This window comes from Streptomyces sp. CNB091, assembly GCF_000377965.1.
The window spans coordinates 56,142-285,360 of record NZ_KB898996.1; the positions used below are offsets into that span (position 1 = coordinate 56,142).

At 72.4% G+C, this 229,219-nt stretch carries 198 protein-coding genes and 6 pseudogenes (1 of these 204 running past the window's edge); 102 read left to right on the forward strand and 102 right to left on the reverse strand.

The genetic code is table 11. The features are described 5' to 3' along the window. The first annotated feature begins 242 nt into the window (after positions 1 to 242). From D581_RS0113860 to D581_RS0113885, 6 genes are all read left to right on the forward strand, one after another. Positions 243 to 644 (forward strand): ATP-binding protein, encoded by a 402-nt coding sequence (locus D581_RS0113860; RefSeq protein WP_018957812.1) that lies wholly within the window; start codon positions 243 to 245, stop codon positions 642 to 644. A 475-nt stretch (positions 645 to 1,119) separates the two neighbouring features. Continuing rightward, complete coding sequence (locus D581_RS01000000137190; RefSeq protein WP_018957813.1) at positions 1,120 to 2,028, forward strand: DUF6192 family protein; 909 nt, start codon at positions 1,120 to 1,122, stop codon at positions 2,026 to 2,028. After that, on the forward strand, positions 1,965 to 4,568 hold the full coding sequence (locus tag D581_RS0113870; protein ID WP_486585834.1) for an AMP-binding protein: 2,604 nt from the start codon (positions 1,965 to 1,967) through the stop codon (positions 4,566 to 4,568). Before D581_RS01000000137190 ends, D581_RS0113870 begins: the two co-directional genes overlap by 64 nt. Before the next feature lie 145 nt (positions 4,569 to 4,713). Further along, positions 4,714 to 7,920: a non-ribosomal peptide synthetase gene (locus D581_RS0113875; RefSeq protein WP_486585829.1), complete on the forward strand. Its 3,207-nt coding sequence runs from the start codon at positions 4,714 to 4,716 to the stop codon at positions 7,918 to 7,920. Continuing rightward, positions 7,917 to 9,092: an acyl-CoA dehydrogenase family protein gene (locus D581_RS0113880; protein ID WP_106434389.1), complete on the forward strand. Its 1,176-nt coding sequence runs from the start codon at positions 7,917 to 7,919 to the stop codon at positions 9,090 to 9,092. Before D581_RS0113875 ends, D581_RS0113880 begins: the two co-directional genes overlap by 4 nt. Further along, positions 9,085 to 9,804 carry an alpha/beta fold hydrolase gene (locus tag D581_RS0113885; protein ID WP_026290499.1) on the forward strand — a complete coding sequence of 240 codons (720 nt, stop codon included), beginning with the start codon at positions 9,085 to 9,087 and terminating at the stop codon, positions 9,802 to 9,804. The genes D581_RS0113880 and D581_RS0113885 overlap by 8 nt, the downstream gene beginning before the upstream one ends. Before the next feature lie 525 nt (positions 9,805 to 10,329). Here the strand turns inward: D581_RS0113885 and D581_RS1000000141275 are convergent. Then, the gene (locus D581_RS1000000141275; RefSeq protein ID WP_158688601.1) at positions 10,330 to 10,710 is read right to left on the reverse strand and encodes a hypothetical protein; all 381 of its coding nucleotides are present in this window, start codon (positions 10,708 to 10,710) and stop codon (positions 10,330 to 10,332) included. A 189-nt stretch (positions 10,711 to 10,899) separates the two neighbouring features. Here D581_RS1000000141275 and D581_RS0113900 point away from each other — a divergent pair, with 189 nt between their 5' ends. The 7 genes from D581_RS0113900 (at position 10,900) to D581_RS0113930 (ending at position 17,064) form a co-directional block, all read left to right on the forward strand. After that, entirely contained in the window at positions 10,900 to 11,778 is an 879-nt protein-coding gene (locus D581_RS0113900) for a HipA family kinase (protein WP_026290500.1), read from the forward strand. Continuing rightward, a complete protein-coding gene (locus D581_RS0113905) occupies positions 11,775 to 12,158 on the forward strand; it encodes a DUF3037 domain-containing protein (protein ID WP_018957821.1) in 384 nt (127 codons plus the stop codon). Before D581_RS0113900 ends, D581_RS0113905 begins: the two co-directional genes overlap by 4 nt. Positions 12,159 to 12,377: 219 nt before the next feature. Next, positions 12,378 to 13,139, forward strand: coding sequence for a 3-oxoacyl-ACP reductase FabG (fabG, locus tag D581_RS0113910; protein ID WP_018957822.1), 762 nt, complete (start codon positions 12,378 to 12,380; stop codon positions 13,137 to 13,139). 31 nt (positions 13,140 to 13,170) lie between these two features. After that, positions 13,171 to 13,926, forward strand: coding sequence for an SDR family oxidoreductase (locus tag D581_RS0113915; protein ID WP_018957823.1), 756 nt, complete (start codon positions 13,171 to 13,173; stop codon positions 13,924 to 13,926). 118 nt (positions 13,927 to 14,044) lie between these two features. Further along, complete coding sequence (locus D581_RS0113920) at positions 14,045 to 15,625, forward strand: ABC transporter substrate-binding protein (RefSeq protein WP_026290501.1); 1,581 nt, start codon at positions 14,045 to 14,047, stop codon at positions 15,623 to 15,625. Positions 15,626 to 15,710: 85 nt separating this feature from the next. Further along, the gene (locus tag D581_RS0113925) at positions 15,711 to 16,400 is read left to right on the forward strand and encodes a uracil-DNA glycosylase (RefSeq protein ID WP_018957825.1); all 690 of its coding nucleotides are present in this window, start codon (positions 15,711 to 15,713) and stop codon (positions 16,398 to 16,400) included. Between the two features lie 124 nt (positions 16,401 to 16,524). Then, positions 16,525 to 17,064 (forward strand): hypothetical protein, encoded by a 540-nt coding sequence (locus D581_RS0113930; RefSeq protein ID WP_018957826.1) that lies wholly within the window; start codon positions 16,525 to 16,527, stop codon positions 17,062 to 17,064. 28 nt (positions 17,065 to 17,092) lie between these two features. Here the strand turns inward: D581_RS0113930 and D581_RS0113935 are convergent, their stop codons facing one another. Both D581_RS0113935 and D581_RS0113940 read right to left on the reverse strand, forming a co-directional pair. After that, positions 17,093 to 17,566, reverse strand: a complete 474-nt coding sequence (locus tag D581_RS0113935) for a hypothetical protein (protein ID WP_018957827.1) — start codon at positions 17,564 to 17,566, stop codon at positions 17,093 to 17,095. Between the two features lie 113 nt (positions 17,567 to 17,679). Beyond that, positions 17,680 to 18,201: a DinB family protein gene (locus tag D581_RS0113940; RefSeq protein ID WP_018957828.1), complete on the reverse strand. Its 522-nt coding sequence runs from the start codon at positions 18,199 to 18,201 to the stop codon at positions 17,680 to 17,682. Between the two features lie 133 nt (positions 18,202 to 18,334). Here D581_RS0113940 and D581_RS0113945 point away from each other — a divergent pair, with 133 nt between their 5' ends. Beyond that, a complete protein-coding gene (locus D581_RS0113945; RefSeq protein WP_018957829.1) occupies positions 18,335 to 19,240 on the forward strand; it encodes a Gfo/Idh/MocA family protein in 906 nt (301 codons plus the stop codon). On the opposite strand, the gene lnt is transcribed toward D581_RS0113945, so the two are convergent. The 4 genes from lnt to D581_RS0113965 form a co-directional block, all read right to left on the reverse strand. Next, positions 19,164 to 20,918, reverse strand: a complete 1,755-nt coding sequence (gene lnt, locus D581_RS0113950; RefSeq protein WP_018957830.1) for an apolipoprotein N-acyltransferase — start codon at positions 20,916 to 20,918, stop codon at positions 19,164 to 19,166. The two genes, D581_RS0113945 and lnt, sit on opposite strands and share 77 nt — an antisense overlap. Positions 20,919 to 21,091: 173 nt before the next feature. Further along, positions 21,092 to 21,604: a nuclear transport factor 2 family protein gene (locus tag D581_RS0113955; protein ID WP_026290503.1), complete on the reverse strand. Its 513-nt coding sequence runs from the start codon at positions 21,602 to 21,604 to the stop codon at positions 21,092 to 21,094. Positions 21,605 to 21,730: 126 nt separating this feature from the next. Then, positions 21,731 to 22,600 (reverse strand): universal stress protein, encoded by an 870-nt coding sequence (locus D581_RS0113960; protein WP_018957832.1) that lies wholly within the window; start codon positions 22,598 to 22,600, stop codon positions 21,731 to 21,733. Between the two features lie 80 nt (positions 22,601 to 22,680). Further along, positions 22,681 to 23,748 (reverse strand): ferric reductase-like transmembrane domain-containing protein, encoded by a 1,068-nt coding sequence (locus tag D581_RS0113965; protein WP_018957833.1) that lies wholly within the window; start codon positions 23,746 to 23,748, stop codon positions 22,681 to 22,683. A 237-nt stretch (positions 23,749 to 23,985) separates the two neighbouring features. Between D581_RS0113965 and D581_RS0113970 the strand changes: the two genes are divergently transcribed. Beyond that, on the forward strand, positions 23,986 to 24,657 hold the full coding sequence (locus tag D581_RS0113970) for a hypothetical protein (RefSeq protein ID WP_018957834.1): 672 nt from the start codon (positions 23,986 to 23,988) through the stop codon (positions 24,655 to 24,657). Positions 24,658 to 24,941: 284 nt separating this feature from the next. Further along, a complete protein-coding gene (locus D581_RS0113975) occupies positions 24,942 to 25,565 on the forward strand; it encodes a sigma-70 family RNA polymerase sigma factor (RefSeq protein WP_018957835.1) in 624 nt (207 codons plus the stop codon). A gap of 31 nt (positions 25,566 to 25,596) precedes the next feature. On the opposite strand, the gene D581_RS0113980 is transcribed toward D581_RS0113975, so the two are convergent. Genes D581_RS0113980 through D581_RS0113995 form a run of 4 tightly spaced genes read right to left on the reverse strand, consistent with a single transcriptional unit; the run spans position 25,597 to position 30,002 of the window. Continuing rightward, positions 25,597 to 26,892, reverse strand: coding sequence for an MFS transporter (locus D581_RS0113980; RefSeq protein WP_018957836.1), 1,296 nt, complete (start codon positions 26,890 to 26,892; stop codon positions 25,597 to 25,599). A gap of 10 nt (positions 26,893 to 26,902) precedes the next feature. Continuing rightward, positions 26,903 to 28,126 carry an ATP-grasp domain-containing protein gene (locus tag D581_RS0113985; protein ID WP_018957837.1) on the reverse strand — a complete coding sequence of 408 codons (1,224 nt, stop codon included), beginning with the start codon at positions 28,124 to 28,126 and terminating at the stop codon, positions 26,903 to 26,905. Next, positions 28,123 to 29,265 (reverse strand): pyridoxal-phosphate dependent enzyme, encoded by a 1,143-nt coding sequence (locus tag D581_RS0113990; protein ID WP_018957838.1) that lies wholly within the window; start codon positions 29,263 to 29,265, stop codon positions 28,123 to 28,125. Before D581_RS0113990 ends, D581_RS0113985 begins: the two co-directional genes overlap by 4 nt. Further along, positions 29,262 to 30,002 (reverse strand): class I SAM-dependent methyltransferase, encoded by a 741-nt coding sequence (locus D581_RS0113995; protein WP_018957839.1) that lies wholly within the window; start codon positions 30,000 to 30,002, stop codon positions 29,262 to 29,264. The genes D581_RS0113990 and D581_RS0113995 overlap by 4 nt, the downstream gene beginning before the upstream one ends. 398 nt (positions 30,003 to 30,400) lie before the next feature. Between D581_RS0113995 and D581_RS0114000 the strand changes: the two genes are divergently transcribed. The 7 genes from D581_RS0114000 to D581_RS0114030 all read left to right on the forward strand — a co-directional run bounded on the left by D581_RS0114000 (position 30,401) and on the right by D581_RS0114030 (position 40,612). Next, a complete protein-coding gene (locus tag D581_RS0114000) occupies positions 30,401 to 34,726 on the forward strand; it encodes a bifunctional nitrate reductase/sulfite reductase flavoprotein subunit alpha (protein ID WP_018957840.1) in 4,326 nt (1,441 codons plus the stop codon). Positions 34,727 to 34,744: 18 nt separating this feature from the next. After that, positions 34,745 to 35,308, forward strand: a complete 564-nt coding sequence (locus D581_RS0114005; RefSeq protein WP_026290505.1) for an AAA family ATPase — start codon at positions 34,745 to 34,747, stop codon at positions 35,306 to 35,308. Positions 35,309 to 35,472: 164 nt separating this feature from the next. Next, the gene (locus tag D581_RS0114010) at positions 35,473 to 36,645 is read left to right on the forward strand and encodes a PP2C family protein-serine/threonine phosphatase (protein ID WP_018957842.1); all 1,173 of its coding nucleotides are present in this window, start codon (positions 35,473 to 35,475) and stop codon (positions 36,643 to 36,645) included. 340 nt (positions 36,646 to 36,985) lie between these two features. Beyond that, a complete protein-coding gene (locus D581_RS0114015; protein WP_018957843.1) occupies positions 36,986 to 38,569 on the forward strand; it encodes a SpoIIE family protein phosphatase in 1,584 nt (527 codons plus the stop codon). After that, positions 38,566 to 39,660 carry a cobalamin B12-binding domain-containing protein gene (locus D581_RS0114020; protein WP_018957844.1) on the forward strand — a complete coding sequence of 365 codons (1,095 nt, stop codon included), beginning with the start codon at positions 38,566 to 38,568 and terminating at the stop codon, positions 39,658 to 39,660. The genes D581_RS0114015 and D581_RS0114020 overlap by 4 nt, the downstream gene beginning before the upstream one ends. Continuing rightward, positions 39,657 to 40,055, forward strand: coding sequence for an STAS domain-containing protein (locus D581_RS0114025; protein WP_018957845.1), 399 nt, complete (start codon positions 39,657 to 39,659; stop codon positions 40,053 to 40,055). Before D581_RS0114020 ends, D581_RS0114025 begins: the two co-directional genes overlap by 4 nt. 50 nt (positions 40,056 to 40,105) lie before the next feature. Next, positions 40,106 to 40,612: a MarR family transcriptional regulator gene (locus D581_RS0114030; protein ID WP_018957846.1), complete on the forward strand. Its 507-nt coding sequence runs from the start codon at positions 40,106 to 40,108 to the stop codon at positions 40,610 to 40,612. A gap of 195 nt (positions 40,613 to 40,807) precedes the next feature. On the opposite strand, the gene D581_RS0114035 is transcribed toward D581_RS0114030, so the two are convergent. Continuing rightward, the gene (locus D581_RS0114035) at positions 40,808 to 41,689 is read right to left on the reverse strand and encodes an undecaprenyl-diphosphate phosphatase (protein ID WP_018957847.1); all 882 of its coding nucleotides are present in this window, start codon (positions 41,687 to 41,689) and stop codon (positions 40,808 to 40,810) included. Between the two features lie 185 nt (positions 41,690 to 41,874). Beyond that, positions 41,875 to 42,597, reverse strand: a complete 723-nt coding sequence (locus D581_RS0114040) for a TVP38/TMEM64 family protein (RefSeq protein ID WP_018957848.1) — start codon at positions 42,595 to 42,597, stop codon at positions 41,875 to 41,877. Between the two features lie 49 nt (positions 42,598 to 42,646). Between D581_RS0114040 and D581_RS0114045 the strand changes: the two genes are divergently transcribed. The 4 genes from D581_RS0114045 to D581_RS0114060 all read left to right on the forward strand — a co-directional run bounded on the left by D581_RS0114045 (position 42,647) and on the right by D581_RS0114060 (position 45,775). Next, the gene (locus D581_RS0114045) at positions 42,647 to 43,360 is read left to right on the forward strand and encodes a DNA alkylation repair protein (protein WP_018957849.1); all 714 of its coding nucleotides are present in this window, start codon (positions 42,647 to 42,649) and stop codon (positions 43,358 to 43,360) included. Positions 43,361 to 43,433: 73 nt separating this feature from the next. Beyond that, a complete protein-coding gene (locus tag D581_RS1000000141280; RefSeq protein ID WP_018957850.1) occupies positions 43,434 to 43,589 on the forward strand; it encodes a hypothetical protein in 156 nt (51 codons plus the stop codon). Between the two features lie 94 nt (positions 43,590 to 43,683). After that, positions 43,684 to 44,859 (forward strand): elongation factor Tu, encoded by a 1,176-nt coding sequence (gene tuf, locus D581_RS0114055; RefSeq protein ID WP_018957851.1) that lies wholly within the window; start codon positions 43,684 to 43,686, stop codon positions 44,857 to 44,859. Between the two features lie 70 nt (positions 44,860 to 44,929). Then, positions 44,930 to 45,775 (forward strand): fused MFS/spermidine synthase, encoded by an 846-nt coding sequence (locus D581_RS0114060; RefSeq protein ID WP_018957852.1) that lies wholly within the window; start codon positions 44,930 to 44,932, stop codon positions 45,773 to 45,775. A 69-nt stretch (positions 45,776 to 45,844) separates the two neighbouring features. On the opposite strand, the gene D581_RS0114065 is transcribed toward D581_RS0114060, so the two are convergent. Continuing rightward, positions 45,845 to 46,936: a DUF8017 domain-containing protein gene (locus tag D581_RS0114065; protein WP_018957853.1), complete on the reverse strand. Its 1,092-nt coding sequence runs from the start codon at positions 46,934 to 46,936 to the stop codon at positions 45,845 to 45,847. A gap of 121 nt (positions 46,937 to 47,057) precedes the next feature. Here D581_RS0114065 and D581_RS0114070 point away from each other — a divergent pair, with 121 nt between their 5' ends. Further along, on the forward strand, positions 47,058 to 47,495 hold the full coding sequence (locus D581_RS0114070; RefSeq protein WP_018957854.1) for a DUF4442 domain-containing protein: 438 nt from the start codon (positions 47,058 to 47,060) through the stop codon (positions 47,493 to 47,495). A gap of 119 nt (positions 47,496 to 47,614) precedes the next feature. Here the strand turns inward: D581_RS0114070 and D581_RS0114075 are convergent, their stop codons facing one another. Then, on the reverse strand, positions 47,615 to 48,145 hold the full coding sequence (locus tag D581_RS0114075) for a gamma carbonic anhydrase family protein (protein ID WP_018957855.1): 531 nt from the start codon (positions 48,143 to 48,145) through the stop codon (positions 47,615 to 47,617). A 176-nt stretch (positions 48,146 to 48,321) separates the two neighbouring features. Between D581_RS0114075 and D581_RS0114080 the strand changes: the two genes are divergently transcribed. The 3 genes from D581_RS0114080 (at position 48,322) to D581_RS0114090 (ending at position 50,398) form a co-directional block, all read left to right on the forward strand. Then, positions 48,322 to 49,071: an acyltransferase gene (locus D581_RS0114080; RefSeq protein WP_026290506.1), complete on the forward strand. Its 750-nt coding sequence runs from the start codon at positions 48,322 to 48,324 to the stop codon at positions 49,069 to 49,071. A gap of 156 nt (positions 49,072 to 49,227) precedes the next feature. Beyond that, entirely contained in the window at positions 49,228 to 49,800 is a 573-nt protein-coding gene (locus D581_RS0114085; protein ID WP_018957857.1) for a helix-turn-helix domain-containing protein, read from the forward strand. A gap of 43 nt (positions 49,801 to 49,843) precedes the next feature. Beyond that, positions 49,844 to 50,398, forward strand: coding sequence for a YbaK/EbsC family protein (locus D581_RS0114090; protein ID WP_018957858.1), 555 nt, complete (start codon positions 49,844 to 49,846; stop codon positions 50,396 to 50,398). 58 nt (positions 50,399 to 50,456) lie between these two features. Here the strand turns inward: D581_RS0114090 and D581_RS0114095 are convergent, their stop codons facing one another. Both D581_RS0114095 and D581_RS0114100 read right to left on the reverse strand, forming a co-directional pair. Beyond that, on the reverse strand, positions 50,457 to 51,278 hold the full coding sequence (locus D581_RS0114095) for an AAC(3) family N-acetyltransferase (RefSeq protein ID WP_018957859.1): 822 nt from the start codon (positions 51,276 to 51,278) through the stop codon (positions 50,457 to 50,459). 46 nt (positions 51,279 to 51,324) lie between these two features. Next, positions 51,325 to 51,771, reverse strand: a complete 447-nt coding sequence (locus tag D581_RS0114100; RefSeq protein ID WP_018957860.1) for a CoA-binding protein — start codon at positions 51,769 to 51,771, stop codon at positions 51,325 to 51,327. Between the two features lie 75 nt (positions 51,772 to 51,846). Here D581_RS0114100 and D581_RS0114105 point away from each other — a divergent pair, with 75 nt between their 5' ends. The 4 genes from D581_RS0114105 (at position 51,847) to D581_RS0114115 (ending at position 56,980) form a co-directional block, all read left to right on the forward strand. Beyond that, on the forward strand, positions 51,847 to 52,473 hold the full coding sequence (locus tag D581_RS0114105) for a YigZ family protein (protein ID WP_018957861.1): 627 nt from the start codon (positions 51,847 to 51,849) through the stop codon (positions 52,471 to 52,473). A gap of 195 nt (positions 52,474 to 52,668) precedes the next feature. Next, complete coding sequence (locus tag D581_RS1000000141285) at positions 52,669 to 52,809, forward strand: hypothetical protein (RefSeq protein WP_158688603.1); 141 nt, start codon at positions 52,669 to 52,671, stop codon at positions 52,807 to 52,809. Further along, positions 52,806 to 53,975 (forward strand): exonuclease SbcCD subunit D, encoded by a 1,170-nt coding sequence (locus D581_RS0114110; protein WP_026290507.1) that lies wholly within the window; start codon positions 52,806 to 52,808, stop codon positions 53,973 to 53,975. Before D581_RS1000000141285 ends, D581_RS0114110 begins: the two co-directional genes overlap by 4 nt. Next, a complete protein-coding gene (locus D581_RS0114115; RefSeq protein WP_018957863.1) occupies positions 53,972 to 56,980 on the forward strand; it encodes an AAA family ATPase in 3,009 nt (1,002 codons plus the stop codon). The genes D581_RS0114110 and D581_RS0114115 overlap by 4 nt, the downstream gene beginning before the upstream one ends. A 60-nt stretch (positions 56,981 to 57,040) precedes the next feature. Here the strand turns inward: D581_RS0114115 and D581_RS1000000139665 are convergent. The 4 genes and pseudogenes from D581_RS1000000139665 to D581_RS0114130 all read right to left on the reverse strand — a co-directional run. Then, positions 57,041 to 57,124: pseudogene (locus tag D581_RS1000000139665) on the reverse strand (Lrp/AsnC family transcriptional regulator); the annotation flags it as partial. Positions 57,125 to 57,137: 13 nt separating this feature from the next. Next, on the reverse strand, positions 57,138 to 58,028 hold the full coding sequence (locus D581_RS0114120; protein ID WP_018957864.1) for an ATP-grasp domain-containing protein: 891 nt from the start codon (positions 58,026 to 58,028) through the stop codon (positions 57,138 to 57,140). Positions 58,029 to 58,107: 79 nt separating this feature from the next. After that, positions 58,108 to 59,796, reverse strand: coding sequence for a DUF885 domain-containing protein (locus D581_RS0114125; RefSeq protein ID WP_018957865.1), 1,689 nt, complete (start codon positions 59,794 to 59,796; stop codon positions 58,108 to 58,110). 132 nt (positions 59,797 to 59,928) lie between these two features. After that, on the reverse strand, positions 59,929 to 60,408 hold the full coding sequence (locus tag D581_RS0114130; protein WP_018957866.1) for an Lrp/AsnC family transcriptional regulator: 480 nt from the start codon (positions 60,406 to 60,408) through the stop codon (positions 59,929 to 59,931). Positions 60,409 to 60,467: 59 nt separating this feature from the next. On the opposite strand from D581_RS0114130, the gene D581_RS0114135 reads away from it, so the two are divergent. Continuing rightward, complete coding sequence (locus tag D581_RS0114135) at positions 60,468 to 61,697, forward strand: PLP-dependent transferase (protein WP_018957867.1); 1,230 nt, start codon at positions 60,468 to 60,470, stop codon at positions 61,695 to 61,697. Here the strand turns inward: D581_RS0114135 and D581_RS0114140 are convergent. From D581_RS0114140 to pdxR, 3 genes are all read right to left on the reverse strand, one after another. Further along, positions 61,615 to 63,069 carry a GNAT family N-acetyltransferase gene (locus D581_RS0114140; RefSeq protein WP_018957868.1) on the reverse strand — a complete coding sequence of 485 codons (1,455 nt, stop codon included), beginning with the start codon at positions 63,067 to 63,069 and terminating at the stop codon, positions 61,615 to 61,617. The genes D581_RS0114135 and D581_RS0114140 overlap by 83 nt on opposite strands. A 388-nt stretch (positions 63,070 to 63,457) precedes the next feature. Then, positions 63,458 to 65,050, reverse strand: a complete 1,593-nt coding sequence (locus tag D581_RS0114145; RefSeq protein WP_018957869.1) for an alkaline phosphatase D family protein — start codon at positions 65,048 to 65,050, stop codon at positions 63,458 to 63,460. Positions 65,051 to 65,178: 128 nt separating this feature from the next. After that, positions 65,179 to 66,636 carry a MocR-like pyridoxine biosynthesis transcription factor PdxR gene (gene pdxR, locus D581_RS0114150; protein ID WP_026290508.1) on the reverse strand — a complete coding sequence of 486 codons (1,458 nt, stop codon included), beginning with the start codon at positions 66,634 to 66,636 and terminating at the stop codon, positions 65,179 to 65,181. Positions 66,637 to 66,683: 47 nt separating this feature from the next. Here pdxR and D581_RS1000000139670 point away from each other — a divergent pair. Then, a pseudogene (locus D581_RS1000000139670) lies at positions 66,684 to 67,526 on the forward strand (DMT family transporter); the annotation flags it as partial. Between the two features lie 72 nt (positions 67,527 to 67,598). Here the strand turns inward: D581_RS1000000139670 and D581_RS0114160 are convergent. Beyond that, a complete protein-coding gene (locus D581_RS0114160; protein WP_018957872.1) occupies positions 67,599 to 68,429 on the reverse strand; it encodes an alpha/beta fold hydrolase in 831 nt (276 codons plus the stop codon). Between the two features lie 122 nt (positions 68,430 to 68,551). On the opposite strand from D581_RS0114160, the gene sigJ reads away from it, so the two are divergent. Further along, positions 68,552 to 69,436: an RNA polymerase sigma factor SigJ gene (gene sigJ / locus D581_RS0114165; RefSeq protein WP_018957873.1), complete on the forward strand. Its 885-nt coding sequence runs from the start codon at positions 68,552 to 68,554 to the stop codon at positions 69,434 to 69,436. Between the two features lie 285 nt (positions 69,437 to 69,721). Further along, complete coding sequence (locus tag D581_RS0114170; protein WP_018957874.1) at positions 69,722 to 70,492, forward strand: GntR family transcriptional regulator; 771 nt, start codon at positions 69,722 to 69,724, stop codon at positions 70,490 to 70,492. A gap of 247 nt (positions 70,493 to 70,739) precedes the next feature. On the opposite strand, the gene D581_RS0114175 is transcribed toward D581_RS0114170, so the two are convergent. The 7 genes from D581_RS0114175 to D581_RS0114205 all read right to left on the reverse strand — a co-directional run bounded on the left by D581_RS0114175 (position 70,740) and on the right by D581_RS0114205 (position 78,301). After that, positions 70,740 to 71,897 (reverse strand): ROK family protein, encoded by a 1,158-nt coding sequence (locus tag D581_RS0114175; protein WP_018957875.1) that lies wholly within the window; start codon positions 71,895 to 71,897, stop codon positions 70,740 to 70,742. A gap of 277 nt (positions 71,898 to 72,174) precedes the next feature. Beyond that, entirely contained in the window at positions 72,175 to 72,756 is a 582-nt protein-coding gene (gene mug, locus D581_RS0114180; RefSeq protein WP_018957876.1) for a G/U mismatch-specific DNA glycosylase, read from the reverse strand. Between the two features lie 18 nt (positions 72,757 to 72,774). Beyond that, positions 72,775 to 74,217, reverse strand: coding sequence for an adenylosuccinate lyase (purB, locus tag D581_RS0114185; protein ID WP_032752713.1), 1,443 nt, complete (start codon positions 74,215 to 74,217; stop codon positions 72,775 to 72,777). A gap of 99 nt (positions 74,218 to 74,316) precedes the next feature. Next, positions 74,317 to 75,186: an SGNH/GDSL hydrolase family protein gene (locus tag D581_RS0114190; RefSeq protein WP_026290510.1), complete on the reverse strand. Its 870-nt coding sequence runs from the start codon at positions 75,184 to 75,186 to the stop codon at positions 74,317 to 74,319. 43 nt (positions 75,187 to 75,229) lie between these two features. Next, positions 75,230 to 76,249 (reverse strand): hemolysin family protein, encoded by a 1,020-nt coding sequence (locus D581_RS0114195; RefSeq protein ID WP_018957879.1) that lies wholly within the window; start codon positions 76,247 to 76,249, stop codon positions 75,230 to 75,232. Beyond that, entirely contained in the window at positions 76,246 to 77,583 is a 1,338-nt protein-coding gene (locus D581_RS0114200) for a hemolysin family protein (protein ID WP_018957880.1), read from the reverse strand. Before D581_RS0114200 ends, D581_RS0114195 begins: the two co-directional genes overlap by 4 nt. Positions 77,584 to 77,866: 283 nt before the next feature. Next, positions 77,867 to 78,301, reverse strand: a complete 435-nt coding sequence (locus tag D581_RS0114205) for a GNAT family N-acetyltransferase (protein WP_018957881.1) — start codon at positions 78,299 to 78,301, stop codon at positions 77,867 to 77,869. 115 nt (positions 78,302 to 78,416) lie between these two features. On the opposite strand from D581_RS0114205, the gene D581_RS0114210 reads away from it, so the two are divergent. Both D581_RS0114210 and D581_RS0114215 read left to right on the forward strand, forming a co-directional pair. Beyond that, the gene (locus tag D581_RS0114210; RefSeq protein WP_003970595.1) at positions 78,417 to 78,644 is read left to right on the forward strand and encodes a hypothetical protein; all 228 of its coding nucleotides are present in this window, start codon (positions 78,417 to 78,419) and stop codon (positions 78,642 to 78,644) included. Then, complete coding sequence (locus tag D581_RS0114215) at positions 78,641 to 79,012, forward strand: hypothetical protein (protein WP_018957883.1); 372 nt, start codon at positions 78,641 to 78,643, stop codon at positions 79,010 to 79,012. Before D581_RS0114210 ends, D581_RS0114215 begins: the two co-directional genes overlap by 4 nt. A gap of 72 nt (positions 79,013 to 79,084) precedes the next feature. On the opposite strand, the gene D581_RS0114220 is transcribed toward D581_RS0114215, so the two are convergent. The 4 genes from D581_RS0114220 to bioB form a co-directional block, all read right to left on the reverse strand. Next, positions 79,085 to 79,762, reverse strand: a complete 678-nt coding sequence (locus D581_RS0114220) for a class I SAM-dependent methyltransferase (RefSeq protein WP_018957884.1) — start codon at positions 79,760 to 79,762, stop codon at positions 79,085 to 79,087. 199 nt (positions 79,763 to 79,961) lie between these two features. Further along, positions 79,962 to 80,657: a dethiobiotin synthase gene (bioD, locus tag D581_RS0114225; protein WP_018957885.1), complete on the reverse strand. Its 696-nt coding sequence runs from the start codon at positions 80,655 to 80,657 to the stop codon at positions 79,962 to 79,964. Positions 80,658 to 80,663: 6 nt separating this feature from the next. Further along, positions 80,664 to 82,007, reverse strand: coding sequence for an adenosylmethionine--8-amino-7-oxononanoate transaminase (locus D581_RS0114230; protein WP_018957886.1), 1,344 nt, complete (start codon positions 82,005 to 82,007; stop codon positions 80,664 to 80,666). Next, complete coding sequence (bioB, locus tag D581_RS0114235; protein ID WP_018957887.1) at positions 82,000 to 83,283, reverse strand: biotin synthase BioB; 1,284 nt, start codon at positions 83,281 to 83,283, stop codon at positions 82,000 to 82,002. The genes D581_RS0114230 and bioB overlap by 8 nt, the downstream gene beginning before the upstream one ends. A 202-nt stretch (positions 83,284 to 83,485) precedes the next feature. Here bioB and D581_RS0114240 point away from each other — a divergent pair, with 202 nt between their 5' ends. Next, positions 83,486 to 84,646, forward strand: coding sequence for an 8-amino-7-oxononanoate synthase (locus D581_RS0114240; RefSeq protein WP_018957888.1), 1,161 nt, complete (start codon positions 83,486 to 83,488; stop codon positions 84,644 to 84,646). Here D581_RS0114240 and D581_RS01000000137205 read toward each other — a convergent pair. Both D581_RS01000000137205 and D581_RS0114250 read right to left on the reverse strand, forming a co-directional pair. Beyond that, positions 84,639 to 84,890 carry a DUF397 domain-containing protein gene (locus tag D581_RS01000000137205; protein WP_032752714.1) on the reverse strand — a complete coding sequence of 84 codons (252 nt, stop codon included), beginning with the start codon at positions 84,888 to 84,890 and terminating at the stop codon, positions 84,639 to 84,641. The two genes, D581_RS0114240 and D581_RS01000000137205, sit on opposite strands and share 8 nt — an antisense overlap. A gap of 9 nt (positions 84,891 to 84,899) precedes the next feature. Then, positions 84,900 to 85,754: a Scr1 family TA system antitoxin-like transcriptional regulator gene (locus tag D581_RS0114250; protein ID WP_018957890.1), complete on the reverse strand. Its 855-nt coding sequence runs from the start codon at positions 85,752 to 85,754 to the stop codon at positions 84,900 to 84,902. A gap of 235 nt (positions 85,755 to 85,989) precedes the next feature. Between D581_RS0114250 and D581_RS0114255 the strand changes: the two genes are divergently transcribed. Then, positions 85,990 to 86,421, forward strand: a complete 432-nt coding sequence (locus D581_RS0114255; RefSeq protein ID WP_018957891.1) for an ATP-binding protein — start codon at positions 85,990 to 85,992, stop codon at positions 86,419 to 86,421. Positions 86,422 to 86,432: 11 nt separating this feature from the next. Here the strand turns inward: D581_RS0114255 and D581_RS0114260 are convergent, their stop codons facing one another. Then, positions 86,433 to 87,356 carry a LysR family transcriptional regulator gene (locus tag D581_RS0114260; RefSeq protein WP_018957892.1) on the reverse strand — a complete coding sequence of 308 codons (924 nt, stop codon included), beginning with the start codon at positions 87,354 to 87,356 and terminating at the stop codon, positions 86,433 to 86,435. A 73-nt stretch (positions 87,357 to 87,429) separates the two neighbouring features. Here D581_RS0114260 and D581_RS0114265 point away from each other — a divergent pair, with 73 nt between their 5' ends. Continuing rightward, positions 87,430 to 88,089 carry a LysE family translocator gene (locus tag D581_RS0114265; protein WP_018957893.1) on the forward strand — a complete coding sequence of 220 codons (660 nt, stop codon included), beginning with the start codon at positions 87,430 to 87,432 and terminating at the stop codon, positions 88,087 to 88,089. Between the two features lie 63 nt (positions 88,090 to 88,152). Here D581_RS0114265 and D581_RS0114270 read toward each other — a convergent pair whose 3' ends face one another. The 3 genes from D581_RS0114270 to D581_RS0114280 form a co-directional block, all read right to left on the reverse strand. Then, on the reverse strand, positions 88,153 to 88,623 hold the full coding sequence (locus D581_RS0114270; protein WP_018957894.1) for a C40 family peptidase: 471 nt from the start codon (positions 88,621 to 88,623) through the stop codon (positions 88,153 to 88,155). 541 nt (positions 88,624 to 89,164) lie between these two features. Beyond that, on the reverse strand, positions 89,165 to 89,470 hold the full coding sequence (locus D581_RS0114275; RefSeq protein ID WP_018957895.1) for a hypothetical protein: 306 nt from the start codon (positions 89,468 to 89,470) through the stop codon (positions 89,165 to 89,167). A 37-nt stretch (positions 89,471 to 89,507) separates the two neighbouring features. Further along, complete coding sequence (locus D581_RS0114280) at positions 89,508 to 90,113, reverse strand: ATP-dependent Clp protease proteolytic subunit (protein ID WP_018957896.1); 606 nt, start codon at positions 90,111 to 90,113, stop codon at positions 89,508 to 89,510. A gap of 85 nt (positions 90,114 to 90,198) precedes the next feature. Here D581_RS0114280 and D581_RS0114285 point away from each other — a divergent pair, with 85 nt between their 5' ends. Then, the gene (locus D581_RS0114285) at positions 90,199 to 90,483 is read left to right on the forward strand and encodes a type II toxin-antitoxin system Phd/YefM family antitoxin (protein ID WP_018957897.1); all 285 of its coding nucleotides are present in this window, start codon (positions 90,199 to 90,201) and stop codon (positions 90,481 to 90,483) included. An 82-nt stretch (positions 90,484 to 90,565) separates the two neighbouring features. Here D581_RS0114285 and D581_RS0114290 read toward each other — a convergent pair whose 3' ends face one another. Beyond that, a complete protein-coding gene (locus tag D581_RS0114290) occupies positions 90,566 to 91,549 on the reverse strand; it encodes an ABC transporter permease (protein WP_018957898.1) in 984 nt (327 codons plus the stop codon). A 149-nt stretch (positions 91,550 to 91,698) separates the two neighbouring features. Between D581_RS0114290 and D581_RS0114295 the strand changes: the two genes are divergently transcribed. From D581_RS0114295 to D581_RS0114365, 15 genes and pseudogenes are all read left to right on the forward strand, one after another. Then, the gene (locus tag D581_RS0114295; RefSeq protein ID WP_018957899.1) at positions 91,699 to 92,319 is read left to right on the forward strand and encodes a TetR/AcrR family transcriptional regulator; all 621 of its coding nucleotides are present in this window, start codon (positions 91,699 to 91,701) and stop codon (positions 92,317 to 92,319) included. 138 nt (positions 92,320 to 92,457) lie between these two features. Continuing rightward, positions 92,458 to 92,760 (forward strand): urease subunit gamma, encoded by a 303-nt coding sequence (locus D581_RS0114300; RefSeq protein WP_018957900.1) that lies wholly within the window; start codon positions 92,458 to 92,460, stop codon positions 92,758 to 92,760. A gap of 13 nt (positions 92,761 to 92,773) precedes the next feature. Beyond that, positions 92,774 to 93,085 (forward strand): urease subunit beta, encoded by a 312-nt coding sequence (locus tag D581_RS0114305; protein ID WP_018957901.1) that lies wholly within the window; start codon positions 92,774 to 92,776, stop codon positions 93,083 to 93,085. After that, complete coding sequence (locus D581_RS0114310; RefSeq protein WP_018957902.1) at positions 93,078 to 94,799, forward strand: urease subunit alpha; 1,722 nt, start codon at positions 93,078 to 93,080, stop codon at positions 94,797 to 94,799. The genes D581_RS0114305 and D581_RS0114310 overlap by 8 nt, the downstream gene beginning before the upstream one ends. Positions 94,800 to 94,811: 12 nt before the next feature. Then, positions 94,812 to 95,474: an urease accessory UreF family protein gene (locus tag D581_RS0114315; RefSeq protein WP_018957903.1), complete on the forward strand. Its 663-nt coding sequence runs from the start codon at positions 94,812 to 94,814 to the stop codon at positions 95,472 to 95,474. Positions 95,475 to 95,504: 30 nt separating this feature from the next. Continuing rightward, a complete protein-coding gene (ureG, locus tag D581_RS0114320) occupies positions 95,505 to 96,182 on the forward strand; it encodes an urease accessory protein UreG (protein ID WP_018957904.1) in 678 nt (225 codons plus the stop codon). Continuing rightward, complete coding sequence (locus D581_RS0114325) at positions 96,179 to 96,952, forward strand: urease accessory protein UreD (RefSeq protein WP_018957905.1); 774 nt, start codon at positions 96,179 to 96,181, stop codon at positions 96,950 to 96,952. The genes ureG and D581_RS0114325 overlap by 4 nt, the downstream gene beginning before the upstream one ends. Then, on the forward strand, positions 96,953 to 97,360 hold the full coding sequence (locus D581_RS1000000141625; RefSeq protein ID WP_018957906.1) for a hypothetical protein: 408 nt from the start codon (positions 96,953 to 96,955) through the stop codon (positions 97,358 to 97,360). A gap of 635 nt (positions 97,361 to 97,995) precedes the next feature. Beyond that, positions 97,996 to 98,151, forward strand: coding sequence for a hypothetical protein (locus tag D581_RS1000000142070; RefSeq protein ID WP_486585830.1), 156 nt, complete (start codon positions 97,996 to 97,998; stop codon positions 98,149 to 98,151). Positions 98,152 to 98,652: 501 nt separating this feature from the next. Next, the gene (locus D581_RS1000000142075) at positions 98,653 to 99,075 is read left to right on the forward strand and encodes a transposase family protein (protein WP_469222632.1); all 423 of its coding nucleotides are present in this window, start codon (positions 98,653 to 98,655) and stop codon (positions 99,073 to 99,075) included. A 166-nt stretch (positions 99,076 to 99,241) separates the two neighbouring features. Then, positions 99,242 to 99,994 carry a helix-turn-helix domain-containing protein gene (locus tag D581_RS1000000142080; protein ID WP_018957909.1) on the forward strand — a complete coding sequence of 251 codons (753 nt, stop codon included), beginning with the start codon at positions 99,242 to 99,244 and terminating at the stop codon, positions 99,992 to 99,994. Next, complete coding sequence (locus tag D581_RS1000000142085; protein ID WP_018957910.1) at positions 99,994 to 100,242, forward strand: ISL3 family transposase; 249 nt, start codon at positions 99,994 to 99,996, stop codon at positions 100,240 to 100,242. The genes D581_RS1000000142080 and D581_RS1000000142085 overlap by 1 nt, the downstream gene beginning before the upstream one ends. Positions 100,243 to 100,472: 230 nt before the next feature. Then, positions 100,473 to 100,760: a hypothetical protein gene (locus D581_RS1000000139675; protein ID WP_078625838.1), complete on the forward strand. Its 288-nt coding sequence runs from the start codon at positions 100,473 to 100,475 to the stop codon at positions 100,758 to 100,760. 921 nt (positions 100,761 to 101,681) lie between these two features. Beyond that, on the forward strand, positions 101,682 to 102,050 hold the full coding sequence (locus D581_RS1000000140695; RefSeq protein ID WP_018957912.1) for a DUF6221 family protein: 369 nt from the start codon (positions 101,682 to 101,684) through the stop codon (positions 102,048 to 102,050). A gap of 19 nt (positions 102,051 to 102,069) precedes the next feature. Then, positions 102,070 to 102,360 (forward strand): annotated as a pseudogene (locus D581_RS0114365) (alpha/beta hydrolase); the annotation flags it as partial. A gap of 34 nt (positions 102,361 to 102,394) precedes the next feature. Here D581_RS0114365 and D581_RS0114370 read toward each other — a convergent pair. From D581_RS0114370 to D581_RS0114400, 7 genes are all read right to left on the reverse strand, one after another. After that, positions 102,395 to 103,447, reverse strand: a complete 1,053-nt coding sequence (locus D581_RS0114370; RefSeq protein ID WP_486585831.1) for an NAD-dependent epimerase/dehydratase family protein — start codon at positions 103,445 to 103,447, stop codon at positions 102,395 to 102,397. Positions 103,448 to 103,511: 64 nt separating this feature from the next. Continuing rightward, positions 103,512 to 104,228, reverse strand: coding sequence for a lysophospholipid acyltransferase family protein (locus D581_RS0114375; RefSeq protein WP_018957915.1), 717 nt, complete (start codon positions 104,226 to 104,228; stop codon positions 103,512 to 103,514). Between the two features lie 208 nt (positions 104,229 to 104,436). After that, positions 104,437 to 104,595, reverse strand: coding sequence for a hypothetical protein (locus tag D581_RS1000000141630; RefSeq protein WP_003970622.1), 159 nt, complete (start codon positions 104,593 to 104,595; stop codon positions 104,437 to 104,439). 66 nt (positions 104,596 to 104,661) lie between these two features. Next, the gene (locus tag D581_RS0114385) at positions 104,662 to 105,612 is read right to left on the reverse strand and encodes a cytochrome c oxidase assembly protein (RefSeq protein WP_018957916.1); all 951 of its coding nucleotides are present in this window, start codon (positions 105,610 to 105,612) and stop codon (positions 104,662 to 104,664) included. 132 nt (positions 105,613 to 105,744) lie between these two features. Beyond that, on the reverse strand, positions 105,745 to 106,770 hold the full coding sequence (locus D581_RS0114390; protein WP_003970624.1) for a 6-phosphofructokinase: 1,026 nt from the start codon (positions 106,768 to 106,770) through the stop codon (positions 105,745 to 105,747). A 175-nt stretch (positions 106,771 to 106,945) separates the two neighbouring features. Beyond that, the gene (locus D581_RS0114395; protein ID WP_018957917.1) at positions 106,946 to 107,674 is read right to left on the reverse strand and encodes a type 1 glutamine amidotransferase; all 729 of its coding nucleotides are present in this window, start codon (positions 107,672 to 107,674) and stop codon (positions 106,946 to 106,948) included. A 34-nt stretch (positions 107,675 to 107,708) separates the two neighbouring features. Then, positions 107,709 to 108,947, reverse strand: a complete 1,239-nt coding sequence (locus tag D581_RS0114400) for a MurT ligase domain-containing protein (RefSeq protein ID WP_018957918.1) — start codon at positions 108,945 to 108,947, stop codon at positions 107,709 to 107,711. Between the two features lie 114 nt (positions 108,948 to 109,061). Here D581_RS0114400 and def point away from each other — a divergent pair, with 114 nt between their 5' ends. Next, the gene (gene def, locus D581_RS0114405) at positions 109,062 to 109,607 is read left to right on the forward strand and encodes a peptide deformylase (RefSeq protein WP_018957919.1); all 546 of its coding nucleotides are present in this window, start codon (positions 109,062 to 109,064) and stop codon (positions 109,605 to 109,607) included. A 37-nt stretch (positions 109,608 to 109,644) separates the two neighbouring features. Here def and D581_RS0114410 read toward each other — a convergent pair whose 3' ends face one another. Further along, positions 109,645 to 110,307, reverse strand: coding sequence for a TetR/AcrR family transcriptional regulator (locus D581_RS0114410; RefSeq protein WP_018957920.1), 663 nt, complete (start codon positions 110,305 to 110,307; stop codon positions 109,645 to 109,647). A 183-nt stretch (positions 110,308 to 110,490) separates the two neighbouring features. Here D581_RS0114410 and D581_RS0114415 point away from each other — a divergent pair, with 183 nt between their 5' ends. Continuing rightward, positions 110,491 to 111,717 (forward strand): acyl-CoA dehydrogenase family protein, encoded by a 1,227-nt coding sequence (locus tag D581_RS0114415; protein WP_018957921.1) that lies wholly within the window; start codon positions 110,491 to 110,493, stop codon positions 111,715 to 111,717. Positions 111,718 to 111,775: 58 nt separating this feature from the next. Here D581_RS0114415 and D581_RS0114420 read toward each other — a convergent pair whose 3' ends face one another. From D581_RS0114420 to D581_RS0114430, 3 genes are all read right to left on the reverse strand, one after another. Then, on the reverse strand, positions 111,776 to 112,264 hold the full coding sequence (locus D581_RS0114420) for a glutathione peroxidase (protein WP_018957922.1): 489 nt from the start codon (positions 112,262 to 112,264) through the stop codon (positions 111,776 to 111,778). 50 nt (positions 112,265 to 112,314) lie between these two features. After that, a complete protein-coding gene (locus D581_RS0114425; RefSeq protein WP_018957923.1) occupies positions 112,315 to 112,839 on the reverse strand; it encodes a GNAT family N-acetyltransferase in 525 nt (174 codons plus the stop codon). A gap of 187 nt (positions 112,840 to 113,026) precedes the next feature. Then, positions 113,027 to 113,998, reverse strand: a complete 972-nt coding sequence (locus D581_RS0114430) for a DUF389 domain-containing protein (RefSeq protein WP_018957924.1) — start codon at positions 113,996 to 113,998, stop codon at positions 113,027 to 113,029. Positions 113,999 to 114,340: 342 nt separating this feature from the next. Between D581_RS0114430 and D581_RS0114435 the strand changes: the two genes are divergently transcribed. Beyond that, complete coding sequence (locus D581_RS0114435) at positions 114,341 to 114,604, forward strand: DUF6011 domain-containing protein (protein WP_018957925.1); 264 nt, start codon at positions 114,341 to 114,343, stop codon at positions 114,602 to 114,604. Positions 114,605 to 114,617: 13 nt separating this feature from the next. Here the strand turns inward: D581_RS0114435 and D581_RS0114440 are convergent, their stop codons facing one another. Beyond that, positions 114,618 to 115,484, reverse strand: coding sequence for an acyl-CoA thioesterase (locus tag D581_RS0114440; RefSeq protein WP_018957926.1), 867 nt, complete (start codon positions 115,482 to 115,484; stop codon positions 114,618 to 114,620). 34 nt (positions 115,485 to 115,518) lie between these two features. Next, positions 115,519 to 118,032, reverse strand: a complete 2,514-nt coding sequence (locus tag D581_RS0114445) for a DEAD/DEAH box helicase (protein WP_018957927.1) — start codon at positions 118,030 to 118,032, stop codon at positions 115,519 to 115,521. A gap of 137 nt (positions 118,033 to 118,169) precedes the next feature. Here D581_RS0114445 and D581_RS0114450 point away from each other — a divergent pair, with 137 nt between their 5' ends. Together D581_RS0114450 and D581_RS0114455 are read left to right on the forward strand one after the other, a co-directional pair. Continuing rightward, complete coding sequence (locus D581_RS0114450; RefSeq protein WP_018957928.1) at positions 118,170 to 118,961, forward strand: metal-dependent hydrolase; 792 nt, start codon at positions 118,170 to 118,172, stop codon at positions 118,959 to 118,961. Between the two features lie 56 nt (positions 118,962 to 119,017). Then, positions 119,018 to 120,553, forward strand: a complete 1,536-nt coding sequence (locus D581_RS0114455; RefSeq protein ID WP_018957929.1) for an ATP-dependent DNA ligase — start codon at positions 119,018 to 119,020, stop codon at positions 120,551 to 120,553. A 36-nt stretch (positions 120,554 to 120,589) separates the two neighbouring features. On the opposite strand, the gene D581_RS0114460 is transcribed toward D581_RS0114455, so the two are convergent. Continuing rightward, on the reverse strand, positions 120,590 to 121,951 hold the full coding sequence (locus D581_RS0114460; RefSeq protein ID WP_018957930.1) for an NAD(P)/FAD-dependent oxidoreductase: 1,362 nt from the start codon (positions 121,949 to 121,951) through the stop codon (positions 120,590 to 120,592). 126 nt (positions 121,952 to 122,077) lie between these two features. After that, a complete protein-coding gene (locus D581_RS0114465) occupies positions 122,078 to 123,082 on the reverse strand; it encodes a phosphotransferase (RefSeq protein WP_032752731.1) in 1,005 nt (334 codons plus the stop codon). 207 nt (positions 123,083 to 123,289) lie between these two features. On the opposite strand from D581_RS0114465, the gene D581_RS0114470 reads away from it, so the two are divergent. After that, complete coding sequence (locus D581_RS0114470) at positions 123,290 to 124,852, forward strand: fused MFS/spermidine synthase (protein WP_018957932.1); 1,563 nt, start codon at positions 123,290 to 123,292, stop codon at positions 124,850 to 124,852. A gap of 24 nt (positions 124,853 to 124,876) precedes the next feature. Here D581_RS0114470 and D581_RS0114475 read toward each other — a convergent pair whose 3' ends face one another. The 5 genes from D581_RS0114475 to D581_RS0114495 form a co-directional block, all read right to left on the reverse strand. Next, positions 124,877 to 126,658 carry an ABC transporter ATP-binding protein gene (locus D581_RS0114475; RefSeq protein WP_018957933.1) on the reverse strand — a complete coding sequence of 594 codons (1,782 nt, stop codon included), beginning with the start codon at positions 126,656 to 126,658 and terminating at the stop codon, positions 124,877 to 124,879. Continuing rightward, on the reverse strand, positions 126,655 to 128,496 hold the full coding sequence (locus D581_RS0114480) for an ABC transporter ATP-binding protein (RefSeq protein ID WP_018957934.1): 1,842 nt from the start codon (positions 128,494 to 128,496) through the stop codon (positions 126,655 to 126,657). Before D581_RS0114480 ends, D581_RS0114475 begins: the two co-directional genes overlap by 4 nt. Before the next feature lie 160 nt (positions 128,497 to 128,656). Continuing rightward, entirely contained in the window at positions 128,657 to 130,141 is a 1,485-nt protein-coding gene (locus D581_RS0114485; RefSeq protein WP_018957935.1) for a Gfo/Idh/MocA family protein, read from the reverse strand. Positions 130,142 to 130,403: 262 nt separating this feature from the next. After that, complete coding sequence (locus tag D581_RS0114490) at positions 130,404 to 133,349, reverse strand: FAD-binding and (Fe-S)-binding domain-containing protein (RefSeq protein WP_018957936.1); 2,946 nt, start codon at positions 133,347 to 133,349, stop codon at positions 130,404 to 130,406. A gap of 47 nt (positions 133,350 to 133,396) precedes the next feature. Continuing rightward, the gene (locus tag D581_RS0114495) at positions 133,397 to 133,912 is read right to left on the reverse strand and encodes a MarR family transcriptional regulator (RefSeq protein ID WP_018957937.1); all 516 of its coding nucleotides are present in this window, start codon (positions 133,910 to 133,912) and stop codon (positions 133,397 to 133,399) included. A gap of 114 nt (positions 133,913 to 134,026) precedes the next feature. Between D581_RS0114495 and D581_RS0114500 the strand changes: the two genes are divergently transcribed. The 3 genes from D581_RS0114500 to mltG all read left to right on the forward strand — a co-directional run bounded on the left by D581_RS0114500 (position 134,027) and on the right by mltG (position 137,832). Then, complete coding sequence (locus D581_RS0114500; RefSeq protein WP_018957938.1) at positions 134,027 to 135,859, forward strand: ABC transporter ATP-binding protein; 1,833 nt, start codon at positions 134,027 to 134,029, stop codon at positions 135,857 to 135,859. 92 nt (positions 135,860 to 135,951) lie between these two features. Beyond that, entirely contained in the window at positions 135,952 to 136,563 is a 612-nt protein-coding gene (locus D581_RS0114505; protein ID WP_026290513.1) for a hypothetical protein, read from the forward strand. Positions 136,564 to 136,971: 408 nt separating this feature from the next. Beyond that, positions 136,972 to 137,832 carry an endolytic transglycosylase MltG gene (gene mltG / locus D581_RS0114510; RefSeq protein ID WP_018957940.1) on the forward strand — a complete coding sequence of 287 codons (861 nt, stop codon included), beginning with the start codon at positions 136,972 to 136,974 and terminating at the stop codon, positions 137,830 to 137,832. 22 nt (positions 137,833 to 137,854) lie between these two features. Here the strand turns inward: mltG and D581_RS0114515 are convergent, their stop codons facing one another. From D581_RS0114515 to D581_RS1000000142090, 6 genes are all read right to left on the reverse strand, one after another. Then, complete coding sequence (locus tag D581_RS0114515) at positions 137,855 to 139,078, reverse strand: flavin-containing monooxygenase (RefSeq protein WP_026290514.1); 1,224 nt, start codon at positions 139,076 to 139,078, stop codon at positions 137,855 to 137,857. A gap of 64 nt (positions 139,079 to 139,142) precedes the next feature. Then, complete coding sequence (locus tag D581_RS0114520) at positions 139,143 to 140,351, reverse strand: LLM class flavin-dependent oxidoreductase (protein WP_018957942.1); 1,209 nt, start codon at positions 140,349 to 140,351, stop codon at positions 139,143 to 139,145. Continuing rightward, positions 140,348 to 141,376 carry an ABC transporter substrate-binding protein gene (locus tag D581_RS0114525; protein WP_018957943.1) on the reverse strand — a complete coding sequence of 343 codons (1,029 nt, stop codon included), beginning with the start codon at positions 141,374 to 141,376 and terminating at the stop codon, positions 140,348 to 140,350. Before D581_RS0114525 ends, D581_RS0114520 begins: the two co-directional genes overlap by 4 nt. Then, a complete protein-coding gene (locus D581_RS0114530) occupies positions 141,373 to 142,293 on the reverse strand; it encodes an ABC transporter ATP-binding protein (protein ID WP_026290515.1) in 921 nt (306 codons plus the stop codon). Before D581_RS0114530 ends, D581_RS0114525 begins: the two co-directional genes overlap by 4 nt. After that, a complete protein-coding gene (locus tag D581_RS0114535) occupies positions 142,266 to 143,156 on the reverse strand; it encodes an ABC transporter permease (RefSeq protein WP_026290516.1) in 891 nt (296 codons plus the stop codon). The genes D581_RS0114530 and D581_RS0114535 overlap by 28 nt, the downstream gene beginning before the upstream one ends. Before the next feature lie 346 nt (positions 143,157 to 143,502). Continuing rightward, the gene (locus tag D581_RS1000000142090) at positions 143,503 to 143,604 is read right to left on the reverse strand and encodes a putative leader peptide (RefSeq protein ID WP_316944177.1); all 102 of its coding nucleotides are present in this window, start codon (positions 143,602 to 143,604) and stop codon (positions 143,503 to 143,505) included. A gap of 74 nt (positions 143,605 to 143,678) precedes the next feature. On the opposite strand from D581_RS1000000142090, the gene D581_RS0114540 reads away from it, so the two are divergent. The 9 genes and pseudogenes from D581_RS0114540 (at position 143,679) to D581_RS0114575 (ending at position 152,065) form a co-directional block, all read left to right on the forward strand. After that, on the forward strand, positions 143,679 to 144,104 hold the full coding sequence (locus tag D581_RS0114540) for a secondary thiamine-phosphate synthase enzyme YjbQ (protein ID WP_018957946.1): 426 nt from the start codon (positions 143,679 to 143,681) through the stop codon (positions 144,102 to 144,104). Between the two features lie 563 nt (positions 144,105 to 144,667). Next, a pseudogene (locus tag D581_RS1000000139680) lies at positions 144,668 to 145,065 on the forward strand (transposase); the annotation flags it as partial. A gap of 665 nt (positions 145,066 to 145,730) precedes the next feature. Further along, positions 145,731 to 145,982: a hypothetical protein gene (locus D581_RS1000000141290; RefSeq protein ID WP_158688604.1), complete on the forward strand. Its 252-nt coding sequence runs from the start codon at positions 145,731 to 145,733 to the stop codon at positions 145,980 to 145,982. A gap of 145 nt (positions 145,983 to 146,127) precedes the next feature. Further along, positions 146,128 to 146,472, forward strand: coding sequence for a trypco2 family protein (locus tag D581_RS01000000137230; protein ID WP_018957948.1), 345 nt, complete (start codon positions 146,128 to 146,130; stop codon positions 146,470 to 146,472). Positions 146,473 to 146,487: 15 nt separating this feature from the next. Continuing rightward, entirely contained in the window at positions 146,488 to 149,931 is a 3,444-nt protein-coding gene (locus D581_RS0114555) for a hypothetical protein (protein ID WP_018957949.1), read from the forward strand. Between the two features lie 408 nt (positions 149,932 to 150,339). Next, a complete protein-coding gene (locus D581_RS1000000142095; protein ID WP_018957950.1) occupies positions 150,340 to 150,471 on the forward strand; it encodes a hypothetical protein in 132 nt (43 codons plus the stop codon). A 124-nt stretch (positions 150,472 to 150,595) separates the two neighbouring features. Beyond that, a complete protein-coding gene (locus D581_RS1000000138610; protein WP_486585832.1) occupies positions 150,596 to 151,240 on the forward strand; it encodes an SDR family NAD(P)-dependent oxidoreductase in 645 nt (214 codons plus the stop codon). A 51-nt stretch (positions 151,241 to 151,291) separates the two neighbouring features. After that, positions 151,292 to 151,543, forward strand: a complete 252-nt coding sequence (locus D581_RS01000000137240) for a nitroreductase/quinone reductase family protein (RefSeq protein ID WP_018957951.1) — start codon at positions 151,292 to 151,294, stop codon at positions 151,541 to 151,543. Positions 151,544 to 151,708: 165 nt separating this feature from the next. Next, the gene (locus tag D581_RS0114575) at positions 151,709 to 152,065 is read left to right on the forward strand and encodes an iron chaperone (RefSeq protein WP_032752736.1); all 357 of its coding nucleotides are present in this window, start codon (positions 151,709 to 151,711) and stop codon (positions 152,063 to 152,065) included. Positions 152,066 to 152,619: 554 nt separating this feature from the next. Here D581_RS0114575 and D581_RS0114580 read toward each other — a convergent pair. The 4 genes from D581_RS0114580 to D581_RS0114595 all read right to left on the reverse strand — a co-directional run bounded on the left by D581_RS0114580 (position 152,620) and on the right by D581_RS0114595 (position 159,596). Next, the gene (locus D581_RS0114580) at positions 152,620 to 156,699 is read right to left on the reverse strand and encodes a trypsin-like peptidase domain-containing protein (protein WP_020679203.1); all 4,080 of its coding nucleotides are present in this window, start codon (positions 156,697 to 156,699) and stop codon (positions 152,620 to 152,622) included. Between the two features lie 6 nt (positions 156,700 to 156,705). After that, the gene (locus D581_RS0114585) at positions 156,706 to 157,020 is read right to left on the reverse strand and encodes a CU044_2847 family protein (RefSeq protein WP_018957954.1); all 315 of its coding nucleotides are present in this window, start codon (positions 157,018 to 157,020) and stop codon (positions 156,706 to 156,708) included. A 399-nt stretch (positions 157,021 to 157,419) separates the two neighbouring features. Beyond that, a complete protein-coding gene (locus D581_RS0114590; protein WP_018957955.1) occupies positions 157,420 to 158,967 on the reverse strand; it encodes a hypothetical protein in 1,548 nt (515 codons plus the stop codon). Beyond that, the gene (locus D581_RS0114595; protein ID WP_018957956.1) at positions 158,964 to 159,596 is read right to left on the reverse strand and encodes an ABC transporter ATP-binding protein; all 633 of its coding nucleotides are present in this window, start codon (positions 159,594 to 159,596) and stop codon (positions 158,964 to 158,966) included. Before D581_RS0114595 ends, D581_RS0114590 begins: the two co-directional genes overlap by 4 nt. A gap of 193 nt (positions 159,597 to 159,789) precedes the next feature. Between D581_RS0114595 and D581_RS01000000137245 the strand changes: the two genes are divergently transcribed. Further along, entirely contained in the window at positions 159,790 to 160,209 is a 420-nt protein-coding gene (locus D581_RS01000000137245) for an FKBP-type peptidyl-prolyl cis-trans isomerase (protein ID WP_018957957.1), read from the forward strand. Between the two features lie 10 nt (positions 160,210 to 160,219). Here the strand turns inward: D581_RS01000000137245 and D581_RS0114605 are convergent, their stop codons facing one another. The 4 genes from D581_RS0114605 to D581_RS0114620 all read right to left on the reverse strand — a co-directional run bounded on the left by D581_RS0114605 (position 160,220) and on the right by D581_RS0114620 (position 176,012). Next, complete coding sequence (locus D581_RS0114605; protein WP_018957958.1) at positions 160,220 to 166,921, reverse strand: type I polyketide synthase; 6,702 nt, start codon at positions 166,919 to 166,921, stop codon at positions 160,220 to 160,222. Positions 166,922 to 167,064: 143 nt separating this feature from the next. Continuing rightward, on the reverse strand, positions 167,065 to 173,184 hold the full coding sequence (locus D581_RS0114610) for a type I polyketide synthase (protein ID WP_018957959.1): 6,120 nt from the start codon (positions 173,182 to 173,184) through the stop codon (positions 167,065 to 167,067). Between the two features lie 56 nt (positions 173,185 to 173,240). After that, positions 173,241 to 174,824, reverse strand: coding sequence for a PfaD family polyunsaturated fatty acid/polyketide biosynthesis protein (locus tag D581_RS0114615; protein ID WP_018957960.1), 1,584 nt, complete (start codon positions 174,822 to 174,824; stop codon positions 173,241 to 173,243). A gap of 54 nt (positions 174,825 to 174,878) precedes the next feature. Then, the gene (locus D581_RS0114620) at positions 174,879 to 176,012 is read right to left on the reverse strand and encodes an SDR family oxidoreductase (RefSeq protein ID WP_018957961.1); all 1,134 of its coding nucleotides are present in this window, start codon (positions 176,010 to 176,012) and stop codon (positions 174,879 to 174,881) included. A gap of 1,001 nt (positions 176,013 to 177,013) precedes the next feature. Between D581_RS0114620 and D581_RS0114625 the strand changes: the two genes are divergently transcribed. Next, complete coding sequence (locus D581_RS0114625; protein ID WP_018957962.1) at positions 177,014 to 178,363, forward strand: wax ester/triacylglycerol synthase domain-containing protein; 1,350 nt, start codon at positions 177,014 to 177,016, stop codon at positions 178,361 to 178,363. Between the two features lie 67 nt (positions 178,364 to 178,430). Here the strand turns inward: D581_RS0114625 and D581_RS0114630 are convergent, their stop codons facing one another. Further along, on the reverse strand, positions 178,431 to 179,792 hold the full coding sequence (locus D581_RS0114630; protein WP_018957963.1) for a flavin-containing monooxygenase: 1,362 nt from the start codon (positions 179,790 to 179,792) through the stop codon (positions 178,431 to 178,433). A gap of 283 nt (positions 179,793 to 180,075) precedes the next feature. Between D581_RS0114630 and D581_RS0114635 the strand changes: the two genes are divergently transcribed. From D581_RS0114635 to D581_RS0114645, 3 genes are all read left to right on the forward strand, one after another. Continuing rightward, on the forward strand, positions 180,076 to 180,690 hold the full coding sequence (locus D581_RS0114635) for an ABC transporter ATP-binding protein (RefSeq protein ID WP_018957964.1): 615 nt from the start codon (positions 180,076 to 180,078) through the stop codon (positions 180,688 to 180,690). Continuing rightward, positions 180,687 to 181,586 carry a hypothetical protein gene (locus D581_RS01000000137250; protein WP_018957965.1) on the forward strand — a complete coding sequence of 300 codons (900 nt, stop codon included), beginning with the start codon at positions 180,687 to 180,689 and terminating at the stop codon, positions 181,584 to 181,586. The genes D581_RS0114635 and D581_RS01000000137250 overlap by 4 nt, the downstream gene beginning before the upstream one ends. Before the next feature lie 72 nt (positions 181,587 to 181,658). Continuing rightward, the gene (locus tag D581_RS0114645; RefSeq protein ID WP_018957966.1) at positions 181,659 to 182,183 is read left to right on the forward strand and encodes a hypothetical protein; all 525 of its coding nucleotides are present in this window, start codon (positions 181,659 to 181,661) and stop codon (positions 182,181 to 182,183) included. A gap of 92 nt (positions 182,184 to 182,275) precedes the next feature. Here the strand turns inward: D581_RS0114645 and katG are convergent, their stop codons facing one another. Then, the gene (gene katG, locus D581_RS0114650) at positions 182,276 to 184,531 is read right to left on the reverse strand and encodes a catalase/peroxidase HPI (RefSeq protein ID WP_018957967.1); all 2,256 of its coding nucleotides are present in this window, start codon (positions 184,529 to 184,531) and stop codon (positions 182,276 to 182,278) included. Positions 184,532 to 184,909: 378 nt separating this feature from the next. Between katG and D581_RS0114655 the strand changes: the two genes are divergently transcribed. After that, complete coding sequence (locus D581_RS0114655; RefSeq protein WP_026290519.1) at positions 184,910 to 185,320, forward strand: Fur family transcriptional regulator; 411 nt, start codon at positions 184,910 to 184,912, stop codon at positions 185,318 to 185,320. A 12-nt stretch (positions 185,321 to 185,332) separates the two neighbouring features. Here the strand turns inward: D581_RS0114655 and D581_RS0114660 are convergent, their stop codons facing one another. Next, positions 185,333 to 186,547 carry a metallophosphoesterase gene (locus tag D581_RS0114660; protein ID WP_018957969.1) on the reverse strand — a complete coding sequence of 405 codons (1,215 nt, stop codon included), beginning with the start codon at positions 186,545 to 186,547 and terminating at the stop codon, positions 185,333 to 185,335. Between the two features lie 458 nt (positions 186,548 to 187,005). On the opposite strand from D581_RS0114660, the gene D581_RS0114665 reads away from it, so the two are divergent. Beyond that, entirely contained in the window at positions 187,006 to 187,869 is an 864-nt protein-coding gene (locus tag D581_RS0114665; protein WP_018957970.1) for a PIG-L family deacetylase, read from the forward strand. A 10-nt stretch (positions 187,870 to 187,879) separates the two neighbouring features. Here D581_RS0114665 and D581_RS1000000140705 read toward each other — a convergent pair. The 6 genes and pseudogenes from D581_RS1000000140705 to D581_RS0114695 all read right to left on the reverse strand — a co-directional run. Beyond that, a pseudogene (locus D581_RS1000000140705) lies at positions 187,880 to 188,005 on the reverse strand (MBL fold metallo-hydrolase); the annotation flags it as partial. Positions 188,006 to 188,028: 23 nt separating this feature from the next. After that, complete coding sequence (locus D581_RS0114675; protein WP_486585833.1) at positions 188,029 to 188,874, reverse strand: class I SAM-dependent methyltransferase; 846 nt, start codon at positions 188,872 to 188,874, stop codon at positions 188,029 to 188,031. 117 nt (positions 188,875 to 188,991) lie between these two features. Continuing rightward, positions 188,992 to 189,900, reverse strand: a complete 909-nt coding sequence (locus D581_RS0114680) for a class I SAM-dependent methyltransferase (RefSeq protein ID WP_018957973.1) — start codon at positions 189,898 to 189,900, stop codon at positions 188,992 to 188,994. 112 nt (positions 189,901 to 190,012) lie between these two features. Further along, entirely contained in the window at positions 190,013 to 191,101 is a 1,089-nt protein-coding gene (locus D581_RS0114685) for an NAD(P)-dependent alcohol dehydrogenase (protein ID WP_018957974.1), read from the reverse strand. Positions 191,102 to 191,103: 2 nt separating this feature from the next. Then, entirely contained in the window at positions 191,104 to 192,507 is a 1,404-nt protein-coding gene (locus D581_RS0114690) for an aldehyde dehydrogenase family protein (RefSeq protein ID WP_018957975.1), read from the reverse strand. A gap of 8 nt (positions 192,508 to 192,515) precedes the next feature. After that, on the reverse strand, positions 192,516 to 193,268 hold the full coding sequence (locus D581_RS0114695) for a (5-formylfuran-3-yl)methyl phosphate synthase (RefSeq protein WP_018957976.1): 753 nt from the start codon (positions 193,266 to 193,268) through the stop codon (positions 192,516 to 192,518). Between the two features lie 507 nt (positions 193,269 to 193,775). Here D581_RS0114695 and D581_RS0114700 point away from each other — a divergent pair. Continuing rightward, entirely contained in the window at positions 193,776 to 196,028 is a 2,253-nt protein-coding gene (locus tag D581_RS0114700; RefSeq protein ID WP_018957977.1) for a protein kinase domain-containing protein, read from the forward strand. Positions 196,029 to 196,071: 43 nt separating this feature from the next. Here the strand turns inward: D581_RS0114700 and D581_RS0114705 are convergent, their stop codons facing one another. Both D581_RS0114705 and D581_RS0114710 read right to left on the reverse strand, forming a co-directional pair. Continuing rightward, on the reverse strand, positions 196,072 to 197,844 hold the full coding sequence (locus tag D581_RS0114705; RefSeq protein ID WP_018957978.1) for a siderophore-interacting protein: 1,773 nt from the start codon (positions 197,842 to 197,844) through the stop codon (positions 196,072 to 196,074). Next, the gene (locus D581_RS0114710; protein ID WP_018957979.1) at positions 197,844 to 198,830 is read right to left on the reverse strand and encodes an ABC transporter substrate-binding protein; all 987 of its coding nucleotides are present in this window, start codon (positions 198,828 to 198,830) and stop codon (positions 197,844 to 197,846) included. Before D581_RS0114710 ends, D581_RS0114705 begins: the two co-directional genes overlap by 1 nt. Positions 198,831 to 198,967: 137 nt before the next feature. Between D581_RS0114710 and D581_RS0114715 the strand changes: the two genes are divergently transcribed. The 3 genes from D581_RS0114715 to D581_RS0114725 all read left to right on the forward strand — a co-directional run bounded on the left by D581_RS0114715 (position 198,968) and on the right by D581_RS0114725 (position 201,903). Beyond that, a complete protein-coding gene (locus D581_RS0114715; RefSeq protein WP_026290520.1) occupies positions 198,968 to 199,714 on the forward strand; it encodes a helix-turn-helix domain-containing protein in 747 nt (248 codons plus the stop codon). 99 nt (positions 199,715 to 199,813) lie between these two features. After that, entirely contained in the window at positions 199,814 to 200,872 is a 1,059-nt protein-coding gene (locus D581_RS0114720) for an iron chelate uptake ABC transporter family permease subunit (protein WP_018957981.1), read from the forward strand. Further along, on the forward strand, positions 200,869 to 201,903 hold the full coding sequence (locus D581_RS0114725; RefSeq protein ID WP_026290521.1) for a FecCD family ABC transporter permease: 1,035 nt from the start codon (positions 200,869 to 200,871) through the stop codon (positions 201,901 to 201,903). Before D581_RS0114720 ends, D581_RS0114725 begins: the two co-directional genes overlap by 4 nt. 60 nt (positions 201,904 to 201,963) lie before the next feature. Here D581_RS0114725 and D581_RS0114730 read toward each other — a convergent pair whose 3' ends face one another. The 5 genes from D581_RS0114730 to D581_RS0114755 all read right to left on the reverse strand — a co-directional run bounded on the left by D581_RS0114730 (position 201,964) and on the right by D581_RS0114755 (position 207,119). Beyond that, positions 201,964 to 202,524 carry a GNAT family N-acetyltransferase gene (locus D581_RS0114730; protein ID WP_158688605.1) on the reverse strand — a complete coding sequence of 187 codons (561 nt, stop codon included), beginning with the start codon at positions 202,522 to 202,524 and terminating at the stop codon, positions 201,964 to 201,966. A gap of 269 nt (positions 202,525 to 202,793) precedes the next feature. Beyond that, complete coding sequence (locus tag D581_RS0114740) at positions 202,794 to 203,873, reverse strand: C40 family peptidase (RefSeq protein ID WP_020679204.1); 1,080 nt, start codon at positions 203,871 to 203,873, stop codon at positions 202,794 to 202,796. Between the two features lie 214 nt (positions 203,874 to 204,087). After that, positions 204,088 to 204,615: a GNAT family N-acetyltransferase gene (locus D581_RS0114745; protein WP_018957986.1), complete on the reverse strand. Its 528-nt coding sequence runs from the start codon at positions 204,613 to 204,615 to the stop codon at positions 204,088 to 204,090. A gap of 91 nt (positions 204,616 to 204,706) precedes the next feature. Beyond that, positions 204,707 to 206,224: a glycerol kinase GlpK gene (glpK, locus tag D581_RS0114750; RefSeq protein WP_018957987.1), complete on the reverse strand. Its 1,518-nt coding sequence runs from the start codon at positions 206,222 to 206,224 to the stop codon at positions 204,707 to 204,709. 46 nt (positions 206,225 to 206,270) lie between these two features. Next, a complete protein-coding gene (locus tag D581_RS0114755) occupies positions 206,271 to 207,119 on the reverse strand; it encodes an MIP/aquaporin family protein (RefSeq protein ID WP_018957988.1) in 849 nt (282 codons plus the stop codon). Positions 207,120 to 207,208: 89 nt separating this feature from the next. On the opposite strand from D581_RS0114755, the pseudogene D581_RS01000000137255 reads away from it, so the two are divergent. The 7 genes and pseudogenes from D581_RS01000000137255 to D581_RS0114790 all read left to right on the forward strand — a co-directional run. Then, positions 207,209 to 207,610, forward strand: a pseudogene (locus D581_RS01000000137255) (tRNA-dihydrouridine synthase); the annotation flags it as partial. A 176-nt stretch (positions 207,611 to 207,786) separates the two neighbouring features. Next, the gene (locus D581_RS0114765) at positions 207,787 to 208,713 is read left to right on the forward strand and encodes an AEC family transporter (RefSeq protein WP_018957990.1); all 927 of its coding nucleotides are present in this window, start codon (positions 207,787 to 207,789) and stop codon (positions 208,711 to 208,713) included. 77 nt (positions 208,714 to 208,790) lie between these two features. Continuing rightward, positions 208,791 to 209,351: an RNA polymerase sigma factor gene (locus D581_RS0114770; protein WP_018957991.1), complete on the forward strand. Its 561-nt coding sequence runs from the start codon at positions 208,791 to 208,793 to the stop codon at positions 209,349 to 209,351. Next, on the forward strand, positions 209,348 to 210,151 hold the full coding sequence (locus D581_RS0114775) for a zf-HC2 domain-containing protein (protein ID WP_018957992.1): 804 nt from the start codon (positions 209,348 to 209,350) through the stop codon (positions 210,149 to 210,151). Before D581_RS0114770 ends, D581_RS0114775 begins: the two co-directional genes overlap by 4 nt. After that, positions 210,148 to 210,981, forward strand: a complete 834-nt coding sequence (locus D581_RS0114780; protein WP_032752717.1) for an ABC transporter ATP-binding protein — start codon at positions 210,148 to 210,150, stop codon at positions 210,979 to 210,981. Before D581_RS0114775 ends, D581_RS0114780 begins: the two co-directional genes overlap by 4 nt. Then, a complete protein-coding gene (locus tag D581_RS0114785) occupies positions 210,978 to 212,360 on the forward strand; it encodes a hypothetical protein (RefSeq protein WP_018957994.1) in 1,383 nt (460 codons plus the stop codon). Before D581_RS0114780 ends, D581_RS0114785 begins: the two co-directional genes overlap by 4 nt. After that, positions 212,357 to 212,920 (forward strand): hypothetical protein, encoded by a 564-nt coding sequence (locus tag D581_RS0114790; RefSeq protein ID WP_018957995.1) that lies wholly within the window; start codon positions 212,357 to 212,359, stop codon positions 212,918 to 212,920. The genes D581_RS0114785 and D581_RS0114790 overlap by 4 nt, the downstream gene beginning before the upstream one ends. A gap of 30 nt (positions 212,921 to 212,950) precedes the next feature. Here D581_RS0114790 and D581_RS0114795 read toward each other — a convergent pair whose 3' ends face one another. Genes D581_RS0114795 through D581_RS0114810 form a run of 4 tightly spaced genes read right to left on the reverse strand, consistent with a single transcriptional unit; the run spans position 212,951 to position 216,265 of the window. Beyond that, positions 212,951 to 213,883: an ABC transporter substrate-binding protein gene (locus tag D581_RS0114795; protein WP_018957996.1), complete on the reverse strand. Its 933-nt coding sequence runs from the start codon at positions 213,881 to 213,883 to the stop codon at positions 212,951 to 212,953. Positions 213,884 to 213,892: 9 nt separating this feature from the next. Next, positions 213,893 to 214,570, reverse strand: a complete 678-nt coding sequence (locus D581_RS0114800) for an ABC transporter permease (protein WP_018957997.1) — start codon at positions 214,568 to 214,570, stop codon at positions 213,893 to 213,895. A gap of 4 nt (positions 214,571 to 214,574) precedes the next feature. Further along, the gene (locus tag D581_RS0114805) at positions 214,575 to 215,225 is read right to left on the reverse strand and encodes an ABC transporter permease (protein WP_018957998.1); all 651 of its coding nucleotides are present in this window, start codon (positions 215,223 to 215,225) and stop codon (positions 214,575 to 214,577) included. Beyond that, positions 215,222 to 216,265: an ABC transporter ATP-binding protein gene (locus D581_RS0114810; RefSeq protein WP_032752742.1), complete on the reverse strand. Its 1,044-nt coding sequence runs from the start codon at positions 216,263 to 216,265 to the stop codon at positions 215,222 to 215,224. The genes D581_RS0114805 and D581_RS0114810 overlap by 4 nt, the downstream gene beginning before the upstream one ends. A 151-nt stretch (positions 216,266 to 216,416) precedes the next feature. Between D581_RS0114810 and D581_RS01000000137260 the strand changes: the two genes are divergently transcribed. Further along, complete coding sequence (locus tag D581_RS01000000137260) at positions 216,417 to 217,970, forward strand: aromatic amino acid ammonia-lyase (protein ID WP_051114584.1); 1,554 nt, start codon at positions 216,417 to 216,419, stop codon at positions 217,968 to 217,970. Here the strand turns inward: D581_RS01000000137260 and D581_RS0114820 are convergent. From D581_RS0114820 to D581_RS0114830, 3 genes are all read right to left on the reverse strand, one after another. Continuing rightward, on the reverse strand, positions 217,941 to 219,749 hold the full coding sequence (locus D581_RS0114820) for a cytochrome c biogenesis protein CcdA (RefSeq protein ID WP_026290522.1): 1,809 nt from the start codon (positions 219,747 to 219,749) through the stop codon (positions 217,941 to 217,943). The genes D581_RS01000000137260 and D581_RS0114820 overlap by 30 nt on opposite strands. Positions 219,750 to 219,995: 246 nt before the next feature. Then, positions 219,996 to 221,096, reverse strand: a complete 1,101-nt coding sequence (locus D581_RS0114825; RefSeq protein WP_018958002.1) for a hypothetical protein — start codon at positions 221,094 to 221,096, stop codon at positions 219,996 to 219,998. 104 nt (positions 221,097 to 221,200) lie between these two features. After that, positions 221,201 to 221,782: a TetR/AcrR family transcriptional regulator gene (locus D581_RS0114830; RefSeq protein WP_018958003.1), complete on the reverse strand. Its 582-nt coding sequence runs from the start codon at positions 221,780 to 221,782 to the stop codon at positions 221,201 to 221,203. Positions 221,783 to 221,975: 193 nt separating this feature from the next. On the opposite strand from D581_RS0114830, the gene D581_RS0114835 reads away from it, so the two are divergent. The 4 genes from D581_RS0114835 to D581_RS0114850 are packed head-to-tail and all read left to right on the forward strand — an operon-like array spanning position 221,976 to position 226,843. After that, on the forward strand, positions 221,976 to 222,554 hold the full coding sequence (locus D581_RS0114835) for a (2Fe-2S)-binding protein (RefSeq protein ID WP_018958004.1): 579 nt from the start codon (positions 221,976 to 221,978) through the stop codon (positions 222,552 to 222,554). Next, positions 222,551 to 223,543 carry an FAD binding domain-containing protein gene (locus tag D581_RS0114840; RefSeq protein WP_018958005.1) on the forward strand — a complete coding sequence of 331 codons (993 nt, stop codon included), beginning with the start codon at positions 222,551 to 222,553 and terminating at the stop codon, positions 223,541 to 223,543. The genes D581_RS0114835 and D581_RS0114840 overlap by 4 nt, the downstream gene beginning before the upstream one ends. Then, a complete protein-coding gene (locus D581_RS0114845) occupies positions 223,540 to 225,693 on the forward strand; it encodes a xanthine dehydrogenase family protein molybdopterin-binding subunit (RefSeq protein ID WP_018958006.1) in 2,154 nt (717 codons plus the stop codon). The genes D581_RS0114840 and D581_RS0114845 overlap by 4 nt, the downstream gene beginning before the upstream one ends. Continuing rightward, the gene (locus D581_RS0114850) at positions 225,686 to 226,843 is read left to right on the forward strand and encodes an XdhC family protein (RefSeq protein WP_018958007.1); all 1,158 of its coding nucleotides are present in this window, start codon (positions 225,686 to 225,688) and stop codon (positions 226,841 to 226,843) included. Before D581_RS0114845 ends, D581_RS0114850 begins: the two co-directional genes overlap by 8 nt. Here D581_RS0114850 and D581_RS0114855 read toward each other — a convergent pair. Further along, complete coding sequence (locus tag D581_RS0114855; protein WP_026290523.1) at positions 226,830 to 227,519, reverse strand: TetR family transcriptional regulator; 690 nt, start codon at positions 227,517 to 227,519, stop codon at positions 226,830 to 226,832. The genes D581_RS0114850 and D581_RS0114855 overlap by 14 nt on opposite strands. Positions 227,520 to 227,670: 151 nt before the next feature. Here D581_RS0114855 and D581_RS0114860 point away from each other — a divergent pair, with 151 nt between their 5' ends. Continuing rightward, complete coding sequence (locus D581_RS0114860) at positions 227,671 to 229,128, forward strand: MFS transporter (RefSeq protein ID WP_026290524.1); 1,458 nt, start codon at positions 227,671 to 227,673, stop codon at positions 229,126 to 229,128. A 37-nt stretch (positions 229,129 to 229,165) separates the two neighbouring features. Here the strand turns inward: D581_RS0114860 and D581_RS0114865 are convergent, their stop codons facing one another. After that, positions 229,166 to 229,219: the 3' end of a DNA alkylation repair protein gene (locus D581_RS0114865; RefSeq protein WP_018958010.1), read on the reverse strand. It continues 633 nt past the right edge of the window; 54 of the gene's 687 nt are visible here — the last part of the coding sequence; the start codon falls outside the window, past its right edge — the gene reads right to left on this strand; it ends in the stop codon at positions 229,166 to 229,168.

Below are 229,219 nucleotides of genomic sequence, written 5' to 3' on the forward strand. Positions count from 1 at the left end.
AACCGTCCTGCCGTACTGCACCTGCGTGTACTGCTGCCCGCCAGTTCGTCTCTGCCGGGCCCTGCTGATCTCGGCTACGAGAGAAACCATAACCACACCCTGGCCGGATGTCTACTCCGGCCAACATAGATTTCCCGTGGCTCAGGAGAGAGGTAATCAGGCCCTGGGGACTAAGAAGGGCGGGGCAGGGCACAGGGGACAACCTAGGCAGGACCAGACTGGGACGAGCAGAGGAGACCAGGATGAACCTGACGAACACGATGCGCGTCGACGCCACCGCCATCCGCCCCACGGCCACCGTCGCCGATGCGCGTGAGAAGGCCCGGAGCTTCCTCGAAGCCCTCCGGGAACCGGCCGCCGCCCCCGATTCGGCCGACACCGTGATCCTGGTCGTCTCCGAACTCGTCACCAACGCACTGCGCCACGGAGGCGGCACCTACACCCTCCGCCTGACCGCCCATCCCGACCTCATCGAGGTGGCCGTCGACGATCCCAGCCCGAGGGCCCCGCACATGCGCACCCCCGACCTGACCGGTGCCACCGGCGGCTTCGGCTGGCGCATGGTCAACCACCTCGCCCGCACCACCGCGGTCATCCACCGGCCCACCGGCGGCAAAACCGTCAGCGCCTTCCTCGCCCGATAACACCATGGCCTCGGGCCGGCCTCTGCCTCATGGCGCAACGGAACCGTGCATCCAAGTCTGGAGGAAGCACGTCGCCGCGCCGCCGCCGCTGACCAGTGGCATGTCGTTCCAGGCAGTGGCGCCGGGACCGCCGGTTGCGCAAGCGGGTGGCCGCGGAGTTGAGTGGTGTCGGCAGAGCCGAGTGCCCCGAGTGCAGGGCGACTTGGGTGGCCGGGGTGGACCGCCGTTCGAACGTGGTCTACTGCTCGCGGCGGTGCGTCACGAGGGCCTGGAGGGCCCGGAAGGAAACGTTTGGCGAACGGTCACAGTGACCGCATCGCGAACGCATCCGGATTCCAACCCCGATCAGAACCTGGTCAATTGCGGTCGTCCGTTGTGATCGTCGCATTTCCGGTCCGACTCTCGGTCGGGAAGCGCGCCGGGTCTCGCCACGGCTGTTTGGCCGTGCACCGGTCCGCGGTGGGTGGTGGAAGCCATGCCCGAAGAGATCGAGATAGCCGACAAGGTCGGCAGCGTCAGTGTGAACCGCTATGCGGAGATCGTCGCTGAGCTGCGGGAATTGGTCGAGACGTCCAGCCGGATCCAGTTCACGATTGGCGACTACGCACTCGAAGTCGAGCCGATGCGCGAGCACGGCGGCTCGGCCCCGGCCGAGGAGCTGTTCACGGTCAAGGACTCGCTGTTCCGTCTGGCCGAGGACATCGGGCTGTCGTACTCGACGGTGAAAACGGCCAGGTGGACCGCGTCCAGGTGGCCGGAGGACCGCCGGGTGTCGGGGGTGTCCTTCACCGTCCACACCATCCTGGCGGGCATCGTCGATGGCGGGGAACGGTGGGCCACCATCCTCACCCCGCCCGAGGGCAAGGCCCGGTGGACTCCCGACGATGCCAAACGCCGCACGGGCCGCCAGGTCGTCAAGCCCGTCACCCCGCAGGAGAAGATCACCGCGATCCACACCCTGGCCCGCGACGAGGACGTTGCCGCGGCGGTGACCACCGACTTCCTCAAGCGGCCGACGGTCGCGGCGAAAGTACCCGAGCAGGAGAAGATCCGGGTCGTGGAGGAGTTCACCCGCGACGAGGCGGTGGCAACCACCGCCGCGACCAGCCTCCTCCGCAGGCCGGACGTCGCCTTCCGGGCAATGTCGGACGACACTGCCCGCCACCAGGTCAACCATGCCCAGGTCGAGCGGGGCCGGCAGGCCCGCGAGCACTTCGAGGAGACCAGCCCCGTCGCCCCGGCCATCCGCAACATCGACCGGTCGGTGGAGTTCCTGGAGCGTGGACCTGCCCCGCCCGGCCGGACGACACCGCCTACGTCATCTACACCTCGGGCTCCACCGGAACGCCCAAGGGCGTGGCGGTCAGTCACCGCGCCGCCCTGAACACCCTGGTGGACGTCGAGGAGCGGTACGGCATCCGGCCGGGCGACCGGGTCCTGGCGCTGTCCTCGCTCAGCTTCGACCTCTCCGTCTTCGACGTCTTCGGGATGCTCGCGGCAGGCGGTGCCGTCGTGCTGCCCGCGGATGCGGACCGCCGCGCCCCGGACCGCTGGACCGAGTTGTGCCGGCTCCACGGGGTCACGGTGTGGAACTCGGTGCCCGCCCTGATGCAGATGCTCGTCGAGCACCTGGAGAGCCGGGGCGCGGCCGACGGCCCGGGCCACCTCCCCGGCCTGCGGCTGACCCTGCTGAGCGGCGACTGGATACCGCTGTCCCTGCCGGACCGGCTCCGGGCGGTGGCCCCCGCGACCGAGGTGATCAGCCTGGGCGGCGCGACCGAGGCCGCCGTCTGGTCCATCGCCCACCCGATCGGCGAGGTCGCGCCCGACTGGCCGTCCATCCCCTACGGCCGTCCCCTGCGCAACCAGCGCTTCCACGTCCTCAACGACCGGCTGCGGCACGCGCCGGTGTGGGTGCCGGGCCACCTGCACATCGCCGGGGCCGGACTGGCCGAAGGGTACTGGCGGGACGAGCGGCGCACCGCCGAGTCGTTCATCGTCCACCCGGAGACGGGGGAACGGCTGTACCGCACCGGCGACCTCGGGCGGTATCTGCCCGACGGCACCATCGAGTTCCTCGGCCGCGACGACTTCCAGGTCAAGATCGGCGGCTACCGCATCGAACTGGGCGAGGTCGAGCACGCTCTGAGCGGCCACCCCGACGTCCTCAGCGCCGTGGTGTCCGCACCCGGGGAGCGTACCCGGCAACGGCTGGTCGCCCATGTCGTCCCGGCCCACCCCGGGCTGCGGGACGCCCCGGACTTCGCCGACCGGTTGCGGGCCCACCTCGCCGCGTCCCTGCCCTCCTACATGACCCCGTCCGACATCGTCCCCATCGACGCGATGCCGCTGAGCGCCAATGGCAAGGTCGACCGCTCGGCCCTGCCCGACCCCCGGCACGCGGGCGAGGCGACCGCGAGCACGCCGGAGGACGAGGAGGAGCCGGCGACAGGGGCGCTGGCCACCCTGCTGGTCCTGGCCGCCGATCTCCTCGGCGTGGAGCGGCCCCGGGCGCGGGACAACTTCTTCGAGCTCGGCGGCGACTCCATCATGGGGGTGCAACTCGTGGGGAGGGCCAACGCCGAGGGCATCCCGATCACCCCGCAGAACCTCTTCGAGACCTCCAGCTTCATCGAACTGGCCGGGGCCGTACCCGCCGTGACGGGCGTCGGCGACGTGGGCGCGGCCGTGCCGCTCACCCCGCACCAGGCGGTGGCACGGGCCCAGGCCGGATCGGTGCTGCTGGACGTACCGGACGCGTTCGACCCCGTGCTGGCCGGCCGCGCACTGAGCGCGCTGGCCGACCGCCATCCGGCCCTCGGCGCGCGGGTTCGGACCGAGGACGGCCGGCCGTTCGTGGTGCGGGCCGACCGGGGCGAGGACCATGAGGTCCCGGAGATCGACCTCGGCGCACTGCCCGACGACGTACGGGCCGAGGCGGTGACGCAGATGCTCGACGAGATGGCCGGGGAGCTGGACATCGAGGCCGGGCCGACGGTCAAGCCCGCGGTGTTCCGGCTGGGCGAACGGGGCAGCGTGTTGGCCTGCACGGTGGCGCAGGGGCTGATGGACGACGCCTCCGTCCTCCTGCTCTGCCGCGAACTGATCCAGGCGTACGACCGGTTGGCCGCCGGTCAGCCCGTGGTGTGGAGCGCGGGCGCGGGTTCTCCGCAGGCGTGGAACCAGGGCCTGCGCCGGGAGCCGGCGCACCCGGCGGGGCTCGACGCGCTCCCCGGGGCGCCGCGGGCGCTGCCCCGGCAACAGACGATCGAACTGGACGCCGCACGTACGGCGGAGCTGTTCACCGCCGCCGCGGCCAGTTACCACCTGGACCCGACCGAGGTGCTGGTGGCGGCGGCGTCCGCCGCACTGGGCAGGGCCCTGGGCGAACCGCCGCAGCTGCTGGTCGAGCGTTCGCTGCGGGCCGACCTGGCCGCCAGCGACGAGCCGGCCGGCCGCCTGGTGGGCCGGGTGACCGAGCTGCGGACCATGGAGCCGGCGGCGGCTCGGACCCCCCTCGCCGAAGTGCTCACCTCGGTGAAGAGCCGGCTGCGGACGACGGACCCGCTTCCGGTCCGGGGGGCGACGGTCGCGGTCAGGGAGGTGGTGACCTGGGATCACGGCGACGACGCGATCACGGTCCCCGCGGACTTCACCGGAGTGGCCGGGCTCGCCGGCTGGCACGACGGGGCGGAAGGACAGCTGAGCGCCGCCGTGGTGGACGGCGCCCTGCGCGTCCGCTGGCTCCTGGGCGCCTCCGTGTCCGAGGACGGGGCGACCCGCCTGGCCGACGCCTTCGCGACGGTGCTCGGGGAGATCGCCGAGCACTGCGGCGCGGCGGCGGGGACCTACGAACCGTCCGACTTCCCGCTGTCCGGCCTCTCCGAGGACGAGCTGGACGCGTTCCTCGACGAACTGCGGTGACCGGTGACCGGTGACGGCGGCGGACGGCCCGGCACGGCCGACGGCGGCGAACGGGCCGAGGAAGCCGCGACGGCGGGCAGAGGACTGCGATGACTGACGACTGCGGACGGGGCTGTGATGACTGACAACGGTGGACGGGGCTGTGATGAGTGACAACGCTGGATGGGGCGGCGAGATGACGGACAACGGTGCCACCGAGCGACCTGCCCGCGATATCGCGGACATCTACGAACTCTCACCGATCCAGCAGGGCCTGCTCTACGAGCAACTGGCCCAGCCGGGACTCGGCGTCTACGTGGAACAGCTGCAACTGGAGTTCGCCGGGACGCTGCACCCCGAGAGCTTCGAGCGGGCATGGCAGCTGGTGGTCGACCGGCACCCGATCCTGCGCACCTCCTTCCACTGGCGCAGGAACGGAAAAGTGGTGCAGGTCGTGCACGGCTCCGCCCGGCTGCCGCTGGAGACGCTGGACTGGCGCGATCTCGACGAACCCGCGCAACAGGAGCGGCTGCGGGCGTCGCTGGAGGCCGAGCGGAAGGAAGGGTTCGACCTCGCCGACGCGCCGTTGATGCGCGGCACCCTGATCCGGCGCGGCGCGGAACGGTGGACGTTCTCCTGGCGGTTCTCGCACCTGCTGATGGACGGCTGGTCGTTCACGCTGGCCATTCAGGACTTCCTCGGCCACTACCGGGCGCTGTGCCGGGGCGGGCGGCCGACCGTCTCCCCGGGGCGGCCGTACCGCGACTACCTCTCCTGGTGGCGCGACCGGGACCCCGAGGCGGCGCGGGAGTTCTGGCGCAAGGAGCTGGCCGGCCACCAGCCGGTGGAGGACGTGCACCTGGGCGGAACCGAGGTGCCCGCCGGGGAGCCGGTCCACGCCCACGTCGAACGGATCCTGGGCGACCTGGCGCCGCGGCTCACCGCCCTGGCCCGCGCGGAACAGCTGACACTCGCCACGCTCGCCCAGGGAGCCTGGTTCGTCGTCCTGGGCCGCTTCCTCGGCGTCACGGACCTCACCTGTGGCATCACCATGGCGCACCGGCCCCCCGACCTGGTCGGCTCGCAGGACATCCTCGGACCGATGATCGCCACCCTGCCGCTCCGCAGGACGCTGGACCCCACGGCCCGTCTGCGGTCCTGGCTACGGGAGTTCGGCCGAAACGTCGTCGAGGTGAGCGGGCACAGTGCCGTGCCCCTGTCCGAGATGCCGGACCTGCTCGGCCGGGACCCCGCGATCCCGGTCCTGCAGAGCAGCGTCTCGTACGAGAACGTACCGATGCCGGACTTCGACCTGGCCGACGTCGGCGCGCGGATGACCGAACTGGTCTACGACGGCAGGCCCCATTTCCCGATCACCATGGTGATCATGCCCGGCGACGTCATGCCGCTGCGGATCGTCCACGACCGCCGGAAGGTGTCCGACGCGGTGGCGGAGCGTTTCGCCGACGACGTCGTCGCGGTGCTGACCCAGCTGACCGAGCGTCCCGACGTCACGCTGGGGGAGCTGGCCCTTCCCAGCGCTCCGGAGCCCGCGACCACCCCCCTCACGGAACCGGAGGACGGCACCCTGCACGAGACGTTCCGGCGCCACGCCCGGCTGCGCCCGGACGCGGTCGCCGTACGCCACGGGAGCCGTACGCTCACCTACCGGGAGCTGGACGCGTACTCCGACCGGGTCGCCGCCGCCCTGCGCGAGCGGTGCCCGGACGTGCGCCGCGTGGGCCTGTGGCTGACCCGCTCCACCGAACTGGTGGCCGCCATGATCGGTGTGCTCAAGGCGGGCGCCGCCTACGTCCCCCTGGACCCGGAGTACCCGGCGGACCGGCTGGCCGAGGTCCTGGCCGACTCGGCCGCGGAACTGGTCCTCACCGACGGCGCGACGGACCACGCGCTCACCGTGGCCGAGGCCCGGGTGGTCACCCTCGCCGCAGTGGACCGGCAGGCGGCCGGCAGCGCCCCGCCGACAGCCGCACACCCCGACGCACCGGCCTACCTCCTCCACACCTCGGGATCGACCGGACGGCCCAAGGGCGTACCGATCACCCACCGCAACGTGCAGAGCCTGCTGGCCGCCGGCCGCGAGGTCTTCGGCTTCACGGCCGAGGACGTGTGGACCTTCGCCCACTCCTTCGCCTTCGACTACTCGGTGTGGGAGATCTGGGGGGCCCTGGGCAACGGCGCCACGCTGGTCGTGGTGGACCGCGAGACCGGACGCGACCCGCGCGCCCTGGCCCGGCTGATCGCCGAGGAGCGGGTGACGGTGCTCAGCGAGACGCCCTCGCTCTTCGAGCACCTGGTGCCCGAGCTGGCCGGGGACACCGCGCTGCGCAGGGTCTTCCTCGGCGGCGACCGCTTGGAACCCGCGATCCTGCGGCCCTGGTTCGCCCGGTTCGGCGACCGGGACATCGAGCTGTACAACCTCTACGGGGTCACCGAGGCCACCGTGGTCTCCACCTATCACCTGGTGCGCGAGGAGGAGGCGGACGCCGGCCTGCCGATCCCGATCGGCCGCGCGCTGCCCAACCAGCGGGTGTACCTGCTCGACGCCTACGACCGCCCGGTACCGGTGGGCGCCACCGGCCAGTTGTGCGTGGCCGGGCCCGCGGTCGCCTCCGGATACCACGACCGGGACCGGCTCACCGCGGAGCGCTTCGGCGTGGACGCAGCGACGGCCCTGCCCTCGACCGGCCCCCTGTACCGCACCGGCGACCTCGCCACCGCCACCTCCGAGGGCGAGTTCCGCTTCCTCGGCCGCGCCGACGCACAGGTCAAGGTGCGCGGCTTCCGGGTCGAACCGGGCGAGATCGAAGCCGCGCTGCGCGGGGTGCCGGGAGTCGGATCGGCAACGGTGTCCGTGTTCGGCTCCGGTGCGGCACAGCGCCTCGTGGCGTACGCCGTGCCCGAGCGCCCGGACGAGGCCCTCGCCGCCGGGCCCCTGCTCACCGACGTGGTACGGGAGGCGCTGCGCGCCCGACTGCCCGAGCACATGGTCCCGGCCGCCGTGTACTGGATCGACCGGATTCCCACCACCCCCGGCGGCAAGGTGGACGCCGCCGCCCTCCCCGTACCGGACACCGGGGGGCGCGACCGGCACACCGCCCCGGGGACCGACGCCGAGCGGCTGGTCGCCGGGCTGCTCTCCGAACTGCTCCAGGTCCCCGACGTGGGCGCGGACGACGAGCTGGGCGACCTGGGCCTGCACTCGCTCGGAGCGATGCGGCTGGTCGCCCGGCTGCGCGGTGAGTACGCGCTCGACCTGGCGGTGAGCGAACTGCTGGCCGCCCGTACGGTGGCGGAGCTGGCGAGCACGGTGGACGCCGCCCGCAGGGCCGTGCCCGGGGAGGAGCGGTGAAAGCGACACCCGTGCCGCACGCCACGGACCACCCCGACAGCCCGGAGAACCAGCGGTGGCGGGAGAAGGTCCGGCGGTTCGCCGAGGAGGAGATCGCCCCGCTCTCCGCCACGATGGACAGGAAGGCGGCCCTGGACGCCACCCTGCGCGAGCGCCTCTTCGCCGAAGGCCTGATGGCGGTGGAGATCCCGCGCGGCTACGGCGGCGCGGGCGGCACCCTCTGCCGCCTGATCCTCACCATCGAGGAGGTGGCGCGAGTGGACCCGGGAGTCGCCGTCGGGATCCACGTGCACAACGTCCTCGTCGCGGGAACGCTGCTGCGCCACGCCACGGGCGACCAACGCAGGCAGTATCTGCCGCAGTTGGCCACCGGAAGGATCGGGGCCTTCGCCCTGTCCGAGGAGCGGGCGGGCAGCGACGCGTTCGCCCTGAGCGCGGTCGCCCGTAAGGAGGGCACGGGCTATCTGCTGAGCGGACGCAAGCGGTGGACCAGCAACGCGCGCAACGCCGATCTGCTGCTCGTCTTCGCCCTGGTCGACGGCAGCGGCCCCACGGCGTTCCTGGTCCCCGCCGACGCACCAGGGGTGTCCCTGGACGCCCGGGTCGAGCAGCTGGGGGTGCGGGCGGCGGCCACCTCGGACGTGATCCTCGACCGGGTCCCGGTCCGTGCCGCCCAGCGCGTCGGCCCGCCCGGCGGCGGCCAGACGGTGGCGATGGCCGGCCTGGACCTCGGGCGGCTCGGCATCGCCGCACAGATGGTCGGGCTCGCCCAGGGAGCCCTGGACGTGGCGGTCGGCTACAGCCTGTCGCGCGAGCAGTTCGGCAGCCGGATCGCCGACTACCAGGGCGTTCAGTTCCCGCTGGCCGACGTGGCCAGCAGGCTGGCGGCGGCCCGGGCCCTGCTGTACCACGCGGCCGACCACCAGGGGCGGGGCGCCGACCCGGTGGAGACGATGCGGCTGTCGGCCATGGCGAAGTACGTCGCGTCCGAGGTGGCAGAAAAGACGGCCTCGGTTGCCCTGGAGACCCTGGGCGGAAACGGGTACACCGACGCGTACCCCGTCGAACGTCTCTACCGGGACGCCAAGGCGGGCAAGATCTACGAGGGCACCTCCAACGTGCTGCTCCGCACCATCGCCTCGATCATGATCGGGGTGAGCGCGGGTGACTGAACCGCTGCGCCTGTTGTGCTTCCCCTACGCGGGCGGCAACGCCCGGACGTACATCCGATGGCAACGGCACCTGGGACCGGACATCGAGGTCTGCCCCATGCAACTGCCCGGTCACGGCGAGCGGATCGGCGAGACTCCCCGCCACCGGTGGGAAGACCTGCTGGCGGATCTCCGGACCCGTCTCCCCGGCCTGGCGGACCGTCCGATCGCCTTGTTCGGACACAGCCTCGGCGCCCTGCTCGCGTTCGAGTGCGCCCGCGTCCTCGTGGCCGAGCACGGCGTCCAACCGGTCCGGCTGCTGGTGTCGGGCCACCGGGCTCCCCACCTTCCCCTGCGTGAGAAGGCGTTGCGCCACCTGCCGGACCCGGAGTTCCTGGCGAGGCTCGGCGAACGCTCCCGCACGCTGCGCGCGCTGACCGACCCCGAGTTCCGCAAGCTCCTTCTGCCGGTGCTGCGGGCCGACTTCACCGCTTCCGAGACCTACGCGTATGCGGAGGGACAACGGCTGACCTGCCCGGTGACCGCGCTGGGCGGCGACCGGGACGAGGACGCGAGCCTTCCGGAGATCGCCGACTGGCGCCGCCACACCACGGGCCCGTTCGACCTGGCCGTCCTTGAGGGCGACCACTTCTTCATCGACGACGCGTGGCGGGAAACGGTGGCCACGGTCGGCGACCGGCTGCGCCCGCACGCCGGGGGTACGCGGGGGTGAGGCCCGGAGGCGTCCGACTCGGTCATCGCCGGGCCGACGATAGGGCGCCCGTCTCGGCAGTAGGACACAGCCATGCCGGGCCCGGCGGCCCTCTTGCAGGACCGCGAAAAGGATGAGGGGGGTTGGCCGGGCGGCCTCCTGACTGTGCGAATGTGGCAAGGTGTCGGGGGTTTCGTGTGCCGGATCTTGGTCGGCACGGAGCGCACCTCTGACCGTCGGGCCCGGGACAAAGGACTTCTGGGGCGCGGAGGTGGTTCCCTGGCTCACGGGGGACGACGACGCTCCACTGCAGGGCTCCTACATCGGCGCCCGTGGTGTCGGGAAGTGGTCGTTCGAGGACAACCCGGCCGGCACACCCGATTACCCATCGATGGCCGTTTACCTGGAGAGCGTTTACCGCACGCTGAACGTCGGGCCTGCGAACCGGATGGGCTCCGATGTGCCCGGCGTCGTGTGGGGCTGCCTGATTTGGGGCCGTCCTGAGGGGTCCTGGCTGACGGATGCCGCCGGGCACTGGAGCCCGGTTCACTGACCAAGGCGGTCCCCGCCCGGATTGATGAATGCCGGATCGGTGAACCCGAACTTGTTCACCGACCCGGAACCGGCCTTGAGCGACATCGACGACCGGCCGCAGTTCTCCGCGAACGTCGGGGCGTCGTAGCGGGTGTCATCGAGCAGGTGTTCACTGCCGTCGTCGTCGGTCTGGGCCGCAACGGTCTGGATCCACTCGCCGCCACTGTTCGCACCAGCGGGGTTCATCCCCCCGTTCACCTTGGGCGTGCCGGGGGATGGGTAAGGGGAAGAAAACGGGAACTGGTCGCAGGAGAGCGCTTCAGGGGCGCCTTCGGTGATCTCCGGGTGCAGGGCCGTCCAGGGGTGGCGATCACTCTCGGTTACTATGCTCACTTCATGCCGGAGGTCGGCAGTAAGGAGCGGGGCGCCATCGACGGTCTGCTGGAGAAGGGCGGAGTATCGGCTCGCCAGCCGAAACTCCCCAGATTCTCCCCCAGCGCCGTCGACCGGCGATTCCCGCCTCTACGCCCCACAGTGACCCTCCGTTGTTTGTAAGGCTGAAGAGATGGGTGGCCTGGGAAAGTGTTGCAAGAAGTCGTAGCGACCCGCTATGTCACACCCCTGCGGGAGGGTGGATCACTCCCAGGGATCGTCGAGGCCGACGACCTGGGCACGTACGTCATGAAGTTCACCGGGGCGGGACAGGGCCGCAAGACGCTCGTCGCGGAGATCATCTGCGGGGAACTGGGCCGTCGGCTGGGGCTGCGGGTGCCGGAGCTGGTGACCATCGAGCTCGACCCCGTCATCGGACTCGCCGAGCCCGACGAGGAGGTTCAGGAGCTGCTCCGCGCGAGCGGCGGACTGAACCTCGGGATGGACTACCTGCCGGGCTCGTTCGGGTTCGATCCGCTCGCCTACGAGGTCGGGGCCGCCGAGGCCGGCCGGATCGTCTGGTTCGACGCGCTGATCAACAACGTCGACCGCTCCTGGCGCAACCCGAACCTGCTCGTCTGGCACGGTGACCTCTGGCTCATCGACCACGGCGCGACCATGATCTGGCACCACAACTGGCCCGGCGCCCAGGCCTCCGCCGGCAAGCCGTACAACGCCTCGGACCATGTCCTGGCGCCCTTCGGGCCGGACATCGCGGCCGCGGCCGCCGAACTCGCCCCGCTGGTCACCGAGGAACTGCTCACCGAGGTGGCCGCCGACGTGCCGGACGTCTGGCTGGCCGACGAGCCCGGCTTCGCCTCCGCCGACGAGGTGCGCCGGGCCTACATCGCGCCGCTGCTGGCGCGGGCCGCCGATGTCCACGAGCGGATCACCCTGGACGCGCCGGCCTCGACCCGGCCCTCCCAGGCCCCGGGCTGGCTCACCGAGCGGTTGCCGCCCCGGCCGAAGCGGGCCGCCGACGACCGCGCCGCGGCGTCCGCCCGTACCGGCGAGGAGGGTGGCCGATGACGCGCCGCGACGTCTTCGAGTATGCGCTCCTGCGCGTCGTGCCCCGCGTCGAGCGGGGGGAGTGCATCAACGCCGGGGTGCTCGTCTACTGCCGGGCGCACTCGTTCGTCGCCGCCCGTACGCACCTCGACGAGGCGAAGCTGAAGGCTCTGGACCCCGGCGCGGACGTCATCGGGGTGCGGGCCGCCCTGCGCGCCGTCGAGGGAGTCTGCGGCGGCGGTGAGGGGGCCGGTCAGGCGGCGGGCGACGACGCCGGGCGACGGTTCCGCTGGCTGATCGCCCCGCGCTCCACGGTCGTCCAGCCCGGCGCCGTGCACAGCGGCCTGACCACCGACCCGGCCGGTGAGGTGGAGCGGCTGCTCGACCTCCTCGTGCGCTGATCCACGCCCCGGCGGGACCGTGACGGCACAGCGGCGGGCGCTTCCGCCCGGTGTGACGTGCGGCCCGCCGGGGCGTGCGCCGTTGACACCGGGTGCCAGGGCTTCTAGCGTCTCGTCTGCTGAAGGTACTAAGCGGTTGCTCAGCGGTCGGTGGCCTTTCTGTCAGGGAAACGCCCCGACCCCCGCTGAGCCCCGATCCAAGGGCGAGGAGAACCAAGCATGTCCACCACCGAGCAGCGCGTCGCCATCGTGACGGGAGCGGCGCGGGGCATCGGCGCCGCCACCGCCGTACGTCTCGCGGCCGAGGGCCGTTCCGTCGCCGTACTCGACCTCGACGAGGCGGCCTGCAAGGACACGGTCGAGAAGATCACCGCCGCCGGGGGCGCCGCGCTCGCCGTCGGCTGCGACGTGTCGGACGCCGGTCAGGTGGAAGCCGCCGTCGCGCGGGTCGCCGCCGAGCTGGGCGCGCCGACGATCCTCGTGAACAACGCGGGCGTGCTCCGCGACAACCTGCTGTTCAAGATGAGCGAGTCCGACTGGGACCTCGTGATGAACGTGCACCTCAAGGGTGCGTTCCTGATGGCGAAGGCCGTCCAGGCCCACATGGTCGAGGCCAAGTTCGGCCGGATCGTCTCGCTCTCCTCCTCCTCGGCCCTCGGCAACCGGGGCCAGGCCAACTACTCCGCCGTCAAGGCGGGGCTCCAGGGCCTCACCAAGACGCTCGCCAAGGAGCTCGGCAAGTTCGGCGTCACCGCCAACGCCGTCGCGCCCGGCTTCATCGTCACGGAGATGACCGCGCAGACGGCCGCCCGCGTCGGCATGGGCTTCGAGGAGTTCCAGGCGGCGGCCGCCACCCAGATCCCGGTCCAGCGCGTCGGCCGTCCCGAGGACGTCGCGAACGCCATCGCCTTCTTCGCCGGCGACGACGCGGGCTTCGTCTCCGGCCAGGTCATGTACGTGGCCGGCGGACCCCTCAACTGATCCGGAACCGACCCGAAGGGCAGCGGACAACATGACGGTGCAGGACAGCGGAAAAGTCGCCCTCATCACGGGCGCGAGCCGGGGTATCGGCTACGGGATCGCCGAGGCGCTCGTCGCCCGCGGCGACCGGGTGGCCATCACCGGGCGGGGCGAGGACGCCCTGAGGGAGGCCGTCGAGCGGCTCGGCTCCGACCGTGCGATCGGCATCGCGGGCAAGGCGCACGACGAGGCGCACCAGGCCGTCGCGGTCGAGCGCACGATGGAGGCCTTCGGCCGGGTCGACTACCTGGTGAACAACGCCGGGACGAATCCGGTCTTCGGCCCCATGGCGGAGCTCGACCTGAACGTCGCCCGCAAGGTCTACGAGACCAATGTGATCTCGGCGCTGGGCTTCGCCCAGCAGACCTGGAAGGCCTGGCAGAAGGAGAACGGCGGGGCGATCGTGAACATCGCCTCGGTCGCCGGGGTCTCCGCCTCGCCGTTCATCGGCGCGTACGGCATGAGCAAGGCGGCGATGGTCAACCTGACCCTCCAGCTCGCCCACGAGTTCGCCCCGGTCGTCCGGGTCAACGCCATCGCCCCGGCCGTGGTCAAGACCAGGTTCGCCGAGGCCCTCTACGAGGGGCGCGAAGCGGAGGCGGCCGCCGCCTACCCGCTGGGCCGGCTCGGCGTGCCCGGGGACATCGGGGGCGCGGCGGCCTTCCTGACCTCCGCCCAGTCCGACTGGATCACCGGCCAGACCCTCGTGGTCGACGGGGGAATTTTCCTCAACGCCGGCGTGGGCTGAGAGCGGCCTGGGCCGGTTTGGCCCTGATTGGGTCAAGTGCCCCGCCGGGCCAGCGGATTGACCCGGTGGGGCGCTGCGGTATGGTCTGCCGACCCATGGCTGATCGAGGAGCGTGCGCGTGTTCTACCGGGCCAGTCTGCAGGCTGCTGCAGCCCTAGCTTCCCTTTCTCTGCTGACCGGCTGCGGTCTCCTTTCCGACAGTGGATCGGAAGCCGACCAGAAGATAACCGTCGGGACGACCAGCTCCCCGTCCACACTGGATCCCGCGGCAGCCTGGGACGGGTCCTGGGAGCTGATGCGGAACGTCTACCAGACCCTGGTGAGCTTCCCCTCCGGCAGCACGATCCCGGAGCCGGACGCGGCGGACTCCTGCAAGTTCACCGACGCCACGAGCATGGCGTACCGGTGCACGCTCAGGAAGAACCTCACGTTCTCCAACGGCGAGAAGCTCGACGCCGAGGCCGTGAAGTACTCGATCGACCGCATCGTGGACATCCACTTCAAGGGCGGCCCGGCCGGGATGCTCGACTCCCTGGACCGGATCGAGACCAAGGGCGACGACACGGTCATCTTCCACCTGAACAAGTCCGACGCCACGTTCCCGTTCATCCTGGCCACGCCCGCCATGTCGCTCGTCGCCCCCGGCGACTACCGCAAGGACAAGATCCGCGACGACGGCAAGGTCACCGGTTCCGGCCCCTACCTCCTGGAGTCCTACAAGGGCCGGGCCACCGCCGAGCTGAAGAAGAACCCGGACTACAAGGGCTTCGCCGACCGGAAGAACGACGCGGTCACCATCCGCTACTTCGAGAAGTCCGCCGACATGGTGAGCGCGCTCAAGGCGGACGAGATCGACGCCACCTACCGGGGCCTGACCGCCGAGGAGGTCGTCAGCCTGGAGGACAACAAGGACGACAACGCCGGCCTCCAGATCGTCGAGAGCACCGGCTCGGACATCCGCTTCCTGGTCTTCAACCCGAAGGACCCGGCCGCCGCGAACCCCGCCGTCCGCAAGGCCATCGCCCACGTGGTGGACCGCGACGCCCTGGTCGCCAAGGTCTACCGGGGAACCGCCGAGCCGCTCTACTCCATGGTCCCCAAGGGCATCGCCGGACACACCACGAGCTTCTTCGACACCTTCGGCGACCCGGACGTCAAGAGGGCGAAGAACATCCTCACCGAGGCCGGTATCACCGAGCCCGTGAAGATGAAGTTCTGGTACACCACCGACCGGTACGGCTCGTCCACGGAGCCCGAGTTCGAGGAGCTCAAGCGGCAGCTGGAGGCCTCCGGGCTGTTCGAGATCACGCTGCAGGGCGAGCCCTGGACGGCCTTCCAGGAAGGCTTCAACAAGGGCGAGTACCCGGTCTTCGGCCGCGGCTGGTACCCGGACTTCCCGGACCCCGACAACTTCATCGCGCCCTTCGTGGGCAAGGAGAGCGTCACCGGCACCCCGTACATCAACAAGGAGATCACCCAGCAGCTGATCCCCGCCTCGCGGCAGGAGAGCGACCGGGGCGCGGTCAGCAAGCAGTTCGAGCGGGCCCAGGAGATCCTCGTCGAGGACGTCCGGCTGCTGCCGCTGTGGCAGGCCAAGCTGTACGTCGCCTCGGGCGAGGACATCGGCGGCACCGAGCGCGCACTCGACCCGCAGACCGTGATGCAGATGTGGGAGCTGTACCGCAAGGCCAGCTGGTAGCCGCTGTACGGAGGGGCTTCCGGGACCCGTTGTCAGTGGCGCCCGGTAGGTTCTGGGATCAAGAACCTGTTGCTCACCGGAGGTTGTGGACGTGACCGATATCGACCTGCTGCCCGAGTCCTGGCGCGCCGTCCTCGGCGAAGAACTTGAGAAGCCGTACGTCAAGGAACTGGCGGACTTCGTCGAGGAGGAGCGGGCCAGGGGCCCGGTGTATCCGCCGCGCGAGCAGGTCTTCGCCGCACTGGACGCCACTCCGTACGAGAAGGTGAAGGTCCTCGTCCTCGGCCAGGACCCGTATCACGGCGAGGGGCAGGGACACGGGCTCTGCTTCTCCGTGCGCCCCGGTGTCAGGACTCCGCCGTCGCTGCGCAACATCTACAAGGAGATGCAGCAGGAGCTCGGCCTGCCGATCCCGGACAACGGCTATCTGATGCCCTGGGCCGAGCAGGGCGTCCTCCTGCTGAACGCCGTGCTCACCGTCCGGGGCGGCGAGGCCAACTCCCACAAGAACAAGGGCTGGGAGAAGATCACCGACGCGGTGATCCGCGCCGTCGCCGACCGGCCCGACCCGGCGGTCTTCGTGCTCTGGGGCAACTACGCGCAGAAGAAGCTGCCCCTGATCGACGAGGAGCGCCACATAGTGGTGAAGGGCGCGCACCCCTCGCCGCTCTCCGCCAAGAAGTTCTTCGGCTCCCGCCCCTTCACGCAGATCAACGAGGCCGTGGCCGCCCAGGGTCACCAGCCGATCGACTGGCGGATCCCCGACGTCGGCTGACGGGCCCCGGCCTACAGACCTCGGCTGACAGGCCCCGACGCCCGTGTCTGACCGGTTATGCGGAAGCCCGGCGTTAGCGTCGGACCGACGGCAACCGGCTGGACCGGCGACGGAGGAGACCGCAGTGGTGGAGCAGCAGGAGGCGTCCGACGACGCCGTCATGACCAGGATCGGCCAGGCGATCATGCTGCTCCACGGAGGTGACCGGGAGGAGGCCCGCAACCGCTTCGGCGCGCTCTGGTCGGAGCTCGGAGCGGACGGCGACGCCCTGCACCGCTGCACCCTCGCGCACTACATGGCCGACACCCAGGACGACCCCGGCGACGAGCTGGCCTGGGATCTGCGGGCCCTGACGGCCGCCGAGGGGCTGAGGACCGCCGAGGGGCCGGGCGACCAGCCGGGCGGCGGGGACGAGCCGGACGGCGGCGAGGGGCGTGGCGGGGCCCGGCCGACGGAACACCGGGACACCCCGGCCGTCCGGGCGTTCTACCCCTCGCTGCACCTCAACCTCGCGGCGGACTACCTCAAACTCCAGCGCCCCGACTCGGCCCGCATCCACCTCCAGCGGGCCCGCGCCGCGGCCGAGTCGCTCGCGGACGACGGGTACGGCGGCGGGATCCGCGCCGCCATCCACCGCCTGGAGCTCCGCATGCGGGAGCAGTGACCCCGGGCGCCCGCGCTGAGGCGGAGCGTCAGCGGCCGTACGTCTCCGAGCAGCTGCGGGACTCCGGACTGCCCGCGGGCCAGCCGCCGTACCCCCGGCCGAGCGCGCAGACGTCCGCCCCGACGCCGGGGACGCGCGGCAGGGCGGGCACGGTGACGGACGGGACGCCCGGGATCCGGCGCGGCGTCCGGGACTCCGGCGGCTCCGGGCGCTCCCGAGGGCGGGAGGCCCCCGCCGGTGCGGTGCGCCGGGCCCGCGGCGGGGAGCCGGCGGCCGGCGGCGCGGGGGAGGACGGCGGGGCCGCCGAGGGGCTCGGATCCGGCACCGCCTCCAACGCCTCACGGGCGGGCGGCTGCACGATCTGCGGGGCCACGTCCTGGACCGGCCCGGTGGCGCCGGGAGACGGCGGGGGGACGGCCCGGGGCTCCACGGAGACGCAGCCGGAGACGGCCGTGACCGTCAGCCCGACCAGGAGTTTCGCGGCGATTCTGGTTCTCTGCACGGGACAACTCTGCGGTTCCCCGGGCCACCCGGGGGCCCGGTGCACGGGGAATGGCCCGCACGAGTGACCCGGTCAGCACGGTGCCCGGACCGCGCTCGCCGGGGACGCGGCCGTCAGTCGCCGGTGGCGCCGTCCACGCGCTCGCGCACCAGGTCGGCGTGGCCGTTGTGCCGTGCGTACTCCTCGATCATGTGCGTGTAGATCCAGCGCAGGCTGAAAGGCTTGCCCGCCGAGCCGACGCCCTTGGAGAAGTCGTCCAGGTCATACGCGGCGGCGTTCTCACGGGCCGCCGCGACCTCCGCCCGCCAGGCGGCATCCGCCTCGGCCCAGGTGTCCGACTCCGTCACATGCCACTCACCGTCGGGGTCCTCCTCGGTGCAGAAGAGGTCCGGCAACTCCTCGCCGGCCAGCACCGCACGGAACCAGCCGCGCTCCACCTCGGCCATGTGCCGCAGGAGCCCGAGCAACGTGAAGGCGGACGGCGGCACCGAGGCCTCGCGCACCTGGGCGTCGGTCAGCCCCGCGCACTTCATGGCCATGGTCGCGCGGTGGTAGTCGAGCCAGCCCTCCAGCATGGGGCGTTCGGCGGCGTCGAGAGCGGGTTCGGAGCGTTCCGGAAAAGTCATGGGGGCCATAGTGACTCATGATCATGGCCCTGGCCAGGGAATTCGCGAGCGAACCGGAAGGAGGGCGAAGGGCGGCGGCGACGTATGCTGCCGGGGCGCGAACTGCCGCGCACCGCGGCGCGACACGGCGACAGGAGACCTCGTGAAGATCGGTTGCATCGGGCTCGGCGACATCGCGCGGAAGGCGTACCTGCCGGTGCTCAGCGCCGTACCGGGGGTCGAACTGCATTTGCAGACCCGCACCCCCGCCACGCTCCACGCGGTCGGCGACACCCACCGCGTTCCGGCCGGCGGACGCCACACGACCCTCGACTCCCTCCTCGCCGCCGGGTTGGACGCGGCGTTCGTGCACGCCCCGACCGCCGTGCACCCGCAGATCGTGGAACGGCTCCTCGAAGCCGGTGTCGCCACCTATGTCGACAAGCCGATCGCCTATGAGTACGCCGACTCCGAGCGGCTGGTGAACCTCGCCGAGGAACGCGGCGTCAGCCTCGCCGTCGGTTTCAACCGCCGCCTCGCCCCGGGCTACGCGCAGTGCGCGGAGCACCCGCGCGAGCTGATCCTCATGCAGAAGAACCGGGTCGGACTGCCCGAGGACCCCCGGACGATGGTCCTCGACGACTTCATCCACGTCGTCGACACCCTGCGCTTCCTGGTCCCGGGCACCGTCGACCACACCACCGTGCGGGCCCGGATCGTGGACGGGCTGATGCACCACGTGGTGCTCCAGCTGTCCGGCGACGGATTCACCGCGATCGGCATGATGAACCGGCTGAACGGGTCCACCGAGGAGATCCTCGAAGTCTCCGGCCAGGACTCCAAGCGACAGGTCCTCAACCTCGCGGACATCGTCGACCACAAGGGGCAGCCCAGCGTGCGGCGGCGCGGCGACTGGGTCCCCGTGGCCCGGCAGCGCGGCATCGAAGCCTGCGTGCACGCCTTCCTCGACGCCGTGCGCCGGGGCGAAACGCTCAGTGCCCGGGACGCCCTGGCGACCCATGAGCTGTGCGAGCGGGTGGTCCGGGAGGCCCTGGAGCAGGCCTCCTGAGCGCCCGCAGCCCCTCGACGGCGCACAGCACGGCCAGCGCCGCCAGCGCCCCGTACACCGGCCAGTCGCCGAGCCGGACGTAGAGCGTGCTCCCGCGCGCCAGCGGCAGGTCGAACACCTCCGCCGCGCTCGCGTCCGTACCGAGCGGGCTGCCCACCCGCTCCCCCCGGGGCCCATACGCCGCACTGATCCCGGTGAGCGTCGCATGGACCATCGGGCGGCCGTTTTCGGCGGCCCGCAGCGCCCCCAGCGAGGCGTGCTGGGCCGGGGCCCAACTGTCCTGGAACGTCGAGGTGGCGGACTGGGCGACGATCACCTGCGCCCCGTCGCGCACCAGCCCGCGGCTCATGTCGGGGAACGCCGACTCGAAGCAGACCAGGGGGCCGATCCGCAGCCCCCGCGCCCCGTCCGGCAGGGTCATCACCACCTGGCGGTCGCCGCGCAGCCGGTCCTCGCCCGCCGCCTTGCCCACGGAGGTCGCCCACCCCAGCAGGGAGCGGGCCGGAACGTACTCGCCGAAGGGGACCAGGCGCATCTTGTCGTAGCGGTCCCCGGTCGGCCCGTCCGGGCCCACGAGCACCGCCGACTTGAAGATTCCCGACCGCCCCGAGCCGTCCGTCTGCCGGGCGTCCACATTGACCAGCAGATCCGCGCCGACCAGGCGGGACAGCCCGGCCAGCCGCCGCGCGGTCTCCGGGCGCTCCCAGGCGCCCGCCCCGATGCTGCTCTCGCCCCACACGACCAGGTCGACGTTCCGGCCCCGCAGCGAACGGGTCAGCTCCTCGCCCCGGTCGAAGCGGCGCGCGACGCTTCCCGGCCCCTCCACGACGCCCGGCTGCACGACGGCGATCCTGACCGTGCCCGTGCCCGTGCCCGTGCCCGTGCCCGTGTTCGTGGGCCGCGGCGCCCAGGCCCACATCGCCGCGACGGACAGGGCGCACACCACCAGCAGGACGCCGGCGGCCGTACGGGCCGCGCGGTCGGCGACCAGCAGGGCCGCGCCGGTGCTCACCGCGAGCACCAGCAGACTCACGAGCCACACCCCGCCCACCGAGGCGACCCGCAGGGCGGGGGCGACCTCCCACTGGCTCGCACCGAGGAGCCCCCAGGGCCCGCCGAGCCCCTCCCAGGACCGGACCAGCTCGATCATCAGCCACCCGGAGGGCACGACGACCACGGCGGCGACCGCACGCGACGCGGAAGGGGACCCGCCGAGCAGCCGGGACACCAGCAGCCCCCAGGGCGCCCAGAGCAGCCCCAGCAGGGCTGCCAGCAGCACGATGAAGACGTGGAGGCTCGGGATCAGCCAGTGGTGCACCGCGATGACGAAGCCGATGCCGCCGATCCAGCCGTCCAGCGCGGCCCTGCGGGGTGAGGGCGCGGTGCGGATCAGCAGCAACCAGGGGACCAGCGCCCCGTAGGCGAACCACCAGAGTCCGGGCGCGGGAAAGGCGAGCGCGGGCAGTGCCCCGGCGAGCAGCGCCGCCGCGCCCCGGACCCAGGGGGACGAGAGCGCCCCCGCACCGGTGGAGCCCCGGCCGCCGGCCGCCGGATCGTCACCGGAGGCGCCGCCTGCGCCGGTACCGCCTTCGGCAGCCGCGCCCGCACCGGGCGTGCTCTCGCCGGCCGCGCCGGCCGCGTCCCGGCCGGCCGGGAGACGCCCGCCCCGGATTCGCATGCCGTGCCCTCCTCGGTCGTGCGCGGGCGGGAGGTCGCCATCACCGCGTCAACCCCTGGATACCCAGTGTGGGGGAGGTGATCCCCGCCGGACACAGGACGCGGGCCGAGCGGGGCACGGCGGACGGGCCGGGCGCCCTCCGGGCGGCGGCGACGGCAGTGCGACGGCGAGGCCTACGCGCCCGGCGCCCGGCGCCACTTCTCATGGACGGTGACCGTCCGGATCAGCCAGCCCGGTTCGGCGCGGCGCAGCTCGAAGGTGTAGCGGCCGCCGGTCACGAAGTCGGGCGTGGCGACCCCGGACTGCCCGGAATCCGCCCGGCCCGGCGCGCCCGCCTCCGGCCCGCCCGACGTCTTCGGGGCCAGGCACATCGGATTGAGGTAGTCGGCCCGCACCTCGGCCCGGTCGCCCGTGTAGCCGCCCAGGTCCTCCAGGTCGATCCGGCGGTTGACGATCAGGTGCTGACGTACGGGGAAGAGGCGCATCGTCTCCTCCAGCCACCGGGCGATCTCGTCGGCCGGGCCCTCCACGCCCCCGGCGCTCCGGTAGTCGGCGCGGCCGTCCGGGGCGAACAGGGCGCCGTAGTCCGACCAGGCCCCGTCGTCGACGGCCACCGCGTACCCGGTGATCACCGCATCGATGGCAAGCCGGTCCAGCACGGTCGCGAGTGCCACACGCTGTGTCATCGGGCAAGTCTCGGTCACGCCGCCCGCCAGGCCAAGTGGCCCGCGCCGACGGGCCGGGTCCGGCGACCCGTCGGGACTCTCGAGACACGCCCTGAGGGAACGGCTCGGCCGCGCAGGGGAACCGGCTCAGCAGGGCACGACGGCGACCGGTCCCAGCGCGTGCGTGACCGCCGTCTGCGCCACCGGGGACAGCCCGAGACCGAGCGACTCGCCGCCCTTGCGACGGCCGACCACCGTCAGAGCCGCCGTCGCCGACGCGGTCACCAGGGTGCGCGAGGCCGAACCGTTGACCGGCTCCCGGACGATCTCCACCTGCGGGTACTTCTCGTGCCACCCCGAGGTCAGCTCGGCCAGGGTCCGCGCGGCCGAGCCGGCCGCCTCCTGCCGGTCCAGGACGGGGCCGCCCGCGAGCATCGAGGAGAACATCGTCCACCCGTGCACGATCCGCAGCCGGGCGCCCGGCCGGGAAGCCGCGGTGGCGAAGGCGAACTCCAGGACGGCCTCGCTGCTCTCGTCGGCCGCCACCCCCGCCACGATGTCGGTGAAGGCCCCCGCGTCCCCGGGGCGGCTCTCGTCCCCCTCCGGGCGGTCCTCCTGCACGACCACGACGGGACAGCTCGCCATCGAAGCCGTGGCGAGGCTGTTGGAACCGACCATCAGCGAGCGGAAGCCGCCGAGCCCGCGCGAGCCGACCACGATCATCGACGCGTCCCGGCCGAGCGAGACCAGGGCCGCCGACGGGAAGTCCAGCGGGGCCAGCGTCGAGGGCCGCAGCTCCGGAGCGATGAGCGCGCTCCGGCGCACGGACTCGGCCAGGAGGGCCTCCGCCTCGCGCCGTCCGGTCTCCTCGTCGACCTCCCGGGTGAGCGGGCGGACGTGGACGATCAGCAGGGGCAGCCCCCGCCGCACGGCTTCGTGGGTGGCCCAGTCGAGCGCCTGCCGACTGTGCGTGGAGCCGTCGACTGCGGCGATCACGGGAAGATCGTTGGTGGTCATGCCTCCGAGCGTACGTCGCCGGGCGGACGGCTCTCACCCGTGGTGGCGGACAGCGCGCACGCCCGGCGGCGGACGGCCTCTCAGTCGTGGTTGTGAGTGGAGGTGGCGTCTTTCGGGGGCGTGCTGCGCCCGCCGTCGCTGCCGCTTGCCACGACGGCGACGAGAGCCGCCAGGACCGCCACCACGGCGAGCCGGCCACCCACGCGCAGGGCCCACCCGGTGCGGGCCCCGGCGGTCGCTCCCGGCCGGCCGGGCAGCTTCTCGGAGCGGCGGGCGGGCCGCATCAGACGCAGGAGCAGCAGCGCGGCGATCGGGAGCTGGAGCAGCCAGACACTCGTGCGGAACCAGCCGTCGTACCAGACGTTGGTCCCGTACAGCAGGGTGTGCCAGACGCTGAGGACGTAGACGACGATCACGCAGCGGTGCAGTACCCGCCAGGTCTTCTGGCCGATGCGGTGGCGTACGTAGAAGATCAGGCCGAGGGGGATCGCGAGGTAGAGGGCCGCCTGGCCGATGGGGATGGCGATCCTGCCGGTCCCCGAGTCGTAGCCGCCGGGGACGAGGGTCTCGACGAAGGCGGTGGCGACCGCGGAGTTCCAGGACGCGGTGTCGTGCCGGACCAGTTCGGCCCCGAACAGCAGGGCGTGGGCCGCTATCAGGGCGATGGTGTTGAGACTCGTGGTGCGGTGCAGACGTTCCAGCCGGGGGCCCGACAGCGGCAGGCGGCCCGGTCGCGGCCCGGACAGCATCAGCCCGAGGATGACGGTCCCCCAGGCCCAGAGCAGGGCGGACCAGCCGAACGCCTGGCTGAGGAAGTACATCCAGAAGCCGCCCGCGTCGGCCATGAACGGCATCACGGTGACCGTGGACGAGGTCTTGTCGCGGATGCGTATGTAGAGCAGGACGAAGATCGCCGCGGTGATGAGGAGCGCCACCAGACCGTCGGGCCACGAGGCCCGCAGGTCGGAGCGGAGCGTCGGCCGTCTCGGCTCTCCCGGCCGTCGGGCGGCGGGGACCCGGCCGTCCTCCGGTGCGGCGCTTCCGGTCGCCGCGGCCGCGGTTCCAGGACGGTCCTCGGTGGCCGGCGCGGTGCTTCCGGGCGTCTCGGCGGCCGCTGCCGGTTCAGGGGTGGGGAGCGGGTTCGTCATGCGGCCTCTTCGGGGCGGGGGCATCGGGTGGCGGGGGCGGATGCGGCGGCCCCGGGCCACGAGGCGTACGCAGACGCGTTGTTGGAGCAGTCGGACGCTCGAAGGGGAAAGTTCCCGCTCTTCGTGTGTGATATGGATCACGTGCGGTTGCTGGTGGGGCAAACGCGGCGAACTCCCGTTGTTTCGGCATCTGGTGCTCTTCTCTCCGGGGTGGGTGCGACTGGCACGATGGCCGCTATGGGAGCCGGAACCGCACTCCGACTCGGACGCACCGCGCTGTTCGCGGTGGTGTGCGTCGCCGTGTCCGGACTCGGCCACGCGCTGATGTCCGGCGCGCCCCTGCCCCTGCCCGTCCAGGCCGCCGCGCTGCTGCCGGTGAGCGGGGCGGGGTGGTGGCTCGCCGCGCGGGAGCGGAGCGCTCCGGTGACCGTGACGGCGCATGTCCTGGGCCAGTTGGGGCTGCACGCCCTCTTCGCCTGCGCCGGATCCTGGCTGCCGTCCGGCCTCGGCGCGCACCACTCGGGCGGCGGGCGCCGTGCGTCGGACGCGATGAACCACTCCGCTCACGAGGTCCCGATCGGCGGCCCGTCGGACCTGATGGGGCTTCTGGCCGCCTTCGACGGGGCGGTGTTCACCCTCGGCATGGCCGCCGCCCACGTGGTGGCCGGGGTGATCTGCGGCTGGTGGCTGTGGCGCGGCGAGGTGGCCCTCGCCCGGCTGGGCCGCTGTCTGGTGCTGTTCGTCCGGGCACCGCTGCGGACGGCCTGGCGTCTGTGGTCCGCGACGCCCCCCGCGCCCGCGCCGCCCGTCCGACGACGCGTCCGCCGCCGGCCCCGCCGCCCGCGGGACCCTCTCACCCTGCACGCCATCTCCCGGCGCGGGCCGCCGCACTCCCTCCCCTTCCTCTGACCTCCATCCGCCCTCCGGCCGCTGAGCGCCGGAGGAGGTACGGGTGTGCGCCGCGCACACCCGTGACAGGCATGCCGGTTCACCGGGCCGCCCCCGACGGGGTCCGGGACCGGTCGTCGGAGCCGGGCGACCGCTGCCGCGGCTCCGCAAGGACGCGAAGGACTGCTGTGACACTTCCTGCTCCCGCGCTACCGGCCACCGTGCTACCGGCCCCCGCACCACCGGCCGTCGCAAGGCCCGCTGCCGCCGCGCCGCCTCCCGCCTCCCGGCCGCCGGTCATCCGGGTGTCCGCCACCCGCCCGCCCCGCCCCCGGCCCCCGGCCGCCCGGCAGAACGACGGGCAGATCACCGACTGGGCGCTCGCGGCGGGCGGCGGGGACCGGGAGGCCGCCGACCGCTTCGTCCGGGCGACCTACGAGGACGTCCGCAGATTCGTCGCCTATCTCAGCTCCGACGTCCCCGGGGCCGACGACCTGGCTCAGGAGACCTACCTCCGGGCGATGAGCGGACTGGCCCGGTTCGGGGGGCGTTCCTGCGCCCGGACCTGGCTGATGTCGATCGCGCGACGCGTCGTCATCGACCGGCACCGCGCCGCCGCCGTACGCCCCCGGACCGCCGACACCGCGGACTGGCAGACCGCCGCGGAGCGCGCCCAGCCCCGTCATCCCGCCGGATTCGAGGAGTCCGTCGCGGTGCTGGACGCCCTGCGCCGACTGGACCCGGCACGCCGTCAGGCCTTCGTCCTCACCCAACTGCTGGGCGCGTCCTACGAGGAGGCGGCCGCCGCCGCCGGCTGCCCGATCGGCACGGTGCGCTCCCGCGTGGCCCGGGCACGCCGCGAACTCGCCGGGCAGTGGCGCGGGGCGCCGGCCTCGGAGCCCCGGCGCCCGCTCCCCGCAACGGCCTGACCGTCCCAGCACCGGGCCTCCGCGACACGCTTCATCCGGCGCCCGCCCGCGATCCCTCGGGGTCCCGGGCGGTGCGCCGCCGGCGGAGCAGGAACACCGGCAGCAACAGGCACTGGAGGCAGACCGCCACCCAGAACCCCCGCGCCGAGCCCGCCGACTCCGCCGCCCCGTACAACTGCCCGCCCACCACCCCGCTGGCGAACGCGCCGATGCCCGCCGCCAGCCGCTGACGCCCGAACACGCTCGCCGGAGCCGCCGACGAACGGGCCAGCGCCTCCAGGTCGTTCTTGAGGAAGAGCACGATCTCCCCGAGACACAGCAGCGCCCCGCCCACCGCGATCCCCGCGTGCCCGCCGGCCCCGATCGCCGCCATGCCCGCCGCCATCGTGCCGAACCCCCACCGCAGGGCGGCCGGGTAGCCCAGTGCGGCGACCCGTTCCGCCAGCAACGGCTGGCCGACGACGAGGAGGGCCGCGTACCCCGTCAGGACGGCCCCGTAGAAGGCCGCCGACGTCCGGGGGACCGCGTACAGCGCCAGGTAGTGCTGGAAGAACATGAACGCGTACACGCTCAGCACGGTCACCACGAACGGCGAAGGGCCGGGGCGCGGTGCACCGGGCTCCGGGGCCCGGCCGGCGGCGGGCGCCGCGGAGGACCCGCCGGGCGACCCGTCGGAGGGCCGGTCGGCCGCGCCCTCCGGCAGCAGCGCGTGCCCGGCCCCCACGAGTGCGAACAGCACGGTGACGCAGGAGAACAGCGCCCCGGGGGAGCCCATGACGAGCGGCGCGGCGGCCGGAGGGCCCAGTGCCATCCCCGCGTTGAACGCCGAACCGCTCGCCGACAGCAGCCGGGGGCGCTGCGCCTTCGACGCCCCCTCCACCAGATACGCCTTGTTCGCCGGGAGGTACAGCGCCGCGCCCGCCGACACCAGCAGCAGCGCCCCGACCGCCAGGACCGGACTCGTCAGCCCGGGGACGAACGCGGCGAACCCCGCCGTACGCAGCCCCAGCGCCAGCAGCATGGCGCGTCGCAGTCCGATCCGCCCGGTCACCGGCCCCGCGACCACGCCGCCGGCGAACTGGATCAGCGAGGCGACGGCCAGCACGATGCCGACCGTGCCGAGCCCGAGGCCGAGCCGCTGGTGCAGCAGCACCGACATGTAGGGCAGGACGGCGAAGCTGCCCAGCGTGATCAGGAACGAGCCCCCCAGCAGGAACCGCTGCGGGCCGGTGAGCGGAAGGCGCCCCCTCCGCCCGGGGGCGTCCCGGCCCAGCCGCCCCCGGCCGGCGCCGGCCCCCGGGACCCCGTCCGTCCGGCCGGGGCTCACTTTCCCGGGCTCACGGCGCCCCAGCGACGACCGGGCGGACCCGCACGGCCGCGCTCCACGCCCGGTGCTGGGCCAGCTCCGCCGTCCGCGCCTCGGCCAGCACCATGCCCGTACAGCCCCGCTGATCGCCGACGTGGAGCACGCTCTCGCCGGGCTCGCGGACCGGGAACCACTCCACCGCCCCGGGGAACGCCCCGAGTTCGTCGAGGCCGTGCCAGCCCTTCAGCACGCCGGGCCGCTCCGCGTACACCAGGACGAAGCCGTACGCGGGCCCTGCGGCGTCGAGCGGGGCGTCCAGCAGCGCCGGGCGACGGCCGAGCGCCTCGTCCATCATGGCCGTGTAGACGTTGGTCCGCAGCGTCCGGCACAGCACCTCGCCGACCAGCGCGCCGCCGATCCTGCGGTTGATCTCCACCAACTCGGGCCCGTCGGCCGTCAGGACGAACTCCACATGGGCGAAGCCGCGGGTGTGCCCCGCCGCCGCGAGGACCCGGCCCACCCACGCCTCGATCCCGGCCCGCTCCTCCTGGGGCAGCGCCACCGGGAACGCCGCCGCCTCCTCCCGTACCACCGCCGCCCGGGACGTCTGGCGGCTCAGCACCCCGAGCAGCCGGGTGGTCCCGTCCCAGCCGATGGTCTCCGCGCTGTACAGCGGACCGGCGAGGAACGCCTCGGCGAAGAGCTCGCCGGTCAGGGGCTGGCGCGCCGCCTCCGCCAGCGCCCGGTGCAGGGCCTCCTCGTCGTGCACGATCCACACGGAGCGCGATGAGGTGCCCGCCGAGTCCTTCAGGACCGCGGGCAGCCCCACTGCCCGCAGCACCTCCCCGGCGCCTTCGGGACCCGGCGGGACGGATACGGCCGCACTCCGGCTCAGCCCGCGCGCGTGCAGCGTCTCCCGGACCCGGCGCTTGTCCCGCAGCAGCCGTACGGCCTTCGGGTCGGCGCCCGGGAGCCCCAGTTCGGCGGCCAGTTCGGCGGCCGGCAGGCTCCAGGTGTCCGTCGTGTTGATCAGCCCGGCCAGGCCCGGTACGGCGGCCAGGGCCTGGCGGGTGGCCTCCGGATCCATCGTGTCGACGTCCACGACGTCCAGCGCGTCCGGCGGCAGGACCGCCAGCTCGTGCCGGTAGACCGAACGGTCGCCGGTCAGCAGGCACAGCCGGTGCCCCGCCCCGGCGGCGGCCTCCGCCATCCTGCCCAGGCCGAAGGACAGGGACTCCAGTGCGGCGATCGTCATGGCAGCAGCTCCACAGTCGGTACGGGGGAAGGGGAGGGGGAGGGGGCGTCGCCCTCAACGGTCCTGGCGGCCTCCGGCGCGGCCCGCCCGGCCCACTCCATCACCGACCACGGCGGTCGCAGGTCGGCCGGCGACGCGATGGTCCGGGGCCGCAGCCCGGCCGGGTCCAGGGCCTCGGCATGCCGGGTGAACACCCGCTCCGCGTACCGGTGCCCGGTGTCGGCGCCCAGCACCAGATGCAGCCGGCCGGGATCGCAGGCCGCCTCCCAGGACGCGGCCAGATGGGCCGCCCCGGTGGACAGGCCCGCGAACACCGCGTGCTCCCGCAGCAGCCCGACCGCCCCCGCCATCGCATGGCGGAAGTCCAGCCAGTGGACGGTGTCGTACAGCTCGTGGCGGACGTTCCCGAACGGTATCGAGCTGCCGATGCCCGCGATGATCGCCTCAGGGTCCTCGAACCGCTCGCTCCCGAACGTCACGCTGCCGAACGGCTGGATGCCCACCAGCCGCACCGACCGCCCCGACTCCCGCAGCGCGCGGGCCAGTCCACCGGTCGACGCACCCGTGCCCACCGCGCCGACCACGGTCAGCGGACCCTCGGGCAGCGCCCCGGTGAGCAGCTCCGCGAACTCCCGGTACCCCTCGTGGTGGACCTGGTCGTGGTACTGCCGCATCCAGTGGAAGTCCGGCCGCTCGGCCAGCAGCCGGCGCACATGGCGCACCCGCAGCTCCTGGTCCAGGCGCAGGCTCCGCGAGGGCGGCATCGCGTCGACCGTCGCGCCCAGGATCTCCAACTGGGCCCGCATGGTGGCGTCCACGGTGGTGGAGGCGACGATGTGGCAGCGCAGCCCGTAGCGGTGGCAGGCCATGGCGAGCGCCAGCGCGTAGATCCCGCTGGAGCTGTCGACGAGGGTCTGCCCGGGGACCACCAGGCCCCGGCGCAGCAGCGAGCGGACCGCGCCGAGCGCCGCGTACACCTTCATCGTCTCGAAGCGGGCGAGGACGACGTCGCCGGTCAGCCGGATCAGGTCCGGGGTCTTCACCGCGTCGGTGATGTGCTCGTGGACCGTCGCGACGGCCGGGCGCGCGGAGGCGTCCGGCCCCGCGGTGCGCGGACGGGCGTCCGCCCCGGCCCTCACTTGCGCCGCCCGCGCACGATCAGCCGGTCCGAGCGCTGGTCGTAGCCGGACGCGTCGAACCCGCCGAAGCACTCCACGTCGGTGAAGCCCGCGCTCTCGAAGAGGGCGTGCAGCTCGGCCGCCGAGTAGAGCCAGGAGGTGATGGACGCCGTCCGCGCGGTCGTGCCGCGCACCAGCGTCCAGTCCGTGCGCAGCCGCCGCCAGCTGTCGAGCACGGTGTCACGCTGGACCACGTAGGCGCCGTCGGGCAGGTCGACCGCCTTCGGCCGTCCGATCCAGCCCGCCAGCACCTCCTTGCCCATCACGTCCACCAGGAGCTGCCCGCCCGGGGCGAGGCTCTCGTGGGCGTTGCGCAGCACCCGGAGGTTGTCCTCCGCCTCGTCGAAGTAGCCGAACGACGTGAAGACGTTCAGCACCACGTCGAAGCCGCCCGGCCGCCGGTACGCGAGCATGTCGGCGCGCTCCAGCCGGACCTCGGCGCCCGCCGCGTCGCAGGCGGCCCGCGCGCTCTCCAGCATGGAGGGCGACAGATCGACCCCCGTCACCTCGTACCCGCGCTCCGCCAGCGGCACCGCGAAGAGACCCGGCCCGCAGCACAGGTCCAGGACTCTCGTGCCCGGTGGGAAGTCCAGCAGGGGAGAGGACGCGACCAGGGCGGCGGCGGACTCGGCCCGCGCCGCCGAGAACATCGTCGGGGCGAAATCGGACCAGAGCGCGTCGTCCTCGTACCAGTGCATGCCTCGCGGCCTCCTCCCGGGCCCGGGGCCCGTGGGTGTCCTGCTGCCGTCGCCCCGGCAGCCGTGTCACGTCACCGGCCGCCGCTTCCGTCACCGGGCGGGCCTCCCGCGCCCGGCGTCTCTCCAGTAGTCGGCCGCCCCGGCCGGGAAGTTCCCCGCGATCACCGGGCGAGGCCGCCGGGACCACCGCCCGGCACCGCCCGACCCGCACCGCCCGCCACCGTGCGACGCCGGAGCCGCGGCCCGGGCCTCACCGATGGCCCCCGGGCGGTGTGCAGGCGACGTAACCGTCGTCGTTCGCCCGGTGTCATCCCCGGGTAACGGGCCCTTCCTAGATTCGGGGGTGACCGCAGCCCGCCCCCGCGTCCCTCCGGGAACGCCGCCTCCGAAGGGCCCCCATGACCGTGCCGCCCCCGCCGCCGGACGCTCCCGCCACCGACCGGGTGCGCACGGTCTGCTCGTACTGCGGTGTCGGCTGCGGGATCGTCCTCGACATCGCCGCAGGACCCGACGGCCGCCGCACCGTCGTGAAGGCCTCGGGGGACAAGGAGCACCCGTCGAACGCCGGCCGGCTGTGCACCAAGGGCGCCACCGGCGCGGACCTCCTCGTCGCCCCCGGACGGCTGACCACCGCCCTGGCCCGCCCCGACCGCAGCGAGCAGCCCGCCCCGCTCGGCCGGGACGCCGCCATCGAGGAGACGGCGCGCCGGCTGCGGTCCGTGCTGGACACCCACGGCCCCGACGCGGTGGCCCTCTACGTCTCCGGCCAGATGACGCTGGAGGCGCAGTACCTCGCCAACAAGCTGGCCAAGGGCTTCATCGGGACCAACACCATCGAGTCCAACTCCCGGCTCTGCATGGCGAGCGCGGGCAGCGGCTACAAGCTGTCCCTCGGCGCTGACGGGCCGCCCGGCTCCTACGAGGACTTCGCCCACGCCGATGTCTTCCTCGTCACCGGCGCCAACATGGCCGACTGCCACCCGATCCTCTTCCTGCGGATGATGGAGCGCGTCAAGGCCGGCGCGAAGCTGATCGTCGTCGACCCCCGGCGCAACGCCACCGCCGCCAAGGCCGACCTGTACCTCCGGATCAGACCCGGCACCGACCTGGCCCTCCTCAACGGGCTGCTGTACCTCCTCGTCGAGAACGGGCACACCGACCCCGATTTCATCGCCGAGCACACCGAGGGCTGGGAGACGATGCCCGCCTTCCTCCGCGACTACCCGCCCGCCGCCGTGGCTGAGATCACCGGCATCCCCGAGGACGACATCCGGCAGGCGGCCCGCTGGATCGGCGAGGCGGGCGACTGGATGAGCTGCTGGACGATGGGCCTCAACCAGTCCACGCACGGCACCTGGAACACCAACGCGGTCGTCAACCTGCACCTGGCGACCGGGGCGATCTGCCGCCCCGGCAGCGGCCCGTTCTCGCTCACCGGCCAGCCCAACGCCATGGGCGGGCGCGAGATGGGCTACATGGGCCCCGGACTGCCCGGCCAGCGATCGGTCCTGGTCGACGAGGACCGCGCCTTCACGGAGGAGCTGTGGGGCGTTCCGCCCGGCACCCTGCGCGCGGACGGCTCGGGCAGCGGCACGATCGACATGTTCCGGCGCATGGCCGAGGGAGAGATCAAGGCCTGCTGGATCATCTGCACCAACCCGGTCGCCTCGGTCGCCAACCGCCGGACCGTCATCGAGGGCCTGGAGGCCGCCGAATTCGTGGTCACCCAGGACGTGTTCGCCGACACCGAGACCAACGCGTACGCCGATGTCGTCCTGCCCGCCGCCCTCTGGGCCGAGTCCGAGGGCGTGCTGATCAACTCGGAGCGCACCCTCACCCTCTCCCGCCGCGCCACCGACCCGCCGGGAGAGGCCTGGCCGGACTGGCGGATCATCGCCGCGGTGGCCTGCGCCATGGGGTACGAGGACGCCTTCGGCTACACGAGCGCCGAGGAGGTCTTCGCCGAGATCACCCGGGCGTCGAACCCGCGCACCGGCTACGACCTGCGCGGAGTGACGTACGAGCGGCTGCGCGAGACGCCTGTGCAGTGGCCCAGCGCCGATGTCGACGGTCCGGCCCGCAACCCCGTGCGCTACGTCAACGACGGCGTCAGCCAGGAGCTGACCGTACGGCCCGACGGGAGCGTGCCGAGGCTGGCCTTTCCCACGCCGAGCGGCCGGGCCGTCTTCCACACCCGTCCGCACCTGCCGCCGGCCGAGATGCCCGACGAGGACTACCCGTTCGTCCTCAACACCGGGCGGCTCCAGCATCAGTGGCACACCCTCACCAAGACCGCGAAGATCACGAAGCTGAACCGGCTGGACCCCGGCCCGTTCGTGGAGATCCACCCCGACGACGCCGCCGCCCTGGGCCTCGGCGAGGACGACGGAGTCGAGGTCGCCTCGCGGCGCGGCCGCGCGGTGCTCCCGGCCCGGATCACCGACCGGGTGCGGGCGGGGGAGTGCTTCGCCCCGTTCCACTGGAACGACCTGTTCGGCGAGTACCTCGGTGTGAACGCCGTGACCAACGACGCGGTCGACCCGATCTCGTTCCAGCCCGAGCTGAAGGTGTGCGCGGTCCGGCTGGCGAAGGTCGCCGCACCCGCGCCGCGCCGCGAACCCGCCACGGCGCGACGGCCCTCGCCCACCGGCGTCCCCGGTCTCGCGGACGCCCCCGGCCGACCCGTGGGCACGTCGGGGCCGGTGGGAACGCCGGGACTCGGGGGCATGCCGGTACGCGTGGGCTCGCCGGGCCCGGTGGACGCCTCGGGGCTGGTGGGCGCGCTGGGCCTGGCGGACACCGTTCCACCCGTCCTCACGGAGACGGAGCGCCGCTACCTGGCCGGATTCCTCGCGGGCCTCGGCGCCCGGCCGGAGGGCACCCCGGTGCTTCCGGCGGGCGCCCCGTTCGCCCCGGACCACGCGCTGTGGGTCAACGGATTGCTGGCCGGCATGTACTCCCGGCTCGCGGGGACGACGGAGCCCGGGCTCGCGGCACCGGCCGGCGCCCCGGAAGAACAGGGCCGGCCGGTCGTCGTGCTGTGGGCCTCGCAGACCGGCAACGCCGAGGAGGCCGCCGCGACGGCCGCCCGGACGCTGGCCGCCGAGGGGTACCGCACCACGCTCCTCGGCATGGACGACGGGACGCCCGACGCCCTGCCGAGCCCGGCCGACCTCCTCGTCGTCACCAGCACCTTCGGCGACGGCGACGCCCCCGACAACGGCTCCGGCTTCTGGGAGGCGCTGAACGCCCCCGGGGCCCCGGGCCTGGCGGGCGTCCGTTACGCCGTACTCGCGCTCGGCGACTCCAGCTACGACGACTTCTGCGGCCACGGACGCCGTCTGGACGAACGCCTCGGGGAACTGGGCGCGGAGCGGCTGGTCCCGCGCACCGACTGCGAACCGGAGTACGAACAGCCCTTCGGCCAGTGGCTCAAGGAGGTCCGGGCCGCGCTGGAGGCGACGACGCCGGAAGGGACGGCGGAGCCGGCGGCGGCCGCACCGCCCGCCGTACCGCCCGCCTCCGCCGTACCGCCCGCCTCCGCCGTACCGCCCGCCTCCGCGGCGGCGGAGTCGCCGGCCGGGGCGGCCCCCGCCCGTCCCTCCAGGGCCACGCCCGTCACCGCCCTCCTCACGGGGAACCGCCTCCTGAGCCTGCCCGGTGCGACGAAGGAGGTCCGTGCCTTCACGATCGACACGCGGGGCGCCGGCACCCCCCTGACGTACACGGCCGGGGACGCGCTGGGCGTACAGCCCCTCAACTCGCCGGCCCTGGTGGCCGAATGGCTCGCCGTCACCGGACTCGACCCCGCCGCCGAGGTGGACGTCCCCGGGCACGGCCCGGTCGCCCTGGAGACGGCCCTGCACCGCCACCTGGACATCGCCCGCATCACCTCGGGCCTGCTGCGTGTGGTCGCCGACCACACGGGGGACCGGTCGCTGAAGAAGCTGCTGCGCCCCGACAACAAGGGCGAGAGAGACCGGTGGATCTGGGGGAGGCAGGCCGTCGACGTCCTCGCCGAACACCCGGTACGCGCCACGGCCGCCGCCTGGGCCGAGGTGCTCGGGCCGCTGAGGCCCCGGCTGTACTCCATCGCCTCCAGCCCGCTCGTGGATCCCCACCGGATGCGGCTGACCGTCTCCGTGATCCGCTACGAGAGCCACCGCGGCCGGATGCGCAAGGGCGTCGCCTCCACGTTCCTCGCCGACGCCGAACCGGACAGCCCCCTGTCGGTCTTCGTCCAGCGCAACGACCGCTTCCGCCCGCCCGCCGACCCGGCCACCCCGATGATCATGGTCGGGCCCGGTACCGGAGTCGCCCCCTTCCTGGGCTTCCTGGAGGAACGCCGGGCGCTCGGCCACCCCGGCCCCAACTGGCTGTTCTTCGGCGAGCAGCACCGCGCCACGGACTTCTACTACCGCGACGAACTCGACGCGCTGAGCCGCTCGGGCACCCTGACCCGGCTGGACACCGCCTTCTCCCGCGACCAGCGGGCCAAGGTCTACGTCCAGGACCGGATGCGCGAGCACGGAGCCCAGCTCTGGTCCTGGCTCCGCGACGGCGCCCACCTCTATGTCTGCGGCGACGCCTCCCGCATGGCCAAGGACGTCGACCGGGCCCTGCGCGACATCGCCGTCGCCCACGGCGGACTCGAACCCGACGCGGCGGCCGCGCAGGTCAAGCAGCTAGCCTCGGACCGCAGATACGTGCGTGACGTGTACTGAACGAGGGAGCGCGGCCCCATGGGGTGGACAGAAGTACCGGTGGACACCGAGCCGGCGGCGGGCGCCGTCCTGCTGATCGGCATCCCCGGCAGCGGCAAGAGCACCGTGGCCGCGGCCCTCGCCGCCCGCTTCGCCGCCTCCGCCCACATCGAGGTGGACGCCCTCCAGGAACTCATCGTCTCCGGCGGCCGGTGGCCCTCGCCCGACCGGGACGAGGAAGCGGACCGCCAGATCTTCCTCCGGGCCCGCAACGCCTGCCTGCTGGCGGACAGTTTCGTCGCCGCGGGCTTCCTCCCGGTCATCGACGACGTCGTCGTACGCCGCCCCCACCTCGACTTCTACCGCGCCACGCTCACCGGCGCACCGCTGCACTGCGTGATCCTGGCACCCGGCGCCGCGAAGGCCATGGAGCGCAACCTCGCCCGGGACAAGACGCTGACGACGGACTGGTCCCCGCTGGACGACGCCATGCGCGCAGAACTGGCCGGGGAGAAGATCTGGATCGACAGCGCGCAGCTGACCGTGGACGAGACGGTCGACGCGGTCCTGACCGCCACCGGCCTGACGCCGCCGGGGCCCTGACACTCCAGCGGTCGACGGCCCGGAGGAACGGGCGGCACCGTTGCCGCCGGTGGGCCGCCCCGAGGCATATGAAACTCCCGTGGGGGCATTCGTACCCATTCCGGCTGGTCGCTGTCGACAGCCGCTCCGACGGAGAAGTGCGCAAGAAAGTAGGTCCGGTACCGATGGAGAGACCCAGCGCGGTCGAGCGTTCCCTGCGCGAGGCCGCGCCCCATGAGATTCTCGATGTGATCCGCTCAGAGATCGAGCGCCGCCATGGTGCCCGGGCGGTGGAGCTGCTTCTGGCGGACTACGCCATGACGAGGCTGCAGCCTGTCGGGGTGCTTCCGCACACGCGTCCACCGGTTTCGGTGCATGACAGTGATCCGGGCCGTGCGTTCGGCGCCCAGGAGCCGCACTGTTCGTACGACCACTCCACTTCCACCGTGACGGCTCACCTCCCGGTCAGCGTCCGGGGAGACCGTTTGGGCGTCCTGAGCGTCACCCTGCGGGTGGAAGGAGGCACCGATTTGGCTGCCGACGTGCTGGAGGAGCTGCGGGAATGCGCCGACGCCCTGGCGCACGAGGTGGTCGTCGCGGAGCGGGACACCGACCTCTTCCTGCAGGCGCGGCGGGCGGAACGTCTGACGCTCGCCGCCGAGATGCAGTGGCAGCTACTGCCGGGACGGTCATGTGCCCGGCCGGAGTACAGCTTGGGTGCGCAGCTGGAGCCCGCCTACGCCATCTTCGGTGACAGCTTCGACTGGTCGGCGTCGGCCGACGACCTGTATGTGACGGTCAGCAACGGCATGGGCGAAGGGATCGACGCCGCATTGCTGACCAACCTCTGCGTCAACGCGCTGCGCAACGCCCGCCGCGCGGGCCTGAGCCTGAGCGACCAGGCCTACCTGGCCGATCAAGCGGTGTACGGGCAGCACGGAGGAAGCCGGTATCTGTCGACCCTGCTCTTCCGCTTCCACCTCCCGACCGGGGATGTCGAGGTCATCGACGCCGGTTCACCGCGGGTCTGGCGGGTGCGCGGTGGTGTGGTCGAGCCGATCGAGCTGGAGGAGCAGATGCCTCTGGGCATGTTCGAGGACACTGCCTACCGTCCGCAGCACTTCCGGGTCGACCCCGGAGATCGTTTGCTGTTCATCAGTGATGGCGTCTACAACGCGCTCTCCCCGGGTGGTGAGAAGTACAGCCTTCGCGCACTCGCCGCGTCGATCAGCAGTACCCGTCTGCTGCCTGCTCCTCAGGTGCCCAGAGTGATGTTGCAGGAACTGCTGGGACACCGCGGGTCCGGCCCCGCGGCGGACGACTCCCTCGTGATGTGCCTGGACTGGCACGGCCGTTAGGGCGGCTGCGGTCGTCAGGTCCTGTCGTCAAGCTTCCGTCGTCGACCGGAAGGGCGGTCCTGCGGCGTCGGGTGTGAGTTCGACGACAGGGCCTGGCCCGTCGGATGCGGGGTATGTGGTTGCCAGGTGAAGACCCTGCGACCTTCCCCGCAGTGGGGCCCGCGTAGAGGGGGGCGGGTTGTCAGGCGGCGACAGGGTGGGGGATGGTTGCCTTCAGGCAATCGTCTAGTTGATGAGGTGAGGGATCCGCCCAGCGGGTCCTCGATATTTGGCTTCCACCCAAGCGCGAACCCTTGCGGACACGCGGTCGGACTCCCCGTGGGGCCGGCCCCCGAATCCGGTGCTGGTCGCTGACGCCCGAGGCGTGGTGGTGCGGCGCAATGACGAGGTCGGCCCCCTGCTGCCTGCCGCGGTCCCCGGGGCATCCCTGGTGGATGTGGCTCCGGCATGGCTCTGTGCCGCACACTCCAGGCTCGCCTCCGTCGGCCCGCACGCCGTCCCGGAGACCGGACCGACGGTGCGCGGCGACATCGACGGGCGCCACTTCGAGGCGCACCCCACGGTGCGGGGCGACGGCTCGGTGGCCTGGTGGCTGGTGGATGACACCGCCCATCAGCTCGTCCGGGAAGCTCTGCGCAGGGAGCGCGAGCGAAGTGCGTTCCTCGCGAAGGCGTCCAACGTTCTGCTCGCCTCCCTCAATCTCGGACGCTGCATGGACGTGACCGCCCGCATGGCCGCCGAAAACCTTGCCGACGCGGCACTCGTGATCGCTCCGGCGCGTGGTCAGCGACTCCCGGTGGTGACCTGTGTACGCGGCGGTGTCCCCGCGACGACCACGATGACGGGGGACCTCGACGGCGTGCCGGGGCTGGCGGAGGCGCTGCGCGGGTTCCCCCCGGTGCCCTCGCGCTGGATCGACCCGGCCACGGCCCCCGAGTGGATGATGCCCGAGGGGTTCGGGCCGGTCGGCTCGATCGTGATCACCCCGTTGCCCGGGCACGGCATTCCGGCCGGAGCGCTCATCCTCCTGCGCGCGACCGAGACCGCCGCCTTCAGCGACGAGGAGGAGGTCTTCGCCCGGTTGTTCGCCGCCCGTGCGGGATCGGCGATGTCGGCCGCCCGGCTGTACGCGGAGCAGAGCACGATCAGCGACATGCTGATGAGTGAACTCCTGCCCCCGGTCCTGCACCAGATCTCCGGCGTGGATTTCGCCGGCGGCTACCGGCCCTCGGCGGACCACGAGCGTATCGGCGGTGACTTCTACGACGTCCACCCGGCGACCGTCGAGGGCGAAGGCTCCCTGGTTTCGCTCGGGGACGTGTGCGGCAAGGGCCTGGAGGCCGCCGTGCTGACCGGCAAGATCCGCAACACGCTGCACGCCCTGCTGCCCCTGGCCGACGACCATCAGCGGATGCTCAGCCTGCTGAACACGGCGTTGCTCAGCTCCCATCACACCCGCTTCGCGACCATGGTCCTGGCCTCCGCCGTACGCCGCGGCAGTGCGGTGGACCTCAAGCTCACCAGTGGCGGCCACCCCACCCCGCTGATCATCCGCGCGGGCGGCACCGTCGAGGAAGCCGACACCCACGGCACCCTGATCGGGGCCATCCCGAACATCTCCGCCAGCACCGCCGCCGTGTCGCTGGCCCCCGGGGAGTCCTGTGTCCTGTACACCGACGGCATCACCGAGGCCAAGGGCGGCCCGATGGGCGACGACCTGTTCGGGGACGAGCGCCTCAAGCGCGCGCTCGCCGGATGTGCGGGTATGCCGGCCGAGGGGATCGTGGAACACGTGCAGATGCTGGCCGCCCAGTGGCTGGGCAACCGGCCCCACGACGACATGGCCGTCGTCGTCATCTCCGCGCCTCGCACCCACCATCTCAGTGCGGTGAACGGCCATACCCGGGGCAGGTTCACCGCATGAGAACGAGCACCCCGCGCCGCCTCGCCCAGGCCGAACACGTGGAGCGGTCGGCCAAGCTCCTGTGGGACGCCGTCTCGACCGCGGACGAACACGCGGCCGCAGAGCTCGTGCTGCGCATGCTCGACGACGGCGCCGACCCCGAGAGCGTCCTGCTGGACGTGGTAGCCAGGGTGCAGGGCCGCGTCGGTGAGGAATGGGCGGCCAACAGGCTCAGCGTCGCCCAGGAGCACGCGGCGACCGCCATCAACGAACGGGTCGTCGCAGTGGTGAGCGGGCACCCCGCCGCCCGCGTCGCCGCCACCCGGGGCCGGATCACCGTGGCCTGCGTGGACGGTGAGTGGCACGGGCTGCCGGCCCGCCTGCTGGCCGAAGTCCTGAGGCTGCGCGGCTGGCGAGTCGACTATCTCGGAGCCCAGGTCCCCACCCCGCACCTGATCGTTCACCTCCACAACACCCGGGCGGACGCGGTCGCGCTCTCCAGCTCCATCGCCACCCGGCTCCCCACCGCGCACGCGGCGATCACCGCCTGCCAGGCCGTCGGCGTCCCCGTCCTCGTCGGCGGCGCCGCCTTCGGGCCCCGGGGCCGATACGCGAAGCCGCTGGGCGCTGACGCCTGGGCCCCCGACGCGCGCGCCGCCGCCGACCTCCTCGCCGAGGAGCCGCTTGCCAGGCCGGAGACCGACCACCAGCAGTTCGACGACCTGCCGCACCTGGCCGACCAGGAGTACACCGTGGTCTCCCGCAGCGGCGCCTCGCTCGTTCGTCACGTTCTCACCGCCCTGGAAGACGCCTTTCCCGCGATGCGTGCCTACAGTGATCTGCAGCGCGAGCGCACCGCGGAAGACCTCGCGCACATCGTCGAGTTCCTCGCCACCGCCCTTTACCTCGACGACGAGGAACTCTTCACCCGGTTCATCGCCTGGACCGCGCAGGTCCTCGTGGCCCGGGGCGTCCCCGCGTCGAGTCTGCCGCCGTCCCTGGATCTCCTGGCCCGCGAACTCAAGGACTTCCCCCGGGCCTCCCGCATCCTCCGGGCCGGGACACGCACCCTTGCCACCGCCCATCCCACCACCGCCGGGAACACCGCATGACCACACACCCCGACCACCTGCAGCTGACCACCGTCGACGCCAGGGACCGCGTCCGCATAGAGCTCCATGGGGATCTCGACTACGACAACGCCGACCTCCTTGTGCAGGAGGCCCTCGCCCAGCTCACCGCACGGCCCACGCTGACCGACCTGCACCTGGGATGCGCGGGCCTCCGCACCGTCGACTCCATGGGGCTCTGCGCCCTGCTGATGATCAGCCGCCGCACCACCGAGGCAGGGGTGCGGATGCACCTGGACGACCGGCCGACGAGACTGGACCGACTCCTGGTCCTCACCGGTACCCTTGACCACCTCACGGCCCCGTCCCCGACCGGATCAGTCGCCGAGGGAAGCCTCCCGGGGGCTCAGCCCACCGGACCGGACAACACCACCTGAGCCACTGCCCGGCCCTCCACCAGGCAGAAGCACACACCCGACGGGTAATCATGACCGCAGCAGAGGCCGCTTCCAGCACGGCCTGGCAGGAGGCCACCCACTCCGCGAGCTCCGTCGTCGAACTCCTCGACGTGATGTGGGACCACGCCAGAAACGCGACCACGGGCATGACAGCACCCGGCTCCACATCCCAGCTCCGTCTGATGTACGTCGTCGACCGTGAAGAGGGCGTACGTATGCGCACCGTGTGTCAGCGCCTGGCCTCCGCGCCTCCGACCGTGACCCGCATGTGCGACCGTCTCCAAGCCATCGGCTTCCTCGAACGCCTGCCGTGCCCCGACAACGGCCGCGAGATCATCCTCCGGCTCACTCCCACCGGCAGAGAGCACCTGCAACGCATCCGCGAACAACGCGATGCCATGCTTCACCAGGCCATCGTCGGCATGTCCCCCGGCGAACGCGGCGCTCTGGCCCGGGGCCTGGCGGGACTGCAGACACAGTTCGCCTCTGCCAACGGCGAGGAACACCACACACCCGGCAGCCACTCGGCAGCCTGAACAGCGGGTGTCCCGTCCCTCATGCGCCGTCGTGCGCGTGAACTGCGCGTCACCGAACGCGGTAGCCGAACGACAGAGGTCGGCCCCCGGCGTTGTCGGACCCCCGCCGTACGGTGGGGACCATCTATCCGCGCTGCTGGCTGCTGCGCTGCTGGATCGCCCCGTCCGGCTGCTCCCGGGCGGGGCGTACGACGCCTACGGGGTGGTGCCCGCCGACTCACCCGCGTGCGGGCTGAGCACCCCGGCCCAGATCAGGATGAAGAGCACGATGCCGAGGAGGATGCGGTAGACGACGAACGGCATGAAGCTCTTGGTCGTGATGAACTTCATGAACCACGCGATGACGGCGTACCCGACGAAGAACGCCACCAGCGTCGCGAAGATCGTCGGGCCCCAGGAGACATGCCCCTCGCCCACGTCCTTGAGCTCGTAGGCGCCCGAGGCGAGCACCGCGGGGATCGCCAGCAGGAACGAGTAGCGGGCGGCCGACTCGCGGGTGTAGCCCATGAGAAGACCACCGCTGATCGTCGCGCCCGACCGGGAGACCCCCGGGACCAGCGCCATCGCCTGGCAGAACCCGAAGATCAGACCGTCCCTGACCCCCAGCTCCTTGAGCGTCTTGCGCTCCTTCACCACCCGGTGCCTGCCGCCCGACTCGTCGCGCGCGGCCAACCGGTCGGCGATGCCCAGCACGATGCCCATGCCGATCAGCGTCGTCGCGATCAGCCGGAGATCGCGGAACGGCCCCTCGATCTGGTCCTTGAGCGTGATGCCCAGCACGCCGATGGGGATCGAGCCGACGATGACCAGCCAGCCCATCTGGGCGTCGTGGTCACCGCGCATCGAACGGTCCGTCAGCGAGCGGAACCACGCCGACAGGATGCGTGCGATGTCCTTGCGGAAGTAGATGAGCACCGCCGCCTCCGTGCCGATCTGGCTGATGGCGGTGAAGGCGGCCCCCGGATCGTGCCAGCCGGCGAACGCGGCGGTCAGCCGCAGATGGGCGCTGGAGGAGATCGGCAGGAACTCGGTCAGTCCCTGAACGAGTCCCAGGACGAATGATTCGAACCAGCTCATGGGGCTTTGGCCATCCCGGGGGTGATCGTGCATCGGCCACGGACGACTGGGCCCGTCGGCTGCGTGCGGAGTACGGAGTACGGAGTGCGGTCAAGGACAACAAGGACATCGAGGTCGCGGGCAGCGTATCGCCCGAAGGTAAACGTCAGACCTACTCCACCGGTCGTCCACGTGCCGCCGTACGCTCAGTCCTCCGGCGTGTCGCGGCCGAGCCGGTGGCGCTTGCGCCAGGCGACCAGCGCCCCGCCGAGGGCGGACAGCACGATGAAGCCCGTGGCGGCCAGGAAGACCGGCGAGGTCGGCGACGCGGCCTCGCTGCCGGCTATCACGTACGCCGCCGTGTTCGGAATCGACCCCAGCCCGGTGGCCAGGAGGAACGGCGGAGCGCTCATCCGGGAGGTCGCCGCGCAGTAGTTGGCGGCGGCGAACGGGATCCCGGGGAAGAGCCGCAGCGCGAGGACGGACCGGAAGCCGTGCCGGCTCAGCACCCCGTCCGCTGCGGTCAGCAGCCTCCCGCGCAACAGGGTCCGCAGCGCGTCCTGGCCCAGTACCCGGCCCAGCATGAACGACACGCCCGCGCCCAGCACCGTGCCCGCCAGCGCCGCCGCGAGACCCGCCTGCGCGCCGAACAACGCGCCCGCGGCGATGTTGAGCAGCGGGCGCGGCACGAAGGCGACCGTCAGCGCCCCGTACGCCAGCCCGAAGAGCATCGCGGCCGTGCCCCCGGTCAGCTGGGGCGGCCAGCCCGACGCCAGCAGCCGCTGCGGTTCGAACAGCAGCATCGTCGACGCGGCCCCCAGCAGGACCACCACGAGCAGCGAGAACCGGGACCACGGCGACAGCAGCGCCCGGGAGAGGCGCAGGGCGGGACCGGTGGCCGGCCGGGCGGTGGGGACGGGGTCGAACATTCGGGGAGAGTAACCGAAAACGCTGTGTGATCGCCGTAACGTGCCTCGCGTGAACCCCGCCGCCGACGCCCCCGCCCCGCCGGACAGCACCCTCGCCGACACCGTCCTGGAGCGGCTCGTCGCCGTCTACGCCCCGGCCGCCGACCCCGTACGGGCCGAGGGAGCCGCCGCGTACATGAAGCACGTCGCCCCCTTCCTCGGTATCCCCGCCCCCGAGCGCCGGGCCCTGTCGCGGACCGTGCTGGCGGGCGCCGGGCGGCCGGACGAGGCGGACTGCACGGCGATCGCGCTGCGCTGCTGGCGGCTGCCCGAGCGGGAGTACCAGTACTTCGCCGCCGACTACCTGCGCCGGTACGTGGGCCGCTGCACCTCGGGCTTCCTGCCCGTCCTGCACCACCTCGTGACCACCGTCCCCTGGTGGGACACGGTCGACGTGCTGGCCGCGCATGTCGTGGGACCCCTGGTCGCCGCCGACCCGGCGCTCGCCCGGGAGATGGACCGGTGGATCGACGACCCCAGCCTCTGGGCGGCCAGGACCGCCCTCCTGCACCAGCTGCGCTACCGGGAAGCCACCGACACCGACCGGCTCTTCGGCTACTGCCTGCGCCGCGCGGACCACCCCGACTTCTTCCTCCGCAAGGCGATCGGCTGGGCCCTGCGGGAGTACGCCAGGACCGACCCCACCGCCGTACGCGACTTCGTCCAGGGAGCAGGGCCCCGCCTGTCGCCGCTCTCCGCGCGCGAGGCGCTCAAGAACCTCTGAGGCGGAGGGAATGCCGCGCGAAGGCCGGGAAAACCATTCGACGCGGCCGCCCCGCCCGGCCATGATCAGGGGCATGTTCCGGTACGCCTTCCCCGCAGCGCCGTCCGCAGTCGCGGACGCGCCGAAGGCTGCCGCGAACGACGCGGCCCTCGCGGCGGCGTTCACCGCGGCAGCGGCAGCGGCAGCGTGCACCGCCGCCGCAGCGCCCATCGGCGGCGCCCGAAGCTGACCCTCCTCCGACAGTCCGGCGGACCCCGTAAGGGGAGGGTCGGCGGGGCCCTGGGGTCTTCTCTTCTCAGCTTCGAGTTCTTCAAGGAACGAGCATGTCCAAGACGGCATACGTACGCACCAAGCCGCACCTCAACATCGGCACCATGGGCCACGTCGACCACGGCAAGACCACCCTCACCGCCGCCATCACCAAGGTCCTCAGCGAGCGCGGCGGCAGCTCCACCTCCTACGTGTCCTTCGACCGGATCGACCGGGCCCCCGAGGAGGCCCAGCGCGGTATCACCATCAACATCGCGCACGTCGAGTACGAGACCGACACCCGCCACTACGCGCACGTCGACATGCCCGGTCACGCCGACTACATCAAGAACATGGTGACCGGAGCGGCGCAGCTCGACGGGGCGATCCTCGTCGTCTCGGCGCTCGACGGGATCATGCCGCAGACCGCCGAGCACGTCCTGCTGGCCCGTCAAGTGGGCGTCGACCACATCGTCGTCGCCCTCAACAAGGCCGACGCGGGCGACCCCGAGCTGACCGACCTGGTCGAGCTGGAGGTCCGCGAACTGCTCTCCGCGCACGGGTACGGCGGCGACACCGTCCCCGTGGTCCGGGTCTCCGGGCTCAAGGCGCTGGAGGGCGACCCACGGTGGACGGCGGCGATCGAAGGGCTGCTGGACGCCGTCGACACGTACGTACCGATTCCGGTGCGCTACACCGACGCGCCGTTCCTGCTGTCCGTCGAGAACGTCCTGACCATCACCGGCCGGGGCACCGTCGTCACCGGCGCCGTCGAGCGCGGCACCGTCCGCGTCGGCGACCGGGTCGCGGTGCTCGGCGCGGACGTCGAGACGGTCGTCACCGGTCTGGAGACCTTCGGCAAGCCGATGGAGTCCGCCGAGGCCGGGGACAACGTCGCGCTGCTGCTGCGCGGGGTGGAGCGCGACCGGGTCCGCCGCGGCCATGTCGTGGCCGCGCCCGGCAGCGTGGTGCCGAGCCGCCGGTTCACCGCCCAGGTGTACGTCCTGTCGACGAAGGAGGGCGGCCGGTCGACCCCGGTGACCACCGGCTACCGGCCGCAGTTCTACATCCGTACGGCGGACGTCGTCGGCGACGTCGACCTCGGCGAGGCGGCGGTGGCGCGCCCCGGCGACACGGTCACGATGACCGTGGAGCTGGGCCGTGACGTGCCACTGGAGTCCGGTCTCGGCTTCGCGATCCGCGAGGGCGGCCGCACGGTCGGCGCGGGCACGGTCACCGCGCTGCTCTGAGTACCACCGCTGCCCGCCACCCCGGTCCCGGGGTGGCGGGCAGCGGGGCGCGAGAGGCGACAATGGAGGCGTGAACGAGCCGATACCCGTCATCCGCGAGGTCGACCGCGGCACCGCCCGGCTGCTGCCCGACGTGGACCGCGACCGGGCCTGGCTGCTCACGGTCGACGACGCCCCCCAGTCCTACGTCGACCTCGACGACCCGTCCCACCTGGAGTTCGAGTACGTGCGCCGGCTCGCCCACGTCGTGGACGGCGCGGCCGGGCCGGGCGAGCCCCTGGACGTCCTGCACCTGGGCGGCGGGGCGCTGACCCTGCCGCGCTACGTGGCGGCGACCCGCCCCGGATCGCGCCAGGACGTCGTCGACGCGGACCGCGAGCTGCTGCGGCTGGTCCGTGAGCATCTGCCGCTGCCCGAGGGCGGTGGCATCTCCCTGCACGCGGCCGACGCCCGGGAGCGGCTGGAGGCGGCGGCGCCCGCCTCCGCCGACCTCCTGATCGCGGACGTCTTCGGCGGCTCCCGTGTTCCCGCGCACCTCACGTCCGTCGAGTACGCGCGGGCCGCGGGCCGGGCGCTGCGCGGGGACGGGATCTACGCCGCCAACCTGGCCGACAGCGCGCCGTTCGCCTTCCTCCGCTCCCAGCTGGCGAACTTCGCCGCGGTCTTCCCGGAGGTCGCGCTGATCGGGGAACCGGCCGTCCTGCGCGGGCGGCGCTTCGGCAACGTCGTCCTGCTCGCCTCGTACGCGCCCCTCGACGTGGCCCCGCTCGTCCGCGCCTGCGCCGCCGACGCCTTCCCCGCACGGGTCACCCACGGCCCCGCGCTGACCCGGTTCATCGGCGGGGCCCGCCCGGTGGCGGACGTGGACGCGGTCGCCTCGCCCGAACCGCCCGACGGAGCCTTCAGCGTCGGCTGAGGCTCCGTCGGGCGGTCCGGGGGCGGGAACGGGGTGATCCGGGGGCAGGAACGGGCGGGGCGCCGCCGGTCAGCCGGTGGGCTCACCGGAGAGGCGGACCGTGCTCAGGATCTTCTGGATGGTGGTGTCCGGAAGCTCGTCCTTGACGCCGGCGGCGGCGTAGAGGACCCAGGTCGAGTAGTCGCCCTTGGAGTTCTTGAAGGAGAAGGCGATCGACTTCCCGTCGCTGTCGCACTTCTCCTTGTTGGCGAGGCCCAGTGCGGTGGCCTGGACGACGCTGCCGGAGAGACCCGACTCGGTGGTGTACGCCTTGGGCTTGCCGATCTTGACCTTGTTCTTGGGGTCCAGCTGGGCGTAGGCCGCCCACACCCAGTTGGCGGCCTCGTTCGTCGCGGCCTCGTCGGTGTTCTTGGCGCCCTGGGCGCCCTTCGTCCCGACGCCGGCCAGCCCGGTGTCCTCCTGGCTGCCGTCCCCGTCGGAGTCGTCGACGCACCACTTGCTCTTGTAGTAGGCGGGTGCGGAGAAGCCGGCGACCGGCTTGCCGGTGGGCTCCTTGGCGTCCTCGAAGCCGGAGAACATCCCCGAGCTCGCGACCTCCCAGTCACCGGGAACGTCGAACTGGGTGCCCCACTTGGGGTTGGTGACGACCTTCCAGCCCGGCACGACCGGCTTGGGGTCGCTGTCGGAGCCCCGCGGGTTCTCGGCGGGCGGCGCGGAGCCGGTGGCCGGTTCGCTGGGCTTGGCGCTCGGCGACGCGGACTTCTTGTCGTCGGCGACGTTCTTGCCGTCGTCGTCGTTGCCGAGGACGAGGAATCCGGTGACGCCCGCCGCGACGACGACGGCGGTCGCCGCGACGATCGCCACGATCGTCGTCTTCTTCTTGTCGTCGCCGGGCTTCGGCCCGCCGGGCGGACCCGGGACGGCGTACTGCGGCACCGTCGGCTGCTGGTAGGGATTGGGCTGCTGGTACCCGGGCTGCCCGGCGGGCGCGCCCTGCGGGTACCCGTAGCCCGGCTCCGTGGGCTGCCCCGGCTGGCCCTGCGGCGGATATCCCGGTTGCTGATAGGGATTCGGCTGCTGGTACCCCGGCTGCTGGTACGGGTTCTGATTCTGGTCCTGCGGGTTCTGCTCGCCCCCGGGCGGCTGCGTTCCTGGCCACATGGCCAGTAACCATAGAGGGCTCGCCAGGCCACTTCTACGGCCGCCCTGTCCCAGAGCCGTCACAAGGGGATGGCCAAACAGTGCTACTGGTGAGTAACCTTCGGGCATGAGCGCTGAACAGATGACCGTGGGCGAGATGCTCGTCGCGACGGTCCCGATGGCCCGCACCCTCAACCTCGACTTCCTGGAGACGACACCGGAGCGCGCCGTCGTCCGGCTGCCCGACCAGGCGGAGTACCACAACCACCTCGGCGGACCCCACGCCGGAGCGATGTTCACGCTCGCCGAGTCCGCCAGCGGCGCGATCGTCATCGCCGCCTTCGGCGACCAGATGTCGCGCGCCGTGCCGCTCGCCGTGAAGGCCGAGATCGGCTACAAGAAGCTCGCCAAGGGCGAGGTCACGGCGACCGCGACCCTCGGCCGCCCCATAGCCGACGTCGTCGCCGAGCTGGACGCCGGACAGCGACCGGAATTCCCCGTCGCCATCGAGATCCGGCGTGCCGACGGCGCCGTCACCGGCGAGATGACCGTCGTGTGGACCCTGCGCCCCAACAGCTGAGACGCGCCCCAACGGCTGAGACGTCGCAACGGCTGAGAATCCGCCGTACGCATCCGGGCCGCCGCCCCTCCCCGAACGGGAGGGGCGGCGGCCCGGTGCGCTGTGGCCAGGTCCGGGAATCAGCCCCCGTGCGCCTCGCGGTGCGCCTTCGCCAGCTCCACGTACCCGGCCGCGTTGAAGCGGATGCCCTCCAGCTCCTCGACGGTCAGCGGCCGCTTCACCTTCGCGGGCACCCCCGCGACGAGCGAGCCCGGCGGCACCCGCATCCCCTGCGGCACCAGCGCCTGCGCCGCGACCAGCGAACCCGCCCCGATGTGCGCGCCGTTGAGCACCGTGGCGCCCATTCCCACCAGCACGTCGTCCTCGATCACACAGCCGTGCAGCACCGCGTTGTGACCGACCGAGACCCGCGCGCCCACGGTGAGCGGGAACCCGGGGTCGGTGTGCACGCTGCAGTTGTCCTGGATGTTGCTGTCGGGGCCGAGCGTGATGGGACCGCAGTCGGCGCGCAGCACGGCCTGGTACCAGACGCTGGAGCCCGGGGCGAGCGTCACCTCGCCGATCACCACGGAGGTCGGGGCCACGAACGCGTCCACATCGATGTCCGGCTCCTTGCCGCCCATGCCCGTGATCAACGCCTGCTCCGCCATCGCCTGCTCCTTCGCGCCGGTGTGGTGCTTCTGGGCCTTCCCGTCGAATCGTCGGATCCGCCGGACCGGGCCGTCTCACACGGTAGGGGACGGCTCCCCGCGCACGCCGCCGGGTGGGGCGAACATCACAGGTCATCGCACGGGTCGCCCACCGCGCCGCCGACTACCGTGAGCGCGTGCCGAAGAACCGAAACGCGTTCTCCTTCCTCGCCCGCCGGCCGCGCCGTGCCGCCTCCCGCGCGGTCCACCTCGGCTGGTCCTGGGCACAGCGGGCGGGCGCGGTCACCGCCGAGCACCCCGGGCGGCTGCGGTTCCGCGCGATCGGCACGGGGACCCGGCTCGCCTTCCCGCAGGGGACCGTGTTCGGGGAGCCGTGGATCGAGCTCGGCGCGCACTGCGTCATCGGCGAGCAGGTCACGCTCACGGCCGGGATGATGCCGGAGCTGGACCTCGGCCCCGACACCGTCCTCACGCTCGGCGACGGCGTGGTGCTGGGGCGCGGCAGCCATGTGATCGCGGACACGACGGTGACGATCGGCCCGGACACGTACTGCGGCCCCTACGTCTACATCACCACGACCAACCACAGCTACGACGACCCCCACGAGCCCGTGGGCAAGCAGTGGCCCCGCATGGAACCGGTGGCGATCGGGCCCGGCTGCTGGATCGGCACCGGTGCGGTGATCCTGCCCGGCGCCCGGCTCGGCCGGAACGTCGTGGTCGCCGCGGGCGCGGTCGTCCGGGGCGAGGTCCCCGACCACGCGGTGGTCGCGGGTGCCCCCGCACGCGTCGTCCGCAGCTGGGACCCGGAGAAGGGCTGGCAGCCGCCCCTGCGCACACCGGCGCCCGTGCCGATCCCCGAGGGCTTCACGCCCGAACAGCTGCTGGCCCTCGCGGAGCTGGACGAGGGGCGCGAAACACCGTAAGGCCGCAGTGGCGGTTCAGCCCGCCGGACGCGGGAGCGCACCGTAGCGCAGTGCAATATTCTTGACCCCGGCATGCGCCGTACGCGACCCAGCACGCCGCACCCAGTACGCCGTACTGCGCCGCCCGCACTCCGCCATCCACCGCAGGGACGGTACGTGTCCGACCTCGACCAGCTCACCCAGTCGCTGGCCCGCAACCTCAAGCGCTGGCGCGGGGAGCGCGGCTTCACCCTCGACGCCCTCGCGGCCCGCGCCGGGGTCAGCCGGGGGATGATCATCCAGATCGAGCAGGCGCGGACGAACCCGAGCGTCGGCACCACCGTCAAACTGGCCGACGCGCTCGGCGTCAGCATCACCACCCTCCTCGACCACGAGCAGGGCGCCCAGGTCCGGCTGGTCCCGGAGAGCCGGGCGGTCCGCATGTGGTCCACCGATGCGGGCAGCTCCACCACGCTGCTCGTCGGCGCCGAGGCCCGCGGCCCGCTCGAACTGTGGACCTGCCGGCTGATGCCCGGGGAGGGCACCACCTCCGATCCGCACCCCGAGGGCACCGTCGAACTCCTCCATGTCACCGAGGGCGAACTGACCCTCGTCGTCGACGGCCGCACCCATCCCGTCCCCGCCGGAACCTCCGCCACCTTCGAGGCGCACGTGCCGCACGGCTACCGCAACGAGGGCGACGAGCCGGCCGTGTTCACCATGGTCGTCGCCATCCCGCCCGTCCGCTGAGACGCCCGGACGGTCCCGCCCCGCCGCTGTTAGCGTGAGCCCCATGCGCGCACCCATCGGCACCTTCGAGGACGCCGCTCCCGCCGCGGAACGGCTCAACCTGCTCCCCGCCCCCGTCGTCACGGCCCTGACCGCCGGCTGGGGCGAGTTCACCGCCGAGCAGGTCGTCCACGTCGACAGCGACCCGGCCGTCGCGGACACCGCGGTCTTCGCCGAGCACTACGGCGTGGAACTGCTGGACACCTCGGCCAACTGCGTCGTCGTGGCGGGCAAGCGCGGCCAGGACGTCACCCTCGCCGCCTGCGTGGTGCTCTCCCGCACCCGGGTCGACGTCAACGGGGCGGTCCGCAGACACCTCGGCGCCCGCAAGGCCTCGTTCGCGTCGATGGACACGGCGGTCGGCGAGAGCGGCATGGAGTACGGCGGCATCACTCCGATCGGCCTGCCCGCCGCCTGGCCCCTCCTGCTGGACCCCGCCGTGGTGGACGAGGAGTGGGTCCTGATCGGCAGCGGCAGCCGACGCGGCAAGCTCATCGTCCCCGGCAAGGCGCTCGCCGCCCTCCCGGGCGCCGTCCTCGTCGAGGGCCTCGGCGTCTGAACGCGGGAGCGCCGGGACCCGGGTCACAAGAGCGGCGGGTCGACGCAGTCGCCCCCTCTCAGCCGCCGGTCCGGCGGTGCTCCGTGAGCCAGTCCGTGGCGAAGTCGACGGCGGGGCGCAGCCGGACGAGCCTGCAGTCGGCAGCGCCCACGCGTCCCGTGCGTACGGCGCCGTCCGCCGCGACCTCCTCGAACGCCGCGCCCAGGGAGGCGAAGTCCCCGTCGTCCAGGGCGACGTCCTCGTACTCCCACCACCGGCGCACCCCCCGCGACGCCACCACGCAGCGGTAGCTCCGGCGCGGTGGACCGGGCATCCGGTACTCGCCCAGGTGGAACGCCGTACACGTGGCGTAGCCGGTGCCGAGCAGCAGAATCCGGGCATCCGCCTCGTACAGCCGCGCCAGCGGCGAGTCCTCCCCGAGATGGCAGTCGGCCCGGTGCCCGGCGAGCAGCCGGGCCGCTCGCGGACCGAGCGCCGCGAACGAGGTCTGCGGATGCGCGCTGCGCCAGGCCCCCGCGGCCGTCCGCACGGTCTCGGCCAGCGCACCCATCGACGGCGCGGGGGTCAGCGCCGGGTCGTACGGCTCCATCGAGGCCCGCACGGCGTCGACGGCCCCCGCGTCCAGGCCCCGTACCCGCTCGCGGTAGTGCGGGGAGGTGTCGGAGTTCTCCGGGGTGAAGGCGGGGACCACCAGGGTCCCCGCCGGCCCCACGGCCCGGCGGAGCGCGCCCAGCACGCCCCGCGCACCGTCCGTCACCGGTCCCAGCGAGCGCAGCGAGGCGTGCACCAGGAGCACATCGCCGGGCCGTACGCCCAGCGAGGTCAGAGCGGCTGTCGTCCGGGCCCTGTCGAGCAGGTCTGCGTCGAGTACGTCGTCCACGGCGGAGATTCTTCCCGTCCCGGAAGGTCTCCCACACCCCGGCCGCTCAGGCGGGCCGTTCCAGCCGCGGGATCTCGATCGCCGGGCACCGGTCCATGACCATGTCCAGCCCCGCCGCGCGCGTCCGCCCGAAGGCCTCCGGGTCCACGACGCCGAGCTGGAACCACACCGCCTTCGCGCCCACCGCCGCCGCCTCGTCCGCGACCCCGCCCGCCAGCTCGCTGTTGACGAACACGTCCACCACGTCGACCGGGAAGGGGATGTCCGCGAGCGAGGCGTACCCCTGCTCCCCGTGTACCGTCTCGGCCTTCGGATGCACGGGCACCACCCGCTTGCCGAACCGCTGAAGGACCTCCGCCACACCGAAGGCCGCCCGGGAACGGTTGCCGGACAGGCCCACCACCGCCCAGGTGTCGCCCGTGTCCTGGAGAATCCGCCTGATCGTCGCGGGGTCCGCGTACGAGTCCGCCGCGCTGCTGCCGTCTGCGTTCATGCCGGGACAACCGACGACCCCCGCCCTCTCATTCCCGCCGGAACCCGTCCTCCCGGCGGCGCATAGGGTGGACGGATGCAGGAGCAGTACCGGACCGTCGCCCGCGCGGGTGTGCACGGATGCGAGATCAACCGATCCCGTTTCCTCTGCTCCCTCGCCCCCGCCGCCACCGAACAGGAAGCGCAGGACTTCCTCGCCCGCGTCCGCAAGGAGCACCCGACCGCCTCCCACAACTGCTTCGCGTACGTGATCGGCGCCGACGCCTCCGTACAGAAGGCGAGCGACGACGGCGAACCCGGCGGGACCGCGGGTGCCCCGATGCTCCAGATGCTCATGCGGCGGGAGGTGCGGTACGCCGTGGCGGTCGTCACCCGCTACTACGGCGGGGTCAAACTCGGCGCGGGCGGGCTGATCCGCGCGTACGGGGGAGTGGTCGGCGAAGCCCTGGACGCGCTCGGCACCATCACCCGGCAGCGCTTCCGGCTCGCCACGATCCGGGTCGACCACCAACGGGCCGGAAAGCTGGAGAACGATCTGCGGGCCACCGGGCGGGACGTCCGCGAGGTGCGGTACGCCGAGGCCGTCACCATCGACATCGGGCTGCCGGACGGCGACGTCGAGGCGTTCACCGCCTGGCTCGCCGACGCGACCGCGGGGACCGCCGTGCTGGAGCTGGGCGGCGAGGCGTACGGCGACGTGTGACGGCGACGTGTGACGGCGACGTGGGACGACGGCCCGTGATGGCGCCGACGTGCGAACACGCGCGATGAGGGCAATCCCACGGACACCGAAATCATGATCGATGCGGGTTCGGCGGCCCGGCGGCGATAGCGTGGTCCGTGCCGAGCGGGATCACGGGCCGCCGGTGCGCGGCCCACGGGGTGGAGGACGACGACGATGCAGGCCACAACCGGCGCGATGACGATGCGGCCCGCCACGGGCGGGACGCCCGGGCAGGCCGCGACCGGTGGAACGGCGATGCGGGCCGCGACCGGTGGAACGGCGGCGCTGACCGGATCCGCCGGAGCGACGGCGTGAGGATCCTGCACACCTCGGACTGGCACCTGGGCCGGTCCTTCCACCGCGTCTCCCTCCTTGACGCCCAGGCCGCATACCTCGACCATCTCGTGGCGACCGTCCGGGAACGCGAGGTGGACGTCGTCCTCGTCGCGGGCGACGTCTACGACCGGGCCGTGCCGCCGCTCACCGCCGTCGAGCTGTTCGACCGCGCGCTGCACCGGCTCGCCGCCGCCGGCGTCCCCACCGTCATGATCTCCGGCAACCACGACTCGGCCCGCCGGCTCGGCGTCGGCGCCGGGCTCTTCGAGCGGGCCGGGATCCACCTGCGGACCGACCCGGAGCACTGCGCCACCCCCGTCGTGCTCGCCGACGACCACGGCGACGTGGCGTTCTACGGGCTGCCCTACCTGGAACCGGCCCTGGTCAAGGATGTCCTCCGGGCCGACAGGGCCGGTCACGAGGCGGTCCTCACCGCCGCGATGGACCGGGTCCGCGCCGACCTCGCCACCCGCCCGAAGGGCACCCGCTCCGTCGTCCTCGCGCACGCCTTCGTGGCGGGCGGGGAGCCCAGCGACAGCGAACGCGACATCACCGTCGGCGGGGTCGCGGCGGTCCCGGCCGGGGTCTTCGACGGCGTCGGCTACGTGGCCCTCGGCCATCTCCACGGCTCCCAGCGGGTCACGAGCCGCGTCCGCTACTCCGGCTCCCCGCTCGCCTACTCCTTCTCCGAGGCCGACCACCGCAAGACCATGTGGCTCATCGACCTCGACGGCGGCGGGGAGATCGCGGCCGAGGAACGGATCGACTGCCCCGTGGAGCGGCCCCTGGCCCGGCTCCGCGGCCGGCTCGACACCCTCCTGGAGGACCCCGCCCTGGACCGCCACGAGCACGCCTGGGTCGAGGCCACCCTCACCGATCCGGTGCGCCCCGCCGAACCCATGGCCCGCCTGGCCCGGCGCTTCCCCCACACTCTCAGCCTGGTCTTCGACCCCGAGCGGCCGCCGGACGACCCGGGGGCGTCCTACGCCCAGCGCCTCCAGGGCCGCGACGACCACCAGATCGCCGAGGACTTCGTCGCCCACGTCCGCGGCGGCAGCGGCCCCAGCGACCTCGAACGCACCGTGCTGCGCGCCGCGTTCGACGACGTACGGGTCGACGAGACCGTGCGCGAGGTGTCCCGGTGAGACTGCACCGCCTGAGCATCACCGCCTTCGGCCCGTTCGGCGCCACCCAGGAAGTCGACTTCGACGCCCTCTCCTCCGCCGGGCTCTTCCTGCTGCACGGACCCACCGGCGCCGGCAAGACCTCCGTCCTGGACGCCGTCTGCTTCGCCCTGTACGGGGCCGTCCCCGGCGCCCGGCAGAGCCCCGGCGCCTCCCTGCGCAGCGACCACGCCCCGGCGGACCTGCCCACCGAGGTCCAGCTGGAACTGACCGTCGGCGGCCGACGCCTCGAAGTCACCCGCAGCCCCGCCCAGCCCCGCCCCAAGAAGCGCGGCGACGGCTTCACCCAGGAGAAGGCCCAGAGCCGGCTGCGCGGTTACGACCCCGAGCGCGGCTGGCAGGCGCTCAGCAAGTCGCACCAGGAGATCGGCGAGGAGCTGACCCAGCTCATCGGCATGAGCCGGGACCAGTTCTGCCAGGTGGTCCTGTTGCCGCAGGGCGACTTCGCCCGCTTCCTGCGCTCGGACGCCGAGGCCCGCGGCAAGCTCCTCGGCCGGCTCTTCGACACCCGCCGCTTCGCCGCCGTCGAGGAACGCCTCGCCGAACTGCGCCGAGGCGCCGAGGCCAGGGTCACCGCCGCCGACGAGCGGATCCTCGCCCTCGCCCAGCGCATCGCCCAGGCGGCCGGGCCCGTCGGGGCCGAGGCCACGCCGATCACCGCCCGGCCCGGCGAACCCGGTCTCGCCGAAGCCGTGCTGGAGTGGGCCGCCATCGCCCGGTCCACGGCCCGCGAACGGCTCGGCATCGCCCACTGCGTCCTGACCGGGGCCGAGGGCCGGCAGCGCGCCGCACGCCACGCCCTGGACACCGAACGCGAACGCGCCCGCCTTCAGCAGCGGTACGAGGAGACCGTGCGGCGCGCCGCGGCCCTGGAGGAGCGGCGGCCCGAACACGACCGCTGCCAGGAGGAGTTGGAGCGCGCCCGCAAGGCCGACCGGGTCGCCCCGGCGCTGGAGCTGCGCGAGGAGGCGGAGCGGGCGTACCTGGCCGCGCGTGCAGGTCTCGACCGGGCCCGGTCGCTGCTGACTCCGGAGCTCTCCGACGCGGGCGCCGACCAACTGGCCGAGTTGGAAAAGAAGTTCCAGCAGGAGCTGTACGCACTCGACGCGGCGCGACAGGCCGAGGAGCGCAGTGCGCGGCTCGACAGGGAGCGCGTCCGGCTGAACCGGGAGGCCCAGGCGGACGAGGAGCTGATCCGCGAGGCGGACGCGTGGCTTGCCGACTGGGACATCACCCGTGCGGCCCTCCAGGGACGCATCGACGCCTCGCAGGAGGCCGCCACCCGCGCCGAGCAGCTCGCCGGACTCCTCGCCCCCGCCCGCCGCCGCCTGGACGCGGCGGGCCGCCGTGACGCGCTCGCCACCGACGTACAGCAGGCCGAGGAGCGGCTCGCCGCCGCACGCGAACAGGAGCTGGACGCCCGCGAATCCTGGCTCGACCTGCGCGAACGCCGACTGCGGGGCATCGCGGCCGAGCTGGCCGCGGGCCTCGTCGCGGGCGAGCCCTGCGCGGTCTGCGGGTCGGCCGAACACCCCGCCCCCGCCAGCCCGGGCGACGGCCATGTCGACCGGGCGACGGAGGAGGGGGCCCTGGCCGCCCAGCGGTCCGCCGAGGAGACCCGCGCCCGTGCGCAACAGCAGCTCGGACTCGTACGCGAACGGCACGCGGCGGCGGAGAGAGAGGCTCGGGGGGACGCTGCCTCCGCATCCTCCACCGCGGCCGAACTCGCCGCGCTGGTAGACCGGTTGGCCGACGAACACGCCGAGGCCCACCGGCTCGCCGCCGCGACGAACCCGGCGCGTGAAGCCCTCGCCACTGCCGAGCGCGAGCACACCGAGCGGCTGGAACAGCGGCAGGAAGCGCACAGCCGGATCTCCGCTCGCACCGCCGCGCGCGAGGCCCTCGACGCCGACCAGGCCCGACTGGAGGCGCAGATCGCCGCCGCCCGGGGTGAGTCGCCGTCCGTCGCGGCGCACGCGGAGCGGTTGACCCGCCGCGTGGCACGCCTCGCCGACGCGGCCGAGGCCGTACGCGCCGAACAGGAGACGGCCCGGCGGCGCAAGGAGGCCGACGGCCGACTCTCCGACGCGGCGTTCCGGGCCGGCTTCGACACCCCGGAGGCCGCCGCCGCGACCCTCCTCGACGCCGCCGCCCAACGCGACCTCCAGCACCGCGTCGACGCCTGGCAGGCCGAGGCCGCCGCCGTCGCCGACCGGCGCGCCGAACGCGACGCCCGCGAGGCCGCCGAGCAGCCGCCCGCTCGACCGTCGGCAGCTCAGGGCGAGTTCGAGACGGCGGAATGGCTGTTGCGCGAGGCGTCCTCCGCGCTCGCCGCCGCCGACGAGCGCTGCGCGGAGCTGGCCCGGCTCTCCGGTGAGGCCGCCGACGAGGTGCGGCGGCTGGGCCCGGTGCGCCAGGAGTACGAGCGGATCGCCCGGCTCGCGGGTCTGGCGGCGGGCACCTCCGCCGACAACGAGCGCAAGATGCGGCTGGAGGCGTACGTCCTGGCCGCCCGCCTCGAACAAGTGGCGGCCGCCGCCACCGCACGGCTGCGGCGGATGTCCTCCGGCCGCTACACCCTGGTCCACTCCGACGCCCGCACCGGCGGACGCCGAGCAGGGCTCGGGCTGCACGTGGTCGACGCCTGGACCGGCAGCGAACGGGACACCGCGACGCTCTCCGGCGGGGAGACGTTCTTCGCCTCGCTGGCGCTCGCGCTGGGCCTCGCCGACGTCGTGACCGAGGAGGCCGGTGGCGTACGCCTGGACACCCTCTTCATCGACGAGGGGTTCGGCAGCCTCGACGACCAGACCCTGGACGAGGTGCTCGACGTACTGGACTCCCTGCGGGAGCGGGACCGCAGCGTCGGCATCGTCAGCCATGTGGCCGACCTGCGCCGCCGGATCCCGGTCCGGCTGGAGGTGGTGAAGGAGCGCCAGGGCTCCTCCGTCCGCCACCGCCTGTGACCGGCCCGGCCCGGCCACGCGTACGCTCGACGCCTGCGGCCGTCCCGGCCGCCCGCCGGGTCAGCGGCCGATCGCCCGGCGGGGCAGCGGCGAGGAGTACACGACGCTGGTGGTGACGGCCCCCAGCGCGCCGATCCGCCCGGCCCCCCGGTCGGGGTCAGCGCGGTTCGGCGCCCGCCAGCGCGGCGAACAGGGCCCCGGCCTCCGCCCCGGCGGGGAGCCCGCTGACCTGACCGTCGCCGACCTCCACCACCCGCCATACGCCGTCCTCGCGCAACGCCAGGTCGGTGGTGATCCAGCGCAGCCCGAGGCGGCCCACGGCCATCCGCGGGAGGGCCGGTTCGGGAACGGACACCGGGCCCGGAGTGTCGGGGTGGGCGGTGATGAGCACCGCCTCCCCGTCCACCCACCACACCCGCGCCTCGCCGCCCGCGACGAAGGGTTCGAAGGACCGCAGCACCAGACCGCCCGAGAGGAAGGGGCCCTGAAGCTCGACGAACCGGCCGACCACGGAGGCCAGTTGCTCCGCGTCCGCCAGCTCCGGTACGTAACACGCCTCGTACCACTCGTGCTTGCGGGACTTGACGAAGTCCTTCACGATGCCTGGTCCCGGCCCCAGGGGCGCCGCGAGCCCGGCCAGTTCGTCGGCAGGTGGCGGCGGCGCTCCCGGAGCCGTGGCGCACCAGACGCTGCGCGGCGTGAGTCCGGAGAACTCCTCGTACCAGCCGGGGAGTTCATGTGCCCTCCGGTAGCCGGCGGCGCCGGTGAGCAGGGCGCAGCCCCGGGCGCCGAGCGCGGCCTCCAGCTCCGCGTACCGGTCGGAGGGGACCATCCAGCCCCGGTACCAGTACGGTCCGGAGTCCCGCGCGACCCGGGCCACCGCCCCGGCCGCGTCCCCCGCGAGCAGCGCGTCATGATCGAGCAGCGCGATCCGCCCGTCGGCAGCACGCGCCGCCGCGAGCTCGGCGGCGAACTGCGGATCGGGCCGGGAGAGCCGCAACGGGTCGGCGCAGAAAAGGAATCCGTTCCGCTCGCTCGTGCCGTTCATGACGCGCTGCCCTCGTTCCTCGATCAGATGTCCTGGATCAGGTGCCCTCGATCAGGGGTCCTCGATCAGGCGCCTTCGATCAGAGCCGCGACAGCTCGTCCACCAGATCGTCCAGGCCCAGCGACCCCTGCGAGAGCGCCGCCATGTGCCAGGCCTTGAGGTCGAAGCCGTCTCCGTGCGCGGCGCGCGCGTTCTCCCGGCCGAGCAGCCAGGCGCGCTCCCCGAGCTTGTAGCCGATGGCCTGGCCCGGCATCGACAGATAGCGGGTCAGCTCGCTCTCCACGAAGTCGGCGGGACGGCCGCTGTGGTTGCCGAAGAACTCCTGGGCCAGACCGGGTGTCCAGCGCTCCCCCGGGTGGAAGGGGGAGTCCGCCGGAATCTCCAGCTCCAGGTGCATGCCGATGTCGACGATCACCCGGCAGGCGCGCATCATCTGCGCGTCCAGATAACCGAGCCGCCGTTCCGCGTCGGGCAGGAAGCCCAGCTCGTCCATCAGCCGCTCCGCGTACAGCGCCCAGCCCTCGGCGTTCGCGCTGACCATGCCGATCGACGCCTGGTAGCGGGAGAGGCTGTCGGCGACGTGCGTCCACTGGGCGATCTGCAGGTGGTGGCCGGGAACGCCCTCGTGGTACCAGGTCGAGACCAGGTCGTACACCGGGAAACGGGTCTCGCCCATGGTGGGCAGCCAGGTGCGCCCCGGGCGGGAGAAGTCCTCGGAGGGGCCGGTGTAGTAGGGTGCGGCGGCCCCGCCGGGCGGCGCGATGCGGGACTCCACCTTCCGGACCCGTTCGGCGAGGTCGAAGTGCGTGCCGTCCAGCGCCTCGATCGCCTCGTCCATCAGACCCTGGAGCCACTCGCGGACCTCGTCCACGCCCTCGATGTGCTTGCCGTGCACGTCGAGGTGGGCGAGCGCCTCCCAGGGGCCGGCGCCGGGCAGGATCTTCCCGGCCTCGGTCCTCATCTCGGCGAGCAGCCGGTGGTACTCCGACCAGCCGTACGCGTACGCCTCGTCGAGATCCAGGTCGGTGCCGTTGTACAGCCGCGACCAGAGGGCGTAGCGCTCCCGGCCCACCGGGTCCGGGGCTCCCTCGATGCCCGGGGCGTACACGTCGCGAACCCAGTCACGCAGGGAGAGGACCGAGGCGGTCGCCAGCCGTGCGGCCTCGTCCAGCTCCGCCCGCAGCGACGCGGGGCCGGGGGCGACGAACTCCGCGAAGAACGCCGTGCCCTCGCCCTCCCCGCCCCACTCCGTGAGCTGACCGACGAACGTGGCGGTCGCGCGGGGGCCGCCGTACAGCTTGCGTTCCAGGCCGAGTGCGAGCGAGGCGCGGTACCCCTCGTGCGCGGCGGGCACCGCGCGCAGTCGATCCACGACCGCCGCCCAGTCCTCGTCCGTCGCGGTCGGCGTGAGGGTGAAGACCTCGGTGATGCTGTGGGCCGGCGACTGGAGGTTGGAGACCGTCCGCAGTCCCTCCTCGGCCTCGTGCACGGCGAGTTCAGCCGTCAGGCGTTCCCGCAGGAGGCGTCCGCAGCGTCGTTCGGACGCGCTGTCGGCACCGGGACGCAGCTCGGCGGCGTCCAGCTCCCGCAGCGTCGCGCGGATGAGGTCGGCGACCGCGGCCTGACCCGCGGGTGAGAAGTCGGGCAGCCGACGCGAGCTCTCGGACACACCCAGATAGGTGCCCGTGATGGGGTCGAGTTCGATGATGGCGTCGACGTAGGTGTCGGCGACCTGACGGGGCAGCGCGCTGCTCGAAGTGTCTGACATGCGGACATCCTCGTACGGGGGTGGCCCCCTCGTCACCATCGGGGCCCCGGGGCGTCCGAAAGACGATCACTTCCCGCGCTTCCGGGGCTTCCGATGGGCGTCGCCGGCGCGTCCCGGGCATGTCTCCGGCACTCAGCTCCCCGCCGGAGGCAGCAGTGGCCCGCAGTCCCACTGCTGGAAGATCAGCCGGGTGTCCACCCGGGCCACCTCCCGCCGCGAGGTGAACTCGTCCAGCACCAGCCGCTGCAGATCAGCCGCGTCGGCCACCGCGACCTGCACCAGATAGTCGTCGGGGCCGGTGAGGTGGAAGAGCGCACGCGACTCCGGCAGGGACCTGACGCGGTCGACGAACGGCCCGATGAGCTCCCGGCGGTGCGGCCGGACCTGCACCAGGAGCAGCGCCTGGAGACCCCGGCCGAGCTTCGCCGGATCGAGGCGCAACTGGTCCCCGAGGATCACCCCGGAGCGGCGCAGCCGGGCCACCCGGTCGAGGCAGGTCGAAGCAGCCACGCCGACCTCGGCCGCGAGCTCCCGGTACGTGGTCCGCGCATCGTTCTGCAGCAACCGCAGAATCTGCAGATCCACCGGATCGAGAGCGACGGAATCGGACATGTGGCGAACGTAGCACGGGGCTTTCCCACTACGAACCGGTAACTGTTCAGAGTGACGGCATGGACAACGAAGTCTCGATGACGCCCCCTGCCCCCACCCCGTCCAGGGCTCTCGCCACCGAAGCCGTGCACGCCGGACGCGACGACCTCGCCTCCCTCGGTCTGCACGCCCCGCCGATCGACCTGTCCACCACCTACCCCTCCTACGACTCGCGCGGCGAGGCGATGCGGATCGACGCCTTCGCCGCCACCGGGGCCCGACCCGACGGCCCGCCCGTCTACGCCAGGCTGGACAACCCCACCACGGGCCGCTTCGAGACGGCGCTCGCCCGGCTGGAGGGCGCCGAGAGCGCGGTCGCCTTCGCCAGCGGGATGGCGGCCCTGACCGCGGTCCTGCTCGCCCGCGCGAGCCAGGGACTGCGCCATGTCGTCGCGGTCCGTCCGCTCTACGGCTGTAGCGACCATCTGCTCGGAGCAGGGCTGCTGGGCACCGAGGTGACCTGGACCGACCCGGCGGGCATCGCCGACGCCATCCGCCCGGACACCGGGCTCGTGATGGTCGAGACGCCGGCCAACCCGACGCTGGCCGAGATCGACATCCGGGCCGTCGCCCACGCCTGTGGAACCGTCCCGCTGCTGGTCGACAACACCTTCGCCACCCCCGTCCTGCAACGTCCCGTCGAACACGGCGCGCGGATCGTCCTGCACAGCGCCACCAAGTACCTCGGCGGCCACGGCGATGTCATGGGCGGTGTCGTCGCCTGCGACGAGGAGTTCGCCGCCACGCTGCGCCAGGTGCGGTTCGCCACCGGCGGAGTGCTGCACCCGCTGGCCGGCTACCTCCTGCTGCGCGGTCTGTCCACGCTTCCGGTGCGCGTACGGGCGGCCTCGACGAGCGCGGCCGAACTCGTCCGCAGGCTCACCGCCGACCCGCGCATCGCCCGGGTGCACTACCCGCGGATCGGCGGCGCGATGGTCTCCTTCGAGGTGTACGGGGACCCGCACCGGGTGATCTCCGGGGTGCGGCTCATCACGCCCGCCGTCAGCCTCGGCAGCGTGGACTCGCTGATCCAGCACCCGGCCTCCATCAGCCACCGCATCGTGGAGGAGGGAGACCGGCGGGCGTCCGGCGTCGGCGACCGGCTGCTGCGGATGTCGGTCGGCCTGGAGGACGTCGAGGACCTGTGGGCCGACCTGTGCCAGGCGCTCAGCGACGGGCCCCCTCCGGCGGCGCGGCGGGAAGGACGGACCCTCCAGTCGTCAGCCGGTCGGTCGTCAGCCGGGCGGTGATGACGAGCGTGCCCTCCTCGATCTGGTAGTCGAGGGGCAGCTCCAGCGCGCGCATCGCCGCCACCATGCCGGTGTTGTGGGACTGCGTGACGGCGTACACGCTGTCGCAGCCCGCCTCCACGGCGAGGGCCACCAGGCGGCCGAGCAACTCGGAGCCGATGCCCCGGCGCTGCCAGCCGTCCTCGACGAGGAGGGCGACCTCGGTCTCGTCGCCGTCCCAGAGGAGGTGGCCCAGCGCCACCAGCTTGCCCGATGCCGTCTGCACCGCCAGGGTGCGGCCGAAGCGGGGGGACAGCAGGTGGTCGAGATAGCGGTCCGCGTCCGCGACCGGACCGTGGTAGCGCAGGCCAAGGGTGCGCTGCGAGCAGCGGTCGTGCATGGCGCGGGCCGCGGCGAGATCGCCGTGGCCCGCGCGGCGCACGGTGATCTCGTTGCCCTCGGGCAGCGTGAGGACGTCCTCACTGCGCGGCACCCGCGGGCCGAGCCGGGCGTCGAGCTCGACCAGGGCACGCGCCCGCGCGAACTCGGTGGGTGTGAACGGCGGATAGGGCCGCTCGACGGAGATCATCCCGCCGGACGGGTCCCGCAGCCGCATCACCGTCTCCTCCAGCACGCCCTCGACCGGGGAGCTCTCCTCGGCCGGGCGGCCGGTGACGGAGAGAGCGGGCAGCGAGTGGATGGTGCACCGGCCGAGCAACTGGCGCAGAGCGAGCGGCAGCTCGGCCGCGTCGAGCGCCGTCCGGGTGGCCAGCGACAGCACCCGGGCCGGGATGTCGACCAGGTCGTGGGCGTCCGCCCGCTCGACCCACGTGGACGTGCCGCCGGCGGCCGCGATCTCCCGGGACAGCTCCTGCGCCTGGAGCGAGGCCGGGGCCCGCAGCAGGAACTCGTCGACGGTCCCCCGCGCCAGCGGGTGGGTCCCCAGGGTGAGGATGTCCACCCGCAGCCCCGCGAGGGCCACGCACAGCGCGGCCAGACTCCCCGGGGCGTCGCGCACCGTCGTCCGCATCCGCCACAGGGCGGCCTCCTCGGCACCGGTGATCCCGTCCGTACCGCTGCCTCCGGCCCCGCCCGCCGCCCCGTCCCGTGCCCCGTCCCCTGCCCCGTGCACCGCCACGTTCGCTCCGCCCGGCGCGGAGCCCCCCTCGCCGGACGGGGGAGCGTGGCTGTGCCTCCGCGCCCACCAGGTGTGGAACGCCGCCGTGGCCACCAGCGCCACCGCCGACGCGACGAGCAGGTAGGGCCCGTCCGGCTGGTGTCCGATGAGGTTGGCGATGGCGTCCGCCACGGCCACGGCGGTGAACAGGGCGGCCAGTTCGATCAGGTCTCGCCGCCAGTGGTGCGGACGGCGGGCGCTCTTCGCGGAGGTCACATCAGTCATATCCTCACTGTGAACGAACGGTGTTGCCTGATCACGAACGCCTTGTGACTGATGGGTTACGTGTTGATCTGGTCGCCTATCGTCGTTTTCGGTCAGATTCCGTGGCCCTCCGCCGATGTCCGGTCCTCGGGGTGCCGTGCGCCGAGCCCGTAGGCCGGCGCGAGATGTGTCGCACGCCCACCTCGCCCGCACTCTCCGCCAGGGCCGGCCGGAACCCGGCGGCTCCCCGCTGCCCCTGGCCGGCGGCGAACAGGCAGGGCCCACCACTGACATTGATGCTGGTAATCAGGGCCCGGTGGTCGTGGCTCGACCACTGACTGACGCCCTGCTGGGCTGTCCTCGTGTTGTTCTGTCCAACGGGCCTCGCCCCAGCTCCGGTTCACTGCCCGACGCGGCCCGGCCGGAGCACCTTGGTGAACAGCACCGCTCCGCCCTCGGCCCGCAGCCGCACCGTCAGCTCCGCGCTGTCGCCGTCGATCTCCACCTCGCCGAAATACTGCGGGGACTCCATCGGCGAGACATTGGCCCGGTCGGGAGCCCGCACGAAGACCCGGTCCGGGCCGAAGGTGCCGTCCAGCGTGTTGGCCGGGAAACCGCCCGCCGCCAGTGGCCCCGACACGAACTCCCAGAACGGCGCGAAGTCCTTGAACGCCGCCCGCTCCGGCGCGTAGCGCTGGGCCGAGGTGTAGTGGACATCGGCCGTCAGCCACACGGTGCCGGTGATCCGGCGGTGCTTGATGAACCGGAGCAGTTCGGCGATCTGGAGTTCCCGTCCGAGCGGGGCCCCGGGATCGCCCTGCGCCACCGCTTCGAAGTCCGTCGCGCCGTCCGGGACCACGAGACCGAGCGGCATGTCGGCGGCGATCACCTTCCACTCCGCCCGGGAGGCGGCCAGCGAGCGCTTCAGCCACCCCGCCTGCTCGGCGCCGAGGATGCCCGTCGTGTCGTCGGCCTGCCGGCCCGGGGAGTTGGCGTTGCGGTACGAACGCATGTCGAGCACGAACACGTCGAGCAGCGGCCCGTGGTGCACGACCCGGTACATCCGCGAACGACGCCCGGAGCCGTACGAGGGCGCGAGCGGAACGTACTCGTGGAAGGCGCGCACGGAGCGTGCCGCGAGGATGTCCACGTTCTTCTCGGTGTAACGCGCGTCGTCGAGGATCTGGCCTGGATACCAGTTGTTGCGCACCTCGTGGTCGTCCCACTGCACGACGGAGGGCACCTGCGCGTTGAAGCGGCGGACGTTCCGGTCGAGCAGGTTGTAGCGGAAGTTGCCCCGGTACTCGTCCAGTGTCTCGGCGACCTTCGCCTTCTCCTCGGTCATGACGTTGCGCCAGATCCGGCCGTCCGGCAGCGTCACGCTCGGCTCCAGCGGACCGTCGGCGTAGACGCTGTCGCCGCTGCACAGGAAGAAGTCCGGGTCCAGCCGGCGCATCTCCTCGTACACGCGGTAGCCGCCGATGTCCGGGTTGATGCCCCAGCCCTGCCCCGCGATGTCGCCCGACCAGAGGAACCGCACCCCGGAGCGGCGCCGGGCCGGAGCGGTGCGGAAGGTCCCGTACACGGGCTTGCCGGTACGGCGCGGGTCGGCCGGATCGGCGAGTGTCACCCGGTAGTGCACCTGCTCGCCGGCGGGCAGGCCGTACAGCGGTGTGGTGCCGGTGTAGTCCGTTCCGGGGCCGATGGACGGCCCGCGCCACCTGCGGACCCGCCGGAACGATTCGGTCGCCGAGGTCTCCACCAGCATCCGGGCCGGCCGGTCCGAGCGCACCCACAGGAGCGCCGACGAGGCGGTGACGCTGCCCACCTGCACCCCCCAGGACGCTTCGGGCCGCCCCGACAGGTGCAGCGCGGGCGCCGCCGAAGCGGTCGCGGGGGAGAGGGCGGCCGCCGCCGGGGCGATCAGCGAGCCGCGCAGGACGGCACGGCGGCCGGGCGAGGGAACACGCGGACGGTGCTGACGGTAGGACATCGAAGCGCCTCCAGGGAGGTGGGCGGGCGGTGCGCCGTTCGCGAGAGGACCATGGACCGGCGCCGGTCTCGGCCCATGCCTAGTGCCCCGCGGCGGCGGGAGCCCCAACCGTGGGTGAACGGCGCCCGTCAGCCGAGGACGGACTGGCCGGAACGCCACGCGGCCGCCAGCGCGGCGATCCCGCGGGCGATGTCGCCGGGGGCGAGATGGGCGTAGCCCAGAACCAGGGGCAGGGTCCCGTCCTCGGAGTCGGCCGTTCCGCAGTCGCGCAGCGGCCGCAGCGCGACGCCCGCCCCGGCCGCCCGCTCCAGGAAGACGTCCTCGGGGCCGTACCGCGCGGGCAGTCGGGCGATGATGTGCAGGCCCGCCGCGATGCCGCTGACCGTCGCCCCGGGGAAGTGCTCGTCGAGCGCGGCCACCAGGGCGTCCCGGCGTTCCCGGTAGGCCCGCTGGCAGCGCCGCAACTGCCGGTCGTAGCCGCCGCGCACGATGAAGTCGGCCAGAACGGCCTGGTCGATCACCGGGTTGCCCAGATCCATGGTCCGTTTGCGGGCGACGATCCGCTCGGTGAGCGCGGCGGGGGCGACCAGCCAGCCGAGCCGCAGGCCGGGGGCCAGCGACTTGCTCACGGAACCGGTGTACACCACCCGCTCGGGATCCAGCCCCTGCAAGGCTCCCACCGGCGCCCGGTCGTACCGGAAGTCCCCGTCGTAGTCGTCCTCCATGATCACGGCGTCCGCGTCCCGCGCCCAGTCGAGCAGTTCGCCGCGGCGCTGCGCGGAGTATCCGATTCCGGTGGGGAACTGGTGCGCCGGCGTGGTCACGACGGCGCGCACCCCGGAGCGCTTCAGGGGCGCGAGGGCGAGTCCTTCGTCGTCGAGGGGCAGGGGGACCGTGCCCAGACCGGTCGCCGCGAACAGGGAGGCGTGTTCCGGGCTGCCCGGATCCTCCACGCCGACCGAGGTCACGCCCTCGTCCCGGAGGACGAAGCCGAGCAGGGTCGTCGCCTGGGCCACCCCTGAGCAGACCACCAGCCGCTCCGGATCGGCCACCACGCCCCGGCGCCGGGCGAGCAGCCCGGCCAGGGCCTCCCGCAGTTCCGGCAGCCCGCGCGGATCGGGGTAGCCCAGCGCGCCGTGCGGCAGCCGGCCGAACACCGTCCGCTGGGCGGCACTCCACGCACCGCGCGGGAAGAGGGACAGATCGGGGGTGCCCGGCCGGAAGTCCACCAGCGCGCCCGCCGCGCGCGGCGCGCGGTCGCGTATGGGACGCTCCGCCGCGCGTACGCCCTCGCTCACCCAGGTACCCGCGCCCCGCCCGCTGCGCAGATAGCTCTCCGCGGTGAGCTGCTCGTACGCCTCGGTGACCAGCCCGCGCGACACCCCCAGATCGGCGGCGAGCTCGCGGCTGGAGGGCAGTCTCGTGCCGGCCGCCAGGCGGCCGGAGCGGACCGCTTCCCGCAGCGCGGACCGGAGTGCGCGCCCTCGTCCGCGCGCCGGCGCGGCGGCGGCGGGCAGCAGCAACTCCCACGCCGGGGAGCGGGGTTCCGCCGACGGACGATGCGCATTGGTCCCCGAAGACGTCATGGAAGTGGACCTTAAACCGGTCCGCCGCCGACCCTAGCGTCGACCCCATGAACGCAACCTCTCTGCGCGGGGCCCTCCTCGCGGCCCTCGCGTGTGTGCTGGTGGGGGCATCCTTCACGGCCAACAGCGTGCTCCGCGACTACCCGTTCGCGGGTGGCCAGGCGCTCCGCTACGGTCTCGCCGCGCTCCTGCTCGTCCCGCTGCTGCGGCGCGACCCCGACTCCGCGACGGCCCGGCTCCGGAGTCTCACCCGCCGGCAGTGGGGGCGGATCGCAATGCTCGCCGCCGTGGGCATGGTCGGCTTCAACATGGCGGTCCTGGCGGCCGAACAATCGGCGGAACCAGCCGTTCCGGGTGTTTTCGTGGGCTGTGCGCCGATCGTGGTGGGCGTGCTCGTCCCGCTGCTGGACGGTCGTCGTCCGTCCCGCGTCACGCTGTACGCGGCCGGACTCGTCGCCGTCGGGGCGTTCACCGTTCAGGGCTGGGGGCGCACGGACCTGGCGGGCGTGCTCTTCTCGGTGGGCGCGCTCGCGGGCGAGGTCGGCTTCGCGGTCCTCGCCGTGCCTGTGCTGCGGCCGCTCGGCCCGAAGCTGCTCTCCGCGACGGTCTGCGGTGTCGCGGCCGTCGAGTCGGCGCTGCTCGGTCTGCTGATGGACGGCGGGTCGTTCCTCCGCGTCCCGACGGGCGGCGAGGCGGTGGCCCTGCTGTGGCAGGCCGTCGTCGTCACCGTGATCGGTTTCGTCTGCTGGTACAGCGGGATACAGCGCATCGGAGCCGAACGCGCCACACTCTTCTCGGGCCTGATCCCGGTCTCCGCCGCCTTGACCGCACCTCTCGTCGGTGCCGGGACGTACGGCATCGCGCAGGGCGTGGGGAGTCTCCTGGTCGGCGCCGGTGTGGCGTACGGTTCCGGCGTCTTCGGGCGGCGAGGGGCGGTCGGGGCGCCGCCCCGACCGGCCGGTTCAGCGGCTGGTGTCCAGGATGACGCGGGCCACGAGCGCGGGGTCGTCGCTCATCGGGACGTGCCCGCAGCCGGGCAGCCGTACGAGCCGGGCGTGGGGGATCACCCGCTTGGCGCGGCCCCCCTGCCGACGCGGCAGTATCCGGTCGCGGGTGCCCCAGGCGACGGAGACGGGGACGCCCTTCACGCCGTCGTCGAAGAACAGGCCCCTGCCGGTCTCCAGCGTCCGGTGAAAGCCGGTCGCTCCGCGCAGGGCGAGCGTCTCGGCGACGACGGCCTCCGGTGAACGCCTGCCGGGCCGGGCGTAGATGGTGCTGGTGAGCGCCGCCCGGCCGGCCGCGCTGTGCGACAGGCGCTCGATCAGCCCCACCGGCAGGGCCAGCGCGCTCCGGCGCATGGTCCGCAGGGTGCCGAAGGCGTAGCGCCGTTCCGCCTCGGTCCAGAAGCCCGCCGGGGAGAGCGCGGTCACCGACCGCACCAGCGCGGTGCGCCCCAGTTCCAGCGCGAGCAGGCCGCCCAGCGAGTTCCCGGCCACATGGGGGCGGTCCAGGCCGAGTTCGGCGCAGAAGGCTCCGAGCACCCGGCCGACGGTCGCGAGATCGTAGGGGACGCCGTCCGGCAGCGCGGGCGAGGTGCCGAAGCCGGGCAGGTCCACCGCTATCACCTCGCGCTCGACGGCCAGGATCCGTGTCACCGGGTCCCAGGCCCTCAGATGGTGTCCGATGCCGTGCAGGAGCAGCAACGGTTCGCCCGAGCCGGTCCGTTCGTACGCGACCGAGACCGAGTGGGGGCCGTCGGCCGTTGCGACGGTGAAGGAGACCGTGGTGGTCATGCTGCTGCTCCCTGGAGTGGGTAGACGTCGTGTCAACAACAATTACCGCCGGGTAGCTTGTAGTTCAAGGGGCTCGGCGATTCCCGCTGGACAGCGTGTGACCGGTGGGCTGGGATGGGCCGATGACCGTCGACACCGCGACCGAGCTCTTCGAAGAACACCGGCCCGTTCTCACCGGTGTCGCCTATCGCATGCTCGGCCGTGTCGCCGACGCCGAGGACGTGGTCCAGGAGGCGTGGCTGAGGTGGTCGGCGGCGGCGCGCGAGGACATCCGCGAGCCGCGTGCCTTCCTGGTGCGGATCACCACCCGGCTGGCCATCGACCGGCTCCGGCACCTCCGGTCACGCCGGGAGTCGTACACGGGGCCCTGGCTGCCGGAGCCGGTGGTCACGGAGTTCGGCCCCGCCGTGCCGGACACCGCCGAGCGCGCCGTCCTCGCCGATTCCGTGTCACTGGCCGTGCTGGTCGTCCTCGAATCACTTTCGCCGCTGGAGCGCGCGGTGTTCGTGCTCCGGGAGGCCTTCGGGTTCCCGTACGCCGAGATCGCCACCGCCCTGGACCGCACCGAGGGGGCCGTCCGGCAGCTCGCCGGCCGCGCCAGGCGGCATGTGGAGGAGCGCAAGCCGCGTTACGACGTCGATCCGGCCGAGCGCCGCGATCTCACCGAACGCTTCCTGGCCGCCGCCTCCGGAGGCGGCATCGAGCAGCTGCTCGCACTGCTGGCCCCGGACGTCCGGCTGGTCAGCGACAGCGGTGGCAAGGCGAAGGCGCCGCGGCGGATCATCGAGACCGCGGACAAGGTCGGCCGCTTCCTCTTCGCCGTGGCGGGGAGCCTCGGCCCCGACGGGGAGGTCCGCATCATGGAGCTCAACGGTGGGCCCGCCGCCGTCTACTTCGTCGGCGGGAAGGCCGACGCCGTCTTCCAGATCGAAGTCAGCCAAGGTGTCATTCAATGCGCCTATATCATTCGTAATCCGGACAAGCTTTCCGGGCTGCCCGTCGTGTAGCCAGAAGCGCCACCGGCCCCCTCGGTCCCCGGTGCCCCGCAGGTCCGTCGCAGGCCTGGTCAGAGCCCCGCCATCCGTCGTGATGCCGGGGCTCCGTGCTGCGCTCACCTCACGGCGCCACGAACGTCGTGTGAACGCTCTGCGCCAGAGTTCCGTTTCGTTCCGTTACGGAATAAGGATTGGTCTTGACCAAGGGGGTATGCCGTCCTAGGGTCTTCCCTTAAGGCAGGAACCTTTAATAAATAACGTCGCGGAAAAGACGCCGGGCGATTGCGGAGGATCAGGGTGGGGACCACGCAGCTGGAATCGGTACAGGAGCCGAAGTACTGGCACCTCAGGACCGTGCTCAGTGAGGCACTCGACTCGGACTTTGCGGTGGGGGAGATCCTGCCCAACGAGCGGGACCTCGCGGCGCGGTTCGGTGTCGCGCGAGCCACGCTCCGACAGGCGCTGGAGCAGCTCGAACTCGAAGGCAGACTGCAGCGCCGCCGCGGTGTCGGGACGACCGTCGCCCCGCCGCGCGTGGGCATCGCCGTCTCCACCGCCCAGCACGAATGGACGGGCGGCGTCAGCGGCGAGGCCTGGCAGCCGGTCGACAGCGCCATGGACAAGGCCCCTGCGGCGGTGGCCTCCATGCTCGGCACCGACCCCGCCGAACCGGTGCACGTGGTGCGCCGTATCCGTGACACCCAGGGGCAGGCGGTGGCGGCGGAACTCCTCTACATCCCCGCCTCATCGGTGCCCGACCTCTCCGCCATCGAGGCCCCGTCCGGCGCCGTCCGCGCCCGGAGCGTGCTGCGCGAGCTGCACCGGCTCGGCCTGCACGGCCAGGACCGCTCCGTGGAGCTCGGCTCGGCGCGCGCGGCTGACGCCAAGGAGCTGGACCGGCTCCCCGGCGCCCCCGTCCTCGTCGTCACCACCCGCTACTTCACCGCGGACGGTACGGCGGCCGTGTCGGTCGCCACCTACCGCGCGGACACCTGCCGGCTCACCTTCGGGGACTCGGGCGCGCTGGAGATCAGCCACGACGACCAGCCGGAGCGCCAGGCCTCCTGACGCCTCCGACCCGCTCGGCCCCACGCCCGCCGCTTCTCCAGGACGCCAGTCCCCGGGAGCCGGCGGGCGCGCGTGTTCCCGCCCGATCCGGCTCAGGGAACAGCGCCGGTGATCAACCCGGCCCGGGGGAGCGCCCGTGATGCCCCGGCTCCCGTGGGCAGCGCCCGAAGCGCCCTGGGTCCGGGGCAGCATCTGTGCCCCGGACCCACCGAAGCGCACGCGGCCCGTGTGCCGACCCTCCCCGCGGTCAGCGGCGGGCCGTCACAGCACCTTCGACGGTGAACAGCTGCTCCTCGACGTGGTCCAGGGCGAGCCGCAACGCCCCCGTCGCGACGGCGGCCTCCCCGAGCAGCGACAGGGTCACCCGGGGTGGGCGCAGGCAGTAGCGGGCCAGCTCTCTGCGCAGGGGCTCCAGTACCCCGTCCAGCCCGGCGGCCCAGCCGCCCACCACGACCAGCTCCGGGTCGAGCGCCAGCACCAGCGCCGCCACATCGTGCACCAGCCGCTGTAGGAAGCGCTCGACCGCCGCCTGGGCCCCCGCGTCGCCCTCCCGGGCCTTGGCGAACACCGCGGTCACCGCAAGCTCGTCCAGCGGTTCCAGTGGCGTGTCCGTCGTCGACAGCAGATGCTCCGGCGTCACGTCCCTGCCCAACAGGTGCAGGGCGCCGATCTCCCCGGCGGCCCCGCCGAACCCCCGGTGCAGACGCCCGCCGATCAAGGACCCCGCCCCGGGGCTCAGCCCCGCCAGCACGAAGACCACGTCATCGGACTCGGTGGCCGCGCCCTTCCAGTGCTCGGCGACCGCGGCGGCGTTGGCGTCGTTCTCGACGAGCACGGGGCAGCGGAACGAACGGCGCAGCCGCTCCCCGAGCGCGAGGCCGGTCCAGTCCGGCAACGCCGTACCCAGCCGCACGGTGCCGTCGGCCTCAACGATTCCGGGACTGCCCACGCCGACCGCGCGCAGACTGCTCCGGGCCACCCCGGTGCGTCGCAGTACGTCGGCGATGACGGCCCGTACCTGGTCGAGCCGGTCGTCCGCGCCGGCGGTCTCGGACACCACACGGGAACCCGCCCCGACGATGCGGCCGTCGAGCCCCGAGATGAGCGCCGACACCCGGTGCGGACCGATCTCCACCCCGAGGAGATGCCCCGCCTCGGCCCGGAAACGGAACCTCCGGGCAGGGCGCCCCTGGCGCCGCGCCTCGCCCTCGTCGGGCAGCGCCTCGACCACGAGACCCGCTTCGAACAGCCCCTCGACGACCCCTTCGACCGTCGGCCGGGACAGCCCGGTGATCCGTGTCAGGTCCGTCAGCGTCGGCGCGCCGGCCCCTCTCAGGGCGTGCAGTACTACCGCGGAATTGATCCGTCGCAACAGCGAGGGGTCCCCACCGGTCAGCCGGCCCACGGTATGTCCTCCCAGCTCGTGCGCATGTCTGCCGGATCGTACTCGCTGGCGCGGGAGCCCTGCGACCGGCGAGGGAAGCCGGTATCGAGCCGCAACCTCGGTCACCCCGGAGCGAAAACCCGGACTCGTACGCGGCGATGACCGCCTGGGGGCCATGGACCGGCCTGCGGTGACCGCCGTATGGGCGGCGGCCGCGCTCCTGGCGGGCTGGTGGGCGGTCCGCAACCGGGACGCCTGAGGCCCGGAAGAGGGGGAGAGAGGCGCGGGCCGGAGCGGTTCAGTCGGTCGGGGCGGGGCCGGGGGCCGCCTGGTCGGTCGGGGGCCGGGTGAGGGCGGCGTCCCGGAGGCGGGCGTACTCCTCGGCCATGCTCTGGACCGTCCAGTGGGCGTTGAGGCCGCTGGGGTTGGGCAGAGCCCACACGCGGGCCCCGCCGACCCTGCGGTCCTGGGGGCCGATCCGGGCCCGGGGCTCCCCGAAGGCCGTGCGGTAGGCGGTGATGCCGACCACCGCGAGCCACTGGGGCGCGAGCAGTTCGACCTTCGCCGTCAGAGCGGCCCCGCCCTCCCGGAACTCGTCCGCGCCGAGCTCGTCGGCCCGGGCCGTGGCCCGCGCCACCACGTTGGTGATGCCGAGTCCGAGACCGAGCAACTCGGCCTGCTCCGACGGACGTAGCTGCCGGGGGGTGAAACCCGCGCGGTGCAGGACCGGCCAGAACCGGTTCCCCGGGTGAGCGAAATGGTGGCCTGTCACCGCGGTCGTCAGGCTCGGGTTGATGCCGCAGAAGAGCACGCGCAGACCGCCCGCGGCCACATCGGGGACGATGCGGTCACGGGCGGCGCTCAGCTCTTCGGGGGTCACGCGGTGAGGCCGTGCCGGTCAGAGGATCGAGCCGGGGGCGTACTTCGCGGCCTCGGGGTACCGCTCGGTGATCTCCTCGATCCGGGCGACCAACGCCGACACCTGGTCGCCGGCGGCGCCCGTGAACGAGAGCTTGTCGGCCATCAGCTCGTCCAGCCGCGCGCGGTCCAGCGGGATCCGCTCGTCCGCGGCGAGCTTGTCGAGCAGCTCGTTGCGCTCGGCGCCCTGCTCCCGCATCGCGAGGGCGGAGGCGACCGCGTGCTCCTTGATCGCCTCGTGTGCCACCTCGCGGCCCACTCCGGCCCGGACGGCGCCCATCAGGACCTTGGTGGTCGCCAGGAACGGAAGGTAGCGGTCCAGCTCACGCGCCACGACCGCGGGGAACGCGCCGAACTCGTCCAGCACCGTCAGGAAGGTCTCCAGGAGGCCGTCGAACGCGAAGAACGCGTCCGGGAGTGCCACCCGGCGGACCACGGAACAGGACACGTCGCCCTCGTTCCACTGGTCGCCCGCCAGCTCGCCGGTCATCGAGGCGTAACCGCGCAGGATCACCATCAGACCGTTCACCCGCTCGCAGGAGCGTGTGTTCATCTTGTGCGGCATCGCGGACGAGCCGACCTGGCCGGGCTTGAAGCCCTCGGTCACCAGCTCGTGTCCCGCCATCAGGCGGATGGTCTTCGCCACCGAGGAGGGCGCCGCGGCGAGCTGCACCAGAGCGGTGACCACGTCGTAGTCGAGCGATCGGGGGTAGACCTGGCCCACCGAGGTGAACGCCTCCGCGAAGCCGAGGTGCCCGGCGACGCGCTGTTCCAGATCGGCCAGCTTGCCCGCGTCGCCGCCGAGCAGGTCCAGCATGTCCTGCGCCGTGCCGACCGGGCCCTTGATCCCGCGCAGCGGGTAGCGGGAGAGGAGGTCCTCCAGGCGGCCGTGGGCGACCAGCATCTCGTCGGCCGCGGTCGCGAAGCGCTTGCCCAGTGTCGTCGCCTGCGCGGCGACGTTGTGCGAGCGTCCGGCGACGACGAGCTCGCGGTACTCCGCCGCGAGCTTGCCGAGCCGGGCCAGTACGGCCACGGTGCGGTCGCGCATCAGCTCCAGCGAAAGGCGGATCTGGAGCTGCTCGACGTTCTCCGTCAGGTCCCGGGAGGTCATGCCCTTGTGGACCTGCTCATGACCGGCGAGGGCGTTGAACTCCTCGATCCGGGCCTTGACGTCATGCCGGGTGATCTTCTCGCGCTCGGCGATCGAGGCCAGGTCCACCTGGTCCAGCACACGCTCGTAGTCGGCCAACGCCGCGTCGGGAACCTCGATCCCGAGGTCCTTCTGAGCGCGCAGCACCGCCAGCCACAGCTGACGCTCCAGCTTCACCTTCTGCTCGGGGGACCAGAGGACGGCGAGCTCCGCGGAGGCGTAGCGGCCGGCCAGGACATTGGGGATGCGAGGCTTCGCAGACACAGCAGTCACGTGAAGGGATTCTACTGGCGGTTTGTGCAGGCCAGCGACGCGCCCCGGTTTGTGGCTTGCTACGAAGGTGCGGGGGCGACGTCGGCCCGGGCGACCGGATCAGTCGGTCTCCGCGGCACCCACCGTGGTGCCGGGGGAGACGGCACGGCGCCACCCCGTCACCGGGCCCGGGTTCTCCGCGTCCGTCGGCGTGATCCAGAAGGCCCGGCCCGTCGTGGCGTCGAACTGGGCGCCCGAGCGCCCGTCGCCGGAGGAGCGGCCGGTGAGCCGCCGCCCGATCCAGGGGGCCAGGTGCTGACGGGCGAAGCGGATGTCCTCCGTTCGCCGGGCCGCCCACCGCGGCGGCGCGGTCGCGGGCATCCGCGCACGCCAGTCCAGTTCGGCCGGCAGCCCCAGGGTCTGCCAGACGGCCTCGGCGACGCGCCGGTGGCCTTCGGCGGTGAGATGGAGCCGGTCCACGTCCCACATCCGGGGATCGGCGATCGAGGGCGCGGAGTAGAGATCCACCACCGCGGCGCCGTGCCGCCCCGCCAGATCGTCGATCAAGGCGAACAGCGCCTCCACTCGGGGGCGGAACCGGTCGAACACCGGCCCGCTCCGCCCGGGGCTGCGCATCAGCACCAGCTGCTCGCAGGTCGGTGCGAGACGCTCCACGGCCTCTTCGAGCCGCCCCCTGACCATTCCCATGTCGCACTTCGGGCGCAGCGTGTCGTTGAGCCCGCCGACGAGGGTGACCACATCGGCCCGGAGCGAGGCCGCCGCCTCCACCTGATCGTCGACGATCTGGCCGATGAGCTTCCCGCGCACGGCGAGATTGGCGTACCGGAAACCGGGGGACCGGACCGCGAGCCGGGCGGCGAGGACGTCGGCCCAGCCCCGGTAGGTGCCGTCGGGGAGCCGGTCCGACATGCCCTCGGTGAACGAGTCGCCGACCGCGACGAGACTGGTGTAGGAGGCATTCAATTCCATGGCGAGATGAGCGTACCGGTCGGTAGGCCGGGAGGCCAGCAGATCATGGGGGCCCCGGCCGTCCGACGAGTTCGCGGAGTACATCCTCCATCGTGACCATGCCGGCCAGTCGGTCGTCCTCGTCGAGAACGGCCGCCAGATGCGTCCGGCTGCGCCGCAGGGCGGTGAGCACATCGTCCAGCGGAGCCGCCGCCCGGACGCGGGCGATCGGCCGCATCGCCGTCACCGGGAAGGGGACGTCCCGGGGCGTCGCGTCCAGGGCGTCCTTCACATGGAGGTACCCGAGGATGCGCTGTTCGCTGTCCATCACCGGGAAGCGGGAGAACCCCGACTCGGACGAGAGCCGCTCCAGCTCCTCCGGAGTGGTGCCGACCCTGGCGAACAGCACCCGGGCGACCGGCATGACCACGTCCCGTACCGGCCGGCGGCCCAGCTCCAGAGCATGGTGGAGGCGTTGCGCGGAGCGGTCGTCGACCAGCCCGGCATCCCCGGCGTCCTGGACCAGCCGCGCCAGTTCGTCGTCCGAGAACGTGGCGGAGACCTCGTCCTTCGTCTCCACCCGCAACAGCTTGAGCAGGGTGTTGGCGAACGCGTTGATCGCGAAGATCACCGGCCGCAGCGCACGGGCCATCGCCACCAGCGGAGGGCCCAGCAGCAGGGCGCTCCGCGCCGGTTCGGCCAGCGCGATGTTCTTCGGCACCATCTCGCCCAGGAGCATGTGCAGATAGGTGGCCACGCCCAGCGCGATGACGAACGAGAGCGGGTGGACCAGCCCGTGCGGCACCCCCACCGCGTCGAAGGCCGGCTCCAGCAGATGCGCGATGGCCGGTTCGGCGACGATGCCCAGCACCAGGGTGCAGAGCGTGATGCCGAGCTGGGCGGCGGCGAGCAGCGCGGAGACGTGTTCCAGGCCCCAGATGACACTGCGGGCCCGCCGGTTCCCGGCCTCGGCCTCCGGTTCGATCTGGCTGCGGCGCACGGAGATCAGCGCGAATTCGGCGCCCACGAAGAAGGCGTTGGCCACCAGGGTCAGCAGGCCGATGAAGAGCTGGAGAACGATCACCGCTGGTCCTCCGTCCGGTCCTCGGACCCCGGCAGCGGGGCGTGCAGCAGGACCCGCGCGGCACGGCGGCCCGAGGCGTCGACCACGTCGATCCGCCATCCCTCCAGCTCGACGCTGTCGTCCACCGTCGGGATCCGTCCGATCTCGGCGGCGATCAGCCCCGCGAGGGTCTCGTAGGGCCCGTCCGGTACCCGCAGACCGATCCTGCGGAGCTGGTCGGTGCGCGCCGCCCCGTCGGCCGACCACAGGGTCCGTCCGTCGGCGTCCTCGCCGGCGGCGGCGAGGTCCGGTGTCTCGTGCGGATCGTGCTCGTCCCGGACCTCGCCGACGACTTCCTCCACGATGTCCTCCAGCGTCGCGACTCCGGCCGTCCCGCCGTACTCGTCGATCACCACGGCCATGGCGAGCCTTCCGGACAACCGGTCCAGCAGCCGGTCCACGGTGAGCGTCTCCGGTACGAGCAGGGGCTCGCGCAGCAGTTCCGAGATCCGGGTGTGGGGCCTCCGGTCGGCGGGGATCGCCAGCACGTCCTTGATGTGGGCCACCCCGACCACGGTGTCCAGGCTGCCCCGGTAGACGGGGAAACGGGACAGACCGGTCGCCCGGGTGGCGTTGGCGACGTCCTCGGCCGTCGCGCGCAGCTCCAGCGCGGTCACCTGCACCCGCGGCGTCATCACGTTCTCCGCGGTCAGCTCCGAGAGGTTCAGCGTGCGGACGAACAGTTCGGCCGTGTCCGCCTCCAGCGCACCCGCCTTCGCGGAGTGCCGGGCCAGCGCCACCAGCTCCTGCGGACTGCGGGCCGAGGCCAGCTCCTCGGTCGGTTCCAGACCGAAGCGGCGCACGAGCCGGTTGGCCGTGTTGTTGAGGTGGCTGATGAAGGGGCGGAACAGCGCGGTGAACACGCGCTGCGGTGTGGCCACCGCCTTGGCCACGGTGAGCGGGGAGGAGATCGCCCAGTTCTTCGGGACCAGTTCGCCGACCACCATCAGGACCACCGTGGAGAGCGCCGTGCCGAGCACGAGCGCCAGAGTGGACGCGGCGGCGGGAGGCAGCCCCGCCGCCTCGACGGGGCCGCGGATCAGCTTGGCGATGGAGGGCTCGGAGAGCATGCCGATCACCAGGTTGGTGACGGTGATGCCGAGCTGGGCCCCCGAGAGCTGGAAGGTGAGGCTCCGGACCGCCTTGAGCGCGCTCGCGGCGCCCCGGTCACCCCGCTCGACAGCCCGTTCGAGCTCGCCGCGCTCCACCGTGGTCAGGGAGAACTCCGCGGCGACGAACGCGCCGCAGGCGACACAGAGCAGCAGGGCGACGAGCAGCAGCAGTACTTCGATCATCGGTTCACCTCCGTCCCATGATCCGGCAGGGGCGGGGTGACCGCGCGGTGTCGGCCGTATCGGCTACTGGGAGGCTCGCCCATGGACGGACGCTCACACCTTTCGGCAGGGGGTGAATGAGGGCATGTCATCGTAGGCGTCTGCCCAGCGACGCCCCGCCCACCGCCTCCCTGTCCCGGTACCGCGCCGGAAGCTCCGCGGTACCGGTACGCCGGAAGCTCCGCGGTACCGGTACCGGTACCGTGCCGGCTGAGCGGTACCGCGGTCTGCGCTCGCGTACCGCTCAGCCGGTCAGGTGCTTCACCCAGCGGCTCCACTGCGGCTGGGGCTCGTAGCCCGCCGCGCGCCAGGCGTGGTGGGCCGATGTGTTGCGGTCGAGGACCATGGCGTCGGCGCGCCGCCCGCCCAGTGCGACGAACCGTTCCTCGGCCGCCGCCAGGAGGGCGCCGCCCACGCCCCGGCGCCGCTGGTCCGGGTGGACCGCGAGCCGGTAGAGGTGGCAGCGCCAGCCGTCGAAGCCCACGATGACCGTGCCCACCAGCGCTCCCTCCCGCTCCGCGAGTATCAAGGCGTCGGGGTCGCGTTCCACCAGGCGTGCGACCCCGTCCCCGTCGTCGCTGATGCTGGTGCCCTCGGCGGCCGCCTTCCAGAAGGCGAGGACCGCGTCCAGATCGTCCGGGGTCGCGGACCGTATCGAAAGATCGTTCATGGCCGCCATCCCACCATCCGCGGCGGCGGGCGTCGATCGCGTTCCACAGTCCGGGCGCGGCACCCCGCACCCCGCCCCCGCGCTCCCCTTGCCGGTGCTAGCACGGCCGCGCTAGCGTGGTCGGGTGCCCAAGACTCAGCTGAACGTTCGAGTGGACGAGGCCACCGCCGAGGCCGCGCGGCAGCGCGCGCTGCAGAGGGGGATGAGCGTGAACCGCTACATAGAGGAACTCGTCCAGCAGGACGCGGGCGAGGTGGGACACACCTTCGTCGAGGCCGCGGCCGACTTCATGAAGCAGTACGAGTCGGTGTTCGCCGAGGAGTTCGGCCCGGAGCGCGAAGGCAGCCGTTGAACCTCCGGATCGACCTTTCCTGGTTGCTGATGGTCGCCGAGCACAAGACGCCCGGAGACCCGCAGGTCGTCGACTGGGGTGCGCTCGTCGCCGCCGTCGCACGGCATGACGCGGAGATCTTCGGCAGCGCCGTCTACAGCGACCCGCACGCGCGGGCGGCCGCCCTGTTGCAACTGCTCCTGCACGTGCCCGCACTCGAACACTCCAACGCGATGTTCGCCTCGGCCGTCGCCTACGGCTACCTCGTCGCCTCCGGGCTCAAGGTCATCACCTCGCCCGAGCAGGTCCGCGATCTGGCGCTGCTGGTGAAGCAGGGCAAGGCGGACGTGCGCGCCATCGCCGACGAGCTGCGGCAGTGGAGCGTCTGAGGCCGGGCGGAACACGCCACGACAGCCCGGGCGAAGCGCTCCACGATCCGGTTCGGCCCCGGCTCTCGGCCCTCAGTCCTCGGTGAACGGCTTGCGGGCCACGCCCAGCACACAGGGGGAGGAGGGCACCTGGAGGCCCGTCTCCGGAATCCGCAGCCTGCGGTACGTGCCCATCTCGAAGCCCGCCGCCCCGATCGCGGCCAATGGGTCCCGGGCCGTGTGACAGCCGCCGAAGAGCAGCGGCCACAGGGTCCGGTCGGCCACCCGCTGCGCCGTGGCCAGCGCCCGGCCCGAAGCGAGCCCGTGCTCGAAGAACCGCAGCTCGCCGCCCGGCCGCAGCACCCGCCTGATCTCGGCGAGCGCCCGGGGCAGATCCCGCACGGTGCACAGGACCAGGGACGCCACCGCCCCGTCGAAGGCCTCGCTCTTGACCGGCAGCGCCTCGGCGGCCCCCGGCACCACGTCCACCGGCACCTCCGCGCGCAGGGCGGAGCGGACGGCGAGCTGCCGCAGCGAGCGTTCCGGCTCCAGCGCCACGACCTCCGAGACGGCGCCGGGATAGTGGGCGAAGTTCAGCCCGTTCCCGGCGCCGATCTCGATGACCCGGCCGGAGAGCCCCGACAGCAGCTCCTCGCGGTACGCGGCGATGCCGCCCTTCAGGTCGGCGGTCACGCTCAGCCGTGCGTAGAAGCGGGCGAAGACGGGGTGGTGCACGGCGTCCCGGTGGAGCTTTCTGCTGCGCGGCCGCATGACGGACCTCCGTCGAGGAGTGGTCGTGACGCTTGAGGAGCAGACGTGACGTCCCTCCATGATTCTCCCCCGGATCGCCCCGACAGGAATCCTCGAGCACCGCCCTGACGGGAATCCTCGAGGACCGCCCCGACGGGAATCCTTGAGGACCGCCAGGACAGGAATCCCCGAGGCCGCCCGGGCACCCCCGCCACGCCCGTCAGCGCGGCGCCGCCCAGGTCCCTCCGAGCTCCGGAGCCAGCCAGCCCGGCGCGCGTGCCGCGAAGGCGGCGCCCGACAGTGAACCCGCGCCGGCCGGTACCGCGCCGAGCAGCGGTGCACCGGCCGCCACCGGCAGGTCCTCGATGTTGCAGCGGGACGCGAGGTCCGGCTCCGCCGGCATGCTGCCGATCACGACGCCCCGGCAGCTCAGCCCCCGGTTCCGCAGCGCCTCGGCCGTCAGCGCGGTGGCGTTCAGCGTGCCCAGGCCCGCGGGGACCACCAGCAGGACCGGCGCGGACAGCAGACGGGCCGCGTCCGCGAGAGTGCCGCCCTCGTCGTCGAACCGCACGAGCAGGCCGCCCGCACCCTCCACCAGCACGAGATCGTGCTCGGTGGCCAGCTTCTCCGCGGCCTCGGCGACCTCGAACGGCCGCACGGGCACGAGCCCCGCCCGCCGGGCGGCCGTGGCCGGAGCCAACGGCTCCGGAAAGCGGGCCAGTTCGACCGCCGTGACCTGGCTCCCCGCCAGGCGCGCGACCTCGGCCGCGTCGCCGGGCTCCCCGGGGGCGAGGCCGGTCTGCGCGGGCTTGAGCACCGCGACCCGGCGGCCCCGCGCGACGGCCGCCACCGCGGCGGTCACCACGGTCTTGCCGATCTCCGTGCCCGTGCCGGACACCACCAGAATCGTCGACATGTCGGCTCAGCCCTCCCGTGCCGCCGCGCACACGGCCCGGCAGATCCGCGCCACGTCCTCGTCCTCGGTGACGTACGGCGGCATCGTGTAGACGAGATCGCGGAACGGCCGCAGCCAGACGCCCTCGCGCACGGCCGCGCGGGTCGCCGCGCCCATGTCCACCTCGTGGTCGAGCTGGACGACCCCGATCGCCCCCAGGACGCGTACGTCCACCACCCCGGCGAGCTCCGTGGCGGGAGCGAGCCCGGAGCGCAGGCCGGCGCCGATCCGCGCCACCTCGCCCTCCCAGTCCTGCCCGAGCAGCAGGTCCACGGAGGCGGAGGCCACCGAGGCGGCCAGCGGATTGCCCATGAACGTCGGTCCGTGCGCCAGCACCGGCACCTCGCCGCTGGAGATGCCCTCGGCCACCCGGGTGGTGCACAGCGTCGCCGCCATCGTGAGATAACCGCCGGTCAGGGCCTTGCCGACGCACATGACATCCGGCGAGATCCCGGCGTGCCCGGCGGCGAACAGCTTGCCCGTACGCCCGAAACCGGTCGCGATCTCGTCGAGGACCAGCAGAACGTCGTGCTCGTCGCAGGCCTCGCGCAGGACCCGCAGATAGGCGGGGGAGTGGAACCGCATCCCGCCGGCCCCCTGCACCACCGGCTCCACGATGACCGCCGCGAGCTCGTCGGCGTGCGCGGCGATCGTGTCCCGCAGATGCGTCACGTAGGCGGGGTCCGGCTCCGCGTCGAAGCCGTCCGGCGGGGCGTCGGCGAAGACCTGGCGAGGCAGGGAGCCCGACCACAGCTCGTGCATCCCGCCCTCCGGGTCGCACACCGACATCGGCTGCCAGGTGTCCCCGTGATAGCCCCCGCGCCAGGTCAGCAGCCGCTGCTTCGCAGGCCGCCCGGCCGAACGCCAGTACTGGAGGCACATCTTGACCGCGACCTCCACGGAGACGGACCCCGAGTCGGCCAGGAAGACATGCTGGAGCGGCCCGGGGGTGATCTCCACCAGCCGGGTCGCCAGCCGGACGGCGGGCTCATGGGTGAGCCCGCCGAACATCACATGGCTCATCCGGTCCAGCTGGCCGCGTGCCGCCTCGTTGAGGACCGGATGGTTGTAGCCGTGCACCGCCGACCACCAGGAGGACATGCCGTCCACCAACTCGCGCCGCCCCTCGACGGGTTCGGCGAGCCGGAGCCGTACGCCGGAGGCCGACTCCACGATCAGCGGCTCCTGGCGGCCGGGCATCGGACCGTACGGATGCCAGACGTGCGCCCGGTCCAGCGCCCGCAGTTCGTCGGGGGCGTACGGCTTCGGCGCGGCGGACAGGGGGAGTGCGGGGGCGTACGGCTCAGGCATTGGGCGCGAGGTCCGTTCCCGCGCCACGCCGGCGCACCGCCACCAGATCCGTGCGCGCCGCGCCGTTGGCCTCCGTACGCGCCGCCGGAGCGCTCTCCCCGGCGTCGGAGCCGGCGGCAGCCACCGGCTCCCGCTCCCCGTGTCCGCCGCACGGCCCGCAGCCCCCGCCCCCACCGTGGGAACCGCAGTCGGCGGCTCCGGAGTCCTCGTGCCCTCCGCAGCCGGGCTGCGCCGGGGCGTCCCGCGTCCCGCAGCCGCCGCCCAGGGCGTCGGCCCGGTGGCGCGGAAGCGTCGTGGTGCCCGCGCCCTCCACCTCGAAACCGGCGTCCGCGATCATGTCCAGGTCGGTCTGGCCGGCCTGGCCCTCACTCGTCAGGTAGTCGCCCAGGAAGATGGAGTTGACCAGGTGGAGCGCCAGCGGCTGCATCGAGCGCAGGTGCACCTCACGGCCCCCCGCGAGCCGGACCTCGACGTCGGGGCAGACGAAGCGGACCATCGCCAGAATGCGCAGGCAGCGCTGCGGGGTGAGGTTCCACTCCTTGGCGAGGGGCGTTCCCTCGAACGGGATCAGGAAGTTCACCGGCACCGAGTCGGGGTCCAGGTCCCGCAGTGCGAACACGACGTCGACCAGGTCCTTGTCGCTCTCGCCCATCCCGGCGATCAGCCCGGAACACGCCGAGAGCCCGGCGGCCTGGGCCTGTTGCACGGTCTCCACCCGGTCCGCGTACGTGTGGGTGGTGGTGATCGCCCCGTACGTCTCCTCGGACGTGTTCAGGTTGTGGTTGTACGCGTCGGCGCCCGCCGAACGCAGCCGGTCGGCCTGTCCGTCGGAGAGGAGGCCGAGGCAGGCGCAGACCTCGATGCCCTCGTTCTCCTCCTTGATCGCCTCGATGGTCTTCGAGACCCGGTCGACGTCCCGGTCCGTCGGGCCGCGCCCGCTCGCGACCAGGCAGACCCGCTTGGCGCCGCCCGCCACTCCGGCGGCGGCGGCCTTGGACGCCTCGTCCGGCTTCAGCCAGGTGTACTTGAGGATCCCGGCCTTCGAACCGAGCCGCTGCGAGCAGTAGGAGCAGTCCTCGGGGCAGAGCCCCGATTTGAGGTTGACCAGATAGTTGAGCTTGACGCGCCGCCCGAACCACTGACGGCGCACCTTCCCGGCGGCGGCCACCACGTCGAGCAGCTCGTCGTCGGAGGTCGCCAGTACGGCGAGCGCTTCTTCGCGGGTCGGCAGTTCGCGCCGCAGCCCCTTGTCCACCAGCGTGTTCAGCAGGTCCATGAGAGACGATCCTGACGTACGGCACCGCCTCCAGCCAAGGAGGAACCAGACAGGAGACCCGGGCGAGGGTGTGTGTATTGCCACACCCTGACCTGCTGAGCACCCGGCTAGGGTCTGTTGGTTGCCTACAAAGGGACCGTCCGCACCGGACCGTCCGCGCGGAGCCGCCCGCCGAGGGCCCGCCTACCCAAGGGACCGCCCCATGTCCTTCGCCCCGTTCGACTGGATCGACGCCGAGGCCCGCAGCAGGGCCGCCGCCGGACTCGTACGGACCCTGCGTCCGCGCGGCGCCGAGCCGGAGCTGCTGGACCTCGCGAGCAACGACTATCTGGGCCTCACCCGGCACCCGGAGGTCACCGCCGCCGCCGCCGGCGCCGCCCGACGCTGGGGGGCGGGGGCGACGGGGTCGCGGCTGGTCACCGGTTCCACCGCCCTGCACGCCCAGCTGGAACGGGAGCTCGCCGTGTTCTGCGGTTTCGAGGCGGCCCTCGTGCTCTCCTCCGGGTACGCGGCCAATCTCGCCGCGCTGACCGCGCTGACCGGGCGCGGCTCCCTCATCGTCTCCGACGCGGGCAACCACGCCTCGATCGTGGACGGCTGCCGGCTCTCCCGCGCCGGGACAGCCGTCGTGCCCCACGCCGACCCGGACGCGTTCGAGAAGTCCCTGCGGGAACACGACGGGCGGGCCCTCGCCGTCACCGACTCGGTCTTCTCCGTCGACGGCGACGCCGCCCCGCTCCCCGCCCTGGCCGAGGTCTGTCGTTCCGCGAACGCCGCCCTGCTGGTCGACGACGCCCACGGCCTCGGAGTGCTGGGCGAGGGCGGTCGCGGGGCGCTCGCCGCGGCCGGGCTGGCGGGCCGCGACGGGGTCGTGGCCACGCTCACCCTGTCCAAGTCGCTGGGCAGCCAGGGCGGAGCGGTCCTGGGGCCCGCCCGGGTCATCGACCACCTGGTCAACACGGCGCGGACATTCATCTTCGACACCGGACTCGCCCCGGCGGCGGCCGGCGGCGCGCTCGGCGCCCTCGGGGTCCTGCGCCGGGAGCCCGAACGGGCGGCCCGTGCCCGGGAGGTGGCCACCGCGCTGTTCACCCGGCTCACCGCGGCCGGGCTGAGAGCGGTCCGGCCCGACGCGGCCGTCGTCTCCGTCCGGGCGCCCTCGGCGGACGCGGCGGTGCGCTGGGCGGCCGACTGCCGCGCGGCCGGGATGGCGGTGGGCTGCTTCCGCCCGCCGTCGGTACCGGACGGTGTCTCGCGGCTGCGGCTGACCGCGCGCGCCGATCTGACCGAGGAGCAGATCGCGGCCGCGGTGGCCACGGTCCTCGCCACCGCTCCCGGGCAGGCGGAGGCTCCGGTCAGTTGAAGCGCCGTGCATTTACTCCGTGCGTGCCGAGTCCGTCCACGAAGGTGCTCCACGCCGCCGCGGAGAAGCGCAGCGGCGGCCGGTGTACGTCCTTGGAGTCGCGTACGGCGAGGAGCGCGCCGCCCAACAGGGCGGTCTCCACGCAGTTGTTCATCCCGGTGGAGCGGCTGCTGCGCCGCCACCGCGGGGCGGGCGGCGCGGTGGACGGCGGCGGTGCGGCGGGCAGTGCGAGACGGTCTGACATGGCGGCCCCTTAGCTGCGTCTGATCTCGGTGATGAGGTCCAGCGAGCGTTCTGGTGACAGCGCGTGTGCCTGCAAGGAACGGAAGGCCGAGCTGTACGCGTCGAGGTCTTCTTTCCGCTCCAAGTAGAGGCTACTCGTCAAGTGGTCAAGAACGACCACATCCAGATCAGAATTGTTCGGAAAGGAGAAAATAACGAAAGGCCCGGTGAGCCCGACGTATCCGCCGACCGAGAAGGGCAGCAACTGCAGTCGCACATGAGGCAGTTGGGCAACCCGGGTCAGGTGATGCAGCTGGTCCCTCATCACCTCCGGCCCGCCCACCTCGCGGTGGAGCACCGCCTCGTCCAGCACTGCGGTGAAACGCAGCGGCGGACTCGCGCGCAGCACCCGCTGGCGGGTCAGCCGGACCTCGACCAGCGAGTCGAGCCGGCCGTCGGGTAAGCCGTCCAGCGAGGCGCGGGTCACGGCACGTGCGTAGCCGGCGGTCTGGAGCAGCCCCGGCACCACCGAGGTCTCCAGCGTCCGGACCGTACTGGCCTGCGACTCCAGGCTGATGAAGTCCCGGTACTGCGGCGGGATCAGCCCCCGATACGCATGCCACCAGCCCGAACCGCCGCCGCCCGCCGACCCCGCGAGGACTTCGAGCAGGGAGCGCAACTGGGTGTCGCGTACCGCGTAGACGTCCAGCAGCCGTGACACGTCGGCGGACGTCACCCCGCTCGCGCCCGTCTCGATGCGGCTCACCTTCGACTGGTGCCAGCCGAGCAGTCGCGCCGCGTCCCGGCTGGTCAGCCCGGAGGCGTGGCGCAGACTCCGCAGCTCCTCACCGAGCTTGCGGCGTCGGACGACGGGGCCGTGCAGCATGCCGGTCTCCTTCTGCTGTCGGGAAGGGCCGGTCCGTCACCGGGGCCGGCCCGCAGAGAGGTCAGTGTGCCGCCCGCCCACGCCGTACGGGTCCTGAATTCACCGCTTCGAGCGACAGATATATGCATATCTTGGCCGAACGCCGTTACAGGGAGCTGCATCAATGGCAATCTGGCGCGAAGCACAATCCTGGCCGGCCGCCGGTCGGCCAGGGCGGGAAAGGGACGGCGTCGCCATGGCAGATCATCAGGAAGCAACCGTCACGCTGCCGACCGATCCGGTCTCGGTCTCATCGGCCCGCAGACATGTCGCCAGGACCCTGGCCCAATGGGGCCTGCCCGACGACACCGAGTTCGCCGACAGCATCCGGCTGATCATCTCGGAGCTGGCCACCAACGCCGTTCAGCACACGTTCGGCCAGTCGCCCACCTTCACCGTGGACCTTCGCCTCGAACGCGACGAGGAGCTGTACCTCGGCGTCACGGACAGTCACCCCCGCTGGCCCCAGCGGCTGCCCGCCGCCGTACGGCAGGACAACGGCCGGGGCATGGTCATCATCCGGGCACTGGCCAAGGAGCGCGGCGGGCGGCTCCAGGTGACCCCGACCGCCGAGGGCGGCAAGACGGTCTGGATCGCCCTCCCCTGGGTCGTCCCGATCCAGGGCTGACCCGGTGAGGCTCATCGTGCGGGGGCCGTGCTTCCGCGGCCGAAGCCGCTGCGCAGCAGCGCGAGCAGCGTCGCCGCCGCCGCGGTCGACCGGTCGCCCCGGTGCACGACCGAGATGGTCCGGCGGAACGAGGCGGGCTCCAGCCGCCGGACCGACAGCGGGGCCGAGGACATCGAGGCGACCATCTCCGGCACCACCGCCACCCCGAGCCCCGCGCTGACCAGCGCGCACACCAGCGCGTACCCGGGCGACTCACAGACCACGGCCGGCGTCGCCCCGGCCTCGGCGAGCGCGTTCTCGACCCCGCGCCGGGGCGGGTGGGTGGGCGCGCTGCTGATCAGCGGCCGCCCCGCCAGCTCGCCGACCGGCAGCCGCCCGGTGCCCTCGGAGAGCCGGTGGCCCACCGAGGCGACCAGCACCAGCTCCTCGACCAGCAGGGGTTCGACGAGAACGCCCGCCGACGGAGGCTCGGCCACCGCCGGTTCGTAGGCGTGGGTCAGGGCGAGGTCCACCTCGCCCGCGACCACCGCGGCGATGCCGCCCGGCGGTTCGTACTCTGCGACGGCCAGCTCGACCTCCGGATGGGCCCGCCGGAACGCGCTCAGGACCGGCGGCAGCAGATGGATCCCGGCCGTCGTGAACGTCCCCACCCGCAGCCTGCCGCCCGAGAGCCCGGCCAGCTGCGCCAGCTCGTGCCGCGCCTGCTCCAGCTCGTCCAGGACCCGCCGGGCCCGGCCGGCCAGCAGCTCGCCCGCCGCCGTCAGCCGCGCCCCGCGGTGGTGGCGCACCAGCAGGGCCGCCCCGGCCTCCCGCTCCAGTTTGGCCAGCTGCTGGGAGAGCGCGGGCGCGGTGTAGCCCAGGCGGGCGGCGGCCCGGGTGATCGATCCGGCCTCCGCGACCGCCACGAGCGCCGCGAGCCGTGTCGGGTCGTACATGAAAGCGTTCCTTAAGGCAGACCCAGAAGATTGCAAGTACACGCTAAAGGCTCCGCCGGTCCAAGGTGGACTCATGGACGCACAACTGATCGCCTTCACCGGGGTCGCCGCCGGGATGGTCGCGCTGCCCGGCGCCGACTTCACCGTCGTCGTACGCAACGCCCTGGCCTCGCGCACCGCGGGCCTGGCCACCGCGCTCGGCGTCGCCGGAGGGCTGCTGGTGCACACCGCGCTCGCGGTCGCCGGACTCGCGGCGGTGCTGGTGACGATGCCGGTGCTCTTCCGCACCGTCCAGCTGCTCGGCGGCGCGTACGTGCTCTACCTCGGGATCAGCGCGCTGTACGCGATCCGCCGCCGGCCCTCGCAGGACAGCTCCGGCTCACCCTCCGGTATGCGGGAGGACGAGCCGGGGCGGCCCGCGACCGGGGAGTTCGGACGCGCGCTGCGCCAGGGGTTCCTGACCAACGCGCTCAACCCGAAGGCCCCGGTCCTCTTCCTCAGCCTGCTGCCGCAGTTCGTGCCCCACGGTCAGCCGCCGCTGCCGCGGACCCTGCTGCTCGCGGCCCTGGTGGTCGTGCTGGCGCTGATCTGGTTCCCGGCCGTCGCCCTGCTCGTGGACCGGCTGGGCCGGTGGCTGCGCCGCCCGCGTACCGCCCGCGCCATCGAGGGCGGCAGCGGTGTGGCGCTCACCGGTCTGGGACTGGCGCTGGTCACCGGCCCCCTGCTGCGCTGAGGGCGCGGTGGACGTCGCGGCCGGGCCGGGCCGTCCGCACGGAAAGAGCGTCCGGTCGGCGGGTCAGCGGACCCGTCCGTACCAGACGCTCTTGGACCAGATCTTGGCCAGTCTCACCACGTCCCCCGATTTGGGGGAGTGCCAGATCTTCCCGGCCCCGGCGTAGATGCCCACGTGGTAGACGCTGCGCCCCGAATGGAAGAAGACGAGGTCGCCGCGTTTGCGCTGCGACTTCCCGATGTGGCGGGTCTTGTTGTACTGCTGCTGTGCCGTGCGGGGAAGCTTCTTGCCGGCCTTCTTGAACGAATAGACCGTCAGCCCCGAACAGTCGAAGCGGCTGGGACCGGCCGCTCCGTACTTGTAGGGGGCCCCCTTCTTCGACGCGGCGACCTTCAGGGCCTTCGTCGCGTGGGTGGCGGCCTCGGCATCGTTCACCAGACCGGGCGCCAGCATCGAGGACGTCACGGCCAGGGTGAGTACCGAGGCCGTACCGACCCGGGCGAACAGAGACGGGACATGAACCTGCGCAGACATGCGCAACCCTTCGTCAGCCGCCTGTGAAGGATGACCTGTCGGGTTCGGGCTGGCGAAGTTGCCCGGCCGCTGTCGCGGCTTCACCCCGAGGGCTTCCCGGTCTCCCGGGCGGCCCGTTGTGCTCGGGTCCTCCACTCCTGCCGATCCACTCCTGTCGACCAGTCATCCGGGCGGCGGCAGGACTCGGCGTCCGCCCGGACCGCCCCGCCGCGGTGGCGGGGGCTTGTCGTCCCAGGGATCTTGACTCACCAGGTGCCGGATTTCCGAGCCGAAACCGCGGTTTGTGAGTCTCCTCACCACTGATCCATTCGGGTGGACAGGTCGGATTCGCGCTCGCCAACGAGCCGGGCGCACACCCTCGTACCAGCGACGAAAGGGCGCATTTCGAGTACGGACCGCGCGCCGAACGCAAGTTGAGCCGTCGCTCGGGCGGGTGATCGCCTACGCCGAACGAGCGAGACGAATCGGTCCCGGGGCCGGGCGTGTCGTGCCCGGGTCCGACCGGCCCGCTCCGTCCGGCGCTCCCCGTGCGCGGGGCCGGTCAGTTCACGGGCGGCTCCATCGCGACCCGGCCCGCCCGGCGCTCCCCGTCCAGGACGCGCAGGGCCCGCGCCAGGGTGGCGGCGTGGATCCGCGACTCGCCGCGCTCGTGCATCAGGGCCAGGGCGTCGCGCAGCGCGGCCGCCCGGGAGGCCAGGGCCTGGGCGGCCCGCAGCGCGCTGTAGGTGTCGCTGCCACGGGCCGGGTTGATCCGGCCCACCTGGTCGAGCACGGCCAGATAGCAGTCGACGAACTCGCCCTCGGCCCGGGTCAGTGCGGGCAGGGGCGGGAACTCGGGTGGCTCCATCGGCGTTTCACCTCGCGTCGTACGGCGGCCGGGAGAGTCAGCGGTTCTCCATGACGTGGTCGACCAGCCCGTAGGCGAGGGCGGCCCTGGCGTCGAGGATGGTGTCGCGCTCGATGTCGGCGGTGATCTGCTCCGCGGTCCGGCCCGTGTCCCGGACCAGCATGGCCGCGAACATCTCGCGGGTGCGCACCAGTTCGCGCGCGTGGATCTCCAGGTCGGACGGCTGGCCCCGCATCGGCTCCTCCATCGCGGGCTGCTGAATGACTACCCGCGCGCCGGGCAGCGCATGTCGCCGCCCCTTCGCCCCGGCCGCCAGCAGGGCCGCCGCGTAGGAGCCCGCCTGCCCCAGACAGAAGGTCTCCACCTCGCAGGTCAGGAACCGCATCGTGTCGTAGACCGCCGCCATCGCCTGGAACGTGCCGCCGGGGGAGTTGATGTAGAGCGACAGGGGCCGGTCGGGATCGGCGTGCTCCAGGTACATGAACTGGGCGATGAGGTCGCTCGCTGCGATGTCGTCGATCGGGCTCCCGAGGAAGACGATCCGCTCGGACAACAGCTTGGAGTACGGGTCCAGCGTCCGGGTTCCGGTAGCGGTGCGCTCGGTGAACGACGGCAGTACGTAGCGGGCGGCGGGGCGGATCATGGCGGTGCCTCTCTCCTGGAGCTGACCGGCCTGCTGCCCGTCCGTAAAAAATGTACAGGACGTACAGAAGGTTATGATGGGGACTATGGCCTACGAGATTCCGGTGACGCAAGCACGGGCGGAGCTCGCCGAACTGATCAACCGCGTTGTCTACGGCGGTGAACGCGTCGTGGTGACGCGTCACGGCAAGCCGCTCATCGCCCTGGTTTCCGCCGCTGACCTGCAACGACTTGAAACCGATGAGGCTGCGGCCGAGGAGCAGGTGATCAGCTCGGTCTCCTCGATCGGCTCCGCGTCATCCGCTCAGGGCGAACGGCACAGGTTCGGCATCGCCGCGGAGCACCGCCCCCACGACGGCCGGGACGGCTGAGACCCCGACTGCCCCGGGACAGCACGAAGCCGGGCGCCCCCCGGCAGGAGGGGCGCCCGGCTCGGCGACGCGGATCCCGAGCTCAGCCGGTCAGGGCCGGCTCGCGGACGGGTTCGGCCGGCTCGGCCGACGTCGGCGCCGGGCGTGCGAACAGCACCGCCGCCAGGCCGAACAGCGCCCATAGCGAGAGCGTCAGCACCGCGCCGCCCGCGGCGCTCCCGTCGAAGAAGGCGACCGAGCGGAGCAGTGAACCGCCCGCGCCCGGCGGAAGCCACTGGCCGATCGCGCCGACGGGCTCGGGCAGCAGCTCCGGTGCGCTGGTGACGCCGGAGAAGGGGTTGCCCAACAGGACCATCAGCAGCGCCCCGAGCCCGATGCCGCGCGGCCCGAACAGGGCGGCGAGTCCCGCCACCGCCGAACCGATGGCCAGCACGGTGAGCGCGAGCACTCCCGCCTCCGCCCACCAGTCGCCCACGATCGCGCCGAGCCAGCTGTGCGCCACGGCCGTGGCGGCGAGGCCCACCAGAGCGGCCGACCCGGCCAGAGTCACCGCGGCCCGCGCCCCGCGCAGCCCCATCAGGGTGACGACGGCTCCGGCCGCCATGCCCGCCAGGGCCAGCGGCAGGATGCTCGCGCCCAGTGCGCTGCCTCGCGGGTCCCCGGGCGGAGTGGCGACCACGTCGGTGACCCGGACCGGGGCGCCTTCGGGGGCGGAGGCCGTCACGGCCTCGCGCAGCAGCTGGGAGACGACGGGGCTCGCCGCCGAGGCGGTGAGCAGGTGGGGTCCCTGCGGGGTGACGACGACGGCTCCGTATACGGTCCGGTCCTCGATCGCGGTGCGGGCGGCGGCCTCGTCGTCGAAGCGGTGCACGTCGAACGCGCCGTCGCGCTGCTCGAAGCGCTGTTCCAGCTGCTGGGCCGCCGACGCCGGGCCCGCGACCCCGACCGGAAGGTCGCGCGGTGCGATCCGGGCGGCGGGCCAGGCGAAGGCCCAGAGGGCGAGCGTCACCATCAGGGGGATCAACAGGATCACCGCCACCGCGCGGCGGTTGGGTGCGGTGGACATGAGAGGCCTCGATTCGTGCGGCAGTGGAGCAGCGGTGGAGTATCTGCATCCACATTTGAGAGAAGGATCGTTCGTTTTACGTCTCGTTTCCCACTGTCGGCACACACTGCGGGATTGTCAAGAAGGAACGTTCGTTTTAAGTTGGTGCCATGGCTCGCGTATCCCAGGAACACCTCGACGCCCGTCGCCGTCAGATCCTCGACGGCGCGGCGCGCTGCTTCGCCCGCAACGGATTCCACGGCACGTCCATGCAGGACGTCCTCAGGGAGGCGGGTCTGTCCGCCGGAGCGGTCTACCGCTACTTCCCCGGCAAGGAGGACATCATCGCGGCCATCACGGAGGAGACCTTCGCCGCCATCCGCGGCGCCTTCGAGGAGGCCTCCCGTATGGCGCCGCCGCCCACCCCGGACGTGCTGCTCGGCCGGGTGCTCGGCGGGGTGCTCGCGGGGGCGGTGCACGGGCTGGAGCGCCGCGCCTTCGCCGCGCTCGTCGTCCAGCTCTGGTCCGAGACGCTGCGCGACGAGCGGCTCGCCGCGCTCGTCGACGACGGCTACGCGGCCATGCGCGTCGCCTGGGCGAAGCTCGTCGACGCCTACCGTTCCGCCGGGATCCTGGCGAGCGACGTGCCCGGCGACGACGTGGCGCGCACGATGATCGCGACGGCGCAGGGCTTCATCGTGCAGGAGGCGCTCTTCGGGGACGTACGCCCCGAGGTGCTGAAGAACGGGTTGCGCGGGCTGATGTCCATGAACCCGCAAAAGATCAGTTAACGCAATGGAAAAACTTCCGCCCTAACGTGCAATACCTGGTCGCGAGGCCGCCGTTCCCCGTTCAACGAGTTGTTGAACGGGGATAGGGTCCCGCTGCGTCCGGAGCCGGAGCCGGACGGAAGACGATGAGGTGGAAGCGTGCAACTGACCCCGCACGAGCAGGAACGTCTGCTCATCCATGTGGCCGCCGACGTGGCCGAGAAGCGCCGGGCACGCGGGCTGCGGCTGAATCACCCCGAGACCGTCGCCCTGATCACCGCCCATCTGCTGGAAGGCGCCCGGGACGGCCGCACGGTCGCCGAACTCATGGCTTCGGGACGTAAGTTGCTCACCCGGGACGAGGTCATGGAAGGCATCCCCGAGATGCTCCACGACGTCCAGGTCGAGGCCACCTTCCCGGACGGCACGAAGCTCGTCACCGTCCATGAACCGATCGTCTGACGGGGCCGCGCCGATGATTCCCGGAGAGATCCTGTACGGGGACGGGGACATCCCCCTCAACGCGGGGCGTACGGTCACCCGTCTCACCGTCCTCAACGCAGCCGACCGCCCCGTCCAGGTCGGCTCCCACTACCACTTCGCCGAGGCCAACCCCGGACTGCGCTTCGACCGGGCCGCCGCCCACGGGTTGCGGCTGAACATCGCCGCAGGCACGGCGGTCCGCTTCGAGCCCGGCATTCCCACCGACGTCGAACTCGTCCCCCTCGCCGGCCGCCGCGTCGTCCCCGGCCTGCGCGGCGAAACCGGAGGTGCCCTCGATGCCTGACCTCAAGCGAGCCGTGTACGCCGATCTGTTCGGGCCTACCACCGGCGACCGCATCCGGCTCGCCGACACCGACCTGCTCGTCGAGATCGAGGAGGACCGCTCGGGCGGCCCCGGACACGCGGGCGACGAGGCGGTGTTCGGCGGCGGCAAGGTGATCCGGGAGTCGATGGGCCAGGCCCGCACCACCCGCGCCGAGGGCGCGCCCGACACCGTCATCACCGGGGCCGTCGTCATCGACCACTGGGGCATCGTCAAGGCCGACATCGGCATCCGGGACGGCCGGATCACCGGCATCGGCAAGGCCGGGAACCCGGACACCATGGACGGCGTCCACCCCGACCTGGTGATCGGCCCGGAGACCGAGATCATCGCGGGCAACGGGAAGCTGCTCACGGCCGGAGCGGTCGACGCCCACGTCCACTTCATCTCGCCCACCCTCGTCGACCAGGCACTCTCCAGCGGCATCACCACCCTCGTCGGCGGCGGCACAGGACCCGCCGAGGGCACCAAGGCCACCACCGTCACCCCGGGACCCTGGCACCTGGCCCGGATGTTCGAGGCGCTGGAGACCTTCCCGGTCAACATCGGGCTGCTCGGCAAGGGCAACACGATGTCGCAGGAGGCCATGGACTCCCAACTGTGCGGCGGCGCACTGGGATTCAAGATCCACGAGGACTGGGGCGCGACGCCCGCCGTCATCGACGCCTGCCTCACGGTCTGCCAGCGGACGGGCGCGCAGCTCGCCATCCACACGGACACCCTCAACGAGGCCGGGTTCGTCGCCGACACCCTCGCCGCGATCGCCGGCCGGACGATCCACGCGTACCACACCGAGGGGGCGGGCGGCGGGCACGCGCCCGACATCATCAGCGTGGTCTCCGAGCCCTACGTCCTGCCCAGCTCGACCAACCCGACCCGGCCGCACACCGCCAACACCATCGAGGAACACCTCGACATGCTGATGGTCTGCCACCACCTGAACCCCGCCGTCCCCGAGGACCTGGCATTCGCGGAGTCCCGGATCCGGCCCTCCACCATCGCGGCCGAGGACATCCTGCACGACCTCGGCGCCATTTCGATCATCTCCTCGGACTCCCAGGCCATGGGGCGGATCGGCGAGGTGATCCTGCGGACCTGGCAGACCGCCCACGTCATGAAGAAGCGGCGCGGAGCCCTGCCCGGGGACGGGCGGGCCGACAACCACCGAGTCCGTCGCTATGTCGCCAAATACACCATCAACCCGGCCGTCGCGCAGGGACTGGACCGGGAGATCGGCTCCGTGGAGACCGGCAAGCTCGCCGACCTCGTCCTCTGGGACCCGGCGTTCTTCGGCGTGAAGCCGGCGACCGTCATCAAGGGCGGTCAGATCGCGTACGCGCAGACGGGCGACGCCAACGCCTCCATCCCGACGCCCCAACCGGTGCTGCCCCGGCCGATGTTCGGCGCCCTGGGACGAGCGGCCGCCCAGGGCTCGTTCAACTTCGTCTCCGCCGCCGCGATCGAGGACGGGCTGCCCGAACGCCTCGACCTGCACAAGCGGTTCGTGCCGATCACCAGCACCCGGGGGATCACCAAGGCGGACATGCGGGAGAACGACGCCCTGCCCCAGGTCCACGTCGACCCCGACAGCTTCGCCGTCACGATCGACGGCGACCCGGTCGAGCCCGCACCGGCGGCGGAACTGCCCATGACCCAGCGCTACTTCCTCTTCTGAGCGGATCCGGCCATGTCACGCGCAGCACTCCTCGTCCTCGCCGACGGCCGGTTCCCCGCCGGAGGACACGCCCACTCCGGCGGCGCCGAACCGGCCGTCGCCGAGGGCCGCGTCCTGGACGCCGACTCCCTCGCCGACTTCTGCCGGGGCCGGCTGCACACCACGGGTCTCACCGCCGCCGCCCTCGCCGCGGCGGCGGCCCACGGCCTCGACCCGCTCACCCTGGACGCGGCCGCCGACGCCCGTACACCCTCGCCCGCCCTGCGGGCCACCGCGCGCAAGCTGGGCCGGCAGCTGATGCGGGCCGCCCGCGCCACCTGGCCGAGCCCCGAACTGGACGCGCTCGCGGCGGCCCGGCCGCGCGGCGCCCACCAGCCGGTCGTCCTCGGACTCACCGCACGGTCGGCGGGTCTCGACCCCGTGGACGCCGCCCACTGTGTCGCCTACGAGACCGTCAGCGGCCCCGCCACCGCCGTCGTCCGGCTCCTCTCCCTCGACCCCTTCCACGCCACCGCCGTACTCGCCCGGCTCGCCCCCGAGCTGGACCGGGTCGCCGAACAGGCCGCCGAGGCCGCCCGGCAGGGCATCGACGCCCTGCCCGCCGCCTCGGCGCCGCTCCTCGACATCACCGCCGAGGCCCACGCCGCCTGGCCGGTCCGCCTCTTCGCTTCGTAGCCACCCTTTTGACCACCACTGGAGGTCCCCATGCACCTCGGCCACTCCCACGACGGCCCCGCCGCCGTCAGCGCCGACGCCACCCGCCCCGACGGCGCCCGGCGCGCCCTGCGCATCGGCCTCGGCGGCCCCGTCGGCTCCGGCAAGACGGCCACCGTCGCCGCCCTCTGCCGGGAACTGCGCGACCGGCTCTCCATCGCCGTCGTCACCAACGACATCTACACCCAGGAGGACGCCGCCTTCCTGCTGCGCAACGCGGTCCTGCCGCCCGAGCGGATCCAGGCCGTCGAGACCGGCGCCTGCCCGCACACCGCGATCCGCGACGACATCTCCGCCAACCTCGAAGCCGTCGAGGACCTGGAGGACGCGGTCGGCCCGCTCGACCTGATCCTCGTCGAGTCCGGCGGCGACAACCTCACCGCCACGTTCTCCAAGGGACTGGTCGACGCGCAGATCTTCGTCATCGACGTCGCGGGCGGCGACGACATCCCGCGCAAGGGCGGCCCCGGCGTCACCACCGCCGACCTCCTGGTCGTCAACAAGACCGACCTCGCCCCGTACGTCGGCTCCGACCTGGAGCAGATGGCCCTCGACGCCAAGAAGCAGCGCGGTGAACTCCCCGTCGCCTTCACCTCGTTGACCTCGGCCGAGGGCGTCGGACCGGTCGCCGACTGGGTGCGGGCGCGGCTCGCCGCCTGGGCCGCGTGAGCGTCCGCGCGACGGCCCGCCTCCGGGCCGAGCCCGACGGGCGGGACGGGACCGCCCTGCCCGTCCTGGCCAGCGACGGCCCGCTCGCCCTGCGCCGCACCCGCTCGCCCCTGGCCGCATACGCCCGGGTGACCGTCGTCGGCGCGATGAGCGCCCCGCTCAACGGCGACCGGCTGACGATCGAGGCGGACATCGCGGACGGGGCGCGCCTCACCGTGGACGCGGCGGCCGCCACCGTGGCCCTCCCGGGCCCACGGGCGGACACCGGCCCGTCCACGTACGGGATGGACCTCACCGTGGGGGAGGGGGCCGTGCTGCACTGGCTCCCCGAACAACTCGTCTCCGCCCGCGGCAGCGACCTGCACCAGGCCACCCGGGTCCGACTCGCCCCCACCGGCCGTCTGTTGCTGCGCGAGGAACAGATCCTCGGCCGGCACGGCGAGCCCCCCGGCGCGCTCACCACCCGGCTCACCGTCCACCGGGCGGGCCGCCCGCTCCTGGACCAGCAGTTGGCCTACGGGCCCGGCGCCCCCGGCGGTTGGGACGGCCCGGCAGTCCTTGGCGGCCACCGGGCCGTCGGCCAACTCCTCCTCGCCGACCCGGCCTTCGGCGAAGCCCCGCCCCCCGCACGCCTCCTCGGACCCACCGCCACCCTCACCCCGCTCGCCGGCCCCGCCGTCCTGGTGACCGCCGTGGCCCCCGACGCCCGCCTGCTGCGCGGGATCCTGGACGACGCGATGCGCGAGCTGCTGGACGACCTGAAGGAGTGAGTGCTTGCCACCGTCTTCTCCGTGAAGAACAGCTACTTGAGGTTCTTCGGCTGTTCGATGGCAGCACGGCAGAAGGCCGGTGGATACTGGCGGGCCACCAACCGAACCGAGGGGGGAACGGTGTCCAAGGAGCCTGCTCCGAAACATCTGACAATCACCATTGACTTCGATCTTCAGACCGAAGGATCGACTGTCCACTACCAGCGGGCCCGGGCGGCCTACGAAGCCGCTGTCGAGGCAGCGATCCGAGAAGTGAGGAAGGTTCTTCCCACCGACAGCATCAGGGGCATCACCAGCGAGATCGACTGGTCATATCGCTGGACTCGAGAGAGCGACGTCCAGTTCCGCCGTCCCGATCTGGTCGATGAGATTGAGGAGATCACGGATGAGGACGAGTTCGGCAATTAGGCCCGACGCATGATGTGGCCTTGGCTGCCGAATGACAGCCGAACCCTCTGCGTCGCGGGCCGGGGGTCTCTTGGGTTAGGTGGGCTTGGCTCCGCGAAGGGCTCGGGCGAGCTGGACGATTCGGAGTCAGGCCCTTGCCGCCGGCGATCTCGCCGAAGTGGGTCACCTGGGTGCCCGTGCGGGGCACCGGAAGCACGAGTGGCTCTGTTCGCTTCAAGCAGCAGCGTTTGTCTGCCAGTTTGGACAGCAGTCGGCGATCCTGAGACTCCTGGATGTTCATGAGAAGTGACGTCAAGTCCCCCACATTGCCGGGTGCCGGAAAGCCGCGCGCAGGTTGTCTGCCGTGCCCGGCAGATGGGGGGGCGCGGCTCGCGCGGTCATGATGCTGTGTGTGGGGGGCTCCCGGCTTCTGGGCCGCGGGCAGGGAGACAGAGAGGCGGGGGACAGTGGCCGATGTGTTCGACAGGGCCGTGGACGTGTACATGGCGGCTTTGGGGATGGGGTTGGTGTGGCTGGGGTGCGGGGCCGTGCTCCGGCCGCGCCGGCCACAGGGGCCGATCCAGGGGCCTGTGTGGGGCGTCCGTGCCTGGGGGCTCGGCTTTGTCCTGCTGGGAATCACCATCACTGTTGAGACGGTGACCCTGATGGCTGGCGGGGAGCCGGGCCGGACGGCGGACGTGACCCGCTGGATCGCCGGGCCGCTCGTGGTCGGCGCGATCCTGGCCGCCTTCGTCTCCCGGCGACGGGAGCGCCGCCGGTACCGGGCCGTACATGAGCAGCGGCCGCAGTAAACCGGCTTGTTTCCTGGAGTACGGCGGCGCTTGTGGCCACGGTCGGGCCGGTATGTCGCGGACTCACTGGCCACGGGGGCCGAAGCGACCTCACCCTGTTGAGTCGTGCTCGCGCACCTCGGTGAGCAGCGCCCCGGTGCTGAGCAAATGGCAGCGTCCACGTAACGGCTGATCCGTGGCATGCGGCGCTCAGCACCAGGCCGAGTTGGCGGCCCATCCTCCTCGCGACGTAAAACTCGATCTTCGACACCTGTGGCTTCACCAGGGCATTCCGCCAGGAGCACTTCGATGCTGTCCAGGCAAGGACCCCAGCGACTTCAAAACTCGATTCTGGCACAGATCTTGGGGAGCGGTCGCAGAGCGTTACCTTGATGTTCGATTGCGAGGGGCTGGCTCGTGTGGGACGGCGTACGTCTTGGCGTCTGACAGCCGAAAGTGACGCTCCCTCAGGCCCTCGTTGGTCGATGCCGTGGTCGATTGTGGACAGTGATGGTGCTGGTCATGCAGACCAACGCACCGTTCTGGGACTCGCTGGTGTTCGACGGGATCGACGAGGTGGACGTCGAGGCGGTTACGGCCGCGTTCGGCACAGACGAGGTCATGGCGAGAGGCCGCGCGGCCGGGGGCGCGTGTCCTGACTGCGGCGGCTTCTCGGACCGAGTCCACGACCGATACCAGCGCAGGCCGAAAGACCTTCCGCTCGCTGAGCAGCGCTTTGTGATCCGACTGACGGTCCGGCGCTTCATCTGCGGGTCGGCGGACTGCCCGCGGCGGACGTTCGCCGAGCCGTTCTCCCGGCTGGCCGCCCCGCACGCACGGTTCACCACGCGACTCAACCATGCCCTGGAGCGAGTAGGGCTCGCGCTGGCCGGACGGGCCGGGCCCGGCTGGCTGCCCAGCTGGGCTTCGGCGGGGGACGGATGACCTTGTTACGCAGGGTCATGGCATTGCCCGATCCGTAGTTCAGCACTCCGCGGGTGCTGGGCGTGGACGACTTCGCGATCCGTCGCGGCCAGACCTACTCCACCGTCTTGACCAGGGTCAAAGACCATCGCGTGGTCGATGTGCTCCCGACGCGTGAAGCCGGGCCATGGCCGTCTGGCTGATTTGCCACCCCGGCGTGGAGATCATCTGCCGGGACCGGGCGGGCGCCTACGCCGAGGGTGCCCGGCGCGGTGCCCCCAACGCTCTGCAGATCGCCGACCGGTTCCATCTGTGGCAGGGCATCGGCCGCGCCGTGGAGACCTGCGTCGCCGCCCACCGCGACTGCCTGCGCAACCCTTCGCCCAGCGGCACACTGCCGGAGGCCACCCGACTGGCTTCCGGTCAGCCGCAGGACGGCTCGGAGCCCGTCGGTCGGCGGGCCGAGCGCAAGAAGGCAACACACGCACTGGTCCACGAGATGCTTGCCCAAGGTCACTCACGCCGGGCGATCGCCCGACACCTGGGCTGGGGCCCCAACACCGTGCTCCGGTACGCAAACGCCGCACGCTGGCAGGACACCATCCGCGACAACCGGCCCCGGCCCAGCAGACTGGACCCCTACAGACCCTACCCGGAACGGCGATTCTCCGAAGGATGCACCAGCGTCACCCACCTCCACAGCGAACTCGTTGCCGACAACGCCCCCGTCACCTACCAGATGGTCCGTGCCCACATCGCCACCTTCCGCGGGGCTCCCGTCGACGCGCCGCCGCGGCCGCCGACCGTGCGGCAGGTGACCGGCTGGCTCACCCGTCACCCCACGGCCCTGACCGAGGAAGACCGCGCCGGCCTGAAGGAGGTCCTGGCCCGCTGCCCCGAACTGGACAAGGCCGCCGGACATGTCCGCGCTTCGGCGTGATGCTCACCAATCGCCTCGGCTCCACGCTCCCGACCTGGATTGACGCAGTCGACGCCAGGCGGCTACCCGGCCTCACCGGCTTCGCCAACCACCTGCTCCGGGACCTCGACGCCGTGACAGCCGGGCTCACTCTCGACTGGAGCTCCGGCAGCATCGAAGGCGCCGTCAACCGCATCAAGAAGATCAAGCGGCAGCTCTACGGCAGAGCCGGATTCGAACTACTCCGCAAGATGATCCTGCTCCAGTAGCACTCTGAGACGCCCACCCAGATCGGCGCGAGAACCGAGGACTGGGGTCCATGCAGGTGCCAAGCCGTGTCAGGATGGCCTCATGATGATCCGAAAGGGCTATGCCGCGTAGGCGTCCCAAGGCCGTCCGTGCAGAGCGGTGGCGGCCACGATGGCAGTATCCGGTCCTGAGGGTCCCCGGTGTCTCCGCGCGGACTCGTGCAGCAATCCGCCGGGTCGAAGACCAGGAGATGTGGCCCAACGCGGTCGCTCATGCGCTCTCGCGTTTCGAGTGGGCTTTTAAGCAGCCTGGACGGTATCTGAACGCCTCCGAGGTCTGTTCACCCGGTATAGAGGTGGAAGATGCCCGTGATGACCTGGAATGGGCGATGCTGCACCTTCCTCCCGGGGCCAAACGGGACTTGGGTCGACTGATCACGCGCATTGATGAGAAATTCGAGCGTCGTACCTTGCCGGAGCCCAACAACATCGAGTGGGCAATGTCGGGCTGGTGGTGGACCAGAATGCGTGAACGTTGATAGCCCCGGGCTCGTAGTCCTCCTGCAATCGAACGTCACTGTCACCCTCCGCGACCGCTCCCCAAGATCTGTGCAAGAACCCGCAACTCGTGAACAAAGCCACACGAGCTCATCTCCTACTCGTACGCCCAGGACGCCCAGGTGACCGGCAGAGGTGCTACGGGGTGAGTCATATCTGGCGCGGCTCGACCATGGTCAGCTCTCGCGGGTCAGGGTCGTGGAGCGGTCGACGACTCCGAGGCGGACGCGCCTCGCCGGGGCGGGAAATGATCAAGCGATAGTGAGGAGGTGACCGTGCTCGGCCGCATTGGAAACCAGCTCCGTGACCACCAACGTGGCGTCGTCGATCAGCTCGTCCATCCCCCAGGCTGTCAGTGCGGCACGGCACGAGCCTGCGTGCGGCGGTAGCGCTCCCGGACTCACGGGGGAGGGTTTCGGAGTACCCGGGATGCCCGGTTGGGCACGGCGTAGCGGTCGCAGTCATCAGGACCTCGATGGGGTGTGTGAACTACCGGGTATCCCTCGGGCAGCGTCGGCCTCGATTCAGTCAACGACGCCCCGCCCGAGCTCCTGACCAGCTGCCACAAAGTCCGCGTACGCCTGCGAGCGGGGCCCGCGCCTCTCGGTAGGACTACGTGTCAACATCGAGGAGAAGCACCGAGGTTGGTTCCGCACACCCCGGCCGCTCTGGTCGAGCGTCCGGCGAAGTTCGCTGGTTGCCCAGGTTGTCGAGGCCGACAAACTGGAGTGGCTGGCTAAGGAGCCCTTGGAGGCAGCAGTGGTCTTCGATGAGACCCTGGCGGGAGCTGCGGAAGCGCGTCCTTGCGAACCCTTACCGGTGATCGGGAGGAAGCGCAAGTTCCCCACCGTCGGCACGGGTTACCGTGAATGATGGCCCTCCAACGCTTAACAATGAGGGGGATGACGATGATCCGAGACGACTTCGAGGTCAAGTCGGAGTTCTTGGTGGCCCGTCTTCGCGAAGACGAGACGGCCGCTCTCGCACTGAAGCTCGGCAAGAACGCGGACGTGGCAGGGCTGCAGGCACGGGTTCTCGCCGATGTCGAGGCGAAACGCCAGCTCTTGGGCTGGACGATGGAGCCGCCACGCCTGCCGGAGGGCGGGGATCTGTCCCATTGGCGAGCACACGCTTGGGACGTGGTCGTGGGCACGGCCACTACGATGCGCCTGAACCGGAGGAGGCCGGTGATCGACCGCCTCGTTGCGGCGTACGCCGACCACCCTGACTTCCACCCCGAGTGGAAGCTGATCGAGATCGAGGATCAGTAGGAGCCCTGCAACGACGGGCACCTGGCCTGCCAAGCAGCAGACCCCGCTGGACGTGAAGACCCGCAAGGGCCTGCCGCCGGTCCTCATCGTGCAGTCCACCCGCGACGCCGCCACCCCCTACCAGGGCGCTGTCGAGCTGCATAAGCAGTTCAAGGGCTCACGGCTCATCACCGAGAAGGACGCCGGATCCCACGGCGTCACCGGACTGGTCAACCCCTGCGTCAACGAGCGGGTGGACACCTACCTGCTCACCGGGAAGACCGGTCGGCGCCATGCGACGTGCGCCCCGCACGCCACACCGAAGCCGTAGTAGATCGCCGAGGAGGCGTACGACCGGGGACCGCTCAGCGCCGCTCCCGGTCGTACGCCTCCAGCCAGGCGTCCTCCGCCGCGTAGTCGAAGAGCCAGGCGCCGTAATTGCGCAGCATCTTCGGGAACGCTTCGCGCCAGTCGCGCTCCGCCAGCTGCCCGGCGAGCCACTCGACCGTCTCCGGCAGCGACTCCACGTACCCGGTGACCGGGCGGTACCCGAGCTGTTCCTCGGCGGCCGTCATGTCGTAGACCACGGGGTGGGCGCCGCTCCACGGTGTCACCCCGACATGCCCCTCCGGGGGAGCGCCGTCGACCAGCACCGTCTCCGTCTCCCGTCCGAGCACGTCGTCGATGGCCGACGCGATCTCCGCGACCGTGGGCGCCTCGGGGTCCGCCGCGTTCAGCACGCGTGATCCCGGCTGCCCGGCGGCCAGCCGGATCAACTCCGCCGCGTTGGACACATGGACCGGATGGAAGCGGCTCTGCCCGCCGTACCCGAACACCCGGCGCCGGCGGCCGTCGAGCAGCCGCTTCACCACATACAGCTCGCGCGGTGTGCGGCAGTACGGGCCGTGGACCGCGCCCGCGCGCAACAGCGTCACCGGCAGCTCCTCGGCCGCCGCCAGCAGCTCCCGCTCCAGCAGGACCTTCCGCGTCGCGTACGAGGCGTCACCCGGTGCCACCGTGCGCCAGGTCTCCGGCAGCGGCACCGGGAAGCGGGGGAAGCCGTCGGTCGAAGCCTGCGTGTCGAAGCTGCGGCCCCGCTCGTCCTCGTACACCGCCCCGCTGGAGATCACGACGGCCGATCCGATCCGGCCGGCCAGCCCCGTCAGCTGCCGGGCGTGCGCGCCGTCGAACGCCACCATGTCGACCAGTACGTCACAGCCGTCGCCCAGCGCCTTCTCCAGCGCCCCCTCCTCGTCACGGTCGAGCGCCACCGCCCGGACCTCGGCGTCCCATCCCTCGTCCCGGCCGCCGCCGCGCGAGGCCGCGGTCACCTCCCAGCCGTCCGCCGCGAGCGCCCGCACCGCGGCCCGCCCGATCTGGCCCGTCGCTCCCAGCACCCATGCGTGTCCCTTGCTCATGGATCCGACGCTAGGGGAGCCGACCCGCCGGGGCGAGGGCGCTCTGCCGGTGGCGTATTCGCGCTCAGCGTCGCAGCTTGGGGAACTTCCTCGGCGGCGCGGCCTCCTGCTCGGCGGCCTTCACCTTGGCCGCGTACTCGTCCACGTACTCCTGGCCGGAGAGTACGAGGATCGCGTACATGATCTCGTCCGTCACGGCCCGGATCGCGGCCTTCTGGTTCTCCATGCCCGCGTAGCGGGAGAAGTCCAGCGGTTCGCCGAAGCGGATCGCGACCCGTTTGATCTTCGGCATGACCTGGCCGGGCGGCTGGATCTCGAAGGTGCCGACCATGGCGCAGGGAACCACCGGCACCTGCGCGGTGATCGCCATCACCGCGACCCCGACCTTGCCTTTGTAGAGCCGGCCGTCGTGCGAGCGGGTGCCCTCCGGGTAGATCCCCAGCAGCTCGCCCTTGCTCAGTACGCCGAGCCCCTCGCGGATGGCCGCCTGTCCGGCGTCCTTGCCGGACCGGTCCACCGGGATCTGGCCCGCGCTGCGGAAGAAGGCGGCGGTGAGCCGGCCCTTGATCCCCGGGCCCGTGAAGTACTCGGCCTTCGCCAGGAAGGTGATGCGGCGCTTGATGATGGCCGGCATCAGGAAATGGTCGGAGAAGGAGAGGTGGTTGCCCGCGACGATCGCCGCGCCGCCCGTAGGGATGTTCTCCAGACCCTCGATCCGGGGCCGGAACAACAGCCGCAGTACGGGCCCCAGCACGACATATTTCAGGACGTAATAGAACACCTTGCGGGTGCACCTCGCTCTGCCGGGTCGGCGTCAGGGCTGTACTGCCGGGTTCAGGGCTGCGTACTACCAGGTCACGGTGGTGCCGGGGCGCTACAGCGTAGACCCCGGCACCACCGTGCGACCGTAGCGAACCGGCCTCCCGGCTCGTACCCGCCTCCGGGCCCGTCAGACATCCGCACCCGCTGCTGAGGACCGTCCCGCAGGCTCAGGTGTCCTGCGTGGCCAGCATGCCGAGGGTGCACAGTCCCAGCACCACCCAGCCGAACCAGAGCCAGCCACTGCTTCCCAGCGCCACCGTGTACGCGGTCACCGCGATCAGGGCCCCGCCGGTCATGTATCCCATGGTCTTCGTCGATCCGGACATGCGCGCACGCTCCTCGTCGGCCGCGCGGCCGTTGCCCCCATGGTCACCCCGTATGCGCCCTCCGCGCTACTGTCCGCGCGCCTGCAAAGACGCGAGATAGGCGTTGTACGCCGCCAACTCCTTGTCACCGTCGCGGTCCGCCGCCCGGTCGGTGCGCCGCGCGGTGCGCTGCTCGGAGCGGTACCACTGGAAGACCAGCGCGATCAGCACCAGCACGGAGGGGATCTCGCTGAACGCCCAGGCGATGCCGCCCGCCCAGTTCTGGTCGCTCAGGGCGTCGATGCCGAGCGAGGCCGGCGGGTTCTCGTACGTCTCCACCATCGGCGTCGACGCCATCATCAGCGCGATCCCGAAGAACGCGTGGAACGGCATCCCGGCGAACAGCTCCAGCATCCGCATCAGGTAGCCGGGCCGGTGCGGGCCCGGGTCCACGCCCATGATCGGCCAGAAGAAGACCAGGCCGACCGCGAGGAAGTGCACCATCATCCCGATGTGGCCCGGCTTCGAGCTCATCAGGAAGTCGAAGATCGGCGTGAAGTACAGCGCGTAGAGGCTCGCGATGAACAGCGGGATCGTGAAGACCGGATGCGAGATGATCTTCATGTACCGGCTGTGCAGCAGCTTCAGCAGCAGCTCGCGCGGCCCGGTCCGCCCCCGCCCGGCCGGCGGCAGCGCGCGCAGTGCCAGCGTCACCGGGGCGCCCAGCAGCAGCAGGATCGGCGACAGCATGCTGATCACCATGTGCTGCACCATGTGCACGCTGAACATGACCATGCCGTAGTCGTTGAGCTTGGTGCACATCACCAGCGCGATGCTCAGCACGCCCACGGTGAAGAACACGATCCGGTTCACCGGCCAGCCGTCCCCGCGCCGACGCAGCCGCACCACGCCGTACCCGTACAGGGCGAGCGCCAGGACGCAGCCGGTCAGGAAGAACGGGTCGACGGAGAGCTCCAGCCCCCGCCCCAGCGTGAACGGCGGCAGATCCATGTTCATGCCGTGCCCGCTGTGATCCATCTGTTCACTCCCGATGGGGACACGTCCCCGTTTCGTGCCGGTTGTCCGGTCCAGAGTAGAACTGCCCCCGGTCGCGGTCGCGGCCGGGGGCAGTTCTGGGACGACGTGTCCTGACGCCGTGGACGAGGTGTTCTAGAGCACGCACTCCGCCTCGGCGTACCGCTCGGCGGGGACCGTCTTCAGCGTCTCGACGGCCTCGCCCAGCGGGACCATCACGATGTCGGTGCCGCGCAGCGCCGTCAGCATCCCGAACTCGCCCCGGTGCGCCGCCTCCACCGCGTGCCAGCCGAACCGGGTCGCCAGGACCCGGTCGTACGCGGTGGGCGTGCCGCCGCGCTGGACGTGGCCGAGGATGACCGGGCGGGCCTCCTTGCCGAGCCGCTGCTCCAGCTCCCCGGAGAGCTGGGTGGCCACCCCGGCGAACCGCTCGTGACCGTAGATGTCCTTGACGCCCTGCTCGAACTGCATGGAGCCCTCGCGGGGCTTGGCGCCCTCGGCGACCACCACGATGGCGAACTTCTTGCCCGCCGAGAAGCGCTTGCCGACCAGCTCGGTCAGCTCGTCGATGTCGAAGGGGCGCTCGGGCACCACGATGGCGTGGGCGCCGGCGGCCATGCCGGAGTGCAGCGCGATCCAGCCGGTGTGACGGCCCATGACCTCGACGATCAGCACCCGCTGGTGCGATTCGGCGGTGGTCTTCAGCCGGTCCAGGGCCTCGGTGGCGACGCCGACGGCGGTGTCGAAGCCGAAGGTGACGTCGGTGGAGGCGATGTCGTTGTCGATGGTCTTGGGGACGCCGACGATCGGGAGACCGGCCTCGGAGAGGAGGTTCGCGGCCTTGAGGGTGCCCTCGCCGCCGATCGGGATGATGGCGTCCAGGCCGAGGTCCGCGACATGGCCGCGGGCGCGCTCCACGCCGTCGCGCAGATGCGCGGGCTGGACCCGGGAGGAGCCGAGGATCGTGCCGCCGCGGGCCAGGATGCCGCCCACCGCGTCAAGGTCGAGCTTGCGGTAGTCGCACTCCAGCAGGCCCTTCCAGCCGTCGTGGAAGCCGATGACCTCGTCGCCGTGGTCCACCACCGCGCGGTGCACGACGGAACGGATGACGGCGTTGAGGCCGGGGCAGTCGCCGCCGGAGGTGAGTACGCCAATGCGCATGGCCCGGAAACCTTTGCAACGTTAAGTCGACGACCGGACCACGTCGTCCGGTTGGATCCCCGCCACCCTACCGGCGCAGGGTGGCGGGACCGAACCGGCCGTCCGCCTGCTGGACTCCGCTCAACCGAGCGGAAAACACCTCAGGCGGACACCGCTCAGGCGAGCGGAAAGAGCCTCAGGCGGGCTGGGTCGCCGAGGCGATCCGCTCGGCGCGCAGCGCTTCGTACCAGCGGTCGTCGGTGGGCGGCAGCGCGTTCACGTCGAGGGCCAGCTTCAGCAGCAGATCGGCGATCTGCGGGTTGCGGGCCAGCACGGGGCCGTGCATGTACGTCCCGAAGACCGTGTCGTTGTACGCGCCCTCCGTGCCGTCCCCGGTGCCGTTGCCCCGGCCGAACTGCACCCGGGCCAGCGGTCGTGCCGTCGGGCCGAGATGGGTGACGCCCTGGTGGTTCTCGAACCCGGTCAGCGGCGGCAGCCCGAGGTGCGGGTCGATGTCCCCCAGTACGTCGCCGACGCACCGTGCGCCCTCGCCGCGGGTGGAGACCACGTCGAGCAGACCGAGACCGGCCTCGCGCTCGCCGAGGTCGTTGACGAACTCGTGCCCGAGGATCTGGTAGCCCGCGCAGACCGAGAAGATGATCGCGCCGTTGGACGCGGCCCGGCTCAGCCCGCCGTCGCGGCGCAGCCGCTCGGCCGCCAGGCGCTGCGGCCGGTCCTCACCGCCGCCGATCAGATAGATGTCGCCGGACGTCGGCACCGGCTGGTCGCTGCGCACGTCGACGCGCTGCACGTCCAGACCGCGCTGCCGGGCACGCCGCTCCACGACCAGGGCGTTGCCCTGGTCGCCGTAGGTGCTGAGCAGGTCGGGGTAGACCCAGACCAGACGCAGACCGTTGTTGCTCATGCTTCGTCCTCTCCGGAGGTGGCCGGGGCCGGGGTCAGTTGCCGACACGACGGCGCAGATCCTGGAAGGCGGTGTAGTTGGCGATGACCTCGATGCGGCCGGGCGGTGCGTGACTCACGGCCTCGTCGAGCGTCTCGCAGACCCGGAAGTCGAGACCGGCGACTTCGAGGCGGACCGCGAGGTCCAGCTTCCGGTCGCCGAGCACGAAGATCGGGTGACCCGCCAGCTGCGTGTAGTCCACGTCCCACAGCCAGGAGGTGTCCGTGCCGTCCGCGCCGCGCGCGTTCACCGAGAGGATCACCGGCGTCGGCGGCGGGTCGATCAGCGAGAAGGTCTCCAGCCAGCCGGCCGGGTTCTTCGCCAGCAGCAGACGCAGCTCACGGTTCTGGAAGGTGACGACGTCATAGCGTCCGGCCACCGCCTGCACCTGGTACATCCGCTCCAGCGCGACCTGCGGCGGCACGCCGAAGACGGCGGCGACGGCGGCGGAACTGGTGGCGTTCGCCTTGTTCGCCCGGCCCGGCAGCTGGAGGTGGATCGGCCACGCCGAACCGTGCGGGTCCAGGACGTAGTCGCCGTTCAGCGCCCAGCTCGGGGCGGGGCGGCGGAAGCCGCACTGCCCGCAGAACCAGTCGTCCCCCGGGCGCTGCATCACACCGCCGCAGGACGGGCAGGACCACGCGTCGTCCTTCCACGCCTGGCCGGCCGCCACCCAGACCACGTTGGCCGAGGAGGAGGCCGCCCAGACGACCAGCGGGTCGTCCGCGTTCGCGATGACCACGGCCTTCGAGCCGGAGAGGCCCTCGCGCCAGTGCTCGGCCATCATCCGGGTCTCCGCCGCGCGGTCCAGCTGGTCGCGCGAGAGGTTGAGCAGGGCGATCACCTTGGGTGTGGTGTCGCGCGCGACACCCGCCAGATACTTCTCGTCGACCTCGATCACGCCGAACTTCGCGTCCGAGCCGCCGGCCAGCGCCGAGGTGATGCCCGCGGGCATGTTCGCGCCGAGCGCGTTCGACACGACGGGCCCGGCGGCCCGCAGCGCCTCGGCGATCAGCCGTGTGGTGGTCGTCTTGCCGTTCGTCGCCGACACGAGGATCACGTCCAGGTGCTGCGCCAGCCGCCCCAGCAGGTCGGGGTCGAGTTTGAGCGCCACCCGGCCGCCGATCACCGATCCGCTGCCCCGCCCCGCGGCGCGTGACACCGCCGCCGCGGCCTTGCCCGCCGTCACGGCCAGTTTGGCCCGCGGCGACAACGGCTCCGTGTTGCCTGCCATCGTCCTAGATCCTCCTTGCATCGGTCCGCGCCCAGCCTATCGATGTCCGGCGCGGCGACCGCACCGCGGCACCACGGGAACTCCCCGGCCCCGGCGGAACGTAACCTTGCCGCCATGCGAAACCGCCCGATCCCCGGCAGCTCCGGACTGGTCCGTGAGATGAGTCTGCTCGGCGACCCGTTGCTCCATCGCGCCTGCGAGGACGTCACGGACTTCGGCCCGTCGCTGGCGCGGCTGGTCGAGGACATGTTCGCGACGATGTACGCCGCGCAGGGTGTCGGGCTCGCCGCCAATCAGGTCGGCGTCCCGCTCAAGGTGTTCGTCTACGACTGCCCGGACGACGACGATGTCCGCCATCTGGGACACGTGGTCAATCCCGAACTGGTCGAGGCGGACGGACTCACCGTACGCGGACCGGAGGGCTGTCTGTCACTTCCCGGTCTGGAAGCGGGCACGGATCGCTTCGACCACGCGGTCGTCGAGGGCCTCACGATGACGGGCGAGCCGGTCCGGATCGCCGGGACGGGATGGTTCGCCCGGTGCCTCCAGCACGAGTGCGACCACCTGGAGGGCACGGTCTACACCGACCGGCTCACCGGGCTGCGGCGCACCCGGGCGCTGCGCGCGGCACGCCGCGCACCCTGGGCGCGCGGGGACTGAGCGCGCGGGGCTCCCGGGCCCGGCATGCGGGAGCGGGTCAGAACCCCGGGCCGCCCTGGAGGTCGCCCGCCTCCGCGAGCCTGCCCCACAGCAGATCGGCGAGGCTGCTCACCAGCCGTTCGCGGGAGCAGGGCCGGTCGCCGAGCCACCAGTCGCCCGCCGCGTGCATCATGCCGACGATCCCGTGCCCCCAGATGCGGGCCATCTGCTCACTGTCCGGGCCCAGGTCGACGCGCTCGGCGATCACCTGGCCCAGCTCCTCGCCGAGGCGGCGCAGCAGCGGCGCGGAGTGTCGGCCGACGTCGAAGCCCTGCTCGGGGGAGGGGGCGGTGTCGGCGGCGGCACCGTCGGCGGGATGCATCAGGAAGCGGTAGACCTGGGGGCGGGCCTCGATCGCGGCGAGATAGGTGTCGAGCGTCGACTCCACCCGCTCACGCCGGTCGGCGGGCGCGTCCAGGGCGGCCCGCAGGGCGCTGAGCAGCGCGTCGGTGTGGCGCTTGGCGAGGGCGCGGTAGAGGCCGCCCTTGTCCCCGAAGTGGCGGTAGAGGATGGGTTTGGTGATCCCGGCCTCGGCGGCGATGGCGTTCATCGAGGCCTGCGGTCCGTCCCTGAGCACCACCCGGTCCGCCGCTTCCAGCAACTCGCGGCGACGGCGCTCGGCCGCGGTCCGCTGCCGCTCGGCGCTTCGTGCGGTCTCCATGTCGTCTCTCCCACCCCTGGCCACGCGATGCGTCGCATCGCCTCTGCACGCCCGCGCAACGTAACACTCCGCAGGGCGGACGCCGGATCGGCTCCGTGGCGGTTGACAGTACCTACTTGCCGGTAACAGACTGTGGTTACCGGAAGTAACGCATGGTTTTCGCCGCAGTGCCTGGAGGGGAACATGGCCGAGTTCACGCTCGATCTCAACGACGACCAGAAGCAGGTCAAGGAGTGGCTCCACGGCTTCGCGGCGGATGTCATCCGCCCCGCCGCCTCGGAGTGGGACGAGCGTGAGGAAACGCCCTGGCCCGTCATCCAGGAAGCGGCCAAGGTCGGCATCTACTCCCTGGACTTCTACGCCCAGCAGTTCTTCGACCCTACGGGTCTCGGCATCCCCATGGCCATGGAAGAGCTCTTCTGGGGCGACGCGGGCATCGCCCTGTCGATCGTCGGTACGGGCCTGGCGGCCGTCGGCGTCCTCGCCAACGGCACCGAGGAGCAGATCGGCACCTGGATCCCGCAGATGTACGGCGACGCCGACGACGTGAAGGTCGCCGCCTTCTGCTCGTCCGAGCCCGACGCCGGATCGGACGTCGCCTCGATGCGCACCCGGGCCGTCTACGACGGGGCCAAGGACGAGTGGGTCCTCAACGGCACCAAGACCTGGGCGACCAACGGCGGCATAGCCAACGTGCATGTGGTCGTCGCCGTCGTCGACCCCGACATCGGCTCCAAGGGCCACGCCTCCTTCATCGTGCCGCCGAACACCCCCGGCCTCTCCCAGGGCCAGAAGTTCAAGAAGCACGGCATCCGCGCCTCGCACACCGCCGAGGTGGTCCTGGAGGACGTCCGCGTCCCCGGACGCTGCCTGCTCGGCGGCAAGGAGAAGCTCGACGAGCGCCTCGCCCGCGCCCGGGAACGCGCCAGGTCCGGCGGCGAGCGTGTCAAGAACGCGGCGATGGCCACCTTCGAGGCGTCCCGCCCGGCCGTCGGCGCGATGGCCGTGGGCACCGCCCGCGCCGCCTACGAGGTCGCCCTCGACTACGCGAAGACCCGCAGCCAGTTCGGCCGCCCGATCATCGACAACCAGGGCATCGCCTTCCAGCTCGCCGACATGCGCACCCGGATCGACGCCGCCCGGCTGCTGGTCTGGCGCGCTTCCTGGATGGCCACCACCGGCAAGCCGTTCACCTCGGCCGAGGGCTCCATGTCCAAGCTGTACGCGAGCGAGACCGCCCGGGACGTCACCGCGCAGGCGATCCAGATCCTCGGCGGCAACGGCTTCACCCGCGAGTACCCGGTCGAGCGCATGCACCGCGACGCGGCCATCTACACCATCTTCGAGGGCACCAGCGAGATCCAGCGCCTGGTGATCGCCCGCACCCTGTCGGGCATGCCGATCCGCTGACGGTGACAGGAAGGGGGCGGCCCGGGCACGCGTACCGGACCGCCCCCTTCCGGCGTACTCAGCCGGGCAGCTGCGCCTCGATCGCCGCCACGACCTCCGTGGCCTCGGGCTCGGTGCCCGGCCGGAGCCGGGCGACCGGCTCACCGGCCGGCGAGATGAGGAACTTCTCGAAGTTCCACTGGACGTCCCCGGCCTCCCCGGCCGCGTCCGCCAGCTTCGTCAGCTCCACGTACAGCGGATGCCGGTCCGCGCCGTTGACGTCGATCTTCTCCAGCAGCGGGAAGGTGACCCCGTACGTCGTCGAGCAGAAGCTCTGGATCTCCTCCGCGCTCCCCGGCTCCTGCCCGGCGAACTGGTTGCACGGGACACCGAGCACGGTCAGGCCCCGGTCCCCGTAGTTCTGCTGCAACCGCTCCAGACCCTCGTACTGCGGGGTGAGCCCGCACTTGGAGGCCACGTTCACCAAGAGGACGGCCCGGCCGCTGTAGGCGCCCAGCGTGGTCGGCTCGCCCGCGAGGGTGCGCAGCGGAATGTCGTGCAGCGTCATGAAACTCTCCCTGATCAGTGCGTGGTCGTGCCCATGGTGCCGCCCACCGCTCACGGAGCGGCGAGCTCCCTGTAGTAGAAAGTGGTCGGCTTGAGGCTGCCCGCCGGATCCGCCGCGTATCCCGGTACACTCCCGACCTTCGTCCAGCCCGCCTTGCAGTACACCTGCTCGGCCAGGCTGCCGCTCTCGGTGTCCAGGATCAGCAGCGTGATGCCCTCGGCCGCCGCGTACGTCTCGACCGCGGCCAGAAGCGCCCCGCCGAGCCCCTGGCCGCGCGCCGAGGGCCGGACCATCAGCTTGGCGACCTCCGCGCGGTGCCGGGCGTTCGGCAGCGGAGCCCGGACCAGGGCGATCGTCCCCGAGACCCGCCCGCCCTCGCGGGCGATCCAGGTGCCGATCCGCCCCGCCTCCACGTCGGCGGCCCGCTCACGCCACCAGGCGGCGGCCGTCTCCCGGGCCAACGGGGCGAGGAAGCCCACCGAGGACCCCTCATCGACGGTCTCGACCAGGAGGCAGGCCAGCTCGTCGGCGTACGTGACCAGCTCGGGGGCGGACACGTGGACGATCTCGGTCATGCGCGGGGGTCCTTTCACAGGGCAGGGTCGCAAGGAACCGTACGGCCCGCGGCGGAGGCTCTTTCCTCCAGGGTGCACGGGTGCTCCACCCCGGCGACGTCATTTCCCACGGTGCCGCCCATCGCCTACCCGGATGCGCCGCCCGACACCGGGTGCGCGTGAGGTCACCCGCCTCTCCACCCGTCCGTCAGGCCTCTTCGGCGAGCCGGCGGGCACGGTCACGGTCACGCCGTAGTCCGACCCGTTGCCAGATCGCCCGCTGGGCCTTGAGCGTGGCCGTGCCCACCACGATCAGCACCAGGATGTTCACCACGAGCTGGATCGCGGATCCCCGTACGTCGGACCAGCTGGTGAACGCCGTGGAGACGGCGATGTCCGCCGCGGCCGGGATCGTCGTCACGGAGATGAACACGCCGAGCAGAGCGCTGGTCCTGGCCTCGGTGAGCGACACGATCCCGACGATCCCGGCCAGGGTCGCGACGGCGACCGAGAAGAAGTTCGGCGTGTTGATGAGATTGGAGACGGGGCGCAACCCCCGGTCGAAGGCCTCCGACTGCATCCCGAAACCGCGGATGAGGAGCGCGAAGAGGAACGTGACGACGACAGTGAGGAGGAAACCGGCCCCCATGGCGGCCAGCCCGCCGCGCACCATGGCCCGATGGCCCCGGTCGATCCCCAGCGCCACGCTGAGGATGGCGCCGTACTCCGGCCCGACGACCATCGCCGCCACGATCAGGATCTGCGAGTTGGTGACGATGCCGACCGAACCGATCAGCCCGGCGACGACGAGATAGAGGAAGAAGCTCGGCGGGTACCGCCCGCCGGATCTGATGCGCGCCTCGACCTGCTCCCAGACCGGAGCCCGGCTCAGCGGCCCCAACGAGCGCCGTCCCCCTTCGGTGGCGGCGCCGGAGAAGGCCATGTCGACCGGTTCGATGACGAGGGACCCACGCTGGTCCAGCCGGACGGCGCGCAAGCGGTGCAGCACGTCGTTCGCCGCCCCCGTCAGCACGTCGCAGGCGATGGAGTCGCCGTCGGGACGGCGCGCGGCGTCGCGCTGCACGATGAGGTTGAGCACGCAGGGGTCACCCGAGAGCAGGCCGACGACCTCGTCGGTCAGGTCCGGCGGGCTCACCGCTCGGATGTGGATCATGTCCATCCCGGTACCTCCGCGGCTCCCGGCCCCCTCGCACGGCGCGCCACCAGGCCGGTCGCCCCGGCGCTCACTCCAGTAACGCGGCCCCGCCCCCGTTCGGCAAACGGGGCGCCGGCCCCGTGCCCCCGGCGCAGGACGTGTGCCGCGCACCCGGGGCGGCGGTGCCGGACAGTGAGGGGACGGGGCCCGGCCGGGAGGAAGGCGCCTGGGCTGGTCCCCGCCGATCGCCGACCACGGGTGACCGACGACAACGCCGCAGGTGCGCGGGGACGACCCCGCGAGACCGGCATGATCACACGGGGCCCTCGCGGACGGCCGAGGCCGCCGTACTGGCAGGATCGACGTGTGGAGATTCCCGACGCCCTTCCCGAACCGCTGCCCGGAGCCGCCGGAGCCGCCGGAGCCGCCGCCCGGGACCCCGCCGCCGAAGGCGAGCAGCACCGGGGCCGCCGTCTCGTCCGCTGCCGCCTCTGCGGCCGGCCCCTCACCGGGACCGGCTCGCGCCGGGCCGGCCTCGGACCGTCCTGCGACGCCAAGCTGCACCCGGCGCCGCCGGACATCCGCACCCGCCGCCACGAGGTCGACCAAGACCCGTTGCCCGGCATCTGACACACGACAGGACCTAGAGTCGCCGGAACAGTCCCTCCTGCACCACCGACACCAGCAACTGCCCCGAACGGTCGTAGATCCGGCCCCGGGCAAGCCCCCGGCCGCCCGTGGCGATCGGCGACTCCTGGTCGTACAGGAACCACTCGTCCGCCCGGAACGGCCGGTGGAACCACATCGCGTGGTCCAGCGAGGCCATGTCGAAACCGCGCGGACCCCACAGCGGCTCCACCGGGATGCGCACCGCGTCCAGCAGCGTCATGTCGCTCGCGTACGTCAGCGCGCAGGTGTGCACCAGCGGGTCGTCGCCCAACGGGCCCACCGCCCGCATCCAAACCGCGCTCCGCGGATCCGCGTCCTTGATCTCGTCCTTCGTCCAGCGCAGCCGGTCGACGTACCGGATGTCGAAGGGCTGCCGCCGGGCCATCCGCTCCAGCGCCTCCGGCAGCACGCCCAGGTGCTCGCGCACCTCCTCGGCCACCGTCGGCAGCTCCTCCGGGTCCGGGACGATCCGGGCCGGCGGCAGCTGGTGTTCAAAGCCCGCCTCCTCGGGGCGGTGGAACGACGCCGTCAGATTGAAGATCGTCCGGCCCTCCTGGACCGCCGTCACCCGCCGGGTGGTGAACGACCGGCCGTCCCGCACCCGCTCCACCTGGTACACGATCGGCACTCCAGGGCGGCCCGGCCGCAGGAAATAGGCGTGCAGCGAGTGCACCGGCCGGTCCCCGTCGGTGGTCCGGCCCGCCGCCACCAGCGCCTGGCCCGCGACCTGCCCGCCGAAGACCCGTTGCAGGGACTCCTCGGGGCTGCGGCCCCGGAAGATGTTGACCTCGATCCGCTCCAGGTCGAGAAGGTCGACCAGGCGCTCGGCCGGGTTCGTCATGCCGTACCTCTCCATTCCCTTGCCGGGGGGTACCTCACAGCTGGCCGACCTCGGTGACCCGGAGCACCGCCCGGCCCTCCTCGTCGGACGCCGCGAGATCCACCTCGGCCTTGATGCCCCAGTCGTGATCGCCCGCCGGGTCGGCGAACGCCTGCCAGACCCGCCACAGCCCGTGCGCCGGGTCCTCCTCGATCTTCAGCAGCTTCGGACCCCGCGCGTCCGGACCGGTCCCGATCTCCTCGTGCGCGTCCCAGTAGGCGTCCATCGCCTCGCCCCAGGCGTCCTCGTCCCACCCGGCGTCGCCGTCCAGCTCGCCCAGGTCCCGGACCCGGTCCAGCGCGGCCAGCTCCACCCGGCGGAACATCGCGTTGCGCACCAGCACCCGGAAGGCGCGGGGGTTGGCCGTGACCGGCTTGACCTCGTCCGCCTTCTCCTGGGCCTGCTCGGCGGTCTCCACCTCGGGGTTGGCCAGCTGCTCCCACTCGTCCAGCAGACTGGAGTCCACCTGGCGCACCATCTCGCCGAGCCAGGAGATCAGGTCCTGGAGGTCCTCCGACTTCACGTCGTCCGGGATCGTGTGCTCCAGCGCCTTGTACGCGCTCGCCAGATACCGCAGCACGATGCCCTCGGTCCGGGCCAGCTCGTAGTGCGAGGTGAACTCCGTGAAGGTCATGGCGCGTTCGTACATGTCCCGGATCACCGACTTCGGCGACACCGGGTGGTCGTTCACCCACGGGTGGCTCGTGCGGTACACGTCGTAGGCGTGCCACAGCAGCTCGCTCAGAGGCTTCGGGTACGTGACGTCCTGGAGCAGTTCCATCCGCTCCTCGTACTCGACCCCGTCCGCCTTCATCTGCCCCACGGCCTCGCCGCGCGCCTTGTTCTGCTGGGCGGCCAGGATCTGCCGCGGATCGTCCAGCGTCGACTCGACGACCGAGACCATGTCCAGCGCGTACGAGGGGGATTCGGCGTCCAGCAGGTCGAACGCGGCCAGCGCGAACGTGGAGAGCGGCTGGTTCAGCGCGAAGTCCTGCTGGAGATCGACCGTCAGCCGGACGATCCGGCCCTCGGCGTCCGGCGTCGCCAGCCGCTCCACCACTCCGCCGTCCAGCAGCGAGCGGTAGATGGCGATGGCCCGCCGGATGTGCCGCAGCTGAGCCCGGCGCGGCTCGTGGTTGTCCTCCAGCAGATGCCGCATCGCCTCGAACGCGTTGCCCGGCCGGGCGATGACCGCGAGCAGCATCGTGTGGGTGACCCGGAAGCGGGAGCTCAGCGGCTCGGGGTCCGAGGTGATCAGCTTGTCGAAGGTGGTCTCCGACCAGGCGACGAAGCCCTCCGGGGCCTTCTTGCGCACCACCTTGCGCTTCTTCTTCGGGTCGTCGCCCGCCTTCTTGACGTTCTTCTCGTTCTCGATGACGTGCTCGGGGGCCTGCGCCACGACGAAGCCGGCCGTGTCGAAACCGGCCCGGCCGGCCCGGCCCGCGATCTGGTGGAACTCCCGCGCGCGCAGGGTCCGCACCCGGGTGCCGTCGTACTTGGTGAGCGCCGTGAACAGCACCGTGCGGATGGGCACGTTGACGCCGACGCCGAGCGTGTCCGTCCCGCAGATCACCTTCAGCAGACCCGCCTGGGCCAGCTTCTCCACCAGGCGGCGGTACTTCGGCAGCATCCCCGCGTGGTGCACCCCGATCCCGTGGCGTACGTAACGGGAGAGGTTCTGGCCGAACTTGGTGGTGAAGCGGAAGCCGCCGATCATGTCGGCGATCTTCTCCTTCTCCTCCTTCGTGCACATGTTGATGCTCATCAGCGACTGTGCCCGCTCGACGGCCGCCGCCTGCGTGAAGTGCACGATGTAGACCGGTGACTGCCGGGTGTCCAGCAGCTCGGTCAGCGTCTCGGTGATCGGCGTGAAGCGGTATTCGTAGCTGAGCGGCACCGGACGGGTCGCGGAGCGCACCACGGAGGTGGGCCGCCCGGTACGGCGGGTCAGGTCCTTCTCGAACATCGCGACGTCGCCGAGGGTCGCCGACATCAGCACGAACTGGGCCTGCGGAAGCTCCAGCAGCGGGATCTGCCACGCCCAGCCCCGGTCCGGCTCGGCGTAGAAGTGGAACTCGTCCATCACGACCTGGCCGATGTCGGCGTACTTGCCGTCGCGCAGCGCGATGGAGGCCAGCACCTCGGCCGTACAGCAGATCACCGGGGCGTCCGCGTTGACCGAGGCGTCGCCGGTGAGCATGCCGACGTTCTCGGTGCCGAAGAGCTTGCACAGGTCGAAGAACTTCTCCGACACCAGCGCCTTGATCGGCGCCGTGTAGAAGGTGACCTTGTCCTGCGCCAGCGCCGTGAAGTGCGCGGCCGCCGCCACCAGGCTCTTACCCGAGCCGGTCGGAGTGGAAAGGATCACGTTCGCCCCGGAGACCACCTCGATCAGCGCCTCCTCCTGAGCCGGATAAAGGGTGATGCCCTGGGTCTCGGTCCATGACGAGAAGGCCTCGAAGAGGGCGTCCGGGTCGGGTGTCTTGGGCAGCTGGTCGATGAGGGTCACGCCCCCATCTTGCCTGTCTTCGGCCCGGATGAGGGAACCGGCGGACGGCACGAAGATCACGGACGGTACGCTGCGGTCTCAACCTGCCCGCGCCCTACCGGTGATGGGCGTACGAAGCAGTGGGGCGGGAAAAGACCATGATGGGACCGGCACACTCCCTGTCAGGGGCAGCGGCCTGGCTGGGGGTGGGCGCGGCGGCCGCCGCCACGGGCCACACGATGCCCTGGCCCGTCCTCGTCGTCGGGGCGCTGATCTGCGCGGGAGCCGCGCTCGCCCCCGACCTCGACCACAAGTCCGCGACCATCTCGCGCGCCTTCGGCCCCCTCTCCAAGGGGCTCTGCGAGATAGCCGACAAGCTCTCGTACGCCGTCTACAAGGCCACCAAGAGCAAGGCCGACCCCCGTCGCACCGGCGGCCACCGCACCCTCACCCACACCTGGTTCTTCGCCGTCCTGATGGGCGGCGGCTGCTCCTTCGCCGCGATCACCGGCGGCCGCTGGGCGGTCCTCGCGATCCTCTTCGTCCACCTGGTGCTCGCCGTCGAGGGCCTGCTCTGGCGGGCAGCCCGGGTCTCCAGCGACGTCCTCGTCTGGCTGCTCGGCGCCACCAGCGCCTGGATCCTCGCCGGAGTGCTGGACCAGCCGGGCAACGGGGCCGGCTGGCTCTTCGACGCCCCCGGCCAGGAGTACATGTGGCTCGGTCTGCCCATCGTGCTCGGCGCCCTGGTCCACGACGTCGGGGACGCGCTGACCGTCTCGGGGTGCCCGATCCTGTGGCCGCTCCCGATCGCCGGGAAGCGCTGGTACCCCCTCGGCCCTCCGAAGTTCATGCGGTTCCGGGCCGGCAGCTGGGTGGAGATCAAGGTACTGATGCCGGCCTTCATGGTCCTCGGGGGAGTGGGCGGGGCCGCCGCCCTCAACTTCATATGACCGATCGCCGCGCGCGCGGGCGGGCGACGCGCTCCGCCCCGTAGCACGATGGCAGCATGCTGCTCGCCGAGCTCGCCCAGGTCTCCCTGGAGGTCGCCGCCACCTCCGCCCGGTCCCGCAAGACGGCGCTCCTCGCCGGCCTCTTCCGGGACGCCGCACCCGAGGACGTCCCTGTCGTCATCCCGTACCTCGCCGGACGGCTGCCCCAGGGCCGCATCGGTGTCGGCTGGCGGAGTCTCGGGGATCCGGTGGAACCGGCCTCCGGGCCGACCCTCACCGTCACCGGCGTCGACGCCGAGCTGACCGCCCTGGCCGCCACCTCCGGCCCCGGCTCCCAGGCCCTGCGCCGCGAACGCCTGCGCGCCCTGTTCGCCGCCGCCACCGCCGACGAGCAGCGCTTCCTGCGGGCCCTGCTCACCGGCGAGGTACGCCAGGGGGCCCTGGAGGCCGTCGCCGCCGAGGCCCTGGCCCACGCCGCCGGAGCACCGCCCGCCGACGTCCGGCGCGCCGTGATGCTCGCCGGGTCCCTCCAGGAGGTCGCCGAGGTCCTCCTCGCCGACGGACCCGGGGCGCTCGCCGGCTTCCGCCTCACCGTCGGGCGGCCCGTCCAGCCGATGCTCGCGCGGAGCGCCGCCTCGGTGGGCGAGGCCCTCGACAAGCTGGGCCCGTGCGTGGTCGAGGAGAAGCTCGACGGGATCCGGGTGCAGGTCCACCGGGACGGCGACCGGATCCGCGCGTACACCCGGACCCTCGACGACATCACCGACCGGCTGCCCGAACTGGTCACCGCCGTCGCCGCGCTCGAAGCGCGCCGCTTCGTCCTCGACGGCGAGCTGATCGCCCTGGGGGAGGACGGCAGGCCCCGTCCGTTCCAGGAGACCGCCTCCCGGGTGGGTTCACGGCGGGACGTGGCCGGGGCCGCGGCGCACGTGCCCATCGTTCCCGTCTTCTTCGACGCCCTCCTCGTCGACGACGAGGACCTGCTCGACCGGCCCTTCGCCGACCGCCACGCGGCCCTGGTTCGGCTGCTCCCCGAGAGCCTGCGGGTCCGGCGCACCCTCGTCGCCGATCCGGACGAACCCGAGGCCCGCGCGGCGGCCGACGCGTTCTTGGCGGACACCCTGGAGCGCGGCCACGAGGGCGTCGTCGCCAAGGACCTGGCCGCCGTCTACAGCGCGGGCCGCCGGGGCGCGTCGTGGTTGAAGGTGAAGCCGGTGCACACCCTGGACCTGGTGGTCCTGGCCGTCGAGTGGGGCAGCGGCCGGCGCACCGGCAAGCTCTCCAACCTGCACCTGGGCGCCCGCCGGCCCGACGGTACGTTCGCGATGCTCGGCAAGACCTTCAAGGGGCTCACGGACGCCCTGCTGGACTGGCAGACCGAGCGGCTGGGGGAGCTGGCGACCGACGACGACGGCCATGTCGTCACCGTACGCCCGGAACTCGTCGTGGAGATCGCCTACGACGGACTCCAGCGCTCCACCCGCTACCCCGCCGGGGTCGCCCTCCGGTTCGCCCGCGTCCTGCGCTACCGGGAGGACAAGACCGCGCGGGAGGCGGACACCGTGGAGACGGTCCTGTCCCGGCAGCCGTGAGCGCGCCCGTGCGAACAGGGCGCGCTCGTCGGCCGCTCAGTGCTTGATGACCGTCGCCGCCGTGTGCTCCTTGATCTGCTCCGGCGTCAGATAGACGTCCGTGTACTCGAAGTCCCGCAGCGTCGCCGGCTTGCGGGACTGGAACCCGGTCCGTACGAAGTCGTCGCCGGCGACCGCGTTCAGCATCCAGTTCGTCATCACCCGGGTCCTGGCGACGTTCGTCCGCAGCGCCGACCAGTGGTAGCCGCGCGCCACCGCCTGCGCGGGCAGCCCGCGCAGCTCGATGCCCAGCGGCTTGGACACGGCGTCCTTGCCGCCGAGGTCCACGACGAGCCCCAGGTCCTTGTGCACGTAGTCGCTGAGCGGCTGATGACGGAGCGAGGCGATCAGGTTGTCCGCCAGCACCTTTCCCTGCCGCATCGCGTGCTGCGCGGTGGGCGGGCAGACCGCCCCGTCGCCCTTCGCGAGGTCGGGCACCGCGGCCGCGTCGCCGAGCGAGAACACCCCGGCCGCGCCCGGCAGGTTCAGCTGTGGAGTCACCGCGAGCCGGCCGCGTACGGTCTCCGCGCCGAGGGTGGCGATCAGCGGGCTGGCGGCCACTCCGGCGGTCCAGATCAGGGTCCGGCAGGGCAGCACCCGGCCGTCGGTGAACGTGACCTCCTCCGGCCCCGCCTTCGCGATCGAGACCCCGAGCGACACCTCGATGTTCCGCTTGCGGAGCACCTCCAGGGCGGCCTGCCCCAGCTTGTCGCCCAGCTCAGGCATCAGCTTGGGCGCGATGTCGATCAGATGCCACTTGATCAGCCGCGGGTCCAGCCGCGGGTAGTGCCGGACCGCGCTGGTGGTCAGGCGCTGGAGGCAGGCGGCCGTCTCGGTGCCCGCGTAGCCGCCGCCGACCACCACGAACTGGAGCCGGGAAGCCCGCTCGGCCTCGTCGTCACTGGCGTCCGCCAGATCCAGCTGGGCGATGACGTGGTCCCGGACGTACGCGGCCTCGGCCAGCGTCTTCATCCCCCGGGCGTTGTCCAGCAGCCCCGGGATGTCGAAGGTCCGGGTGACGCTGCCCGCCGCCAGCACGATGTAGTCGTACGGCTCGTTCACGATCTCGTCCGTGATCTTCCGGATCACACAGACCTTCGCCCGCGTGTCCACGCCGATCGCCCCGCCCGGCACGATCCGGGTCCGGTGGCGGCGGCTGCGGCGCAGCGACACCGCGACGGACTGAGGTGTGAGCACCCCGGAGGCCACCTGGGGGAGCAGCGGCAGATACAGCTGGTAGGAGAACGGTGTGACGAGCGTGATCTGGGCCTCTCCCGGAGCGAGCCTGCGCTCCAGGCGGCGTACGCACTCGACGCCTGCGAAGCCGGCGCCGACGACGAGAATCCTGGGTGGTGCCACGGTCTGCGTCCCTTCTCGGGCTTGCGTGGTTCTGCGCTCGCCTGCCCCGTTTACCGGGTGATTCACCTCTCATCCTTAACCGGATGCCCCCGCGTCCGCCTCCTGGCAGGGGTGAACGGGGCCCGCTCACAGGGGCGGGGCGACCGCCAGCTCCCGCAGCCAGTGGGCGGCCTCGGCGCCCCCGGCCACGGCAGGCCCACCCTGCGGCGCGGGGAACATCCGCCCCCACGAGGCGGCCCGGCCGAGCGCCGCCAGCCGCCATGCCAGGCTCACCGAACGCCGCAGCCCGGCCGTCGTGACGCCCCCGCCGGTCCACGGCTCCAGATAGGCGTCCCGGAGCCGGGGCAGCACCTCGGGGCCGCAGCGCTCACGGGCCGCGAGGGCGGGCACCAGAAGGCTGGAGAACGGATGCCCGACCAGTGCGTCGCCCCAGTCGAAGAACGCGTACCGGCCGCCCACGGGCGCGAACAGCTGCTTCTCGTGCAGATCGGCGTGGTCCAGCGAGTCAGCCACCCCCGACGACGCCAGCTCCTCGCACCAGCCCGCCACCCGGGGCCGCAGCGCCTCCAGCGCCGCCCGGTCCTCCCGGGTCAGCACGGCGTTCTCCGCGACCAGCCGGTCGAACAGCGCCGGCAGCGCGCGCGGCCGGGCCGCCGGCACACCGAGCGCCTCGATCGCGTCCGCGTACGGGGTCAGCGCCCGCTGCATCGCGGCGTACTGGCGCAGCGGCTCCTCCCAGTACCGGGGGTCGACGGCGCCTCCTTCGAACCCTTCCAGCACGTCCCACAGCACCGGGCCGCCGTCCGGGGTGAGCAGCCAGCCGCGTGCGGCCTCGACGGCGAGCGGGGTCAGCACCCGCTCCGGGACCCAGCGCGCCAGGGCCTCGGTGAGCCCCGCCTCGAACGCCGCGGTGGAGGGTACGGCCTTGAACCACACGGGCGCCGGCCCCGCGACGGTCAGCCGTACCAGCACCGACCAGGGGCGCAGACGCACCGTTCGCGGGCCGGTCTCCCCCAGCCCGTGGGCGGCGAGGCCCTCGGTCACCCAGGCGAGGGCCTCCGCCCGCCAGGCCGGGTCCTCCCAGGGACTCACGGCGTCGGGGAAGCGCCCCCGGTCCACGGTCGTGGGCACGCCGGCCGTGGCTTCGCCGGCGGTGGTCTTCTCGGTTGTCGTCTCGTCATATCCGCGCACCGGATCATGGGACCACCGGTCCCGGCGCGTGCGCACCGCGATTTTTGCGGGAACACCCGTTCCCGCCCCGCACGACCGGGGTCCCGCTCTCTCCGTCCCCTGGAACAGCGGGAGTTCGGCAGCCGCACCCCGTGCGAGGATGCTGCGGTGACCACCTCGCCCCCCTCGCCCGTGGCCGACGACTCCCCTTCGGCGGACGCCCCAGCCCGCGATCACGGCCTGGGCCCCCGCGCTGCCGCGGTCCTCGTGTTCGGATCATCGGCCGCGGTCCTGGTGGTCGAGATCGTCGCCCTGCGGCTGCTGGCCCCGTACCTCGGCCTCACCCTGGAAACCAGCACGATGGTGATCGGCATCGCCCTCACCGCCATCGCGCTGGGCTCCTGGCTGGGCGGGCGCGTCGCGGACCAGGTCGACCCGCTCCGGCTCATCGCGCCGGCGCTCGGGGTGTCGGGCGTGGTCGTCGCGCTCACCCCGCTCCTGCTGCGCACCACCGCCCAGTGGTCGCCGGCGCTGCTCCTGCTGGTCGCATCGGCGACCCTCCTGGTGCCCGGCGCACTGCTCTCCGCGGTGACCCCGTTCGTGACGAAGCTGCGGCTCACCAGCCTCGCCGAGACCGGTACGGTCGTCGGGCGGCTGTCGGGCGTGGGCACCTTCGGCGCCATCGTCGGCACCGTCCTCACCGGATTCGTCCTGGTCTCGCGGCTGCCCGTCAGCTCCATCCTGATCGGCCTCGGCACTCTGCTGGTGCTCGGCGCCGCACTGGTCGGATGGCGGGCCCGCCGTTGGCGGCGCGCCTCAGCCGTCGCGCTCGCCACCGTCGTCGCGGGCTCCCTCGCCACCGCGTTCGCCCCCGGCGGCTGTGACGCGGAGACCCGCTACCACTGCGCACAGGTCGTCATGGACCCCGACCGGGACAGCGGCCGCACCCTCGTCCTCGACGGCCTGGGCCACTCCTACGTCGACGTCGAGGACCCGGCGCACCTGAAGTTCGCGTACGTGCGCGCCATCGCGTCGGTGGTCGACACGGCCTTCCCTGCGGGGGAGCCGCTGACCGCCCACCACATCGGGGGCGGCGGCCTCACCTTCCCCCGCTACCTCGCGGCCGCACGCCCCGGGACCCGCAGCACCGTTTCCGAGATCGACGGCGGAGTCGTGCGCATCGACCGTGACCGGTTCGGCCTGGGGCCGTCGACCGCCACCGGCATCGACGTGACCGTGGAGGACGGCCGACTGGGCCTGCGCAGGCTGGAGGCGGGCAGCCACGACCTGGTGGTGGGCGACGCCTTCGGGGGCGTCAGCGTGCCGTGGCACCTCACGACGTCGCAGGCCCTGGGAGACGTCCGCCGGGCGCTCGACGAGGACGGCCTGTACGTCGCCAACCTCATCGACCACGGCGAGCTGGCCTTCGCCCGCGCCGAGGCGGCCACCCTCGCCGCGACCTTCGAGCACGTCGCCCTTCTCGGGAAGCCCGCGGACATCGGGCTGGACCCGACCGCGTCCACCGTGGGCGGCAATCTGGTGGTGGTCGCCTCCGGCCGCCCCGTCGACGCCCCCGCGATCCAGGAAGCCCTGGACGCCCGGGACGTCGGCTGGAAGATCACCACCGGCGACGACCTCGCCACCTGGACCGGGGACGCCCGGGTGCTCACCGACGACCACGCGCCCGTCGACCAGCTCCTCCAGCCCGACCGCACCCGGACGGCCCGGTGATCCCCGGGCCGTCCGCCGGGCGGCTCACCCGTGCCAGGACCGCCACAGGGACGCGTACGCGCCGTCCGCCGCCACCAGTTCGTCGTGGCTGCCCAGCTCGCTGATCCGGCCGTCCTCCACGACCGCGATCACATCCGCGTCGTGCGCCGTGTGCAGACGGTGCGCGATCGCCACCACCGTGCGGCCCTCCAGCACCCGGGCCAGCGAACGCTCCAGATGACGGGCGGCCCGCGGGTCCAGCAGCGAGGTCGCCTCGTCCAGCACCAGCGTGTGCGGATCGGCCAGCACGAGCCGGGCCAGCGCGATCTGCTGGGCCTGCGCCGGGGTCAGCGCGAACCCGCCCGAGCCGACCTCGGTGTCCAGCCCCTTCTCCAGGGCCTTCGCCCAGCCGTCCGCGTCGACCGCGGCCAGCGACGCCCACAGCTCCGCGTCCTTCGCCCCGTCGCGGGCCAGCAGGAGGTTGTCCCGCAGCGAGCCGACGAAGACATGGTGCTCCTGGTTGACCAGGGCCACATGCTCGCGGACCCGCTCCGCCGTCATCCGCGACAGCTCCGCCCCGCCGAGCGTCACCTCCCCGGTGCGCGGCGCGTAGATCCCCGCCAGCAGCCGGCCCAACGTGGACTTGCCCGCGCCGGAGGGGCCGACCAGGGCGATCCGGGTGCCCGGAGCAACGTCGAGCGACACCTTGTGCAGCACGTCGACGCCCTCCCGGTACCCGAAGCGGACGTCGTCCGCCCGTACCTCCCGGCCGTCCGGACCGACTCCGGCGTCGCCCGCGTCCGGCTCGATCTCCCGGACGCCGACCAGCCGGGCCAGCGACACCTGGGCCACCTGGAGCTCGTCGTACCAGCGCAGGATCAGACCGATCGGGTCGACCATCATCTGCGCCAGCAGCGCTCCCGTCGTCAGCTGCCCGACCGTGATCCAGCCCTCCAGCACGAACCAGCCGCCCAGCAGCAGCACCGCGCCGAGGATCGTCACGTACGTCGCGTTGATGACGGGGAACAGCACCGAACGCAGGAACAGCGTGTACCGCTCCCAGGCCGTCCACTCCGTGATCCGCCGGTCCGACAGCGCCACCCGGCGGTCGCCGAGGCGGTGCGCCTCCACCGTCCGCCCGGCGTCGACGGTCTCCGCGAGGATCCCGGCGACGGCCGCGTAACCGGCGGCCTCCGAGCGGTACGCCGAGGGGGCACGGCGGAAGTACCAGCGGCAGCCCACGATCAGCACCGGCAGCGCGATCAGCACGGCCAGCGCCAGCGGGGGAGCGGTCACCGTCATCGCGCCGATCAGCAGACCGGCCCACACGACGCCGATCGCCAACTGCGGCACGGCCTCGCGCATCGCGTTCGCCAACCGGTCGATGTCCGTGGTGATCCGGGCCAGCAGATCGCCGGTCCCGGCCCGCTCCAGGACCCCGGGCGGCAGCCCGACGGACCGTACGAGGAAGTCCTCGCGCAGGTCGGCGAGCATCTCCTCGCCCAGCATCGCCCCGCGCAGCCGCATGCTGCGCGTGAACAGGACCTGGACGACCAGCGCGACCGCGAAGATCGCGGCGGTGCGCTCCAGGTGCAGGTCGGTGACGCCGTTGGACAGGTCCTCCACCAGCCCGCCCAGCAGATACGGTCCGGTGATCGAGGCGATCACCGCCACCGCGTTGACCGTGATCAGGACGGCGAACGCCCTGCGGTGCCGGCGCAACAGACTCCGTACGTAACTCCGCACGGTCGTCGGCGTGCCCACGGGCAGCGTCGTCGCCGACTCCGGGGCCGCGGGGTCGTACGCCGGGGGTGCGACGCCGATCATGCCCTCTCCTCGATTTCCTGGATGCTCTTCATGGCGGGGACGTCGCCGACGCCGTTCAGCGCGCTCGCGGCGGCCGCCTCGTCGTCGGTCTCCCGGGTGACGACCGCCCGGTAGCGGGGTTCGGTGCGCAGCAGGTCGCGGTGGGTTCCCACGGCGACCACCGTGCCCTCGTGGACGAGCACCACCCGGTCGGCGGCGTCGAGCAGCAGCGGGGACGAGGCGAACGCCACCGTCGTACGGCCCCGGCGCAGCTTCGCGATCCCGGCGGCGACCCGGGCCTCGGTGTGCGAGTCGACCGCGGAGGTCGGCTCGTCCAGCACCAGCGCCTCCGGGTCGGTGACCAGCGACCGGGCCAGCGCCAGGCGCTGGCGCTGACCGCCGGACAGGGACCGGCCGCGCTCGGTGATCCGGGTCCGCATCGGGTCCCCGTCGTTGTCGGGGGAGGCCTGTGCCAGCGCGCTCAGCACGTCACCGCACTGGGCCGCCTCCAACGCCGCCTCGGCGGTGACCAGGCCCGAGGCCGGGATGTCCAGCAGCTCCTGGAGCGTGCCGGACAGCAGCACCGGGTCCTTGTCCTGGACCAGCACGGCGGCCCGTGCCGCGTCCAGCGGGATCTCGTCCAGGGCGACTCCGCCGAGCAGCACCGACGGAGCCTTCGCCGAAGCCTCCGTGTCCTCCTCGCCGGTCTCCGCGTGCCCGCCGAGCCGTTCTGCCAGCCGGCCGGCCTCGTCCGGGTCGCCGCAGACGACGGCGGTGAACTGCCCCCGAGGGGCCATCAGCCCGGTCGCCGGGTCGTACAGATCACCGGAGGGCGTCACACCCTTTACGGTGGCCTCCCGCGCGCTGCGGCGCAGCGACAGCACGCGCACCGCACGCTGGGCGGACGGCCGCGAGAAGGAGTACGCCATCGCGATCTCCTCGAAGTGCCGCAGAGGAAACAGCATCAGGGTGGCCGCGCTGTAGACGGTGACCAGCTGGCCGACGTCGATACGGCCGTCCCGGGCCAGCGTCGCCCCGTACCAGACCAGGGAGATCAGCAGGATCCCCGGCAGCAGCACCTGCACCGCCGAGATCAGCGCCCACATCCGGGCCGAGCGCACCGCCGCCCCGCGAACCTCCTGGGAGGCTCGGCGGTAGCGGCCGAGGAACAGCTCCTCGCCGCCGATACCGCGCAGCACGCGCAGTCCGGCGACCGTGTCCGAGGCCAGCTCGGTGGCCTTGCCCGCCTTCTCGCGCTGCTCGTCGGCGCGCCGGGTGGCGCGCGGCAGCAACGGCAGCACGGCCAGGGCGAGCACCGGCATGGAGATCGCCACCATCAGACCGAGGGACGGGAGGTAGAACGCCAGCCCCACACAGATCACCACGAGGGCGGTGGCGGCGGCCGCGAAGCGGGAGAGCGCCTCGACGAACCAGCCGATCTTCTCCACGTCGCCGGTCGAGACGGCGACGACCTCACCGGCCGCGACCCGCCGTGTCAGCGCCGAGCCCAGCTCGGCGGTCTTACGGGCGAGCAGTTGCTGGACCCGGGCGGCGGCGGTGATCCAGTTGGTCACGGCGGTCCGGTGGAGCATGGTGTCGCCGACGGCGATCAGGACGCCGAGGGCGACGATGAGACCGCCGGCCAGGGCGAGCCGCCCCCCGGAGCGGTCGATGACGGCCTGGACGGCGAGTCCCACGGTGACCGGGAGACCGGCGATGCCCAGCTGGTGCAGCAGCCCCCAGGAGAGGGCCTTCAGCTGTCCCGCGAGCTGGTTGCGCCCGAGCCAGTACAGGAATCGTGGGCCTGAACGGACATCGGGGTCGCCGGGATCCGAATACGGAAGGTCGCGAATCTGCATGAGGTCCCAGGGCTTGTGAAACGGAGATCCGGACGGACCTCGAAGAACGGGGTGACGTGCAAGGTTCCCTGTTCCTCCCGGTCCGGGGCAACCGGTTTTCCGGCCTTCTCCGCAGCCCGGCGGGGCCCCGGGCCGACTCGGCCGGGGACCCCGGGGGCGGTCACTCCGCGGGCTTCTCGGAGTCCATGCCGGACCGGGTCTTCCGCCACTCGCCCCGGGTGAAGTCCGGGATCGGCAACGGCGCGCCCTTGGCCTTGATGGAGAGATGGCTCAGCGGCACGGGGGCCGTCCAGACCGCCGCGTCGTACACGTCGAAGTCGGGGACCAGACCGAGCCGCATGCACTGCATCAGGCGGAAAATCATCATGTAGTCCATGCCGCCGTGCCCGCCCGGCGGGTTCGCGTGCTCCTTCCAGAGCCAGTGGTCCCACTCGGCGTACTTCTTGAAGTCGTCCCACTGGTGGTTCGTGTTCGTGGGCTCCAGGTAGATGCGCTCCGGGTAGTCCTCGAACACGCCCCGTGTACCGCCGAGGCTGTTGATACGGGAGTACGGATGCGGGCTCGACACATCGTGCTCCAGCCGGATCGCCCGGCCCTTGGCCGTCTGCACGAGGCTGATCGTCCGGTCAGCCCCGATGTATGACTCCTTCCAGCTGGGGTCGCCGGGCGGCATGTGCTCCTTTCGGTACTCGGCGAGCGACAGGGCCGGGGTGCCGATGCTCGTGATGCTCACGGCCCGGTCGCCCCGGTTGACGTCCATGTAGTTGGCGACCGGACCGAACCCGTGGTTGGGGTAGAGGTCACCGCGCAGCCGGGTGTGCCACAGCCGGCGCCAGGGGCCCTCGTAGTAGTCGGGGTCGAACATCAGCTCGCGCAGATCGTGGTTGTAGGCGCCCGCCCCGTGCAGCAGATCGCCGAAGAGACCCGCGTGCGCCATGCGCAGCACCCGCATCTCGTTCTTGCCGTAGCAACAGTTCTCCAGCTGCATGCAGTGCCGCCGGGTGCGCTCGGAGAGGTCCACCAACTGCCAGAGCTCTTCCAGCCGCATGGCGATCGGGCACTCCACGCCGACGTGCTTCCCGTTCAGCATCGCCGCCTTCGCCATCGGGAAGTGGAGTTCCCAGGGCGTCGCCACATAGACGAAGTCGAGGTCCCCGCGCTTGCAGAGGTTCTCGTAGTCGTCCTCGCCCTTGGCGTAGACGGTGGGAGCGGGCTGACCGGCGGCCGTCACCTTGGCCGCGGCCCTCTCCGCCTTGTCCCGGACCGGGTCGCAGACCGCCTTCACCTGGACGCCCGGTACGGCGAGGAACAGGTCGATCATGCTGCCGCCCCGGTTGCCGAGGCCCACGATGCCGACCCGGATCGTGGAGCGCCCCTCGAAGCGGACGCCCGCCATGGTGCGGCCCTGCCGGACGGGAGCGGCGGCGGCCGCCTCCGCGGCGGAGAGGGCCTGCGGGGCGGTCGCCTCGGTGGCCGACGCGCTCCCCGTGCCCAGGGCGCCGAGGCCGAGTCCGGCGCCGGCCACACCCGCCGTGGTCCACAGCACCGAACGGCGGCTGGGATCCTGCCGCGCCGCCTCGTCGGCCACGCCGCCGTGCGGGGGCAGGTCCTGCGGTTCCGGTGCGGGCCGGGCGTCGTCGTTCATCGAGCCTCCAGGTGGGGTTGGGGGTTCAGACGGTGCGCGAGCGCGTCCGGCCCCCGTACGGATGACGAGCGCGGGGACCGGGTCTCGGTAAGGACCCTGGAGGGTGAGGCTGATGGTGCGCAAGAGAGGTAATTGGACTCTCGTCCTCAAACCATGGACTTTCTTCACGGCACGCCGAAGCCCCGACTGGTTCAACCAATCGGGGCCCGGAAACGCTCACATGTGCACGTCGGGAGGGGTGTTGAGGCCCGGCGTCGGATGCTCAGCCGAGGGTCGGCCGGGTGGCGTGCTCCAGCTCGATCAGCGCCGAGCGGTAGGGACGCCCGGTGGCCCGTTCCATGCCGATCTCGCACATCCGGTTCGCCGACAGATAGGTGTCGTAGTCGCGGAGGCCGACCTCGGCCGCCTCCTTGGCCGTCGCCGAATCGGTCAACTCCTTGTGCAGCATCCCCCGGTCCCCCGCGAACGCGCAGCACCCCGCGTCGTCCGGCACCACGACCTCGTCCGCGCATGCCTCGGCCAGCGCGCGCAACTGCCCCACGTCACCCAGGTGTTCCATCGAACAGGTCGGATGCACGACGGACGACCCGACGGTGCGGAACACCGTCAGCTCGGGCAGCAGTTCGTCGGCCGCCCACACCAGGGAGTCCACGACGGTCAGTTCACGGTGCAGCGCCCGGTTCTCCTCGCTGAGGTAGGGCACCACCTCCTCGGCGATGCCGAGCGTGCACGAGGACGCGTCCACGACCAGCGGCAGCTTTCCGCCCGCCGTCCAGCCCCAGGCGGCCTCCACGATGCGATTCGCCATGATCCTGTTGCCCGCGTCGTACCCCTTGGAGTGCCAGATCGTCGCGCAGCACGTGCCCGCGACGTCCTCGGGGATCCACACCGGCTTCCCGGCCCGCCCCGACACGGCGACCACCGCCTCGGCGAGGGAGAGGCCCGGGCGGCCGTCCGGCCCGGCGAAGATGCGGTTGACGCAGGCCGGGTAGTAGACCGCGCTCGCCCCGACCCGGTCCGTACGCGGCAGCCGTCGGGCTGCCGCCCCGGGGATCTGGGGCAGCCACTCCGGTACGAGATCGGGGCTGACGGCCTTGCGGGCGAGCCGCGTCACGGCCCCGAGCGGGCGGTCGCCCACCCGGTCACCGACCGCGTCGGCCACCGCCACGGCCAGCCGCGCCGAGGCCTCCACGACACGGAAGTGCTTCGCGGTCAGCGCGGCGATCCGCTCCTCGCGCGGCGTGTGCCTGCGGTGCCGGAAGCCCTTCATCATCGCCCCGGTGTCGATGCCGACCGGACAGGCGAGCTTGCAGGTGGAGTCCCCGGCGCAGGTGTCCACGGCGTCGTACCCATACGCGTCCAGCAGACCGGCCTCGACCGGCGAGCCATCGGCCTGGCGCATCATCTCCCGGCGCAGCACGATCCGTTGACGCGGAGTGGTCGTCAGATCCTCGCTGGGACAGGTCGGTTCGCAGAAGCCGCACTCGATGCACGGATCGGCGACCGCCTCCACCTTCGGAATGGTCTTCAGACCCCGCAGATGGGCCCGCGGATCCCGGTCCAGGACGATGCGCGGAGCGAGTACCCCGGAGGGATCGATGACCTGCTTCGTCCGCCACATCAACTCGGTGGCACGCGGCCCCCACTCCCGTTCGAGGAACGGCGCGATATTGCGTCCGGTGGCGTGCTCCGCCTTGAGCGACCCGTCGAAACGGTCCACCACCAGCGCGCAGAACTCCTGCATGAACGCGTCGTACCGCTCGACGTCCGCCGGCTTCGCCGCGTCGAACGCGAGCAGGAAGTGCAGATTGCCGTGCGCGGCGTGACCGGCCACGGCGGCGTCGAAGCCGTGGCGCGACTGGAGCTCCAGCAGCGCCTCGCAGGCGTCGGCCAGCCGTGCGGGCGGCACCGCGAAGTCCTCCGTGATCAGGGTGGTGCCCGAGGGCCGGGACCCGCCGACCGCCGTGACGAACGCCTTGCGCGCCTTCCAGTACCCGGCGATCGCCCCGGCGTCCCGGGTGAAGGCGTTGGTCACCGACACCGCCGGAACGACCAGGTCCAGGTCGGCGACGACGGCGTCGGCCGCCCGCTCGAACGCCTCCTGGCCCGCCTCGTCGGCCGCCCGGAACTCCACCAGCAGCGCGGTCGTGGTCCGGGGCAGCGCGGCCCAGTCCGCCGGAACGCCCGGCACGCTGACGGAGGCGCGCAGGGTGTTGCCGTCCATCAGCTCCACAGCGATGGCCCCCGCCTCGTTGAACCGGGGCACGGCGGCCGCGGCGGCGGTGAGGGAGGGGAAGAACAGCAGGGCGCTGGAGATCCGCCGGTCGAGCGGCAGGGTGTCGAAGACGACCTCGGAGATGAAGCCGAACGTGCCCTCGGAGCCGACCATCAGCCCTCGCAGGATCTCCACCGGCGTCGCCCCGTCGAGGAAGGAGTCCAGGCGGTAGCCGTTGGTGTTCTTGATCGTGTACTTGGCGCGGATGCGGGCGGTCAGTTCCTCGTCCGCCTCGATCTCCGCCTTCAGCTCCATCAGCCCCGCGCACAGCTCCGGTTCGGCGCGGGCCAGCTCCTCGTCGGCGGCCGGACCGGCGGTGTCGACGACGGTGCCGCTCGGCAGGAGGAACGTGAGCGAGGCGAGCGTCCGGTAGCTGTTGCGGGTGGTCCCCGCGGTCATGCCCGAGGCGTTGTTGGCGACGACCCCGCCGACGGTGCAGGCGATGGCGCTGGCCGGGTCGGGGCCCAGCAGCCTGCCGTACCGGGCGAGGGCGATGTTGGCCCGCATCACGGTCGTCCCCGGCCCGATCCGGGCCCGCGCCCCGTCGTCCAGCACCTCGACGCCGGTCCAGTGGCGGCGAACGTCGACGAGGATGTCCTCGCCCTGTGCCTGGCCGTTGAGGCTGGTGCCGGCGGCCCGGAAGGCCACGTGACGGCCCTTGCCGTGGGCGTACGACAGGATCGCGGAGACGTCGTCGAGGTCCTCGGGGACCAGCACGACCCGGGGGAGGAAGCGGTAGGGGCTGGCGTCGGAGGCGTACCGCACGAGGTCGGAGATCTTCCAGAGCACCTTGTCGGCGCCGAGCAGGGCCGTCAGCTCGCCGCGCAGCGGCTCCGGGGTGCCGCCCGCACTGCGGTCGGTGACCCGGTCGGGGGCGGGTTCCCGTGCGGTTCCGGGGCGCAGAGCTTCCGGGTCGGGCTCCAGCAGCGGCATGTCGGCTATCTCCTCGGCGGCTAAGAGTTATTCCGCAGGCGCGGTGTTCAGCAGTGGCGTTCCGGCATGCCGTCGACCAGGGCGGACAGCAGCCCGCCGAGGACCTCGCGCTGATCGGCGGTCAATGGGGCCAGGATCTCCTCCGCGGCGGCCCGGCGCGCGCTGCGCAGGGACCGCAGCGTGGCGCGCCCCTCGTCCGTGATCTCGACGCGGACCACCCGGCGGCTGTCGGGATCCGGTGCGCGGCGCACGCGGCCGCTCGCCTCCAGGGCGTCGACCAGCGTCGTCACGGCGCGCGGAACGACGTCCAGGCGCCGGGCGAGATCCGCCATCCGGGGGGCCGCCTCGTAGCTCGCGACCGTCCGCAGCAGCCGGAACTGCGCCGGAGTGATGTCGATCGGCTCCAGCTGGCGGCTCTGGATGCGGTGCAGCCGGCGGGTCAGCCGCAGCAACTGCTCGGCGAGCATGCCGTCGGTGTCGGGGGAGCCCGGCGAGCCGGTTGAGCGGGTTGAGCCGGTTGAGCGGGAGGAGCCGGGCGGACCGGGGGAATCGGGGGCGTCCATACGGGAACAATATCAGGACCTTGTTCATTGTGAGTATAGGTAACAATGAGCTAAGCTCTCCATGTGCGAGGGCAGGGTCCGCCCGGTCACGCCTCACGCCCGACGAAGGAGCCCATGAAGCCCGACGAGCCCACGTGGGCGCCCCCACCCGATGCCGACACCGCCGCCCACACCGCCACCGCCGACCGGCCGCCCGCCGAGGTGCGCCGCATCCTCCGCCTCTTCCACCCCTACCGCGGCCGCCTGGCCGTCGTCGGCCTGCTGGTCGGCGCGTCCTCCCTGGTGTCGGTCGCCTCCCCGTTCCTGCTGCGCGAGATCCTGGACACCGCGATCCCGCAGGGGCGCACGGGCCTGCTGACCCTGCTGGCGCTCGGCATGATCCTCACCGCCGTGATGACCAGCGTCTTCGGCGTGCTCCAGACCCTGATCTCGACCACCGTCGGCCAGCGCGTCATGCATGACCTGCGCACCGCTGTCTACACCCAGCTCCAGCGGATGCCGCTCGCCTTCTTCACCCGCACCCGCACGGGCGAGGTCCAGTCCCGCATCGCCAATGACATCGGCGGTATGCAGGCGACGGTCACCTCCACCGCGACCTCGCTGGTCTCCAACCTCACGGCCGTCATCGCGACCGTCGTCGCCATGCTCGCCCTCGACTGGCGGCTCACCGTCGTCTCTCTGCTCCTGCTGCCGGTCTTCGTCGCGATCAGCCGGCGTGTCGGCCGGGAGCGGAAGAGGATCACCACCCAGCGCCAGAAGCAGATGGCCGCGATGGCCGCCACGGTCACCGAGTCACTCTCGGTCAGCGGCATCCTCCTCGGCCGCACGATGGGCCGCTCCGACTCCCTCACCCGAGGCTTCGCCGAGGAGTCCGAGCGCCTGGTCGACCTCGAAGTGCGCTCCAGCATGGCCGGCCGCTGGCGGATGTCGACGATCGGCATCGTGATGGCCGCCATGCCCGCCGTCATCTACTGGGCGGCAGGTCTCACCTTCGCGTCCGGAGCGGCCGCCGTCTCCATCGGTACGCTGGTCGCCTTCGTCACGCTCCAGCAGGGGCTGTTCCGCCCGGCGGTCAGCCTGCTCTCCACCGGTGTGCAGATGCAGACCTCCCTCGCCCTCTTCCAGCGCATCTTCGAGTACCTCGACCTCACGGTGGACATCACCGAACCGGAGAAGCCGGTCCGGCTGGAGAAGATCCGCGGCGAGATCGCCTTCGAGGACGTCGACTTCAGCTACGAGGAGAAGAACGGCCCGACGCTGACCGGCATCGACGTCACCGTCCCCGCCGGCAGCAGTCTCGCGGTCGTCGGATCCACCGGTTCCGGCAAATCCACTCTGAGCTACCTCGTGCCCCGGCTGTACGACGTCACCGGCGGCCGGGTCACGATCGACGGGGTCGACGTCCGCGATCTGGACTTCGACACCCTCGCCCGAGCGGTCGGCGTCGTCTCCCAGGAGACCTACCTCTTCCACGCCTCGGTCGCCGACAACCTGCGCTTCGCCAAGCCGGACGCCACCGAGGCGGAGATCGAGTCCGCGGCCCGTGCGGCGCAGATCCACGACCACATCGCCTCCCTGCCCGACGGCTACGACACCTTGGTGGGTGAGCGCGGCTACCGCTTCTCGGGCGGTGAGAAGCAGCGCCTCGCCATCGCCCGCACGATCCTGCGCGACCCGCCGGTGCTGATCCTCGACGAGGCGACCAGCGCGCTCGACACCCGTACGGAACAGGCCGTGCAGCAAGCGATCGACGCCCTCTCCGCCGGACGGACCACGCTCACCATCGCGCACCGCCTCTCCACCGTCCGCGACGCGGACCAGATCGTCGTCCTGGAGAACGGCCGGGCCGCCGAGCGCGGTACGCACGAGGAACTGCTCGACCGCGACGGCCGCTACGCCGCCCTGATCCGCCGAGACAGCCGGCCGGCCCCGGTTCCGGCACCCTGACCGCCCGGGCAGGACCGCGGGCCCCGGCGTCAGGGTGATGGAGACAGCCCTGAGGCCACCGGCGCGACGCGCGTACGGCATGATCGCCGCGCATGAGAGCTCTCCTCGGGGTGGAACTCCCCGGCTATCGAACCGTGGACACCGGCACCTGGCTGAACGACCACGGTGATGTGCTGTCACTGCACTTCTTCGACCTGCCGCCGGATCTGCCCGCCGCACTGGACGACGGCCCCGCCCTGCGCCACGGTCTGACCCACTTCACCGCCCGGGCGGGCGGCGGACTCATCGAGGCGTCGGTCAAGCGGCTGGGTGAGCTGCCAGCCCTGCGTCAGATACTCAAACTGCCGCTGCCGGGACAGCGCAGCGGACAGGCGTTCACCGGCAGTTTCACCGTGCCGCGCGCCGGGTGCAGCACCGTGGTGAAGATCCAGGCGGCGGAGCGCGGCATGACGGGCATGCGGGAGGCCGTGGTGATGGCCAAGCTCGGCCCCGACCAGTACTTCCGGCCGCACCCCTACGCCCCCGAGGTCCAGGGCGGGCTGCCCTTCCACGCCGCGGACCACGGGCAGTGGGACGCGGAATTCCCGGACCACCCGCTCACCCGGGTCCGCCGGACGCTCGACGTCCTCGCGGCGGCGGTGACGGTCGCACCCGAGTTCACCGCGTTGCCGCCCTTCGCCGGACCGGGAGCGGCGAACGGCTGAGCCGGCCGGCTTCCGCACACACGGCGGCGCCGCCGCTCCCGTGGGACGGGGAGCGACGGCGCCGGGCGGAGCGATGGTCAGACGAGCCAACCCACGAAGTGGACGACGCCGGCAAGCAGGTTGGTTAGGAAGTTCATCTGGTCTTTCTCCTTGTACGTGGTGCATCTGTGGGACTGCGCAGTAGCGGTCTGCAGCCCGTTGACTGCGCTCTGCAATCATCACCCCCCCGGACGGGTGAACAGCAACGAATCCCCTGACGATCACGCGTTCCAGCGAACACCCGATCCCCTGTTCGTGTGTTCTGTGTGTCGTGCGTTCTGGCCCGCCCGGTACGGCGTTCGTGTCGCCGGAGCCGACGCCGTGGCCGAGCTACCGGCCGTGGCCGACGCCCCGGGTTAACGTGCCCGCATGGTGAACGAGTCCCCGGACGCCCGGCCCCGTCGCAGACTCCGCCCGACCCGCCGCGGAAAGGTCGTCCTGGCCGCCGTCGCCCTGCTCGTCGTGTCGGCCGCCGTCCTGATCCCGTTGTCCCTGACCGGATCGGACGAGGGCGGGCCCGAGAAGGCGCGCCCGCGGGGCACCCTGATGATCCCCGAGGGCCGTCGCGCCTCGCAGGTGTACGAGGCCGTCGACCAGGCGCTCGGCCTGAAGCCCGGCAGCACGCGGAAGGCCGCGACGACGGTGGACCTCGCTCTGCCGGCCCAGGCCGAGGGCAACCCCGAGGGATACCTCTTTCCGGCCACCTATCCGCTCGACGCCGCGACCGAGCCCGCGGGCCTGCTGCGGTACATGGCGGACACCGCCAGCAAGCACTTCGGAGCGGACCATGTCACGGCGGGAGCCCAGCGCAACAACATCTCCGTCTACGACACGATCACGATCGCCAGCATCGTCCAGGCAGAGGCCGACACCGCGTCCGACATGGGCAAGGTGGCCCGGGTCGTCTACAACCGGCTGCTCAAGGACATGCCGTTGCAGATGGACTCCACCATCAACTACGCCCTGAAGCGCTCCACCCTGGACACGACGACCGCCGACACCCAGCTGGACAGCCCGTACAACAGCTACCGGACCAAGGGGCTGCCGCCGACGCCCATCGGCAACCCGGGGGAGGAGGCCCTGCGCGCGGCCGTCAGCCCCACGCCCGGACCCTGGCTGTACTTCGTCACGGTCGGCCCCGGCGACACCCGGTTCACCGACAGCTACGACGAACAGCAGAAGAACGTCGAGGAGTTCAACCGCACCCGCGCGTCCGCCGCCACGAGCTGACGGGCCTGCGCCCGCGGAGCGCTCAGCCCCCGGTGACCGGAACGGCGACGACCGCCCCTGCTTCCCGGTCCGCCCGCCCGCTGTCGGCTTCCCGGTCGGTCTGCCGGCCGTCGGCTTCCCGGTCGGTCTGCCCGCTGTCGGCTTCCCGGTCCGGCGGCTCGTCGCCGCTCTTCTCGCCCGTCTCCTTCAGCAGCCGCATGACCGACCGGACCGCCGCCCGGCCCGCGCGGTTCGCGCCGATGGTGCTGGCGGACGGGCCGTACCCCACGAGATGGATGCGCCCGTCGCGTACGGCGCAAGTGTCCTCGGCCCGGATGCCGCCGCCCGGCTCGCGCAGCTTCAGCGGTGCCAGATGGTCCACGGCGGGCCGGAACCCAGTGGCCCACAGGATCACATCGGCCTCGACGACCCGACCGTCGTCCCAGGCCACGCCGCTCGGCGTGATCCGGTCGAACATCGGCAGCCGGTCCAGCACCCCCTGCTCCCGGGCCCGCCGCACCGCATCGGTCATCGGCAGCCCGGTCACGCTGACCACGCTCCGCGGCGGCAGCCCCTTGCGCACCCGCTCCTCCACCATCGCCACAGCCGCCCGCCCCCACTCCTCGGTGAACGGCCCCTCGCGGAAGACCGGTTCGCTCCGGGTCACCCAGAAGGTGTCGGCCGCGTGCCCGGCGATCTCCATCAGATGCTGCGTACCGGAGGCGCCGCCCCCGACGACGATGACGCGCAGGCCCGCGAACTCCTCCGGCCCCGGGTAGTTCGCCGTGTGCAACTGCCGCCCCCGGAAGGTCTCCTGGCCCGGGTAGCGCGGCCAGAAAGGCCGGTCCCAGGTGCCGGTCGCGTTGATCACGGCCCGCGGGGCGTATGCCCCCTCGGACGTCTCCACCAACAGCCGCCCGCGGCTCCCCTCCCGTACGGCGCTCACCTCCACCGGGCGGTGGACCCGCAGGCCGAAGCGCTCCTCGTACGCGGCGAAATACGCGCCGATCACCTCCGACGAGGGCCGGTCGGGGTCGGCTCCGGTCAGTTCCATGCCCGGCAGCGCGTGCATCCCGTGGACCTTGCCGTACGTCAGCGAGGGCCAGCGGAACTGCCACGCGCCGCCCGGCCGGGGCGCGTGGTCCAGCACGACGAAGCCGACGTCCGGCTCCAGTCCGACGCGGCGCAGGTGGTGGGCGGCGGACAGCCCCGCCTGACCCGCGCCGATCACGACCACGTCCAGCTCACGCACCCCAGAAATGTTCACGCTTCTACTAACTCGTCGGGGGTCCGGGATCTTCCCGGGCCCCCGACCAGCAGCACCGCGAGGCTCAGCGCCCCCCGGCGACCAGCAGGGATGCTCCACCCGAAGCCGTGGCGGGCCGGGGCCCGGCGCCGTTCGCACTCAGCAGCGGGGACGGGGGCACGGTCGACAGCAGTCCGCGCCGGGCCAGCTCGGGGGTGACCCCCTCGCCGAACCAGTACGCCTCCTCCAGATGCGGATACCCGGAGAGCACGAAGTGCTCCACGCCCAGCGCGTGGTACTCCTCGATCCGGTCCGCGACCTCGGCATGGCTGCCCACCAGTGCGGTCCCGGCCCCGCCGCGCACCAGACCGACCCCTGCCCAGAGATTCGGCGCGATCTCCAGGTCGTTCCGCGAACCGCCGTGCAGGGCCAGCATCCGCTGCTGACCGACCGACTCGCTCCGTCCCAGCGCCTGCTGCGCCGCCGCGATCGTCTCCGGGTCGAGGTCGCCCAGCAGCCGGTCGGCGGTGGCCCACGCCTCGGCCGACGAATCCCGCGAAATGGTGTGCAGCCGGATGCCGAACCGGACCGTGCGACCCTGCGCCTCCGCCAGGTCGCGAATCCAGTCGATCTTCTCCTTCACCGCGGCCGGCGGCTCGCCCCAGGTCAGGTAGACATCGGAATGGGCCGCGGCCACCGGCCCCGCGGCGGCCGAGGACCCGCCGAAGAAGATCTCCGGCAGCGGGTCCGGCGGCAGCGCGGTCAGACCGCCCTCCACCTGGTAGTGCGCACCGTCGAAGTCGTACGGCTGCCCACTCCAGACGCCCCGCACCACCGACAGGAACTCCGCGGTCCGCGCATAGCGCCGGTCGTGGTCCAGGTGGTCCCCGAACCGCCGCTGCTCCGTGGAATCGCCCCCGGTCACCACGTTGAGCAGCAGCCGCCCCCGGGTGATCCGCTGATACGTGGAGGCCATCTGGGCGGCGAGCACCGGGGAGATGACCCCCGGCCGGAACGCCACGAGGAACTTCAGCCGCTCGGTGTGCTGGGCGAGCGCCACCGTGGTCAGCCAGGCGTCCTCGCACCAGGTGCCCGTGGGCGTCAGCACGGCCTCGAAGCCCAACTGCTCGGCCGCCTTGGCGATCTGGACCAGATACTCGATGTCCGGGGCCCGCACCCCCCTCACCGGGGTGATCCGGTCGCGTTTGATGCCGCCGTCGGTGTAGGCGTGCCGGTCGACGAGCGTCCGGCCGTCGCCACCGGTGGGCAGGAACCAGTGCAGATGGACGTTCACGATGAGGCCTTTCCGTAGGAGCGCGGTGCGGTGGAGGAAGCGGGGAGGTCGCGGTTGAACCGGGTGTCGACGTAGTCCTCGAAGTCGAACCGCCTCGGTATCAGCTTCAGTTCGGCGAAGGTGTCGGCGATCTCCTGCTCGGAGGCGATGGCCGCGGCGTCAATCGCGACCGGGACACGAGTGCCGTAACTGAGCTTCACGGCGTCCAACGCCACCTCGTAGGGCAGCCCGGTCTCCTTCGCCCAGACCTTCGCCCACTCCTCCGGGTGCTCGAAGACCCACTTCTGGGCCCGCTCCAGCCGGACGAGCAGGTCGCCGATGGCCTGCGACTTCTTCCCGTCCTTGAGCGACACGGGTGAGGCGACCTGAAAGCCGAGGCCGTTGACGACGCCTTCGCCGGTGGTGAGGACCCGGGCGTCCGTCGTGCGCAGGACCTGCGAGGTGTACGGGTCCCAGATCGCCCAGGCGTCGACCTTGCCCCGGCTGAACGCGGCGAGTGCGTCGGCGGGCTGAAGGTAGTTCAACCTCACGTCCGCTATCCCGAGGCCGGCCTTCTTGAGCGAGGCGACCAGCTGGAAGTGGGCCGAACTGCCCTGTGCCACGGCGATGGACGCGCCCTTGAGCTGGGCGGGCCTCTCCAGCGGCGAGTCCTCGGGCACGACGATGACCTCACCGGCCGACGAGCCGTGCGTGGCGCCGACGACGGTGATGTTCGAGTCGGCCCCCGCGGCGAAGACGGGCGGCGTGTTGCCGACGCCCCCGATGTCCACCGCGCCGGCGCTCACGGCCTCCAGCAGGGGCAGGCCCGAGGTGAAGGTGGACCACTCGATGCGGTAGCCGAGGTCGTCGAGCTCCCCGGAGGCCCGCAGGATCGCCTCGTAACCACCCTTCTGATCGCCGACGTTGAGCGTAAGGCTGCCCGTTCCGTCTGTGCTGCCACCCGAGTTCGCGGAGGAGGAACCGCCGCACGCGGACAGGAGCAGGGCGAGCGGGAGGAGCAGGGCAGGCAGGGCACGGCGTTTCATGAGGCCTCTCCGTGGCGGGTGTGCGCGGATGATGCGGCGGGGCGCTTCGTCGGTCCGGGTCCGGGCGGGGCGGCGGTCACGGACGGCTTCGCGCCGGCGGTGGCGTCCGGCTCACCGCGGCCAGGGCCCTCCCCTTCGACGCCGCCACCGCTCCCGACACCCAGTTCGGTCAGCAGGCGGGAGCGCAGGTCGGTGAAGCCGGGGGAGCCGACCCCGCGGGGCCGGTCCAGCGCGACAGGCGTGTCGTACGCGATCCGCCCGTCCCGCATCACCAGCGCCCGGTCGGCCAGCAGCAGGGCCTCGTCCACGTCATGGGTGACCAGCAGTACGGCGCAGCCGCGCCGCTGCCAGAGCTCCGCGACGAGCTGCTGGGCCTTGATCCGGGTCAGGGCGTCCAGCGCGCCGAAGGGCTCGTCGAGCAGCAGCAGATCGGGCTCGCGCACCAGGGCTCTGGCCAGCGAAGCGCGCTGCGCCTCACCGCCGGACAGCGTCCTGGGCCACGCCCCGGCCCGCTCCGCCAGACCGACCTCCGCCAACGCCCGCTCGGCAACGCGGCGTCCGGGCTTGCCCGGCAGACCGAGCAGTATGTTGCGCCAGACCTTCTTCCAGGGCATCAACCGTGGGGCCTGGAAGGCGACCGCGCGCCGGCGCGGCACCAGGGCGGTGCCCGAGATCTCCCGGTCGAGCCCGGCGAGCACCCGCAGCAGCGTCGACTTGCCGCAGCCGCTGCGCCCGAGCAGAGCGGTGAACTCACCTGCCCTCAGGGTGAGATCGAGGTCATCGATGACCGGCCGGCCGTCGAAGGCCCGGGTGAGCCCTTCGACCCGCACGGCGGCCTCCGGAGCGCCGTCCGGCGCCGCGGTCGGCGGGCCGGGGGCGAGGTCGTCTTTCACTGGCCGGTGAAGGTCGGTCGCCATTGCAGCAGCAGCCTTTCGAGGATCCGGACGATGACGTCGGCGGTAAGGCCGAGGAAGGCGTACACGACGAGACAGACGACGATCACGTCGGTCCGGAAGAACTCGCGGGCCTGGTTCATGAGGAACCCGATCCCGGCATCGGCGTTGATCGACTCACCGAAGACGAGCGCGAGCCAGGCCGTCGCCAGCGAGTACCGCAGCCCGGTCATGGCCCCGGGCAGCGCACCCGGCAGCACCACATGCCGCACCAGTCCCCACCGACCGAGCCCCAACGACTCGCCTGCTTCGATGAGTTGGGCGTCAACGCCGCGGATTCCCGCATAGACGTTGAGATACAGATGGAAGGCCACCCCGAGCGCGATGAGGGCCACCTTCGGTGCCTCGCCGATCCCGAGCCAGATGATGAACAGCGGGATCAGCCCCACCCAGGGCACCGTGCGCAGCATCTGCACGGTCGCGTCGACCAGGTCCTCACCGAGCCGTGACAGCCCCGACACGAGCGCGAGCAGCGTCCCGACGACTCCCCCGAGCAGGAGCCCCACGACGACCCGCTGGAGCGAGACCCCCATCGCGGCGGGGAGCGTCCCGTCGGCCACCAGATCGGCGCCCGCCCGGGCGATGGTCCCGGGCGAGGCGAGCACATCGGGCTCCAGCACCCCGGTGGCGCTGGACACCTGCCACAACGCGAGCAGCAGCAACGGCCCCACCGCTCGCCGCGCCCACCGCGGAGCGGCCCGTAGCCGAGACCGCCGGACGGACGCCGGAACGACCGCCTCCAGATCGGGCGGCGTACGGCTCGGCGCGGAGGATTTCTTTGGGGCAACGGACAGGCCTGGGGGTGGTGGCGCATGGCTGACGGTCATGAGGGCTCCACGGAAGGGCGCACGGATGCGCGGCGAAAGTTCGAGGAGGGAAGGGGGAGCGGCGCGAAGAAGTGAGGAGACGGGGGCGGCCGCGGGCATGCCGGGACACCCCGTACCCACGCGCCCACGCGCCACGACCGACCGGGAGGCGGTCCGACGGTGGCGGCGGAAGGAAGGAGCAACCACGGCGCCCTCCGCGGACGCGAGGCGGCACGGAGCCGGAGGCGACTATGCGCCTAGGCGACCGACGACACGACTACGGAAGGGCGAACGACGGAGTACCGCAGGCATAGCCGTACGGTGGGAAACCGCGGTGGGAAACGCTCCGGAAGTCGCTGGGAGAACGTCAGCAGCCGCGACAACACGCGGCGGAAGCCACTCGCAGCAGGTCGATGTGACCGCGCGAAGTGAGCAGAGCTGATCGGAACATGGCGCTGAACGTAGCCATCCGGTAGGGACACGGTCAATGGTGTCTCGGAGCGTGGACGTGTCGTCTCACTCCTGTGGGGCGAAGATGGAGGCATGTCCTCCTCCTTCACCACCACGGTCCTGAACATCACCACGGGTGCGGCCGAGAGCGTCACGGACCTGACGCGCGCCTGCGAAGAGTTCCTCAACCGCACCGCGCCCGGCCGCGACGGCCTGCTCAACGTCTTCGTCCCCCACGCCACGGCCGGCATCGCCGTACTGGAGACCGGCGCGGGCAGCGACGACGACCTGCTGGCCGCCCTCCACCACCTGCTCCCCGCCGACGACCGCTGGCAACACCGCCACGGCAGCCCGGGCCACGGCCGCGACCACGTGCTCCCAGCCCTGGTCCCACCCCATGCCACGCTGCCGGTGATCGGCGGCAGGCTGGAGCTGGGTACCTGGCAGTCGGTCTGTCTGGTGGATACCAACCGGGACAATCCGGAGCGGCAGGTGCGGCTGAGCTTTCTCGGCCAGTGAGCCGCTCTGGTGCGACTGTAAAGGGATCCTCCGGCCGTACCAACTGAGTAGCCCCAGTGGGCGCCAGGTGAGCGTGTCACATCTGATAGCAGATTCTGCGTCTGCTGGTGGTACACGACTCGCGTGGTTACTGACCAGCGGAAACGGTCGTGATTCGACCGCACTGCAGGCGGCTGGGCCGCGTATGGCCCGGATCTTGGGCAGAGGACAGTGGGCCCCTGACCGACAGCCCGTGACGCTGGCGAGCCGGCACACGAGGGAGGGGCGGGCCGATAGGTCTTCACAAGGAGACCTTGGTCCGAAGGGCTACGAGAGAGGAACTCGTCAGGGCGCGGACCGCGGAGCGGGCAGTCCACCGACTGATCGCTGCGTCCTAAGCGTGAAGCTCCCTCATCTTGGCCATCTGTCGGACCAGGCGGACCTCGGAAGCGGGGCGCACGCCTGCTGCGACAGGTGGTCATCCACCCCGGTGCGCGGGTTCCGAACCATCGCCTTGTGCCTCCACCGCTTCCCGCACGCGCTGGGGGCGCCTGTCCCGCCCCTCTCCTCGGCGATGATGAGATGACGGCCTCCGGCTCACCGCGTTCGCCACCAACACCACCGGCACAGCGAACGCCCTGGAACTGCGGCACGCCAACGCGCAAGGGCCGAGGACCGTATCCGTGCCGCCCGCGCCACCGGCCTGCGCAACCTGCCCCTCCAAGGCACCGCGCAGAACCGGATGGGGCTGGAGACCGTCCAGCTCGCCCTCGACCTGTTGGCCTGGCTGCCGATGCTCGTCCTGACCGGCAAAACCCGCAGATGGGAGCCCCGGCGGCTCCGGCTCCGGCTGTTCGCCGCCGCCGCCCAGCTCGTCTCGACTGCCCGCCGTCGGCATCTGAGATTCGCACGCCACTGGCCCTGGACCGACGTGATCACAGACGCCCTGGCACGGCTCAAAGCTCTCCCCAACCCCGGCTGACCAGCACGTTCTGTCCCTGCGAGCAGCACTACCCCACCGGAGCCGTGGAACCCGGCGCCCACCCGACGCGAGAGCCGGGCCATCAGCGTGGCAGCCACCAACCCGCATAGCCGAAACGGCCCGCCGAAGAAACCGACGGGCCGTCACGAAAGATCGAGGCTAACCACTCGCCGCCCACATGGGTGGCGGCATGGCACCACAAGCAGGACCAGATCTCTTCTTCCCAGATCGTCGGCGCCACCGGCCACCGCCACATCGACCGCCCGCACACATCACACTCCACAGGCGGATCCTCACACGCCAGCACGGGCCGCCCCAAGCGACTGGCATCGCGCCAGTTACCAAACACCCTTGCCAGGCCAAAACGCTCTTTTAGGTGACGACCTGCAGATTGCGGTCGCGTTCGGACATCAGCCGCTGCTTCTCGCGGCTGGCGACGTGGGGCTGGAGACGAAGATCTCGGTTGACTTCGCCTGTCCGGCCCAGACGGGACGTGGCAGGGGTGATGAGTTGTCTGCAGGCAGTGGGCATGGCGTGCCCACCACGAGGTGCCGGCCATCCGCAGTCACAGTGCCTTGGCCGGGACACAGAACTCGCAGAGGCCGGCCGGTAGGACGTGGAGCGTCTTGGCCTGCTTGCGCAGGGTTTCTCGAGGTGGCGATGTCATGGAGGACCTTCGCGTCGATGCGGGCAGCTTCCTTGAACTCGGTGTCGATGTGAGTGAAGGCGTCGATCAGGTTGCGGGCGCCGGGGTCGGCGGGCGTGATTCCTGCGCCCACGTCGCGGAACGCCTGAACGGCCGGCTTCAGGGCTGCTTTTGTGGGGGTGGTCCCGCAGGCATCGGGTTGATCGACCCTCGTTGCTGCTTCCTGTCCGGCTGGCGGTGGACATTGGCCCTGCTGAAAGGCAGTCATTGACCTGTGTCCCGTGGCGTGGTGGTGGTATGCATGTGGAATCGGCCTCGTAACCCATGGATTCCGGACATCAGGCGCGCACCGTAACTCAGAGGTAGAGGATGTCCGACATGCTTTCGCCGAGACAGCGGTGAGAGGTGGTGTGTGAGTGGACGAGTTGGAACTCCACCGGGCGGTGGGCCTGATCCGGGACGAGCTGGTCCGGGCAGCGGTCGAAGGCGCCGGAGAGCAACTCCGCTTCGAGGTCGGACCCATTGGCATGGAGTTCGCGGTCGAACTGCGCAAGGACGTAGCGGCCAAGGGCGGCTTCCGGGCCTGGGTGGTGTCGGCGGACGTCAGCGCCGGACTGTCGCAGGCCACCACTCACCGCATCAACCTGACCCTCACGCCTGTGTACGGCGACGGGCAGCCGGTCCAGGTCTCGGAGGAGGTGCCCGGCGGCACGGGCGCCGTCGAGGGCGGCAGCCTGTTCCGGTCGCCTGTGTCCGACTGACCTGGTCTCTGCCTGATGGACAAGCGACGGGTGGTGGCTGTCCGGGCCACGTGCGACGGTCGGCCGACCCGGATCAGCTCCGGCTATGTGATCGCGCCCCGTCTGATCCTCACCGCGGCCCACGCCGTGCCGCCCGATGCCCGGGCCGAGGTCCAGCCCCTCCAGGCGCCCGGACTGCTCCCGTGCATGAGCGTCTGGGACGGACGGGGGCGAGGACTGGACGCGGCGCTCCTGGAGGTGCCGGCCCAGCACTGGCCCAGCCGGTTGGGTGACTCGCCCGTGCGGTACGGACGTCTGGTCACCTTTCTGCCGGAAACCGCAGCCACCGCGATCGGCTTCGCGGCGGCCGGGCGGACCGCCGACGCGATCGAGACAACTCAGGTGAGCGGTGTCGTCCAACCCGGGGACGGGATGATCGGCGACCGGTGGCGACTCAGCGCGCATGGTCCGGTCCCCGATGGGCCGGGGGCCTCGGGGTGGCAGGGAATGTCGGGGGCCGCCCTGTGGGCCCGCGGGGTGCTCTGCGGCGTCATCACGGAGGACGCTGCGAACTGGGCCCACGGCAAACTCGATGCGGTCCCGGCACACCGGCTGCTGCAGGACCCGGAGTTCCAGGAGGTACTTCGGAAACGGACCGGACAGACCGCGGTCGTGGAGCCGGTGGAACTGCTGCACCTCAGCGAGTCCCCGGCTCCGCACCGGCTGCCGCGCTCCCCGGCCGAACTGCTGCGGCCGCAGGCGGAGGCGGTCCCCTTCATCGGCCGAACCGCGCTGCTTGACGAGCTCCGGGAATGGTGCAGGGGCGACGGCGTCTCGGTACGGCTCATCGTGGGACCCGGCGGCCAGGGCAAGACACGGCTCGCACGAGAGTTCGCCCGACGGCTCGCGGCCGAGGGGTGGGCAGCCTGCCAGTTCCGGGAGAATGACCCGGTGAGTGCCAGAGGCGGGCGCGGGCTGACAGCCCTCGCAGCGGTCGATCGGCCTCTGCTCATCGTCATGGACTACGCCGATACCCGACCCTCGCTGATCACGGATGTGCTCCGGGTCCTGGAGGAGCGCCCGGTGGACGCTCCGGTCCGCCTCATGCTCATTGCCCGCAGCAGTGGGGAGTGGTGGCAACATTTGCCTGGTAATGGCCCCCGCAGCGCCGCGATTCTCGGCGGAGCCCGCGTGGTCCGGCTGCGGGACGCGGCGCAGGGCGCTACCGAACGACAGCAGTTCTATCGCGCGGCGGTGACCTCGTTGGCGGTGCGGCTCGCTCGACTTCCCGGCCACACGGAGACCGACTGGGAGGCCGCCGGGCGCTCGCTCGCTCCCGGCCCGGAACATTTCGCGGGTGCCTCTTCGGGTTCGGCACTCGTCCTTCAGATGCGGGCACTGACTGACCTGCTGAACGCCGGTACCGGGCAGGGCCCCCGCATTTCCGGCACCTCCGACTCGGTGATCGACGTCGAGAGCCTGCTGCTCGACCACGAGGAGGGTTACTGGCGGCGGACAGCGGCACAGTACCCAGCCCTCGCGGACCTCGAAGCCGGTGTGCTTGCCGAGGCAGTAGCGCTTGCGACGCTCACCCGGGTACGGAGCGGGGAGCGGGCCGTGCGGCTGTTGGCCACCGCCCCCGCGCTCGCAGGGCTCGGCGAGCCGGTGCTGACCGCCCTGACCCGCTGGCTGCGCGATCTCTACCCCGACATCAACGAGTCCTACTGGGGTGCGCTGGGACCTGACCGCTTGAGTGAGTACCACGTGGCTCGGCGGGTCCACGTCGGCTCCGATCTCCTGACGGCGCTCCTTCCACGACTGGAGGAATCCGAGGCCGAACACCCGCTCACCGTCCTGGCCCGCGCGGCGGCGCTCCCGGTCCGACTGGACCCCGACCTCGCGGGGAAGATCGACGACCTGGTCCGGACGTTCCCTGAACGAATCGTCGTGCCGGCCGTGACCGTCGCCGTGCGGTCCGAGAATCCCGGCGTGCTGGTGGGCCCCGTCAGCGCAGTAGTGCAACGGGCCGACCTGCCGGTCGAGCTGATGGAGCGGCTCCTCTCCGCCGTCCCGGAGCGCAGTCGACTGCTGGGGGACGAGGCCATCCGGCTCGCCATGCGGCTGCGTGCGATCCGGCGGAACCGGGCGTTGTGGCGGGCTGGCGGGCGCATCGGGCCCGTCCGTGAGCGAGCAGGGTGGGCGGCCGCGGAACACCAGCTTTCCGTAAGGCTGGGCGCGGTACATCGCTGGGAGGAGTCACTCGCGGCGAGCGGTCGCGCGGTGGGAATCTACCGTGCGCTGACCCACAGCTCCCCCGAGGAGTTCCGGAAGGACCTGGTGGACGCACTGAGCTTTCGGTCGACGGCGCTTTCGGAACTGGCCCTCAACCATGACGCGCTCGCCGCGGCGACCGAGGCCGTCACGATGGGCGAACTGCTGGTGGAGGAGGGTGGCGAAGATGTGGGGCATCACCGGCTGCGGCTGGCCGTCGCGCTGAGCAACCGGTCCGTCCCGCTTGCCGCGAAGGGTGAACTGGGGGCGGCGCTCAAGTCCTGCGAGCAGGCGCTCGATCTCCTGACGGGCCTGGCCCGGAACCGGCCCAGCCGTTACGACGAGGTGCTCGGAGAGGTACTCCATAATCTGGCGAACCGTTATGCCGCGGTGTTCACCGCCGTCGACGACGCCGCGAGGGCCAGCGGCCTTGCTGTCCAGGTCAGGCGTCGGCTCGCCCTGGCCGAGCCCGACGCCCATCTGCGGGACCTGCTCGACTCGCTGCACAATCACGCGGCCGATCTGACCGCTGCCAGCGAGCACGTTCGTGCGCTCGAAGTCCTGCAAGAATGCGTCGCGCTCTCTCTCGAACTGGCCGAGGAGCGCAACTCCGTACAACTGGCGCAGCTGGCCCGGGCCCTGTTGGCGCAGGCCTCCGTACTCGACGAGCTGGAGAGGTATTCCGAAGCGCTGTTGTGCAGTGCGCGGGCGGTCCTGTTCTATCGTGCGCTGGCCGACCGGCTGCCCGGCAGATACGAGCCACAGCTGATGAAGGCCCTCAGCGTCAACGCGGTGCTGGGATTGATGGCAGGAACAGGCGCCGCCCGTTACGAGTCCCTCATCGACGAACGCGACCGGTTACGTCGGCGCATCATTGAGAGAGAGCGCGAACGCGAGATGCACCGCACCCGCTGGCAGCGGCGGTGGGAACGGACCGTACTGGCCTTCCTGTGGGGCGGACACCTGATGGCATCGCTTCCACGGATCCGCGTGGCCATTGACGTGCGCGGGCCCGAGCCCCGGGTCCGGCCCATGGCACGCCTCCGGCTGCGCTGGTACCTCACTGGGGCGAAGCCGGCTGCACTGCCTCAGTCCGGCCGCCCGAATCCAGTGCTACCTCAGGAGCAGCTCGACGACGCCGGGGACCTCCTGCGGGAAGACCCGGTTACGGAGGGGGCCGGGGCAGCGGCAGCCGAGGAGCCGTCGTAGCTTCGCGGTGGGCACCGTGTTGGTGCATCTCCAGAGGCGCGGGGAGCGGGCGGCAGGTCGTTCCATCAGTGCGTGCTCGCCGAGCCGGTTGTTGGACAACTCTCGGAATGAGCACGAAGGCGGGGGTCGGTGACAGTCGCGGCGGACAGGAGTGGATCCGGGTCGATAGACAATCTGTGACGCCTGCGTGATCGGCAGGGAACGGCCCGCCACCGCATGCTGAGCGGATGCTTCAGCCGTGGTGGTCACCCCACGAGGTGACGGCCGCGCCTGGAGCGGCGTGCGTTGCCATCCGGATGGGCTGGAGTTGTTCTAACGGAGGTTGGCGGATACAAATCGCGACAATGCCGACCGTCAGGTCCGTTTGTCGTTCCTGGGCGGTGTCGGCACGGTCTGACCGTACGAGCCATGTCCGGCGACGCCAACGGCGAGGCCGCGTGGTGCAGAGCGGACGAGTACTGCGCCTCCTCCTCGGACTCCGCCGCCGAGGTGGGCAATTCCGTCGTCCTGATGTGCCTGGTGTACAGCTTCCTCGGTTGATGCACCACCGCTTCGGCTCTCTCGCAGGCGGAGTAGGACAGCGCGGCCAGTCACATCCGTGCCTACCAGGCCGAAGGCGCCAACGTGGTCATCGTCGGCATCGACGAAAGCAGGGGCCGCGCGCTTGCCGCCGAACTCGGCGCCCGCGCGCTGTACGTCCGCCTCGACGTCAACCGACGAGAGCTCCTGGAGCGCCGCCGTCCAGGCCGCCGAGGAGCACTTTGGCCCGCTGTCCGTCCTCGTGAACAACGCCGGCGTGCAGAACCCCGCCGCCCCGATCGAGACCACCGAACGCCGGGTCTGGGACCGCGTCCTCGGCGTCAACCTCACCGGAGCCTTCCTCGGCACCAAGGTAGCTGCCCCCTCGCTGCGCCGAAACGGCGGCGGTATCATCGTCAACATCGCCTCCACCTCCGGCGTTGTCGGCACCGCGATGTACGCCCCCTACGTAGCGAGCAAGCGGGCACTCCGGGGCCTCACAGAGACGGCCGCCCTGGAACTGGGCCGCGACCGCATCCGCGTCAACGCCATCCACCCCGGCGTGATCGCCACCCCGTTCATCACCGAGCCCGCCGCCGGCAGCGACGCCCCCATCTCGGACTTCTACTCGGCCGAGCCGTTCGCCATCCCCCGTCTGGGAGAGCCCGCGGACATCACCCGAGCCCTGCTCTTCCTCACCTCCGACGAGGCTTCCTTCGCCACCGGCTCGGAGTTCGTCATCGACGGCGGACTTCTCCTCGGCCCCGCCCTCAAGCGCGAATCCGCCTGACCTGCCCGTACTGCCCGGCCTTCACGAAAGGAGCGCCTCCTGGACCCAAAGGTGTTCACGGCCATCGAGATATCCACAGCAGCCGGTACCCGCGAGGGCATCATCGACATCACCACGACCGGCCGCCGAACCGGCCGGCCCAGACGGATCGAGATCTTCTTCCACCGTGCCGCCGGCCGCACCAATCTCTGCAGCGGCACCTCCGGCCGTCCAACAAGTTGGTACGCCAACCTCTTGGCCCACCCGGACTTCACCTCTCCCTTACGCCCTCTCTTCCGCATCGGCTACGTACTTCAGCCATGACGTGAAATCGGGGCGCTGGGGCAGGGGCGAGCGGGGTAGAGGTGGCCGCCTGGTGAGTGCCTGGTGTCGATCACCGGTGTTGGAGTACCTGCGGGAATGAGGGCACCTGCAATATCGGGCGAACGGACGCAGCTAGAGTTCCTTTCCCGAGAGGAAGGCATGGTCATGGCCACGATTCCCGATCACGACTCCTACATCGCTGCTGCGCCGGAGGCGTTCCGCCCGGTTCTCCACCACCTCCGGGACCTCCTGCGCGGGGCCCTCCCGGATGCGGAGGAGATGGTGGCGTACGGCATGCCGGGGTTCAGGCTTCGTGGCACGGTCGTCGCGAGCTACGCAGCGTTCAGCAAGCAGATCGGGCTGTACTTCCTCGCCTCCGCGATCTCGGATCATGCCGAAACAATCGCAGAAGCGGGCCTCACAGCGAGCAAGACCGGCATCACCTTCCCGCCGCACAAGCCGGTCTCGGACCAACTCGTGACACGGCTTGCAAGCGCATCAAGCAAGCACGTTGACGATTGAGGCCGGCTTCCCTGGCAGGCGTGGGGAGTGGGACAGGAGGCGGTCCTCGCAGAGTGAGGTTGATTACGCTGGTCAGTGTCGCCGCACGAATCGGTCCCGATGAGGTTCGGGAGTCGGGTTGGCTGCTGCGGTGAGAGGTCCGGCGAATAACCTGTCTGGTCGTCAAGCCGGCGTACACGATGCACTGGCGGCTGTGGGCGCCGGGTGGCCAGCTACCTACGGAGTTGCCCTAACGGAGTTTGATGGACACGAACGTCGATAACGCGGACCGTCAAGTTCGACTGTCGTTCCTTGCGTGACGAGGCTGCCGCCTGTAGGCGTTTGGTCCGGCCGTACCACACATCGGTGGCCGACGAGTTCAGGATGACTCCCTTAGGCCTTGCACCCTGCCCGGCAGCGAGGTTCTGAAAGGAAAGGGCAAGCCTCGCTCTCATCACGCCCGCAAACCGCCATGCCGCCGCAGGACACAGCGTGGACGGGATTGATCGCGCAGGCCGCTCCGTAGGCGTGCCGCGCCGCGGCCGCACGGCGGGAGGCGCCGGGCGCCGACAGGCTCACCGGCCGACGGTGTAGCGGCCCACATCCCCCAGCGACAGCGCCAGGAGGCCGTGGTCGAGTCCGACGACCAGCCGCTGCGCCACCCATGCAACGGCAAGTGCGGGGTGATGTACGGGAATCTCCTCGACCGGCGCCCGGGTCGCCACGTCCCACAGGCGCACGGTCCGGTCACTGCTGGCGGTGGCGAGGAGGTGCCCGCCCTCACCGACCACACTCACTGCGTTGACGGCGCCCGTGTGGTTCGAGAGGTCACCGACGAGTTCACCCCGCTCAGCGTCCCACAGACACACTCCTCCGTGCGCGTGCGCGGTGGCGAGCACGGTCCGTCCGGTCACTGGCAGCGTGCACATGGCAAGAGTCTCGGTTGCCGCAACCAACTTGTGGCGTTCGCCGGAGACGGCGTCCCACAGCCACACCCCACCATCTTGCCCGTCCGTCGCCGTTGCTACGTATGGTCTCCCAGAGAGTTCCACGGGACACATCGCGTAGATCCCGCTGTGGAAACGAGAGAAGTGCGCGGTCTCGTTGGTGAGTGGGTCCCAAAGCCATGCGGTACCGTCGGCGTGGCCCACGGCCAGGAGCGTTCGGTCTCCGACCCGCACGGAACACATGGTGTAGGCGGGTTTGACGCCCGGTCGCCGGGACAGGGGCAAGGTGGCCGTGGGATCCCACAGCCACACCGCTCCGTCGTCACCGCAGCCGGCGAGGTACGGCCGGTCGAGGTGGCGTAGGGGGCACAGAGCGCGTACCCAGTCGCGGTTGCCCTTCAACGCGCTGACGACCGTGCCGGTGCCGGGATCGCGCAGCTCTGTGACGCCGTCGTCGCCGCCCGCGGCCACCAGCACGCGGTGGCCGTTGTGCGCGGGGGAGAGGGCGTGTATCGCGCTCACACGGCTGGCGCGCGGCGCCGCCGGCTCCCACAGCCGCACGGTGTGGTCGGCGCCTCCGCTGGCGAGCAGGTCTCCGCTGTTGGTGCTCAGGACACAGAGGGACTCCACGGAGTCGGAGTGGCCTTGAAGAGTGATGGCGATCTGGCCGGTCTCCGGGTCCAGCAGTCGGACCAGATCGCCGCTCGTGCCGGCGAGTAGCGAGTTCCCCTCGACCTTGATGGCGCGCAGCGTGAAGGCCAGATCCTCACCCGGGAGGGTGCGTACGCACCAGCCGCTGACCGGCTCCCACAACCGAACGGTCTTGTCCGCGCCCAGACTTGCCAGCAGGGTGTGATTCTCCACTTCTACGGCGCACAGGGCGTCGACGGAACTCTCGTGTCCTTCCAGTACGCGCACACGTGCGCCGGTGTCGGGACGCCAGAGAATGATGGAGCCGTCCTCCTCGTCCCCGCCCGACGCCAGGAGGGTTTCGTTGTCGACCACGACTGCGCACACACTTTCGACCCAGCCGCCATGCCCGGAAAGCACAGCGGTGCACTGTCCGACGGATGGATCCCACACGCGGACCGTTCCGTCCGCGCTCGCAGTCGCGAGGCGGGGGCCGTCAGCAGTGTCGAACGCGCACAGATCGCGGATCGAACTCCCGTGGCCGCTGAGATGTCCCGCGGCGCACTGCCCGGTTTCGTTCCACAGCCAGACGTCGCTGTCCGTGGCGACAGCGAGGTACGTCTGCCCGTCGACGATGAGGCCGCACATCGCCCTGATACGGCCGAACTTGGGTGTGAGGCGTCGTACTGTCCGGGCGGTTACGGGGTCCCACAGCCGCACGGTCCCGTCGCCTGAGGCGCTGGCGAGCAAGGTGCGGGACGCGGGGCCGAGGGCACACACGGAGCGGATCTCGGCGCTGTGGCCTTCAAGGACCGCCTCCTCGGCGCGCGGAGCAACTGCCGCCCACTCGGCTCGGTACGGCCCGTTCGCCGCCAGGGGCCCGTAGACCTGTCCGAACCCTTCCTGCGCCTCGGTCACGCTGAAGAGGGCCGCCCGCCGGGCAGGATCGCAGTCGATGGCCTGCGGTGTTCGGCGCAGGAGCTGGGCGAGTTCCCTGGCCGCTTCGGAGAAGGCCGAACCGCTTGCCGGGATGAGGCGCCGCAGATCCGCGTGGAGCGCGTACTCCACCTCCGTGAGCAGTTCGTCGATGACGCGGCCGCGGACGGCGTGCCGGGGAAGGGAGCGCAGCAGGTACGCGGGCGCGCGATCCCAGCCGAGCCTCCGGCCGTAGGCGATGAAGGAGAGAGTGAGGGCGCGCTCGTCGGTCACCGTCAACCCCAGCCGGGCGCGGTTCCGCCGCAGCGCGTCGTCGAGTGCCTGGTGGAAGAGACGGAACACGCCCGTGTTCTGGTCGTTCACGCCGGTCTCGACGAGGAAGTTCGCGGCTGAGGAGCGTGCCAGGGACTGGAGTTGCTCCTCGGTGAGGTGGTGGCCCGTGAGTTGTTCCACTGCGGCGCTCCACAAGGGCAGCGGTAGTCCCGGTGCCTCGGCATAGGCCAGGACGCTCAGAGCATCAGCCGCCGGAGCGCTGTCGACGGTCGGCAGCCGTACGAGGTATTCCTGCAGTGCCGCGGCGACTGTGGGTGTGAAGGCGATGTCGGCGGGCGCGACCGCGTAGACGTCGTGCAGGCCGTGAGCGCGCGCGGTGAGACCGGCCACGAGAAAGTTCGCTTCGGCGAGTTCGGCTATGCGGGCAGCTACCGGGCGTGCGGTGCGCTCGTCTCCGTAGGGGTTGTCGGGCCGCTCGTCGCCCAAGAGTTGGAGCGTGGCCATCGTGTACGCGGCGAGGTCCGCTGCGGCGAAGAACTCGGGAGAGTCCAGGTCTATGACGCGGACCGCCGTGCCGAACGGGTCGAGCAAACTGCCGGCGTCGTCCCTGCGGCGGCTGCCGACCAGCACCCTGACGTGGAGATCGGCGCAGGTCTCGGCCAGGGGGATGGCGATGTGCCGCACGATCAGGCGGGCCTGCTGCGCGCTGGTGGCCTCGTCGAGGGCGTCGATGACCACGATGAAGGGCGTCAGTGCGGAGGTGGGCCGCTCGGACAGCGCGGCCCGTAGCACGGAGGCCAGGTCACTCGCGCGCTCGGGCGGTGCTGCCGAGGCCGCAGTGGCGATCTCCTCGGCCACCTCGAGCGCGGTCTTACCCTTGGCGTGAACGGCGCAGGAGACCGAGCCGAGGGGGGCACGCAGGGTGTCGTCGTCCGTCGGAAGCGACTCGGCGATACCGGAATCCGCCGAGGTGACCACACGCCCAAGCACCGCGGACTTGCCCACGCCGGGTGACCCGGTCACCATCAGGACCTTCCGCGGCGCGGCGGTGCGGGTCATCCAGTCGATGATCTCGGTGAGCGCGGCGGTGCGGCCCCGGAACCGGAAGCCCTGTTCGGCGTCCGTGCTCACGCCGCGGGCGCGCGGTTTCCAGTGCCGGCCCGCCTCCGGGTCGTCGTCCAGCGTCCAGCCCCATGCCGCGAGCGCTGTCTCGCCCGCCGCCTCGGCCGACCAGTCGGCGAGCAGCGCGATCTTCTGGTCGGGCAGGTACTTGTCGGCTTGATGGAGCGTCAGGGCGCGGGCGTCACCCGACCCACTGGCTTGCCCGACCAGACCCACGACCGACTGATACGTCGGCGACCACAGAGCGGCGCCGCTGTAGCCGGGCTTGACGGGATACCGCGAGGCCGTGTCGAGTCGCACCCACCCGTAGGCGAGCGACTCACCGACCGTCCCGTCCGACGAATTGCCGAACAGGTCGCCATCGGGGAACCCGAAGGCCCACCACTCCTCGCCTACGAGCGCGGACGGCGTGGGCCGCCGCAGCCGCGCAGCCGGCTCGCCGGAGACCGACTCCGCGAGTACGAGGACGGCCACGTCCTGCGCGCGCCGCTTCGCCGGGGCCTCCGGCGCGCACACGTCCCGCACCCGGAAGCGCCGGTCCATGAACTGGTCCGACTTGGGGAACGCCACCCACAACTCACGAGTTCTCTCCCACGTAGGGCATGCGACATGCGCGCACGTCAGGACCCGGTGGTCGTCGATGAGAAAGCCGGAACCCAGCGCCTTCTCGTCGTGCTCGGAGCCATGTGCTGCGGCCACCCAGGCATCGGTGCCCGGGCGCGGGCCCGAGCCGACAGCGGCGTTCATCTAGGCTCAGGCTCCGTCCGCCGCCGCCGCCGGACGCCACACCATCGACACCTCGAAGTTCGCGTCCGTCGAAGCCTTGGCAACGAACCAGTTGGCCGTCCCGCTGACCTTGATGCCGAATTTCACCTGGACCTCCGCAGGACGGAGCGCCGCGGCTTGGTCGAGTACCGTGCGGGCGGCTTCCACGGCCGGTCGTACTGCTTCGCGGACCTGGCCCACGATCTCCGCAGTGCTCACCTGGTGGAACTCGTCGGTCGGCTCGATCTCGAACCGGACGACCGTCTCGTCGTCCAGCGCGTACGACACCACCTGATCCGCCATTGCGCCCCCCTCGATTGACTGAGATCACAGTTTAGGGCCAAGCCAGCGCTCCAGTGGGGTAGTTGGGTGCCCGGGCGGGCGGCGCGGGAACCGGCCCGGACTTTGCTACGCCCCTGCGCCCGGGACCGACCTTCCGGCTCACGCAGGACGCGAAGGGGCCCGCGGCGCCGCCGGCCCGGACGGGGACGAGTGGTGACGGTCGATCTCGATGACCGCAGCCACACCCCGGCGCCGCGTCCGGACCGCCCCGCACCCGGTACTGGCACGTCCACCCGCTCACCGAGCGGGAACCTGCGCGACCACGTCGCCCGGGACGGGCTCTTCCCCGACGAGCACGCCCAGGCGCCCTGCTCGACACCCGATGACAGGGCCGGCGGCCCGCCTTGGTGTCCATGCCCGCTACCGCACCCGGCTGAGGCGGAAGAAGAGCTCCCTGTGCGCCCAGCCCGTCCGGCGTAGTCCTGTCCAGACGCAGCCGGCGGCGATCCCGACCGCGAGTGCCGTCGCACCGACCGCGGAGGGGAGCGCGGCCATCAGGGCGACGCCCATCGACACGACGACGAACCCGTCGAACTGCCAGGCAACGACACGCAGCCCGGAGAGGTCGCCGAACGGCGTGATGACGGGAAGGAGGAGTTCGAGCGGAAGATCCAGTTTCATCTCGCGCAGGAACCTGGCGCCCAGCGCCATGGCCACCGACCCGGCGACAAGGAGGGCCGTGTCACCCAGATGCCCGCTGTGGCGGTCCCACCGGGTGACGACGGCGAAGCCACCCCCCAGGAAAGCACCGATCGTCACCGCGGCGACGGGCCAGGCCAGCGTGCGGGCAAGGGTTCCACCCCACCGTTCGCCGAACAGCGGAGCCAGGGTCAGCTCATCTCGCAGTCCGCGCCACGTCTCGCCCACCCACCCCGATCCCAGGTACACACACAGGGCCCCCAGCGCCCACAGCCACGGTGCCGGTCCGTGCCCCCGCCCGCCTGCCCCGTGCGTCAGCACAGAGGAGCCGATCAGGAGGAGTGCCGCGCCCGCGCTCGCGCGCCCGGGTGTCCGCAGCGCTCGGATCGCACCCTGCGCAAGATATCCGCGCAGCCGCCCGTCCGGACGGATCAGGGCCGACGCGAAACCGGACGGCTCCGGCCGGTACAGATCCAGCGCGTGATGGAGCGTCCCGGTCCAGGCGTATGTTCGGGCCTGGGCGGCACGGGCCGACTCGCGGGCGAGCCGGGCGAGGTCGACGGTGTGGATCGACCGGAGGGCCGCCCGTCCCGAGGCCGCCGCGGTCGCCGCCAGCACTCCGGTGAGGAGCCACAGCCCCGTTCCGCTGTCCGGCGCCACTCGGCTCACCCCGGCGACCACAACTGCCGCGCCGCCGAAGGCGGAAGCCAGCAGGAGATTGTCGCGCAGCGGCCGAACCTGGCCCCAGAGCCACGCGAATGCCGCGAGGGCGCTGAGCCCCACCCCGGACGCGAGGCCCTGCACCGCGGAATCGAGGTGATCGAAGAGATCGGTCGCGAGGTACGAAGCCGCGCAGGCCGACAGCAGTCCGGTCGTACCGACGTACGCCAGTCTGCGCCGGGCGATCGTGCCGAGGTAGAGCGTCGGAGAGATGTCCGTGGACATGAACACGTGCAGCAGGAACGGCTGGACCACCACCGGCCCCCAGAACCGCCCGGCGATCTGGGCCCCCCAGCACACCGCCACCGCGAGCGCGCAGACCCAGGGCGCCGCCTCCGTGAGAGACCCTACGGAGAACGACGCGGGCGAAGTGCTCCGGGCCTGGACCACCGGCACCAGGTAGAACGCGGCGAACAGGGCGACGAGGTAGAGGGTGTACGCGTGCCCCCGCACCGTGCCGCGGTCACCCCGGCGGGCGTAACGCTGCCGCACGGCACGGACGCGGCCCGCGGCGTCGGGCTCGGGTGCCGCGAGAGTGTCCACCGTCATCCCAGCTCCACGAGGCCGTCACGCGCCTCTACCAGGGCGGGCTCATGGGTGGCGACCAGGAAGGCGGTGCCTTTCTCCGCCCGCTCCGTGAGCATGGTCGCCACCAGTTCGACGCGGTCGCCGTCGAGGTGCCGCTCGGGCTCGTCGAGCAGTACCACGTCAGCGGGGCGCACCAACGTCAGTGCGAGGCTGAAGAGCTGAAGCTGGCCGGAGGAGACCTGATGGGGAAACCGCTCGCCCAGCGGCGACAGTCCCAGTCGCTCGATGACCTCTTCGGCGGCTTCGGCGGTCGTCGCGCTGTTGCCGTACCAGGAGGCGGCAACCAGGGTCACTTGCTCGCGCAGTGTCATGTCACGGGCGAACGGGATCGCGTCGACCAAGGAAGCCATGAGGCGCCGGTGCCGCGGCTTGGCCATGTCGGCGGGTTCGCCCCGTACCGAACACGAACCTGCCGTGAGGGTCCGGCTGCCCAGGAAGGCCCGCAGGAGCGTCGTCTTCCCCGACCCGTTGCCGCCGGTGAGGCACCAGATCTCGCCGGGCAGGACCGCGAACGAGGTCGGCTCCAGCAGGGTGACGTCGCCCAGGGTGACCGTGGCGCCCTCGGCCGCGATGATGGGAACAGCGGTCACTTCGCCTCCAGAACCACAAGCGCCTCTCGTGGACGTGCAGTTTATGCGTCGCCCGCGTACGACCCGTCGACGCCTGTCACCTCCAGGTCGGCGGCCATGGGCTCTGCCGGTACGGTGATCGCCTGCCGCGTGGAAGGTCCATGCGTCCGGCCGCCCTGTGCGAGGGACGCCGGTGGCGAGCGATGGGACCGTGATGAGCGAACTGACGAAGCCCGGAGTCGAGGTTCCGGAGGGTGAAGCGCCCACCGAGCTGACGATCCGGGACCTCGTGATGGGAGACGGGCCCGAGGCGAGGCCGGGCCGGGTCGTCCAGGTTCACTATGTAGGGGTCACGTTCGCTTCCGGAAGGGAGTTCGACTCCTCCTGGGAACAGGGCAGGCCGTTCAAGTTCGCCGTGGGCGGTGGCAGGGTCATCAAGGGCTGGGACCGGGGGGTCAGGGGGATGAAGGTCGGCGGCCGCCGCGAGATCATCGTCCCCCCGCGTCTCGGCTACGGCAAGCAGTCGCCCTCCGCGTCGATCCCGGCGGGCTCGACGCTGATCTTCGTCGTCGACCTGCTCACCGTCGTGGGCGGGCCCACCGTGGCTGGGCCCGGCCCTACCGGCTCGGCCTGAGCGTGAACCACTACGCCGGACCGGCCCCGGCGGGCGCTCCCGGCACCACCCGCATGCCCAGTCCCCGCACCCGGTAGATGCACCGGTCGTCGCCCCACAGCGACGCGTCCGCCACGGCGTAGGGGCCCCGTGCGTCCGTGCCGCTCTCCACGATGTCCATGTCCACCCGGATCAGCCGGTTGGCCGGGGTGATCTGGCCGCGGTACGTCCAGGTCGCCTCACGGCCCGGCAGCACCGGTTGGAAGCGGGGGGCGACGAGTCCGTCGGCCACGCCCTGCTCCAGCAGGTGGTACTGGAGCAGTTGGCACATGGCCTCGATCCCCAACGAGCCGGGCTGCACGGGGTCCTGGAAGAAGTGGGCCCGGAAGAACCAGGCGTCGGGGCGGACGTCCTTCTCCGACCGCAACCGGCCGAGCCCGGCGCTTCCGCCGTCCGGCCAGTGGCCCGTGATCCGGTCCAGCATCAGCAACATCTCGCCCGGCAGGCGCGGTTCGCCGGCGCAGTACCGGGCGGGGCGGGAGGTCAGATCGACCACGCGTTCGCAGGGCTCGTCGAGGCGGGCCCGGTCCTCGGCCGAAGTCGTCAGCCCCTGCTGGCCGTCGAAGGCCGACCGGGGGAAGTAGCCGAAGACCGTGGAGAGTTCGAAGAGGGGCGCGTCGTCGGCCGTGCACGTCACCCGGAACGACTCGATGATCATGTCCCCGCTGCGCGAGACGCGGGTCAGTTCGGCCCTGGTGCGGACCGTACGCGTCGCCGGGGTGACCTCGCCGGTGACCGTTCCCGACCCGTCGAGATTGCGGAACAGCAGGTCCATCTCGCTGGTCGTCGCGCTGCCGATGTACGAGGCGAGCCACCCGCAGGGCTGGAGCGCCGCCTCCATGAGGACGGCGAACGGCATGGCGCGGCCGCCGTTCTGCTCGAAATACCACGCCCGGCCCGGCACGTCGTACTCGGCGACGACGACGCTGCCCTCGCCCATTCCACCCTGCGGACCGTCCACCGACACGATCCGGCTCATGAAGTGATAGGGCGGGCCAGGAAGCCGCGCCACCCTGCGGGTGCCGTCGAAGGGCTCGTACATGGCCCCGAACGCCTCGCTCGGCCTGCCCCAGGCGCACGCCAGCAACGAGGCCTGGTCAAAGGCGAACCCGTCGGCCGCCACCGCCACCGGCTGCTCCTCCCGATGCCCGGTCAGCCCGCCGAGACGGGGCAGCGGCACCGGGTCCCCGCCGGTCTGCACGGTGGGCGGACCCGAGTGCCGCCAGTGCGACAGCGGCCAGTCGGGGACCAGCCGGAGGGCCATGTCGGTGCCCAGGAACGCCTTCCGTCCGTCCACCGAGCCGAGGACGTCGGCGTGGAGCGTCGGCACCGGCCCGGCCGAGACGCCCCGTACGAACACCTCGTACACGACCCTCCGGTTCTCCGGGGTCGCCTGGCCCCGGCACATGGCCCTGGAGGGGTGCTCGTCGACCGTCTCGAAGCGCCAGCCGTCCCGGTCGACGGTGAAGCCCATGGCTGTCAGGTAGAACGCCATCGCCTGGAGGCCGCCCTGCAGCATCAGGGTGCCCGGCATGCAGGGGTCGTTCTTGAAATGGCCGGTGAAGAACCAGTCGTCCGGGGACAACGCGGTCTCGGCCCGCAGGTACCCGCGGCCCCACGGCCCTCCGGCCGGTTCGAACGCGGTGACCTCGTCCAGCAGGCGCAGCCGTTCCTCGTCGAGCCCGGGCGAACGGACGTGAGCCGCCGTCGCCTCCCAGCCGGGCCCGAAACAGTCCCCGGGCCGCCCCAGGGCCAGGGCTCGCACCCGGTCGGCGTCGAAGCGGGTCCGTTCGCAGCGCACGGCCGGCGGGTCGAGCGGCAGGTCCTCCCCGGGTACGCGGTCGGCGGGATCCCAGCGCACCCCTCCGCTGCCGGCGAGTTCCGCGGGAGTGAAGAACCCCGCCTGTCCCTCGCGGACACTGAGCCGCAGCGCGCCGTCCACGTAGCAGTCGTAGTGGAAGAAGGCCAGCCGGACGCCGTCCGCCTCCGCGTGACCGTCCAGATGGATCTCGAAACGCAGGGTGTCACCGGGGCGCGGTGGGCCCCCGTGGAAGGTCACCTCGCAGCCGAGCAGCCGGTACGCGCGCTCGCCCCGGTTCAGCAGGTCGACGCCCAGCCAGCTGAGCAGGAGCAGGTCGGCCTGACCCGCCTCGATCAGCACGCCGGCCGGCACCCGCCCCGTCGCATCCAGGTACCAGCTGTCGGGCAGGACATCCGTCTCCGTCCAGATCCTCCCGTCCGTACGGACCGGGCCCGGCAGGACCAGCGCGGCCGGCACCGCGTCGATGCCGGTGACCCGGTCGGCGAGCAGCATGGGCGGCCCGGGCATCCGGGTCTGTACCGCGTAGCCGTCCTGCTCGGCGAAGAGCGGACCGAACAGCGTGGAGATCTCGCGGGAGGCGAGGTGCTCCAGTTGGGTCCGGTCGAACGTCGGCCCGGGCCGCTGAGTCTGCCCGGGCCGCTGAGCCTGCGCCGGCTTCGGCTCCGGAGCCCTCACGGGCGCTGGAGCCGTGGAGGGCCGGGGCGGGGGAAGCGGTCGTACGGGTACGGGCTGCTGCTGCCCGGATCCAGCCGTCAGCGCCCCGACGGCGAGCGCAGACACGCGCAGGAACCGCCGGTGGGATTCGGCGTGCGCGGCCATGACCTCCTGGTGCAGCGCGGCGACCCGCAGGCTCTGCCGGGCGACCACGCCCCCGACCCCCGCCGCCCCCGGCTCACGGGCGTCGTCGGCGGGCAACCGGGGCCGTTGTACCGGTGCGGCGGGGGAGGGCACGGCGGGAGCAGCGGGAGTGGAGAAGCGCCCGGGTCCCTCGGACGCGGGGGCGGAGAAGCGCCCGGTCTCCGCGTGCGCCGCGGCGACCACGTGGCCGGGGTCCCGGTCCGGCGAGGCGGGCGGACCGAGGGTGGTCTCCGGTACCGGGGCGAGTTCCGGTGCCCGAGGCAGAACGGTCACGGCGCGCTCCAGGGGCGGCAGGCACGGAGAGGACGGTACGGGAACGGCGACGGTGGGGCCGGGCCGCGGCAGGCCGGTCGCGGCCCCGGCGAGCCGGGCGAGCAACGCGTCGGCCCGCACCGGCACCCCGGCGACGACGAGTTCGCCCACCGCGTGACACAGATGCCGCAGGCTCGTGTCGCCCGGAGTGTCCAGCGCCACGGCCACGTGCTCCCGGTCGCCGAGCACCCGTTTGATCCAGCCGGTGCACAGCCGTCGCGGGCCGTGCTCCACGAAAACCCGGACACCGTCCGCCCACGCCTGTTCGATCGTGGCCGCGAAGTCGATCGTGCCGAGCCCCTGCGCGGTGAGCGCCTCGGCCGCCCGCTCGGGCGTCGGCCGGTACGCCCGGCCGGAGGCCCCGCTGTAGAAGCGAACGCCGGGCACCTCGACCGTGGGGCGGCGGTGGGCCTCGTGCCACACCTCCCGGACCTCCGCCAACTCCGGTGCGTGGGCCGCCATGTCGTAGTCCAGCTCGATCGCCCGGTCGACGCCGATCCTGGCCACGACGGCAGAGCACGCCCCGGACTCGCCGCCGATGACGCAGACCCCGGGCGCGTTCACCGCCATCAGGTGGACCGCCCGCTCCCCGGCGAGCTCCGCGCGAACTGCCGCCAGGGGCGCGGCGACCAGATGGCTCGACCACCGGTCGCCAGGGATGCCCCGCTGCCGCCAGTAGCGCCGGACCGCCCGCAGCTCGCCCGCGAGTTCCGTGGTGAACAGGCCGCTGTCCCGGGTCGCTTCATAGAGCCCCGAGGCGTCCGGCCAGGCCCCCAGCGCGACCAGCGCCGTCGACTCGCCCGAGGAGTATCCGATCGCGGCGTCCGGCCGCAGTCCGAGCACCTCGCGGCTGAACACGGTGTGCAGCGCGGCCAGTTCGGCGACGGCCCAGATCTGGCCGAGGACCCCGGGCTCCGTCCCGGACCGCAGGCGCGCCCCCACCGCTCCGTGCTGCTCCCGGACCCGCTCGCCCAGCGACGGCAACGCGAGGGTCAGCTCATGGCCCATCCCCGGATACGCGGCCGAGCCGTTCGTGTACACGAAAGCGGTCTGCCCGACGACCGGCGAGTCCCGGTACGACACGTCCGCCGGGCGGGCCCCGCCCTCCGTCAGCCAGCGACGGGCCGCTTCCCCGCGCTCCTGCCACGTGGTGTCGCCGTCGACCACGAAGGCCAGCCGGGCCGGGCCGGCCGAGGACTCCGTACCGGCCTCCAGCGCTGCCAGCACCGCCCGGCGGTCGGTCCCGGAGTAGACGTGCAGGCGCGGGGCGGGGCCCCGCAGCCACGGCCGGGCGTCCCCCGCGCGCAGCCGTACGCCGACGGCGGGCCCCTCCAACGGCGTGACCACGGCCCGCGCGGTGTGGGCGACGGCCGCGGTGTCCGCCGGTCCGGCCGGACGGGGTACCGCGCGGTGCTGGAGCGAGAGTGCCGCGACGGCGACGGAGGCCAGCCCCGACGCGGCATGAGCGCGCCCGAAGGAGGCCGCCGGATCGAAGACCGCGTCGGGGCCGTCGCCGATGACCATGTCGGGTTCGCCGGTGGCCTCTTCGTCCAGCAGGGCCACGACGCTGTCGCCGTCCCCGCGCGCGGCGTCCAGGGACTTGAGGACCAGGACGACGGCCGCGTCCCCGGGCTCCTCGTCGCGGCCGAGATCCCGCAGGGCGGCCCGGTGAACCGCCTCGCAGGACAGGTCGGTGGCGCCGACGAGGGCGGCGTCGGCCTCCCCCGACCGAATGGCCCGAGCCGCGATCCCCAGCGCCACCAGCCCGGACGCCTCCTCCGCCGACACCGTGAACCCGGGTCCTGCCAGGTCGAGTTGGGTGCTGATGCGGTTGGCCGCGAGGTTCGGCATGCTGCCCACCACGCCCTCCGCCGTCATGGCCGGGGTGAACGCCTCCCGGGCGAGGTCCGCCGACGCCGGGTCCACCGGCGTCGCCGACTGCTCCAGCCAGTGCGGAATCCGCCAGCGCGCGCCCGCGCGGGCCACCTCCGGGTCCACCCCCGTACCCACGACCACCATGGTCCGCTCGCGGGGCAGGCTCACCGTCCGGGCGGCCTCCCGGGCGGCCTCCAGCACCAGGAGCTGATGACGTACGGTCCGCTCCAGGGCCAGCGGCGGGAAGCACAGGTCCGTCAGCTCCACGGCGATCTCCGCGACGGGGCCCCGCCGTTCGCCGCCCAGCACCGCGCGGCGGAAGTCCTCCAGCGACGTCCCCTCGCCGACCCGGGCTCCGACGGCGACGATCGCCACCGTCGTACGGCCGCCCGGCGCGGCGGGCGCCGGAGCTGGGTCCGGGGCCTCGGCTGCCGGTCCGGCGGGCCGCGTGCCGCCCGTCGACCGGGGAACGGCGGGCGGGGGAGGACAGTCCGGGGCGTCGACAATCAGATGGGCGTTGGTCCCGCCGAACCCGAAGGCGCTGACCGCCGCCCTGCGCGGCCCTGCCCACTCCTCGGCCGCGGCCAGCACCCGCAACGGCGTGCCCGTCAGTACGTCGAGCGGTCGTCCGGCGCCGAGCGTCGCCGGGCGCACCCCCGCCCGCATCGCGCCGAGCACCTTCAGGAGTCCCGCGACACCCGCGGAGGCCAGCAGATGCCCGACGTTCGACTTCGCCGAACCGATGGGAACGTCGTCACCGGCCCCGAAGACCCGGGCCATGGAGCGCGCCTCCACCGCGTCCCCGACCGGCGTCCCCGTGGCGTGGCACTCGATGAGCGACACCGACTCGGGAGCGACGCCCGCCCTCTCGTACGCCAGGCGCACGGCCCGTACCTGGCCCTCCTCCGACGGGCTGATCAACCCGGAACCACGCCCGTCGTTGGACAGCCCCACACCGCGGATCACACCGAGCACGGGCAGGCCGGCGGCGTGGGCGTCGGCCAGCCGTGTCAGGGCGACGAACCCCGCGCCCTCGCCGTGCACCAGCCCGTCCGCGTCCCGGTGGAAGGGCCGGCTGCGCCCCGTGCGGCTGGTCGCGGACAGCGCGCAGAACCCCACGTGCAGGTAGAGGGGGTCGGGGCGGCTGACCGCACCGGCCACCATGAGATCCGCCGTGCCGTCGTGCAGCCGGTCGCACGCCAGCTTGATCGCGTACAACGAGGACGCACAGGCGGCGTCGAGGGACCACGCCCCCGCACCGAGCCCGAGCGCGCGGGCCGCGAGCCGGGCGGGCAGCCCGGAGGAGAAGCGGTTGCGGGCATCGGGCCGGGTCCGCCACTCACCCCCCGGCAGGGCGTCACGGAGCGAGGGGCGTTGCGCGGACATCCATACGTGTTCGGCGAAGGCCGCCCCGGCGGGCGTGGGGTACGACAGGTTGCCCAGCACCAGACCTCCGCGCGGCAGCGGGCCCGCGTGTCCCGCCTCGGCGAGCGCCTGCCGCACCCCGTACAGGACCCAGTGGAAGAGCGGGTCCAGTGGTGCGATCCGCTCCGGGGCGAGGCGGAAGCCGGCCGGGTCGAAGACGGACTCGAACCCGTGGACGTAACCGCCGACGTCCGTCCACGTGCGGTCGAGGTGATCCTCCATCGAACCCATGGCCCACCGGCGCGGCAGCCGCCACCGGCCCTCCGGGGCGGCCGACAGGCTCGTGCGGCCGGCGGCGATGTTCTCCCAGAACGTGTCCGGGTCCAGCGCGCCGGGCAGCACACAGCCCCGGCCGACGACGGCGATCGGTTCGAAACGCATACGGGTCTCACTTCACGGCGGGGCGCGGCGGGCCGGGACCAGGATGGGCGGGGCCGGGCGACGCGAGGTGTGGAGGGGGTGGAGGGGGTGGAGGGGGTGGAGGGGTGAGGAGGGACAGGATGGGTCAGGAGGGTCAGGGTGGGTCAGGAGGGGCGGACGACGAGCTCGACCCCGATCAGCTCCACCAGGACGGACCCGTCGGCGTCGATCAGTGCCGCGTCGCAGCGCGCCCCGGTGTCGTGCGCCTTCCGTGCCCGCACCACACAGCGCACGGCGCCGTCCACCGGGCCGCGCCGGTGCAGCCTGCACTCGGCGACGGCCATCGGCAGCGTGGCTGCCCCGAGTACCTTCTCGCCCCAGAGCAGGGCGAGTTGCAGCGCGCCGTCCACGGCCGCCGGATCGAGCGGGCCGTGCTCGTCCGCCCAGCCCAGGGCCCGGGCGCCCGCGACGGTCGCCTCCGCCCCGTGCTCCGACACGCCGCGCACCGTGCGCAGGGCGTGGAACCGGGGGCCGTGGAAGAGGACCTCTCCGTCGTAGGGCGTGGCCCGGTCGAGAGGCTTCAGACCGTCCGGGGTGTCCCACGCGGTCGCGTCGGGTTCGCCTGTCCCGGTGTCCCACGCGGTCGCGTCGGGATTCCCGGCCCCGGAGTCCCACACGGTCGTGCCGGTCTCCCCTGTCCCGGTGTCCAGCACAGCCCGGAAGTGCGCCAGGCCGTCCTCGCCCCGCAGCTCCGCGTCCAGACCCGACGGTGCACCGGGCGCGCCTCTGCTGCCGAGCACGGTGAGCCGGTGGCCCGGGCCGGACAGCTCCGGCAGGGCGTACTTCTGGTACACCCGCAGATCACGCAGGACGAGCCGCCCGGCAGCCGGCAGCCAGGCCGTGGCCGCGCCCGCGAGCCAGTGCAGGACCAGGGCCACGGGCAGCACCGGAACACCGGCGGGCGCGTGGTCGGCCAGCTGCGGCAGGGTGTCCGAGCGGACCAGCACCTGCGCGCGCCGCAGGTCGCCCGCCGGGGCCAGGGCGGCCGGATCGTCTCCCGCCGCCAGGACCACGCGGGCCTCGCCGGCGTCACCGTCCACCTCGGCCGTGAAGGCCGCGGCCCCCTGGGCCAGGGGGATGAGCGGAACCCCGGACCGGCCGAAGTGCGCGGCCAGGGCCGGGGTGACCATGCCGCCCTGCCAGGGCCCCCAGGCCACACACCGCACCAGGCAGCCGGGCCGACGGGCCTGCTCGGCCGACGCGACCTGGAGGAGGACCTCGTTGGCCATCGCGTAGTCGCTCTGCCCCGCGTTGCCGAACACGGCGGCCACCGACGAGAACAGGAGCATGGTGTCCAGCGGATCGTCCGCCGTCGCCGCAAGCAGCGCCCGCAGACCGTCCACCTTCGTCGCCATGACCGAGTCGGCCTGCTCGTCGGTCCTGTCGACGATCCGCTTGTCGGCCAGCACCCCCGCACCGTGGAGGATGCCGGTGACCGGCCCCCATGTCTCGCGCACGGTGCGCAGAGCAGCCGCGAGCGCGTCACCGTCGCGGATGTCCGCCCGGACGTACCGGGCGGGTGATCCGGCGGCCTCCAACTCCGCCAGTGTCGCCCGCACTTCGCGCGCGGCCAGAATGTCCCGGGCCTGCTCCGCGATCCGGGCGGGCGAGGAGTCCGCCGCGTCCGGAGCCCGCTCCGCGAGCAGCCGGGTGAGCGCCGGTCCGTCGGTGGCCGAGGTCAGCCCGGCCGGCTCGGCGGCCAACTCCGTCCTCCCGAGCAGCACGATCCGCGGACGGTGGGTCCTGGCCAGGTCGAGCAGGGCCGCCGCGGTCACCCCGCGGGCCCCTCCGGTGGCCACGATCACGGAAGTGCCGGAGATCCGCCGGGTGCCACTGGGCCTGACCGGCTCGGGCGCCATCCGCAGGAGGGCGCGCGTGCCGTCCGCGCGGAGGCCCGTCTCCAGGTCGGCCCCGCCTTCGAGCAGCTCCCCGACGATCGCCTCGGCGACCTCCTCGTCGTCCCGGCCGCCCCGCTCGCAGTCGACGATCTTGACCGAGGAGTCCGGCCACTCCTTCGCCGCGGTCCTGGCCAGAGCGGCGACCCCGCCCAGCCACGCACGGCCGGGCGCGTGACCTCCGAGCCCGAAGTCGCCCCCGGTGTCCTGGACGGTCACGAACAGTCCCCCGCCCCCGGCGGCCCGGGGCGCCACCGCGCGTGCCGAGCGGAGCGCCGACCGGTGGACCTCCCGCGCCTCGTCGGGCGTACCGCCCGCGGTGAGTCCGCCGAGGTGGACGACGCCGCGGGCGTCCTCGGGCACGTCCGCCACGGCGGTGGCGGCCACGCCGCGTACCGTCAGCTTCCGGGCCACCAGGCCGGCGATCGAGCACTCGCCCGGGCCTCCGCCGGTCACCGTGACGGGCCCGTCCAGCAGTCCCGCCGTGGTCAGCCCGGACGCGGGCGACTCCACCAGACGCGGTACCAGCCGCGTCAGCGGTGTACGCTCACCCGCCCCGTCGTCGGGGGCGGACGGGGTGGACGGCGCGCGCACGGCCGGGGTCCCGGCCGCCACGGAGTGCTGCCCGGCCCGGACATCCGGCTCCGGGGTCCGGGGAGGCCGGGGGTCTCCGCTGAGCGCCTCGACGATCTCGCGCAGCGTACGGAGCCTGCCGAGCTGCCCGGGGTCCCCCGTCGCCACGTCGCCCACCTGCCGGCGCACCGCCGACAGGATCTCGACGCGCTTGATGGAGTCGACGCCCAGATCGGCCTCCAGCTCCATGTCCAGGTTGAGCATGGCGGTGGGATAGCCGGTGAGGCGGGCCACCACCGACAGGAGCAACTCCTCCAGCTCCGACGGTGACAGCGACACCGTGTCGACGACGGGAGCGTCGTCCACGGGAGCGGCAGCCGTCTCCCGCGCGGGGAAAGGTGCCGCCGGGGCCGCCGCGGCCGCGGGTGCGAGGTGGGTGGGTGTGACCGGAGCGGGCGTGGGCGCCGGAGCCGGGACGACGGTCACGACCGGAGCCGACGGCGTCATGGGCGGCGCCGGCACGTGCCGCGGTGACGAGGAGCGGGGGAGCTGCAGTGGGAGCGCTGGAGCCGAAGCGTCCCCGTCCACGGCCGGGTTCGGCGCGCCGAGCATCGCGGCCAGGGTCGTCTCCGTCATCCGGAGAAAGGCCAGATGGCTGTCTGTCAGGAGGCGCTGGCAGACCGCGTGGGTCTCCGCCGTCTGCCGTTGGATGCTCTCGACGGCGGCGAACCAGTCGCCGCCGACGGTGGGCCCGAATCCGGCGGTCTCACCGGGGTCGGCCTCGTATGCCGAAGCCTGCTGGGCGTGGGACGGGGAGGGGACGTGCGCGGGCATGGGGACCGCCGGGGTGTCGGACGTGGACAGGGACGTGGGTACGGGCACGGGGGCGGGCAGCGGTCGGTGCCGGGGCTCAGGCGCCGGAGCGGGCGACAGCTCGGCGCGGGTCGGCGGCGACTGACCGTGGTAGTTGCCGCCGTCGATCTTCACCGTCATGCGGGGCTCGCGCTCCTTCGCCGGGGCTCCGGGCGGGGCGTACGGCGCCCAGAGCGTGTCGAGATCGAGGGGGACGCCGCGTACGGCGAGTTCACCGAGCGCGGCGTGCAGGGTGTCGGCGCCGGGCCGGTCCTGCCGGTCCAGGGGGACGGCCGCGTGCTCGCGGTCGCCGAGGATCTGGTGGACCAGCCCGGTCAGCGTTGCCCCCGCGCCGATCTCGACGAAGGTGCGGACCCCCGCCGCGTACATCGCCTCGATCTGGTCCTGGAAGAGCACCGGGGAGGTGAGATGACCGGCGATCCGGCGGCGCACCTCATCGGGGGACGAGGGGTACGGCGCCGCGTCCGCGTTGCCGTAGACCTCGATCCGGGGCTCCGCGAGCGGGACCGTGCGCAGGTACGCGGCGAGCGGCTCGACGGCCGGGGCGACCAGCGGGCTGTGGAAGGCCGTCGACGCGGCCAGCCGACGGGTGCCGACGCCCTCGGCCGAGAACGCCTTCTCGGCGCGTGCGACCGCCTCCACCGATCCGGAGAGCACCACTTGGCGCGGGGAGTTGTGGTTGGCCGGCCAGAGGTCGCCGAACCCGCCACTGGCCAGTACCCCGCTCACGTGCGTACGGTCCGCCGCCACCGCCAGCATCGCGCCCGGGGCCCCCGCCGCGTCCCGCATCAGCTCGCCGCGGTGACGGGCCAGCCCCACCAGGGACTCCGCGTCCAGCGCGCCGGCGCACGCCAGCGCCACCAGCTCGCCGAAGCTGTGGCCCGCCACGCAGTCCGGCCGCAGCCCCAGCCCCCGTACCACCTCCAGCAGGGCCAGCGCGTGCACCGCCAGCGCGGGCTGCGCCCACTCGGTGGCATCCAGGAGGGTCCGCCGGGCGGCGCGTTCCCCGTCGGTGAAGGCGGGCGGCGGGAACACGACCCGGTGCAGGGGCCGCCCGTCGAAGCGGGCGCCGCCCAGCCGGTCCCACACGGCCTGGGCGGCCGGCGCCAGCATCGCGAGACCGGCTCCCATCCCGACGTACTGGGACCCCTGACCCGGGAAGAGGAAACCGATACGGCCGGGCGCGGGCTCCCCGGACGCGTACCGGACCCCGGTGGGCGTCGAGAACGCCGCGTCGGGGTGCCGCCGGATCTGTGCGAGCGCCTGCGCGTACTTCTCCCGCAGGTCCTCGGCGCCGGTGGCGACGACGGCCAGCCGCACCCGGGCGGAGGGGGAGAAGGCGGCCTGGCTCTCCCGTGCCAGGCCGGCCAGGGGACGATCGTCGTCCGTCCGGGGCGCCATCAGGTCCGACGGGGAGTCGCCACCGAACAGGACGAGCTCGCTCGGCGCCGTGCGGTGACGCAGGGCCGGACGCCCCGGACCGCCCGAGGGCGCGTACTCCTCCAGCGTGACGTGGAAGTTGCTCCCGCCGAAACCGAAACTCGACACCGCCGCCCGCCGCGGATGACCGGCCGGCCGGACCCACGGGCGGGTCTCGGTGTTGACGTAGAACGGGCCTTCCGGGGCGGCGGCTGCCGGGTTCGGCCGCTCCACCTTGACCGTCGGCGGCAGCACCTGGTGGCGCAGGGCCATGACCGCCTTGAGCAGGCCCGCCGCGCCCGCCGCGCACTTGGTGTGGCCGATCTGCGACTTGACCGAACCGATCGCGCACCACTGCCCGTCCGGGCGTCCCGACGCACCGAACACCGCACGCAGCGCCGCCAGTTCGGCGGCGTCTCCGGCCTTCGTGCCGGTCCCGTGCGCCTCGACCAGCTCCACGGTCTCCGGCCCGTAGCCGGCTCCCTCGTAGGCGCGTCGCAGGGCTCGTTCCTGGCCCTCGGGCAGCGGGGCGTAGATCGCCGTGCTCCTGCCGTCGGACGAGGTGCCGATACCCCGGATCACCGCGTGGATCCGGTCGCCGTCACGCTCCGCGTCGGACAACCGCTTCAGCGCGTACATGACGACCGCTTCGCCGAGCATGGTGCCGTCCGCCGCGGCCGAGAACGGCCGGCAGTCGCCGGTGGGGGACAGCGCCGGCGTCTTGGAGAAGCACAGGAACATGCCGATGTCGTTCCCGGTGTCCACGCCCCCGCTGATCACCAGGTCGGCCCGGCCCAGGGACAGTTCACCGACGGCCGTCGACAGGGCCGCGAGCGAGCTGGCACAGGCGGCGTCGGTGGTGTGGTTGATGCCGTGCAGATCGAACCGGTTGGCGATCCGGCCCGCGACGACGTTGCCGAGCAGCCCGGGGAAGGTCGATTCGCGCCACGGCTCGAAACGGGCCGCGATGCGGTCGCACACGGCTTGCGCCTCGGTCTCGTCGAGTCCGCTCTCCCGCAGCCCCGCGAGCCAGGCGGGGCGGTGGGCGCGCCCGTACATGTGCGGAAGGAGTTCGAGAGCCGCCGCGCCGAGGACGACGCCGGTCCGGTCACGGTCCACCCCGGCCGGGCCGCCCGCGTCCGTCAGCACCTGGTCGGCGACCATCAGGGCGAGCAGTTGGGAGGTGTCCGTCGCCGGCAGATTGGCGGGCGGCACCCCGTAGGCCATCGGATCGAAGTCCACCTCGGGAAGGAACGCGCCCCGGCGGGCGTACGTCTTGTCGGGGGTGGCCGGATCCGGGTCGTAGTGGTCCTCCACGCGCCAGCGGGTGGCGGGCACCTCGGTGATCAGGTCGCGGCCACCGGTCACGATCCGCCAGTAGCCCGCCGCGTCCGTGGCGCCCGGCACCAGGGCCCCCACGCCGACCACGGCGATGGGGAGTTGACGGGGGACGGACTCGGACATGCTCTCTCCTCGGGGCCGTACGGTCGGTACCGACGCCCCGGTGGCGCCGAGGCCGCTCACGCCAGCTCGCACGGGGTGTAGGTGAACGCCTCGGCCGGCAAGGGGACTCCGTACGTGCGTAGTTGATGGGCGCGTGTGAGCACGGCGGCCCCCTCCAGCAGATTGAGTCCGATCCGCACCACGGACCGGTGCGCCGGATCGGCCAGGAACGAGCCGGCCACCCACCGGTTGAACGCGCCCATCGCCGGCCCGCACCAGATCTGGAAGTCGGCCCGCCGTGACTCCTCCCCGGTGATCGCCCACCGGCTGGAACTGCCCAGATACCAGCGGAAGACCAGGGCCATACGGTGTTTCGGGTCGGCCTCCGCACGGGCGATCTCCGCGGGATCGCGCTGCTCCCAGAACGTGCGAGCGTGGAGCCAGATCTCGTCGAACGGGGCGCGCAGCACGTCGCGTTCGATGGTGGCGCGCAGCGCGGACGGGATCTCCTCCAGCGATCCATGGGCCTGGTACGCCGCATGGAGCCGAGCAGCCCGCTGGGCGAACATCGTGCCCCGGGAGAGCACTTGCAGCTTCACACCCAGCTCGAACATGTCGGCTGCCGGCGCCATGGCCACATCGGATACGTCCGCGTCGCAGAGCATCGCCTTGGCCGCGTCGGACAGGCCCGCCTCGACGGCCGTCTGGTTCACCGACCCGACGACCACATAGGAGGCGCCGAGGGCGAAGGCGGCGGCCACCGCGTCCGGGGTGCCGAGACCGCCGGCCGCACCGAGCCGGACCGGCCGACGGTAACCGAACCGCCGGCACAGCGCGTCACGCAGCGCGGCGATCCTCGGCAGCAGGACCGACAACGGCCGGTTGTCGGTGTGCCCGCCGCTGTCCGCCTCCACGGTGATGTCCTCGGCCACCGGCACCAGGGCCGCCAGAGACGCCTCCTGGCGGGTCAGTTTCCCCTGGGCGACGAGGGAGTCCAGCAGCGCGGGCGGCGCGGGGGAGAGGAACCTCTCGGCCACCTCGGGCCGGGAGACCTTCGCCAACAGGCGCGTACGCCGGACGACGGCGCCGTCCGGGCCCCGGCGTAGCCCGTGCGCCGAGCACAGGACGACCGCCGGGGTCAGCTCCATGAACGCCGACGCCGAGATCCGGGGAACACCGCGACGCAGCAGCAGCTCCGCGACGCGGAACTCCAGTGCCGGTTCGGCCGGTGAGTGGATGAGATTGACGCCCCAGTTCGAGCGGGACCCCAGATCCCGCACCAGGGTGTGCACGGCCCGCTCCACGTCGGGGAAGGCCAGACCGCCCGCGCCGAAGAAGCCGATCATCTCCGCCCGGGCCATCGCGGAGACCATCCGGGTGGTTGCGATGCCGTTCGCCATCTCCCCCGCGACATACGGGAAACGGACGCCGTGCGCCTCGCAGAACGTACGGCCGCCGAGCCATTCGGGGTACAGGGGCGGCAGCGTGCCGAGCACCGGACCTGCGGGCGCGGCGCCGGTCGCGACCCCCAGCTCCCGGCCGTCCGGCCCGCTGACGATGTGCACGGGCTCCCGGATCTGCCGGACACGGGCCGTGATCCCCTCGGGCGAGAAGACCGGCAAGGAGGCGGCAGGCGGGCCGAGAGCGGTGGGGACGGACACGGGGAGGCTCCAACGGGATGGGTCGGCTGCTGGTCAGGCGTACCGGGTGGCTGGTCAGGCGTACCGGGCGGACGGGAGAGGGGCCGGGGGGACGCCCGGCGACAGGGGCAGGGCCCCGCCCCGGGGGGCCAGCCCGGACCACAGGTAGTCGAGGCCCACCGGGGCGGAGGCCGCCGACGGCCCGAGCCGGGTCCTGACCCGGGTGTCGTCGAACCGTCGCCGGTGGGCGAGGTAGGCCGTCATGCCCGGGTAGAAGTCGAGCAGCGCCTCCACCGCCGACGGGTCGTCCGGCTTGGCGGAGACGAGGTCGATCGAGAGCGGGATCAGCCGTTCCAGGAGCTTCACGACCGTGAGTACGGGCACATCGCGGTCATGGACGACGTGGTACGTGTCGACCCCGCCCGACGGCGGCAACCCGGCCAGCCGCACCATGACGTCGGCAGCGTGCTCCACCTGTAGGAGGTTCAGCCGGCCGTGCGGATGCCCCACCGTCCGGACCCGGAGCCGGTCGCCCGATCCGGCGGCGCCCAGCGCGTCGCGCAGAATGCGCTCGACGACCTGCAACGGGTGCGAGGGCAGTTCGGGGTGCGGCGGCCGGTCGGTGACCAGGATGCCCGGTCGCAGGACGAGGGCCGGGCGGTCGTGCTCCCGGGACCAGCCGTGAACCAGCAGCTCCGCCTCGTACTTGGACTGCTCGTAGGCGTTCTCGAAGCCGTCGGGGGCGTTCAGCTCGTCCTCGTACGCCACCCCGGTGCGCCGGCCACCGGCCACGAACGCGGTGCTCACATGGCGGAACAGGGGTGCCCCGCGACCGGCGGCAGCCAACTCCAGTACGTGCCGGGTCCCTTCGACGTTGGTCCGTCGCAGCTCGGGAAGGTCGCCTTCCAGATTGATGCTGCCCGCGCTGTGCCAGATCTCGCCGAGGCCGTCGGCCAGCCTCTGGAACGTTCGTGCGGACAGGCCCAGCCGCGGCAGCGCCAGGTCGGTCTCCACCACCCGGAGCCGGCGGGGGAGCCGGTCGAGCGAGGCCTCCGGCGAGCCTGTCAGTTCGAAGAACCGGGTGATGCGGTGCAGGGCGTTTCCCGACCCGGCATGGGCCAGGACGGTCACCGACGGGTGCGTGGCGAGCAGGCGACGCAGCAGACGCAGTCCGAGGAATCCGGTGGCGCCGGTGAGTGCGACGTGCACGAGCGTGGCTCCAAGGGCGGTGAGAGGGGCGGTCCCTGACCGGGTGCGGAGGGGAGACGGAGTGGCGCCGTTGCGGCGGGTGCGGGGCGGGTGCGGGGTGCGGGGGCAGCGGGATGCCACCGGCCGTCCCGCATCGCGGTTCGCGGATCGTGACGACGATCGCACCGCGCACGGTCGGCCGATCCGGTGCGGCCGGTGCTCGCCGGCTCTCCGGTGCCCCGTCCGACGGGGGTTTCTCGGGCCTCGCAGCCCGGTGATCTCCGGCGCACGGCACACAATGGCAGACGGCGAACGGCACAGGCGCCCCGATTCCTCCCGCTCACCCGAACGGAGTACGGAGAGGCGCGGCCGGTGCGCTTGCGCACGGCCCGGGGCGCGGAACGCCGTCGGCCGAGCGGCTCGGGCCTGCGCGGCGGCCGGACACGGCCGGAGGTCCACGGTGGTGATCGAAGCCCCGTCCCTCTTTCGAGGGAACCCGCCGCCGAGGATCCGGATCACCCTCGCCACGGGTCGCCATGCCGACCGCGGCAGACGGTGCGTGGGGCCGGGGGCCCGCCGGGGCACGGGCACGGGAGCCGCGGGGGGCCCGGAGCCGGGCGGGCCGGCGGACGCGGGGCGGACACGGATCAGGCCGCTGGGGCGGGAGCGGCGGGTGGACACGGTACGGACCTGCTCCGCCCGGTGGTCATCCTGATGGGCGGTCGGTTCCGACGGCGTGCTGCGGTCGCCCGGCCCGGGCGGCTCGCTGAGGCCGGTCGGCCCGGGAGGGTGGGCCGGGAGGTGACGGCCTCCTGCCACCGCCCGCTCGCGTCCCTCCGCCTCACCGCCTCACTGCCTCACTGCCTCTTCGCGCCTCCGTCTCACTGCCCCAACGCCTCTCCGTGCCTCCGTCTTTCCGCCCCACCTCTCCGCCCCACCTCTCCGCCCTGCCTTCCCCCGCTTCTCCGTCCCTCCTGTCAGCAACGCGATCGCCCCCAGCTCGAATTGGAGCCCAAAGTCCTATGTCTGCCCCCGAGCAGCCCACCCTGCCGGCCCCGTCCGATCGCTCCGCCCGGCCCGATCGGCCGATCCCCTCGCCCCGCCACTCCACCCACGCCGTCGACCGCGCGTTCCTCAAGCTGGAGCGCCGGCGGCCCGACGTCCGCTGGGACGCGGGCGGCGTCGCGTATCTCAGTGGTCCGCCCCCGGCCCTGGCGGACCTTCGCGCGTACGTGGGATACCGCCTCGGCGAACTGCCCCTGCTCACCAGCCGGGTGGCGGGAGGCCGGCGGTCCCGGTGGCAGCCGGACGCGGACTTCGCCGTCGACCGGCATGTGCACGAGGTGGTCGCCGACGGACCCGGCGCCCGGGACTCCGCCCTGCACACCGCGCTCAACGCCCCGTTCGCCCCCGGCTGCTACTGGGGGGTCTGGCTGGTCCACGGTCACGACCCCGACGCGTACGCCGTCTGCTACCGCTTCCACCACGCCTGCCAGGACGGTTCGGCCGCCGCCATGACCTTCCGGGCCATGCTGGGTGAGGGGGAGCCGTCGGCGCGCCCGGTACCGGGCCGGAACCGTCCGTCCGGGGTGCCCCGTCGGGTCGGCGCGGCCGTCGGGCTGGCCACGAGGTTCGTGGCCGGCTCCCTGGCCGTTCGCGGTCACCGCCCGGACGCGGCCTTCGTACCCTCCGGGGAGCGGCGGCTGTGGCGTGGCCGGGCTCCGGTCGACACCCTCCGCCGGGTCGGCGCCGGGCGGGGCGGCTCGGCCCACGACGTACATCTGGCGGCGCTCTCCGGGGCGTTGTCGGTCTGGTCGGCCCGTGCCGGGGTTCCGCTTCCCCGGGTGACGGCCGTACTGCCCGTCGACGCACGACGCGCCGACGAGGAACAGACGTGGGGAAACCGCTGCTTCGCCCTGCCGCTCGAACTGCCCGTGCGGACCGTTTTGGAACACCCGGACGGTTCCCGGGACGGTGAGGAGCCCCTGCGCCGACTGGATCAGGTCATGGCGACGACCCGGAAGCTGCGGGGCGAGACCTGGCGGCAGGCCATTCAGGACCTGGTGCGCTTCATGCCGGACGGCCCCACCGCGTGGTACCTGCGCAGGATGCTCTCGCCACGCGTCACCAACATCATGGCCACCTCCATGCCGCTCGCCGACAAGGGGAGCCTGGGGGAGACGCAGGTGACGGGGACCGCCCTGCTGCCCCTGCTCGTGCCGGGTCATCTCTTCGCCGTGGGGCTGTCGTTCTTCGGCGACTGGGCGGAGGTGTCCTTCGTCGCCGACCGCGCCCTCCCGCTGGGGGAACTGCTGCCGGAGCTGTGGGAGCAGGCCGTGGGCGAGCTGGCGGAGAGCTCGACGCCCGTGTGAGCCGGGCGGGAGCTCTCCCGTACCGGACCGACGCTGCGGGCCGGCGGGTCACACGGCGTCGGGCGGATCACACGGCGTCGGACACGGGCGCGGGAGTGCTCGCCCCGGGCCGGGGCGGGAGCACACCGCGGGCCCGGCGCCTGCCTGCCCGGAGTTCCCGCCGGAGGGCTCGCCGGTAGGAGCGGATGTCGATCTCGATCCCGTGACGGTAGGTGGGCGCGTAGGCCTTGTCGTGCTGTCGGCGCGCGCGGGCGATCGCCCGGGTCATCTCCGCCGGCGCCGGCAGCCGCACCGCTCCCTCGATCAGGTCGGCGACCCATTCGGCCTGCGGTTCGAGCAACGGGAAAGCGGCCCCGGCGGGTTGGGCGAGTCCCATGAAGTAGAGCCCGGGGAGACGGGGCGGCACCGTGCGCAGATAGAGCTCCGTGCGACCGCCCGGGGCGGCGAAGACGGAGGGGGCCAGAAAGGGGAAGGAGATGGCGTACCCGGTGGCGTACACCACGGCGTCCACGCTCTCGCGGCTGCCGTCCGCGAAGAACGCCGTGTCCCGGCCGAAGGAGCTGACGCCGGGCTTGGGGGTGACCGCGCCCCGGGCCAGCTGGACGAGGAGTTCGTCCGAAGTGGACGGGTGGGCGGCGAGGGGCCCACGGGCCGGTTCGGGAAGCCCGTAACGAGCGGGGGCGCCACGGGTCAGCCGCAGGAGAAGCGCCATCGCCGGCTCCTTGAGGAACCGCGGCAGGCCGGCCAGCGGGCTCCCCGCCAAGTGGTCGGCCGGCCGGCCGAGCAGCATCTTGGGGAACACGTGCGCCGGGTCGCGCGCGGAGAGGAACGTCCGCGCCGCCGTACGGGAGACCTCCGCCGCGATCTCGCACGCGGAGTTGCCCATGCCGATCACGAGCACCCGCAGGCCCGCGTACGGCTCGGGGGTGCGGTAGTCGTGCGAGTGGAGAGCGGGACCCTCGAACTCCTCGGCCCCCGGTACGGCGGGGTCCGGCAACCGCGGGTCCCAGTGGTGCCCGTTCGCCACCACCACCTCGGTGTAGCGCTGTGTCCGCGCCTCCGTCCCGCCCCGGCGCCGGCGGACGACCTCCCAGCCGCCGTCCTCCAGGGGCCGTACGGAGGTGACCTCCGTGCCGAACGCGATGTGCCGGTGCAGACCGAACGCTGCGGCGTACTGCTCCAGGTAGGCGAGGACCTTGCTGTGGTGCGGGAAGACCGGGTAGGTCTCCGGCATCGCCAGCGAGGAGAACGACATGCTCTCCTTGGAGATGTTCGCGTGCAGCGACGCGTACACCCCCGACATACCGTTGTCGTTGCCGTAGCGCCAGAGTCCGCCGATGCCCGAACCCGCCTCGAAGCAGTCGAACGGAAGGCCACGCGAGGCAAGGACCTTGCTCGCCGCCAGGCCGGACGGGCCCGCTCCGATCACGCACGTTCTCCGCATGGCCGACCGGCCTTTCCCCTTGGGTACGTGACGACGGCTCCAGGCGCCCGACGCGGGCGTTCCGAGCCCGGTCACGCTATGGGCCGGCGCCGCGCGCCGGGAGCGGTTTCCGCAGAGGTCCCGTCGCACGCGTGACGGGTCGTGCACCGGGTTGACGCCGGGCGAACGGACGCTTCTCCGGCGCCGTTTCCGCCGTGTGGCCGGCTCGTTGGGCACGAGCGGACCGGTTCCGCGAGTACGGGAAAGACCTGGTCGACGGAGCGAGACGATGGACGTCCACGATGTGCACCACTCCTACCGGCAGTACGCCGTTCTCCGGGGAGTCGACCTCCGGCTACGGCCCGGCACCCTCGCCGGGATCGTCGGGGAGAACGGCGCGGGCAAGACGACGCTGCTGAAGATTCTCTCCGGTGAGCTGGGGCCGGACCGCGGCTCGGTGCGGCACCACGGCCGGTTCGGCTACTGCCCGCAGTCCGTGGTGCTGGACGACTCCTTCACCGTCCGCCAGCATCTCGACCTCTTCAAGGCCGCGTTCGGCCTCGCCGGCCTGCGGCGGGCCGAGGAGGTGATGGAGACCCTGGCCTTCACCGAGTACCTCGACCGGCGTGCGGGCCTGCTCAGCGGTGGCTCGCGGCAGAAACTGAACCTGACCCTGGCGCTCATGCACGACCCGGACGTGCTCCTGCTGGACGAGCCCTACCAGGGCTTCGACTGGGAGACGTACCTGCGCTTCTGGGAGCTGGCGACGAGGTTGCGCGACGCCGGGCGTTCGGTACTGGTCGTCTCGCACCTGGCGTACGACATCGACCGGCTGGATGTGCTCTGGCGCCTGGAGAACGGGCGCCTCCACCGCCAGGAGCGGCCTGCGGGGGCGGCGGCATGAGGCGGCACTGGTTCCTGTTCGCCACGGCGTCCAGGTACGCGTTGACCGGGCACGCCCGCAACCGGTTCGCGATGCTGCTGGTGGTCGTGTACATCCCCGTGTGGATCGCCCTCGCCTACGTGACCATTCCCGATCAGCCGGCCCCGTTCCGGCTCCGGGCCACCGGCGAGATCCTGTCCCCGCCCGGCAACCACCTCACCCAGATCACCGGTGCGCTGAACGCGGTCACCCTGATCGCCGGGTTCATGATGTTCGCGGCCACCTTCACGGGAGGCGCTTTCGACCGCCGCCTGGCGATGGCGGGCTACCCCCGCTACCACCTCGTCCTCGCGAAGCTGTCCGCGCTCACGCTGGTCTGTGTCGCCGTCGCCGCGTACGCCACGGTCGTCGTCGGATTCGCCTGGCCGCCGCGACAGCCCCTCCTCCTCGCCGCCGCCCTGTTCTGCGCGGCCCTGACCTACGGCGCGCTGGGCGTGGTCTTCGGATCGGTGCTCCGCCGGGAGGTCGAGGGCATGTTCGCCATCCTGATGATCAGCATCCTCGACGTCGCCCTGCAGAATCCCCTCTCCAGCTCCGGGTCCGACAGCGCCGTCGTGCGCTTCCTCCCGACGTACGGAGCCGTGCAGGCGAGCATGGCCGCGGCCTTCTCCGACGCGTCGGCCGTCCGGGGGCTCGTGATCCAGTGCCTCTGGCTCGTCGGCGCCGCGACGGCCGGCTTCCTGGTCTTCCGCCGGCGGACCCGGAACGCGCTTTCACCGGGACGGGGGAGACGGGTTCCGTCCCCTCGCGGCCGTGGCCTCCGGACGGCGGACGGCCCCCTCGTCGCACGGACGGCCGACGACCCTGTGTGCCACCGTGCGCCCCACCGAAAGGCCCGTGACCTGCGCGGGCGGTGATCGTTCTGTAGCCGTCGGGCGCTGATGCGGCGCCCGGACCGCCACTCCCTTCCGTACGAGGAGCACTGCCCCATGCCTCTTTCACGTACCGTCCAGCGCACCGTCCTCACCGCGGCACTCCTGTCCGTCTCCGCGCTGGCCGCCCCCTCCACCGCCCTCGCCGCGGCCCCGCTGCCTCCCGCGTGTCAGGAGGCGCTGCTCGAAACCCTCGACAAGTTCCCCGTCGTGGACTTCACGGTTCCCGACAAGGCCAAGGACGCGATGCTGGGCGAGGTGCTGGGACTGAGCGAGGCCGACCAGGCCGTGTTCACGGAAGCTGCGTGCGCGGCCTGGAACACCTGGGCGACCCAGAACGGCCAGGCCGTCGCGACGGACCTGGACACCCGCTACCGGGACGCCGCCGGACCCGTGTGCAACAAGTTCGCCAGGTCCTCGCTGGCGACGATCAAGAAGCACGCGCCGAACGTGCCCGCGGCCACCCGTGACATGGAGAAGGTGGCCAAGAAGGTCTGGAGCAGCTCCATGGAGAAGCTGGCCGCGGATGCCACCAACGCCGATTGCCGGACGGCCTACAACGCGGTGAAGGCCGGCTGGTAGCAGGACGGCGGCCGGGCGCGCCGACGGGCTCGCCCGGCCGCCGTGGTCGGCGGGGTCGGGGCCGCGCCGAGGGGGCGGCCCGGACCGAGCGGTCAGACCAGGTCGAAGCGGTCGAGGTCCATGACCTTGCTCCAGGCGGCGACGAAGTCCGTCACGAACTTCTGCCGCGCGTCGTCGCTCGCGTACACCTCGGCGAGGGCACGGAGTTCGGAGTTGGAGCCGAAGACCAGGTCCGCGCGGGTACCGGTCCACTTGACCCGGCCGGTCGCGTCGCGGGCCTCGAACTCGTCCTGCGCCGCCGACGTCGATTTCCAGGTGATGCCCAGGTCGAGCAGGTTCACGAAGAAGTCGTTCGTCAGCGTGCCCGGGCGGTCGGTGAGGACGCCGTGCTTCGAGCCGCCGGAATTGGCGCCCAGCACACGGAGACCGCCGACCAGGACCGTGGTCTCCGGGGCGCTCAGCGTCAGCAGGTTGGCCCGGTCCAGGAGCAGGTACTCGGCGGGCAGGCGGCTGCCCTTGCCCGCGTAGTTGCGGAAGCCGTCGTACACGGGCTCCAGGGCGGCGAAGGACTCGACGTCCGTCTGGTCCTGCGTGGCGTCGACCCGGCCCGCCGTGAACGGCACCTCCACCTCGACGCCGGCGTCCTTGGCCGCCTGCTCGACGGCCGCGTTGCCCGCGAGGACGATCAGGTCGGCCAGCGAGACCCGCTTGCCGCCCTTGGCGCCGAAGGACTCCTGGATACCCTCCAGAGCCCGCAGGACCTGGGCCAGCTCGTCCGGGTCGTTCGCCTCCCAGCCGCGCTGCGGCTCCAGACGGACCCGGGCGCCGTTGGCGCCGCCGCGCTTGTCGCTGCCGCGGAAGGACGCGGCCGACGCCCAGGCGGCCGAGACCAGCTGCGCCACCGTCAGGTCCGTGGCGAGCACCTGCTCCTTCAGCGCGGCGATGTCCTCGGCGTCCAGCGGCTCAGCGGTGCGCGCGGGCAGCGGGTCCTGCCACAGCAGCACCTCGGAAGGCACCTCGGCGCCCAAGTAGCACTGGATCGGGCCCATGTCACGGTGCGTCAGCTTGTACCAGGCGCGCGCGAAGGCGTCCGCGAACACGTCCGGGTTCTCGTAGAAGCGGCGCGAGACCTGCTCGTAGGCAGGGTCGAAGCGCAGCGACAGGTCGGTGGTGAGCATCTGCGGCTTGTGCTTCTTCGACGCGTCGTGGGCGTCCGGGATGGTCGCCTCCGCGTCCTTGGCGACCCACTGCTTCGCACCGGCCGGGGACTCGGTCAGCTCGTACTCGTAGGCGAAGAGGTTGTGGAAGAACTCGTTGCCCCATGTGGTCGGAGTGCTGGTCCAGGTCACCTCAAGACCACTGGTGATGGCGTCCCCGCCCTTGCCCGTCCCGTACGAGTTGCGCCAGCCCAGGCCCTGCTCCTCCATCGAGGCGCCCTCGGGGTCCGCGCCGACGCTTGTCGCGGGGCCCGCGCCGTGCGTCTTGCCGAAGGTGTGGCCACCGGCGATGAGCGCGACGGTCTCCTCGTCGTTCATCGCCATCCGGCGGAAGGTCTCACGGATGTCGCGGGCGGCGGCGACCGGGTCCGGATTGCCGTTGGGGCCCTCGGGGTTGACGTAGATCAGACCCATCTGGACCGCGCCGAGCGGGTTCTCCAGCTCACGGTCGCCGGTGTACCGCTCGTCGTCGAGCCAGGTGGTCTCCGGGCCCCAGTAGACGTCCTCCTCCGACTCCCAGACGTCCTCGCGGCCGCCGGCGAAGCCGAAGGTCTTCAGGCCCATGGTCTCCAGGGCGACGTTGCCGGTGAGGATCAGCAGGTCCGCCCAGGACAGCGCCTGGCCGTACTTCTTCTTGACCGGCCACAGCAGACGGCGGGCCTTGTCCAGGTTGCCGTTGTCCGGCCAGCTGTTCAGCGGGGCGAAGCGCTGCTGACCGGCGCCCGCGCCACCGCGGCCGTCGCTGATGCGGTACGTGCCGGCGCTGTGCCAGGCCATCCGGATCATCAGCGGCCCGTAGTTGCCGAAGTCGGCAGGCCACCAGTCCTGCGACGTGGTGAGCACCTCGGCGATGTCCCGCTTCACCGTGGGCAGGTCGAGCGCCTGGAACGCGGACGCGTAGTCGAAGTCCGCACCCAGCGGGTTCGCCACGGCGGGGTTCTTGGCGAGGATCTTCAGATTGAGGCGGTCCGGCCACCACTGGCGGTTCCCGCCGCCCTGCGTGGGGTGCGGCGCGCGGCCGTGGGCCACGGGGCAGCCGCCGGCCTGCGCCTCGGGCACCTCGGGGACGGCCGTCTCGGGCGAATCCGGGGTGACGGGATCAAAGACATGCGACTCGTGGTTCTCGGTCATGGCAATCCTTCCGGACCCGGTGGGTCGTGGGGCGCTGAACGGGGGAGGAGGATTCGGTCCGTGCAGAAGGGGCACGAGGTATGCCGGGTCTCGCCGCGCCCGCCCGAACGTTTCACGGACGGGACCGGGCGGTCCCGGCGGTGCGACGAGGACGGCGCTCGGTCGGCGCCGCGCGGTCGACCGACGGTGTCCCACCGCGTTTCTCTGCTGCCGTACCGGAGTCTTCCTGTCTCTTGGATGTCGCCGGGATCGATCCTACGATGGACTTCGTCCAAGTCAAGAAGTGCGCTAAAACGATAGTGGCCGGGACGCGACGTCGTCGGATCCGTGGATCCGTCCGGGGCCGCGCGACCGCCGCGAAGCGGAGCAGGTGACGAGATGAGCGACCTCCTTCAACGGCTACGGGGCCGTGGCTGGCGGTTGACCTCGCAGCGGCGTGTCGTCGCGGAGGTCCTCGATGGCGACCATGTGCACCTGACGGCCGACGAGGTGCATCAGCGGGCCGCCGCGAGGCTGCCCGAGATCTCCCGCGCGACCGTCTACAACACGCTGGGGGAGCTCGTCACGCTCGGCGAGGTGCTGGAGGTCTCCACCGTGGGCCGGGCCAAGCGATACGACCCGAACGCACGCCGCTCCCATCAGCACCTGGTGTGCTCCGGCTGCGGCACGGTCCGCGACGTCCACCCGGTCGGGGACGCCCTCGGCGACCTGCCCGAGGCCGAGCGGTTCGGGTTCGCCGTCGGCTCGGTGGAGATCACCTACCGAGGTCTGTGCCCGGCCTGCTCCTGACCGCCCGGCGCGTCAGTCGGCCGGCTGCGGGGATCGGAGCACGAGCAGGGTGATCTCGCTGGGGGCGAAGACGCGGAAGGGCGGGCCCCAGAAGCCGGTGCCGCGGCTGGTGTAGAGGAGGGTGCGGGCGCCGTGGCGGCTGAGGCCGGCGACGGCCGGCTGGTCGAGGCGGACCAGATAGTGGAAGGGCCAGATCTGGCCTCCGTGGGTGTGGCCGGAGAGCTGGAGGTCGATGCCGTGGGCTGCCGCGCGGTCGATGAACTTGGGCTGGTGGGCGAGGAGGAGCACGGGCAGGTCGCGGTCGGCGCCGTGGAGGGCTCCGGCGAGGTGGGCGCGGTGGCCCGCCAGTCCGGAGGACTCGGCGGTGACGTCGTCGACGCCGGCGACCACGAGCGTGTCACCGCCGCGTTCGAGCAGCAGATGGCGATTGCGCAGCGGCTCCCAGCCCAGCTCGTCCATCAGGTCGACCCAGCCCTGGGCCTCGCTGTAGTACTCGTGGTTGCCGGTGACATAGACACGGGCCCGGGTCGCCCGCACGGTGCCCAGCGGAGCGGCCTGGGCACGACGGAGTTCGGCCGTGCCGTCCGCGATGTCGCCGGTGTGGCAGACCAGGTCGGCCTCCAGGGTGTTCACCGTCTCGCAGACCCGCGCCGACCAGCGGGCCCGGTCGAGCGGACCGTAGTGGGTGTCGGTGATCAGGGCGACCCGGGTTCCGTCCAACCCGGTTCCCAGGCGCGGGAGTTCCACGTCGAGACGGCGCACCCGCGGCACGCGGCGGGCCTCGGCGTACCCCCAGACGAGCAGCACGGCGGCGACGCCGAGGACGGCCCAGGTGACGATGCGCGCCCGGTCCTGCCCGTCACCCACACCGGCCACGGTCAGGGCGAGCCGCAGCAGGACGCCGAGCAGTACGGACCAGGTGAACAGGACCCAGATGCCACCCAGCAGTGTGTCACCGACGATCGCCGCCCGGTCCCGCTGGCGCCGGCCGTGGCCGCGCACCATCGCGAGCGGCATACCGGCCAGGCCGAGGACGAACAGCGCGGTGCCGGTCAGGGTGACGGGCAGCGGCCAGCGCTGGCCGGTGTGCAGAAGGACCCAGCACGGCACGGCCCACAGGAGGACGGGGGCGATCAGAGGGACGTAGCGCATCAGACGCCGCAGTCGGTCCCGCTGCGCCTCCGGCGCTTCACTGGCGGCGGATCGGGTGTCGCTTGTCTCGGTCACGCTTCCCCTCCTGAGGTTCTGTCCGGCGGATCGCGCCGTGTCGCGGCCGGGCGGCGGCCACCGCACAACGGGGTCGTCGTACGGGCCGTGTCAGCCCGCGGCCCGACACGCGGCCTGACATGATCCACCGCCCAAGGCCCGCTTCCGCTCCGGCCTCGGCTGCCGGAGCCTCCGGGACAGCTCATTGTGCGCTGTCCCCGCAGCACCGGAGCCCTGAGGGGGCTGCGGGCGGTCTCCGTCGAGAATCGTCGGCTCCGTCGGGAACAGCCGGCCCGGTCGGCGCGGTTGCACCGTTCGAGGGACCGGCGCCGTGCGGCGGGGGACACGGGGGCCGCTGGGTCATCCGCCCCGTCGGGATCCGAGCCCTGGGATCGCGGTAGCACGCCCGCCGCCGACCCGAACCACGATGTATCTCGACATATCACGTATCTCGATGTATCTCTGCGGGAGGACCCTTCATGACCGACCGGCCCTTGACTCTCATGGCCGTGCACGCCCACCCCGACGACGAGGCGACCGGAACCGGAGGCGTCCTGGCGCGGTACGCGGCGGAAGGCATCCGCACGGTTCTCGTGACGTGTACCGACGGCGGCTGCGGTGACGGGCCGGGGGGTGTCAAGCCGGGCGACCCCGGACACGACCCGGCGGCCGTCGCCTCGATGCGCCGTCGGGAGCTGGAGGCGAGCTGTGAGGTCCTCGGGGTCAGTGACCTGGAGACGCTGGACTACGCCGACTCCGGAATGATCGGCTGGCCGAGCAACGAGGCCCCCGGATCCTTCTGGCAGACCCCGGTGGAGAAGGGCGCCGCCCGACTCGCGGAACTCATGCGGCACTACCGCCCCGATGTCGTCGTCACCTACGACGAGAACGGCTTCTACGGCCACCCCGACCACATCCAGGCCCACCGCATCACGATGGCGGCGCTGGAGATGACCGAACTGACGCCGAAGGTGTACTGGACGACGATGCCCCACTCGATGCTGCGGCGGTTCGGGGAGGCCATGCGCGAGTTCCACGAGGACATGCCGCAGCCGGACGCGGAGCCGGAGCGGCAGCCGGAGCCGGATCCCGCCGAGGCCGACGCGATGACCGAGATCGGCCTCCCCGACGACGAGGTCACCACGTGGGTGGACACCACCGCGTTCAGCGGCCGGAAGTTCGACGCGCTGGCCGCGCACGCCAGCCAGGGCGACAACATCTTCTTCCTCAAGATGGGCAAGGAGAGGTTCGGCGACCTGATGGGCACGGAGACCTTCGTACGCGTCCAGGACTCCACCGGCGCGGCCCTGCCCGAGAAGGACCTCTTCGCCGGACTCCGCTGATCCGTCACCCCTATGGCATGGACGTGCCGGCGCGCAGGTCCGCGCCGTACGTCGTGCGGTAGTCCGGCACGACGATCCGGCTCGTCGGGGACTCCCGGTGGACCTGAGCGGCGAACCCGCTCAGGTCCATCACCGGAGTGCGGAGAAGGGCCACCGGCCTCACTGGGCACGCTGTCCGACACGTCCGACACGCAGGAAGCTCAGATAGCGGCGTGACGCTCGGTCGCCCATGCGCGTGCGAATACGCTCGGCGATGGCGTCGAGCAGCGGCTCACGGGTATCCCGGTCGAGGCTCCGATACAGCGACAACGAGCGAAGGTGATCGCTGAAGCCACCCCCGTCGAACCACTGAACGGTTGGATACCAGCGCACGATCGACGGGCCGAACAAACCTCCGGGATCGTCGGCCAAGCCCCATCCCTCCTCGGTGGTGCGCACCTCGTCCTCCAGCGGTGGATGACCCCAGCCGGGGTGCCCGGGGCAGAACCGCTCGTGCAGATCGGCGGTCGCGGCGTACACCTCCGGCTCCCCGGGCAAGCGGACGACGACGTGGCCGAGCAACGCCGCCCAACCTCCCGGGGAAAGCACGTCGCGCGCTCGCTGCCAGCCGATCGACGGGGCGACCCAGTGCCACGATGACGCGGCGACGAGGACGTCGAAGCGTCGACCGCGGTCGTCCCACTGCTCGAATGTCGACTTCTCGACCTCAACGTTGCGGAAGGAGGCGAGCCGTCGGCAAGCAAGTGCGGCCATGTCCGCGCCCGGCTCAAGGGCGGTCACTGAGCATCCGAGCGCTGCGAGCGAACGCGTCGCCTGACCAGTACCGCAGCCCACCTCCAGCACCGACGACCCTTCGTTCAAGCCGGTGACGGCGACAAGGTCCGCGAACAGTTCGGCGGGGTATCCCGGCCGAACCCGGTCGTAGAGCTCCGGGACCTCGTTGAACACGCGGCCCAGCGCATGGGGATTCGGGGGATTCAGGGGCATCTTCGGATCACGGGTCACGAGTGCACAAGCTAGGGGGCTTTTCCACGAAGACGCCACTTTTCCGTCCGCAGCCGCTGACACACTCAAGGCCGCCGACGCGGCAGGCGCGTACTCGAACGCGTACGCGGCCGGTGTCTACCGCCAGGGTCTGTCCGCGAAGACCCACCGGTTGCCGGCCAGCGCGTCGTTCTGCTCGGGCAGCGGGCCGCGTCCGTGCAGGCGGGTGAAGTCGAAGGGTGTGTGGACCGAGGTGGACCAGCCCCTGTTCGTCAGCGCCCCCGCGGAGTCGGGCCGGGGGTTCCTGTCGAACAGGTCCAGCAGGTTGATACCGATCTGCTGCGACGTGGCTGTGTAGAGCGGGCTGTGGCGGTACTCCAGCAGATCCTTGTCGAGCTTGACCTCGAAGGCCAGCGCGCTTCCCTCCGCACTCAGCCGGTCCACCGTATCGATGAGGTACGTCTCGGCGGCGGGCGGCAGATAGAACAGCAGGCCCTCGGCCAGCCAGACGCTCGGCGCGGCGGGGTCGAAGCCGGCGCCGGGCAGGGCGCCGGCCCAGTCGGCGCGCAGATCCATCGGGACCGCTACGCGTGCCGCCTTCGGGGTGGCCGAAAGACCGTCGAGCACCCGGTGCTTGAACGCCAGGACCTCCGCCCGGTCGATCTCGAAGACCACGCAGCCGGGAGGCCACTCCAGCCGGTACGCACGCGAGTCCAGCCCCGCCCCGAGAAGGACCACCTGGCGGACGTTCCCCGCGTGCACCGACCGGAGGAGGAAGTCGTCGAGGACCCGCGTCCGCAGTCCGAAGTACCGTGCGAACCGGCCCCACAACGGGTTCTCGTCCCCGTCCGGGACCTCCCGCGGGTGGACCGGCCAGCCCTGGGACACCGGAGCCCCGAGCACGAAGTGCTCCGCGAAGGCGTCCTGCGCCAGGCTGTCGGGGCGGTGGGTCTCGATGGCCCGCGCCGCGGCGACCAGGAGAGCCGTCGCACCGATCCCTCCTGCCACGCCCTTCACACCGTCGTTCCGGTGCGCCGTGTCGACCATGTGCACTCCCTTGGTGGTGATGGAGACGACTAATGGATGGAGACGACTGAGGTTGGAGACGACCGGCAGCGAGCCGTGCGAAGAAGTGCCCGCCGAACAGCGCGGCGCGGCCCTACGGAATGAGGACCGGCTTCACCACCCGGCCCGCGTCGCAGTCGCGTTCGGCCTCGTTGATGTCGGCCAGCGGGTACGTGCGGATCAGCTGGTCGAAGGGGAACCGCCCGGCCTGCCACAGCCCGGTCAGCCGGGGGATCAGCAGCGCCGGGACCGCGTCCCCCTCGCAGATGTGGGAGATCTTCCGGCCCCGGTCCAGGGTCCCCGGTTCGAGCGGCAGATGGGTGTGCAGCCGCGCCACCAGGCCCAGGTGGCCGGTCGGACGCAGCGACCGGAGCGCGTCGTTGATCAACCGGGCGGAACCCGTGGTGTCCAGGGCGTACTGAGCGCCGCCGTCGGTCAGCCGCTGGACGCGGCCGGGAAGGCCGGCCGACGCGGCGTCCAGCGGAACCGCACGGAACCGCTCGGCCTGGGCCAGTCGTTCCGGGTGCCGGTCGACCGCCACGACGAGAGCCCCCGCGGCGGTGGCGGCCATGACCGCGGCCAGGCCCACCGCCCCGGCGCCGAAGACCGCGACAGTGTCACCGGGGCCGACGCCGAAGGAGTTGATCACCGCCCCGGCGCCGGTGAGGAAGCCGCAGCCGAGCGGGCCGAGCAGTTCGAGGGGGAGGGAGGCGTCGACAGGCACCGCGTTGCGGGCCGGGACCATCGCGTACTCGGCGAACGCGGACTGGCCGAACCACCGGGGCGCCAGCGATTCCCCGGCCCCGTCGGTGAACCGGGCCGCGCTCTCGGCGCGCCCCCCGAAGAGGTTGAGCGCGGCGAACCGGTCGCAGTAGGCGGGGGCCCCGCCCAGGCAGCTCCGGCACCGCCCGCAGGAGTCGAAGCTCAGCACCACATGGTCACCGGCGGTCAGGCCGGTGTCCGGGCCGCCCGTCTCCACGACCACCCCGGCCCCCTCGTGGCCGAGCACCGCGGGCAGCGGCGAGCGGCCCGCCGAACGCCGGACGGCGAGATCGGTCCGGCACAGTCCGCAGCCCGCGATCCGGACCAGGATCTCGCCGTCGGCCGGCCCCGCGCCCAGGATCACCTCCTCGACCGCGAACGGGGCCTCGTAACCGCGCAGTACCGCCGCGCCGAACCTCATCGTCAGGCCTCCCGGGGACGGTGCACGACGAACGGTCTCAGGTTCCCGTACAGTCCCCACGGCCCGCCCGCGACGCCGAGGCCGCTCTCCTTGGCGCCGGCGAAGGGCTGGGCGAGGGACAGCTCGGCGTGGTGGTTGATCCACGCCGTCCCGCACTCCAACCGGTCGGCGACCGCCTCGGCCCGGTCCAGGTCGGTCCCCCAGACCGAGCCGCCGAGTCCGAAGCGGGTGGCGTTGGCCGCCTCCACGGCTTCGTCGAGGCTTCCGTACGGCAGTACCGGCAGGACCGGACCGAACTGCTCCTCCGTCACCACCGGGCTGTCGGGCCGGACATCGGCCAGGACCGTCGGGGCGTAGAAGTAGCCCGGCCGGTCCAGCCGGTGGCCACCGGCCACGGCCCGGGCCCCGTCCGCCAGGGCCCTGGCCGTGTAGCGCTCCACCCGGGCCAGTTGGGCGGCGTTGTTGAGCGGCCCCAACTCCGTGGCCCGGTCGAGACCGGCTCCGACGACCACGCTCTTCGCCCGTTCCGCGAGGGCCTCGACCACCCGCGCGTGGAGCCGGGCCGGGGCGTAGACACGCTTGACCGCCATGCAGACCTGCCCGCAGTTGCGGAACGCCGCCCAGAACAGCCGGTCCGCGATCCGCTCCACGTCCACGTCGTCCAGCAGGACGGCGGCGTCGTTGCCGCCCAGCTCCAGGGTGACCCGGGCGAGGCCGGACGCCGCCCCCACCGCGACGGACCGCCCGGCGGCGACCGAACCGGTGAAGGTCACATGGCGGATCCCCGGGTGCGACGCGAGGCAGGCGCCGAGCGGTTCCCGCCCGGTGACGACCGTCAGCACGCCCTCGGGGAGGGCGGCGGACAGGACGGACCCCAGCAGCCGGGTGGCCAGCGGCGTGAACGGGGACGGCTTGAGCACCACCGTGTTGCCCGCCGCGAGCGCGGGCGCGAATTTCGCGGAGGCGAGCTGGAGCGGGAAGTTCCACGGGACGATGGCGGCGACGGGCCCCAGCGACCGCCAGCGGACCTCGCTGCGCACCGCCCGGCCGTCGGTGATCGTACGGGGCTCGGGGACGCACTCGGCGAACCAGCGCAGGCGGGCCGCCGTACGGGCGACCTCCGCGTACGACTCGGCCAGTGGTTTGCCCTGCTCACGGGTGAGCAGGGGAGCGAGGTCCGCCCCGGCCCCCTCCACGGCGTCGGCCGACGCGAGCAGGGCGGCGGTGCGGCCGGCCGGGTCGGCCCGCCAGCCCGGCCAGGCCTCCTGGGCGCGGCCGACCACCGCGTCCAGCTCCTTCGCCTGCTGGTCGGGAACCTCGCCGAAAGGCTCGCCCGTCGCCGGATCGAGGACGGTGAAACGCTCACCGAGGGGTGCGGGACCGGGGCGGTGCGGCTGCGGCTCCACGCCGGCGGTCAGCTCGCGGCCGGGGTGGCCGCGAACTCCCGGGCATGCCGGTCCATCTCCGCCCGGAAGGCGGCCACCAGCCGCGGCTGGATCCTCCCGGTGTCGCGGTCGCCGCCCTCGCAGACCGCCCCGCGCACGCCCACGATGTCCGTTCCGATACGGGTCAGCGTGGCGAGGTCCGCCGCTTTCACGCTGCCCGCGAGGGCGGCGAGCAGACCGGCCTCGTGGGCCAGCCGCACGAACTCCGCGCAGGCCTCGGGCGGCACATGGTCGAACAGCCGGGTCCCGTCCTTGACCGCGGTGTCCAGCATGGCCGCGTCGGATCCCGAGCGGCGGGCGATGTCGGGCAGCGCGAGCGGGTTGACGCAGCCGATCCGGTGGGCGTCCGCGTACCCCGAGGCGACGACGAACGCGTCGGGCCGGTAGTCCTTCACGGCCCGGACGACCCCCCGCATGACGTCGATGGCCTGGCCGGGCGTCGTGCAACCGTAGAGGCCGACCTTGATGTAGGTGGCTCCGGAGACAGCCGCGCCGAGCGCCGCCTGGGCCACCGTGCCGGGCTTGTACGGAACGTCTCCGACGGTGGCGGACACCGGCTTGTCCGCGGGGACCACTCCGCGGATCTCCCTGATGACCCACGGGAAGTTCGCGCCGAGTGACCCCTCGTCGGGCTTCTTGACATCGACGATGTCGAGGTGTTCCGCCGCCTTCGCACACGCGAGAGCTTCCTCGACGCCGTCCGGGGAGATGAGAAGCAGCAACGTGGATTCCTTCCACCGAGTGTTCACCCGCCGAACGGCGGGTGCGCGGAGCAGCGGGGATCTGGTGCGGTCGGCTCATCCTCGCGGCGCCGCACGGACCCCGGCAGGGCGTGAGGGATGGCGAAGGGGGCACTGCACCGGCCTGCTCACGCCCCCTGTGGCGCGCCGTTCACCTCGGCCTCCGCCGACGGAGTCAGCCGGTGAACGACGGGGCGTACCACGCAGCGCGACTCCAGCCGCCGGCGCCACACGCCTCAGTAAGCAGTGCTGAGTTCGGCAGAAGCGGAAGACGGTCGAGGTGTCCAGGCAGTTCTGGAGCCCTCGGACGTTCTCGCGGGCGACCGCGTACTGCTTGCCCTGCCAGAGCGGCCGGATCGGCAGCCGGCCGGGCTCCCCGATCGTCACCCGCTTTGCTCTGCCGTACCGGCCTGCGGCTAGTTTGGGTGCAGCACAGGTGAGCGGGCCCGTGATGGCAGAGAACGCACGGGGGACGGGAGGTCGGGAAGAGTGTCGCTGCGCGGAGGTGATCCGGTCGAGATCGGCGGTTATCCGCTGGAGGCGCGGCTCGGTTCGGGTGGCATGGGCACGGTCTTCCTGTCCCGTACGAGCTCGGGGCGGCCGGTCGCGATCAAGCTGATCCACCAGCAGTTCGCGGGGGACGACGAGTTCCGCATCCGGTTTCGGCAGGAGGTGGCGGCCGCGCGACGGGTGAGCGGCGCGTTCACCGCCGCCGTGGTCGACGCCGCCCCCGAGGCCGAGCAGCCGTGGATGGCGACGACCTACATCGAGGGGCCCACGCTCACGCAGCGCATCGCCGAGGGGGGCCCGCTGGACGGGGCGGAGCTGAGGCGGCTCGCCATCGGGCTGGCGGAGGCGCTGCGCGACATCCACCGGGTGGGAGTCGTCCACCGCGATCTGAAACCCTCCAACGTCGTACTCTCGCCCGAGGGCCCGCGCGTCATCGACTTCGGCATCTCGCGCGCCGTGGACCAGCAGACGCTGACGATGACCGGGCGGGTCATCGGTACGCCGCCCTTCATGTCGCCCGAGCAGTTGCAGGCGCCGCGTGGTGTGGGCCCGCGGTCCGACGTCTTCTCCCTGGGGACGCTCCTGGTGTACGCGGCGACGGGTCATGGGCCCTTCGACGCGGACAGCCCCTACCTGACGGCCTACCAGGTGGTGCACGAGGAACCGTCGTTGGACGCCGTTCCGGAGGCTCTGCGGGCGGTCGTCGAACCGTGCCTGGACAAGGAGCCCGAGGGGCGCCCCTCGGCGGACGAACTCCTCGTGCTGCTGCGGGACCTGCCCGCCGAACTCGGCGAAGCCAGGACCGGCGGCCCTGGTGCGGGCCGCACCCGCGACATGAACACGCAAGCTCACCTCGCGACGGGAGGCACCCCGGCGCGGACCGCCCCGACGGACCCCGGCACCGGAAGCACCGGCGGCGCCCTCGTCGGCGGCCGTCTGCGCGGCCGCTGGCGGCCCGTGCTCGCGGCGGTGGTCGCGGTAGCGGCGATCGGCGGCGGAGTCGCCGCGCTGACGACGGGCGGCCTCGCCGGGAGCGGAGGCGGCACGAGCCCCGGTGGCGCGGGCACGGGGCAGAGCACGGCGGTACCGGCGGGCGCGCTTCCGGACGGCTTCGAGCCGTGGCGCGCCACCGTGCCGGGCGGCCGCGAGGACATCCCCGACGAACTGCGGTGCGTCGCGCGCGGCGACGCGCTGTTCTGCGGGGGCGGCGGCGTCGTCGCGACCCGTATCAGGGCCCACGACGGGTCCCGGGTGTGGACGGCGAAGAGCCCGGGCGTCCCCGTCCAGGGCATGCACATGGTGGGCGCCACCGACGACACGGTGCTCGGCTACCGCTTCGCCGCCGAGGACGACCCCGAGGGCCCTCGCAGCGAGGTGGTGGCCCTCGACGCCGCCAGCGGCCGGGAGTTGTGGTCCGCACCGTCCGGCGCCCAGTCGACGGCCGTCACGGGCCGGACCATGGACGCCGTCGTGGTCGGCTCCGCCGTGGTGACGGTCGACGCCTCCAACTCCCGCTTCGAGGCCCGGGACGCCCACAGCGGTGACGCCCTCTGGACGACACCGTTCCCCGCCGGCACCCAGTGCGCCCCCGTCCCGCTCCGACCGCGGCTCCTCGCGATGTGCGCGGCCGACGGGGAGGTGGACGACCTCCAGGTGCGCCGTCCCACCCTGCGTACGCTCGCCCTCCCCTCCGGGACTCTGGGCAGGCCCGTCACGGTCGACGGCCCCGTCGTGCCGGTGGGAGCGGCCCGCGGCGGGCTCGTCCTCCTCTCGAAGCGCTACGAGGGAACGGCGCCGGCGGGGTACGACGGAGTGGCGCGGTTCGACCCGGCCTCGCGGAAGGTCACGTACGCACGGTTCGACAAGGTGTACGCGGGCACGGCCGGCATGGCGGACGGCACTGTGTACGTGAGCGGGCAGGCCGGTCTCGTAACGGCGTTCGACTCCGCGACAGGGCGTAGGAAGTGGTCGCGTCAGACGGGTGTGGAGGGTGCGTCGGGCCCCGTGGCGGCAGCCGGCGCGCTGTACTTCAGCTCGGCCACCGGCCGGGTGGTCGCCCTGTCGCCGAACGGCGGCAAGCCGCTGTGGACGACGGATCCCCGGGTCGACGGTCTGACGGGCGAGCAGGACGCCAGCCCCCGCGTGACCGTCGCGGGGCGCGCGGTGTTCGTGGCCGCGGCCACGAACACCCTCTTCGCCTTCGACGGACAGAGGCCGCCGAGATCGGGCTGACCCCGGCGGCCTCCCGCCCGCCCCTCCCCTGTGGGGGCGGGCGTCAGGCCCGGCGCAGGACCGTGGCCTCGGTGCCCCAGCCGAGCGCGATCGTCCGGTCGACACTCCAGCCCGACCGCTGCGCGAGGGCGGCGATCGCGGCGGAGTCGCGCAGCGGGCTGCCGGTCGCGGTGTACGCGTGCAGGGCCGCCTCGGCCGCGTGCGGGCTCAGGCCGTCGGGGCGGGAGGCCTCGACGAGGACCGCCGTCCCGGTCCATCCGGCCAGCCGCGTGAGGAGCTGGACGCCCTCCTCGTCGGTGCGGTGGGCGAGAGCCTTCGCGGCGACGGCGACATCGGCGGGGCCGGCCGTCCAGTCGATGCGCTCCGGTGCCGTGACGTGTCCGCGCAGCACCCCGGCCGGGGTGGCTTCCTCCGCGATCCGCAGCCGGGGCCGCCGCCCGGCGTCGTCGAGAGCGGCGACCACCGAGGCGCTGCCAGGACCGGTCAGGAGACAGCTCCCGACGTCCTCCCAGAGGGGGTCGGCCGTCAGGCCGGCCAGCAGGAAGACCAACTGCTCGCACTCCTCGACCAGTTCGCCGTAGCGGTCCGCGTCGTGGGTCACCGTGTCGTGCAGGGTGGCGCCCGAGGCGAGCCGCCAGGGCGGCGTGCCGTCCCGGAGCGCGGGAGCCAGGTGCGCGAGGGCGAGCAGCAGCTCGGCCTCGTGGCCGGTGTACTCCTCGCGCTCGTGGTCGTCCAGGAGCTCCTCGCCCGCCGGGCCCAGACGGAGCCCGGCCCCCCTGTCCGCGCCGACGACCACGTCGTACGCGGCGAGCAGCGGAAGCAGTACGCCGATCCCCGGCCCGGACACGCCCAGGCGGGTCGCGAGCGCCTCGGCGGAGAGCCCCGGCGCGTCGGCCACCGCGTCGACGACGCCGAGCTGCAACGCGGCCCGCGTCACCAGCCACGGCAGCGGCGACGGGATCCCGGCGGGGACCTGCGCGGCGGCGGCGTGGGCCGGGCCCGGTGCCTCCGGTGCGGCGGCCTCCTCGCGGTGCCAGTAACCCGTGATGTTCACGCGGTCCTTGGGGAGCTTCCGCTCCCGCTGGAGATACCGGCGTACCGGGAGCAGCGCCCGGCTCTCCGCGGCCGCCCAGGCGAATCCCTCGCCCGCCGGTGAAGGCAGTGTGCGCACGGCGGCGTCCAGCGCCGCCGCGTCGCCCGGCTCCGCGACCACCCACCTGACCGTGTCGCCGTCGCGCAGCGTCAGCTCCTGGCGTGCCGCGTCGTCCGAGACGGTGACCAGGATGTGCGCAGGGGCGTCGAGGGGACGTTCGTCGAGGAAGCGGCCGATCGCGGGCAGCGCCGTCTCGTCCCCGACGAGGAGGATCCAGTCCAGCCGTTCCGGCAGCCGGAGCGACGACTTGGGCCCGACGAACCACAGCTCGTCGCCCTCCCGCGCCGAAGCGGACCAGGCCTCCGCGGGCCCGTCGCCGTGCACGACGAAGTCGAGGTGGAGCTCTCCCACCCGATGGTCCACCCGCCGGGGCGTGTAGTCGCGGGTCAGCCGGTGTTCGGCCGGCGTCCACTCGATGCCGTGCGGCAACTGGGCGGGGAGCGCGTCCCGGACGTTTCCGTCCGCGGCCAGGATCAGCTTGATGTGGTCGTCGAACCCGGGTGCGGCGAAGGCGGGGTGAGCGGTCCCGTCGCGAGTGAACGCGGCGAGGTCCTCGCCGCCGAGCACCACCCGGCGCATCCTGGGTGTCACCTCGTGGACGCTGCGCACGGTGACCCGGCGCAGGACGAGGGGGTGCGTCGTGTACGCGCGCTGGGCGGCCATCAGGAGAACTGCTTCTCGATGAGGTCGAGCAGGGCCATCGACTCGTCGTAGTCGCCGCGCAGCACCCAGTACGGCAGGTCATAGGCCTGGTTCGCCTTGAAGGCGGGCAGCGCGCCGTAGACGGGGTTCTTCTTCAGGGTGGCGACGTCCGTCGTGTCGGCGTTGAAGCCCATCACGAACACGGACGGCTGGGTGATCGTCTGCCCCACCTTCTCGGTCGACAGCTCGAACATGTCACCGCCCTGCCCGTACACCTTGAAACCGCCGTCGGCGAAGACCGGCGCCGGTTCGATGCCGACCTTCTTCAGCTCGGTGGGCAGACCCACGCTCTCCACCAGACCGTAAGCGGTGCCGTCGCCGGTGAGGGCGAGGAAGGACACGGGGCCGGCCGGCGGCTTGATCGCCTTCTTCACCTCGCCGATCCGCTGGTCGTAGGCGGCCAGGTGCTTGTCGTAGACGTCGGCCTTGCCGAACACGTCACCCGCCAGGAAGGAGAACTGGCTCCGCCAGTCGCCGAGCTTCTTGCCCACGAGCACGGTGGGAGCGATGTCGGTGAGGTCGTCGTACACCTTCTCCGCCTGGAACAGCGGGAAGCCGATGCCGCCGCCGACGATGAGGTCGGGCTCCAGGGCGAGGATCGCCTCCAGGTCGAAGCCGTCGACGCTCCACGGCAGGAACGTCGTGCCGTCCGCCTTCGCCTCCTCCGCCCAGTTCGGGGAGAACTCGCCCTTGCCGTCGGCGTCCTCGGGAATCGTGGCGTGCACCGGCACGTCGAGGTCGTAGAGGTACCCGGCGAGGGCGTGGTTCAGCACGACCACCTTCTTGGGCTCGGCGGGCACCTTCACCTTGCCGTAGTCGGTCGTGACGGTTCGGGTCTTCGCGGCGGAGGACTTGTCCCCGTCGCCCGACGGGTCGGCGGCCGAGCAGCCGGTGAGGGCCAGCGCGGCGACGACCGCGACGGCGAGAAGGCGGGCAGGAGCAAACATGGGACCTCATGTGGCTGGGTAGGCTCGAATGTTCGAGCTGTTGGTAAGGTGAGGCTAACCTCGCTGGTTCCGCTGCGTCGATCCGCGTACGACATCGCCAGTGACGGACACGACGCGTCGCACAACGGGAGGCACGCTTGCCGACGACATCTCTCGGCACCGTGGTCGCCGAGAACGCCATTCGCTTTCTGGGGCACGACACGCACCGGCACGACGCGCCGCACCTCATCTACCTGGTGACCGGCCGCGCCCGCCTGTCCGCCGAGGGCGAGGAGTGGCGGCTCGGGCGGCACGAGGCCCTGTGGCTCGCTCCGCGCGTGCCGCACGCGCTGCGGATCGAACCGGGCGGCATGGCACTCGGCCCCCTACTCGACCCCGCTGACCAGCCACGATGCCGAGTCCAGCCGCTCGGGGCGGTCCCCGCGATCGTCGAGGTCATGACCACCACACTCGGTGCGGCGCCGACCACGCCGGAGCAGGTCGAGCCCTTCCGTCAGGAGCTGGGACGCGTCCTGAAGGGCATCTCCCGGCAGTACTTCCCGGTCGTGCTGCCCGTCCACCCCGCGGTGCGCGCACTCGCCCGCGAGGCCCTGCGCGCTCCCTCCACGACCCTGGAAAGACTCGCCGAACGACACCGGATGAGCCCCCGCCAGGTGCAGCGCGTCTTCCTCGACGAGACCGGACTGCCCTTCACAAGGTGGCGCAACCGGGCCAGGATGAACGCCGCCGTCGAACACCTCCGCGGCGGAGGCGAGCTGACGGCGGCGGCCAGGGCGGCCGGCTACGCGACCCGGGCCGGACTGCTGCGCGCCCTGAGCCGCGAGGCCGGGGTGCCGGTGAGCGCGCTCACCACCGACGCGGTGGGGGCGCTCGGCGGCCGCTGAACCGGGAGCCGGGCGGTTCCAGCAGTCCAGCAGTTCAGGTACGTCGATCAAGCACGGCACTCCGGCCTGTCCGGGTGACGGGTTGCCCAGGGAGAACAGATGGCACAGGCGCTCGCGCCGAAGACCGCGCCACCACCGGCCACGCCGTCGAGGTCGTCGCGTCGCAGGACCCGCCGACTCCTCGGCCTGGGCGTCGCCGTCTCCACGCTCCTCGTGGCGGTGGTGCTCAGCGTCGCGATCGGCTCGGCACTGCTCCCCCTCGACGTGGTGTGGCAGGCGCTGACCGCCCCCGACGGCTCGGCCTCGCACGCCACGATCAGCGGCGCCCGCGTGGACCGCACGCTGCTCGGCATCGTCGTCGGCGCGTCCCTGGGCGTGGCGGGCGCGCTCATCCAGGCGCTCACCCGCAATCCGCTCGCCGACCCCGGAGTGCTCGGCGTCAACGCCGGCGCGAGCTTCGCCGTCACCCTGGCCGTGGCGGTCTTCGGCGTCACGCGCATCGACCAGTACCTGCCCTTCGCCTTCGTCGGAGCCGTCGTCGGCTCGGCGGTGGTCTACCTCGCCGCGAGCGGCGGGCGGGGCGGCCCCACACCGCTGCGTCTCACCCTCGTGGGGGTCGCCTTCACGGCGGTCCTGCTCGGCGTCTCCGAGACCCTCGCCCTGATCGACACGGAGACCTTCGACCGTATGCGGTTCTGGGGAGCGGGCACCATCACCGACCGCCCGACGGGCACCGCCGCCGACATCGCGCCCTTCGTCCTGGCGGGACTGCTGGCCGCCGCCTTCTGCGCGCGCCCGCTCAACGCGATCGCGCTCGGCGACGACGCGGGGCGGGCCGTCGGGCTGCGCGTCGGCGCGACCCGGTGCGGTGTGGTGATCGCGGTGGCGCTGCTGTGCGGTTCGGCGACGGCCGCGGCGGGTCCTCTGATGTTCGTCGGCCTCATGGTGCCGCACGCCGTGCGCTGGCTCACCGGCCCCGACTGGCGCTGGGTCCTCGTCTACTCCGCCGTCCTCGCCCCGGCGATCGTGCTGCTCGCCGACGTCCTGGGCCGGTTGATCGTGATCCCGTCCGAACTGCAGGTCGGCGTCATGATGCCGCTCATCGGCGCTCCCGTACTGATCCTGCTCGTGCGCGGAAGCCGGGTGAGGGAGCTGTGAGCGGGGCATTCGTCCTCAGGGCGGGGCCCCTGAGCCTGCGAGCGACCCGCCGCGGGGTCGCGGTGTGCGGACTGCTGTCGGCCGCGCTGCTCGCCCTGGCCCTGTGGGCGTTCACCCTCGGCAGCTACGCGCTGAGCCTCGGCGACCTGGCCTCGGTCATGTCCGGCACCGCCGGGAACAGCGTCCGCACCGTCGTCCTGGAGTGGCGGGCGCCGCGCATCGTCGCCGCCGTACTGTTCGGGGCCGCCCTCGCGATGGGCGGCGCGGTCTTCCAGTCCCTGACCCGCAACCCGCTCGGCAGCCCCGACGTCATCGGCTTCACCACCGGCTCCTACACCGGAGTCGTCGTCACACTGCTCGCGGGTGCGAGCAGTTACTCGGCACTCGCGGCGGGTGCCCTCGCCGGCGGGCTCGTCACCGCGCTGGCCGTGTATCTGCTGGCGTTCCGGCGGGGTGTGCGGGGTTTCCGGCTCATCATCGTGGGGATCGCGGTCGGCGCGCTGCTGTCCTCGGTCAACACCTGGTTCTCGGTCAAGGCCGACGTGGACACCGCGCTGCGGGCCGCGGTGTGGGGCGCCGGTTCGCTCAGCGCCATCGGCTGGCCCGCCGTGCTGATGGCCTCCGTCCTGCTGGCGCTGGTCGCCCTGGCGGCCCCGGTGGCGCAACGCCGGATGCGCTGGCTCGAACTGGGCGACGACACGGCGGCGATGCTGGGCGTAAGGGTCGAGCGTACGAAGCTGCTGCTGGTCGTCCTCGGCGTGGCCGCGACGGCCGCGGTGACCGCCGCGGCGGGACCCATCGTCTTCGTGGCACTGGCGGCGCCGCAGATCGCCCGCCGCCTCACCGGCCGAGGTACCTCCGTCGACCTCACCGGTTCGGCACTCGTCGGCGCGCTGCTGCTGCTCGGCGCCGACATCGCGGCGCAGCACGCGATCGAGGGCGTGGTGCTGCCGACCGGCGCGGTCACCGTGTGCGTCGGCGGGGCGTATCTCCTGGTGCTGCTGGTGCGGGAGTCCCGACGGGGGTGGTAGCGCCCGGCCCCGGCGGGAGGAGGGCGGGGCAGAGGTCCATCGCCGACGGACCGCACGGTGTCACCGTTCCCCCGCCCCGATCCCGGTCAGCTCGTACCGGATCTCCCGGGCGTCCGGGCCGGAGCCGGAGGGGGCGGCCGTGGGGTCCTGCCGCCAGCCGCCCTTCCGGTAGAAGCCGCGACCCCGGGTGTTGCGTTCCAGCACCCACAGATACCCGGCCCGTGTGCCCCGCTCGGCCCAGACGGCCAGCGTGGAGCGCATCAGGCTGCGTCCGACTCCGGTGCCCCAGCACTCGGGCCGGGCGTAGAACGCGTACAGCTCCTCGACGTCGGGTCGTTGCCCGAGGTCGTCGTCGCGGGCCGGGCCGAAGGACGAGAAGCCTAGGATCCGCCGACCGTCGTCGTGGACCAGCACATGGGTTCCGCCCGTGGTGCCGGCCCTGATCCGGTCGCGCCAGAAGCCGGTGAGGGCGGCGGTGTCGAGAGCACGGAGCTCCGCCGCCGGCAGGATTCCGGCGTAGGCCGCGCGCCATGCGGCGACCTGGAGCCCGGCGATCTGCTCGGCGTCTTCCTCGCGTGCGTGCCGGTCACGCCGGGGGACTGACCGGTCGTGCGCACCCATGGCCGACACGTGTACTCCCTGAGGTTCGGGGGTTGCCCGGCGCCCGGCGCCGTATGCCGGCCGCCGCGGTCTGTCGCGGCCGTCGCGGCGGGCGGCCGGACGGTGCTGGTCCGCCTCCGGCGCGTGCCGGCCCCGGCGCGCCGCGCGCATCCCGCCCTGCGCTGCGCGGTCGGCACCGGCGCCCTGATCACGCCCGGCTCCCCGTACTGCTGACCTGCCACGCCGGACTGGGGTGACCTCCGCCGGCCGCCGCGAACCGGCCGACGGCCTCAGATCCGTACGCCCCACATGAACGGCATCCCGCTGCGGGCCATCGACTCGTACCGCACCTGGGTGCCGGGCTTCGGCGCGTGGAGTATCTGCCCGTTCCCGGCGTAGAAGCCCACATGGCTCAGGTCGGTGCGCATGATGACGAGGTCGCCGGGCTTGAGCGCGCCGATCGAATTGATCCGGGTGCCGGCGTTGGCCTGGGCCTGCGACGTGCGGGGCAGCGAGACGTCGGCCTGCTTGAACGCCCAGGAGGTCAGGCCGGAGCAGTCGAAGGACCCAGGACCGGTGGCGCTCCACACGTACGGCATGCCGACCCGGCTCTTCGCCGCGTCGAACGCCGCGGCCGCACGACCGGAGGCGCTGGTCTCGTTGCCCGGCTCGCCCTGCTGGCTCGCCAGTTCGCCCTGCTGGCTCGCCAGTTCGGTCCGCTCGCTCGCCCGGTTGGCCCGCTCCTCCTTGGCGGCCCGCTCGGCCCGCTCCTCGGTCGTGAGCGTGTTGAGGAGCCGCTGCGCCTCCGCCAGCTTGCCCTGGATCTCCTTCTTCTTGCTGCCCAGCTCCTTGCGGGTCTCCTGGAGGCTGCCGAGCTTCTCCGCGGCCTGAGTGCGCTGCTGTTGCAGGGCGCGCTGCTGGGAGAGGAACCGCTTGAGCGTGTCCGACTGCCGTGCGCTGAGCCGGTCGAGGCCCGACGCCTGGTCCAGGTAGGCGTCGGGGTCGGCGGAGAGCAGCAGCTGGAGGGAGGGGTCGAGACCACCGCTGCGGTACTGGGCCGTGGCCGCCGAACCGAGCTGATGCCGCAGCTCGTTGAGCGCCGCCTGCTTGCGGACGACCTCCTCGTGGAGGTTGTCGGCCTCCTTCTGCAGCTTCCCGGCCGATTCCTTCGCCCCGTTGTACTTCTCGGTGGCCTGGGTGGCCTGCTCGTACAGCCGGTCGACCTGCGCCTGGACGCCCTTCTTGTTCGGGTCCGGCAGCGGATCGGCGGATGCCGACTGCGCCGACAGCGCGACCGTCACCGCCGCGGTCGCGGTGAGCACGGACGTGTATCCGTGACGGGGCTGCTTGGGACGACGGTGGGACGCCACTGAGGCGGGCTCCTTCTTCCTCGGCCGCTGCCCGAAAGTCCATGGACCGTCAAGTACCGCTGCGGGAAAGCGGCTTCAGCGACACCTCCACCGGTGACCCGGGCGGGCGACCGGCTGTTCGGAGGCCGAGCCACGCATACTAATCAAGTTAGTGACTCACATTCAAGCGCGGCCGGAGAAGCGCCCCTTGCCACCCGATCATGCTGTGGCCTGCTCAGTCGTCGAGGATCCGCTCCCACAGCAGCCCGTCCCGCCAGCTCCCGTCGAGAAAGATCGCCGAGTGCGCGACGCCGTACGGGGTGAACCCGTTGCGACGCAGCACCCGTTGCGACGGCAGGTTCTCCAGGTTGGTGGACGCCTCGGCGCGGTGCAGGCCGAGTTCGTCCGTCATCACCCGGAGTACGAGCCCGACGGCGCTCCCGGCGTGCCCCTGATTCTGGGCGACGGAGGCGATCCAGTAGCCGACGGAGCCGCGGCGCAGATGCGGCTGCGGCAGGATGCCGCCCACGGTGACCTGCCCGATCACCTGGTCGTCGGCGAGCACCACGCCCGGCCAGACCGTGCCGGCCCGGTATCCGGCCAGCAGGCCCTCGATCCGTTCCGCCTGGCCCTCCGGCGTGAAGTAGGCGGCCGGCTGAGCCGGTTCCCACGGCCGGAAGGCCTCGACGTCCCGCACCCGGTGCGCGGCGATCGGGGCGGCGTCGGTGGGCTCTATCAGGCGGATCGTGGTACTGCTGCGCATGGGGGCGGTCCTCGTCGCGGTGCGTCGGGTGGGACGGCCAACCTATGCGAGGGCGCCCGGGCCGCCACCCGGCAGCGGGAGCCGGTGGCGGTCAGGGGACCTTCACCCAGTCGAGGGTGCGTTCCACCGCCCTCTTCCAGCCGGCGTAGCCCTCCGCGCGCTGCTCCTCGGACCACTGGGGCGACCAGCGCTTCGACTCGTGCCACTGGGCGCGCAGCTCGTCGGTGTTCTGCCAGAAGCCGGTGGCGAGCCCCGCCGCGTAGGCCGCGCCGAGAGCGGTCGTCTCGGCGACGACGGGACGGCTGACCGGAACGCCGAGGACGTCGGACTGGATCTGCATGCAGAGGTCGTTGGCGGTGACTCCGCCGTCGACCTTGAGCACGTCGAGATGGACCCCGGAGTCCTGTTCCATGGCCTCGACCACGTCGCGGCTCTGGTAGCAGATGGCTTCCAGGGTGGCCCGTGCCAGGTGGGCGTTGTCGTTGTACCTGGCCAGGCCGACGATCGCGCCGCGGGCGTCGGACCGCCAGTACGGAGCGAACAGGCCGGAGAAAGCGGGTACGAAGTACACGCCGCCGTTGTCCTCGACGCTTCGGGCCAGCTCCTCGCTCTCGGGCGCCGACTTGATGATCTTCATCTGGTCGCGCAGCCACTGCACCGCTGACCCGGTGACGGCGATGGATCCCTCCAGCGCGTAGACCACCGGACTGTCGCCGAACTGGTAGGCCACCGTGGTGAGGAGCCCGTGCTCCGAGCGGACCAGCTCGGCGCCGGTGTTGAGCAGCAGGAAGTTGCCGGTCCCGTAGGTGTTCTTGGCCTCGCCCGGGGCGAAGCAGACCTGGCCGACGGTGGCCGCCTGCTGGTCGCCGAGGACGCCCCCGATGGGAATCGCGGCGCTCAGCGGCCGGGAGGTGCGGGTGGAGCCGTAGGCATCCGGATGCGACGAGGGGTTGATCTTCGGGAGCATCGCCCGGGGGATGCCGAAGAAGCCCAGGAGTTCCTCGTCCCAGTCGAGGGTCTCCAGGTCCATCAGCATGGTGCGGCTCGCGTTGGTCACATCGGTGGCGTGGATACCGCCGTTCGGGCCGCCGGTCAGGTTCCACAGGACCCAGGCGTCCGTGTTGCCGAAGATCGCGTGACCGGCCTCGGCCGCCTCCCGTACGCCGTCGACGTTCTCCAGGATCCACTGGATCTTGCCGCCGGAGAAGTACGTCGCCGGCGGCAGCCCGGCCTTGCGGCGGATGACCTCTCCCTGCCCCGAGCGTTCGAGGTTCGCCGCGATGGCGTCGGTACGGGTGTCCTGCCACACGATGGCGTTGTAGTAGGGCCGCCCGTTGCGCGGGTCCCAGACCACCGTGGTCTCGCGCTGGTTGGTGATCCCGATGGCCTTCAGGTCCGTCGGCGAGAGACCGCCGTGCCGCAGGGCGTTCTGGATCACCGAGTTGGTGCGCTCCCAGATCTCCACCGGGTCGTGCTCCACCCAGCCGGAGCGGGGCAGGATCTGCTCGTGCTCCAGCTGGTGCTTGGCGACCTCGTTGCCGCCGTGATCGAAGATCATGAACCGGGTGCTGGTGGTCCCCTGGTCCACCGCGCCGATGAAGTCCGCCATGATGTGTGTCGCCTCTCCGGCTGGTGTGGTCAGTCCTGGGAAGTCGTCAGTCCTGGGAAGGCGCCGGGACGCGTCCCGGCGGTTCGGGTGCGGCGGACGGCAGGAAGCGTCCGATGAGGGCCTTGTAGAGGCCCGCGCCGAGCAGGCCGCCGATCAGCGGGCCGAGGATGGGCACCCAGAAGTAGAGATTCCCGTACTGGTCCCGCCACGCGCCCCCGTAGCCGGTGAGGAAGCTCGCCAGCCGGGGGCCGAAGTCACGGGCCGGGTTGATCGCGTAACCCGCGTTGGTACCCCAGGCCATGCCGATGGCGACCACGATCAGCCCGATGATGAACGGGCCCAGGTTCGAGCCGGGCGGGGTGTTCAGCAGGTCCGTGACGGCCATGATCAGCAGCAGCAGCAGGGCGGTGCCGATGATCTGGTCGCGGAACGCGCCCCATTCGTGGACCGGCAGCGCCGGGTTGCCGTTGGCCGGCAGGGTGGAGAACACGGACTGCGTCTTGATGGTGTGCCCGGGGTCGGCCTTCGCCAGCGCCTCGCTGTAGTTCCACCGGACGAGGAGCGCGGCCACGAAGGCGCCGGCCGTCTGCGCCAGCGCGTACGGAGCCACCTTGCTCCACGGGAACCCCTTGAACGCGGCCAGGGAGAGCGTCACCGCGGGATTGAGATGGGCTCCGCTCAGCCGCGCCGCCACATAGACGCCGAGCGTGACGCCCAGCCCCCACGCCCAGGCGATGCTGTCGTGGTCCCCGAGCCCGCCGGGCGGATCCGTGAGAGCTCCGCCCGCCGCCACCTGGGCGACCACTCCGCACCCGAAGAGGATGAGGATCATCGTGCCCGCGAACTCGGCGGACAACTCGCCGAGCAGTCCGGACTTCCTGCGTAGTTCAGCCATGGGAGCTCGCCCTCCGCCGACGGCGCCGGCTGTCGACTATCCAAGCAGTGTCAGCAGGCTAAGCCGTCCCGCGAAATAGGGCATATCGGGAGGTCGTCGCCGCGATCGCAGCGGCGGTGGACCTGCCGGTCATCGGCCTGTGGAAGGACGGCGACGCCGGGGTGTACATCACCCCGACCGTCCGGCACGCCCTGGCCGTCGCCGCGTCGGGCGCCGCCGTGGTCGCCGCCGACGCCACCGACCGGCCGCGCCCGGACGGCTCCACACCGGATCTGGACCTCGTGGCGTCCCTGTCGGCCGCGATCTCCGTACCCGTCGTCGCCGAGGGGCGCGTCAACACCCCCGAGGAGGCCGCCGAGGCGCTCGCCCTGGGCGCCCACAGCGTCGTGGTCGGCACCGCCATCACCGCACCCACCGCCCTGACCGCCCGCTTCGCCGCCGCACTGGCACCCGGACCGGGCGGCGGCGCGGGCGAAACCGCCCGGGGCTGAACCAGCAGGCGGCGGCCCACCGGTCGCGCCTCACCCCGCCTCGGGGGCGCGACCACCGGTCTGAGACGCTGTCCGGCACCTGACCAGGTGCTCCTTCCGCCCGGCGCCCATCGCACCCGACCAGGTGTTCCACCCGTCCGGCGCGGCACCGCACCTGATCCACCCGCAAGGAAGACATGCAGGGAGTCCTCACCGGCTTCACGGTGATCGCCACCGTCATCGCCGTCGGGTACGTCATAGGCCGCCGCGGATATCTGGGACAGGACGGCCGCACCGTGCTGACCCGGCTGGCCTTCAACGTGGCGACCCCGGCCCTGCTCTTCACCATGCTCGCCGGCGCGGACCTGTCCGTCGTCCTGTCGACACGCCTGCTGGTCACCGCGACGGCCACGGCCGCCGCAGCGGGAGTCTTCGTCGTGGTGGCCGGGCTCTTCCTGCGCTGGGACGCCGGACGGGTCACCATCGGCGCCCTGTGCTCCAGTTACGTCAACGCCGGGAATCTGGGCATCCCCATCGCCGTCTACGTCCTCGGGGACGCCTCGCTCGTCGCCCCGGTGCTGCTCCTCCAGCAGATCGTGGTGACCCCGCTGGTCCTGACCGTCCTCGATCTCGGCCGCCCCGGAGAGCCGGTCTCGGTCCTCCGGCGGCTGACCACCCCGCTGCGCAACCCGATGGCGATCGGATCGCTGGCCGGTGTCGCCGTGGCCGCGTCCGGCCGGACCCTGCCCGGACCCCTGCTGGAGCCGCTCGTCCTCATCGGCAACATGTCGGTCCCCGCGGTCCTCCTCGCCTTCGGGATATCCCTGTACGGCGGCGAGCGTCCGGGCCGGGGCGAGGACCGGGGCGCGCTGTACCTGTCCGCCTTCCTGAAGACGGTCGTCCAGCCGGTCGTCGCCTGGGCCGTCGGCGCGGGACTGTTCGGGCTGCGGGGCGAGGCGCTGCTGGCCGTCGTCGTGATCGCGGCTCTCCCGGCCGCCCAGAACCTCTTCACCTACGCCTCGCACTACGGGGTCGCCGAGCGGTTCGCCAGGGAGTCGATCCTGCTGTCCACCCTGCTCTCCGTCCCGGTGCTGATCACCGTCGCCGCGCTGCTCGGGCGGTAGCCCCCTACCCGGTACCGGGTGTGACGCAGACCACTCCTGGATGAGAACCCGGAGGCCCCGCCCCGCGTCTGGCCGGTGTGAGACTACGAAAGAAGCGGCCCCCGGAGCCGGCCGAGGAACACCTCCTCCGCCTGGTCGCCGACGGCGACCGCGCCGCGTTCGACGAGCTGTACCGGCGCACCTCGCCCTGGCTGGCGGTACGGCTGCGGCGCCGGTGCGCCGACGAGCAGATCGTCGCCGAGGTCATGCAGGAGACCTACCTCGCCGTGTGGCGTGCCGCCGGCGCCTTCGTCGGCAGCGCCGTCGGCGGAAGCGCCGCCGGGTGGCTCTGGACGATCGCGGCCCGCCGCCTCGTCGACGCCTTCCGCCGCCGTGCCCACCACGCCGAACCGCCCGTCGCCGCCGCCGGACGTGCCACCGCCCCGGCAGCCGAGGACGAGGTGCTGGCCGCCGCCGTCGGCGGAGAGGTCGGGGACGCGCTGCGGACCCTCGCCCCGGAGCTGCGGCAGGTGCTCCAGGCCCTGGTGCTCGACGGGCTCTCGGTCCGGGAGACCTCGGTCCTGCTCGACCTGCCCGAAGGCACCGTCAAGACCCGGGCCCGCCGGGCCCGTATCGCCATGAGAAGGGCACTGGCATGAGCGTCGAGCACCCGTCGGAACGACTCGTCGACAGCTACGCGCGCGGGGACACCGGCCTGCCCGCCGACGAACTGTGGGCCGTGGAGGCGCACATGGAGCAGTGCGCCGACTGCCGGGGCCGGCTGGCCGGCGCGGCGGCCGGCGTACCCGCCGTCACCGCCCTGCTGACCGCCGTCCGCGAAGGCCTGGAGCCGGCCCTGGACCGATCCACACCCGCCCCGCGCCGTCGCCGCCGCCCCACGGCCTGGGCCACCCCGGTCATGGGCCCCTGGCTGGCCATGGTCATCGGCGTGAGCGTCGTCGCGGTGCTGCTGGACCGCACCGCGGGCTGGACGCGTGGCGCACCGCCCGTCCTGCTGCTGGCGCCGGTCCTGCCGCTCGCCGGAGTCGCCGCCGCCTGGTCGCGTGGACTGGACCCGGCGTTCGAACTGACCGCCGTCACCCCGCGCGCCGGGCTGTCCCTGCTGCTGCGGCGCACCCTGACCGTGCTCGCCGTCGTCCTCCCGGTGCACCTGGTCGCCGGACTCCTGACGGGCGTCGCCCTCGCGCAGTGGCTCCTGCCCTCCCTCGCCCTCACCGCGACGGCGCTGGCGCTCGGCAGCGTCATCGGCGTCGGCCGCGCCACCGCCGCGCTCGGCGCGCTGTGGACCGCGGTGGTCCTCGCCCCGGCCGCGGCCCTGGGCCGGCTCTTCCTCCTCCAGCCCGAGCACCTCCCGCTCTGGGCCCTGACGCTCGCCGCCGCGGCCGGCGTCGTCCTGGCCCGCCGCGGCGCCTACACCACCCGCAAGAGCCTGCGATGACCCCCCGCAAGGAGCAACGGATGACCGTCCCCACCGGCGCGCTCGACACCGCGCCACGCCTCTACGCCCACGAGATCCATGCCACCGGCCTCACCGTCAAGGTCGGCCGCGACCGGCTCGCCGTCGACGGGCTCGACCTCGCCCTGGGCACCGGAACCCATGGTCTGCTCGGCCCCAACGGCGCCGGCAAGACCACCCTGATCCGGACGCTCGCCACCGTCCTGCGCCCCACCGGGGGAGACCTCGAACTGTTCGGCCACTCCGTCCGCGACAGCGCCCGCCACCGCGAGCTGCGCCGCCGCATCGGCTATCTGCCGCAGGAGTTCGGCTACTACAAGCGGTTCACCGTCCGGGAGTTCGTCACCTACATGGCCTGGCTGAAGGAGATGCCCGCACGGGACATCCCCGGCGCCGTGCAGCGCGCCGTGGAACGGGTCGGACTCGCGGACCGGGCCGACAGCCGGATGAAGGCGCTCTCCGGCGGCATGGTGCGCCGCGTCGGCATCGCCCAGGCCATCGTCAACGACCCCTCGGTGCTGCTGCTCGACGAACCCACCGTCGGCCTCGACCCGGCACAGCGCCTCCAGTTCCGCGCCCTGCTCCAGGAACTCGGCCGGGAGAGCTGTGTGCTGGTCTCCACCCACCTGGTCGAGGACGTCGCCGCGGCCTGCACCGATGTGGTGCTCTTCGACCGGGGCCGGCTCGTCTTCCAGGGGACCCCCGAGGCGCTGGCCGCAGCCGGAACCGCCGACCAGCCGGGCGACAGCCCCCTGGAACGCGGTTACTCCGCCCTCCTGTCCGGCTCCGACCACGGAAAGGGCAACTGGTGAACCTCCGCGTCCTGCGCACCGAACTCCTGCGCTCCGCAGCGCCCTTGGCTGGCCTCACCGTCCTGGCCGGCGGGTTCGCCTTCCTCTACGGCATCGACGGGAACTGGTGGGGCACCTCGGTCGACTGGACCGGGCAGTGGACCTCGCTGGCGCTGTGGACCCGGGGGCTGCTCGCCTACCTGTGGCCCCTGGTCGCCGGGATCGGCGCCCTCTACGGACTGCGGGACCACCGCTCCCGGATGCCGGAACTGCTGGCCGCCACCCCCCGGCCCGGATGGCAGCGCGCGGCGGCCCCGGCGGCCGCGGTCGCCCTGGCGCTGGCCGCCGGGTTCGGGGCGCTGCTGGTGTGGGGCGGCGTCCAGGTGGCGCTCGGCCCGACCACGTACGCCCACCTGGGCTGGCTGCCCATCTCGGCCGTCGCCCTGCTGGCCCTGGTGGCGGCCGCGGTGTTCGGCATGGGCGTGGCACGGGCCCTGCCCTCACCGCTGACCCCGCCGGCCGTGGCGGTCGTGTTCCTCGCGGCGACCGTGTTCCTGATGCAGCAGACCGACAGCGAACTGCCCACCGTCCGCGTCGGCTCCCAGCTGCTCTCGCAGCTCTCCCCGGCGGTCGCCGAGCCGCGCCAGGTGCTGCTGACCCTCACCGGCGCCGTGCACCTGGGCCAGACCCTGTGGCTGCTCGGTCTCCTGGCCACCGGCTTCGTCCTGCTGAGCGCCACGCGCCGACGGGCCCGCCTGACGGCTGTGACACCCGTCTTCGCCGGAGCAGCCCTGGCGCTGCTGGTGCTGCCCGGCGACGCGCGCGGTGGCTACCGTATCGACCCGGCGGCGGTCGCCCCGGTGTGCGAGGGCCGGGTCTGCGTCACGGAGGTGCACCGGCACCGGCTCGACGCCCTGGCGCCCTCCGCCACCCGGGCGCTGGGCGTCCTGGACACCGTGCTCGGCGACGCGGCGCCCCGACAGGTACGGGAGGAGACCGCGCTCCGGGCCGTGGGCGAGGAGCGTCGGCTCGCCCCGGCGTCGGTGCTCGTCAACTTCGAGGACCCGCAGATCGACGCGGCGCGGGGCGATCAGCTGGTGCGCCGCCTCGTCGGCGAGGGGCTCGCGCCGAGTTGCCGGGCCATCACCTCCCGGGAGTTCGGCGGCGACGAGGTGCTCGTCGTGCAGAGCGTGCTGGCGAGCTGGGCGCTGGGCACGTTCCGGCCCATCGAGGCGGATGTGTACGACCGCGAGGCCTACCGGGCCTCGATGGGGAAGGCGTGGAAGCAGTTCACGGCACTCTCCCCCGACCAGCAGCGGAGCCGGGTCGCCGAGGTGCGCGAAGCCGCCCTGGACTGCGAGTTCACCTGGGCCGACGACCTGGCCGGGGGAGCGCGGTGACGGGCGGCCTCCTGCTGTACGCGCGGTCGCGGCGGGCCCCGGCCACGGCCGGAGCGCTCCTCGCCTCGGCGGTGCTGCTCGGGGCGGGCGCTGCGGCCGACGGCGTCGCCGATCCGCGGCTGAGCGTCCTGGCCGTGGCGGTCGCCGTCGCCGCGGCGGCCCCCGGGCTCGGCGGCCAGGACGCCGCCCTGGACCGGACGGCGGCGATCCGCTGGGCCCCGCTCCGGGCGGCGCACGTCCTGCTGATCGCCGCCGCCGTCACCCTCGTGCTCCTGGCGGCGCAGACGGCGGGGCGGGACCCCGTGACGGCGGCGTTCCTGCTCCGGGACGCCGCCGGGCTGACCGGTCTCGCCGCGCTCGGAGCCGTCGTGTTCGGTGCGGAGTACGCCTGGACGCCGGTCGTCGGCTGGCCGGCCGTCACCTTCTTCGCACCGCCCGACCCGGGCGGGGTCGGCGGCTGGCTGCTGGCCCCGCCCGATGCCGGGGCCGCCGCCTGGACCGCCGGCGCCCTGCTGGCGGCGGGCGCCACCGTCTACGCGGCGGCCGGACCCCGGAGGTGACCGCCGGCAGGGAGGCCCCGCCGGTCGCGGCTACTTCGTGATGCCGTGCTCCGCCGCCCAGTCGTTCGCGACGTCCTCGGGGTCCTTCCGGTCCTTGTCCACCAGGCGGTTGAGCTCGGTGAGGTCCTCGGTCGTCAGTACGGCCCCGAGGCGGGCGAGCGCCTTGCGGACCGTCGAGTCGGCCTTGCGGTCGGCGATGAGCGGAACGACGTGCTGGCCGGGGATGAGGTTCTTGGGGTCGGTGAGGACGACCCAGCCCTCGGCGGCGATGTCGGTGTCGGTGGTGAAGAGGTTCGCCACGTCCACGTCGCCCTTCTTGAGGGCTCCCTTGACCAACGGGCCCGAGGAGTCGAGGGACTTGAACTCCTTGAACTCCACGCCGTACACGTCCTTGAGGCCCACCGAGCCCACCGTGCGCTTCTTGACCTCGGGGGCCGCGCCGATGATGAGCTTGCCGTTGTGCCGCGCGAGGTCGGCCAGGGACTTCAGGCCGTACTCCTCGGCGGTCTCCTCGGTGACCGCGAAGGCGTCGGCGTTCTCCGCCTCGCCGTACGGGAGGATCTGGAGGCCGCGCGGCAGGAGCATCGCCAGGGCGTTCTGCATCGTGCCCTCCTCGGTGGCCGTGGCCTCGGCGTCGAGGTAGTGCAGCAGCGCGCCCTGGTACTCGGGCAGCAGATCGATGTCGCCGCCCTTCAGCGCGGGGATGAGGATCTCGCGGGTGCCCAGGTTGGGGCGGACCTTCGTCTTCACCCCGGAGGCTTCGAGCGTCGCGGCGTAGAGGTACCCGAGGACCTGGTTCTCGGTGAAGTTGGCGGTGCCGATGGTGACGCCGCCCTCGCTGGAGCCCCCGCCCCCGCCGCCGGCGCCCTCCCCGTCGAGGGAGGTGATGCCGCCGCCGCACGAGGCGAGCGCGGGGACGGTGGCGGCGGCGAGGAGTCCGCCGAGGAGGTTTCTGCGGTTCATGGGGGGCTCCTAGGCCTGGTTCCGTGTGGCGGGGCGGTGGCGGAAGACGACGCGTTGGAGGGCGGAGAGCGCGAGATCGAGGACGACGGCGACGAGCGCCACGAGCACGGCGCCGCCGAGCACCTGCACGAGGTCGCGCTGGGCGAGCCCGTCGAAGACGTACCGGCCGAGCCCGCCGAAGGAGACGTACGCGGCGATGGTCGCCGTCGCGACGACCTGGATGAGCGCGAGCCGGAGCCCGGTCATGATCAGGGGCAGCGCGAGGGGCAGTTCGACCTGGAGGAGGACCTGGTACCAGCGCATGCCCTGGCCGCGAGCCGCGTCCCGCACCTCCGGGTCGACCGCCGTCATCCCGGCGTAGGTGTTGGTGACGATGGACGGCACCGCGAGCGCCACGAGGGCGATGTAGACCGGCCACATCGACAGGCCGCTGGCGAGGAAGACGAGGACCACGAGCCCGACCGTGGGCAGCGCCCGCCCGAAACTGGACAGATTGATGGCGATGAACGCGCCGCGCCCGGTGTGGCCGATGAGCAGACCGACCGGCAGGGCGATGGCGGCGGCGACGAGCGTGGCGAGCAGCGAGTACTGGAGGTGCTCGGCGAGGCGGTGCCCGATGCCGTCGGAGCCGGTCCACTGCTCGGCGCCGACCAGCCAGTCGCCGAGGCCCTTGAGGAGTTCGTACATGAGGTCAGGCCCCCTGCTTCTGCCGGCGGGTCCACGGTGTCAGGACGTACTGGAGGGTGACGAGCAGGGCGTCCGCGACGAGTGCGAGGAGCAGCGTCAGGACGACGCCGACGATCACGGGGGTGGGGAAGTTGCGCTGGAACCCGTCGGTGAAGAGCTGCCCGAGCCCGCCGTCGCCGATGTACGTGGCCACGGAGACGAGGGAGATCGCCATCACCGTCGCGATCCGCACGCCCGCCATGATCACGGGGAGGGCGAGGGGCAGTTCGACGGTGAGCAGGGTGCGCAGCGGACGGGAGCCCATCGCCTTCGCGGCTTCCTTCGTCCGGGCGGGGACGGAGTCCAGGCCCTCGACGGTGTTCCGCAGGAGCACGACGAGCGTGTAGATCGTCAGGCCGATGACGGTGGTGGTGCGGGTGAGCCCGCTGACCGGCAGGAGCAGCACGAACACGGCGATGGACGGGATCGTGAACAGGACGTTCGACAGCCCGAGGAGCAGCCCGCGCAGCCTGCGCACCCGGTGGGCCACCACGGCCAGGGGGAGCGAGACGAGGAGACCGAGGAGTACGGCGGTCAGGGCGGCCTGGAGGTGGGAGAGCGTGAGGGCGGTGAGATCGTCGGTGTGGTCGGCTATCCACGACCAGTCGACACTCACGCCGCCACCGTGCTCGCCGCGCTGTGCACCCGGCCCGCGCGGTCGTGGATGTCCTCGCGGGACGTCACGCCGGTGAGGACGCCGTCCGCGTCGACCCGGGCGACCAGGCCGCTCGGCGCGGCGATCGACTCGTTGAGCGCGGAGAGGAGCGAGTCGGCGTCCCGCAGGGGCCGGACCGGCGTCTCCGTGTCCGTCTCCTCGTCGCGCCAGGCCAGCGGCTTGCGGGCCGCGTCTAGGGCGAGCCGCCAGCGGCCGCCTTCGGGAGCGGGGCCCTGGGCGACCTCTTCGAGCGTCGTCAGGGACAGCAGCCTCAGGCCGCGCTCCGCGCCGAGGAAGTCCGCGACGAACGCGTCCGCGGGGCGGGCCAGGAGCTCGGCGGGGGAGGCGCACTGGACGAGATGGCCACCGGTGCGGAAGACGGCTATGCGGTCGCCGAGCCGTACGGCCTCGTCGATGTCGTGCGTGACGAAGACGATCGTCTTGTTCAACTCCCGCTGGAGTCGCAGCAGTTCGTCCTGGAGCTGGGTGCGGACCACGGGGTCGACGGCGCCGAAGGGCTCGTCCATCAGGAGGACCGGCGGGTCTGCCGCCAGCGCGCGGGCCACGCCGACGCGCTGCTGCTGGCCGCCGGAGAGCTGGTGCGGGTAGCGCTTCCCCGCGTCCGCGGCCAGGCCGACCGTCTCCAGGAGTTCCGCCGCCCGGGCCCGCGCCTTCCTGCGGCCCCAGCCGAGCAGCAGCGGTACGGTCGCGATGTTGTCCAGGACGGTGCGGTGCGGGAAGAGCCCGGACTGCTGGATGACGTAGCCGATGGAGCGGCGCAGCTCGGCGGCGTCCTGCTCCAGGACGTCCTTGCCGCCCACCCTGATCGTCCCGGAGGTCGGTTCGACCATCCGGTTGATCATGCGGAGCGTGGTCGTCTTGCCGCAACCGGAAGATCCGACGAGGACGGTCACGCCCCCTTCCGGCAGATCGAGCGTGAGGTCGTGCACCGCGGTCGTGCCGTTCGGGAAGCGCTTGTGGGCCTTGTCGAATTGGATCATGAGGAGTCCCTTGCCCGACTGCATATCATCATGCAGAGTTCTCGGTGACTGAATAGGTTGTCAATAGGTCGTCGCCGTGCGGGCGTGAATCCCTGGTCATCAGAGGTCGCAGGACAAGACGGAGTGCCCGGCAGAGGAGGAATTGCTACGGATGTCGTCTCATATCTCGGACAGGGCGGTAGGCGGCAACAGTGCGATCGTCATACTGGACGGCCGACGCATGATGGTCGCAGATGTCGTACGAATGGCCGAATCCGCCGCCCGGCCCGTTCCGGGGGCCGAGGGCATGAAGCGCGTGGAAGCCTCCTGGAACGCCGCGCGGGAAATCGCTTCGTGGGGTCGCGTCTACGGTCGTTCCACCGGCGTGGGGGCGAACCGGAACGAGACCGTGCCCACGGAGGCCGCTTCCGGACACGGACTGCGCCTGCTGCGCAGCCACGCCGGGGCGATCGGCGAGGAGCTGCCCGCGCGGCAGGTCCGCGCCATGCTCGCCGTCCGCGCCAACCAGCTCCTCGCCGGCGGCGCGGGACTGCGCCCGACCGTCGTCACCGCGCTCTGCGAAGCCCTGGAGACGGGCGCCTACCCGAAGGTCAACGAGTTCGGCTCGGTCGGCACCGGCGACATCGCCGCGCTCGCGCAGCTGGGCCTCGCGCTGGCGGGCGAACACCCCTGGCAGGGCGCCGGGGCCGCCCCCGCACCGCAGCCCCTCGACAACAACGACGCCCTCGCCCTGATCAGCAGCAACGCGCTCACCCTCGGCCAGTCCGCCCTCGCCCTGCACGAGCTGCGTACCCTGATCGCGGCCACGCAGGTGGTGGCGGCCCTGTCGCTGATGGCGATCGACGGGAGTTACGAGGCCTACGCGCTGCCCGTGCACGAGGCGCGGCGGCACGCCGGTTCGTACGCGGTCGCGGAGCGGATGCGGCTGCTGCTCGGCGCCCCCGACCGCCCCACGCCGCCGCTCGGCCGGATCCAGGACCCGTACGGCTTCCGCTGCGTGCCCCAGATCCACGGGCCCGCGCACGATGCGGCGGACGCGCTCGAAGAGGTCCTCGCGGTCGAGATCAACGCGGCGGCCGAGAACCCGCTGATCTCGGCCGACGATATGGCCGCCTACCACCACGGCGGCTTCTACCTCGCCCAACTCGCCCTTTCTCTGGACCACTTCAGACTCGCGGTGACCCAGGTGGCCCGGCTGTCCACCTCCCGGCTCTCGACGCTGAACGAACCGGGCTTCACCCGCCTGCGTCCGTTCCTCGCGGACGGCGAACCGGCGTCGTCGGGCGTGATGATCCTCGAATACGCGGCCGGGGCGGCGCTCGGCGATCTGCGGGCCTTCTCCGCGCCCGCCTCGCTCGGCCACGCGGTGCTCTCGCGGGGTGTCGAGGAGCAGGCCAGTTTCGCTTCGCTGGCCGCACGGCAGACCCTGCGGGCGTGCCAGGCGTTCCGGCTCGTCGTGGGCTGTGAACTCGTCGCGGCCGTCAGGGCGTTGCGCCAGCGCGAGCTGCGCCTCGACCCGGAGCTGCCGGTCGGCCGGGCTTTCGGACTCGCCGCCTCGGTGCTCGACGCGGAGCCGGCCGACCGGCCGCTGACGGACGATGTGGCCGCGGCGGCCGGGCTGCTCGACCGGTTCGCGGAGCTGGGGGAGGCCTCGGTCCGGTCCCGGCCCGGGGGCTCACCCGAAAGTGAAGGCATAGGCCTGTAGGCCCTCGTCCAGGCGGAGTTCGAGGCGTGCGGTGCGCGGGTCCCGGTCGTCGGTGAGCCGGTGGAGGGTCGGCTCGCCGGTCACCCGGAGGGTCCTGGTGACCTCGCCGTTCACGAGAACGGTGACCTCGCCGGTGCCGGCGAGGACGATGTTGGCGTTCTTCGCCCGGTAGGTGAAGGCCAGCCGGGCCTCGCGCCCCGCCGTGAACTCCTCGTACCCGGCGGTCCATGTGCCGTCCAACGACAGCTTGCCGAGCGGCAGATCGCCCTTCGGGAAGCGGTAGACGGCCGGCTGGTCGTCCACGAGGGGTGTGCCGACGTAACCGCGGATGCGCAGGTTGCTCAGATAGGTCTCCGGAGTCCGGTCGGCGGCCAGATCGTCCATGGCCCGGTCCGTGGGCTCCGGAAGGACGACGGTGGGATCCGCCTGCCGGAGCAGCTCACGGATCATGTTCTCCGTCCGGTCGTACTGACCCTCACCGAACTTGAAGTAGCGGACCGTGCCCTCGGCGTCGATCAGATACTTGGCGGGCCAGAACCGGTTGCGGTAGTTGTCCCAGGTGGCGAGGTCGTTGTCGAGGGCGGCGGGCCAGTCCACTCCGAGCTTCCCGGCGCCGGCGACGACATTGCTCCGCTTCTTCTCGAAGGCGAACTCGGGGGAGTGCACCCCGATGACGCGCAGCCCGGCGTCCCGGTAGGCACGCTCCCAGTCGCGGATGTGCGGCACCGCGCGCTGGCAGTTGATGCAGGAGTACGTCCAGAAGTCGATCAGCGTGACCTTGCCGCGCAGGCTCTTGAGGTCGACGGGGCGGTCGCCGGGGGTGTTGAACCAGGAGTCGATGCCCTCCAGCGCGGGGGCCGGCCCGCACGAGCGCAGTTCGTCGGCGCCGTCCTCGCAGCGGGAGAGCTCCTTGTTGGAGTTGTCGTACAGACCGGACAACTGCTGCCGGGCGGCGTCGCTGTCCTCGATCTTCCGCTGGACACCGGAGGTGTAGTCGGGCAGCGACCGCTGGATGGCGGCGGTGACATCGAGGGCCAGGGCCAGCGCGAGGACGATCATCAGCGACCCGGCGGCGATCCGCAGCCCCCGGGCCCGCCTGCGGAACGCGGCGACCCGGTCGGCCACCCTCCGCCCGGCCAGGGCGAACACGAGCAGCGGCACGGCGGTGCCGACGGCGAAGGACAGGGTCAGCACCACGATGTCGGAACTGATCTCGCCCCGGGCCCCCGCGATGGTGATCGCGGCGAGCACGGGCCCCGCGCACGGCACGTACAGCAGGCCGAGGCCCAGACCGAGGACGAAGGCGCTGCCCTCCTTGTTCACCTGGCGCTGCGGGATACGGGCGAAGGGCTTCTCCAGCAGGCGCTCGACGGGCGGGAAGATCAGGCCCAGGCCGATGAGGACGAGCAGTCCCAGGCCCACGTACCGCAGGATGTCCTGCGGCAGACCGAGGGCGGAGATGATCGTCACGCCGAGCAGGGTGAAGAACGCGAAGCTGACGACGAGGCCCGCGACGACGGCGTAGGGACGCCGGTTGCGCGGCGGACGTCCGGGAGCCTCCGGGGCAGCGGTCGCGACAGCGCCGCCGCCCCCTGTCGTCCCACCGCCGCCACCGGCCTCGGCGTCGCCCGGGGCCCGGACCGGTCTGCCCGCGGCCTCGCCGTCCTCGCCCCGCCCGGAGCCGCCGGCCAGGAACACCACCGGCAGGACGGGCAGGATGCAGGGCGACACCGCGGTGATCAGCCCGCCCAGCAAGCCGATCAGCATCAGCGTGATCATGACGTACCGCCTCTCGCGGGAGAGAGCGGCGGTGTCCGCGACCCTCACCACGTATTCGGGGCCGGGCGATCACCGGATTGGTTGCCGGGAGACGTGAAGCGGGCGCGCGGCCCCGAGCGGACGCCCCCGGGCACCACCGCGACCAGGCCCTGCCGCACGGCGCTCCCCGTCACGCTTCCGCGCGCGCGGCGCTCCCCGCCAACGCTTTCGCGCGCGGGGCGCGAGCTGCCCCCTCCCTCCTCCTCCTCAGGAGCGGGTGGCGGTCCCGCAGCCCTCCTCGTCACCCTCCCGCATACGCTCCTCCATCGACGTGCTCCGGTCGTACGGGTCGACCTCGGCACCGTCGCGCGCCTCGGCGTCGGTGCGCTCGGCGAGGAACGCGGGGGTCAGATAGCCGGTGTGGGTGTCGCAACCGCCGTTGGTGGTGTCCACCTTGTAGGAGACGAGGGAGAACGTCCCCGGCTCGGTCACGATCTTCGCCGGGTCGTCCCAGCTCATCACCACCTCGCGGCGCACGATGGTGCGCGCCACCTCGTCGCTGTCCCCCTCGGCGCGCACGACCGGGTAGACGTAGGTGACGTCGGTGGACACCCGCACCGCACCGCGCTCGCCCTCCTGGAAGGTGACCCGGCCGCGGGTCTTGACCACGTTCCCGGCCGGCCGCACATCGGAGGGCCGGAAGCGGCTGAACAGCAGAAGCGGGTCGTTCTCGCGATCGGGTGCGCGGAGCGCCTTCCCGAGGAAGCCCCGCACATCCGCCTGGTGCGGGTTGATCAGAGCGATGGCCTCGGTCGGCCGCTCGCCGCGCAGCACGGCGGGGTCGAGGCTGGAGGCGGCGAGGAAGTCCCGGGTCTTCGCGAGCGCGTCCGCGACCTCCGCCCTGCTCATCCAGCCGGTCGCCCGCGCCTCGGGCAGGTGGATGCCCGCCGTTCCGTCGCTCCATCGCGCGGCCGGCGATCCCCTGAACGGCTCGTCCGGGGTGGGCGGCCGCTCCGCGGCCTCCTGCGCGGGCGCACCGGTCGGGCGCTCCGACTCGGCGGCGAGGGGCGTGGCGTTCGCACCGTCGTCGCCGTCGAACCAGCTGCCGATCCCCCAGGGGCCGACGGCCACGACCACCACGGCGACGGCGGCCGCCAGACCGAGCGCGGCCCAGCCCCTGCCCCTGCGCCGCCGGGCCGGCGTGTACGTCCGCCACCCCTCCGGCGGGCCGGACCCCTCCTGGAGTCGCTGCGCCACCATCCGGGCCCGGGCCGACGGCTCCTCGGGCGCTCCCCGGCCCCCGGCCTCGGCCTCCCTCAGGAAACGCTCCCACTCCTCGTCCGGTATGGACGCCCCGCCCTTGCTCAACTCACCGCTCCCGCCGCGTGCGTACGGCTCGGTCCCTCCCCAGGTCCGAGCGCTGACCGGGGCATCATCACACGGCCCGCCGACACTCGGGGGCGGCGGTCCCGTCAGCGGCCGGGCGCCCCGACGCGCAGTCCGTCCATGACGAGATCCAGCAGCCGGCCGGCCCTCGGCTCCCAGTCCTCGCGCGGATCGATCTGCCAGAGACCGGCGATGGCGAGGAAGAAGTCGTCAGGGGTCACCCCGGGGCGGACGACGCCGGCGTCCTCGCAGGCGCGGAGCAGGGTTCCGGCCGCCTCCATGACCGGGGTGGGGCCTGGCTTGGCGGGTCCGCCCGGCGCGCTGGTGACCAGCCGGATCGCGTCCGCGAGGCCGGCCTTGGTCATGGCGAAGCCCGCGAGGCGGTCCATCCACTCCCGCAGGGCCCGTTCGGGCGGCCGCGTCCGGAGCAGCTCGCCCGCGGCATCGGCGACCTGCTGCATCTCGTAGCGGTAGACCTCCAGGACGAGGGCCTCCCGGTGCGGGAAGTTGCGGTAGAACGTGCCCTGCCCGACGCCCGCCTTCTTGGCGATCGCGCTCAGCGGGGCGTCCGCGCGCAGCGTCAGCTCAGCCATGGCCACGCGCAGGATGCGCTCGCGATTGCGCTGCGCGTCGACACGCAGGGGGGCGTCCTTCTCCGGCTGGGACACGGATCCTCCTCGCGGGTTCGTGGCCGAAACCCGTCCTTGTTAACCGGACAGCTGTCCGTTACGTTTTTTTCCGTGAACGGACAACAGTCCGGTTAGGGCTACCTTAGCGCCGGTCGCGTTCGCCGGTGGCCGGATCGACCGGTCCCGGCCGGCGGTCCGGTTCCTCGTCACCCGAGACCAGAGAAGGCTGATCATGGCCCCAGCGACCTCGTCGACGTCCAGTGCGATCACCCTGAACATCAACGGCGAGAAGCACCACCTGCCCATCGACCACCGCACCACCCTGCTCGACGCCCTGCGCGAGCGCCTCGACCTCACCGGCACCAAGAAGGGCTGCGACCAAGGACAGTGCGGCGCCTGCACCGTCCTGGTCGACCGGCGACGCGTCGTCTCCTGCCTCAGCCTCGCGGTCGCGGCCGAGGGGCGCGAGATCACCACCATCGAAGGCGTGGCCGAGGGCGACGAACTGCACCCCGTCCAGCAGGCCTTCCTCGACCTCGACGGCTACCAGTGCGGCTACTGCACACCCGGCCAGATCTGCTCGGCCATCGCCGTCATCGAGGAACACGCGGCCGGCTGGCCCAGCGCCGTCACCGACGACCCGGGGCCCGAGGCGGGACCGCCACCGCTGACGCCCGACGAGATCCGCGAGCGCATGAGCGGCAACCTGTGCCGCTGCGGCGCCTACGTCTCGATCGTCCAGGCCGTCGCCCGCGCCGCCGCGTCCCACTCCGAGGGCCGGACGGCGGACACGAAGGAGACCGCCGCGTGAAGGAGTTCGGCTACCAGCGAGCCCACGACGTCACCGGTGCCCTCGCGCTCCTCGCCGCCGACCCGGACGCGCGGTTCCTCGGCGGCGGCACCAACCTCGTCGACCTGATGAAGTCCGGCGTGGAGCGCCCCGCCCGCCTCGTCGACATCCGCGAACTCCCCCTGGACCGGATCGAACCCACGGCGGACGGCGGACTGCGCATCGGGGCGACCGTCACCAACAGCGACCTCGCCGCCCACCCCGAAGTGCGCCGCCACTACCCGGCGTTGTCCCAGGCCGTGCTGGCCGGAGCCTCCGGGCAGCTGCGCAACATGGCGACCGTCGGCGGCAACCTCCTCCAGCGCACCCGCTGCGGCTACTTCACCGACGTCTCGGGGCCCTGCAACAAGCGGGCCCCGGGCAGTGGTTGCCCCGCCGTCGCCGGCGAACACCACAACCACGCCGTCCTCGGCGCCTCCGGCCACTGCGTGGCCGTGCACCCCTCCGACATGGGCGTGGCGCTGACGGCGTTCGACGCGGTGGTCTCCTACGAGAGCGCCGACGGGCCCGGCGAGACGCCGTTCACCGACTTCTACCTCCCCGTCGGAGACACCCCGCACCGGGAGACCGCCCTGCCGCCCGGCGCGCTGATCACCCACGTCAGCCTCCCCGCCGCGCCCGTCGCCGCCCGCTCCCGCTACCGCAAGGTGCGCGAACGCGCCTCGTACGCCTTCGCCATCGGCTCCGTCGCCGCGGCGCTCGACATCGAGGACGGCCTCGTACGCGAAGCACGGCTCGCCCTCGGAGCCGTCGCCTCCCGGCCCTGGCGCGCCCGTGCGGCGGAAGCCGTACTGACCGGAGCGCCGGCCGACGGCGCGACCTTCGCCGCCGCGGCGGACGCCGAACTGGCCGCCGCCCGGCCGCTGCCCGACAACGGATACAAGGTGACCCTCATGCGCAACCTCGTGGTCTCCGTACTCACCGAACTCGCCGGAAGGGACGCCCGATGACGACCACCACGCCGGGACCCCGGGCCGTGCGCGGAGCCGTCGGCGTCGCCCACACCCGCGTCGAGGGCCGCGACAAGGTCACCGGCGCGGCCCGCTACGCGGCCGAGATCCCGCATCCGGACCTGGCCCACGGCTGGCTCGTGCTGTCCACGGTCACCCGTGGCCGGATCCTCGCCGTGGAGACCGCCCCGGTCCTCGCCATGCCGGGCGTGCTCACCGTGCTGCACCACGGCAACGCCGCACGCCTGAACCTCGACTACGTCGGCATGCTCGGCACCCCGCCGGACCCGACCTGCGCCGTCTTCCAGGACGACCGGGTGCCGTTCGCCGGCTGGCCGGTCGCGCTCGTCGTCGCCGAGACCTCCGAGGAGGCCCGGGAGGCCGCCGAAGCGCTCGTGGTGACGTACGAGCGGGAGCCCCACGACACCGCGCTCGTCGCCGGCCACCCGGACGCCTACCCCGCCGCGAGCCACATGGCCGCAGAGACGGAGAAGGGCGACCTGGAGGACCGGCTGGCCGCGTCCGCCCATGTGGTGGACGCGCGGTACACCACCCCCGAAGAGCAGCACAGCATGATGGAGCCGCACGCGGCCACCGCCCACTGGGACGGCGGCCGGCTGGAGGTCATCGACTCCAACCAGGGCGCCGTCTGGGTCCAGAGCGAGCTGGCCACGATGTTCTCGCTCGACGCCTCGTCGGTGCGGGTCCGCTCCGAGCACATCGGCGGCGGCTTCGGCAGCAAGGGCCTGCGCGCCCACCAGGTGTCCGCCGTGATGGCCGCCACCGCCCTGCGGCGCCCGGTGCGCGTGGTGCTGACCCGGCGGCAGACGTTCACCCTGGGCGGCTACCGCAGTCCCACCATCCAGCGGATCAGGCTCGGCGCGGCCCCCGACGGCCGGCTGCTGGCCCTGGAACACCTCTCGCTGAACCAGACGTCGACGGTGTACGAGTTCGTCGAGCCCAGCGCGGGCGTCGCCCGGGTGATGTACGACGCCGAGGCGCACCGCACCGGCAACCACGTCGTACGGCTCGACGTGCCGTCCCCGACCTGGATGCGCGCACCGGGAGAGGCCCCGGGGTCCTTCGCGATCGAGGCGGCCCTCGACGAGCTCGCCGTACGCGCCGGGGTCGACCCGATCGAACTGCGCCTGCGCAACGAGCCGGAGGTGGGCCCCGTCTCGGGGCTCCCGTTCGGCAGCCGCAATCTGGCGGCCTGCTTCCGCGAGGGCGCGCGCAGGTTCGGCTGGGCGGACCGCGATCCGCGGCCCCGCATCCGCCGCGACGGACGCTGGCTGCTGGGCACCGGCACGGCGGCGGCCTCCTTCGGCGCCGGGGCCGCCCCGTCCACCGCCCTGGTCACGGCGGGGGCGGACGGTTCGTTCACCGTACGGATCACCGCCGCCGACATCGGCACCGGAGCCCGCACCGCGCTCACCCTGATCGCCGCCGACGCGCTGGAGACCGCGCCCGACCTGGTCCGGGTCCGTATCGGCGACAGCGACTTCGGCCCCGCGATGATCGCCGGCGGTTCCATGGGCACCCGCTCCTGGGCCTGGGCCGTCACGGCCGCCGCCGCCGAACTGCGGGAGCGGCTCGCGGTGACCACGAGCATCCCCCCGGAGGGGATCACGGTGCGGTCCGACACCACCGAAGCGCTCGCGAGCCTCGCGCGGAAGGAACGGCACTCCTACGGGGCGCAGTTCGCCGAAGTCGCCGTCGACACCGCCACCGGCGAGGTCCGGGTGCGCCGCATGCTGGGCGTCTTCGCCGCCGGCCGCATCGTCAATCCGCTCACGGCCCGCAACCAGCTTGTCGGCGGGATGACCTGGGGCGTCTCCATGGCCCTGCACGAGGAGGCGGTCCGCGACCGCAACAGCGGCGGTCACTACGCCCCCGATCTCGCCGGCTACCACGTGGCCACGCACGCCGACGTCCCGGACATCGAGGCGCACTGGGTGGACGACCACGACCCCGACGACCCGGTCGGCATCAAGGGCATCGGGGAGATCGGCATCGTGGGCGCGGCGGCGGCCGTCGCCAACGCGGTCTGGCACGCCACCGGCGCCCGCCACCGGGACCTGCCGATCCGCCCCGACCGGATCCTCGCGGCGGCCGTGCCGGACCCCGCCGGGGGAGCGCCGGATGTTTGACATCGCCGGTGAGCTGCACCGATGGATGGCGGAGGGCCGGGAGTTCGCCGTCGGCACCGTCGTCTCCGTCGCCGGCAGCGCGCCGCGCGGGCCCGGCGCGGCCCTCGCCGTCGACAGTGAGGGCACGGCGATCGGCTCGGTCTCCGGCGGCTGCGTGGAGGGCGCGGTCTACGAACTGTGCGCCCAGGCCCTCCAGGACGGCCGGACCGTGCGCGAGCAGTTCGGCTTCAGCGACGAGAACGCCTTCGCCGCCGGGCTGACCTGCGGCGGGGTCATCGACATCATGGTCACGCCGGTCCGCGCCGACTCGCCGGAACGCGCGGTGGTGGGAGCCGCGCTGTCCGCCGCGGTCGCCGGAACGGGGGCCGCCCTCGCCCGGGTGGTGAGCGGCCCGGACGGGTTCCTGGGTCGGGCACTGCTCGTCCGCGCCGACGGTGGTCACGAGGGCGGGCTCGGCGGGCGACCGGAGCTGGACCGTACGGCGGCGGCCGAGGCCTCGGCCCTGCTGGACGCCGGTCGCACCGGCGCCGTCACCCTCTCCGAGGACGGGACGCACTGCCCCGGCGGGCTCACCCTGCTCGTCGAGAGCAGCGTGCCACCGCCCCGCATGATCGTCTTCGGCGCGGTGGACTTCGCGGCGGCGCTGGTACGGGCCGGCAAGTTCCTGGGCCACCATGTGACGGTGTGCGACGCCCGTCCCGTCTTCGCCACCCGGGCCCGGTTCCCCGAGGCCGACGAGGTCGTCGTCGACTGGCCCCACCGCTATCTCCGGCGCACCCCCACCGACGGGCGCACCGTGCTGTGCGTGCTGACGCACGAGGCCCGGTTCGACGTGCCGCTGCTCACGGAGGCGCTGCGGATGCCCTCCGCGTTCGTCGGCGCGATGGGATCGCGCCGCACCCACGAGGACCGCGTGCGCCGACTGCGGGAGGCGGGACTGAGTGACCGGGAGCTGGACCGCCTACGTTCGCCCATCGGCCTGGACCTCGGAGCCCGTACGCCCGAGGAGACGGCCCTGTCCATCGCCGCGGAGATCGTGGCGGCCCGGCGGGGCGGCACGGGCCTGCCCCTGACCGGAGGCGCGGACCCCATCCACCGTGAACCGCGCCAGGAGTCCCACCGGGACCTGCGGGCGGTCAGCCGGCGCTGAGTCCGCCGCGGATCTCAGCGACGACGGCGGCGACGAGCTGGTCGAACTGCTCGTCCGCGGTGGGAAGGGATAGCGCGGCGGCCTCCCGGAGGGTGGGAACGTCGAGGTCGGCGTGAGCGGTGAGCCAGGTGTCGGGGACGAGCGTGTTCCGGTCGTCCCCGGCCCGGCCGGCGGGCCCGTCGACCACGAGGGCGAAGGACAGCACGAGCAGGGAGAGATGGCGGTGCGCCGCGAGCGCCGCCGGGAGGTCCAGGCCGATGTCCCGCAGCAGCCGGAGGAACCGGTCCAGGTTGAGCAGGCGGTTGGGGTGCACCGAGGCCGGGGGCGTCTCCTCGTCCAGGGAGACCAGCAGGGCGCGGGGCCAACGGCGGTACAGGGCGCGCAGGGAGCCCGCGTAGCCGGCGACGGAGGCCTCCCAGACCGCGGGGTCGAGCGGGGGCGGGTTCCAGGAGGTCAGCATCAGGTCGACGGCCAGGCTGACGACTTCCCCGCGATCCTCGACGTAGTTGTACAACGCCCGCACGGTCACGCCCAGTTCGGCGGCGAGAGCCCGCATCGTGAGAGCCGGGAACCCTTGTGCGCCTGCCATCTCCAGAGCCTTGGCGGCGATGATCCCGCGAGTGAGGACGGGGCGGCCCTTGCGTGTGGCGGGTCGGCGGCGAGGCGTGGCAGGCATGGCGACAGGGTACGGCCCGCTTGAACTACACGCATGTTGACTTTAGCGATGGAGGGAGCCAGGCTGGCCATGTCGCGGGCCTCCAGGGCTCGTTCGCCTGCTCTCGCCGTGCGGGCCGTCCACGCCCGTCGAGCCCGGAGGCCGATTCCGCATGCCTGCTCAGAAGTCCCGACGCCTTCCGCCGCTGAGCGGGGTGCTGGTGCTCGTGATGGCCTCCACGGGCCTGGTGGTCGTCGACCTGACGATCGTGGCCATCGGGCTCCCGCTGATCAGCGCCGACGTCGCGGACGGAGCCTCGGCCGAGTCCGTGGTGGTGACGTACATGGTCGCCATGGGCGCGCTCACCCAGGTCGTGGGAAGCCTGTCGGACCGCTGGGGCCGACGGGCCCTGTTCCTCGCCGGGATCGCCGTGTTCACCCTGGCCTCCCTGGCCGCGACCGTGGCGCCGGATCTGCTGTGGCTCAACGCCGCCCGTGTGGTCCAGGGGGCGGGAGCCGCCGCGATCATGGTGAACGGCATTCCGCTGCTCTCCGACCGCTATGAGGGCGAGGATCGCGACCTGGCGATCGGCGCCTGGGGCTCGTTCGCGACCGCGGCGGGCCTGCTCGCGCCGACCCTCGGCGGGGTGCTGGCCGAGAACTTCGGCTGGCGGGCGGTCTTCGCGGTCAACCTGCCCCTCGGCGTGGCCGCCTGGGTGCTGGCCGTACGCGTGCTGCCCCGCTCCCCGGGGGCGCCGGGGGCGGGGCGGACGGACTGGCTCGGCAGCCTGCTGCTCATGCTCGGCCTCGGCGCGGCGACGCTGCTGATGCTCCGCTCCGGCGACGCACCCTGGTCCGGGCGGGAGACCGCCGTGCTGCTCACCGCCTGCCTGGCGCTGGCCGCCTTCCTGGCCGTCCAGCTCCGGGTGCCCGCGCCGACGCTGGAGCTCCGGATGTTCGGCCGGCCCGCGTTCTCCGGTGCCATGCTGGCCGTCCTGCTCAGCCGTGTCCTGACCATCGGCGGCTCGGTCTACCTGGTGCTGTACTTCTCCGACGGCCTCGGTATGGGCCCGACCGGGGCGGGCCTGCTGATGACCCCGATCTTCCTCGCCCAGATCGTCATGGGCCTGGTCGGCTCCAAACTGATCGGCCGCTGGGCACCCGGCCTGGTCATCGGCGCCGGTTACGCGCTCAAGGGCGTCGGCCTCGCCGCTCTGGCGCTGCTGATCACCCCCGACACCCCGTGGTGGGCGCTGCTGATGCCGCTGCTCGCCTGGGGAGCGGGCGGCGGCATCGCGGGCGCACCCGTCATGGCCGTCGCCGTGCGGGTCACGGCCCCCGAACGGGTCGGCATGGTCGCCGGGACCGTCGCCACCCTCGCGTCCCTCGGCGCGGGGGTCGGAACCGCGGCCCTCGGCGCGGTCTTCACCCTCCACGGCGGCCACGGCGCCCAGGCGGTCACCGACGGGGCCCGAGCCGTGCTGGGCGTGTCCGCGGCGCTCGCGATCGTCGCCGTGCTCACCACCGTCACGCTCATCGGACCGCGCCGCGTCCCCGGCCCGCGCCCGGCCCCCGCCCCCACCCCGGCCTCGGCGGAGGAAGACGGCGATCCTTCGGCTGCCCGGACCTGAGGACCGCCGGAGACGTCGGCCAAGGGCCGGGCAGCCCTCAGGCGGCGTCCTGCCGGCGCACCATCTCGGCGATCCAGACGGGGGCGAACGG

Bases quoted from the DNA above. Each gene is read 5' to 3' on its own strand.
- D581_RS0114040 (WP_018957848.1), bottom strand. From the start codon at position 42,597: ATGTTCGACCCCGTCCCCACCGCCCGGCCGGCCACCGGTCCCGCCCTG.
- D581_RS0113955 (WP_026290503.1), bottom strand. From the start codon at position 21,604: ATGACACAGCGTGTGGCACTCGCGACCGTGCTGGACCGGCTTGCCATC.
- D581_RS1000000142090 (WP_316944177.1), bottom strand. From the start codon at position 143,604: ATGGCTACGTTCAGCGCCATGTTCCGATCAGCTCTGCTCACTTCGCGC.
- D581_RS0114270 (WP_018957894.1), bottom strand. From the start codon at position 88,623: ATGTCTGCGCAGGTTCATGTCCCGTCTCTGTTCGCCCGGGTCGGTACG.
- D581_RS0114205 (WP_018957881.1), bottom strand. From the start codon at position 78,301: ATGGCGGCCATGAACGATCTTTCGATACGGTCCGCGACCCCGGACGAT.
- D581_RS0114780 (WP_032752717.1), top strand. From the start codon at position 210,148: ATGACCCCCCGCAAGGAGCAACGGATGACCGTCCCCACCGGCGCGCTC.
- D581_RS0114755 (WP_018957988.1), bottom strand. From the start codon at position 207,119: ATGGCTGAACTACGCAGGAAGTCCGGACTGCTCGGCGAGTTGTCCGCC.
- D581_RS0114400 (WP_018957918.1), bottom strand. From the start codon at position 108,947: ATGGCAGGCAACACGGAGCCGTTGTCGCCGCGGGCCAAACTGGCCGTG.
- D581_RS0114705 (WP_018957978.1), bottom strand. From the start codon at position 197,844: ATGGCCGCCCAGCGCGCGTACACGACGCACCCCCTCGTCCTGCGCCGG.
- D581_RS0114145 (WP_018957869.1), bottom strand. From the start codon at position 65,050: ATGTCCTACCGTCAGCACCGTCCGCGTGTTCCCTCGCCCGGCCGCCGT.
- D581_RS0114025 (WP_018957845.1), top strand. From the start codon at position 39,657: ATGACCACACACCCCGACCACCTGCAGCTGACCACCGTCGACGCCAGG.
- D581_RS0113915 (WP_018957823.1), top strand. From the start codon at position 13,171: ATGACGGTGCAGGACAGCGGAAAAGTCGCCCTCATCACGGGCGCGAGC.
- D581_RS0114310 (WP_018957902.1), top strand. From the start codon at position 93,078: ATGCCTGACCTCAAGCGAGCCGTGTACGCCGATCTGTTCGGGCCTACC.
- D581_RS0114535 (WP_026290516.1), bottom strand. From the start codon at position 143,156: ATGACCGTCAGCCATGCGCCACCACCCCCAGGCCTGTCCGTTGCCCCA.
- D581_RS0114605 (WP_018957958.1), bottom strand. From the start codon at position 166,921: ATGCGTTTCGAACCGATCGCCGTCGTCGGCCGGGGCTGTGTGCTGCCC.
- D581_RS0114190 (WP_026290510.1), bottom strand. From the start codon at position 75,186: ATGGAATTGAATGCCTCCTACACCAGTCTCGTCGCGGTCGGCGACTCG.
- D581_RS01000000137190 (WP_018957813.1), top strand. From the start codon at position 1,120: ATGCCCGAAGAGATCGAGATAGCCGACAAGGTCGGCAGCGTCAGTGTG.
- D581_RS0113985 (WP_018957837.1), bottom strand. From the start codon at position 28,126: ATGACGATCGCCGCACTGGAGTCCCTGTCCTTCGGCCTGGGCAGGATG.
- D581_RS0114635 (WP_018957964.1), top strand. From the start codon at position 180,076: ATGGACGTCCACGATGTGCACCACTCCTACCGGCAGTACGCCGTTCTC.
- sigJ (WP_018957873.1), top strand. From the start codon at position 68,552: ATGACCGTCGACACCGCGACCGAGCTCTTCGAAGAACACCGGCCCGTT.
- D581_RS0114410 (WP_018957920.1), bottom strand. From the start codon at position 110,307: ATGGAGACCGCACGAAGCGCCGAGCGGCAGCGGACCGCGGCCGAGCGC.
- D581_RS0114765 (WP_018957990.1), top strand. From the start codon at position 207,787: ATGCAGGGAGTCCTCACCGGCTTCACGGTGATCGCCACCGTCATCGCC.
- D581_RS0113995 (WP_018957839.1), bottom strand. From the start codon at position 30,002: ATGCACTGGTACGAGGACGACGCGCTCTGGTCCGATTTCGCCCCGACG.
- D581_RS0114530 (WP_026290515.1), bottom strand. From the start codon at position 142,293: ATGGCGACCGACCTTCACCGGCCAGTGAAAGACGACCTCGCCCCCGGC.
- D581_RS0114835 (WP_018958004.1), top strand. From the start codon at position 221,976: ATGGCCCCAGCGACCTCGTCGACGTCCAGTGCGATCACCCTGAACATC.
- D581_RS0114685 (WP_018957974.1), bottom strand. From the start codon at position 191,101: ATGAGGTTCGGCGCGGCGGTACTGCGCGGTTACGAGGCCCCGTTCGCG.
- D581_RS1000000142075 (WP_469222632.1), top strand. From the start codon at position 98,653: ATGCAGACCAACGCACCGTTCTGGGACTCGCTGGTGTTCGACGGGATC.
- D581_RS0114710 (WP_018957979.1), bottom strand. From the start codon at position 198,830: ATGTTTGCTCCTGCCCGCCTTCTCGCCGTCGCGGTCGTCGCCGCGCTG.
- D581_RS0114475 (WP_018957933.1), bottom strand. From the start codon at position 126,658: ATGATCGGCGTCGCACCCCCGGCGTACGACCCCGCGGCCCCGGAGTCG.
- D581_RS01000000137205 (WP_032752714.1), bottom strand. From the start codon at position 84,890: ATGTCAGACCGTCTCGCACTGCCCGCCGCACCGCCGCCGTCCACCGCG.
- D581_RS0114425 (WP_018957923.1), bottom strand. From the start codon at position 112,839: ATGACCGAGATCGTCCACGTGTCCGCCCCCGAGCTGGTCACGTACGCC.
- D581_RS0114125 (WP_018957865.1), bottom strand. From the start codon at position 59,796: ATGTCAGACACTTCGAGCAGCGCGCTGCCCCGTCAGGTCGCCGACACC.
- D581_RS1000000142085 (WP_018957910.1), top strand. From the start codon at position 99,994: ATGCTCACCAATCGCCTCGGCTCCACGCTCCCGACCTGGATTGACGCA.
- D581_RS0114280 (WP_018957896.1), bottom strand. From the start codon at position 90,113: ATGATCCGCCCCGCCGCCCGCTACGTACTGCCGTCGTTCACCGAGCGC.
- D581_RS0114265 (WP_018957893.1), top strand. From the start codon at position 87,430: ATGGACGCACAACTGATCGCCTTCACCGGGGTCGCCGCCGGGATGGTC.
- D581_RS0114645 (WP_018957966.1), top strand. From the start codon at position 181,659: ATGCCTCTTTCACGTACCGTCCAGCGCACCGTCCTCACCGCGGCACTC.
- D581_RS0114580 (WP_020679203.1), bottom strand. From the start codon at position 156,699: ATGAACGCCGCTGTCGGCTCGGGCCCGCGCCCGGGCACCGATGCCTGG.
- D581_RS0114450 (WP_018957928.1), top strand. From the start codon at position 118,170: ATGATGGGACCGGCACACTCCCTGTCAGGGGCAGCGGCCTGGCTGGGG.
- glpK (WP_018957987.1), bottom strand. From the start codon at position 206,224: ATGGCGGACTTCATCGGCGCGGTGGACCAGGGGACCACCAGCACCCGG.
- D581_RS1000000141285 (WP_158688603.1), top strand. From the start codon at position 52,669: ATGCAGGCCACAACCGGCGCGATGACGATGCGGCCCGCCACGGGCGGG.
- D581_RS0114370 (WP_486585831.1), bottom strand. From the start codon at position 103,447: ATGAGCAAGGGACACGCATGGGTGCTGGGAGCGACGGGCCAGATCGGG.
- D581_RS0114495 (WP_018957937.1), bottom strand. From the start codon at position 133,912: ATGGACGCCCCCGATTCCCCCGGTCCGCCCGGCTCCTCCCGCTCAACC.
- D581_RS0113970 (WP_018957834.1), top strand. From the start codon at position 23,986: ATGGGAGCCGGAACCGCACTCCGACTCGGACGCACCGCGCTGTTCGCG.
- D581_RS0114795 (WP_018957996.1), bottom strand. From the start codon at position 213,883: ATGAACCGCAGAAACCTCCTCGGCGGACTCCTCGCCGCCGCCACCGTC.
- katG (WP_018957967.1), bottom strand. From the start codon at position 184,531: ATGACCGAGAACCACGAGTCGCATGTCTTTGATCCCGTCACCCCGGAT.
- D581_RS0114305 (WP_018957901.1), top strand. From the start codon at position 92,774: ATGATTCCCGGAGAGATCCTGTACGGGGACGGGGACATCCCCCTCAAC.
- D581_RS0114090 (WP_018957858.1), top strand. From the start codon at position 49,844: ATGCGCGCACCCATCGGCACCTTCGAGGACGCCGCTCCCGCCGCGGAA.
- D581_RS0114480 (WP_018957934.1), bottom strand. From the start codon at position 128,496: ATGCAGATTCGCGACCTTCCGTATTCGGATCCCGGCGACCCCGATGTC.
- D581_RS0114775 (WP_018957992.1), top strand. From the start codon at position 209,348: ATGAGCGTCGAGCACCCGTCGGAACGACTCGTCGACAGCTACGCGCGC.
- D581_RS0114860 (WP_026290524.1), top strand. From the start codon at position 227,671: ATGCCTGCTCAGAAGTCCCGACGCCTTCCGCCGCTGAGCGGGGTGCTG.
- D581_RS0114390 (WP_003970624.1), bottom strand. From the start codon at position 106,770: ATGCGCATTGGCGTACTCACCTCCGGCGGCGACTGCCCCGGCCTCAAC.
- D581_RS0114855 (WP_026290523.1), bottom strand. From the start codon at position 227,519: ATGCCTGCCACGCCTCGCCGCCGACCCGCCACACGCAAGGGCCGCCCC.
- D581_RS1000000142080 (WP_018957909.1), top strand. From the start codon at position 99,242: ATGGCCGTCTGGCTGATTTGCCACCCCGGCGTGGAGATCATCTGCCGG.
- D581_RS0114120 (WP_018957864.1), bottom strand. From the start codon at position 58,028: ATGAACGGCACGAGCGAGCGGAACGGATTCCTTTTCTGCGCCGACCCG.
- bioD (WP_018957885.1), bottom strand. From the start codon at position 80,657: ATGTCGACGATTCTGGTGGTGTCCGGCACGGGCACGGAGATCGGCAAG.
- D581_RS0114395 (WP_018957917.1), bottom strand. From the start codon at position 107,674: ATGAGCAACAACGGTCTGCGTCTGGTCTGGGTCTACCCCGACCTGCTC.
- D581_RS0114810 (WP_032752742.1), bottom strand. From the start codon at position 216,265: ATGATCCAATTCGACAAGGCCCACAAGCGCTTCCCGAACGGCACGACC.
- D581_RS0114575 (WP_032752736.1), top strand. From the start codon at position 151,709: ATGGCCACGATTCCCGATCACGACTCCTACATCGCTGCTGCGCCGGAG.
- D581_RS0114720 (WP_018957981.1), top strand. From the start codon at position 199,814: ATGGCACAGGCGCTCGCGCCGAAGACCGCGCCACCACCGGCCACGCCG.
- D581_RS0114505 (WP_026290513.1), top strand. From the start codon at position 135,952: ATGAGAGCTCTCCTCGGGGTGGAACTCCCCGGCTATCGAACCGTGGAC.
- D581_RS0114030 (WP_018957846.1), top strand. From the start codon at position 40,106: ATGACCGCAGCAGAGGCCGCTTCCAGCACGGCCTGGCAGGAGGCCACC.
- D581_RS0114295 (WP_018957899.1), top strand. From the start codon at position 91,699: ATGGCTCGCGTATCCCAGGAACACCTCGACGCCCGTCGCCGTCAGATC.
- D581_RS0114540 (WP_018957946.1), top strand. From the start codon at position 143,679: ATGTCCTCCTCCTTCACCACCACGGTCCTGAACATCACCACGGGTGCG.
- pdxR (WP_026290508.1), bottom strand. From the start codon at position 66,636: ATGACGTCTTCGGGGACCAATGCGCATCGTCCGTCGGCGGAACCCCGC.
- D581_RS0114430 (WP_018957924.1), bottom strand. From the start codon at position 113,998: ATGGACATGATCCACATCCGAGCGGTGAGCCCGCCGGACCTGACCGAC.
- D581_RS0114255 (WP_018957891.1), top strand. From the start codon at position 85,990: ATGGCAGATCATCAGGAAGCAACCGTCACGCTGCCGACCGATCCGGTC.
- D581_RS0114100 (WP_018957860.1), bottom strand. From the start codon at position 51,771: ATGAACGCAGACGGCAGCAGCGCGGCGGACTCGTACGCGGACCCCGCG.
- D581_RS0114745 (WP_018957986.1), bottom strand. From the start codon at position 204,615: ATGCGCAGCAGTACCACGATCCGCCTGATAGAGCCCACCGACGCCGCC.
- D581_RS0114220 (WP_018957884.1), bottom strand. From the start codon at position 79,762: ATGCGGCCGCGCAGCAGAAAGCTCCACCGGGACGCCGTGCACCACCCC.
- D581_RS0114525 (WP_018957943.1), bottom strand. From the start codon at position 141,376: ATGAAACGCCGTGCCCTGCCTGCCCTGCTCCTCCCGCTCGCCCTGCTC.
- D581_RS0113940 (WP_018957828.1), bottom strand. From the start codon at position 18,201: ATGGCCCCCATGACTTTTCCGGAACGCTCCGAACCCGCTCTCGACGCC.
- D581_RS0114555 (WP_018957949.1), top strand. From the start codon at position 146,488: ATGGACAAGCGACGGGTGGTGGCTGTCCGGGCCACGTGCGACGGTCGG.
- D581_RS0114845 (WP_018958006.1), top strand. From the start codon at position 223,540: ATGACGACCACCACGCCGGGACCCCGGGCCGTGCGCGGAGCCGTCGGC.
- D581_RS0114820 (WP_026290522.1), bottom strand. From the start codon at position 219,749: ATGATCACGCTGATGCTGATCGGCTTGCTGGGCGGGCTGATCACCGCG.
- D581_RS0114160 (WP_018957872.1), bottom strand. From the start codon at position 68,429: ATGACCACCACGGTCTCCTTCACCGTCGCAACGGCCGACGGCCCCCAC.
- D581_RS0114000 (WP_018957840.1), top strand. From the start codon at position 30,401: ATGACCGTGCCGCCCCCGCCGCCGGACGCTCCCGCCACCGACCGGGTG.
- D581_RS0114105 (WP_018957861.1), top strand. From the start codon at position 51,847: ATGCAGGAGCAGTACCGGACCGTCGCCCGCGCGGGTGTGCACGGATGC.
- D581_RS0114130 (WP_018957866.1), bottom strand. From the start codon at position 60,408: ATGTCCGATTCCGTCGCTCTCGATCCGGTGGATCTGCAGATTCTGCGG.
- D581_RS0114610 (WP_018957959.1), bottom strand. From the start codon at position 173,184: ATGTCCGAGTCCGTCCCCCGTCAACTCCCCATCGCCGTGGTCGGCGTG.
- tuf (WP_018957851.1), top strand. From the start codon at position 43,684: ATGTCCAAGACGGCATACGTACGCACCAAGCCGCACCTCAACATCGGC.
- def (WP_018957919.1), top strand. From the start codon at position 109,062: ATGCGAAACCGCCCGATCCCCGGCAGCTCCGGACTGGTCCGTGAGATG.
- D581_RS0114315 (WP_018957903.1), top strand. From the start codon at position 94,812: ATGTCACGCGCAGCACTCCTCGTCCTCGCCGACGGCCGGTTCCCCGCC.
- D581_RS0114200 (WP_018957880.1), bottom strand. From the start codon at position 77,583: ATGATCGAAGTACTGCTGCTGCTCGTCGCCCTGCTGCTCTGTGTCGCC.
- D581_RS0114135 (WP_018957867.1), top strand. From the start codon at position 60,468: ATGGACAACGAAGTCTCGATGACGCCCCCTGCCCCCACCCCGTCCAGG.
- D581_RS0114485 (WP_018957935.1), bottom strand. From the start codon at position 130,141: ATGAACGACGACGCCCGGCCCGCACCGGAACCGCAGGACCTGCCCCCG.
- D581_RS0113960 (WP_018957832.1), bottom strand. From the start codon at position 22,600: ATGACCACCAACGATCTTCCCGTGATCGCCGCAGTCGACGGCTCCACG.
- D581_RS0114440 (WP_018957926.1), bottom strand. From the start codon at position 115,484: ATGACGAACCCGGCCGAGCGCCTGGTCGACCTTCTCGACCTGGAGCGG.
- D581_RS0114005 (WP_026290505.1), top strand. From the start codon at position 34,745: ATGGGGTGGACAGAAGTACCGGTGGACACCGAGCCGGCGGCGGGCGCC.
- bioB (WP_018957887.1), bottom strand. From the start codon at position 83,283: ATGGACCTGCTGAACACGCTGGTGGACAAGGGGCTGCGGCGCGAACTG.
- D581_RS01000000137245 (WP_018957957.1), top strand. From the start codon at position 159,790: ATGAGCGAACTGACGAAGCCCGGAGTCGAGGTTCCGGAGGGTGAAGCG.
- D581_RS0114655 (WP_026290519.1), top strand. From the start codon at position 184,910: ATGAGCGACCTCCTTCAACGGCTACGGGGCCGTGGCTGGCGGTTGACC.
- D581_RS0114415 (WP_018957921.1), top strand. From the start codon at position 110,491: ATGGCCGAGTTCACGCTCGATCTCAACGACGACCAGAAGCAGGTCAAG.
- lnt (WP_018957830.1), bottom strand. From the start codon at position 20,918: ATGCGAATCCGGGGCGGGCGTCTCCCGGCCGGCCGGGACGCGGCCGGC.
- D581_RS0114500 (WP_018957938.1), top strand. From the start codon at position 134,027: ATGAAGCCCGACGAGCCCACGTGGGCGCCCCCACCCGATGCCGACACC.
- D581_RS1000000142095 (WP_018957950.1), top strand. From the start codon at position 150,340: ATGTCCGGCGACGCCAACGGCGAGGCCGCGTGGTGCAGAGCGGACGAG.
- D581_RS1000000141290 (WP_158688604.1), top strand. From the start codon at position 145,731: ATGGAGGACCTTCGCGTCGATGCGGGCAGCTTCCTTGAACTCGGTGTC.
- mltG (WP_018957940.1), top strand. From the start codon at position 136,972: ATGGTGAACGAGTCCCCGGACGCCCGGCCCCGTCGCAGACTCCGCCCG.
- D581_RS01000000137260 (WP_051114584.1), top strand. From the start codon at position 216,417: ATGTCGTCTCATATCTCGGACAGGGCGGTAGGCGGCAACAGTGCGATC.
- D581_RS0114590 (WP_018957955.1), bottom strand. From the start codon at position 158,967: ATGACGGTGGACACTCTCGCGGCACCCGAGCCCGACGCCGCGGGCCGC.
- D581_RS0113965 (WP_018957833.1), bottom strand. From the start codon at position 23,748: ATGACGAACCCGCTCCCCACCCCTGAACCGGCAGCGGCCGCCGAGACG.
- D581_RS0114010 (WP_018957842.1), top strand. From the start codon at position 35,473: ATGGAGAGACCCAGCGCGGTCGAGCGTTCCCTGCGCGAGGCCGCGCCC.
- D581_RS0114285 (WP_018957897.1), top strand. From the start codon at position 90,199: ATGGCCTACGAGATTCCGGTGACGCAAGCACGGGCGGAGCTCGCCGAA.
- D581_RS1000000139675 (WP_078625838.1), top strand. From the start codon at position 100,473: ATGTGGCCCAACGCGGTCGCTCATGCGCTCTCGCGTTTCGAGTGGGCT.
- D581_RS0114250 (WP_018957890.1), bottom strand. From the start codon at position 85,754: ATGCTGCACGGCCCCGTCGTCCGACGCCGCAAGCTCGGTGAGGAGCTG.
- D581_RS0114455 (WP_018957929.1), top strand. From the start codon at position 119,018: ATGCTGCTCGCCGAGCTCGCCCAGGTCTCCCTGGAGGTCGCCGCCACC.
- D581_RS0114385 (WP_018957916.1), bottom strand. From the start codon at position 105,612: ATGGATCACAGCGGGCACGGCATGAACATGGATCTGCCGCCGTTCACG.
- D581_RS0113905 (WP_018957821.1), top strand. From the start codon at position 11,775: ATGACGCGCCGCGACGTCTTCGAGTATGCGCTCCTGCGCGTCGTGCCC.
- D581_RS0114240 (WP_018957888.1), top strand. From the start codon at position 83,486: ATGTCCTTCGCCCCGTTCGACTGGATCGACGCCGAGGCCCGCAGCAGG.
- D581_RS0114035 (WP_018957847.1), bottom strand. From the start codon at position 41,689: ATGAGCTGGTTCGAATCATTCGTCCTGGGACTCGTTCAGGGACTGACC.
- D581_RS0114260 (WP_018957892.1), bottom strand. From the start codon at position 87,356: ATGTACGACCCGACACGGCTCGCGGCGCTCGTGGCGGTCGCGGAGGCC.
- D581_RS0114680 (WP_018957973.1), bottom strand. From the start codon at position 189,900: ATGGTCGACACGGCGCACCGGAACGACGGTGTGAAGGGCGTGGCAGGA.
- D581_RS0114420 (WP_018957922.1), bottom strand. From the start codon at position 112,264: ATGACGCTGCACGACATTCCGCTGCGCACCCTCGCGGGCGAGCCGACC.
- D581_RS0114075 (WP_018957855.1), bottom strand. From the start codon at position 48,145: ATGGCGGAGCAGGCGTTGATCACGGGCATGGGCGGCAAGGAGCCGGAC.
- D581_RS0114065 (WP_018957853.1), bottom strand. From the start codon at position 46,936: ATGTGGCCAGGAACGCAGCCGCCCGGGGGCGAGCAGAACCCGCAGGAC.
- D581_RS0114585 (WP_018957954.1), bottom strand. From the start codon at position 157,020: ATGGCGGATCAGGTGGTGTCGTACGCGCTGGACGACGAGACGGTCGTC.
- D581_RS1000000141630 (WP_003970622.1), bottom strand. From the start codon at position 104,595: ATGTCCGGATCGACGAAGACCATGGGATACATGACCGGCGGGGCCCTG.
- D581_RS0114800 (WP_018957997.1), bottom strand. From the start codon at position 214,570: ATGTACGAACTCCTCAAGGGCCTCGGCGACTGGCTGGTCGGCGCCGAG.
- D581_RS0114625 (WP_018957962.1), top strand. From the start codon at position 177,014: ATGTCTGCCCCCGAGCAGCCCACCCTGCCGGCCCCGTCCGATCGCTCC.
- D581_RS0114730 (WP_158688605.1), bottom strand. From the start codon at position 202,524: ATGGGTGCGCACGACCGGTCAGTCCCCCGGCGTGACCGGCACGCACGC.
- D581_RS1000000140695 (WP_018957912.1), top strand. From the start codon at position 101,682: ATGACGATGATCCGAGACGACTTCGAGGTCAAGTCGGAGTTCTTGGTG.
- D581_RS0114070 (WP_018957854.1), top strand. From the start codon at position 47,058: ATGACCGTGGGCGAGATGCTCGTCGCGACGGTCCCGATGGCCCGCACC.
- D581_RS0113860 (WP_018957812.1), top strand. From the start codon at position 243: ATGAACCTGACGAACACGATGCGCGTCGACGCCACCGCCATCCGCCCC.
- D581_RS0114490 (WP_018957936.1), bottom strand. From the start codon at position 133,349: ATGCCGCTGCTGGAGCCCGACCCGGAAGCTCTGCGCCCCGGAACCGCA.
- fabG (WP_018957822.1), top strand. From the start codon at position 12,378: ATGTCCACCACCGAGCAGCGCGTCGCCATCGTGACGGGAGCGGCGCGG.
- ureG (WP_018957904.1), top strand. From the start codon at position 95,505: ATGCACCTCGGCCACTCCCACGACGGCCCCGCCGCCGTCAGCGCCGAC.
- D581_RS0114850 (WP_018958007.1), top strand. From the start codon at position 225,686: ATGTTTGACATCGCCGGTGAGCTGCACCGATGGATGGCGGAGGGCCGG.
- D581_RS0114665 (WP_018957970.1), top strand. From the start codon at position 187,006: ATGACCGACCGGCCCTTGACTCTCATGGCCGTGCACGCCCACCCCGAC.
- D581_RS0114275 (WP_018957895.1), bottom strand. From the start codon at position 89,470: ATGGAGCCACCCGAGTTCCCGCCCCTGCCCGCACTGACCCGGGCCGAG.
- D581_RS0114020 (WP_018957844.1), top strand. From the start codon at position 38,566: ATGAGAACGAGCACCCCGCGCCGCCTCGCCCAGGCCGAACACGTGGAG.
- D581_RS0114290 (WP_018957898.1), bottom strand. From the start codon at position 91,549: ATGTCCACCGCACCCAACCGCCGCGCGGTGGCGGTGATCCTGTTGATC.
- D581_RS0114230 (WP_018957886.1), bottom strand. From the start codon at position 82,007: ATGCCTGAGCCGTACGCCCCCGCACTCCCCCTGTCCGCCGCGCCGAAG.
- D581_RS1000000141280 (WP_018957850.1), top strand. From the start codon at position 43,434: ATGTTCCGGTACGCCTTCCCCGCAGCGCCGTCCGCAGTCGCGGACGCG.
- D581_RS01000000137250 (WP_018957965.1), top strand. From the start codon at position 180,687: ATGAGGCGGCACTGGTTCCTGTTCGCCACGGCGTCCAGGTACGCGTTG.
- D581_RS0113875 (WP_486585829.1), top strand. From the start codon at position 4,714: ATGAGTGACAACGCTGGATGGGGCGGCGAGATGACGGACAACGGTGCC.